Consider the following 225,926-nt stretch of genomic DNA (forward strand, 5'->3'; position numbering starts at 1 on the left):
AGTTGCTGGGTCAGGGTCGAGCCGCCCTGGGAAAGCCGCAGATCGCGGATGTTCACGAAGACCGCCCGCAGCAGGCCGCGGAAATCGACCCCGCCGTGTTCGTAAAAGCGCCGGTCCTCCACCGCGATCACGGCGCGGGGCAGGTGCGGCGGCAGCTCGTGCAGGGCGCGTGTCGCCCCGAAACGGTCGCCGAAAGAGGCAAGACGGCTGCCGTCCGCGGCCAGGAGCGTGATGTTGGGCCGCCGGGTGAGCTGTTCGATCTCTCCCACCTCCGGCAGGTCGTAGGCATACCAGGCCAGAACCCCGGCGCCGATGATGCCCAGCCAGATCGCCGCGATCACCGACCAGGTCGCCACCCGGCGCAGGATACCGGCGGCACGGACCGCCCGCTTGGTGCGCGATCCTGCCTTGGCTTTCCGCTTGCCGGAACGGCTGGAGACGGTTGTCTTGCGGCTGCGGCCCTTGGCGCTGCCGGCTTTCCCCGCCGGGCGCCGCGCGCCCTTACGATTCCCTTCGGCCATGACCCCATAGATAAAGAAAGATCAGCGGTTTCACCACCGCCGCCGCGTCAATCTTTGGAGGCAATCTTGCGGCCAGAACGCCCAGATTCCGCCGCAATAGACCGGAGTTATGCCGGTGCAAGCCGCCGCAACCCGGTCAGACGTCGAGGTTCGCCACTTCCAGCGCATGCTGTTGTATGAAATCGCGGCGCGGCTCGACCACGTCGCCCATCAGGGTGGAGAACACGTCCTCGGCCTGATCGCTGTGGGCGACCTTCACCTGCAGCAAAGCACGCACGTTGGGGTCGAGGGTGGTTTCCCAGAGCTGCTCCGGATTCATCTCGCCCAGGCCCTTGTATCGGGCGACGGAGACGCCTTTGCGGCCCAGCTCGAAAATCGCCTCCACCAGGCTGATCGGCCCGGTGACCCGGAACGACTTGTCCTTGGCGGTGAGGCTGGCGTGGTGGGAAAAGGCTTCCTGTAACTCTACCGCCATTTCATCGAGACGCCGCGCCTCGCTGGAGCGGATCAGCGGGCCGTCGATGACCCGCTGCTCCGTAACGCCGCGCAGGACACGGGTGAAGGTAAAAGCCTCCTCCGTCGCATGGCCCTGCCAGCCCTTTTCATGATCAGCCGCTAAAGCATCCAGCCGTGTGGCGATGTAACTTGCTGCCTCGGCCGCCTGGGCCGTATCGGCAAGGATATCGGGGTTCAGCACCCCGGCAATCGCGACCTGTTCCACCAGGTCGGCGTTGCCGACCTTGCGGATCAGCGGATCCATCAGATGTTTGGCGCGCACCGCCTTTTCCACCAGGGTCGTCAGATCGGCGCCGGCAATCTGGCCCTCGCTGGGCCCTTCCAGCACCGAGTCTTTGACGCCGTTGGCGATGAGATAGGCCTCCATCTCCCGGTCGTCCTTCAGGTAGCGCAGGGAATCCCCGCGTTTGGCGCGGTAAAGCGGCGGCTGGGCGATATAGAGGTGGCCGCGCGCCACCAGCTCCGGCATCTGGCGGAAGAAGAAGGTGAGCAGCAGGGTTCGGATGTGACTGCCGTCGACGTCGGCGTCGGTCATGATGATGATCTTGTGGTAGCGCAGCTTGTCGATGTTGAACTCGTCGCGCCCGATCCCGGTGCCCAGGGCGGTGATCAGGGTGCCGATTTCCTGGGACGACAGCATCTTGTCGAAACGCGCCCGCTCCACGTTGAGGATCTTGCCGCGCAGTGGAAGAATGGCCTGGTTGCGCCGCTCGCGCCCCTGCTTGGCCGATCCGCCCGCCGAATCGCCCTCGACGATGAAGAGTTCGGAGAGCGCCGGATCACGCTCCTGGCAGTCGGCCAGCTTGCCGGGCAGTGAGGAGATGTCCAGCGCCCCCTTGCGCCGCGTCAGCTCCCGCGCCTTGCGGGCGGCTTCGCGGGCGGCGGCGGCTTCGACCACCTTGCCGACGATGCGCCGCGCCTCCTGCGGATGTTCCTCGAAAAACTCGCCGAGCCGCTCATTCACCACCGATTCGACGATGGGCCTGACTTCGGAGGAAACCAGCTTGTCCTTGGTCTGGCTGGAAAACTTCGGGTCCGGCACTTTCACCGAGAGCACGCAGGTCAGCCCCTCGCGCGCATCGTCGCCGGTCAGCGAGACCTTTTCCTTCTTCATCAAACCGGACGATGTCGCGTAGGCGTTGATCTGGCGGGTCAGGGCGGCCCGGAAACCGGCCAGATGGGTGCCGCCGTCCCGCTGCGGGATGTTGTTGGTGAAGCAGAGCACCGTCTCGTGGTAGCTGTCGGTCCACTGCATCGCCACCTCGACCGTCACCCCGTCGCGCTCGGACGCCATGGTCACCGGCGGCTCGAAGAGTGCCGTCTTGGTGCGGTCGAGATAGTCGACGAAGGCGAGCAGCCCGCCTTCGTAGTGCATGTCGATTTCCTTCGCCTCGGCACTGCGCGCGTCGGTGAGGGTGAGACGTACACCGGAATTCAGGAACGCCAGTTCGCGCAGACGATGTTCCAGCGTCGCGGCGTCATACTCCGTCATGGTGAAGGTTTTCGGGGACGGCAGGAAGGTGATTTCCGTACCCGTACGCCCTTCGGCATCGCCCACATCGGTCAGCGGACCCTCGGCTTCGCCGTGGGCGAAACGCATGGAATGCTTGCGGCCGCCGCGCCGGATGGTGAGCTCCAGCCACTCGCTCAGAGCATTCACCACCGAGACGCCGACACCATGAAGCCCGCCGGACACCTTGTAGGAATTCTGGTCGAACTTTCCGCCGGCGTGCAGCTGGGTCATGATCACTTCGGCGGCCGAAACGCCCTCTTCGGCGTGGATATCCACGGGGATGCCGCGCCCGTTGTCCGACACGGTGACCGAACCGTCGCCGTTCAGGGTGACCGTGACGGTGTCGCAGTAGCCGGCCAGGGCCTCGTCGATGGCGTTGTCCACCACCTCGTAGACCATGTGGTGCAGGCCGGAGCCGTCGTCGGTGTCGCCGATGTACATCCCCGGACGCTTGCGTACGGCCTCCAGGCCGCGCAGGACCTTGATGGACTCGGCGCCGTAATCGGCATCGTCCTGCTGCGGATTGCGGGCTGCGGTGGGTTCGTCGCTGGTGGTCATAGGATTCTGGTTCTCATGTGTCGGACGTCGATCCTGCCGGCCGCGGCCGGATGGCGCCGTCCTGAATGGTGAAAAACTGCGCGGCGCCCGCGAGGCTGCTGAAATCGGCGGCATCGGTGCCGGTCAGCCAGGCCTGGGCGCGCATATCGAGGATCTCGCGGTAGAGCGCGGCCCGGCGCTCGGCATCGAGATGGGCCGCCACTTCGTCGAGCAGCAGCAGGGGCGCCGCGCCCCGTGCCAGGCTCTGCAGCCTTGCGTGGGCCAGCAGGATGGCGATCAGCAGGGCTTTCTGCTCCCCGGTCGAACACAGCCCCGCCGCCACGCCTTTGGCGGCGTGCTGGGCCGCAAGGTCACTGCGGTGCGGCCCGACGGCAGCCCCGCCGGCCTCGGCGTCCTGGCGGCGGCTCTCGGCCAGGCTTGCACGCAACCGGTCTTCCACGGCCAGGGCGGGGTGGCCTTCGCGCAGCCATTCCTCGACCGTTCCTTCCAGCGCCAGCCGGGCCTTGGGAAAAGGCCCCTCGGCCGCGTCACAGGCCTGCTGCAGCCGCTCCACCATCGCCAGGCGGGCATCGGCGATGGCGACGCCATGACCGGCCATGGAGTCCTCCAGCGCGTCGAGCCAGGCCGCGTCACCGCGCCCGGACTTCAACAGCCGCGCCCGCTCCCGCAGGGCATGCTCATAGGCATTGCTGCGCGCCGAATGCTCCGGATCGAAGCCATAGACCAGCCGGTCGAGAAAGCGGCGGCGGCCGCCGGCCCCCTCGCGGAACAGGCCGTCCATCTGCGGCGTCAGCCAGACCAGGGAGATCACCTCGGCCAGGGCCTGCTGGCCGCGGGCCGCAACACCGTCGACCTTCACCAGCCGGCGCTCCCGGCCGTTGCCGTTCGCGGGGCCGAGACTGCCCGGATCGCGGCCGCTGCCGATCTCGCGCGGACCCAGCGGCGTCATGACGGAAGCGGCCACCGCCCAGGCGGCGGGACCGGCGGCTTCGCGATCCTCCGCCGCCGGCGCTATGCGGTCGATTTCGCCGAGCTTGGCGCCACGCAGGCCGCGGCCCGGCGAGAGGAAGGAGATCGCCTCCAGCAGATTGGTTTTGCCCGCCCCGTTGGCCCCGGTCAGCACCACCGGCGCCGCTGAAATCTCCAGCTCCGCCCGCGCATAGCTGCGGAATTGGTGAACCAGAAGGCGGTTGATCCAGAGTCCCGCCCCCTCCGTTTCCGGCGACACGGCTGCGGGCTCCGAATCGCCAAGGGCGGCGGAGGTCAACAAAGGCGCGCAGGACCCTGATGAATCCAGGGGCGGCGCCGGGAACAGCCTGTCGCCCGGGTCGCCATCACACCCTCATCGGCATCAGCACATAAAGCGCGCTGGGATCGGCCACTTCGCGGACGATGGTCGGCGAAGCGGGGTCGGCCATGGTGAACTGCGCCGCGTCGCCTTCGATCTGCTGAGCGATATCCAGGAGATAGCGGGAATTGAAGCCTATTTCGATTCCCGAGCCATCGTAGTCGATTTCCAGTTCCTCGACCGCGGTGCCGTTTTCCGGGCTGTTGGCGGAAAGCGTCAGGGCGCCCTTGTCGACGGCCATCTTCACCGCACGGCTCTTCTCGGTGGAAATGGTCGAAACCCGGTCCACCGCGTCGGCGAAGGTCTTGCAGTCGACCTCCAGCACCTTGTCGTTGCCCGCGGGGATCACCCGCTCGTAGTCCGGGAAGGTGCCGTCGATCAGCTTGGAGGTCAGCACCGTCGAGGCGAAGGCGAAGCGGATCTTGGTCTCCGAGAGAGCGATCTCGACGGGATCGTCGATCCCCTCGACCAGGCGCCGCAGCTCGCCCACCGTCTTGCGGGGCACGATGACGCCCGGCATGTCCTTGGCCGCATCCGGCAGGGGCATCTCGACCCGCGCTAGGCGATGGCCGTCGGTGGCCACGGCGCGCAGCACCGAAAGCTCGTTGCTCGCCGCGGCATGCAGGAAGATGCCGTTGAGATAGTAACGGGTTTCCTCCGTGGAGATGGCAAAGCGCGTGCGGTCGATCAGGGTTTTCAGTTCGCTCGCCTGCAAGGTGAATCCCTGCGGCAGGTCTTCGCCCGACGTCGCCGGGAAATCCTCCTTGGGCAGGGTCGCCAGGGTGAACACGGAACGGCCGGCCTGCAGCGTCAGGCGCGAGTCGTCGCCGCCGGCTTCAATCGATACCTGGGCGCCCTCGGGCAGCTTGCGGACGATATCGTAGAGCGTATGGGCCGGTGCCGTGGTGGCGCCCGGCTGGGCAACCTCGGCACCCAGCTTGTCGATCACGGTGAGGTCCATGTCGGTAGCGGTCAGCGATAACGCATCCCCCTCCGCCTCAATCAGAACGTTGGAGAGGATGGGAATGGTGTTGCGGCGCTCGACAACGCTTTGAACATGGGTCAAAGACTTGAGGAGCGCGGCGCGTTCAATGGTCAGCTTCATGACGGTGTGCGAGGCCTTCGGGCGTTGGTGGTGATCATAAATCTCGGTGCTTCTTCCAGATGCTTTTCAGCCTTTGATGCGGAGCCCTGGGATCGAAGCTCGCGCGGCCCCAATCCCCTGTCCTGCGCCAGCTCTCGACAGGGAAAATCGGGCCCATCAGCACCGCCTGCGAAGGTGCCGAAACGCATCCCCGCAGCGCGGTTGCGAAGTATAGCATGGAAGCCCGGAAACGTAAGCTTTAAGCGCAGTTGGCCGGTCTCGGGCACCCCGTCCGCCGGGACCGGCGAAGGTGACCGCTAAGCGACTCTTTTGGCTGGCTTTTCCGCCCCTGAAAGGGCCTGCCAGCCGGGCCCGTCAGGCCTCCAGCATGCGCCGCAGCAATTCGACGTCCTCGGCGAAGCCGGAATCGGTTGCTTTCAGCTCCTCGACCTTGCGCACCGCGTGCATCACGGTGGTGTGGTCGCGGCCCCCGAACTTACGGCCGATTTCCGGCAGGGAGCGGGAGGTCAACTGCTTCGACAGATACATGGCGACCTGCCGGGGCCGGGCCACCGCCCGGGCGCGGCGCGCCGAGTGCATGTCGGCAACGCGCACGTTGAAGTGGGCCGAGACCCGCTTCTGAATCTCTTCGATGGTCACCCGCCGGTCGTTGGCGCGCAGCAGGTCGTGCAGCACCTCCTGGGTGTTCTCCAGAGTGATCGGCCGGCCCACCAGCGTGCCATGGGCGACGATGCGGTTCAGCGCGCCCTCAAGCTCCCGCACGTTGGAGGTAATCTTGTGCGCCAGGAACTCCAGCACCTTGATCGGAATGTCGATCGACGCCTGCTCGGCGCGCGCTTGCAGGATGCCGAGACGCAACTCGTAGGTCGTCGGGTGGATATCGGCGACAAGCCCCCAGCCGAGACGCGAGCGCATACGCTCCTCAACGCCTTCAAGATCACTCGGACTCTTGTCGGCGGAGATCACCACCTGGCGGTTCTGATCGACCAGCGCATTGAAGGTATGGAAGAACTCTTCCTGCGTTGCTTCACGGCCGCCGATGAACTGCACATCGTCGATCATCAACACGTCGACGGAACGGAACTGTTCCTTGAACGCCATCGTGTCTTTCGTTCGCAGCGCACGCACGAACTGGTACATGAACTTCTCGGCAGAGAGATAGATGATGCGACGTTCGGGAGACTGCTTCTTGATGTGCAGACCGATCGCGTGCATCAGGTGAGTCTTGCCGAGACCGACACCACCATAGAGGAACAACGGATTGAACGGCGCCGTCGGCGCCTCTGCAATGCGTCGTGCGGCAGCATAGGCAAGCTCGTTCGGCTTGCCGACAACGAAGTTTTCAAACGTCAGACGTGGATCCAAGGAAGCAGAGATCCTTTCGCGCGCGGCAGCAGCAGAGTCGCTGTCGTGTGACTTTACCGCTGCGGATTTAACAGCATTATGCGCGACCTTTGACGCCAAAGCACCTGCTGCTTTGCCGGCGGTAACGCCGCTGTCTTCATCATCGTGCTGCGTCGTCGTCGAAGCACCGAGAAGCGCGTCGCCTGCACCGGGTTTCGGCGTAGGCCGCGCCGGCGGCTGCACAACGATTTCGATTCCGGCGATGGAGGGATCTTCTTCCGACCACAACGCATCAAGTCGCGCAGCGTAATTGCTCGCAACCCAATCGCGCATGAAACGCGTCGGCACAGCCAAACGAAGTTTGCCGTTACGTGCGCCGGCCAGTGTCAAAGGAGTCAACCAGGAACGGTATGCCGCTTCACCCACCTCGGCACGCAAGCGTCCGCGAACGCGCGACCATTGTTCAATGACAGTTGCTTCGCCGTCACCAGAACTCATCTACCTCTTCCCCCCAACAGCATGGTGCTCAGCAAACAGGATTCAGCGACACACTGGACCGAGAGGTAATTCGGCGCGGCAGCACAAGCATCGTCCATAACGTGGTCAGCAACCTCGTTTGCTTTTAGTAGTTCAAGGTATCGGCTTGGAAGCGGCCCCAAGAGCCAGGCGGGTCGAGAAAAAACAATCTGCTTTCAGAGAAGCGCACACCCTTACCGCACCTGCAGTTTTCTCAATAATTGGTTTTGGGAATTACTTGCTAGGCGCGAATTATTACTTTGCTTTTTCCTAAATTTTCTTACTCAGAACCCCCAAGCGCGATACAGTTAATGTACGCGCAAAGACTTCGGGTGACAAGCGGATCGAATGGAGAACGACACTTTTTTTACAGGCAAGGCGCATCTGCAACACTGCGCGGGATGCGCCGCGGAATCAAAAGATGCGGCAAACACGCGGAACGCAAAAACAAAAACCGGACTCCGCAAACACGAAAACCGCGCCCTCATATTCTGAAGGCGCGGCCTTGTTTTTTGTTCCCGGACTTTTCCGGGAGTGCGGCGGTTCAGCCGATCGCTTTGACGCGCGCGGAGAGACGCGACAGCTTGCGGGCGACGGTGTTCTTGTGCAGCACGCCGCCGCGAACGCCGCGATGCATTTCCGGCTGCGCCGCGCGCAGCGCCGTCTGGGCCGCGTCTTTGTCGCCGCTGGAAATCGCCAGCTCCACAGCCTTCACAAAGGTGCGGATGCGGCTGACCCGCCGGCGGTTGATTTCCGTCCGGCGGCCGTTACGGCGGATACGCTTCTTGGCCGACTTATGATGTGCCATGGCTTTGTATTACGTTCTCAGTCTGCCTGTGTAACCGGGCTGGAAGAGCCGCATAGCTTGCAGCGGGCTTCGGCAGCGGGATCACACCGGGTTCATATGGTTAGCGCCCCTTTCGAAGCTCAGCCACCCTGGCTCGACACCTGAGTGCGTGCTTCTGGTCCGGGACACCGGGAAGGCGGGGTTATAGACCCCCGCCCCGGCCTCGTCAAGCCGCATCAGCGGGCTATTTTCCAGCAAAAATCAGCGGTTTTTCCAGGCCGGCGCCCGCTTCTCCGCGAAGGCCGCCATGCCCTCTTTCTGGTCGTCCAGGGCAAAGGTGGCGTGAAACAGGCGGCGCTCGAATCTCACGCCCTCGGCCAGGGTCGTCTCATAGGCGCGGTTGACGGCCTCCTTGGCCATCAGCACCACGGGCTGGGACAGCCCGGCAATCTTGCGCGCGGTCTTCATTGCCTCTTCCTGCAGCTCGGCCGCCGGCACCACCCGGGCGACCAGCCCGGCCCGCTCGGCCTCTTCGGCATCCATCATGCGACCGGTCAGGCAGAGTTCCATTGCCTTCGACTTGCCGACGAAACGGGTCAGGCGCTGGGTGCCGCCGGAGCCGGGAATGGTGCCGATGGTAATCTCCGGCTGGCCGAACTTCGCCGTGTCGGCGGCAAGAATGAAGTCGCACATCATGGCAATCTCGCAACCGCCGCCCAGCGCATAACCGGCCACCGCGGCGATCACCGGCTTGCGGGTCTGGGACAGACGCTCCCAGCCCTTTGTGATGAAGTCCTCGCCGTAGGCTTCCTGAAAGGTCTTGTCCTTCATCTCCTTGATGTCGGCGCCGGCGGCGAACGCCTTCTCCGATCCGGTCACCAGGATGCAGCCGATTGAGTCGTCGCTTTCCAGATCGTCCAGAGCGGCGCCGAGATCGTCGATCAACGCCGCGCAAAGCGCGTTCAGGGCCTTGGGCCTGTTGAGGGTGATCACCCCGACGCCGTCTTGCTTCTCAAGGATGATGTTCTCGTAGGTCATCGGCCTCGGTCCTTTCGTGAGGGAGCCGCGGAGCGGCCGCGGCATATCGGTTGTTGGGATCGGTTACTGGGATCGGTTATTGGGGAAAGAGGCGGAACTGTACGGTCACCAGGCCGGCGGCCTCGGTCAGGGTCAGCTCCAGGCGCTCGCCCTCTCTCAGGTAGCCGCCGCTCCGGTCACGCTGCCAGCCCAACTGGGGCAGGGTGGTGTCATAAAAAGAAGCAACCGCACCGGGGGCAACCGCACCGGCGGCATAAGCCTCGACGATGCGCCCGCCCGGCTTGTCGAAAATCAGTCCCCTGTCCGGCATCTCCGCGAGGCCCGGCATCAGCGGCAGATCGGCGACGCCGCCGACAAAACCGTCGGAATCCTGGGCGCCAGAATCTTGGGCGCCAGCGGGCAAGCCCAAGCCGATCCAGAGTAAGGCGGCGAACAAAACGGCAAAGCGGCGGGAGCACCTGAAACTGACCATGCGGTTGTCTACCCCAGCGCCCGCGGCGGGCGCAATAGCCCCGGCGTCCGGACCCTTCATCATTTCAACGCTGACGGCGAGGGCAGAAAAAGGTCGAGCGGCCGCTCTGCACCAGCCGGGCAACGCCGCCGGAGGTGGCAGGATCGCAGTCGCAGCCCGGACAACCTTCACCCTCGCGGCCATAGACGGCCCATTCATGTTGAAAGTATCCCAGCTCGCCGTCGGCCTGCACGTAATCGCGCAGCGAGGACCCGCCGGCCTCGATCGCACGGGTCAGAACCTGCCGCACCGCGCCCGCCAGACGCTCGGCCCGGCCGCCCTGCACCGTATAGGCCTGGCGGCGCGGCGACAGCCCGGCCAGGAACAACGCCTCGCAGACATATATATTGCCGAGGCCGGCGACCACCCGCTGGTCCAGCAGGGCCGCCTTGATGGGCGACCGCTTTCCTTTCAATGCCGCAGCGAGAGCCGGGCCATTGAAATCGTTGCCCAGCGGCTCGGGACCCAGGTCCTTCAACAGCGGATGGCTGTCCGCAGCCGAGTCGGCAAAGAGGTCCATGACGCCGAAGCGGCGGGCGTCGTTGAAGCGCACCTCGGTCCCCTGATCCGTGGTGAAGACGACATGGTCGTGGCGGTCCAGCGGTGCCGGCGGCTCTCTATCCGATGCCTCATGGATCATCATGCGTCCGGACATGCCGAGATGGCAGAGCAGCACCTGCCCGTCATCCAGATGCAGCAGCATGTATTTGGCGCGGCGGCGAATACGCTCCACCCTGCGCCCGGTCAGCCGCGCGGCGAAGTTCTCCGGAAAGGGAAAACGCAGATTAGGGCGGCGCTGCTGCACCTGGGCCAGGCGGCGGCCTTCCAGCCTGGGGCGCAGGCCGCGCACAACGGTTTCGACTTCCGGCAGTTCAGGCATCGGGCAAAAAATTATCCAGAAACGAGGCCAAGAAAGAGAACTGTGGCGAATTGCCCCTTAACGGGGCGCAGGGCCAGAGTAGCGCGGCGGCGTCCTGCGCGCTATGGTCCGCGCGATGAACAGCAGCCCCGATTCCGACAAACACCATTACGACAACCTCCGTGGCGGCGGTGAAAACGCCGGGCGGACGCATTTCGGCTTTCGCGATGTCGCGGAGGATGAAAAGGCGCCCCTGGTCCAGGGACTCTTTCAGTCCGTCGCCGGGCGCTACGATCTGATGAACGACCTGATGTCCGGCGGCATCCATCGTCTCTGGAAGGCATCGATGATCGACTGGCTGGACCCGCGCCCCGGAATCCGGCTGCTCGACACCGCCGGCGGCACCGGTGACATCGCGCTCAGGGTGATGGAGCGGCTCGAAAAGCGGGATTCGGTTGCAGACAACGCCAGCAGGATCATGGTCTGCGACCTGACGCCGGGCATGCTGGCCGTCGGCCGCGACCGCGCGTTGGATCAAGGTGTCTTTAAAGGCATCGACTGGGTCTGCGGCGATGCGGAGCGGCTGCCGCTGCCGGACTCCTCCGTCACCGCCTATACCATTGCCTTCGGTCTGAGAAACGTCACCCATATAGAGCGCGCGCTCAGCGAGGCGCGCCGGGTCCTGAAACCGGGCGGACGGTTTCTCTGTCTGGAGTTCAGCCGCGTGGTGGTGCCGCTGTTTGCCGATCTCTACGACCGCTACTCCTTCAGCGTGCTGCCGGCCATGGGCGCGGCCATCGCCGGTGACCGTGAAGCCTATGTCTATCTGGCTGAATCGATCCGCCGCTTTCCGCCGCAAGATGAACTGGCCGGCAAGATGTCCGCGGCCGGCCTGCAGCAGGTCCGCTACCGCAACCTATCCGGCGGGATCGCCGCCATCCATTCCGGCTGGCGGATCTAAGGCGGGTCTACTTCAAAAGATGCTACGCACCCTTCGGTCTCTCCTGCGCTTTCAGCGCATCGTCCGCACTTTGGCCCGTCACGACGCTCTGGCGCCGCTGGAGGAAATTCAGATCGCCCCCGGGCTGGTGTGGATCGCCAGACGCTTTTCCCGCCGCCAGGCGGAGGGGCGGCCGGGCCAGAAGCTCGCCCGCGCCCTGGCCGAAATGGGGCCCAGCTTCATCAAACTCGGCCAGGCGCTGTCGACCCGCGCCGATCTGGTCGGCGAAAGGGTGGCCCAGGACCTCGCCGAGCTGCAGGACAGCCTGGCGCCCTTCGACGCGGAACTGGCCCGTGCCACCATTGAGGAAGAGCTTGGCCAGCCGCTGGGAGCGCTCTTTGTCAGCTTCGAAGACAAACCGATCTCCGCCGCCTCCATCGCTCAGGTCCATCTGGCAACGGTCAAGGCCGAGGGGCAGGAGCCCGAGAGCGGCGAGGGCCTGCCGGTCGCGGTGAAGGTGCTGCGCCCCGGCATTGAAAAGGCTTTCGAGCGCGACCTGGAGTTCTTTTATTGGGTAGCGGAATGGGCGCTGAGGGCACAGCCCAAACTGCAGCGCTTCAAACCGCTCGATGTGGTCCAGGTCTTCGAGACCACGGTTCGTCTGGAGATGGATCTGCGCATGGAAGGGGCGGCGGCCTCGGAACTGGCGGAAAACTTCGACGGCGACGAAACCTATAGCGTACCGACGATCGACTGGCGGCGCTCGTCGCGGCGCGTGCTCACCATGTCGCGGGTCAGCGGCATTCCCCTGGACGACCGCGAAGCCCTGCTCGCCGAAGGCCACGACCTGCAGGAGGTGCTGTCGAAAGCCGCCGGCATCTTCTTCAATCAGGTGTTCCGCGACGGCTTCTTTCATGGCGACCAGCATCCGGGAAACATGTTCGTCGACCGCGACGGCAACATTCTGGCGGTCGACTTCGGCATCATGGGGCGCCTGGACTGGCGGACCCGCCGCAATCTCGCGGATATGCTGATCGCGACGCTGCAGGGCGATTACCATCGTCTGGCCCAGGTCTATATGGAGGCCGGTTATCTGCCGCAGCGCCACGCCCTGGACGTTTTCGCCCAGGCGCTGCGTTCGGTCTGCGAGCCGATCGCCGGGCGGCCGCTGAACGAAATCTCCTTCGCCAAGCTGCTGGCCCAGTTGCTGCGCCTCACCGAATCCTTCGAACTGCCGGTACAGCCGCAGTTGCTGCTGCTGCAGAAAAACATGCTGATGGCCGAGGGCGTCAGCCGCTCGCTCGATCCCTCCTTGAACATCTGGACCCTGGCGGAGCCCTTGATCGACGCCTGGATGCGCGAGAACCGCGGCCCCGAGGCGCGGCTGCGCGAAACCGTTGATGACGTGCTTCACACCCTGCGCCGCCTGCCCGCCCTGGCCGACAATCTGGACCGGGCAACGGAGGAGCTGGCGGCCGGGCGCATCGGCCTGCATCCCGACACCCTCAGACGCATCTCCCAGCGCCAGGCCAGCGCCTTTGCCCGCTGGGCCCTGATCATCGCCGTCGGCGCCCTGGTTCTCGCTGCCGCCGCGGCCTTTTAGACCTCCTTCTGCCCCTCATCTTGCCCCCGTCTTGCAAGGATGGGCGCGAAGGCCTACCTTATCTACAACACATCACCGTGAAATCTGGAATAACCGACGTGTTTACCGGAAAACGGGTTCTACTCATCGTCTCCGGCGGGATTGCCGCCTATAAGTCGCTGGACCTCGTGCGCCGCCTGCGGGAGCGCGGCGCCGCCGTGCGCTGCATTCTCACCAAGGCCGGTGCGGAATTCGTGACCCCTCTGTCGCTCTCGGCCCTGACCGAGGACAAGGTCTACGGCGAGCTGTTTTCGCTGACCGACGAGGCGGAGATGGGGCACATCCAGCTTTCCCGCGACGCCGATCTTCTGGTGGTCGCGCCGGCCTCTGCCGACCTGCTGGCCAAGATGGCGCAGGGCCGGGCCGACGATCTCGCCTCCACCGCCCTGCTGGCCACCGATAAGGCGGTGCTGGTGGCCCCGGCAATGAACGTGCGCATGTGGGAACACCCCGCGACCCAGGCCAACCTGACGCTGCTGAAGCAGCGCGGCATCCTCACCGTCGGCCCTAACGAAGGCGACATGGCCTGCGGCGAGTACGGCTTCGGGCGCATGGCCGAGCCGATGGAAATTCTCGCCGCCATCGAAGAGGCGCTGGAAGCGACCCCGGCGGCGGCGTCCGGCGGCGGCGGTCTCGATCGTCCGCTGAGCGGCCTGCGCGCCCTGGTGACCAGCGGGCCGACCCACGAGCCGATCGACCCGGTGCGCTACATCGCCAACCGTTCCTCCGGCCGCCAGGGCCACGCCATCGCCGCCGCCCTGGCCCGCCAAGGCGCCGAAACCACTCTGGTTTCCGGGCCCAGTCAGCTGCCGGACCCGGCCGGGCTGAAGACCCTGCATGTCGAAACCGCCGAGGAGATGCTGGCGGCCTGCCAAACCTCCCTGCCGGTGGAGATCGCCGTCTGCGCCGCCGCCGTCGCCGACTGGCGCGCTGCCGCCCGCGCGCAGCAGAAGATGAAAAAGAACGGCGCCCCGGCCAGCCTGGCGCTGACCGCCAACCCCGACATCCTGGCCGAACTGTCGAAGGCCGGCGAGCTGCGCCCCAGCCTGGTTATCGGCTTCGCCGCGGAGACCGAGAACGTCGTCGCCCAGGCGCAGGAGAAGCGGGCGCGCAAGGGCTGCGACTGGATCCTCGCCAACGACGTGGCGCCGGAGAGCGGCACCTTCGGCGGCGAGAACAACCAGATCAACCTGATCCGGGCCGAGGGCGTCGAGCCCTGGCCGCAGATGACCAAGGTGGCGGTGGCCGAGCGCCTCTGCCGTGAAATAACCGCAACCCTCGGGCGCTGAAACAGCGCACGCTATCCTCAGGGAAGATTAGAAGACCCGTATGACCGCCAAAACCGACATCGCCACCGCCGACACCCTCATCAACAATCCGGGCCTTGCCGTCGCCGTCAAGCGCCTCGACCACGCACAGGACCTGCCGCTGCCGGCCTATGCCACGGAAGACTCCGCCGGCATGGACCTCCTGGCCGCCGTGGCCGAAGACTTGGTACTGGCGCCGGGCGAGCGCCGCCTGATCCCCACCGGCATCGCCATCGCCCTGCCGCCGGGCAGCGAGGCGCAGGTGCGCCCGCGCTCCGGCCTTGCGCTGAAACATGGCCTCACGGTGCTGAACGCGCCGGGCACCATCGATGCCGACTACCGTGGCGAGGTCGGCGTGGTGCTGATCAACCTGGGCCAGGAGCCCTTTACCGTGACCCGCGGCAGCCGCATCGCCCAGATGGTGGTGGCGCGCTACGCAAGGGTCGCCTGGCGCCCGTCGGAAAACCTGGAGGACAGCGCCCGCGGTGCCGGCGGCTTCGGCTCGACAGGTGTCGGCAGCCCCGCTGTCGATGATCTGGCCGCTGCCAACGCGGAGTAGGGGCGACGCGGCGATGCTGAGGCTTTCCAAGAAACTGCTCTTCGCCATCGAGGCGGTGGTCGACATCGCCTATCACGCCGGGGCGGGGCCGGTGCGTTCCACCGATATTTCGCGGCGCCAGGGCATACCGCGGCGCTATCTGGAACAGGTGCTGCAGCAGCTTGTGCACCATGGCATTCTCGCCGGCCAGCGCGGCCCCAAGGGCGGCTATCGTTTGGCGCGCGAGCGCAGACGCATTTCCGTCGGCGAGATCATCCGCATCGTGCGCAAGCTGGAGGGCACCATCAACCCGGCCAACGAGCCCGACGGATCGGAAATCGGCGTGAAGGTGGTGCGGCCGATCTGGATCGACATGCAGTTGGAGATGATGGAGCGCCTGGACAATCTGACCATCGAGCAGCTCTGCGACAGGGCCCGCGAGCGCGGCATCGTCAGCGAAGCCAAGTCGATCCCCGACTTCTCCATCTGACCGCCACACGAGCCCAAGCAAGAGCGCCCATGGACACAAGCAAGGTCACCCCGCTGCCGCAGGCCGCAGAAGACGAGACGCCCTGCGAATTTCGCGGCCGTATCTACAATTCGATCCTGGAGACCGTCGGCGCGACGCCGCTGATCCGCGTGCCCAAACTGGCCACCGCCCATGGCGCGGTGGCCGAGGTGGCGGGCAAGTGCGAGTTCTTCAATCCGCTGAACTCGGTGAAGGACCGCATCGGCCTTTCCATGGTCGAGGCCTTGGAAAAGGACGGCCGCCTGGGGCCGGAGGGCGTGATCGTCGAGCCGACCAGCGGCAACACCGGCATTGCCCTTGCCTTCGTCTGCGCCGCCAAGGGCTACCGCCTGATCCTCACCATGCCGGAGACCATGTCGGTGGAGCGCCGCAAGATGCTGCGCCTGCTGGGCGCCGAACTGGTGCTGACCGACGGCAGCAAAGGCATGAACGGCGCCGTCGCCAAGGCCGAGGAAATCCTCGCCAAGCACCCCGGCGCGGTGATGCCGCAGCAGTTCAACAACCCGGCCAATCCCGACGCCCACTTCCACACCACGGCGGAGGAAATCTGGCGCGACAGCGGCGGAGCGGTCGATGCCGTGGTCTCCGCCGTCGGCACCGGCGGCACCCTGACCGGCATCGCCGCCGCCCTGAAGGCGCGCAAAGACGGCTTCCGCATGATCGCCGTGGAACCGGAGGACAGCCCGGTGCTCTCCGGCGGCCAGCCCGGCCCCCACAAGATCCAGGGCATCGGCGCCGGCTTCATTCCCGGCAACCTGAAGACCGACCTGATCGACGAGGTCGTGCGCATCGGCAACGACACCGCCTTTCGCACGGCGCGTGAAGCCGCGGCCCTGGAGGGTCTGCCGGTCGGCATCTCCTCCGGCGCGGCCCTCGCCGCCGCGATCGAGGTCGGCGCCCGCCCGGAGATGAAGGGCAAGCTCATCGTCGCCATCCTCCCCTCCTTCGCCGAACGCTATCTCTCGACGGATCTTTTCGAGGGCATGTAGGGGAGTTCCCCCCTCACCCCGACCCTCTCCCACCAGGGGAGAGGGGGAACCAAATGAGGATCGCTGAAAAACCCTCTCCCCTCCGCGGGAGAGGGAGGGGCCCGCGACGCGGGAGGGTGAGGGGGAACCTCCCATCCCACCCCTTTGTCCTTTCCCCTCAACACGCTAGACTGCCCGCTATGGATTTCAGCGATGACCAGATCGACCGCTACGCGCGCCACCTGGTGCTGCCGGAAATCGGCGAGGCGGGGCAGGAAAGGCTGCTGAAGGCCCGGGTGCTGGTGATCGGCGCCGGGGGCCTGGGCTCGCCGCTGCTGCTCTATCTCGCCGCCGCCGGGATCGGCACCCTGGGCGTGGTCGATGACGACGAAGTCGACCTTTCCAACCTGCAGCGCCAGGTGCTGCACGACACCGCCAACATCGGCATGAGCAAGGTCGAGTCGGCGCGCCGCCGCTTGGCCGAGATCAATCCCGAGGTAAAGGTCGAGGCCCACAACACCCGGCTGACCCCGGACAACGCCCTGGACCTCGTCTCCCGCTACGACCTGATCGCCGACGGCTCCGACAACTTCCCGACCCGCTATCTCGCCAACGACGCCTGCTATCTGGCGCAGAAGACCCTGGTCTCCGCCGCCATCATGCGCTTCGACGGCCAGCTCTCGACCTATAAAGCCCATGACGGCAAAACGCCCTGCTACCGCTGCCTCTTCGGCCCACAACCCGGCGACCCCAAGGAAAGCTGTGCCGACGTCGGCGTGCTCGGCGCGCTGGCCGGCAGCCTTGGCGCCCTGCAGGCCAACGAGGTGATCAAGGAAGTGCTGGGCATCGGCGAGAGCCTCGCCGGCTCCCTCCTGCTCTTCGATGCGCTCGCCACCACCTTCCGCAAGGTGCAGGCCCCCCGCGACCCGGACTGCGCCCTCTGCGGATCGCAGGCAACGATCCGTGACCTCAAGACGATGGACTACCGGACGGGTGAGGCGCTCTGCGCTGTTTGAGGCTGGGCGACCACGAAGCCGCCCCTAATCCTTCGCCAGGAAGTCCGTGAAGACCAGTTGCTGGGCGTCCTTGTCGTCGTAGGCCTGGATACCGCTGGGGCCGAAGATGATGCGCTTGCCGAGACGCGGGAAGTGGCCGATGTCGAGGCCGCTGTGTTCGCCGGCCATCAGATAGACCAGATCCTCCTCATAAGGATTGCTCAGGTTATGGGCCGGGCCGCCGGGGGCGGGAAAGCCCATGAAGTCGCCGGGCCCGACTTCGAAGGTCTCCTCGCCGATCTCCGCGCGGCCGCGGCCGGAAAGGATGAAGAGGAATTCCTCGTCACGCTCGTGACTGTGATAGATGAAGCTGTCCTTGCCCGGCGGCACCCGCCCCATGGTGAGGGACAGCCGCGTCAGCCCGGCCAGCGGCGCCAGGCGCTTCAGGTAGATGTCGGACTGCGGATTGAAGGGATGGCTGACATGGAATTCTGGCAGTTCGGCGATCTCGGCGGCGGTCACCAGCGGTTTCACCGCCTCTTCCGGATTGGCTTCGGTCATCGGGGGGGTCCTTTCTTCAACGCGTCCTTGAGCGGCTTGCAATTTGGTGTCGATGCGTCGGGGCGGCTTCCGGCTTCGCTGGAAATAGCATAGCCTTGGCCTCTTTGCAGCGCCGCCCCTCTCTGCACCATGGAAGGAGGCGCACCCACAAGGAGCCGCCCCTTGATCAAATCCCGCCGCAGTCTCTTGTCGGCTTTCGCCGCCGCAGTCCTGTCTCTACCGTTCACCGCTCTTCTGTCGCCGGCTCCGGCGGTGGCGTTCAAGCCCGCCGTCATTTATTCCGTCGGCGGCAAGTTCGACGGTTCCTTCAACGAGGCCGCCTATCGCGGCGCCGAACGCTTCAGGACCGAAACCGGCGAGGCCTACGCCGACTTCGAGATCACCAACGCAGCGCAGAGCGAACAGGCGCTGCGCACCTTCGCCCAGCGCGGCTACTCGCCGGTGGTCGCCATCGGCTTCACCCACGCCAGCGCGCTGGCCAAGGTGGCGCCGCAGTTTCCCGACACCGACTTCGCCATCGTCGACATGGTGGTGGAGGCGCCCAACGTAAGCTCCGTCGTGTTCCGCGAACAGGAGGGCTCCTACGTCGTCGGGCGTCTGGCGGCCATGGCCTCCAAGACCGGCGCCGTCGGTTTCGTCGGCGGTATGGACATTCCGATCATCCGCAAATTCGCCTGCGGTTACATCCAGGGCGCGCGCAGCGCCGACCCGGCGGTGAAGGTCTTCGTCAACATGACCGGCCCGACCCCGGCGGCCTGGAGCGACCCGGTGCGCGGCGCCGAACTGACGCGATCGCAGATCCAGCAGGGCGCCGACGTCATCATCCAGGCCGCCGGCGGCACCGGCATCGGCGTGCTGCAGGCCGCCGCCGACGGCGGCGCGCTGGGCATCGGTACCGATTCAAACCAGAACGGCCTGCATCCCGGCAAGGTGCTGACCTCCATGCGCAAGCGCGTCGACGTCGCGGTCTTTGAGAACTTCATGGCCGCGCGCGACGGCGACTGGCAGCCCGGCATCCGGGTGTTGGGCCTGGCCGAAGGCGGGCTGGACTGGGTGATCGACGACAACAACCGGGCGCTCATCACCGCGGAGATGAAAGCCGCCGCCGCCGAAGCCGAAGCCGGCATCGCCGCCGGCAGCATCAAGGTCCACGACGCCTCGACCGAAGGACCCTGTCCCGTCAAATAGGGCCCGGTGGAGTAGGGACTTCCTCCGCCGCCGAAAGTTCCCCCTCACCCTCCCGCTAACGCGGGCCCCTCCCTCTCCCACAAGGGGAGAGGGAAGTGGTGCGAGACACGCTTTTTGGTTCTCCCTCTCCCCTGGTGGGAGAGGGTCGGGGTGAGGGGGAAGCGACGCCTCAAAAAGACACGACGCTAAAACATCGTCTCCAGGACGCGGTCGGGCGGGGTGTGGCCGTCGACGAAGGTCTTGATGGAGATGATCACCTTTTCGCCCATGGCCAGACGGCCCTCGATGGTGGCCGAGCCCATGTGGGGCAGCAGCACCACGTTGTCGAGGCGCAGCAGCTTGGGATTGACCGCCGGTTCATGCTCGAAGACGTCGAGGCCGGCGCCGGCCACCTCGCCGGCCTCCAGGGCACGGGTCAGGGCGTTCTCGTCCACCACCTCGCCGCGGCTGGTGTTGACGATATAGGCCTCTTCCCGCAGCAGCTTCAGGCGCCGGGCCGAGAGCAGGTGGAAGGTCGCCGGGGTGTGCGGACAGTTCACCGAGATGATGTCCATGCGCGACAGCATCTGATCCAGGCTTTCCCAGTAGGTCGCCTCCAGCTCCTCCTCGACGGAGGCGTGCACCCGGCGCCGGTTGTGATAGTGGATCGACATGCCGAAGCCCTTGGCCCGGCGGGCGACGGCGCTGCCGATACGGCCCATGCCGATGATGCCGAGGCGCTTGCCGTTCACCCGGTGGCCCAGCATCCCGGTGGGCGCCCAGCCCTGCCAGTCGCCGGAGCGCACCAGGCGCTCGCCCTCGGCGAGGCGGCGCGGCACCGAGAGGATCAGCGCCATCGTCATGTCCGCCGTATCCTCGGTCAGGACGCCCGGCGTGTTGGTCACGGTAATGCCGCGCTGGCGCGCGGTTTTCAGGTCGATGTGGTCGACGCCGGTGCCGAATGAGGCGATGAGGCGCAGTTGCGGTCCGGCCTGGGACAGGACCGCCGCGTCGATGCGGTCGGTCACGGTCGGCACCAGGATCTCGGCTTCCTTCACCGCCTCGATCAACTGGGCCTGGGAGAGCGGCTTGTCCTCCAGATTCAGCTTGCAGTCGAAGAGTTCCATCATCCGCGTTTCGATGGCGTCCGGCAGGCGGCGGGTGACGATGACGCGGACCTTTTTGTGGGGCATTGCTTCCTGTCTCGACGGGGGCTGGAACGGGGCGATGGTTCTATCGGCTTTTGCTGATCCCACAGGCGCACCGGGGGTTTTCGAGCGCCCGGCCCGTCCCAAGGATCAGTCCTTGCCATAGCAGGCGGGGCGGCGGCTTGTCCAGGGCGTGCTAGAGCAGATCCGGGTTTGATGGAATCGCTTTTGCGATCCATCAATCCGGTGAATCTGCTCTAACTTCTAAGTGTAGAGCGGATTCACATGTTTAGGCGCAACCACGCTGTGGTTCCGGCTAAACATGACCCGCTCTAGGGTCTGAGACCGGCGGGAACTGCGGCCGATCACCGCGCCGCCGGCCGCCGGCGGGGGCCGGGCAAGGGTGGGGCGGGAAGGGGCCGGGGTTTCGCCGTGGGTTTTGGGCAAGCCGCTTGACCGGATGCGAAACCAGGCGATAGGAAGGAACGATGACACGCCCCGCCCGGACAGTTCGCCGTCCCTGCGCCAAGATCCTGGGCGTCAAGATCTTGGGCGCCGGTCCTCTGCGGGTCATTTCCGGAGCCGTTCCGGCGGTGGTAGTCGCATTGGTTTCGCTTCTCACCGACCCGGCTGCGGCGCAGAACCCGGACCAGATCCAGACCGCTCAGGCCAACAGTCAGAACGCCGCCACCGCGGGCCAGCGCCCGCCGCCGCCGGGACGCACCGGCCTGCCGCTACCGCGTTTCGTCAGCCTGCGGGCCGCCGAGGTGAACCTGCGCGCCGGCCCGGGCACCCGCTACCCCATCGACTGGGTTTACCGCCGCAGCGGCATGCCGGTGGAAATCATCGACGAGTTCGATACCTGGCGGCGCATCCGCGACTGGCAGGGCACCGAGGGCTGGATCCATCAATCCATGGTTCAGGGCCGGCGCGGCGTCCTGATTACCGGCCAGCTGCGCACCTTGAGAAGAAAGCCGGAAGCCGAGGCCCCCGGCGTCGCCCAACTGGAAGCCGGGGTGGTCGGCACGCTGGAAGGCTGCCGCGGCGAGTGGTGCGAGGTCGCCGCCGGCGGCTACAGCGGCTGGCTGCCGCGCAACACCTTCTACGGCCTCTATCCCGGCGAAGAGATGAAGTAGGGGAAAGTCCCGTTAGCGCGGGAAACAAAGCCCCCTCACCCCGACCCTCTCCCACAAGGGGAGAGGGAGAACCAAAAGAAAGCGGATCACAGTAGTCCCCTCTCCCCTTGTGGGAGAGGGAGGGGCCCGCGAAGCGGGAGGGTGAGGGGGACTCCCCGGATCAGTCGAAATCTTTTGCCAGGGCGGCGCGGACGTCCTCGCTGAGGATGGTCATGTGGCTGTAGGCCGGATGATCGAAGCCCAGGATGACCCGCGTGTCCGGTTTCTTGAAGGCGGCGACCTGCGCTTCGCTGAAGTTGAAGTGGATGAACTGCACGGCCGAGGCCTTGCCGTCGGCGGTGGTGCGGTCGACATCCTCTTCCGGCTTGCCGATCACCTTCTCGCCGTCGATCTCGAAGAAGGCTGTCTCCTCGATGCCACCGAGCTTGGCGAGAAAGGTCTTGCGGCGCAGCGGGTCGTCGATTTCGAACATCACCGTGGCGACCAGTTCGCGGCCCTGCGGGATCAGCGGGTTGTAGGCGCTGAGTTCGTCGTCGATCTGCTCCTCGCCGCCCTTTTCGATGTAGAGCATCTCGTGGATCTGGGCCCACATGGTCTCGTAGTTCTCGAAATAGAAGGTGCAGACCGGCCCGATTTCCTGGCGGCGGAACTTCTTTTTCTCGACCAGGTCGCGGCGCAGCTCGCGGCGTTCCTCGGAATAGGTCGCCATCGGCAGGATGTCGTCGCGGGTGATTTCTTTCTTCATGGCAAGTCCGGCGCTCATCGCGGGGGGTCCTTCCTTATCGCTTGGGTCCAATCGATCGGGATCAATCGGGCCGCATCACTCGCCGAACCCGTAGGCCTTGGCGAAGAGTTCAATCGGATGATAGCTGCGGTCGACCTGTGGCTTGTTGTCCATCTTCAGTTTTTCGATGCCCTGCAGAATGTGCTGACCGGCAAGCGGGCACTCTGAAGCGACGTAGTGCTTGCCGGCCTGGGCGGCAAGGCGGGCGGCCGGGCGGCCGACCTTGATCGCGGTATCGAAATTCTCCTTCAGCACACCCCAGGAGCCGCCGTGGCCGGAGCAGCGCTCCACCACCTTCACATCGGCCTCCGGCACCAGGCGCAGCATCTCCGCCGCCTTGGCACCGACATTCTGGGCCCGGGCGTGACAGGCCATGTGCAGGGCAACGCCGCCGTCCAGCGGCGCCAGGCCCTCGGCCAGGCCCTCCTTCTTGGCGATATCGACGACGTACTCGGTGACGTCATAGGTCGCTTCGGAAAGGCGTTTGACCCCTTCGTGATCCGGCAGAATCAACGGCCACTCGAACTTCAGCATGAGCGCACAGGAGGGCGTCAGGGCGACGATGTCATAGCCTTCGTCGATCCAGCGGCCGAGCTCCTGGGCGACCTTCTTGGCCGACTTGGCAACCGCGTCGATGTTGCCCTGTTCCAACTGCGGCATGCCGCAGCAGGCCGGATAGACCACCTCGGTCTCGACGCCGTTCTGCGCCAGCACGGCACGGGTGGCCTCGCCGATCTTGGGGTTGTTGTAGTTCACGAAGCAGGTGGCATAGAGCGCGACCTTGCGGCCCTTGGCCGGCGCTTCCGGGTTTGCTTCGACCGGCGCCTCCATGGCGCGCAGGGCAAAGGTTTTGCCGTGGAAGGCCGGCAGCTCGGCGTCCCGGTGGATGCCGACGGTCTTCTCCAGAACCGGGCGGGTCACCTTGTTGTCGGTGGAACTGGCCCAGTTGCAGAGCGGCGCTGCCAGGCCGGCCAGCTTGCCGTTGCGGTCGGTCCGGGTCAGTTGGTCGAGGTTGTCGTCGATCCTGCCGCTGTGACGTTCGGCGGCCCGGTAGCGCAGCATCAGATGGGGGAAATCGATGTTGAATTCATGGGGCGGCACATAGGGACAGCTCACCATGAAGCACATATCGCAAAGCGTGCAGGCATCGACCACCGGCTTGTAGTCGGCCTTGTCGACGCTATCCAGTTCGCCGGTTTCCGACTCGTCGATCAGATCGAAGAGGCGCGGGAAGGAATCGCAGAGATTGAAGCAGCGGCGACAGCCGTGACAGATGTCGAAGACGCGCTCCATCTCCGCATTCAGCTTGTCCCAGTCGTAAAAGTCCGGATCATTCCAATCGATGGGATGACGCACCGGGGCGTTCAGACCGCCTTCGCTCATTGCTTTTCCCCGACCCCTGGCCGCTCAAAGCAGCCGCAGTTCACAGCGCCCGGCCGCAAAGCACGCAGGCGCCGCTTCTTTCAAAGACTGCACGATCAAGGGCGCGTGCGGACCACCTTCCCGAGGCGGCCCGCATCGACCCTATCGCACAGACTGTACGCTTTAAGATATAGGACCCGGAAGGCCTTAGGCCATGGTATCCAAGGCTTTCTGGAAGCGCCCGGCGTGGCTCTTCTCCGCCTTCGCCAGGGTCTCAAACCAGTCCGCGATCTCGTCGAAACCCTCTTCCCGGGCAGCGCGGGCCATACCCGGATACATGTCCGTATACTCGTGGGTTTCGCCGGCAATAGCGGACTTCAGGTTCAGCGTGGTATCGCCGATCGGCTCTCCGGTCGCCGGATCGCCGACTTCCTCCAGATACTGCAGATGACCGTGGGCATGACCGGTCTCGCCCTCAGCGGTGGAGCGGAAAACGGCGGCCACGTCGTTGAAGCCTTCGATGTCGGCCTTTTGAGCGAAGTAGAGATAGCGGCGGTTGGCCTGGCTTTCGCCGGCGAACGCGTCTTTGAGGTTCTGTTCGGTTTTTGAGCCCTTAAGCGACATTGATCTTGCTCTCCTGTGGGTAACACCCGGGCCTGCCCTCGGCGCGCCCAGGCATAAACCTGCGGGCTTGTCCGCTTGCCGCCCCGCGTGGCCGGCAAACCGCCCGTCATGATGGTTAAATAGACCGCTACAGTTGTCCTGTCAACAGCCTAGAATGATTCTAATATTGGGAATAAAATACCGATAGAAAATAGAGATTAATTAATCTCGTTCTCACTATCGGAGAGCCGGACGATGACATCGATCCGCGCGACGCGGGTGCCTTCCGGCGGCCTTGGCAAACCTTCCAGATGAACCTGCTCGCCGGGAATATCCTGCAGCCTGCCGCCGTCCTCATAATAGAAGTGATGATGGTCGGAGACATTGGTGTCGAAGTAGGAACGGCCCGGTTCGACCACCACTTCGCGCAGCAGGCCGGCAGTCGTGAACTGATGCAGGCTGTTGTAGACCGTGGCCAGGGAAACCCGCACGGATTCCTCGACCGCCTCGGCGTGCAGTTGCTCGGCCGTAACGTGACGGTCGCCCCCGGACTGCGGCTCGAAAAGCAGCTTGGCCAGCGCCAGCCGCTGGCGGGTCGGACGCAATCCGGCAGCCTTCAGCCGCTGCACCAGGGCTCTATAGGGACGATCTGTATTCATCACCTATCCGATATAAGTTGGGGCGAAGCGAATTGAAGAGGCAAAAACAGGTAATTGTCAAATTTTCTGGAACCCCTATAAACAATTCGAAGGGCCGCTCGGCTTAAGCTGGCGTTAACCAAGCCGGTGCGAGGCTGACGGAAGCCGCCGGCGCGAAGCCCGCTGTTTGACAGTCTGATCCCTATGCTATAGTCCGCGCAGCGTTGTCTGCTGCCGCAAAGGGCCCGCAGCAACGCCTTTTGTCGTGGCGTAGAGGTGCCATTCGGCCTATGTAGGACTTGTGTCGGTTAAGGTCTTCGGGCGGAGGTGGCCTGTTTCGCCGTTGGGTGTTTCAGATCAGACGGCCAGACCGGTTTGTTGCACCTTCGATAACCGGACACCGTCGGGACCTTTGAGCTGAGAATGAAGAGTGCTGGACTTGGGTGGATCGCTTGACTGAAAAACAAAACAGTTTCCCTTACGAAGACCTGCTGCGCTGCGCGCACGGCAAACTGTTCGGCCCCGGAAACGCACAGCTTCCCCTTCCGCCCATGTTGATGTTTCACCGCATCACCGAGATTTCCGAGACGGGCGGCGAACACGGCAAGGGCCACATCGTCGCCGAGTTCGACATCGACCCGAAGCTTTGGTTCTTCGAATGCCACTTCGAGGGCGATCCGGTGATGCCGGGCTGCCTCGGCCTCGATTCGCTGTGGCAGCTTGTCGGTTTCTTCCTCGGCTGGCTTGGCGCGCCGGGCCGCGGCCGCGCGCTGGGTGTCGGCGAGGTGAAGTTCTCGGAGATGGTGGTGCCGACGGCCAAGCTGGTCACCTATCACCTGGATCTCAAGCGGGTGCGCATGGGCAAGCTGGTGCTGGGGATCGCCGATGGAATCATGAAAGTCGACGGCAAGCAGGTCTATGAAGCCAAGGACCTCAAGGTCGGGCTCTTCAAGCGTGAACCGCAGACCGCCTGAGGCGGGCGCGGAACGCAACTAACGCGGCGGGCCGGAAAGGGCCGTCCCCCGGATAATCCATCACCCCTGGGGGCGTTCTGCCGGAAAGGCCCGCGAGGCATTCTGAGGCCATAGACGGCCCGCAACACGGACAGGAAATATGCGCCGAGTCGCTGTCACAGGAATAGGCATCGTCTCCAGCATCGGCAACAACAAGGCCGAAGTGATCGAGTCACTGCGCCTTGGACGTTCCGGTATCGAGTTCTGCGATACCTATGCCGAGATGGGATTCAGGAGTCACATTCACGGCTCGCTGAACATCGATGTCGCCGATCACGTAGACCGCAAGCTGCGCCGCTTCATGGGTGACGGCTCCGCCTACAACTACATCGCCATGCAGGAAGCCATCGCCGATGCGGGCCTGACCGAGGCCGAGGTCTCCAACGAGCGCAGCGGACTGGTCATGGGTTCCGGCGGCCCCTCCACGTCGAACCAGGTCGAGGCGGCAGACCTGGCCCGCACCAAGGGGCCGAAGCGGGTCGGTCCCTATATGGTGCCGCGCTGCATGTCCTCGACCAACTCGGCCAACATGGCCACGGCCTTCAAGATCAAGGGTCTGAGCTATTCGATCTCTTCGGCCTGTTCGACCTCCGCCCACTGCGTCGGCAACGGCGCGGAACTGATTCAGCTCGGCAAGCAGGACATCGTCTTCGCCGGCGGCGGCGAAGAACTGCACTGGACCCTCACCGTTCTTTTCGACGCCATGGGCGCCCTCTCCAGCAACTTCAACGGCGATCCGACCCGCGCGTCCCGCGCCTATGACCGCGACCGCGACGGTTTCGTCATATCCGGCGGCGGCGGCGTCGTGGTGCTGGAGGAGCTGGAGCACGCCAAGGCCCGCGGCGCCAAGATCTATGCCGAGGTTGCCGCCTATGCCGCGACCTCCGACGGTGCCGACATGGTCGCCCCTTCGGGCGAAGGCGCGACCCGCTGCATGCGTCTCGCCATGCAAAGCCTGGGCAACACCCCGGTCGACTACATCAACGCCCACGGCACCTCCACACCGGTCGGCGACATTACCGAGCTGAAGGCGATCCGCGATGCTTTCGGCGCCGACATGCCGCGGGTGTCGTCAACCAAGTCGCTGACCGGCCATTCCCAGGGGGCAACCGGCGTCCACGAGGCGATCTATTCGCTCTTGATGCTGGAGAACAACTTCGTCGCTGCGTCGGCCAATATCGAAAACCTCGATCCGGAAGCTGAGGGGATGCCCATCGTCCGCGAGATGGAGGATGGGTTGTCGTTGAACTGTGTGATGTCCAACAGCTTCGGTTTTGGCGGCACCAACGCCAGTCTCGCGTTCAAGCGTTACGAAGGTTAGAGGTCGGGGAAGAGTCGATGACGGGGTTGATGGCCGGCAAGCGCGGCCTGATTATGGGAGTGGCCAACGACCACTCCATTGCTTGGGGTATCGCAAAGGCCCTGCATGCGCAGGGGGCTGAACTTGCCTTTACCTTTCAGGGCAGCGCCTTTGAGCGCCGGGTCCGCCCGCTGGCAGAGTCCGTCGGATCGGACATCGTGCTGCCCTGCGACGTCGAACGGGAAAGCGAAGTCGCCGGCACCTTCGACAGCCTGCGCGAACGCTGGGGTTCGCTCGACGTGGTGGTTCACGCCATCGCCTACTCCGACAAGGAAGAGCTGAAAGGGCGCTACCTCAACACCAGCCGGGCGAACTTCAACCGCACCCTGGCAATCTCCTGTTACTCCTTCACCGCCGTCGCCCGCCACGCCGCCGGCCTGATGCGGCCCGGCGGCAGCCTGATCACCCTGACTTATCTGGGCGCCGAACGGGTGACCCCGAACTACAACGTCATGGGTGTGGCCAAGGCGGCGCTGGAAGCCAGCGTGCGCTACCTCGCCGTGGACCTGGGCGAGCAGGGTATCCGGGTAAACGCGATCTCCGCAGGGCCCATGCGCACCCTGGCCGGCTCGGCCATCGGCGATGCGCGCTTCGTCTTCGGCTGGAACCGCGATCACGCGCCGCTGAAGCGCAACGTGCTGCTGGAGGAAGTCGGCTCCGCCGGCCTCTATCTGTCTTCCGACCTCTCCCTCGGGGTAACCGGCGAGGTGCACTATGTCGACGGTGGCTACAACGTCGTCGGCATTCCCTCGCCCGGCCGCATGGGCGGCTGACGCGGCCGTTCCGGACAGGCCGCGAAGACGGCCTCAGCCCGATTCCGGGTAGCGCCGCAGAAGGCGCGATTCTCTCCACTGCAGCGCCAGGTAGCCGGCAAGCCCGATGGGCCGGTGACCGCGGTCGCGGTTCTGGGCGCCGATTTCGTAAAGCAGACGGAACTGTTCGAACAGCACCCGATAGGTTTCGGCAACACTCTGCTCCGGGTCCCAGATGTGGATCGCCTCGGCGCTCGCGCCGTTGACCTCGATGATCTGAAAATCTTCGCCACGGCCAAGCGCCTCGATGGAGCGAAAGCGGATGTCGAAACGGCCGAAGTGAAAGTCCGGCATGGCCCTGGCGATTTCATCGAAGCGCGCCGCAAGCGCCGGGGTGATATAGGCCGAGCCGTCGTAATAGAGACCGCCGGTGCGCACGCTGCCGAGCAAGGACAGGCGCACCGTCTCCCCCTTTGCCGGAACCCGCCGAAGATCCTCAGCGGAGAGCGCCCGACTGTGCCGGCGCGCCATGCGTCGGGTGCGCGGATCCTCCTCGATCAGCTTTGAGAGCCTGGAACAGCCGTCGCCGACAACATGCGGAAAGCAGCGAAAGCCGAGTGAAAAGACCCGGCCCTCGTGGTCGTTGGGCCGGCGCAGATAATGCACGCCGGCCTCCCCCTCCCAATCAAGATAGCGCTGCAGAATGACATCTTCGTTCTTCGGAAAGCCTTCGAGGTAACGCTGCAGATCCCCGGCGCCGCGCACCAGCCGCACGCCGAAACCCTGGGATCCGATATCCGGCTTGGCGACCAGGGGAAAGGTCAGTCCGTCACGGGAAATCATCTGCGTCAATTGCGTCAGTTGCCGGGGCTCGTGCTGCGCAGCATGCACGGTCAGCCGCAAGGAAGGCGCCACCCAGTGTTGCAGGCGCGGCGGAATCTGATCGAGATAGGACATCTTCGATTCCCCGCGAAATCCGCCGCAGACGATGTTCGGATTGGCAACTGACGGCAGGGTCAGGCCGCCGTGGCGCAGGGCCAGGCGCAGACAGTGCAGCAGAACGGGAAAGTAGAACAGCAGAGCCGGGCAGCGTCCCGCGGTGGAAATCGTGCCGCTGATCAACTTCGGCGGCATGCCGGCCAGGGCGACCCGTACAGGGCGCGGCTTCACACTGGGTCGGTGCGATCGCATCCAGGCACGGAACCGATGGAGCCTTACAATCCAATAACGGGTTTTCGTGTCAACTTTGCGCGCGGAGGTTCTGGCCGACCACCAGATACCGGCAAAGGCGCAACTGGCGATCGCCAAAGGCATCAAGGCGAAGACCGCCTGATTTTCCGTCATTACGCCCCCCTCAGCGTCATTGGCCCCAAAAATGACTAAACAAAACCAGCGAATTTCGTCGTTTCCACGCGGAAGCCCCCACCTCTCATGACGCAGAGTCTGTACCACATAAGAATCCCTATTATCGCGGATAATTGGTTGGCTAGACTGACCCTAACGAGCAGCGGAGAACGGGCAGGGTACTCTACGAAGCCCCAAACCGCGCCGGGGAGACAGGGTAGCGGGATGGACGCAATCTACGGCTGGCTCCAGGGCTTGGGCCTGGATCGCTATGCCGCAGCTTTCGCTGAACAGGATATCGACTTCGACGTTCTGGCCGACTTGACGGAGGCCGACCTGATCGAACTCGGCGTCTCCTTCGGCGACCGGAAGAAGCTGCTGCGTGCCATTGCCGGACTGGCCGGCAGCGGCACCGCCGGCCCGCGGCGCGGCAAGTCCAAGCCGGGACAGAGCGATGGCCAGCCGGCAACGGAGTCAGCCGCGGAGCAGCGTCACCTGACGGTCATGTTCTGCGACCTTGTCGCCGCTACCGAACTCTCGATCCGCTACGATCCGGAAGACCTGCGCATGATCGTGCGGGCCTACCAGGACGCCTGCGCCGGGGTGGTCGCCCGGCTTGAAGGCTTCGTCGCCCGCTACATGGGCGACGGCGTGCTGGTTTACTTCGGCTTTCCCCGCGCCCATGAAGACGATGCGGAGCGGGCGGTGCGCGCCGGTCTGGAGATTGTCGAAGCGGTCGCGCGCCTGCGCCCGCAAGCCGACCTGCGCCTGCAGACCCGGGTGGGAATCGGCACCGGCTCCGTCGTGGTGGGCGACCTGATCGGCCTGGGCTCCGCCCAGGAGATTGCCGCGGTGGGCGAGACCCCCAACCTTGCGGCACGGCTGCAGGCGCTGGCGAGACCCGACAGTGTCGTCGTCGACAGCACCACCCACAGTCTGACGCGCAGTATCTTTGAGTTCGAGGAACTCGGCCTTCAGAACCTGAAGGGAATATCGCAGCCGGCGGGCGCCTGGCGCGCTCTGAAGCAGCGCAAGACCGACAGACGCACGGACACCATGGAAGAAAAGGACCTGGTGCCCTTCGTCAACCGTTCCGGCGAGATCACCCTGATGCTCGACCGTTGGCAGAGTGCGAGAAACGGTCAGGGCCAGACCATCCTGCTATCGGGCGAAGCCGGCATCGGCAAGTCGCGGCTGCTGCGCGCTTTTGCCGAGCGCCTGATTGAAGACGACCATATGTCGCTGACCTTCCAGTGCACGCCCTACCACCAGAACAACGCGCTTTATCCTCTGGTCGAAAGGCTTCGCCGCCTGGCGGGCATCGCCACCGACGACCCGCCGGTCGTCGGTCTGGCCAAGATGCGCGGGCTGTTCAGAAACTCGGCCATTGATTCAGAAGATGCCCTGCGCCTCTTCGCCCCGCTTCTTTCCGTCAAGGCCGTGGAACAGGAAAAGGCACGGATCGCCCAACAGGCAGACATGGACCGCCTGCTCGATGTCCTGCTGCAGGAGACCGACGCCATGGCGGCGCGCAAGCCGCTGCTGATGATGGTCGAAGATCTGCACTGGATCGATCCGACCTCCCTGGAGTTCCTGCAACGCCTGTCACAGCGCCTGGGCGATATGCGGCTGTTGCTGATTCTTACCGTCCGCCCGGAGGCCGAAGCAAAAATGCGCCCGCTGTTTCCGGCGACCGGTCTCGCCCTGGACCGTCTGCAGCGCCCGGCCTGCGAGACCATCATCCGGCATATTGCCCAGCACAAAGACTTTCCCCAGTTCCTGGTCGACACTATTGCCGAGCGCACGGATGGGGTCGCCCTTTTCATCGAGCAACTGACCAAGGCGGTGTTGGAGTCCGATGCGGTTGTCGATCTGGGCGACCGTTACGAGATCGCCGGCGAACAACCGGCCCTGAGCATTCCAACGACCCTGCGCGGCTCCCTGCTGGCCCGCCTCGACCGCCATCCCGCCGCCCGCGAGGTCGCCCAGATCGGATCTGTCATTGGCCGCGACTTCTCCTTCAAGATGCTGGCGGCCATTTCCGCCTTGCCTGAAGACGAATTGAACCGCGCTCTGGACCGCCTTGTCGAAACCGGTTTGCTGTACAAGGCCGGCGTCGTGCCGAAAGCGGTTTTTCGGTTCAAGCACGCCCTTGTACAGGAAATGGCCTACAGCAGTCTGCTGAAGAAGAAGCGGCGGCGGCTGCATGCCGAGATTGCCATCTTCCTGGAGGACCGCAGCCCTCATATCGTCGTCACGGAACCGGAACTTCTGGCCCACCATTATACCGAGGCCGGGCTGCCGCACCGGGCCATCACCTATCGCATGAAGGCCGGCGAGCGGGCGATCCAGCGCTCTGCCCTGAACGAGGCGGTGAGCGAAATCGACCTGGGGCTCAGCCTGCTTCCCAGCCTCACCGATGAAGCCGACAAGCGGACACAGGAACTCTATCTGCGTGTCGCCCAGGCGACGGCCCTGCGCGCAACCCGCGGCACCGGCGCACCGGAAACCGGGGCGGCCTGGGCACGCGCGCAAACCCTGTGCAGCAACAAGGAAGACAAGGCGCTGTTGTTCCGCATCCTCTACGGCCGCTTCCTCTTCCATCAGGGCAACGCCGATCTTGAAAAGGCCCGGACCTTCGGCGAGTCGCTTCTGGATCTCGGCAGGCAGCTCGGTAACGACGGCGCCTTGCTGCGCGGCCACAGCGCCATCGGCCGCACCGCCTTCGGCCAAGGCGACTTTGTCGAAGCGCATCAGCATCTCGAACAAGCCATCGCGCTGAACGACCCGGCCGGGACCCACAGCAACAACACGGGCGGCAACAACATGGTTGGCCAACCCGAGCTGCCGGTGATCGACCTTTGTTATCTGTCCTGGACTTCCTTCGCCCTGGGCTACCCCGAGACCGCTCTGAAGCAGTGCTGGCGCTCGCTGGAGATCGCCGAGGCCGGCGCCGTGTCCTATGACCTGGTCGTCGCCAACGGTAATGCCTGCTACCTGCATCAACTGCGCCAGGACCACAACGCGGTCCGGCGCTGCGCGCAGAATGTGATCGGCCTGGCGACGGAAAAGGGATTCCCCCATTGGCGGTCCCTGGGCGCGATGTTCCAGGGCTGGCTGCAGGCAACCGGCGGTCAGACGGCGGAGGGCATCGCCCTCTTCCAGAGCGCCCTCAGCGAGCACCGTGCGACCGGCGAGGTGCTGGAGGTCTGTTACTTCCTCGGCCTCTTGGCGGAGATGCTGGGCAGCAACCGCCAGGCCGAGGCCGGGCTCGACCACATTGCCCAGGCTCTGGCGCTGGTCGAGCAGACCGGCGAGCGTTGGTACGAGGCCGAACTGCACCGCACAAAAGGCAACCTTCTGCTGCAGGCCCAGGGAACCGAGGACCCGGCGGTGGAAACCTGTTTCGAGACGGCGCTGAGCCTTGCGGCCCGCCAACAGGCCCGGCTTTGGGAGCTGCGCGCCGCTGTCAGTCTCAGCCGGCTCCGCCTTGCCCGCGGCCAGACAGCCGCGGCCCGCGAAACCCTGGAGCCGGTGTATCGCTGGTTCAAGCCGGGGGGCAAGGTGCCGAAGGGTGAGGTGGCAGACGGTTACGGCCCGGGCGAAGACGGCGCCGACCGGCGCGATGCTGCCGAACTGCTGGAGAATCTCGCAGTCACCGCCGGCTCCTAAAGACTTCCCGGAAAGCGGTCCGGCCGGTCGGTGATCAGGCAGTCGACCCCTTTGTCCAGCAACCGCCGGCCGGCCCGCACGCCGTTGACGGTATAGACCGCAACGGCATAGCCCGCCGCCTTTACCTGCGCGACGTCAGCTTTGCGGGTACGCCGCCAATGAAGGTGCAGAGAGGCGCAGTCGTAAGTCGCCATGGCGGCGCGCCAGTCTTGCGGGCAGTCTTCAGCCAGCAGGCCACGCGGCCAGCCCGGCGCCAGGTCTTTGGCGACCGCCAGCGCGTCCCACTGAAAGCTGCTGATCAGCGGCGGCGGGCGGTCATCGGGCCAGAGCGCCCGCAGTTGCTTGATGGTCACCTCTGCCGTCTTCTCCGCCAGACCGGGCGTCGGTTTGATTTCGACGTTCGGGGTCAGGTTCAGATCCAAAAGGCAGGCGACGGTTTCCTCCAGCGAGGGTACCCGGCAATCGGCGCGGCCGCGAAAACCGCGTTCGGCGCGCAGACCATATCTGCGCCCGAAGCCGTGGGAGGCATCGAGGCTCCGTACCTCGGCAAAGGGCGCTTCCGCCATGGCGCCGGCGGCGCCGGTCGTGCGCTTCAGGGTCTCGTCATGGAACAGCACCGGCACGCCGTCCGCCGTCAGCATCACGTCGAACTCGACCCAACGGACTCCGGCCTCAGCCGCAGCCTTTATGGAGGCGAGGGTGTTCTCCGGCGCCAGGGCCTTGGCGCCGCGATGGCCCATGATCTGCGGAAGCTGCAAAGAAAGAGCCGGCGTGGAGGTCATGTCGCCATACCCCACGCCGGCTCTTCTGAACGTCTTGGCGAAAGGCCTTAGCTGGCCTCGGCCTCCAGGTCCTCACCGGTCTCCTGGTTCACGCGCTTCATGGAAAGCTTCACCTTGCCGCGATCCATGCCGATGCACTTCACCTTCACGACGTCGCCCTCGTTGACCACGTCGCCGACGGTGTTGACGCGCTGGGGTGCCAGCTCGCTGATGTGCACGAGACCGTCGCGCGGTCCCAGAAAGTTCACGAAGGCGCCGAAGTCGACGACCTTCACGACCTTGCCGTCGTAGATCACGCCGACTTCCGGCTCGGCCACGATAGAGCGGATCCAGTCGAGGGCGGCCTCGGCCTTCTCCTGATCGACGGCGGCCACTTTCACCGTGCCGTCGTCTTCGATGTCGATCTTGGCGCCGGTTTCCTCGGTGATCTCGCGGATCACCTTGCCGCCGGTGCCGATGATGTCGCGGATCTTGTCCTTCGGCACAGTGATCACGGTGATGCGCGGGGCGTTTTCGGAGACACCTTCGCGGGCCGAGGTCAGGGCCTTGTTCATCTCACCCAGGATGTGCAGGCGGCCGTCCTTTGCCTGGTTCAGGGCGACGGCCATGATCTCCTTGGTGATCGAGGTGATCTTGATGTCCATCTGCAGCGAGGTGATGCCCTGTTCGGTACCGGCCACCTTGAAGTCCATGTCGCCGAGATGATCCTCGTCGCCCAGGATGTCGGAGAGCACGGCGAAGTCGTCGCCCTCTTTGATCAGGCCCATGGCGATACCGGCCACCGGACGCAGCAGCGGCACACCGGCATCCATCATCGACAGCGAGGAACCGCAGACCGTGGCCATCGAAGACGACCCGTTGGACTCGGTGATCTCCGACACCACGCGGATGGTGTAGGGGAAATCCTCCTTGTTCGGCAGCAGCGGACGCAGGGCACGCCAGGCCAGCTTGCCGTGGCCGATTTCGCGGCGGCCCGGCGCCAGGCGGAAACTGCACTCACCCACCGAATAGGGCGGGAAGTTGTAGTGCAGCATGAAGTGTTCGCGGTAGCTGCCTTCCAGGGAATCGATCAGCTGCTCGTCCTGGCCGGTGCCCAGGGTCGTCGTCGCCAGGGCCTGGGTTTCACCGCGGGTGAAGAGCGCCGAGCCGTGGGTCAGGGGCAGCACGCCGACCTCGGCCAGAATCGGCCGGATGTCAGTGGTGGTGCGTCCGTCGATACGGTTCGTGCCTTTCAGGATGTTGCCGCGGACGACATCGCTTTCCAGGGACTTGAACAGGCCGGAAGCGAATTCCTTCTCCTCGTCGCTAAGCGATTCGAGCGCGCCTTCGCGGACCGCCGCAAGCTTGGTCTGGCGGGCCATCTTGTCGACCTCGGAATAGGCCTCGGCCAGCTTGTCCATGATGCCGCCGGCAACCAGCTTGCCTTTGACTTCTTCGATCTCCGGCGCCGGCGGGGGAACCTCGCGCGGCTCCTTGGCGCAGCGCTCGGCCAGGGCGATGATGCCGTCGATGACCGGCTGCATCTGCTCGTGGCCGAAGTTGACCGCGCCCAGCATGACCTCTTCGGAGAGTTCGTGGGCTTCGGACTCGACCATCAGCACACCGTCGCGGGTACCGGCCAGCACCAGGTCCAGCGCGGCGTCTTCCATCTCGTCCATCAAGGGGTTCAGGACGTACTCGCCGTCCTTGTAGCCGACGCGCGCGCCGCCGATGGGGCCGAGGAAGGGCAGGCCGGAGATGGTGAGCGCGGCAGAGGCGCCGACCATGGCGACGATGTCCGGATCGTTCTCCAGGTCGTGGCTCAGCACCGTGCAGATCACCTGGGTCTCGTTCTTGTAGCCCTTGGCGAAAAGCGGGCGGATCGGCCGGTCGATGAGGCGGGAGGTCAGGGTCTCCTTCTCGGAAGGCCGTCCTTCGCGCTTGAAGAAACCGCCGGGAATCTTACCGGCGGCAAAGGTCTTTTCCTGATAGTTCACGGTGAGCGGGAAGAAATCCATGCCCGGGCGCGGGGCCGCCTCGCCGACCGCGGTGCAAAGCACCACCGTGTCGCCATAGGTCGCCAGCACGGCGCCGTTGGCCTGGCGCGCGATGCGCCCGGTTTCCAGGGTCAGCTTGCGGCCGCCCCACTCGATTTCCTGCTTGTGAATTTCAAACATGTTTTTCTGGGTCCTTCTAACCCTTCGCCGGTCGGTTTTTTGCCAAATAGCAAAGCGCCGGACCCGCGCAAGGGGCGCCCGCGCTGGAGAAAACTCCCCAGACGCCCCTTACGTCGGCCCGGCCCTCAACAGACCATCGTGCCGGCTTTGTCACGATGTCATTATTCGTCATCAGTCGCATTCGTCCGCGCCTGCGCCGGGCCTTCCCGCCGAACCGCCCCTGGTGAGGGAAAGGCGCGGCAGGAAAAGGTCGGCGCGAAACGCGGTCATTGTCGGCCCGATCCTAGCGGCGCAGGCCAAGGCGCTGGATCAGACCGTCGTAACGGGACTTCTCCTGAGCCTTCACATAGTCCAGCAGGCGCCGACGCTGGCCGACCATGACGAGCAGGCCGCGGCGCGAGTGGAAATCCTTTTTGTGGGTCTTGAGGTGTTCGGTCAGGTTCACGATCCGCTCGGTGAGGATTGCAACCTGTACTTCCGGGGACCCGGTGTCACCCTCGTGGGTGCCATACTCTTCGATCAGCGCAGTCTTGCGCTCGGCAGTGATCGACATCGTCTATCTCCATAACTCTAAAGGTTCAAAACCCGGACCGGGTGAACGTCACCTGCCTCATAACGGGCCAAAGCCACCGGCTTGCCGCCTGACGTGGTAAATACAATGGACCCGTTGCTGAGATCACTGATGCGATCGCGGTTGGCGCGCGCCACCATGGACACGGCCTGCCCGCAGCGCAGGCGGTTCGCCTCGGTCTCGGAAAGTTCCAGCGCCGGGATGTCGTCCAGCGCTGTCTCAACCGGGAGCACCTGCTCCAAGGCGGCGGGACTATGCCCCATGGATTCCAAAGATTCCAGCGAAATCGCGTCGGTCTCGGTAAACGGACCTACGGTTAATCGGCGCAGGTCGGTGATGTAGGCCAGGGTACCGCAGGCCCGCCCCAGATCCCGGGCCAGGGAGCGCATATAGGTCCCCTTGCCGCAGTGAACGTCGAAAACCGCGTGATCGCGGTCCGGCATGGCCCGCAGGGTGATTTCATGGACCATGACCCGGCGGGGCTTCAGCTCGAAATCCGCCTGGGCCCGGGCGAGATCGTAGGCCCGCTTGCCGCCGACCTTGATGGCCGAGTAGAGCGGCGGGATCTGCTCGATTTCCCCGGTGAAGCCGGGCAGCACGGCCTGAATGGCGGTCTCGTCGGGCCGGCCCTCGGCCTCTCCGATCACCGCGCCTTCGCTGTCGTCGGTCTCGGTCGCCTGGCCCCAGCGCAGGGTGAAGCGGTAGGACTTGCGGCCATCCATCACGTAGGAAACCGTCTTGGTGGCCTCGCCCATGGCGATGGGCAGCAGGCCGGTGGCCAGGGGATCGAGGGTGCCGCCGTGGCCGACCTTGCGGGGCTGCAGCACCCGCCTTACGCGCCCGACCACCTGGGTCGAGGTCATGCCCAGGGGCTTGTCGATCACCAGCCAGCCGTTGACCGGCGGGCCACTCCTCAGCTTCGGGGACTTTGGGGCCGCCTTAGCAGACTTTTGGGCCTTGGCGGCGTCAGGCGCCATCGTCCGGCCGTTTCATCGCGGGCCCGTCTTGCAAAGAGCCGTCGTCCAAAGCGCCCCTGTCCGGAGCACTGTCGTCCTGGCGCGGCGCCTCCACGTCGCGCTGGACCCGCGGATTATGCAGCAGGGCGTTGATCTTGGCCGCTTCATCGAAGCTGTGATCGGCCTGGAACGACAGACGCGGGGTATGACGCAGGTGAATCTCGCGCCCAAGCTGGCTGCGCAGAAAGGCGGCGGCACGATTGAGGGCGGCCAGCACCTCGCCGCTGCCGTCGCCGCCCAGCGGCACGACAAAGGCCGTTGCGTTCTTCAGGTCCGGGCTGACCCGCACCTCGGTGACGGTAACGCTGGCGCCTGCCAGGTCCGGGTCGTGCAGGTCGCCGCGCAGCAGAATGCGCGATACCGCATGACGCAGTTCCTCGCCGACGCGCAGCTGGCGCTGGCTGGGGGCTTTGGCGGCGCCCGATCTGGCGCCCTTTGCTGAGCTTCGCTGTGAACCCATGATCCGTTCTCGACTCTAGAACCAGGGGGCGGGCCGGGCGGTCTCAGCCGCCCGGCCCCACCGGAAACCTAGAGTTCGCGGGCAATCTCTTGAATTTCGTAGCACTCGATCTGGTCGTCGACCTGGATATCGGTGTAGTTCTCGAAGGCCATACCGCACTCGTAGCCTTCTTTGACTTCCTTCACCTCATCCTTGAAGCGGCGCAGGGTTTTCAGGGTGCCATCGTGAATCACCACGTTGTCGCGCAGCAGCCGCACCTTGGCCCCGCGCTTGACCATGCCTTCGGTAATCATGCAGCCGGCGACTTTGCCGACCTTGGAATTGCTGAAGACCTGGCGGATCTGCGCGTAGCCCAGGAAGTTCTCCTGCTGCTTGGGCGCGAGCATGCCGGACAGCGCGGCCTTGGCGTCATCCACCACGTTGTAGATGATCGAGTAGTAGCGGATGTCCACGTTGTCGCGGCGCGCCATCTGGCGGGCCTGCGGATTGGCGCGGACGTTGAAGGCGATGATGATGGCGCCGGTCGAATTGGCCAGGGTCACGTCGGACTCGTTGATGCCGCCGACACCGCGGTGCAATACCCGGACCTTGACCTCGTCGTTGCCCAGCTTTTCCAGGCTGTTGATGATGGCTTCCATGGAGCCGTGCACATCGGACTTCACGACCACCGGCAGCTCGGAGGTCTCGCCCTCCTTGATACGGCTCATCATCTCTTCCAGGGTACCGCGGCCGCTGACCGTGATCTCGGTTTCCCGGCGGGTCTGCTGGCGGTACTCGGCGATCTCGCGGGCCCGGCTTTCGTTGTCCATCACCGTGAAGTCGTCACCGGCGAAAGGCGTACCGTTGAGGCCGAGAACCTCCACCGGCGTCGCCGGACCGGCTTCCTTCAACTGCTCGCCGCGCTCGTTGGTGAGGGCACGCACACGGCCCCACTCGCTGCCGGCGACAAAGATGTCGCCGACCCGCAGGGTACCGCGCTGCACCAGCACGGTGGCGACCGAACCGCGGCCGCGCTCCAGCTTGGCTTCGACGATGACGCCCTCGGCGGGGCGTTCCGGATTGGCCTTCAGCTCCAGCAGTTCGGACTGCAGCAGGATGGCTTCTTCCAGCTTGTCGAGGTTGGTCTTCTCCGTCGCCGAAACCTCGATGGCCAGGATGTCGCCGCCCATGTCTTCGACGATCAGCTCGTGCTGCAGCAGCTCCTGCTTGACCCGCGAGGGATCGGCGCCGGGCTTGTCCATCTTGTTGATGGCGACGATGATCGGCACCTCGGCGGCCTTGGCGTGATTGATCGCCTCCACCGTCTGTTCCTTGATGCCGTCGTCGGCAGCCACCACCAGCACGACAATGTCGGTCACATTGGCGCCGCGCGAGCGCATCTCGGTGAAAGCGGCGTGGCCCGGCGTATCGATGAAGGTGATGCGCGCGTCAGAGGCCAGACGCACCTGATAGGCGCCGATGTGCTGGGTGATGCCGCCGGCTTCCCCGGCCACCACGTCCGACTGGCGCAGGGCATCGAGCAGCGAGGTCTTGCCGTGGTCGACATGACCCATCACCGTCACCACCGGCGGGCGCGACTTCAGATCCTTTTCGTCGTCGTCGGCCCCGCGCATACCGATCTCCACGTCGGAAGCCGAGACACGTCTGATCTTGTGGCCGAATTCCTCCACCACCAGTTCGGCGGTGTCGGCATCGATCGACTGGGTGATGGTCGCCATAACGCCGAGCTTCATCAGCGTCTTGACCACGTCTGCCCCGCGCGTGGCCATGCGGTTGGCCAGTTCCTGCACGGTGATGATCTCCGGCACCACCACTTCGCGGATCACCTTCTGCGGCGGCTGATGGGGCTGGTGCCCCTGGGTCGCCCGCATCTGCTTCTCGCGCTGGCGCTTGACCGAGGCGAGGGACCGCTGCCGCGCTTCCTGACCGTCCAGCGCCTGGCTGATGGTCAGCTTGCCCGAACGCCGCCGCTGATCGCCGCGCCGGCCCGGGGTGGCCTTGGGGGCCGCCGGGGCCTTGCTGCGCTTCGGCGCCGGGGCATCGGTCTTGCTTTTGGGGGTGGGCTTGTCCGCAGCCGGGACAGCCGCGGGGATCGGCGCCTGCGCCTCGGGCTGAGGGGTCGGCTCCGCCGCCTTTTGGGCCTCTTCGGCTTCGGCACGGGCCTTTTCCTCGGCCGCCTTCGCGCGGGCCGCTTCTTCTTCGGCCTTGCGGCGGGCATTCTCTTCCGCCGCCTTCTTGGCCTCGATCGCGCGCCGCTCGGCCTCCTGGGCTTCGCGCTCGCGGCGTCCGGCCTCTTCTTCCTTGGCGACCTCCAGCGCGCGGGCGCGGCTGGCGCGCTCCTCCGCCGAGAGCTGCCGCTTGCTGACCGCCTTTTCCTCGGCCGGCTTCTGCTCGACCGGCGCCGCCGCCGGTGCGGTTTCGCCCAGCACCTTTTCGGCCTCTGCAGTCGCCTCCGTGACCTCTTTCATGCGCCCGGAGGTGCCGCGCTCGAAAGTTCGGCTGCGCTTCACCTCAACGGTCACCGCCTTGCTTCGGCCATGGCTGAAGCTTTGACGCACCTGGCCCGTCTCGACCGTCTTCTTCAGTTGCAGCTTACCTGGTCGGTTCAGCTTCAACGGCCGCTTGGCTTCGGTTTCCTTGCTTTCCGTCATCTCTTCTAGCGCTCACCTTCGGTCGGGCGCCCAGCCCCGTTTCCTTGATCCTCAACACCCCGCAGACCGGCGAGGCGTCCAATATCCCGTTTCAAAGCGGCCGCAAAACGACCGCGCACCACGCCGACGTGGACGACAGCATCCCGTCCCAGAGCAGTGCCCAAGACCGCGCCGCTGCAAAACTGCAGCAGCTCGGTTTCCCGACCCACGGCCTTTGCGACGGCGCGCAGCTTATCGCGGCCGTCCGGCGCAGCATCGTCAGCCTGCAGCAACAGACCGATCCGGTCTGCCTTAAGCCCGGCCTTCACCTTCTCGAAGCCAGCCACGACAGCGCCCGCGCGCCGTGCCAGACCCAGTTGGTCGAGGCAGCGCCGCAGCGCCAACTGCTCGACCTGTTCAACAAGATCGGAAGGCAAGCGAACCTTTGCCTTTGCCGCCCTGGCAAAGAGATTCTTCTTGCAAGCCTTCTCCATCATATCGCGGCGCGCAAGCAACCACAAACCCCTGCCGGGCAGGCGTTCCGCGAAATCCGGCACCACCTGGCCTTCAGGACCGACAACGAAACGCAGCAGCATCTCCTTCGGCAACACCCGGCCGCTCGCCAGACAGCGCCGCTGCGGCACCTGCGGGGCGCCATCCCCAGCGTCCATCCGGGCGTCGATCCGGGCGGCTCGCGACGGCCTGCGCGCCTTGACCGAAGGCTCGCGAAGACTTCCCGAAGTCTGTTCCTGTGCTGCTGCCAACATTCCCTCTTTGTTTAGCTCTCCGATGGGCCGGCCCCGGCATCTTCGCCGTCGGCAGCCTCACCGGAGCCTTCGTCGCCGTCAGCCGGCGTTTCCTCGTCGTCGAACCAATGGGCCCGCGCCGCCATGATGATGCGGTTGGCTTCGTCCTGGGACATGGCACTGGCGCCGAGGATCTCCTCGAGCTCCTGCTCCGGCAGGCCGGTCATGGCCTCCAGGCTGTGCTCACCGCGCAGAGCGCTGGAGACGAAACGCAGCTCGTCAGCCGAAAGATCGGCAAGATCGTCCAGGCTTTGAACACCCTGTTCGCCCAGCGCCACCAGCAGGGTGGGGGAAATCCCCTCCATCTCGGTCAGTTCGTCGCTGACGCCCAGCTCGCGGCGGCGCTCCTCGTTCACCCGGTCCATCTCTTCGAGATGGGTGCGGGCGCGGGCGCGCAGCTCCTCGGCGACTTCTTCGTCGAAACCTTCGATCTGCGCCAGTTCTGCGACCGGCACGAAGGCGACCTGCTCCAGGGACATGAAGCCCTCGGCCACCAACAGATGGGCGATGACGTCGTCGACATCAAGCGCATCGATGAACATCTGGGAGCGGTCGCGGAACTCGTCCTGACGGCGCTTCGATTCCGTCTCCTCGGTCATGATGTCGATGTCCCAGCCGGTCAGGATCGACGCCAGGCGCACGTTCTGCCCGCGCCGTCCGATCGCCAGGGAAAGCTGGTCGTCGGGCACCACCACCTCGATGCGGCCCTGATCCTCGTCGAGCACCACCTTGCTGACCTCGGCAGGCGCCAGGGCGTTGACCACGAAGGTCGCGGTATCCTCGGACCAGGGAATGATGTCGATCTTCTCGCCCTGCAGTTCGCTGACCACCGCCTGGACCCGGCTGCCCCGCATGCCCACGCAGGCACCGACCGGATCGATGGAGGAGTCATAGGAAATCACGGCGATCTTGGCGCGGCTGCCGGGGTCGCGGGCGACCGCCTTCAGCTCAATGATTCCATCATAGATTTCAGGCACTTCCTGAGCGAAGAGCTTGGCCATGAACTGCGGATGGCTGCGCGAAACGAAAATCTGCGGGCCGCGCTGCTCCTCGCGAACGTCGTAGATGTAGCCGCGCACCCGGTCGCCGGTGCGGAAGGATTCCCGCGGCAGCGTTTCGTCGCGGCGCATCAGGGCCTCGGCCCGGCCGAGGTCGACGGTGACATTGCCGAACTCGTTGCGCTTGACGATACCGTTCACCACCTCGCCGACCCGGCCCTGGTACTCGTCGTACTGGCGCTTGCGCTCGGCCTCGCGGACTTTCTGGACGATCACCTGCTTGGCGGTCTGGGCGGCGATCCGCCCCAGATCGATCGGCGGCAGGTCTTCGATGATGAAGTCGCCGGGGCCGACGCCGTCCTGACGCTCCTGGGCGTCCTTGGTGAGGATCTGGGTGAATTCGTTCTCCACCTCGTCGGTGATCTCGCGATAGCGGCGCAGCCGGACTTCGCCGGACTTGCGGTCGATCTCGGCGCGAATGTCATGCTCGTGGCCGTACTTCGCACGCCCGGCCTTCGAGATGGCCTGCTCCATCGCCTCTAGAACTTCATCACGCTCGATCGACTTCTCGCGGGCCACAGCATCGGCCACCTGGAGAAGTTCGGTTCGTGCAAGAGCGCTGGTATCCATCGCTTATCTCAATCCCAAGAAGTCTCGTCGTAGGTCTAAAATCGTCCGTCCAAAACGGTCTGTCTGTATCAGGCGCCAGGGGTCTGCCCACCGCCAAGTTCTCTGCCGCAATTTCCTATGCAGCTAGTCGCCGTCCGCCGCCTGCTGGCTGGCGGCAATCAGGGCGTCGGTCAGCAGCAGCTTCGCCTTCACCATCTCGGCAAAGGGCAGCGCCACCTCGTCGCCGTCACAATCCATCACGATCGCCGCGCCCCGGGTGCCGCAGAGGCGACCGGAAAACCGCCGCCGCCCCTCGATCGGGCCGGCCATCTCGACCTTGCCGTCGAAACCGGCAAAGCGGTCGAAGTCCGCCAGGCGGGTCAGCGGCCGGTCGATCCCCGGCGAACTCACCTCCAGCGTGTAGGCCCGGTCGATCGGGTCTTCGACATCCAGGATCGCCGCGGCGGCCCGGCTGACCTCGGCACAGTTGTCGACGTTCATACCGCCGTCTTCCTGCCGCTCGGCCATGATCTGCAGACAGAGTCGGTCGCCGCCGGAAAGCTGAACGCGGACGATATCGTAGCCCATCGCCGCCAAAGAGGGCGCGATCAGGGCTTCGACTTCCGCTGCCTTGCCTTCGCTGGTTTTGGCCAGCACCGCAGAGGCCTGTTCCAAGGCCTGGGACAATGCCCAACCTCCCGTAACGGTGATGCTCGAATAAAAAAGGGCGGGCCAGAGGCCCACCGCTCGGTAGCCCGACGATCCCTGTTACTCCGGCACCGTCACTTGACTGCAGCGGACTTTACGCCCGCATCCCGCAGCCCGCAAGGCCTTTCTCCATTCCTGAGCGCCACCGGGAGAGGGCAAATCCGGGGCCGGACCCCGCCCGCGAAAGCCCGCCGCCGCAAGGTCGAGTAACGCCGCTAGATCGGATCATGTTTTGACGGAACCACTTCGTGGTTGCGCCAAAACATGTGAATCCGATCGCCATCAAATGGTTAGAGCAGATTCACCGGGTTTGATGGATCGCTGACGCGATTCCATCAAACCCAGATCTGCTCTAGGCCGGTTCGGTCACCGCGGCGCGGTCGATCCGGCGAAACCGCAGAAAGGCGGGGCTGCGTCCGGCTTTCAGCGCTTTTCGCTCATAGCGTGTCGCCGGCCAGTCCGCCGGCCGCTGTCGCCAGTCCGCCGGACCCGCAACCTGCCAGGTCAGCGCCGGCTCGGCCGTCAGGTGTTCCAGCGCCCAGGGCAGGTAACTCGGGTCGTCGGTGGCAAAGCGCAGTTCGCCGCCGTCCTTGAGCAGCCGCACCAGGGTCGCCACGGTGGCCGGCTGGATCAGCCGCCGCTTGTGGTGCCGGCGCTTCGGCCAGGGGTCGGGGAAGAGGATGAAAATCTTATCGAAGAGGGCATCCGGCAGACAGGCCATAAGGTCGCGGGCGTCGCCGACATAAAGCCTGAGGCGCGCGGTCTCCGGGCCCTCCGGCAACTGGTCGAGCAGGCTGGCGACACCGGTGACGAAATACTCCGCACCGATGATTCCGAGATCGGGCCCCTGATCAGGCCCGGGATCAGGCCCGGGATCAGGCCCGGGATCAGGCCCGGGATCAGGCTGGGGCCCTGCCTGCCAGGCCAGGTGTTCGCCGCCGCCGAAGCCGATTTCCAGATAGAGGCGCGACGGCAGCGGATCGAAGAGTGCCGCGGGCACAAGGGGCTTGTCATCCGCCGGCAGATCGATCCGCAAGGCCGGCAGCCGCTCCTCCATCACCGCGCGGCGGGCCGGGCGCAGCGGCCGGCCCTGACGGCGGCCATAGAAGTTGCGTCTGCCCGCAGACACGGCTCAGCCCCGGGAAAATCTCAGGCGAAAACGGCGCGGACGGTCAGGCGCCGAAGGCGCTGCGCAGCGGCTCGACAAGATCGGTCTTCTCCCAGGAGAACCCGCCGTCGGCATCGGGCGCCCGGCCGAAGTGGCCGTAAGCGGCGGTGCGCGCGTAGATCGGCCGCGACAGGCTGAGGTGCTCGCGAATCCCGCGGGGCGAGAGATCCATCAGGTCCTGAAGCGCCTTTGCCAGCTTGGCTTCTTCCACCTTGGCGGTGCCGTAACCATCGACATAGACGGAGAGCGGCTTGGAGACACCGATGGCGTAGGAAAGCTGGATGGTGCAGCGCTCCGCCAGCTCAGCCGCCACCACGTTCTTGGCCAGATAGCGCGCGGCGTAGGCTGCCGAGCGGTCGACCTTGGTCGGGTCCTTGCCGGAGAAGGCACCGCCGCCGTGGGGCGCGGCGCCGCCGTAGGTGTCGACGATGATCTTGCGGCCGGTGAGGCCGGCATCGCCGTCCGGGCCGCCGATCACAAAGCGCCCGGTCGGATTCACGTAGAAATCTTCCTCGGCGCACATCCAACCTTCCGGCAGCACGTTCACGACGTGGGGCCGCACGATCTCACGCACCTGATCCTGGTCCAGATCACCGGCATGCTGGGTCGAAACCACCACGGAAGTGGCCCGGGTCGGCTTGCCGTCGACGTATTCCAGCGTGACCTGGCTCTTGGCATCCGGCAGCAGGCCCGGCTCGGCGCCGGAGTGCCGCGCTTCGGCCAGAGAGCGCAGAATGTTGTGTGACAGATAGATCGGCGCCGGCATCAGTTCTTCGGTTTCGCGGCAGGCATAACCGAACATGATGCCCTGGTCGCCGGCCCCTTCGTCCTTGTTGCCGGCGGCATCGACGCCCTGGGCGATATCGGCTGACTGCTCATGGATGTAGTTTTCCACCGCCATCTTTTCCCAGTGAAAGCCATCCTGCTCGTAGCCGATTTCCTTCACCGCATGGCGGGCGACCTGCTCGATCAGATCGCCATTGACCTCCGAAGGGCCGCGCACTTCGCCGGCCAGAACGATGCGGTTGGTCGTCGACAGGGTTTCGACGGCGACGCGGGACAGGGGATCATGGGAAAGGAAGGTGTCGACGATGGCATCGGAAACTCGATCGCAAACCTTGTCGGGATGACCTTCCGAAACTGACTCACTGGTGAAAAGATAGCTGCCGTTACGCACCGCGTGGCTCCCGCTGATTCGCGTCTGTTTTGTGGAATAGATCGCTGGGAATAGCGACGCTGAAGAGCAAATGCAAGAAAACACGCCACGGCAGACAGCGACAGCGGGCCGTCAGGGAATCAGATCGGGTCTTGAAAGTGCCCCAGCCGAGAGTCCGGCCGCTTAGTCTTCAACCTTGTCCGCGTCTTTGCCACCAGCCGCAGCCAAGGCCTTGGTCATCTCGAAAAGACGTTTCCGAATGCTTGGGTCCTGGATCTTGTAGTAGGCGCGTACCAGTTCCAGGGTCTCGCGCTTGACCAGCGGGTCAAGCTCCTGTTCCGGCGAGGGCTCGGCGGCTCCCGGTCGCTGCGCCGGCGAACTGGCGGCCACGTCGTTGGGCATCTCATCGAAGAAAAAGCCAACCGGAACGTCCAGAACGCGGGACAGATCGAAGAGGCGGCTCGCCCCGACGCGATTGGCGCCCCGTTCGTATTTCTGTACTTGCTGGAATGTCAGGCCAATAGCCTCGCCGAGCTTCTCCTGGCTCATTCCCAGAAGCGTTCTCCGCAAACGGACCCGGCCCCCGACATGAACATCTACCGGATTAGGTCCACTTATCCGGTGGTCACCCAGCGCCACGCTGCGTCGCGCCATTCGCATCTTACCTTATTTAGGAAAACAACAGAACCGTAGGACTATAGGCATACACCTGTATGCCAACAGAGGGTTGATTCGTCAAGTGCCCTCTGTCTTAGTCGGTCAAGCAAAACGTCGCAACACAAATATAACACAAGTACACACAATCAGTTCTACCAAATATAGCCAATTACCCGCATTGGAATAAAGGGTCTCGTGTTCAGCAGCTTCGGGTAGTTCTGCATCAATAATACCTCGATCATTGAGATTAATTTGTTCAATCACTCGACCATAAGAGTCTATAACTGCTGAAATTCCATTATTGGCAACGCGAATAAGGGGAAGTCCTTCCTCTATTGCGCGCAGACGTGCCGATGCAAAGTGTTGGTAGGGGCCCGAAGAATCGCCAAACCAGGCATCATTGGTCAGATTCAGAAGCCAGCGCGGCGGCTGCCCTGCGGAATCCTTCACGCGGCCGGGGAAAATCACCTCGTAGCAGATCAGCGGACTGAAGGCCGGCAGGCCCGGCAGATCGAGGGTGCGCAGACCGGGCCCCGGCGAAAAGTCCCGGTTGCCGGCGGTCAGCTTGGCAAAGCCGAACCATTCGCGCAGCGGCGTGTACTCACCGAAGGGAACCAGATGCGCCTTGTCGAAGGTCGCCGCGATCCCTCCGTTTGAATCAAGGGCGTAAAGCGAATTCCAGATCGGCCCGTCGGGCTGTTCCGGCAACATCCGCGGCGCACCGGCGATGAGATACCCGCCCGGCGGGACTATAGCGGCCAGTTCCTGCTGCAGGATGGGTTCGAGAGAAAGGACATAGGGGATCGCCGTCTCGGCCCAGATGATATGGGTGCGGTCTTCAAAACCCGGCGCCAGTGTCATCCGCATCTGATTGCGCAGATGCTCGGCGCGCAGATCCCGGCGCCATTTCAGGGCCTGGGGGATACTCGGCTGAACCAGCCGCAGGCGCACCTCCTCGACCGCCGCCGTGCCGAGCGCCGGCGCGGTGGACAAACGCCAAGCGCCATAGCCCCAGGACAGCAGCGGCAGGGTCAGCGCGACAGCGACAAAGGCATAGCCGGCGCGCGAGCGCTGCTTGGGATCGGCGAGCAAAGCCGGGGCCGTCGCGGCGAGGACGGTGATCAGGCTCAGCGACCAGACGCCGCCGAGCGCGGAAAGCTGCAGCGTCTCAGGTGAGAAAGCCCAGACCGAGCCCATGAGGTTCCAGGGAAAGCCGGTGAGCACCCAGGCCCGCAGCCCCTCCGCCACCAGCCAGGCCGTGGCCAGGCCCAGGACGCCGGCCGGTCCGCGAAGCCCGCTCTTGGCGGTGATCCAGAAGGCCAGCGCCGGAAACAACGCCAGCCCCATGGCAAGACCGCCCACCGCAAAAGGCATCACCCAGCCGAAACGCTCGGCATCGACCAGGAAGGCTTCGCCCACCCAATAGAGACCGACGGCGAAATGGCCGCTGCCGAAGGCCCAGCCGAGCAGTGCCGCCTGCCGTGCCCGGCGCACCGCCTGCAGCAGCCAGAAGGCCACGACGAAGGCCGGGATCAGAAGGGGGATCAGATAGAGCGGCGGCATGGCGAGCGCCGCGAGACCACCGCAGACCGCGGCCAGGGCGACACGGCGCCAAAGGGTCAGGCCGGCCAGCCGCTGCGGCCAGGCCGGCCGGTGTTTCCGCTTCTCGCCGCCACCGGTCTCAGCCGTCATTTCTGCGCCGGAGCGGGCGTTTTCGGGCTCGCACGGCCCGTCGGTTTATGCACGCGCAGCCGTTTCACACGGCGCGGGTCGGCTTCGAGCACCTCGAAACTCATCCCGCTATGCTCGTGGACGACCAGTTCACCCCGTCCCGGCACGCGCCCGGCGACGGAGATCAGCAGTCCGCCGAGGGTGTCGATGTCCTCATCGCGTTCCTCATCGGACAGTACGGGACCGACCTTTTCCTCAAACTCCTCGATGGTCGCGCGGGCATCGGCGGCAATGCTGCCGTCGGCGCGGTCGATCAGCTTCGGGCCTTCGGCGACGTCGTGTTCGTCGTCGATCTCGCCGACGATTTCCTCGACCAGGTCCTCGATCGTCACCAGCCCGTCGATACCGCCGAACTCGTCGACGACCAGGGCCATGTGAACCCGCGACAGCCGCATTTCGAGCAGCAGATCGAGCACGCGCATCGACGGGGCGACCACCAGAATGCGGCGCACCAGGTCGACCAGATCGAAGGTGCGTTCGCCCTTCATGTAGGTCAGGACATCCTTGATGTGGACGATGCCGACGACTTCATCGAGGGTTTCGCGGTAGACCGGCAGCCGTGAATGGCCGGCCTCGCTCATCACATCGATCAACGCCTCGATCGGCGTGTCCAGGTCGACGGCGACGATATCGGCCCGCGGCACCATCACGTCGTAGGTCGTCAGGTGCCGCAGCCGCAGGATGTTCGACAGCATGACGCGCTCGTCGCCGCTGATCGGCGCCGCGGTCTCTTCCTCGCCCTCGACCTCTTTGATCTCGTCGATGATCTCTTCAAGAGTCTCGCGAAGCTGCGCCTCGCTGTGGCGCGACCTCAACAGGCCGCGCAGTCGCTTCCATAGGCTGCCGCCTTGCGGCTCGCCGGCGCGGGGACTTCGACCGTTGCTTGATGTTTCGGCCAAGATTCAGTTTTCCTCCGAAATCATGCCTGGCGTCATGGCAGGACGCCTGCGATAGGGATCCGGCACCCCGAGATCCGCGAGAACCGCTACTTCCAACGCTTCCATTTCCTCCGCCTCGGCATCGCTCTCGTGATCATAGCCCAGGAGATGCAAAAGACCGTGGATCAGAAGGTGTAGGGTGTGGTCCTGAAGCGGTTTTTCCTGCTCCGCGGCTTCACGCAGCACCGTCTCGCGCGCCAGGACGATATCCCCCAAAAGCCGCGGCGGCCCGGCATCGGGATCGCCGGGCAGGCCGCCCGCGGCGCCAAGCACTTCCACGTTGTGGGGCGCTTCCATATTGGGGAACGACAAGACGTTGGTCGGGCCGCTGCGGCCGCGATAGGCCTGGTTCATTTCAGCCACCGTCGCATCGTCGGCAAACAGCAGGCTGATTTCCACCACGCCCTTCATCGGCTCGGCAAGGCTGCGCGATTGCAGATAGGCCAAGGCGCTACCGACTGATCTCCCGGCCAGATTTTCCAGATCTTCCAGGCGGTCGGTCCAGGCGGCGTCTTGCAGCGAGACGGCAATCTCCAACCGGCTTATCCCAGGCGCATCTTTCATCTTAGCCACGGTCTCCGCAGCCACCCCTCGCCAAGCCTTTCAACAGGCCGGGCAAAGGGGCAGGACTACCGACCGAAGAGATCCCCTTCTCCAGACCTGCTGGCATCATAGGCTGCGTAGGCACGCACGATGCGGGTCACCAGGGAATGGCGCACCACATCGGCGGCGGTGAACTGGACGAAGGCCACGCCCTCCATATCCGCCAGGATACCGGAGGCTTCGCGCAGGCCCGAGGGCGCACCCTTGGGCAGGTCGATCTGCGACAGGTCGCCGGTTATGACCATGCGGCTGTTCTCGCCGAGGCGGGTCAGCGCCATCTTCATCTGAACCGGCGTCGTATTCTGCGCCTCGTCGAGAATGATGAAGGCATTGGTCAGCGTCCGGCCGCGCATGAAGGCGAGCGGGGCCACCTCGATCTCGCCGTTGGACAGCCGGCTGGCGACCTGGTTGGCCGGCAGCATGTCGTAGAGCGCGTCATAGAGCGGACGCAAATAAGGATCGACCTTTTCGTTGAGATCGCCCGGCAGGAATCCGAGACGCTCGCCGGCCTCCACCGCAGGCCGCGACAGAATAATGCGCTCGACCGCGCCCTCCATCAGCATGGAGACCGCCATGGCAGCCGCCAGATAGGTTTTGCCGGTGCCGGCAGGGCCGATCCCGAACACCATCTCGTGGCTGCGCAGCGCCTGAACATAGGCCTTCTGGCCCGGCGAGCGCGGCGTCAGGCGGCGTTTGCGCGTGGCAATCGCCAGCTCGTCGGAATGCACCGCGGCCACCGCCTGGTGCTCACTCTCCTGGCTCGGCGCCTGCACCGCCATGCGAATGACCGCGTCGACCTCGCCGTCGCCGACCTCCAGCCCTTTGCGCAAGCGTTCATAGAGGGCGGTCAGGGCCGCATTGGCGACGGCCACGGAGTCGGCGGGCCCGAAAATCGCCAGGCGGTTTCCCCGCGACGCCAGGCTGACACCCAATTGTTGTTCGATGCGCAGCAGGTTCTGATCATGCTCTCCATAGAGCAGCGGCAAGAGGCTGTTGTCGTCGAACTGCAGGAAAGTCGGCTCACCCTTGCGATCGGTCGTGGTGCCGCTGAGACTGTCAGAGCTCAAGCTGAAATCCTTGTGGTTGTCGCACTGCTCGATGACGCACTGCTCGATGACGCACTGCCGCTGCATGAGGCGGCGGCCGCAGCGGGTTGCCGCTCCGCCTCCAGGCAGAGCCGTCCGGCCAGGGAGTTGGGAAAGGCGGCCTCGATCTCCACCGCCATCAGCTTGCCGATCAGGCGCTGCTGGGCCACCTCCGGCAAGGCCACATGCACCGACTGCATATAAGGGCTGCGCCCGGCCAACTGGCCCGGACGGCGGCCGGGCTTTTCAAACAACACCGGCAGCGTTCGCCCGACACAGCTTTCGTTGAAGGCCGCCGCCTGGGCGCCGAGAAGCTGCTGCAAACCGGCCAGCCGTTCGGTCTTCACCGTTTCGGGCAGTTGCTGTTCCTCGACCGCAGCCGGGGTGCCGGGCCGCGGGCTGTATTTGAAGGAATAGGCCTGGGCGTAGCCGACCTCGGTCACCAGGCGCAGGGTCGCGGCATGGTCGGCATCGCTCTCGCCGGGGAAGCCGACGATGAAATCCGATGACAGGGCGATATCCGGACAGGCCCGGCGCAGGCGCTCGATAATGCGCAGGTAGTCTTCGGCTGTGTGCTGGCGGTTCATCGCCGCCAGGATCCTGTCCGAACCGGACTGCACCGGCAGATGCAGATAAGGCATCAGCGTGGCCAGTTCGCCGTGGGCGGCGATCAGTTCGTCGTCCATGTCGCGCGGATGCGAGGTGGTGTAGCGCAGGCGGGTGAGGCCTTCGATCTCGGCCAGGGCATAGAGCAGACGGCCGAGCCCCCAGGTGCCGCCGTCCTTGCCGCCCTCGGGGGCCTCGCCGTGGTAGGCATTCACGTTCTGGCCCAGCAGAGTGATCTCCTGAACGCCGGCCACCACCAGGCGCCGGGCTTCGGCCAGCACGGCCGCCACCGGGCGCGAGAACTCGGCACCCCGGGTATAGGGGACGACACAGAAGCTGCAGAACTTGTCGCAGCCCTCCTGAACCGAGAGAAAGGCCGCCGCCGCGGTTCCGGTGGTTTCCTCCGGCAGAAAGTCGAATTTGGATTCCACCGGAAAGTCGATATCCAGGTGTCCGCCGGCAGAGCGGGCGGCACGGGCCACCATCTCCGGCAGGCGGTGATAGGTCTGCGGCCCGAAAACCAGATCCACCTGGGGCGCCCGGCGCAGAATTTCCTCGCCCTCGGCCTGAGCCACGCAGCCGGCCACCGCCAGCACCATATCGCGGCCTTCGGCCTGGCGCTCCTGCTTGAAGGCGCGCAGCCGCCCCAGTTCCGAAAAGACCTTCTCGGAGGCTTTTTCGCGAATGTGGCAGGTGTTCAGAATCACCATATCGGCGCCGCGCGGGCCGTCCACCGCCTCATAGCCCAGGGGCGCCAGGACATCGGCCATCCGCGATGAGTCGTAGACATTCATCTGGCAGCCGTAAGTCTTTATAAAGAGGCGCTTTTTACCGCTCTCAGTCACCGCTTTCCTAACACTCCAAGCGCCCCGGAAGCCGGTCGCCCGACCGGCCCGGAGGCAACCCTAGCCAAAGATACCACAGAACCCGCCGGAAATGCCCAGATCCGGTCCCAGGCCCGGCCCGAGACTTCAGCCCGCCACCTCCGCTCCAGGGGCCGCTCCCGAGGCTGCCTCCGAAGCCGCTCCGGAGGGCAGCGCCTGGGGTTGCCGCCGGCCTGACAGCGCCTCGGCAACGCCGCGGGAAACCACCGCATGACAGTGGTCGCACAAAGCCTTGCGCGAGCCAAAGCGCTCGATCGTGACCGCCTCGTGAAATTCCACGACGACCGTGACGTAGCCAAGACCCAGGGCGTGCCAGAGGTGGGGCCCAAGTTCCATGTCGCCGTACCAGGCGAAAAACGGCCTTAGATAGCGGCCCAGAGGCACGCCGTCGAGTCTTGTGTAGCTGATCGAGACCGGCTGAACGGTCAGCGCCTCCCCACCCGGGCGCTGTTCGGCCACCGAGAAGAGGGCGCTTTTGAACGGCAGGATGCCGTTGCCGTCGCCCGATGTCCCCTCGGCAAAGAGCACGAGGTCGTCGCCGGCCTCCAGGCGCCGGGTGATCTGGTCCCGGTGGTCGGCGGTCCGCTGGGCGCGGCGCTCGACAAAAACCGTCTCCTGAAGCCGGGCCAGCCAGGAGAAGAACGGCCAGGTCGCGACCTCCGCCTTGGCGACGAAGGAAATCCGCGCCAGGGCGCCGAGCACCTCGATATCGAGATAGGAAACGTGGTTGGCGGCAAAGAGGGTCGGATGCCGGTCGGAGATCTCACCGCGCATCTGGATTCTGATCCCCAGGATCCGGCAGCTGCGCCGATGATACCAGTGCGGCAGGGATTTGCGCAGGGGCAGGCGCAGCGCGACAGCCAGAAACTGAACCGGCATCAGCACGGCGGTGAGGCTGAAGTAAACCAGCAGACGGCCGAGGGCGGTGATCGGCGAGCCGAAGTTGGGTGCCGCCATAGACTAGGACGAGCCCCGGGCGCCCTCCGGGGCGCCGGAAACATCACGAGATGCGCCCTCCGGAGCGCCCGAACCACTACGCGATGCGCCCTCCGGGGCGCCGGAAACACCACGAGACGCGCCCTCCGGGGCGCCGGAACCGTTGCCGGAAGCGCCGCCACCGGCGTCCTCGCGCTTGTAGTGGCGCAGGTATTTCTCGGTCACCCAGTCCGTCTTGACGACGATACAGACATCGGTGGTCCCGAACTCCCGGTCCACCACCGCGCCGTCGCCGACGAAACCGCCCAAGCGCAAGTAGCCCTTGATCAGCGGCGGCAGGGCCTGGCGGGCCGCAGGGATCTGCACCTCCTCGACCGGCAGCAGGTCCATCGGCACATAGCGGTCGGCCACCGCCCGGGCCCGCAGCGCCGGCGGCGCCAGATGATGATGATAGAGATAGGAAAGCGGCAGCTTCAGCTCGTCTGGATTCACACCGGGAAGACTGGCACAGCCGAACATGATGGAGATGTCGTAGTAGAAGACGTACTCCGCGATCCCGCGCCAGAGCAGTTGCATCGCCGCGCCGGTGCGGCAGGTCGGATCGACGCAGGACCGGCCGAGTTCCAGAACCTCCCCGGGATAGGCCTCTATGCTGTCGATCTCGTATTCGTCGCTGGTATAGAACTGGCCGCGGCGGCGCGCGCCCTCGCGGCGCATCACCCGGTAGGTGCCGACCACCGCTTCCGGTCCGTCGCCGCGCTCCTCGTCGAACACCAGCAGATGGTCACAGTAGTCGTCGAAAGAATCGAAGTCGCGGCGCGCGGCGCGCATTTCCTCGGTCGGCCGGGCGGACATCTGTTCGTAGAAGATTCTGTAGCGCAGGGCCTGGGCGGCGCGCACCTCCGCCCGACCCTCGGCGAGTCTGATCCGCAGGTTGCCGCCGACGACATCGACCGGCCGGTCTGAGTTGGTCTCCGCAAGGCTCATGTCATATCCATAGAGTCAAAAACCCAACGGCAGCCGAATAGTCTCACAACAAACAACCGATACCGGCCAAAACTCCAGCCGACAAGCCTCCGCGGCGTCCCGGCACCCTACTTCCCGCCTGACGACTTTCCTTCGTCTTTGCTCTCCTCCGCCGAGAGGCGCACGCCGTAGAGTTCCAGGCGATGGTCGACAAGGCGGTAGCCCAACGTCTTGGCGACCTCGGTCTGAAGCCGCTCGATTTCCTCGTTCGTGAATTCGATCACCTTGCCGGTCTTCACGTCGATCAAATGATCATGATGCTCTTCCGGACGCTCCTCGTAGCGCGCCCGGCCGTCGCCGAAGTCGTGCCGCTCCAGAATGCTGGCTTCTTCGAAGAGCTTGACCGTGCGGTAAACCGTCGCGATGGAAATCCGCGAATCTCGCTCCACCGCCCGCTGGTAAACCATTTCCACATCAGGATGGTCCGTCGACTCGGAGAGAACGCGCGCGATCACGCGTCTCTGCTCGGTCATTTTCAGACCTTTTTCAATGCACCGCTTCTCCAGGCGATCGGGCATACTCCCCAACCTCTCGTTTCGCCATCTTCACCACGCCCGGACTGAACCCACCGGGCCAATAGCCTAGTATAACTGAAGAAGCGCCGCCCGCCTAATCGACGGCGACGCCCCTGTTCATAGAATAAAGTAATCCGATGATGCCTTGATCGCCTGCGCTTTCCCGAGGGATTTCCCGAGGGATTTCCCGAGGGATTTCCCGAGGGATTTCAATGGGCGCTTTCGCCGGACGGTTGCGGCCCGCTTACTTGCGCCGGGCCCTTGTGCCCAGACCGATTTGCTTGGCCAGCTTGCTGCGCTGCTTGGCATAGTTCGGCGCCACCATGGGATAGTCCGCCGGCAAGCCCCAACGCTCACGGTAGTCTTCCGGCGACATGTCGTAGGCGGTCTTCAGGTGCCGTTTCAGCATCTTCAGTTTCTTGCCGTCTTCCAGGCAAACGATGTGGTCCGGCGTCACCGATTTCTTGATCGGCACCGCCGGTGAAGGGCGCTCCGGCTCCCGCTCGCGAGTCGTCCCGACGTTCGACAGCGTCTCGAACACGTCCCGAATGATCATCGGCAGGTCGGCCACCGCAACCGAGTTATTTGAAACGTGTGCTGCGACGATATTGGTCGTCAGGGAAAGCAGTTCGCTTTGCTTCGCTTGCTCGGACATTGACCTCTTCAACTCCTCCACATTGCTGTGGACTATATAAAAATTCTCCGTAAGAGAATCAACAACTATTCAATACGAAAATAATAGTTCGTATTTGATGCTCTGTCATTGACTATTCTTTGGCTGGAAAGTCGGAGGAATTACATCAATTTGCGAAAAACTTACAGAAATAGGCCCAATCGGGCTCAAGACGGACTGCAATTTACCGGATTCGCCGCCACCGGATCCTATCCCAGATCCACGTCAGAACCTCAAGCGGCGGCTATCCGTTTCCTGAGAATCAGCGCATCCACCGCCGGTCCCGAGGCCACACGGTAATAGCCGCTACGGCGGCCGGCCAAGCCAAACCCGAAGCTCTCATAGAAGGCCCACGCGCCCCGGTTGTTTTCCGCGACCTCAAGCTGAATCACGCCCGCGCCGCGATCCAACGCCGCAGCAATGCCGGCCTCGAGCAGCAGCCGGCCACTACCGGCGCGGCGGTGGCGGGGCAGCACACCCAAGCCCAGCACCTCGCTGGCGTCGATCACAACCTGACCCAGGAAAAAGCCGACAGGCTCCGAACCGGCAGCGGCGATCAGCGCGAAGCTGCCCGGCATCGCCAGCACCTCGGCCCAGGATCGGGCGGGCCAGGCCTCGCCAACATAGGTGGCGGCCGCGGCTTCAGGGCCGGCAGATGCTTCAGACGGCGCGTTCTCGTTGCCGTAACAGGCCGCCTGCAGCGCAGCCAGGAGCGACACCTCGCCGGGCGCGGCGGCGCGGATCTCGATCGCCGTCACGGTGCGCGCTTTCGACCGGCGCCGTTGGGTTTGGGACCCCTGGTCTTTGGCGGCGTGACATCCGGCTCGCGCAGATAAAGCGGTGCCGCCGGGCCGGTCGCCGCGGCGCCGCGCCGGCGGAGATGCAGGGCGGCACGTTCGGCCAGCAGGGCGGCGTCGGCGGCACCGGCAGCGGCCGCCCGCAGACAGTCTCCGCGCCCGGCCCGCTCAAGCACCTGAAGCCCGCGATCGGCCGCATCGCCGGTCAGCAGCAGCGGGCCCTCGGGCAGCGATCCGCCAAGATCGTCCAGCGCAACCTCGCGCGGGTCGCCCAGGGGAACGAGGGAAGCGTCGAAGAGCTGGAGAAAGACATCCTGCCGCTTTGAATCGATCAGGGCCGCGACCGTGCGCCCGGCCCGTTCCTCCGCCGTAGCCGCAGCCGCCGAGACCTCGAAAGATGCGATGCCGATCAGCGGCAGGCGACGCGCCAGCGCCAGGCCGCGGGCGGTCGCCAAACCGATGCGCACGCCGGTAAAGCCGCCGGGCCCGGTGGTGACGGCCAGGGCATCCAACGCCTCGAAGCCACCGCCCCAATCGGCCATGACCTCGGCAATCATCGGCACCAGATGCTCGGACTGGCCGCGGGACATGATCTGGAAGCGCCGCGACGCAACGCCGCCCGCCGCCCAGACCGCCGTCGAACAGGCGCCGCCCGCCGCCTCGATCGCCAGGATTGCCGGTTCGGAAGAAGTCACGGCCGCCGTCTCCAGGCCCTATCGCCCCACCGCCGCTTCGTGCTAACAGGGCCGATCCCGTGATCGCCACCACGCGATTTCATCGAGCACGGTTTCGCCAAGCCCCACCTCACAAAGCCCCAGTCCACAAAAGCTGCGCCTCCACCATGCCCTTGATTCCCATCGCCACGCCCGAATTCGACATCGACATCGCGCTGGCCTACGCCACCGCCGACAACGTGACCGGCAAACCGATCTACCGGCAAGCCGAAGCCCAACTGCATCCGCAGGCGGCCGAGGCCCTGCAGCGCGCCATCGCTCTGGCGGCCCCCCTGGGCCTGCGTTTCAGGGTTTTCGATGCCTTCCGGCCGGTCGAGGCCCAGTGGTGTCTCTGGGAGGCCTTTCCCGACCCGGAGTTCGTCGCCGATCCGAGACTTGGCTCCAACCACACCCGCGGCGTCGCGGTCGACCTGACGCTGATCGATGCCGCCAGCGGCGTCGAGCTGGACATGGGCACGGGCTTCGACGACTTCCGCCCGGCCGCCCACCACGGCCGCAGCGATGTCTCCGTCGAAGCGCAGCGCAACCGCGCCATCCTGCTGGGCGTCATGACGGCGGCGGGCTGGGACTGGAACCGCTACGAGTGGTGGCACTATCAGCTCTTCGATCCGCGGCGCTATCCCCTGCTGAGCGACACCGCCGCGCCGCGGGCGCTGATGGGCGAACACACCTGAGCGGGGGCAACCTCTAAAGCAGCTTGCAAGCCTCATCGAACTCCAGGCGCGGCGAACGGGGATGCAGTTTCTCCGGGTCGCCGTGGCCGAGGTTGCAGAGGAAATTCGAGCGCCAGGCCGTTCCGGCGAAGAATTCTTCATCCACCTTGGCACGGTCGAAACCGGACATGGGTCCGCAGTCGAGCCCCAGCGCCCGCGCGGCGATAATGAGATAAGCCCCCTGCAGGCTGCCGTTGCGCACCGCCGTCTGCTCGATGGCGGCGGGCTTTCCGGCGAACCAGCTGCGCGCGTCGGCATGGGGATACAACTTCGGCAGACTCTCATAAAATTCCATGTCATAGGCGATCACCGCGGTGGCCGGCGCCGCCATGGTATTGTCGACATTGCCGGCGTCGAGCGCCGGGCGCAGACGCTCCTTGGCCTCTTTGCTGCGCAGGAATAAAACCCGCATCGGGCTGCAGTTGGCGCTGGTCGGCCCCATCTTCGCCAGGTCATAGACGGCCTCCAGCAGAACATCGCTGACCTCCGCCGCCTGCCAGGCCGAATGGGTCCTTGCATTGCGGAAAATCTGGTCCAGGCCCGCATCGCTCAAGATTTCACTCACGGCTTATCCCTTTCTTAAGCTCCAGCAGCCACCCTCGCCCGTAGCCGGGGCTACTTAAACTTGTGGTTGCCCCCACGCGAAGCCGCTCCTGCTCGAAGCCGGCGGCCATACCTTGGCCTCTAGGCGTGGTATCGGCAAGTCCGATGCTTGGCCCGATGCTTCAGAGCAAAGAGGGATCGACGGAGGACGCTGACATGGTTGCGACGAGGTTCGCCGGGAAAAGCACCGCTTCGCTGCGCGCTTGGACGCAGAGGCGGATTCTGCCGCTGGCTCTGGGTGCCATCCTTGGCATTCCACTGCTGATGCCGGCCGGCGGGGCCGCCGCGCAGGAAGCCACGCCGCGCCCGGCAACCGCCCAGGCGGTCAGCAGCGGTGGCGCGGTGGTGCTGATGTACCATCGCTTCGGGGAAGACAGCCTGCCATCGACCAACGTGCGCCTCGCCCAGTTCGAAGCCCATCTCGACGAGCTGGCTAGCGGCGGCTATCGGGTTCTGCCGCTGCCGGAGATCGTCGCCGCCCTGGAGGAGGGCCGGCCGCTGCCCGACCGCGCGGTGGCCATCACCGTCGATGACGGCGCCCTCTCGGTCTATAGGGAAGCCTGGCCGCGGCTGCGCGCGCGCAACCTGCCGTTCACGGTTTTCGTCTCCAGCGAACCCCTGGACCGCAAGCTGCCCGGCTACCTGTCCTGGGATCAGCTGCGCGAGATGGTCGCCGCCGGCGGAGTCAGCGTCGGCAATCACGGCCACCGCCACAACCACATGACAATGCTGGACGCCGACGCACAACGCCGCAACATCGAAAAGGCCTCTCTGCGCCTCTTCGCCGAGCTTGGCGCCGCGCCGGAGATCTTCGCCTATCCCTATGGCGAGATCTCGGCCGAACTTCGGGCGACGGTAAGCGAACAGGGCTTCACCGCTGCCTTCGGACAGCACTCCGGCGCCATCGGCGGCATGACCGACCGCCTGGCGCTGCCGCGCTTTCCGATCAACGAAGCCTATGGCGACATGGACCGCTTCCGTCTGGTCGCCAACACACTGCCGCTGCCGGTGCGCGAGATCACCCCCGCGGACCCCTTCCTGCGCTCGGTGGCGCAGAACCCGCCGAGCTTCGGCTTCACCGTAGCCGGCGACATCGAGGACCTCAGCAACCTCAACTGTTTCGCCCGCGACGGGGAACCGGCGCTGACGCGTTTCGACAACAGGATCGAACTGCGGCTTGCGGGGCCCCTGCCGGCCGGACGGGCGCGGATCAACTGCACCCTGCGCACCGAAGACGGCCGCTGGCGCTGGTTCGGCACCCAGTTCGTGGTGACCGATCAGGCGGTACAGTAGGCAGAGAAACGCAGAGGCAAAGACCGCCCGGTCGAAAGCCGCCGCCGCAAACCCAATTCTTCTTCGATCAGCTGTCCTTGGGGAGATGCTCGAACCTGAGCCCGTCGAGGGCCAGAAGGTCGTTGCCGTTGATCAGCGACCGCAGGGCCTTCACGTAGACCTCGCCTTCCTCGGAATAGCTGGTCAGGCTGCCGGCCAGATGCAGGGCATTGGCGGTGCCCCCGAGAGCGCGCGCCTGGGCGCGGCGATCGCGCAGATCCTGATAGGCGCGATGACTGTTCAGGTTGTGGAGATAGGTGCGCACCGCCGACATCAGATCGGGAAAGGCCCGTACGCGAAAATCATCCCGCTCTGCATCCCGCGGCGCCAGGCCGGGGCCCTTGTCGCCCCAGACACGCTGGCCGAAGAGCGCGTTGGCGTTGCGGGCGAAACGCGAACGGCCCCAGCCGCTTTCCTGAGCCGCCTGGGCCAGGGCGAGACTGGCCGGCACCAGATCGATGCGGCTGAGAATATCCGCGTCGTCCGACGGCTCCGCACCATAAAAGTCCGCCACCCGATGCAGCCAAATCGCATCGCCGGCTTCGAGGCTTCCGACAACGCGGGCGTTCAAGAGATCGACCACTCTCTTGCGAATGCGGGCGATCTCCGTGTTTCCTTTCAGGATCAGCGGCAGCAGACTGCGCAGGAACAAAGCCTTGCGCGCATCGACATCGCTCAAGCTGTCGATATCCCGCGGCAGGCGGGCGACCGCCAGACGCGGTACTGCCGCCCCCTCCTGCAGCCTTTCCAGGGTATAGCCCTGCGCGTCGAAAAGCTTCGCGAGCTCGGCGGAGTCGCGCGGAGTCACGCGTTGCAATGACGGCCCCTCCGCCAGCAGACCCAGTTCCCGCCAACCCGACGTCGGCGAGGGCTGGCCGCCCTGCCAGAGCGCCAGCAGGAGGCAAAACCCGAAAGCGAAGGAAAGCACCGCAACGCGGCCGGCAAGGTTGCGGTTCGTGCGGTCCAGAAAGTGTTGAATCCGGGGATGCCACCTGCGCATCAGATCGACGACCAGAACCGGCATAGCTGCCGCCATTGATTCAATGCCTCCCCATAACCTGCGAGACCGCCTAACAGAGGGGACAGTAGTCGAGCTTCACAAAGAATTCGTTATCGGCAAAGCGCCACGGCGTGAACGTGCGTGAGGCTTTTTTGCGTCAACAGGACGCGGCACAAGAATGAAAATGGTTGCCCGAACGAAACGACCGGACGCTGCCGCCTGGCGCCGTTCCGCGCTAGACGACGGGGCGCACCTCGACGACCTCGGGGATGTAGTGCCGCAGCATGTTTTCGATGCCCATCTTCAGGGTCGCGGTCGAACTCGGGCAACCGGCGCAGGCACCCTGCATGTGCAGATAAACGACACCCTTGTCGAAACCGCGGAAGACGATGTCGCCGCCGTCCTGGGCAACAGCCGGACGCACACGGGTGTCGAGCAGTTCCTTGATCTGGCCGACAACCTCGTCGTCCTCGGCATCGCCGCTGTGGCCTTCATCGCCCGCGCCCGCATCAAGGTTCAAGACCGGACGCCCGGCGGTAAAATGCTCCATGATGACGCCGAGGATGGCCGGCTTCAGCAGATACCACTCGCGATCGTCGTCCTTGGTCACGGACACGAAGTCGGTTCCAAAGAACACGCCGACAATGCCGTCGACGCCGAACAGGCTCTCAGCCAGCGGCGAGCGGCCGGCGGAAGCTGCGTCCGGGAAATTCGCGGTGCCGCTTTCGAGCACGCTGCGCCCGGGCAGGAACTTCAGGGTCGCCGGGTTCGGCGTTTGCTCTGTTTGAATGAACATCGGACATCGCTCCTTGATCTCTCGCCCGCCCCATCTTGCGGTCCGCTGACCGGGCCAGGGTAAAGGCTTGTGGGAGGCCTGCTCCCCAGTCTGTCAACAATGTGGTCCGCAAGCGCCGGGCCTTCAAGCGCAAACGCCAATTCCTACCAATTTAATCATGATTAGCCAGGCAGGCCAAGTGCTTGTGAATCCTGTCCTGTTGTCAGGTGACCGCGTCGATTTCCTCGACCGTCATGGAGTCAGGCACGACGGTTACCGGGATATGCAAGCGCCCCAGGAACTTGCCGGTCATGGCCGAAACCAGAGGCCCCGGCCCGCGCTTGTTGGTGGCAGCGCCAAGCACGAGGATAGAGATGTTGGGCTCTTCGTCCAGCAGCTCCAGCAATTGGTCCCGCCGGTCGCCCTCGCGGACGTAGAGGATCGGCAGGGAACCGCAGAGGTTGCTGACTTCCGCGGCAAGACGCTGCAGGACCTGCTCGGCCTCGGTGCGGGCCTCCTCGCGCATGATATCGCCGACCGACATCCAGTGCTGGAACTCCGAAGGTTCCACCACATAGAGCATGGCGACCTTGCCGCCGGAGCTGCGCGCCCTCAAGGCGGCGAAGCGCAGGGCGACGCGCATCTCCTCGGTTTCATCGACGACGACCAGAAAAACACGAGGACTTTCTGCACTCGCGCTCGTCTCTGGGGTTGTCTTCTCTGGGGCTTCTGCCATGCGGGTTTCCTCGTGGTCTCTATCCAGCGAAAGACCTTCTCGCGCAGAATCCTGCCACTACCGGGCTTGGCCGCGCAATCACCTCGTTTTTCCCTCTTTTGGAGGGAGAATTATCGAAATCGGGTCTAAGGGCGCAGAAAGCCTACGATATCGTAGACTTCCGCAAGAATGGGATCGGCCAGGGCCCGCGCCCGCTCGGCCCCGTCGCGCAGCACCGAATCCACATGCCCGGGGTCCTCGACCATGCGCTTCATCTCGCTGCCCATCGGCCCCAGCCGGGCAACCGCAACATCGGTCATTTCCTTCTTGAAGTCGGCAAAACCCTTGCCTTCGAAGGCGGCGACGGTCTCGGCGACCGAGCGGCCGCTGAGGGCCGCATGGATGGTCAGCAGGTTGGCCGCTTCCGGCCGCGCCTCGCGGAATTCCGCGGTGAACTGGTCATCGCCGCCGACCACTGAAGGATCGGGCAAGAGCTCTGAATCGCTGGTGGCGCGGCGGATTTTCTTGGCCACCGCATCGGCATCGTCGGTCATGTTGATGCGGGCCGCGTCCGAGGCGTCCGAGGAGCTCATCTTCCTGGCGCCGTCGCGCAGCGACATCACCCGGGTCGCCGAGCCCTGGATCAGCGGCTCGACGATGGGAAAGCAGTCGACGCCGAAGTCGTTGTTGAACTTCTGCGCGATGTCGCGGGTCAGTTCCAGATGCTGCTTCTGATCCTCTCCCACCGGCACATGCGTGCCCTTGTAGACCAGAATGTCGGCGGCCATCAGGTTGGGATAGACATAGAGACCGGAGGAGGCCTTCTCGCGGTTCTTGCCCGCCTTATCCTTGAACTGGGTCATGCGGTTCAGCCAGCCGAGGCGGGTGACGCAGTTGAACACCCAGGCCAGCTCGGCATGGGCAGCCACCTGGGACTGGTTGAAGATGATCGACTTTTTCGGATCGATCCCCGCCGCCAGGTAGCCGGCGGTCACCTCCCGCGTGCGCTGGCGCAGTTCGGCGGGGTCCTGCCAGACCGTGATGGCATGAAGATCGACGACGCAGTAGATGCAGTCGTTGTCGGTCTGCAGATCGACAAAGCGGCGGATCGCGCCGAGGTAGTTGCCGAGGTGGAGATTGCCGGAGGGCTGGACGCCGGAGAAGATGCGTTTCATCGGAGAGCTGCTGAGCCGAGGGGAAGAAGGGGTGAGGCGGGGTTATCGCTGGCCCAACCCAGCGGGTCAAGTTCCGTCGGAGCCGCCTTCCGCGCCCGGCCGCCGCCGGATGGCGGCCAGCAGCTCGCTGCGCGAGACCGCGCCCGAAACGAAGGCCGCCAGCGCATAGGCCGCCAGCCCGGCGGCGACCAGGACCACCAGTGCGGCGATGCGATCGAAGAAGGTATCGCCGAGCCAGCCGGCCAGGGCCGTCTGCAGGCCCCAGAGCACCAGCCCCATCACCGCCGAGGCCCCCAGGATACGGGGCAGGCGATGGCGGAAACGCTGGTCCAGGGCCCAGAAGCCGTGACGGCGCAGCGACCAGATCAGCAGCAGGGTGTTCAGCCAGGCGGCCAGGGCCGTCGCCAGGGCGATGCCGACGTGATCCAGGGTGAGGAACAGCACGAGGCTGAGGACGATATTGGCGATCACCGAAACGACCGAGAAACGGAACGGCGTCACCGTGTCTTCGCGGGCATAAAAGGCCGGCTGCAGGATCTTCACCAGCACATAGGCCGGCAGGCCGCCGGCGAAAGCGGCCAGCGCCGCCGCGGTGGCCGCCGCATCGGCCTGGCCGAAGGCGCCGTGCTGAAACAGCCCGCCGACGATGGCCCCGGGGATGACCAGCAGCGCCAGGGTGGCGGGCAGGGTCAGCAGCAGGGCGAATTCCAGGCCGCGGTTGAGGCTGTGCATCGCCGCTTCCTCGGCGCCGCTGCGCAGCTTGCGCGCCATGTCGGGCAGCAGGACGATGCCGATGGCGATGCCGATCAACCCGAGGGGCAGCTGATACACCCGGTCGGCGTAGTAGAGGTAGGAAAACGCCCCCTCCTGCCAGCTGGCGATGGAGGAACCGACGAAGATGTTGATCTGCAGGGCGCCGGCGGAGAGCACGCCGGGCACCAGAAGCACCAGCAGGCGGCGCACCCCCGGCGTGAAGCGCGGGCGCGGCAGTCTCAGTTTCATACCGGCCCGGGCCGCCGCCACGGCGAGGAAGATCATCTGCGCCGCGCCGGCAAGGCAGACCGTCCAGGCCATCAGATAGCCCGGCGCCCCGGTGAAGGGCAGCACCAGGGTCAGAGCCAGGATGAAAAGGATATTCAGGAGGATCGGCGCCGCCGCCGCCGCGGCAAAGCGGTAGAGCGAGTTCAGCACCCCGCTGATCAGCGCCACCACCGCCATGAACAGCAGGTAGGGAAAGGTGATGCGCGACAGCTCCACCGCCAGGGCGAGCTTTTCCGGGTCCTGGGAAAAGCCCGAGCCGATCACGTAGATGAACCAGGGCATCCCGGCCATGGCCGCGGCGGAGATCACCAGCAGGCCGGTGATCAGGACCGAGAGCGCCTCTTCGGCAAAGCGCTTCGCCGCCGCCTCGCCCTCCTGCTCCAGGCGCCGGGCGAAAAGCGGCACGAAGGCGGCATTGAAGGCCCCCTCGGCGAACAGCCGGCGAAACAGGTTGGGCAGGCGAAAGGCGGCGAAGAAGGCATCGGCCACCGGGCTGGCGCCGACCACGTTGGCGATCAGGATATCGCGGACGAAGCCGAGCACCCGGCTGATGCCGGTATAGCCGCCGACGGTTGCGATGGAGCGAACGAGAGACATGCTCCTGACTAACTAAAGAAATGTGGCTGATTTAGGAAGGCGTTATGCACATAAGGCTGGCACACGCGGCCCGATTCGACGCCAGGCGGAAAAGCTGGGATAGCCTGCCGAAGAACAACGAAGGAGCCTTGGCTATCCTTCGAGACAGCCCCTTGCGGGGCTTCCTCAGGATGAGGTTTGGCTCAGGTTCACTGATATTGCCTCATGCTGAGGAGGCGTGAAACGCCGTCTCGAAGCATGTCACCGCCGCTCTGTCGATTCTTCAGTGCCAGTCAGCGCGCGCCGCGGGCGGATTTGGCGCCGGCCCTGGCGGCCTTGGGGGCGGCCTTGGCGGCCGCTTTAGGCACCCGTTTCGGCGTCGCCTTGGCCGCCTTGCCGGAGGTTTTCCCAGGGGTTTTGGCTGTAGCTTTAGCCGGGGCTTTGGAAGCCGTCTTCGCCGGCTTCCTGGCGGCGGTGCAGTCGCCCTCCTCCAGCGCCGCGATCAGCTTGCGCTCGATGTTGCGCAGGCGGATCTTGTTGTCGATCTTGCCGCCCAGCGCGTCCTGCACATAGAAGACGTCGACCGCGCGTTCGCCGAAGGTGGCGATGCGCGCCGCCTTGATGATGAGGTTCAGTTTGGTCAGCGCCTGGGTCACCTGATAGAGCAGGCCCGGGCGGTCCCGGCCGTTGACCTCAACCACCGTGTGGTTACGGCTCGCCTTGTTGTCGATCAGGACCTGCGGGGAGACCTTGAAGACCCGCAGGCGGCTGGGGATCGGCGACTGCTGCGCTTCCAGTTCCTGCAGGGGCCGCAGGCGTCCCGCCAGGCAGCTTTCGATCGCCGCCGAAAGCCGCGCCAGCTTGCCGGGCTGATCGAAGGGCCCGCCGGCGGCGTCTTCGACGTAGAAGGAGTCGAGCGCCATGCCGTTCCTGAGGGTGAAGATGCGCGCCGCGGTGATCGAGGCGCCGGCCACCGCCATGGCCCCGGCGATGCGGTTGAACAGGCCGGGGTGATCGGCGGCGTAGACCGTGACCTCGGTGGCCTCGCGGTAGCGGTCGACCCGGGTATCGATGGTCAGCGGGGCGGCGTTGGCCTCGGCTTCGCGCACCAGGCGGGCATGGCGCAGATGGGCTTCGGCGTCCAGGCCGCTCCAATAGGCCGGATAGCCGCGGCGCAGGTGGGCAGTGATGTCCTTGGCGGTCCAGCCGGCCTCCTGCAGTTTCTCCTTCAAGGCTTCCTTGGCCTGCTTCACCCTTGCGTCGCGGCTCTGCGCGGCAAGCCCGCCGGAAAGCAGAGCCTCGGTGCGCCAATAGAGATCGCGCAGCAGGGCCGCCTTCCAGGCATTCCAGACTCCGGGACCGACGGCGCGGATGTCGGCGACGGTGAGCACGAGGAGCAGACGCAGACGTTCGGGCGACTGCACGAGGTCGGCAAAGTCCTGCAGCGTCTTGGGGTCGTCGATATCGCGCTTAAAAGCAGTGTCGCTCATCGCCAGGTGATGCAGCACCAGCCAGGCCACGGTCTCGGTCTCAGCCGCGGTGAAGCCGAAGCGCGGGCAGACCTTCTCGGCCACCTCGGCGCCGAGGATCGAATGGTCGCCCGGACGCCCCTTGGCGATGTCGTGCAGCAGCACCGCCATATAAAGAACCCGCCGCGACAGAACCTTGTGCACCACTTCGCTGGCGATCGGCGCTTCGGTGGCGAGGCTGCCCTGTTCGATGGCGTGCAGGATGCCGATGGCGAAGATGGTGTGCTCATCCACCGTATAGTGGTGGTACATGTTGTATTGCATCTGCGCGACGACGCGGCCGAAGTCCGGCAGGAAACGGCCGAAGACACCGGCCTCGTTGAGACGCCGCAGGGTGACTTCCGGATCGTGGCCGGAGGTCAGCATCTGCATGAAAAGCTCGTTGGCCTCCGCATTGCCGTGCAGCGTCTTGTTCACCCGTTTCAGGTTCTGGGTGATCCAGCGCAACGCCTGGGGATGAATATCCAGTTCGTGTTTCTGCGCGACGCGGAAGATGCGCAGCATCTCCACCGGGTTCTCCGCGAAGACCTCGCCGGAGCCGACGGTGAGGCGGTCGCGCTCCAGCCCGAAGCCCTCGATCTTGCGGCGGCGGCGCAGGCTCGGCAGGCGAAAGCGCGAGCGCCGGTCATGTTCGGCCTCGATGGCCGCGCAGAAGATGCGGGTCAGATCGCCGACCTCCTTGGCGACCAGGAAGTAGCGTTTCATGAAACGCTCGACATCCATCAGCCCGGCATGGGCGGTGAAGCCCATCAGCGGCGCCAGATCCTTTTGCATGTCGAAGGTCAGCCGCTCGTCGGCCCGCCCGGCGCGGTAGTGCATGAGGCAGCGCAGGGTCCAGAGAAAGTTCTGCGCCTTTTCGAAGCGCCGCACCTCCGCCGCGGTGAAGACCTTGCGGTCAACCAGCTTGGCGATGTCGTCGACGTTGTAGAGGTACTTGGCGATCCAGAACAGCGTGTGGAGATCGCGCAGGCCGCCCTTGCCCTCTTTGATGTTGGGCTCCAGCGAGTAGCGCGATCCGCCGAAGCGCTTGTGGCGATTGGACCGCTCGGTCAGCTTGGCCTCGATGAACTTCGCCCCGCCGCCGGCCTGAACCTCACGGGCAAAGCGCTTACGCAGTTCGCGGAACAGGTCCTGGTCGCCCCACAGCCAGCGCGCCTCCAGAAGCGAGGTGCAGATGGTGACGTCGCTCTTGGCGAGGCGGATGCAGTCGTTCACCGAGCGGGTCGCATGGCCGACCTTGAAGCCGAGGTCCCAGAGGAAATAAAGCACCTCCTCGACCACCTGCTCGCTGCGCGGGGTCGACTTGTAGGGGTGCAGGAACAGCAGGTCGATGTCGGACTGCGGCGCCAGATCACCGCGCCCGTAGCCGCCGACGGCAACCATGCAGAGCCGCTCCCCGGTCGAGGGATTGGCGAGGGGGTAGAGCCGCTGGCCGACATGGTCGTAGACCACCCGTACCAGCTGATCGACGAGGAAGGACTGGGCGCGCACCGTCGCGGTGCCGGAAGCCCCGGCATCGAAGCGCCGCCGGACCTCGGCCAGGCCATCCGCCAGGGCCGTCTTCAGCAGGTCCAGCACCGCCGCCCGCTGGGCCGGGCCGGGGCCGTGACGCGCGACCGTTTCCTCCAGCAGGCCAAGCAGGCGCCGCCGGTTGAAAATCGCCCGGCGATCCCCGACGCGGCGGTACTCTTCCGGCTCGGCTTCGGCCGCTTCGGGCGCGGTTATGTCCAGGCTTGCAGCCATGTTACCCTTGGTTTCGTCCTTGCCAGAGCGCCCCGTCGCACGGTGCAGTCTGGGAACAGTAGCCCAATACAGGAGCCGGACAGTATGCCACGAATCCTTTGTGCGGTCCTAAGCACTGTTTGCCTGCTGACCATTCTCGGCGCCTGCGCCGGCCCCAGCGACCCGCCGGTGATGCGTGCCTCGGCAGCGGCCGAAGCCCGCCAGATCCAGATCCGGGTCGACGACCTGCCGCCGGCCCGGGAGATCACCGATGTGGTGCTGATCGATCCGGAAGGCAAGGAAACCAAGGCCCGCGACCGCCAGATCGTCACCCGCGAGGTCGGCGACGGCGGCGCCTCGGGCCCCGGGGTCAGCGTCGGGGCCACCGGCGGCTCCTCCAGCGGCGTGAAGCCCTTCATCTCCCTCGGCTACATCTTCAGCAGCCGCCGCGACGAACGGCGCAGCCGCTACCTGACCGCGGTCATTCCCCTGGCTGACCCGGAAGCCTATGACAGCGGCTTTCGCGACTCCCGCATCGAGGTGCGCTACCGCGACGCCGAAGGCGGCGAGGGGCTGCTCACCCTGGCAGCACCGCCGCCTTGACGGTTCCCGCATCCAAATCCTGGGCCATCCTTCGAGACACCCACTAGATCGGATCATGTTTTGACGGAACCACTGCGTGGTTTCGCCAAAACATGTGAATCCGATCGGCATCAAACAGTTAGAGCAGATTCACCGGGTTGGATGGATCGCTCCCAATTGGTTTGCTCGGGCGATTCCATCAAACCCGGATCTGCTCTAGCGGGGCTTCCTCAGGATGAGGTTCCCCGTGAAGACACCCCCGAACCCTCATGCTGAGGAGACCGCGCAGCGGTCGTCTCGAAGCATCTCTGCCACCGGTTCTCGACCTTACGGCAATCAGCCCGTTTTTTCAGAGTCCAGCAAGCCTTTCAGGCGATAGACCAGATCCAGCGCTTCTCGGGGGCTGAGGGCATCGGCGTCGGTCTCGGCCAGGGCCTCCTCCACGGCGCTGCTCTCCGGCGCCGCAGCTTCGGCCTGGGCCAGGGTGGCGGCAAAGAGCGGCAAGTCGTCGGCGAGGCGCGACAGCGCCCCGGCCTGCTCGCCCTGTTCCAGGCTGGCCAGCACCGCCTCGGCGCGGGCAATGGCCGCCTTGGGCAACCCGGCCAGCTTGGCGACATGAATGCCGTAGGAGCGGTCGGCGGCACCGGCCACGACCTCGTGCAGGAAGACCACCTCGCCCTGCCATTCCTTCACCCGCATGGCATGGCAGGAGAGGGCGTCGAGCTTGGCGGCAAGCGCCGTCAGTTCGTGATAGTGGGTGGCGAAGAGGGCGCGGCAGCGGTTCACCTGGTCCAGATGCTCGATGCAGGCCCAGGCGATGGAAAGCCCGTCGAAGGTCGCCGTGCCGCGGCCGATCTCGTCCAGGATGACGAGGGAACGCGGCCCCGCCTGATTGAGGATCGCCGCCGTCTCGACCATTTCCACCATAAAGGTGGAGCGGCCCCGGGCTAGGTCGTCTGCCGCGCCGACGCGGCTGAACAGCCGGTCCACCAGGCCGATCCGCGCCGCCGCCGCCGGCACATAGCTGCCCATCTGGGCGAGCACGGCGATCAGCGCGTTCTGGCGCAGGAAAGTACTCTTACCGGCCATGTTGGGGCCGGTGATCAGCCAGATGCGCCCCGCTTCCTCCAACTTGCAGTCGTTGGCGACGAAACCGCTTTCCTGGGCCTGGGACAGCGCCGCTTCGACCACCGGATGGCGGCCGCCGGTAATCTCAAAGGCCGTGCTGTCGTCGATCTGCGGACGGCACCAGCGCTGGCTGACCGCCAGTTCGGCCAGCGCCGCCGTCACGTCCAGCGCCGCCAGCGCCTGCGCCGCCCGGCCAATCCCAGCCGCCTGTTCCAGCACCCGGGTTACCAGCTTCTGGAAGATCTCCAGTTCCAGCGAGAGGGCGCGCTCGGCGGCGCTGGCGATTTTCTGTTCCAGCTCCGAGAGTTCGACCGTGGTGAAGCGCACCGCCGAGGCCAGGGTCTGGCGGTGAATGAACGGCCCTTCGCCCTCGGTCCTGATCTTGCCGGCATGGGTCGGCGTCACCTCGATGAAGTAGCCGAGGACATTGTTGTGCTTGATCTTCAGGCCGCTGACGCCGCTTTCGCCGGCATAGCGTGTCTGCAGCCCGGCGATCAGCTTGCGGCTGTCGTCGCGCAGCGCCCGCAACTCGTCCAGCGCCGGATCGAAACCTGCCGCGATGGCACCGCCGTCGCGTGCCAGCATCGGCGGTTCGGCCGCCAGGGCGGCCTCCAGATGGCCGACCAGATCACGGTGGCCGCCGAGACTCCGTAAAGCCTCATCCGGGAAAGCGGCGGCGCTCAGCCCGGCAGAGCCCAAGGCGGCGGCGATCAGATCGTGCAGCCCGCCGGCCACCGCCAGCGCCGCGCGGATCGCCCCCAGGTCGCGCGGACCGCCACGGCCGAGGCTGAGGCGCGACAGCGCCCTTTCGATATCCGGACAGCGCCGCAGGTTGCGGCGCAGGGCATCGCGCAGATCGGTCTCGGCGATCAGCCAGCCGATCTGGTCGTGGCGCGCGCCAATCGCCGCCGCCTCGGTCAGCGGTGCCGAGAGGCGGGCAGCCAGCAGGCGGGCCCCCGCGCCGGTGACGGTTCGGTCGATGGTCGCCAGCAGAGTGCCGTCGCGCCCGCCGCTGAGCGCCTCGGTCAGTTCCAGATTGCGACGGGTCGCGGCGTCGATTTCCATCACCGTGCCGCCGCCCAGGCGGCGCGGCGCCAGCAGTCGCGGCATGCGGCCTTTCTGGGTCAGGGCGACATAGTCGAGAAGCGCGCCGGCGGCAGCCAGTTCGGCCCGGCTGAAGGAACCGAAGGCGTCCAGCGCCTTCACCGCGAAGGTCTCTTCCAGCCGCTTTGCGGCGTTGCCGCTGTCGAAGCGCACGGCGGGCAGGGGGCTGAGGCGGTCGCCCAGATCGCTCAGGGCGGCGGCGAATTCGGGCCGCGCCAGCAAGGTCTCCGGCAGGATCACCTCGCCGGGGTCGAGGCGCGCCAGGATGGTGGTCAGGTTGGCGGGCTCCAGCGCCTGGGCCTGGAACAGGCCGGTGGAAATGTCGAGCCAGGCAATGCCCAGGCCGCCACCGGCCTGGGCCAGGGCGGCGAGATAATTGTTGGCACGGGCATCCAAAAGCGCGTCTTCGGTGATGGTGCCCGGGGTCACGACCCGCACCACATCGCGCCGCACCACCGATTTGCTGCCGCGCTTCTTGGCGGCGGCGGGGTCTTCCATCTGTTCGCAGACCGCCACCTTGAAGCCACCGCGGATCAGGCGGGAGAGGTAACCGTCAGCGGAATGGACCGGCACCCCGCACATGGGGATGTCGGCGCCCTGGTGCTGGCCGCGTTTGGTGAGGGCGATGTCGAGGGCCGCCGAGGCTTTTTCCGCGTCCTCGAAGAACAGCTCGTAGAAATCCCCCATGCGATAGAACAGAAGCACGCCGGGATGCGCTTCCTTGATCTCCAGATACTGCGCCATCATCGGCGTCACGCCGCTTTTTGCGGTCCCGGCCGTAGCGGTGCGGGCAGGCGCGTCCTGCGGGGAAAGGGGAGCTGCTTTAGCGGTCATCGACTCTTGGCTCTGGGCCAGGGGGGTTCCGGCTCGGCAGAAAGTTATCCCAGGCACAGCGATTCTAGGCAAGCGGGGGTTCTAGGCAAGCGGCGCCTGTCCTATGCGACTGGGGACTATACGTTTGGCGTCTGTGCTTTGGCGAGCATGCTCTGGCAAATCCAAAGGGGGCAGGTCACAATAGGGCATGGGTGGGAATCGAAAGGTTCTTTGAGGAGACCGGTTTTTGACGCAGCAGGATGACAGCGACGTTTTTTCCGAGGGACGGTCGGTCGAAGTGGTCGGGCGCTTTGCCGGGCGCGAGGGTTTCACCGCCGCAGTGGATGCGCTGCTGGCCGCCGGTTTCGCGCGGGACGACCTCTCGGTTCTCGACACCCATGAATCGCTCAGCGCCAGCGGTTCGCCCGGCGAGGCCTGGCAGGAAACCCTTGGCGGTCTGGTCGGCGAGATCAACTACGTGGGGCCGCTGACCGCCGCCGGCCTGATCGCCATCGCCACCGGGCCGGTCGGCGCGGCCATTGCCACGGCCATGGCCGCCGGCATCGGCACCGCCGCCGTGGTGGACGTGCTCGACAAGCTGCGCGCCACCCCTCATACGGAAGCCTTCGCCCGGGCGCTCGAAGCCGGGGCCATTCTGCTCTGGGTCCGGGTCGAAGATGCGGCCGCAGCGGCCAGGGCGGAGACCATCCTCTCCGGCGCCGGCGCGGCCGATGTGCATCGCCATGCGCGAAGCTGACGGGGGCCGGGGCGCCCGGCAAAGCGGCGCGGAAGCGACCTTTGACGCTCGCACCGCGTCTCACTAAGATTTCTGGAAAAACAAGGCCCAAGAAGTATCGTCCTGAGCCAATTGCGCCGAAGGTTCGCTGGTCTAAAGGCCAGCCTCCAGGGGAATGCGGGCGTCTCGGGTAAGGCTGCAGATTAGGCTCCAAGGGAGGACGTAATGGACAGGACCCGCATCACCGAGGAAGAAGCGCTTGAGCTTCATGCCTCCGGCCGTCCCGGCAAATTCGAGATCCAGGCCACCAAGCCGCTGACCACCCAGCGCGACCTCTCGCTGGCCTATTCGCCGGGTGTCGCGGTGCCCTGCCTCAGGATCAACGAAGACGAGGCCAAGGCCTACGACTACACCGCCAAGGGCAACATCGTCGCCATCGTCTCCAACGGGACGGCGGTGCTCGGCCTCGGCGATCTCGGCGCCCAGGCGGCCAAGCCGGTGATGGAAGGCAAGGCGGTGCTCTTCAAACGCTTCGCCGATGTCGACGGCATCGACCTGGAGGTCGACACCCGCGACGTCGACGAGTTCGTCAACTGCGTGCGCTTCCTCGGCAAGTCCTGGGGCGGCGTGAACCTGGAGGACATCAAGGCGCCGGAGTGCTTCATCATCGAAGCCCGGCTGAAGGAACTGATGGACATTCCGGTGTTCCACGACGACCAGCACGGCACCGCCATTATCACCGCCGCCGGCTTCATCAACGCGCTGGCCCTCACCGGACGGCAGATGGCCGATGTAAAGGTGGTGATCAACGGCGCCGGCGCCGCGGGCATCGCCTGCGCCGAACTGATCAAGGCGATGGGCGTGCCGCATGACTCGGTGCTGCTCTGCGACACCAAGGGCGTGATCTATAAGGGCCGCGAGCAGGGCATGAACCAATGGAAGTCGGCGCATGCGGCGGACACCAAGGCACGCAGCCTGGAAGAAGCCTTCGAAGGTGCGGACGTCTGCATGGGCCTCTCGGTGAAGGGCGCCTTCACGGCGGACATGGTCCGCTCCATGGCCGACAAGCCGATCATCTTCGCCATGGCCAACCCGGACCCGGAGATCACCCCCGAAGAGGTCGCCGAGCTGCGCGATGACGCCATCGTCGCCACAGGGCGCTCGGACTACCCGAACCAGATCAACAATGTCCTCGGCTTTCCCTATATCTTCCGCGGCGCCCTCGACGTGCGCGCCTCGACCATCAACATGGAAATGAAGATCGCCGCCGCCCAGGCGCTGGCCGAACTGGCCCGCGAGGACGTGCCCGACGAGGTCGCCCAGGCCTACGACAGCAAGGCCATGCGTTACGGCCCGAACTACATCATTCCGGCACCCTTCGATCCCCGTCTTATCGTCGCCGTCCCCAAAGCGGTGGCCAAGGCGGCGATGGACAGCGGCGTGGCGCGGCGGCCGCTGGACGACACGCTGGCCTACGAGCAGCAGCTTTCCGCAAGGCTCGACCCCACAGCCTCCAGCCTGCAGCGCATCTTCGATCAGGTGCGCCAGAACCCCAGGCGCGTGGTCTTCGCCGAGGGCGAGGAAGAGCGCAGCATCCGCGCCGCGCTCGCCTTTCAGCAGGCCGGCTACGGCACGCCGGTGCTGGTCGGCCGGGAGGAACACGTAAAGGCGACGATGAAGTCGATCGGACTGGAAGGCGCCAACCTGGAAATCCACAACGCCCGCCTGTCGAAGAACAATGCGCGCTACGTCGACTATCTCTACCAGCGTCTCGGTCGCCTCGGTTCCCTGCGCCGCGACTGTCAGCGCATGGCCAACCAGAACCGCAACGTCTTCGCCGCCTGCATGGTGGCCTGCGGAGAAGCCGACGCCATGGTCACCGGCCTGACCCGCAGCTTCGGCGTCGCCTACGACGACATCCGCCGGGCCATCGACCCGAAGCGCGGTCAACGCGTCTTCGGCATGTCGATCATGGTGCTGCGCGGGCGCTCGATCTTCATCGCCGATACCTCGGTGCAGGAACTGCCCAATGCCCAACAGCTTGCCGACATCGCCGTGCAGGCCGCCGAGGAGGCCCGCTCCATGGGCCACGAGCCGCGGGTCGCCCTGCTGTCCTATTCCAACTTCGGCAATCCCTGGCATCCGGCGGCACAGCGCATCCGCGATGCGGTGCAGGAGCTCGACCTGCGCGAACCGGGCTTCGAATACGACGGCGAGATGCAGGCCAACGTGGCGCTGGACTATGAGGTGATGCAGGAGCACTACCCGGTCTCGCGGCTCTCCGGCCCCGCCAACGTGCTGGTCATGCCGGGCCTGCATTCGGCCAACATCACCGCCAAGCTGATCCAGCAGGCCGGCGGCGGCTCGGTCATCGGGCCGATCCTGATCGGCCTCGCCAAACCGGCCCAGGTGGTCCAGCTCGGCGCCACGGTGAACGATCTGGTCACCGCCGCCGCCCTGGCAGCCTATGAGGCGAAGGCGGACTGACGGCGATCTTCCACCCGGATCCGGCGCTCCCTACATAAGAAAATGTTCACGGAGGGCGCCGCAAAGCCATGCTAGAATCTCGTCTGCATGATGAACCTAGAGACAAGGCATGACTGAACAGCCGCCGGAAAACCCGACGGAAACAACTTCGTCCACAGTGGGCAGCGAGGCGACGCCCCATCTCGGGCGCTTGCTGCTGGCCACCCTGGTGCTCTGCATCCCGGTGGTGCTGGTCTTCGCCGTCCTGGTGGCGGACGGCGACATCTCGCTGCGCGCCGCGGCGATCGGCGCCGCCGTCGTGGTGATCCTGATGGCGGTCATGCTGAACCAGCATTTCCGCCGCGTGCGCGCCTTGACGCGCTACCTGATCCGCCTGCGCGAAGCGGGCGACGACAGCCCCCTGCCGCCGGCGCCTTCGGGCGGCGATCTACTGTCCCCCGGCTTGAGCGATGCGATCGCCGAGACCGCGCGGCAACAGCGGGCCCGCCGCCACGACCTGCGCGACACCATGGCGATGAATGCCGCGGTCCTGGCCGGCCTGCCGGACCCGCTGATTCTGGTCGGCGAGAACCGCCGGGTCCTGCGGCTCAATCCGGCGGCCGGGGCGCTGCTGGGTCAGGAGCTGGCCGGCCGCGATCTCGCCCTCGGCCTGCGCAACCCCAGCCTGCTGGCGGCGGTCGAAGCGATCCTGGAGGGTGGCGAGCAGCAAGCCGTCGAGTTCACCATCCCGGGCAAGGTCGAACGCAGCATCGCCGCCAGGGTACTGCGCCTGCCGATGGCGGCGAGCCAGGAGGCGCGGCTGATGATCGCCCTCTATGATCTGACCGGGGTGAAACAGAGCGAGCGCATGCGTGCGGACTTCGTCGCCAACGTCAGCCACGAGCTGCGCACGCCGCTCAGTTCGTTGATCGGTTTCATCGAAACCCTGCGCGGCCCGGCCCGCGAAGACCCGGAGGCCCAGGCCCGTTTCCTGAAGATTATGGAAGAACAGTCGCATCGCATGTCGCGTCTGGTCGACGACCTGCTGTCACTGTCGCGCATCGAGCTGCAGGAGCACACGCCGCCGGAGGGCAACAGCGACATCGCCGAGATCCTGCGCTCCGTCGCCTCGACACTGGAGCTGGAAGCGGCGCGCTATGGCATGCGCATCGAAATTGCCGCCGAAGCCCTGCCGCCGGTGATCGGGGTCAGCGACGAACTGACCCAGGTTTTCCAGAACCTGCTGGAGAACGCGGTGAAGTACGGCGAAGAGAAAACCGTCATCCGCGTGGCCGCGCGGCCGCTGGCCAAGGACGGGGCCGGTGAGCGCCGCCTGGGCCGCGCCGGGGTGAAAGTCTCCGTCTTCAACGAGGGAGAGGGCATTGAGCGCGAGCACATTCCCCGGCTGACCGAACGCTTCTACCGGGTCGACAGCCGACGCTCCCGGCGTTTGGGCGGCACCGGCCTGGGGCTGGCCATCGTCAAACACATCATCAACCGGCACCGCGGCGTCCTGGAAATCGAGAGCCGGCCGGATGAAGGCGCGACTTTTTCCGTCTATCTGCCCAGCGGCGGCGCCCCCGCCCTTGCCCTGCAGCGCGCGGAACCGAAGGCCTCCTGAAGCCGGGAAATAGGACTAAAATACTGTTCTCTTTACATTTTTCTTCCGAAAGCCACTGCGGACGGAAGAATCTCCGGCTCTGTCATGCAAGTGTAACAAAACTGCAGTATTACCATCGCTGAGCAGACGTAGTTTGTGCCCGCCGGCGAAGGGCCGGCGCAGGTTGTTCCCGGGTCGGACCATCTTTGGGCCGGAAGGCAACGACATGACAGATTCACCAATGGGCACTCAGCGGAGGTATTCCCCGTGAACAAAAAATCACTAGCCATGGCGGCAGTTGCCGGAATGGTCATGATCGCGCCGGCTATGGCCGAGGCGCGTGATCAGATCCGTATCGTCGGTTCTTCGACGGTTTTCCCCTTCTCCACCGCCGTGGCGGAGAACTTCGGCCGCAGCAGCGGCTTCAAGACACCGGTCGTCGAGAGCACCGGCTCCGGCGGCGGCATGAAGCTGTTCTGTTCCGGCGTCGGCACCGAGCACCCGGACATCACCAACGCCTCGCGGCGCATCAAGCAGTCCGAGTTCTCCCAGTGCGCGGAAAACGGCATCACGATCACCGAAGTGAAGATCGGCTTCGACGGCATCGTGCTCGCCAACTCCAAGGCGCATGCGCCCTTCGCGCTGACCAAGAAGCAGATCTTCCTGGCGCTGGCCAAGGAGATCCCGGTCGACGGCAAGCTGGTCGCCAATCCGAACAAGCTGTGGAGCGATATCGATCTCTCCCTGCCGGCTGAAAGGATCGAGGTTCTGGGTCCGCCGCCGACCAGCGGCACCCGCGATGCCTTCGTCGAGCTGGTGATGGAAGAAGCCGCCGAGGAATTCCCGGAAATCAAGGCTCTGGACAAGGCCGCTTTCAAGGCCGCCGCACACTCCGTGCGTGAGGACGGCGCTTTCGTCGAAGCCGGCGAGAACGACAACCTGATCGTCCAGAAGCTCGAAGCCAACCCGAATGCCCTGGGCATCTTCGGCTTCAGCTTCCTCGACCAGAACGCCGACAAGCTGCAGGGCGCGACCGTCGGCGGCGTGGCGCCGGAGTTCGAGAACATCGCCTCCGGCGACTACGGCATTTCCCGCTCCCTGTATTTCTACGTGAAGCAGGAGCATGTCGGCACGATCCCCGGCATCAAGGAGTTCGTGGCCGAGTTCACCTCGGACAAGGCCTGGGGCGATGAGGGTTACTTGACGGAGAAGGGTCTGATCCCGCTGCCGTCCGATGACCGCAACGCCATGATGAAGTCCGCCAACGGCATGTCGCCGCTGAGCATGTAAGTCGGGTGTTGCCGGCGGAAGGCCCAGCTTCCAGGGGCCTTCCGCCGGTTCCCCTTTTGAAGATCCGAGCAAAAAAACAAAAACCAGCCGGAGCGTTACTAGAGAGCGGGTGCGATTAAGCCGACACCCGCGGCGTCTGCCCGTTAGGCAGCAGGCGTCGGCAAGCTCCGGCCTTCGATCCGATGGGCCAAAATGAACAGCTTCATTCTGATTGCGATCCTGCTGGTCCTGTCGTCTATCGGCTACAGCTTCGGTCAGAGGCGTGCCCGCAGTCTCAGCGGCAATCAGCCCTCGGCCCTTCACTCGCGCCCACAGTACTATGGCCTCTACGTCGCGCTCTGGTGCGGCATCCCGAGTCTGGCCCTGATGGCGCTCTGGCTGATCCTGGAACCGCAGGTCGCCGAATGGATGCTGATCTCCAGCCTGCCCGCCGATATCCAGGCGCTGCCGGCGGACCGGCTTTCACTGCTTCTGAATGACGTAAAGAACCTCGCCTCGGGCAACATTGTCAGCCGCGAAGTCGATGCCGCCCTGCAGTCCGCCGCCGACGGCTACGCCAGCGTCCGGCAGATCGGCAACGCGGCCATGGTGGTCGTCGCCCTGGCCGTCGGCGTTCTGGGGCTGAGCTTCGCGCGCAAGCGGATCACGCCGGGCCTGCGTGCGCGCAACCTTGTTGAGCGCACGGTCAGCATTGTCATGATCGTGGCTTCCACCATCGCGGTCCTGACGACCGTGGGGATCGTGCTTTCGCTGTTGTTCGAGGCATTGCGCTTTTTCTCCAAGGTTCCCTGGTACGAGTTTCTCTTCGGCCTGACCTGGAGCCCGCAGACCGCGCTGCGCGCCGACCAGGTCGCCGGCTCCGGCGCTTTCGGCGCCGTCCCGCTGTTCGCCGGCACCCTGATGATCACCTTCATCGCCATGTGCGTGGCGGTACCCATCGGCCTGTTCTCGGCGATCTACATGTCGGAATACGCGCCGCCGAAGATGCGCGCCATCGTCAAGCCGATGCTGGAGGTTCTGGCCGGCGTGCCGACGGTGGTCTACGGCTTTTTCGCCGCCCTGACCGTTGCCCCTTTCATCCGCCGCACCGGCGAGTCGATTGGGCTGGACGTGTCTTCCGAGTCGGCACTGGCCGCCGGCGTGGTCATGGGAATCATGATCATTCCCTTCGTTTCCTCGCTCAGCGACGATGTGATGAACGCGGTGCCGCGCTCGCTGCGCGACGGGGCCTATGCCCTGGGCGCGACCAAGTCGGAGACCATCAAGCAGGTTATCTTCCCGGCGGCGCTGCCCGGCATCGTCGGCAGCCTGCTGCTGGCCATGAGCCGCGCCATCGGTGAAACCATGATCGTGGTGATGGCCGCGGGACTGGCCGCCAACCTGACCGCCGATCCGCTGGAAGCCGTCACCACCGTCACCGTGCAGATCGTCACCCTGCTGGTCGGCGACCAGGAATTCGACAGCGCCAAGACCCTGGCGGCCTTCGCCCTGGGCCTGGTGCTCTTTGCCATTACGCTGACCCTGAACGTGATCGCCCTGAACGTGGTTCGAAGGTACCGGGAAAAGTATGACTGACAGTACGGCACCCGCCGCGGCCCTGCGCCGCGCCGACCTCTCGGAAGAACGCCTGAAACGCCGCTACGCGGCGGAGAAGCGCTTCCGTGCCTATGGCCTGGCCGCCATCTTCGCCGCGCTGGCGATCCTGGGCATCCTGATCGGCACCATTGTCTGGAACGGCCACACGGCCTTTGTACAGACCCATATCGCCATGCCTGTCTATCTCGATCCGGAGATCATCGACCCCCAGGGCAGCAACGACGCCACCGTGATCCAGCGCGCCGATTATCAGGGGCTTTTGAGAACCAGCCTGCGCGAACGCTTCCCCGAAGTCACCGGGCGCCGCGATCGCATAAAGCTCTACGGCATCCTGTCCAACGGCGCCGGCTTCGACGTGCGCGACAAGGTTCTCGCCGACCCTTCGATCATCGGCACCACGCAAACCATATGGGTTAAGTCGTCCGACGACATCGACAGCCTGGTGAAGGGCTACATCGACCGCGACCTGCCGGAGAACGACCGCCGGGTGAAGGACAACGAGATCGTCTGGATCGATTCCTTCGCAGCCGACGGCGGCGTGGATACGAAGTTCAACACGACCTTCTTCACCGCCGGCGATTCCCGCGAACCGGAGCAGGCGGGCATCTGGGGCGCGGTGGTCGGGTCCTTCTTTACGCTGCTCATCACCCTGGTGCTGACTTTCCCGGTCGGGGTTCTCTCCGCGGTCTACCTGGAAGAGTTCGCGCCGAAGAACCGATGGACCGACCTGATCGAGGTGAACATCAACAACCTCGCGGCCGTTCCTTCGATCATCTTCGGCCTTCTCGGTCTTGCCGTCTTTCTCGGTGTTTTCGGTTTCCCGCGCTCGGCGCCGCTGGTCGGCGGCATGGTCCTGGCGCTGATGACCCTGCCGACCATCATCATCGCCAGCCGCGCGGCCCTGAAGGCCGTGCCGCCGTCGATCCGCGAAGCCGCCCTGGGCGTCGGCGCCTCGCGCCTGCAGGTCGTCACCCATCATGTTCTGCCCCTGGCCATGCCGGGGGTCCTGACCGGCACCATCATCGGCATGGCCCAGGCCCTGGGCGAGACCGCCCCGCTGCTGATGATCGGCATGGTCGCCTTCATCGTCGACATTCCAGGCGGCGTGACCGATCCGGCCACGGTGCTGCCGGTGCAGATTTTCCTCTGGGCCGATGCGCCGGAGCGCGCCTTCGTCGAGAAAACCAATGGCGCCATCATGGTGCTGCTGGGTTTCCTCATTCTCATGAACGCGCTGGCGGTTCTGCTGCGCAAGCGCTTCGAACGTCAATGGTAGTTACAGGAAAGATCGCTATGGACGCAGTTGCAGAAGCTGAAGCGCCGCAGAGGGCGCTACGGAACTCGCCCAAGATGACCGCCCGCCAAGTTGACGTCTACTACGGCGAAACCAAGGCGCTGAAGAACATCGACCTGGATATCGAAGAAAACCAGGTGACCTCGCTGATCGGCCCTTCGGGTTGCGGCAAGTCGACCTTTCTGCGGTGCCTCAACCGGATGAACGACGTGATCGACGGCTGCCGGGTGGAAGGCGACATCACCCTGGACGATGTCGATATCTACCGCAGCGGCCTGGACGTGGTGCAGCTTCGCGCAAGGGTCGGCATGGTGTTTCAGAAGCCGAACCCCTTTCCGAAATCGATCTACGACAACATCGCCTACGGTCCGCGCCTGCACGGCATCGCCGAAGCGAAGTCGGACCTCGACGACATCGTCGAGATCAGCCTCACCAAAGCCGGCCTTTGGAAAGAGGTGAAGGACCGCCTGCAGGCGCCGGGCACCGGCCTTTCCGGCGGCCAGCAGCAGCGTCTCTGCATCGCCCGCGCGATCGCGGTCAATCCCGAGGTGATCCTGATGGACGAACCCTGCTCGGCGCTCGACCCCATCGCCACCGCCCGCATTGAGGAGCTGATCGACGAGCTGCGCCAGAACTTCACCATCGTGATCGTTACCCACTCCATGCAGCAGGCCGCCCGCGTGTCGCAGAAGACCGCGTTTTTCCACCTCGGCGATCTGGTCGAAGTCAGCGAGACCGAACAGCTTTTCACCAACCCGCGCGATCAGCGCACCCAGGGTTACATCACCGGCCGCTTCGGTTGATCCGAAGCGGCGAGCCCAAGGCGATCGCGGCGCAGAGCCGAAGGACCAAAGCTTATGAACAGCGAACACATCGTTAAATCCTTCGATGAAGAACTGCAGCAGTTGAACGCTGTGGTTCTGCGCATGGGCGGCGTGGCGGAAGCACAACTCGCCGGCGCCATCGACGCGCTGGTAAAGCGCGATTCGGAGCTTGCCGAGCGCGTGGTAAAGGGCGACGAAGCCATCGACGAGATGGACCTGGAACTGGACGAAAACGCAATCCGTACCCTGGCCCTGCGTCAGCCCATGGCCAACGATCTGCGCGAAGTCATCTCCGCCTTGAAGATCTCCAGCGACCTGGAGCGCATCGGCGATTACGCGAAGAACATTGCCAAGCGCTCCATCGCCCTCAACCAACTGGCCCATCACGAAGCGGCGCGTTCCATCCCCCGTATGGCCAAGCTGGTTCAGGCCATCATCAAGGACGTGCTCGACGCCTACGCCAACCACGACGCAAATCGGTCGATGGACGTCTGGCACCGCGACGAGGAAGTCGACGAGATGTATACGGCGCTGTTTCGCGAGCTGCTGACCTACATGATGGAAGACCCTCGCAATATCACGCCCTGTACCCATCTGCTCTTTGTGGCCAAGAACATAGAGCGCATCGGCGATCACGCCACCAACATCGCCGAGACGACCTATTATCTCTCGACCGGCGAGCGGATCGAGGGCGGCCGCCCGAAGAGCGATATGTCCAGCTTCCAGGTGGTTGAGCCCGAGGACGGCGAAACGACGGAGAAGGAGGGCGCGTGAGACCCCTTGTTTTGATCATCGAAGACCAGGAGGCCCTGGTCACCATGCTGCGTTACAACCTCGAGGGCGCCGGCTTTCGCGTGAATACGGCGGGCGACGGCGAGGAGGCCCTGGTGGCCGCAGCCGAGGAAGTGCCCGACCTGATTCTGCTCGACTGGATGCTGCCGCTGATGTCCGGCATCGAGGTCTGCCGTCAACTGCGCAGCAAACCGGAAACCAAGCGCGTGCCGATCATCATGCTGACGGCGCGCGGCGAGGAAACCGACAAGCTGCGCGGTCTCGACAGCGGCTGCGACGACTACATGACCAAGCCCTTCTCACCGGCCGAGCTGATCGCGCGCATCAATGCGGTGTTGCGCCGGAGCAAACCGGAGTTGAGCAGCGAGATGCTGGCCTTCGAGGATCTGGCCATGGACCTGGCAGCCCACCGCGTGCGGCGCAGTGGCCATGACGTGCATCTGGGGCCGACCGAATTCCGCCTGCTGCGCCATCTGATGCAAAATCCCGGCCGCGTCTTCACCCGGGAACAGTTGCTGGATTCGGTTTGGGGCCGCGACGTTTATGTCGAGCCGCGCACCGTCGACGTGCACATCCGCCGCCTGCGCAAGGCACTGAACCAGAACGGCAACGACGACCTCATTCGCACCGTCCGCTCCGCCGGCTATTCACTCGACCGTCCGGCACCCTAGGTCCGTTGAGTCTTCGCTGCGTGATGATCCTTCAGCCGCACGCGGGAACCACAGCAGCAACAGCCAGGCAATAAGAATTGTCAGTGTGACAGCTGTCCATACCCAGAGAAACGCTACAACACCGGGCGCCAAGTCGGGCAGCTGGCGCACCCCTTCGACCACCGGTCCGGCCACCTGATAGCGCAGGTAGCCGAGTGGGAAGGTCGCGGCGACGACCGCTATAGAACCCAGTAAGGCAGGGGTCATGCCCGGCCACTTTACCCGAGATGGTCGGCCGGCCGCTCGACGCAGACGAAGAACATGCAGATAGGCGCCGGTAAGGCCGAGTCCGGAAAGAATCAAACCGAAAAGAAACCAAACCGCTTTGGAAACAAGGCCGGCAAAATCGCCGAAGTGAAGGGGGTCCATCGTGTTTGTCAAACGCACATAGACCCCTGCGTCGCCGGCGGTATAGCTGTGCAGGACCGACCCATCGGCCGCATTGACCAAAACATGGTTCGCGCGGTCACGCACCAGAAGAGACTGCGCCTGACCCTCAACATAGAGCGCGCCGCCGAACCGGCCGCCGGGTGGAACCACCGACCTGAAGCGCAGGTCCGGCCGCGTAGCAGCAGCCATTCCCAGCAGCTCGTCGAGCGGTAGTGACGCTTCAACCTCCGCCGCTGGTGGCGGCCCTTTGACCGTTGGCAGCAACTTCAACGCTTCGACACCGTACCAGATTCCGGTCACGGCAATGATCAAGACAAACCATAAGCTCCAGAGCCCGCTCAGCTTGTGAAGCTCACTCCAAATCGCACGCAGGGAACCGGCACGGAAAACGAAGAAACGGCGCCACCAGCGTTTGTAAAACACCAGCGGTGTGATCATGGAGATGAGCAGAAAGAGCCCAAAGGCCGAAACCAGCAGAACGCCCGCTGAACCGGGAATGAAAAGCCGGCGATGCAGATCGCGAAAGATCCGCTGAAGGTTGACGGCACTCAAAGCCCCGCGAAGCTCGGCGGTGTAGGGATCGACGTAAATCCGCACAAACCGTTGGTTCGGCAAATCAACAAGGATTTCCGCCGCCGAGTTGGCGTAAAGGGGTGGTGTTAGGCTGTGGATGGCTTCGACTTGATAGACTGCTGTCACGGTATCGAGCAACTTTTCCCAACCCAATACCTCCGCACCGACTTCGACGCGCGCCTCGGGTGTGACCAGCCAGTCGATCTCCCGCGACAGGGTCGCGAAGGTGCCGGTCCAGCAGATGACAAAAAGAAGCAAGCCGGTGATAACGCCGGTAAAGCTGTGAACGCGAAACCAGTTGCGCGATGTCATCGATAGCTTCTCTCCACCGGCCTGCTCCGGAGCAAACTCACCATTTCATGGAATAGCGCACCCCCACCGTCGTACCGGGGAAAGGTACATGAGCGGTCTGCCCCACTGTCGTGTTGCGGTTTATCTGGGACCTGGGATTGAACTCGGTCGTGTTGAAAAGGTTCTCCACGCCAACCTGAAGCTTGCCGGGCCCCGCGTCGAATTCCGCGAAGAAATCCACGTAGGTCTGGGCATCGACCTCAAACTCGTTGAGTGCAGGACTAGCGTCGGCGGAAAGCTGATGGGTGACCTGCAGACGGTTGCGCCACCAGGAGAAGGGGCTGTAGTCGACATAGCCGGTGAAACGGGGGGACTGAACTGTTTCCGGGCCCAAATCCACGGTGTCACCATTGTTGAGCTCCGTCTCGCCATCGCTGAATGAGAAGCTGCCACCGAACCCCCAATCCTCAAAAGGCTGCGTATCGAGTGTCGCCTCCACGCCCCAGATCTCCTGAGGGCGGCGCACCGGTGCTGCGAAGCTCGTTCCCGGTACGACTTCGTACTGATTGGCGCTGTCGGATTCACTGAAGAAGGCCGCGGCCGTGACCTGGACTTTGTCCCAGTCGCCACGGATGCCGATTTCAAACTGATCCGTCGTTGTAGGCTCCGGCTGGATCTGGTCGGCAGAGGTGATGTTGGCGAGGCGCGGCGCGCGCGCCAGGTCGAGCACGTCAGCCGCCTGGGTAAAGCTGCCATAGAGCTCTATCTCATCGGTCGCGAAATAGACGAGGCCGGCGTTATAGAGGATCTGATCGTAATCGACTTCGCCGCCTTCGAACGGGCCGCCAAAGAAGGGCGAAAGGTTGGCGGAACCGATATCGACCACGCCATATTCATAGCGAAGCCCGCCGGTCAGCAGAAAGTAGTCTGTCACCGGAACCCGGGCCTGGGCGAAGGCGGCTGTTGTGTTTTCCGTACCTTCCGGAACCAGAAACAGAACGGGAAGACCAAGGCTATTGGTTTCTTCCGCCTCGTACTCGAAGACCTGAGCATCACCGCCCCAGATCAGTGCGGAGCCTTGAAAATAGGTGTCGTCGAGAAACTCGAGCGGCGTCTCAACGCTCAGCCTGCCACCGAGACGCTGATTCTGCTCTTCCAATTGCAGAATGACGCCACCGCCAACATCGCCGGGAATCTGGCGAAGCGTCCGGTCTTGATAGTAGGCCGTAAGGTTCACGCGGCTGCCGAGAACATCGTCATTCTCGTAACTGGCAGTCCCGACATACTGACTGCGGAAGGAGTCGTCAAAGACATCGCCGAGACTCTCAAAGTCGGCGGTCGAGGTCTTCGTCCCTGTATCCGGGTCACCGTCAGCCAGGGCAACGAATTCCGGGTCCTGTTCCGTATTGACGAAGAAGTGCGTGAACTTCAGTCGTGAGTCGTCATCGACGTTGATGGTGAAGGCCGCATTGGCATCGAAAACCTTGCTGTTCGGAAAGGTACTGTCGCTGTCCGGCAAGGGATCGCCATCAGGATCAAAAAGAGTGCCGTTAAACTTTCCGCCCACTTCAAGCCAGAAGTCCACCGCTCCTTCGCTGCCGGTCAGACTCTGACGCAGTTCCGGGCTGAAGCTTTGCTCAACATCCGTCGGTTGAAGCGAGAAACCGAGAGTTGTCTCAAAAGTCGGCTCGCCGGGAACCGGCTGGGAGGTGAGGAAGTTGACCGCGCCGCCACTGGCGCCGAAGCCAAAGGTGGCATCGGCGCCGCGCACCACCTCAACCCGACTGAAGGCAGAGGGCGGTACATCGTAGATCGCGTTGGCGGAGGGCCGGAAGCGCTGGTTGATTTCGATGTTGTTGATACGAAATGACGCTTGGCGGCCGCGCAGGCCCCCACTGCTGCCCAGCGGGCCCCTCACGTCAATCCCCGGCACGACCTTGAAAAGCCCGCCGATCGGATCGCGTTGAAAGCTCGGCTGTTCGTCCAACTGCTGCTGCCCAAGCACCGTAACCGAAGCGGGCAGCTCGGAAATCGGCCGCTCGAAGCGCGCCGCGGAAACTACGATCTTGTCCGTGACCAGCGGCCCATTGTCGCTCTCAGGCGCCGCCTCGCCGCCGCTTTCCGCAGTCGTCAGCATTACCGTTGAGGCGTCGAGGTAGCGGTAAACAAGGCCGGTGTCGGCCAGGAGACGACCCAGGGCGTCTTCCGGGGTCAGCGCGCCAGTTACACCGGGGCTTTGCAGCCCTTCCGCCAAGCTGCTGTCTATCGCGACCTGCAAACCCGCCTGGCGCCCGAATTGCGTCAAGGCCTGAGCCAAAGGCTGAGGCGGAATGGAGAAATTCATGGTCGATGCCTGGGCGACCTGCTCTCGCACCGTCTGGTGCCCGTGATGGCGCAACGGCAACGCCGCCGCTTTTTCCATTTCCAAGAGTTCCCGCTGCCAGTCGCCGGCCTGTGTTTCCGAGGCCATGCCGGTAAGCAAAACACCTGCACCGAACACGCCGTTGATAACGCCGACGCAATACCGCGTGGCCCCCCTAGACAAGATCATCACTTCCCCCTTCATGCACCAAAACGGCGCGAAGCCACAGGCCACCGCGTCAGTTGCGAATGCAACTCATTCCGGTCTTTGAGTTAAGGACGTAACAAGGAAGCGGGATTTAAGGGGTCGGATTACTTTTTTTACCGGTGCTTGCGGAGCAGCAGCGTGTCATCTGCCAGCCCACCTGATGATTTGACGAGCGAAAGCCCGGTTTCAGGGTCTGTCCACCAGCAAAACATAGGGCGTCAAGGCAGTCACCCGCGCGCCCTGGGTCGCAGCAGCAGCCTGGAGCGCTGCAAGCGGATCGTTGAGATTGAAGACTCCGGTGACCTGCGCCGTCGAGAGCGCGGGGCTGCGCAGAACGATCACGCCCCGATGATACCGGCGAAGCTGCTCCACGACCGTTGAAAGTGCCATGGCATCTGCAATCAAAAGGTTATCACGCCAAGCTGCCACGTTTTCCGTGGCGATACGGGAACGCACCACCTGGCCATCGGCAGCAGAAACCGCAAGACGGTCGCCCGGCATCAACGTGTAGCGATCAGTGGGCGCAACACCATCGGCCGAGAGGCTGCCCACCTTGACGCTACCTTCGGCTACGGTGACCTGCCCGCCGGATCGGCCCAAGGCGACGGCAAAGGCGGTGCCGGTAACTGTCGCCACCAAATCCTCCGTCACGACCTTAAAGGGTCGCTCAGGGTCGTTCTGCACCTGAAAAAAAGCCCGGCCGGACAAGAGGCGCAAACGGCGGCCATCATCGCTGTAATCAACGGTCAGCGCCGACTCGGCATCCAGCTCCGCGATACTGCCGTCCGAAAGAACGATCTGCCGAACCTCACCGACCCCGGTTACGTGATCTGCAGAGAGGTTTAGTGCGACAACAGGCGCCAGGAAAATCGCAACCGTTGCCGCCAAGGCTGCGGCGGCGGCAAAAACGATGCGGCGGCGCGATTGCGGTGCCCGGACGGAAGCCCGCTTGCGGGAGCGGTGCTCAGTCGTCGCTTCCCACGGCAGTTCGCCGGCCAGACGCCATACACGCTCAACCCGGACATAGGCCTCCTCATGTCTCGGACTCTGCTGCCGCCAATCGGCCAAAGCACTTTGAAGGCCGCTGTCTTCCGAAGCACCGTTCGCCTCGAGCAGCCATTCGAGTGCTTCGTCTTCGATGCGCTTCGCCTCCGTGTCTGTACCTGCAGTTGCAGAATAGTCTGCGGAGGCTCGGTTCAATTCATGTCTGGGCGGCTGAACGGGCATAGCGAAACAAATGATCAGGTGGATCTGTCCAGGCGCTCGGCACCATGGCGGACGGCATCTTTCACCAGTTGATGGGCGCGGACAACTGAAACCCCCAGATGATCCGCAATCTCCTGCAGGCTGCGCCCCTCTAAACGGCGCATTGTAAAGGCAACGCGGGTCCGTTCCGGCAGTTCTTCCAGAGCCTCGGCCAGAACGCGAACCTGATCCCTTTGCATCATGACCTGTTCCGGCGTCGCCGCCGCGTCGGCCAATCGCTCCAAGTCTCTGCCGTCATCGGCCTTCAACGCAGCTTCCGGCTTACGCAACCAATCGAGCGCCAGGTTGCGGACAATCCGATACAGGTAAGATACCGGGTCGCCAATCGACTGCGGCGCATCCGCACCCGCCATCGACTTCTGGCGTCGGCTGTACCGGACGAAGGCCTCTTGGACGACATCTTCTGCCCTTGCGCGGCATCCCAGGATCGGAGCCGCATAATCGATCAGCGCCGAACGGTGACGGAGATAAGCATCGAATTCTGGTGTTCCGGGTGTCACGGGGCAGGCCTCTTTGCCTCCCGGCGACAGGCAGGTTCGAACTCTTTCTCTTTGCAGCGGCAGAGCCAGGAAGATATGGAGCTTAGCGAATTTGCGAATCATTCTCAAGTGAGATCAGCCGTCTACTCACATAGACTAGGCCGTCTTCTTCGCGGATCAGGGAGAAGCCGAGCTTGCGGCAGAGCGACAGCATGGCGGTGTTGGCCGCCAGCACCGAGCCCCAGACCTCGCCGATACCGCGGTCCGCGGCGTAATCCAGAATTGCCCGCATCATCGCCGAACCAAGGCCGCGCCGCTTGTTGTCCGAGCGTACAAGAATGGCGAACTCCGCGCGCCGGTTGTCCGGATCGGCGGCGAGGCGCACAACCCCCAGTCCCTCGTGACCGTCGCCGGCTTTGCCCGGGGCCTTGGTTGGGGGTTGGGCGAAAGCGGCCAGCGCCATTTCACGGGCATAGTCCAGTTGGGTCAGCCGTGCCAGCATGGCGTCCGGCATGCTGCCGATCGGGGTGTGAAAGCGCATCCGTACGTCTTCCGGATCGAGATCGCGAAAGCCGGCGCGCAGCGCCGCGGCGTCGCTTGGCCGCAAGGGCCGCATGAAGACGGTGCTTCCGTCCGGTAGGACGATGTTGCGTTCCAGCTCGCGCGGATAGGGGCGGATCGCCAGGCGGGCCGCCGGCGGTGCCAAGGGGTCGGCAAGCGGCAGGACACGGACGCGCGCATCCAGGGCGATGACCCCCTCGGAATCGGCCAGCAGTGGATTGATATCGACCTCCGCCACCTCCGGCATGTCGGCCACCAGTTGGGAGAGCCGGACCAGGCAGGCAGCGATCTCGTCGAGGGCCGCCGCGGCCTCTCCTCTATAGCCCTGCAACAGACGGTAGACTTTCGTTTCCGCCATCATCGCCTGGGCCAGAATCGGATCCAGCGGCGGCAGGGCCAGCGCCTTGTCGGCGATCACCTCCACCGCGGTGCCGCCCTGGCCGAACAGCATCACCGGCCCGAACTGGGGATCGTCGACGACGCCGAGGATCAGTTCCCGCGCCTTGGGTCTGCGACACATCGCCTGCACGGTGAAGCCTTCCAGCCGCGCCTGCGGCTGGGCCCCGGCGATCCGCCGGTTCATTGTCTCCGCCGCTTCGCGAACCGCCTCTTCGCCTTGCAGGTCCAAAGCCACACCGCCCAGGTCGCTCTTGTGAGTGATGTCGCGCGACAGGATTTTCAGCGCCACCGGTCCGCCGATTGCCGCCGCCGCTTCGGCGGCCGCCTCCGGCGTCGCAACGACCTCGGTCGCCACCACCGGAATGCCATAGGCCTGCAGCACCGCCTTGGCCTCCGCCTCGCTCAGCCATTCGCGTTCCTCGGCCAGGGCCTTCTCAAGCAGCCGGCGCACGCTGGAGCGGTCGGGCTGCTCGGCCGCCGGCACCGGATGGGGCACCCGGCGCAGCAGCGCCTGATTGCGGCGATAGTGTTCCAGATGCATGAAGGCGCGCACCGCCTGTTCCGGCGTGTCGTATCCGGCGATGCCTTCGCGGGCGAAAAGCCGCCGCGCCTCGGCCACCGCCTGTTCGCCGACCCAGGCGGTGAAAACCGGCTTGGACGCTTTGCCCGCCTTGGCCAGGGTTTCCACCACCGCCTCCGCCGCATCGCGCGCCGAGGCAATCGCCGTCGGGCAGTGCATCACCAGCACCGCATCCGCCGCCGGCTCCTTCAGCAGCGCCTCCAGCGCGTCGCGGTAGCGCGCACCGGACGCATCGCCGATGATGTCGACCGGGTTGGCGCCGCTCCAGGTCGCCGGCAGGCAGGCATCCAGCGCCTGCTTCGTTTCCTGCGACAGCGGCGCAAGCCGTCCGCCTTCGTCGATCAGGGCATCGGTGGCTAGAACCCCCAGGCCCCCGCCGTTGGTGAGGATCGCCAGCCGCGCGCTGCCGCCCCCTCCCTTGCCGGGCCGGCGCCGCTGGTGTGAAAGGTTGGCCAGGGTCTCCGCCGCATCGAAGAGTTCGTTCAGGCTGTAGACCCTGAGCAGGCCGGCGCGGGCGAAGACCGCATCGTAAACCGCATCGGCCCCGGCCAGCGCCCCGGTGTGGGAGGCGGCCGCCGCCGCACCCTCGGCATGGCGCCCGCCCTTCACCACGATCACCGGCTTGTTGCGCGCGGCGATACGCGCGGCGGAGAGAAACTTGCGGGCATGAACGACGGATTCGATGTAGAGCAGGATAGCGCGGGTCTTGACGTCCATCGCCAGGTAATCCAGCAGGTCGCCGAAGTCGACGTCGGCCTTGTCGCCGAGGGAGACGATCTTGGAAAAGCCGATACCGCGCGGCGTCGCCCAGTCCAGCATCGCGGTGACCATGGCGCCGGACTGGGTGACGAAGGCGAGGTCGCCGGGCAGCGGTGCGAGATGGGAGAAGCTGGCATTGAGGCCGATGCCCGGCACCATCATGCCCAGACAGTTCGGGCCGACGAGGCGCAGGAGGTTGGGCTTCGAGGCATCCAGGATCGCCTGACGCCGGGTCTCCCCCGCAGCTCCACCCTCTACGAAGTCGCCTTCACCGAAACCGGCGGTGATGATGACAGCGGCGCGGGTGCCGCGGTCGCCGAAAGCCTTCACCAGCCCGGCCACGGTTTCCGGCGGCGTGGCGATCACCGCGAGATCCGGCGCCTGGGGCAGGGCCTCGACGGAGGGGTAGGCGAGGACGCCTTCTATCGCCTCGTGGCGTGGATGAACCGGCATGATCGGGCCCTGAAAGCCGCCGGTAAAGAGGTTGCGCGCCAGCACCGCGCCCAGCGAACCGGGCCGCCGGCTGGCGCCCACCAGGGCAACCGATTTGGGCTCAAAAAGGGCGTCGAGATTGCGGACGGTCACGAAACAGCAGCCTGCCTTTGTCGTTTGAAAACAACGCGCTCTATCAGGCTTCAGTCTAGCACCCCTTCATGACGGGGCGATGATCTGGATCAGGCGGCGCCGCTGGCGGTAACGCGCGCCAGCACCTTTTGATAGGTGATTTCCGCCTCGGCACCAAAGGTGCAGAACACTACCTTCCCAATTGCCTCTTCCTCGCTCAGGAAGTCGCGCACCGTGGCGACGGCGATCTCCGCCGCCAGGCCGAAGGGAAAGCCGTAGACACCGGTGGAGATGGCGGGGAAGGCGAGGGAACGCGCCCCGATCTGCTTGGCAATCTTCAAGGAGGTGCGGTAGCAGGACGCCAGCAGCGCTTCCTCGTTCTGTTTGCCGCCGCGCCAGACCGGCCCGACGGTGTGAATGACATAGCGGGCTTTCAGATCGAAGCCGTCGGTGTGCACGGCATCGCCGGTCTTGCAGCCCCCGATGGCGGCGCAGGCTTCGCGCAGGTTGCGGCCCGCCGCACGGTGAATCGCACCGCAAACCCCACCGCCCGGCTGCAGCCGCGCATTGGCCGCGTTCACAATGGCATCGACGTCCAACTGCGTGATGTCGCCTGGATGAACTTCTATACGGGAATCATGCCCAGAATTAGGATTGTTGCTCATGTACCGGCTCGGATGTCGGAGAAGCCGAGGCTTCCTTCTGCCGGTAATGATACATGAGATAGAGCACCAGCAGAATTGCCGGAATGCCTAACGCGGATGCGTAGAAGAAAAAATTCACGTAGCCGACAGACTCGACCACGAAACCGGAGCCGCCGGCGACGATCTTGCCGGGCAGCGTAAACAGCGAAGAGAAGAGGGCGTACTGCGTCGCCGTATAGGCCGTGTTCGTGAGACTGGAGAGATAGGCAATGAAAACGGAGCCGGCGAGGCCAGCGGAAATGTTGTCTGCGCTTATCGCCAGAGTCAGCATGATGGTGTCGTTGCCGACGACGGCAAGCAGGGCGAAGACAAGGTTGGTCGCCGCCACCAGAATGGCGCCCACCAGCAGCGACCGCAGCAGACCGATGCGCACCACCAGGATACCGCCCAGGAGCGCACCGACCAGGGTTGCGATCACCCCGTAAAGCTTCGCGATATTGGCGATCTCTTCCTTGGTGAATCCGATATCGATGTAGAAGGGATTGGCCATCACCCCGAGCGTGATGTCCGAAAGCCGGTAGAGTCCGACAAAAGCCAGGATCACCAAGGCAAAAGATCCATTGCGGGCGAAGAAGTCCACGAGCGGGCTGACCACGGCGCCGGAGATCCAGGCCAGCAGGCGGTGGAGAACGCCGTCCTTCTGATTGTCTCCCTCAATCTTCCGCAAAAGCGCAGCCTCGCGCAGCAGGGTCGCCTGATCGCGGGTCACTTCAGGCTCGCGGATGATCAGGACGGTTGCCATACCCACCCCCACAAGCGCCGCCATAACGGTGTAAGCCAATGGCCAGGAGGTAAAGCTGGCGATGTAAAGCGCGCCGGCGCCGGCGGCGATCAAACCGAAGCGGTAGCCGACCTGATAGGTGCCGGCCATGGCGCCTTGCAGGGATTTTTCCACCGCTTCGATGCGGTAGGCGTCGATGGCGATGTCCTGGGTCGCCGAAGCGAAAGCGACCAGGAGGGCAAAGTAGACGATGGTCTCGAGGTCCTGCGACGGATCGGTATAGGCGATACCCAGTAAACCGGCGGCGATGCCGATCTGCGCGATCAGCATCCAACCCCGGCGCTTGCCCAGCACAGTGGTGAAGGGCGGGATCGCCAGACGGTCGACCACCGGCGCCCAAAAGACCTTGATGGAAAAGGTGATGCCGACCCAGGAAAACAGACCGATGGTCGAGAGACTTACGCCAACCTCACGCAGCCAGAACGACAGCGTCGAGAAAAGCAGCAGGAAAGGCAGGCCGGCGGAGAAGCCGAGGAACAGCATGCCGATGACGCGGGGGTGCAGATAGACCTCGAAGGCCTCGCCCCAGGAGCGCCGGGCGGCTGGCGGTTTTTGGTCTAAACCCTCAGCCGGCATCCTTGATTCGGCTCTCTTTCTTGCGCGCATGCGGATCGAGCAGGCGTTTGCGCAGGCGGATCGACTGGGGCGTCACCTCGACCAGTTCATCGTCGGCGATGTAGGCCAGCGCCTGCTCCAGGCTCATCACCCGCGGCGGGGTGAGGCGCACCGCCTCGTCCTTGCCGGAGGCGCGCATATTGGTGAGCTGCTTGGCCTTCATCGGGTTCACTTCAAGGTCGTTGCCGCGGCTGTGCTCGCCGATCACCATGCCTTCGTAAACCGGCTTACCGGGATCGATGAAGATTTCGCCGCGCTCCTCCAGGTTCCAGAGCGCATAGGGTACCGCCTTTCCGGTGCCGTTGGAAATCAGCACGCCGTTGCGCCGTCCCTGGATGGCGCCCTTGTAGGGCGCATAGCTGTGGAACACCCGGTTCATGATACCGGTGCCGCGGGTGTCGGTCAGGAATTCGCCGTGATAGCCGATCAGCCCGCGCGCCGGGGCCAGGAAGGTCAGGCGGGTCTTGCCGCCGCCCGACGGCCGCATGTCGGTCAGCTCAGCCTTGCGCAGACCCATCTTTTCGACCACCACGCCGGAGTAGTCCTCGTCGACGTCGACCTGGACCTCCTCGATCGGCTCCATGCGCTGACCGCTGTCCGGGTCGTTGCGGAAGAGAACGCGGGGGCGGGAAATCGAAAGCTCGAAGCCCTCGCGGCGCATGGTTTCGATCAGCACGCCGAGCTGCAGTTCGCCGCGCCCGGCCACCTCGAAGGCATCCTTGTCCTCGGTCTCGGTGATGCGGATGGCGACGTTGCCCTCGGCTTCGCGCGCCAGGCGGTCGCGGATCATGCGGGAGGTGACCTTGTCGCCCTCCTGCCCGGCCAGCGGGGAATCGTTCACCGAAAAGGTCATCGCCAGGGTCGGCGGGTCGATCGGCTGGGACGCCAGCGCCGCCTCGAACTCCGGCGCGCAGATGGTGTCGGCGACCGTCGCGTCGCTCAACCCCGCGATGGCGACGATGTCGCCGGCGGCGGCTTCTTCCACCGGTTCGCGCTTCAGGCCGTTGAAGGACAGCAGCTTGGTCAACCGCCCGCCGGTAACGGAGGTGCCGTCGCGGCGCATCACCTTCACCGGCATGTTCAGTTTCGCCGTGCCGCTGTGCACACGGCCGGTCAGGATGCGGCCCAGGAAGTTGTCGGCCTCCAGGGTCGTGGCCAGCATGGCGAAAGGCCCGGTCGCTTCTGCCACCGGCGCCTTCACGTGCTCGACGATGAGATCGAAGAGGCTGTGCAGGTCCTTGCGTTCGTCGTCGAGATCGGCGACCGACCAGCCCTCTTTGGCCGAAGCAAAAAGCATCGGGAAGTCGAGCTGCTCGTCGGACGCTTCCAGCGCCACAAAAAGATCGAAGACCTGGTCGTGGACCCAATGGGGCCGGGCGTCGGGCTTGTCGGCCTTGTTCACCACCACGATGGGCTTCAGGCCGCGGGCCAGGGCCTTGGCGGTGACGAACTTGGTCTGCGGCATCGGCCCTTCAGCGGCATCGACCAGCAGGAGGACCCCGTCGACCATGGAGAGAATGCGCTCCACCTCGCCGCCGAAGTCGGCGTGGCCCGGGGTATCGACGATGTTGATCTTGATACCGTCCCAGGTCACCGCCGTGCACTTGGCGAGAATGGTGATGCCGCGCTCACGCTCCAGGTCGTTGGAGTCCATGGCGCGCTCAGTCACCTGCTGGTTGCTGCGATAGGTGCCGGACTGCTTCAGCAGTTCGTCGACCAGCGTCGTCTTGCCGTGGTCGACGTGGGCGATGATCGCAATGTTGCGAATGTTTTCGGCTTGAACCATCATGGTTTTGCCTCTGCCTTCCAAAGAGGGGCCGCCTAGGCCCGCTGTGCCTGCGCCGGGCCAAGCTGGCCGGCGATCAATTCCGCGAGATTTTGTTCCGGCCGCGCGCCGACGTGGGAGATCACCTCTGCCGCGGCAATGGCGCCGATGCGCCCGCTGTCGTAGAGGCCGTAGCCGTTGGTGATGCCGAAGAGGAAACCGGCGGCGAAGAGGTCGCCGGCGCCGGTGGTGTCGACCACCTCGGGCACCGGGGCCGCATCCACCACATGCACCTCCTGGCCGCTGACGATGACCGCGCCCTTTTCGCTGCGGGTCAGGGCGGCCACGTCGCAAAGGTGGCGCATCTCCTGCAGGGCCGCGTCGAAGTCCGGCGCATCGAAAAGCCCGCAGACTTCTTCCTCATTGGCGAAAACGATATCGACATGCCGGGTGACGAATTCCTTCAGCTCCTCCTTGTAGCGATCCACCAGAAAGGGATCGGAAAGCGTGAGGGAGACCTTGCGCCCGGCGCCGTGGGCGAGACCGGCGGCCTTCAGGAACGCCGCCTTGGCCGAAGGCGAGTCCCAGAGATAACCCTCCATGTAAGTCACCTGCGCCGCCTCAACCTGGGCCTCGTTCACGTCATCGGGGCCGAATTCGACAGCGGCGCCGAGATAGGTGTTCATGGAGCGTGCCGCATCCGGGGTCACCAGGATCATGGAACGGCCGGTGGCCGGGCCCATGGTCGCATGGGGGGTGTCGAAGCCGACGCCGGTGGCGCGGATATCATGGGTGAAAATGGTGCCGAGCTGGTCGTCGCGCACCTTGCCCAGAAACACGGCCTTGCCGCCCAGGGACGCAACCCCCGCGGCGGTGTTGCCCGCCGAACCGCCGGAAACCTCGACCGCCGGGCCCATGGCGTCATAAAGCTCCACCGCCCGCAGCTCGTCGATCAGGGTCATGCTGCCCTTGTTGATCCGATGAGCCTCCAGAAAGGCATCGTCGGTCTTGCTGAGGACATCGACGAGGGCATTGCCGATGCCGACGACATCGATTTTCGGCGCAGTCATGGGATCTCTTGCTTCAGTTCTTGGTCAAACCTTGCGGGGTCCCGACGCTTCATCGCGCCCGGACCAAATACGTCAGCCAAATCTGTCAGGTCGTATGCCTGCGCCCCAAAATGCTCGTTTAGGGGAGAAAAACCGCAATCGCGGCTCCTTTTAGAGCCCCTTGAGCGTGGCGGCAAGCCCTGCCGTGTCCCGCCCCGGCGTTCACCGGAATCCGCCGCGGCCCGCCGGAAAGGCGCGGGCCCGGGCCCCGGCTCTACCAAAGGTTTGGTTCCCTTGTCGCAGGGGCTGTTGCAGGCTACATATCCGGCCATGTTTCAAGCTCTCTCCCGCGCCTTTCGCCAATCCTTCGATCCGGCCTTCCGCCGCGTTTTCAACCGTTCGCTGCTGTTTTCGCTGGTGACCTTCATCCTGCTCTGGCTGGGCTCCTGGTTTGCCCTGGATTGGGCCGGAGACTGGCTGCTGGCCTGGGTTCGCGGCTGGTCCGGCGAGGGCTTCTGGCTCAGCCTGTTGAGCTGGTTCGTGGATGCCGCGGCCGTCGGGGCCATCGTGCTCGTTTCGTTCTTCCTCTTTCCGATGGTGATGGTCACCATCATGTCGCTGCTGCTCGACGACATCGCCGCGGCGGTGGAGCGCAAGCACTATCCCGACCTGCCCGGCGCCCGGCCGCAGCCCATCGTCGAAGCCCTGTTCGGCAACCTCATCTTCATCCTGGTTACCTTAATACTTAATTTACTCGTCCTGCCGCTCTACTTGATTCTCATATGGATTCCGCCGCTGAACCTGGTTCTGTTCTATTTGATGAACGGCTACCTGCTGGGACGCGAGTACTTCGAAATGGTGTCGGTCCGACGTCTCGCCCTGAAGGAGAGCCGCCTACTGCGGCGGCGGTTTCGCGGGCGGGTCATCCTGGCCGGCGCCGTCGTTACCTTCCTGCTAACCATTCCACTGGTAAATTTGGTGACACCGATTATCGCCACCGCCTTTATGCTGCACATCTTCGAAGACCTGCGCCGGCGCGGCGCCTGACAGGCCGGCGGAGAGCCCGAAAGGACCCTTTATGTTTGGCAAGCGAAAGAGCCCCTCCTCCAGCGACCAGTCGCCGGCCAAGTCTTCGGGCGAAACCCCGGCCGGCACGCCCGCTGCAGGCGATGGCGGTGCGAAGGCGCCGCTGGGCGTTGCCGCCATCAAGGCTCCGCGCCGCCAGGCCGATCCGCGCAATCCCGGCACCGTTGAGGGCCGTAAGCTGGTGGTCGGCCGCGAGATCTGCCTCTCCGGCGAGATCAAGACCTGCGAAAAGCTGGTGGTCGAGGGCCGGGTCGAGGCCGACCTGAATGACAGCCAGAGCCTGGAGATCAGCGAGCCCGGCCTGTTCAAGGGCCACGCCACGGTCGAGGACTGCGACGTCTACGGCACTTTCGAGGGCGATCTGACCGTCACCGGCCGCCTGGTGATCCGCCCGACCGGCCGGGTCAGCGGCAAGATCCGCTATGCCGATATCGAGATCATCAAGGGCGGCCGCCTGAGCGGCGACATCGACGTGCTGGAGGCCTCGCTGGAAGGCCGGCTGCGCGGCGACGGCCCCAAGCTGGCCCACAGCAGCGACACGCCGGCAGGCGGAGCGCCGGACCCCGAGGTTGACGACAGCCAGAGCAAAGCCGGGTGAGCGGGATGCTCCCCCACTTCGCCAAGCCGAGCCGCAAGGGTTTCTCGTTCTTCGGCCTGCTGATCACGGCCGCGGTTCTGAGCGCCTGCCAGACCACCGGAAGCACTAGCCCCGGCGCAACGGCCAACGCAACGGCCCCCCAACCCGCGACAGCCGGGCCGGCGACCGCCGAGGTGGTGCCGACGGAGGTTGTGCAACCGGCGCCCCAAACCGCCGCCCGCCCGCCGCAGCCGGTTGTTACCGCGCCGCCGATCAACGACAACCCCAATCAACTCATGGGTCTCGACCGCGACAGCCTTGCCGCGCTGCTCGGGCAGCCGGATCTGGTGCGCCGCGAAAAGCCGGCGGAGATCTGGCAGTACGTCACCGCTGACTGCGTCTTCGATGTCGTGCTCTACGACAGCGGACCGGCCTATCGGGTGACCTATCTGGAGGCACGCAACGCCGCCGCCGACCGCCTTGAGCCACGCCCCTGCCTGAACCAGGTGCTGCGCAACCGCATGGCCGCGCCGATCAGCTGAGCCCCCAAAACTGCTGTGTTTGCCTTAGGGCTCGCGGTGGAGAGGGTGTCACCCCCACCCCAACCCTCCCCCATCGAAGGGGGAGGGAGAAATCTTTGAGGCGGCTCACCAAATCTCCTCCCCCCTTGATGGGGGGAGGTCGGGAGGGGAGTGAACCCCAGACGCGATGATTCCTTGGACAATAGTGGATCAAATCCGAATTGAAGGGATTGCGCGTTAAACAGCTTTTTTCGTGACTGCGCCCTTCTTTGCGCGCTTTTTGGCTGTCTTTTTTCTGGACGCATTTTTCTTCACGGGCTTGGCTTTTACCGGCGCCTCCAGCGTGGTCTTGCCTTTGAAGGCGCAGAGGTCACTGACCACGCAGGCCGGGCAGTCGGGCTTGCGCGCCTTGCAGACGTAGCGGCCGTGCAGGATCAGCCAGTGGTGGGCGTGCAGCTTGCGGTCCGCCGGCACCACCTTTTCCAGTTTCTGTTCCACCGCCAGCACCGTCTTGCCCGGCGCCAGACCGGTGCGGTTGCCGACCCGGAAGATATGGGTGTCGACGGCGATGGTCGGCTCGCCAAAGGCGATGTTCAGCACCACGTTGGCGGTCTTGCGCCCGACCCCCGGCAGTTTTTCCAGGGCCTCGCGGTCGCGCGGCACTTCGCTGCCGTGCTCGTCGATCAGGATGCGCGACAGCGCCATCACGTTCTTCGCCTTGGCATTGAACAGCCCGATGGTCTTGATGTGATCCTTCACCCGGCCTTCGCCGAGGGCCAGCATGGCCTCGGGCGTCGTCGCCTCCTTGAACAGCCCGCGCGTCGCCTTGTTGACGCCGACGTCGGTGGCCTGGGCGGAAAGCACCACGGCGACCAGCAGGGTGTAGGGATTGACGTAGTCCAGCTCGCCCTTAGGCTCCGGCATGGCCGCGGCGAGGCGGTCGAAAAAGGTAACGATATCGGCTTTTTTCATGGCCCGGCTTTTGCCCTTGGGTCCGGTTGCTCTCCTGAGCCGGCGAGTGTAGCCGGATCAATCGCGAAGGGAAGACAGAATGCTCACACCCTGGAACCGGGGGCTGATTCCAGGGCGGCGGCGACTGTCTCTGTTTGCTTGTGATTCACTTGCCGTCTTTCGGCGGTGACCGCTGGACCTCCGCGTCTTGGCCCATCAAAAAGATCTTCAATCGTGACAACCCTTTCCCAAGACATGACCTGCGTCACATCGCGGAGGGGTTGAGATTTCCAGCCATCTGCCCCTGGTCATTTGATGCGCGCCCGCCGCTTCGCTATATTGTTTAGATGACCGCCATCTGCAGACCCGCGCCTGTCGGCCCGCCGCAGGGGTCCGAAGCCAAGCCGCTGCCCGAAGCCCGGGACGCGGCCCTCTTCGATGCCGAATTGAGACCGAACCGCAGCCTGTCACCGCGGGGCTTCCTGATCCTCATGGGCGCGGTCTGCGCCATCAGCTTTACCGGCGGGCTGGCTTTCTTCCTGGCCGGGGCCTGGCCCGTGATCGGTTTCTTGGGCGCCGACGTGCTGTTGATCTTCCTCGCCTTCAGGATCAACTATCGGCGGGGCCGCCTGGTGGAGCGGCTGCACCTGACGCCGGAGGCGCTGACCGTCAAACGCATCTGGCCCGGCGGCCAGGCCCGCAGTTGGGAATTCCAGCCCTATTGGCTGCAGGTCGATCTCGCCGACCCGCCGCGCCACGACAGCCCGCTGGTTCTGCGTTCCCACGGTCGCAGCCTTTCCATCGGCAGCTTCCTCACCAAGGAAGAACGCGCCGAGGTCGCGACCGCGCTGCGCACGGCCCTCGTCAGGGCGCGCCAGTCCTGCCGGCCGGCCTGAACACGGCCGACGGCGTTTCAGTCCTAGCGCATTTTCCGTTCAATTGCGGTCATATCCGGCTGCGGCGAAGTAGTTCTCGCACTCGTTCGGGGTGAAGGTGTCGATTCCCTGGGCGATGGCGTTCCAAAGATCGTCCTTGGTGCGGGCGGCAGCTTTCTTGAGGAACGCCTTGAGCTTGGAGAAGGCCATCTCGATGGGGTTGAAGTCGGGACTGTAGGGCGGCAGGAAGCGCAACTCTGCGCCGACCGCATGGATGGCCTCACGGACGGCGGTTGGTTTGTGGGCAGGCAGATTGTCCATGACGACGATGTCGCCGGGCGCCAAGGTCGGCACCAGCACCTGTTCGACATAGGCCAGGAACGCCGCGCCGTGCATGGCACCGTCGAGCACCATGGGCGCGGTCATGCCCTCAAACCGGAGCGCACCGACGAAGGTCGTCGTCTTCCAGTGCCCATGGGGAACCGCCGCTCGGCAGCGCTCGCCGCGTGGAGCGCGGCCATACCGCCGGGCCATCTTGGTCGAAGCGCCGGTCTCATCGATGAACACCAACCGTTCCGGCTCGAGATCGGGTTGGGCCTCAAACCAAATTCGCCGCCGCCGCAGGATATCAGGCCGCCGCTGTTCGCTTGCGTGCGCGGTTTTTTTTGAACGTCTGGCCGTGACGGTCCAGCAAGCGCCACACTGTGCTCTGGGCAACTCGGAGCCCATGAGCCTCCTTCAGATGCTCGACGATCTCGGCAAGGGTGATGTCCGGAGCCTCTTCGATCAGCGTCAGAATCTCGTCGGCATGAGCCTCCATCCGGTGCGAATGCCGGTCACCACCCAACGGCTTCGATCCAAGACGCCCCTCGCGGCGCCATTGGTGCACCCACTTGATCGCCGTCGAGGCCGCAACCCCGAACCGACGTGCCGCCGACCGCCGGGACTGCCCGCCCTCGACCGCAGAGATCAGCCGTTTGCGAAGATCAGTGGAAAGAGGTTTGGTCATACGGGCTGGCCTCCTTCACCAGCCCGCCTCTTGAATCAGATTTCGACCCCTATGGGAATCCCCAACGATTCCAAATGAGTGGAAACTGCTCTAGAACCCCAGCACGTCGCGCATCGAGTAGAGCCCGGCGGGCTTACCGCGGCCCCAGAGCGCGGCCTTCACGGCGCCTTTGGAGAAAACCTCGCGGCTGGTCGCCTTGTGGGTGAGGACGATCTGTTCGCCCTCCGCCGCGAAGATCACCGAGTGCTCGCCCGCCACGTCGCCGCCGCGCAGGGTGGCGAAACCGATCTCGCCGCGCGGCCGGGCGCCCACCTGGCCGTCACGGGTTTTGCAGGCGACATCCTCCAGCGCCACGCCGCGCCCCCGGGCCGCCGCCTTGCCCAGCATCAGCGCGGTGCCGGAGGGCGCATCGACCTTGTGGCGGTGATGCATCTCCAACACGTCGATGTCGTAGTCCGCATCCAGCGCGCGGGCGACTTGTTCGGTGATCAGCTCCAGCAGGTTCACCCCCAGGCTCATGTTGGCCGCCTGGATCACCACGGTCTGCACCGCCGCCTTTTCGATCATCGCCTGGCTCTCCGCATCCAGGCCGGTGGTGCCGGCGACATAGACCACCTCGGCCTGGGCCGCCAGTTCGGCGTGGCGTTTCGTCGCCGCCGGGGTGGTGAAGTCGATCACCGCATCGACGGCGGCAAAGAGCTCCACCGGGTCGTCGCCGGCCTTGATGCCGACCGGATCGGCACCGGACAGCAGGCCGAGGTCCTGGCCGATCACCGGGCTGCCGGGCTGGTCGCTGCCGCCGCCGATGACGCAGTGTTCGCTGGCGGCGATGGTCGCCAGGTTCATCCGGCCCATGCGGCCGCCGCAGCCGACGATACCGATCTTCAGGGGGTCCATACGCGTCTCCTCATTGAGACGCCGGTTTAGCATGCTCCTCTGCAGTGGCAAAGCCGGCGGCCCCATACCTCAAAGCCGGCAGCCTCACCCCCACCCCAGCCCTCCCCCATCATGGGGGAGGGGGCTGTGACGGACCCCGCTCTGTCTCCTCCCCCCTTTGATGGGGGGAGGCCGGGAGGGGGGTGAACTGCCGCCGCACGGCATTACATCGCCAAGAGTACCCGCACCCGGATACCAGCCACCTGTTTTGCAAGGCCGTCTCAGGCTTGACGCGGAACCTGCGGTACTGGCCTTCTGGCAGGGATCGAATCAGTGAAAGACCCGTCATGCCGCCATCGCAAGCCGATGCAGAAGGATTCCACGACCTCTGGCCCACCACCCTGCTGCGCCGCAGCCTGCCGGGCCATGCGGCGGCCAATGCGGAACTGCTACGGCTGATCGCGGCGATGGAGGCGGAGAAGGCCGACCTCACGACCGACTACCGCAGCGGCAACCTGCTGACCGTCGACAATCCCGCCATCGCCTGGCTGCGCGACTGCATCAACAAGACCGTCATCGACTATCTGAAGCGCGCCGGGCTCGACTACGCCGTGAACTGGTCGCTGCAGGGCTGGGCCAACGTGAACCGGCGCGGCGATTACCACGACCCGCACAATCATCCCCATGCCTACCTCAGCGGCACCTACTATCTTCAGGTGCCCGCGGCCAAAGCGCCCAGAGAAAACCGCGGCGACCTGCGCCCCGGCGCGATCTCCTTCTACGATCCCCGGTCCGCCGCCAACATGACCGCGATCCGCGGCGACCGCCAGATCGAGGCCGAGTTCACCCACCACCCCAAGGCCGGCGAGATCCTGCTCTGGCCCGCCTTCCTCATGCACTTCGTCCACCCCAATCTGGCCGAGGAAAAACGCGTCAGCATCTCCTTCAACGCCACCCTGAAATGGTCCGACGACTATCTGCCCCATCAAAACTAAAGACCAGGGGTGAGACGACGAGGGCAGGGCCCTGGCAGGTGCGGAGGCCCTCCGCTATCCTGACGGCATGAGCGAAACCAAGGAGATCCATAGCGGCGGCTGCCTTTGCGGCGCGGTGCGCTATGAAGTGCGCGGCCCCCTGCGCGACGTCGTGAACTGTTACTGCGGCATGTGTCAGAAGCTGCACGGCGGTTTCGGCCCCCATTCGAAAGCCGACAAGGCGGACCTCGTCATCACCGAAGACCGGGGCCTCCGATGGTATGAAAGCTCGACGCGGGCAAGACGCGGGTTTTGCGGCCTCTGCGGTTCCAGCCTGTTCTGGGAACCGGTGGCCCAGCCCGGCACCGGCATCCTCGCAGGCTCCCTCGATCAGCCGAGCGGCCTGAAGACCATCGGCCACATCTTCGTCGGCGAGAAGGCCGACTTCACCGAGGTCGCGGGCAGCGCGCCGCAGTTCGAGGGTTCCTCCGAGGGCCGCCTGGAAGGTGATGCGCTCTGACACCCTCTCAGATCTTTCCGACATCGCCGACCGGCTGATCGCGGCTTACGATTCCGCGACGACGCTGCAACCGATAACCGCGTCACAATCGGACTTCTCGGTCGCCGAAGCCTATGCCGTGCTGGCGGAGATCGAGACGCGGCGGCGGCGCCAGGGCTGGCAGCCGGTCGGCCGCAAGATCGGTTTCACCAACCGCACGATCTGGGACCGCTACGGCGTCTGGCAGCCGATGTGGGCCCACACCTGGGCCCATACGGTGCATCAGGCGGAAGCGGGACGGGCGGACCTGTCGTTAAGTGGCTTCGTGCAGCCGCGCCTCGAACCGGAAGTGGTCTTCAAACTGAAGGCGCCGCTGCCGGTGACGGAGGACCCCGTGACCGTATTGGAGAGCGTCGACTGGATCGCCGCCGGCTTCGAGATCGTGCAGAGCCACTTTCCCGACTGGCGCTTCACCGCCGCCGACTGCACCGCGGCCTTCGGCCTGCACGGCGCCCTGGTCGTCGGGACGCCCCTTGCCATCACCGAAGCGAACCGCGCCGATATCGCCGCGAAGCTGCCGCGCTTCACCGCCAGCCTGTCGCGCGACGGCAGCGTCGTCGAGCAGGGCGTCGGCGCCAACGTCCTCGACAGCCCGGCGCTCTCCCTCGCCCACCTCGCCCGGGTGCTGTCGGAACAGCCGCAGTCCCCGCCGCTGGCCCCTGGCGAAACCATCACCACCGGCACCCTCACCGACGCCTGGCCGGTAAAACCCGGCGAGATCTGGTCGTCCGACTACGGCGACTTGGGGCTGGAGGGATTGAGGGTGACGTTCACGTAAGCGTCCCGAGAGAATACTCTAAAGGCCCGACCCTACTCCGTCAGGTCTTCCCAGAATTCCTTTACGCGGGCGAAGAAGCCTTCGGATTCCGGGTTGGTCTTGCGGCCCTTGCCTTCTTCCTCGAACTCGCGGAGCAGTTCTTTCTGGCGCTTGGTGAGGTTCACCGGGGTTTCGATGGCGACCTCGACGTACATGTCGCCGACCGCTTTTGAGCGCAGCACCGGCATGCCCTTGGCCTTTAAGCGGAACTGCTGGTTGGCCTGGGTGCCGTGCGGGACGGTGATCTTGGCGCGGCCGCCGGCAATGGTCGGCACCTCCACCGAACCGCCGAGCGCCGCGGTGGTCATGGGGATCGGCACCCGGCAATAGATGTTGGCGCCGTCGCGCTGGAACAGGCGGTGCGGGGCGACCGAGAGGAAGATATAGAGATCGCCCGCCGGGGCGCCGCGCAGACCGGCCTCGCCCTCGCCCGCCAGACGGATGCGGGTGCCGTCCTCGACACCGGCGGGGATGTTCACCTGCAGGGACTTTTCGCGGTGGACGCGGCCGGTGCCGTCGCAGGCGCCGCAGGGGTTGTCGATCACTTGGCCCGCGCCCTGGCAGGTCGGGCAGGTGCGCTCGATGGTGAAAAAGCCCTGCTGGGCGCGCACCCGGCCGCGGCCCTGGCAGGTGCCGCAGGTGACCGGCTGGGCACCGCCCTCGGCGCCCGTGCCGTCGCAGGACTCACAGGTCGCCGCGGTCGGCACCCGGATCTGCGCGGTCTTGCCGGCGAAGGCCTCCTCCAGGGTGATCTCCATGTTGTAGCGCAGGTCGGAACCGCGCGCCGCGGTGTTGGAACGGCGCCCGCCCATGAAGTCGCCGAACATCTCGTCGAAGATGTCGGCAAAGCCGCCGCCGGAGAAGCCGCCGAAGCCGCCGCCCTGGCCCGGCGCGCCGCCGCCGCCGTTGGTGAAGGCTTCGTGACCGAAGCGGTCATAGGCTGCGCGCTTCTGGTCGTCCTTGAGGACCTCGTAGGCTTCGTTGATTTCCTTGAACTTGTGCTCAGCCTTTTCGTCACCCGGATTGCGGTCCGGATGGAACTTCATGGCGAGCTTGCGGTAGGCCGACTTGAGGGCCCCGGCATCGGCGTCTCGTCCGACGCCCAGTGTTTCGTAGTAGTCTTTCATAAGTCCGACCGCCGCCTTGCCCCCCGAAGACTATCGACAGTTCATCCTATAAGCCGCCCAAAAGAAAGAAGGCCGGACCGGGCTTTCGCGCAGCGCGCAAACTCGCCTCTGTCCGGCCTTCCCGTTCTCCTGCGGGCGCTTAGGCCGAGTGGCCCTTCTTGTCGTCGTCGACCTCTTCGAAGTCGGCATCGACGACCTTGTCGTCACCGGCGGCCTCGCCCTGGGCGGAGGCATCATCCCCCGCACCGGTCCCGTTGGCGGCACCGTCAGCCGAAGCGTCGCCACCGGCCTCGCTCTGCTCGTAGAGCGCCTGGCCGAGCTTCATGGAGATTTCCGCCAGGGCCTGGGTCTTGGCCTGAATGGCCTCGACGTCGTCGCCCTCCGAAGCGGTCTTCAGCTCGGCAATGGCGGCCTCGGCAGCCGTCTTGTCTTCCGCCGAGACCTTGTCGCCGGCGTCGCTGATGGTCTTCTCCGTCGTGTGGATCAGGGATTCGGCCTGGTTCTTGGCTTCCACCAGGGCACGGCGTTCCTTGTCCTTCTCGGCATTGGCCTCGGCATCGCGGACCATGTTCTCGATCTCGTCGTCGCTGAGACCGCCGGAAGCCTGGATGCGGATCGTCTGCTCCTTGCCGGTGGCCTTGTCCTTGGCGCCGACATTGACGATGCCGTTGGCGTCGATGTCGAAGGTCACCTCGATCTGCGGCACGCCGCGCGGGGCGCCCGGAATGCCGACGAGGTCGAACTGGCCGAGCAGCTTGTTGTCGGCCGCCATCTCACGCTCGCCCTGGAAGACCCGGATGGTCACCGCCTGCTGATTGTCTTCGGCGGTGGAGAAGGTCTGGCTCTTCTTGGTGGGGATGGTGGTGTTGCGGTCGATGAGGCGCGTCATCACGCCGCCCAGGGTTTCGATGCCCAGGGACAGCGGCGTGACGTCCAGCAGCAGCACGTCCTTCACGTCGCCCTTCAGCACGCCGCCCTGGATGCCGGCACCGATGGCCACCACCTCGTCGGGGTTCACGCCGCGGTGCGGGTCCTTGCCGAAGAAGTTCTTCACGGTATCGAAGACCTTGGGCATGCGGGTCATGCCGCCGACCATGATGATGTCTTCGATCTCGCCCGGCGACACGCCGGCGTCCTTCAGGGCGGCCTTCACCGGGCCCATGGTGCGCTCCACCAGATCCTCAACCAGGGCTTCCAGCTTGGCGCGGGTCAGCTTGATGTTGAGGTGCTTGGGGCCGGAGGCATCGGCGGTGATGAAGGGCAGGTTGATTTCGGTCTGGTTGGCCGAGGAGAGCTCGATCTTGGCCTTCTCCGCCTCTTCCTTCAGGCGCTGCAGGGCTAGCTTGTCCTCGCGCAGGTCGATGCCCTGCTCCTTTTTGAACTCGTCGGCGAGGTAGCTGATGATGCGCGCGTCGAAGTCTTCACCACCCAGGAAGGTATCGCCGTTGGTCGACTTCACCTCGAAGACGCCGTCGCCGATTTCCAGCACCGAAACGTCGAAGGTGCCGCCGCCGAGGTCGTAGACCACGATGGTGCCGTGGCCCTTTTTGTCGAGGCCGTAGGCCAGCGCCGCCGCCGTCGGCTCGTTGATGATGCGCAGCACGTCCAGGCCGGCGATCTTGCCGGCGTCCTTGGTGGCCTGACGCTGGGAGTCGTTGAAGTAGGCGGGCACCGTGATGACCGCTTCGGTCACCGTCTCACCCAGATAGCTTTCCGCGGTTTCCTTCATCTTCTGCAGGATGAAGGCGGAAATCTGGCTGGGGCTGTATTCCTTGCCCTGGCCTTCGACCCAGGCATCGCCGTCGTGATTGATGATCTTGTAGGGGACGAGATCCATGTCCTTTTTGGTCATGGGATCGTCGTGGCGCCGTCCGATGAGGCGCTTGATGGCGAACAGGGTGTTCTCGGGATTGGTGACCGCCTGGCGCTTGGCCGGCTGGCCCACGAGCCGCTCGTCGGACCCGGTGAAGGCGACGATGGAGGGTGTCGTTCGCGCGCCTTCGGCGTTTTCAATGACTTTGGCGTCTTTGCCGTCCATGACCGCGACACAGGAATTCGTCGTGCCGAGGTCGATACCGATTACTTTACTCATTTCTAAATCCTCACTTCGATCAGCAGACCCCTTGGGCGGCCTGATTTCAGCACCACCCGGCGGATCTCCGCCAGAGAGAGTTCATGACCATGGGTTCTGGGCTTATATAAGCAGCATAGCCCTTGCTGCAAGGCGCAAAACAGAGAGAATCTAATCATTAACGCTAGGAATTCAGGGTGTTGCCGGCCAGAACCACGAATCCGCAGGACCAAGCAACAGAATCCTCCTGCCGCGCCGCCCGAAGCGGGGGCAAGAGCGGGGCCGCACAGCCTGAACCGGGAGACAATGGAATGAACCAGCGGGAACCCCATCCGGATCCGGAAAGCGACGGCCTCTACCGCGCCATCATGCTGGTGCTGATCGGATCGATCCTGCTGGGCGCGGTCCTGACCCTCAGCGGCGAGGCGGTTTTCGGCAGCAAGCCCCTGGCCAACGTCGGCCTGGGCATGGCGGTGCTGGCCGGCATTGCCTACTGGGGCCTGCGCCTCAAGGCCCGCGCGGCGCAAAGAAAGGCCGAAGAACGGAGCGAGCGGGACGGGGCGTGACAAGCGCAAACCAGAAGGCGGGGCCACCGGCGGGCTTCCGCTATCTGCCCGGTTACCTGTCGCCCGAGGATCAGCGGAGCCTGCTGGCGGCGCTGCGCGCCGTGGTCGCCGAGGCGCCGCTCTATCAGCCCCGGATGCCGGGCAACGGCAAGCCGATGTCGGTGCGCATGAGCAACGCCGGCAGCCACGGCTGGTACTCCGACAAAGCCGCGGGCTACCGCTATGTCTCAAACCATCCGGAGACGGGGCGGCCCTGGCCGGCGATCCCGGCGGCCTTACTGGCGGCCTGGGGCGATCTCGCTGACTATCCCGCGCCGCCGCAGTGCTGCCTGATCAATTTCTACCAGGGGCCCAAGGTGCGCATGGGCCTGCACCGCGACCAGGACGAGGAGACCTTCGAAGCCCCGGTGGTCTCGCTTTCGCTCGGCGATTCCGCGGTGTTCCGGATCGGCGGCGCAGAGCGCCGCGGTCCGACCAGCTCGCTCAAGCTGCATTCCGGCGATGCGGTGGTCATGGGCGGTGACGCCCGCCTCGCCTATCACGGCATCGACCGGGTCCTCGGCGGCTCCAGCCGGCTGTTACCCGACGGCGGCCGCATCAACATCACCCTGCGCCGGGTGACGGCATGAGCAACTTGCCAAAGCGGAAGGCTAGGAAGGCAATCTAAGCCGAGGTATCGACCTTGCTGCCCGGACCCTCATTGCCGGGGGAGTCGTCCTCCGCCGGGGCGTCGCTGCCGGCCTCGCCGGCCTTCGGGCCGCCCTTGGAGATACCGACCCGGGCCGGGCGCAGCAGGCGGTCGTGCAGGCGATACCCGGTCTGGATCACCTGGACCACGGTCCCGGCGGGCTTCTCCAGATCCTCGACCTCGAACATCGCCTCGTGCAGGTGAGGGTCCATCTTGTCGCCCAGGGGCGCGATGGCGCGGATCTGATGGCGCTCGAAGACCGAGGTCAGCTCCTTCTGGGTCATCTGCACGCCGAGGCGCAGGTTGCTCACCGTCTCGTTCTCGGCGGCCAGTTCCTCCGGCACGCTTTCCAGGGCGCGCTGCAGGTTGTCGGCGACGCCCAGCAGGTCGCGGATCACCGGCACGGCGGCATATTTCACGCCGTCCTCGCGCTCCCGCTGGCTGCGGCGGCGAATGTTCTCGGTTTCCGCCATGGCGCGCAGCAACTGGTCCTTCAGCGAGGCGACCTCGCCCTCCAGAACCGCCACCGGCTCCTCGTCCGGCGACAGCGCCGCAGCGGCGTCCAGGCCCGAGAGGTCGACCAGCGGTTCGTCACCGGCGATCGGCGCCTCTTCAGCCATATCGTTCTCCGCATCGCGCTGCGCGTCCCCGGAGGTTTCGGCGGCCGCTTCCGGGCTTTCGGGCTTGGCCTGATCTTGTTTCCTGTCTTGTGCCATCACGGGACGGCAACTCCTTTCAAACTTTCAACGGTATCGTTCAGCCGGCAAGGCGGCCGATGACTTTTGCGGTGTAGTCGACCATGGGAATGATCCGGGCATAGTCGATCCGCGTCGGCCCGATCACCCCGATGGCGCCGACGATCTTTTGCTGCGAATTGCTGTAAGGCGCAATCACCATCGAACAGCCGGCCAGACCAAAGAGCTCGTTTTCGGCGCCGATGAAGATCTGCACACCCTCGGCCCCACCGGCAAGGTCCAGCAGATTGACCAGGGCATCCTTGGTCTCCAGCATGGCGAAGAGCTGGCGGATGCGCTCCAGATCCTCCAGCGCCGTCACGTCCTCCAGAAGTTGGGACTGACCGCGCAAGATCAAGGCGCCGCTTTTGCCGCCGGCCTGATTGCCGGCCCAGCTCGCCAGACCGCGCTCGATCACCCGGGAGGTGAGGGCGTCAAGCTCGGCGCGCTGCTGCTCCAGCTCCTTCAATACCTCTGTCTGCGCCTCTTCCAGGGTGCGCCCGGTGAGACGTGCGGTGAGGTAATTGCTGGCCTCGACGAGAGAGGAGGCGGGCAGCCCGGCGGGTACGTCGATGATGCGGTTCTCGACCACGCCGGAAACCGAGATCAGCACCACCAGCGCCCGGCCCGGCCCCAGGGAGACAAACTCGATATGCTTCAGCGGCTCGCCCAGCTTGGGCGCCACCACCAGCCCGGCACAGCGCGACAGGCCGGAGATGGTCTCCGAGGCCTCTTCCAGCACCTCGGGAAACGAACGCCCGTCGGCCACGCACTGGCTTTCGATGTGGGCCCGCTCGTCCTTGGTCAGGTTGCCGAGTTCCAGCAGCCCGTCGACGAAGAGGCGCAAGCCCATGTCGGTCGGCATGCGCCCGGCCGAAGTATGGGGCGCGAAAAGCAGCCCGAGATCCTCCAGATCGGCCATCACGTTGCGGATGGTCGCCGGCGAGAGCCCCAGGCCGAGACTGCGCGACAGGGTGCGCGAACCCACCGCCGCGCCGGTTTCCACATAGGCGTCGACGATGTGCTTCAAAACCTCGCGGGAGCGCTCGTTGAGGCCCTTGGCCGCCAGGGAATCTGCCAGGGATCGTGCGGTTTCGTTCATTAATTCGAATGTAGTGAGCCCCCCGGCGGCGGTCAACGCGCCGCAAGGCCCCCATAAAGCCCGCTTAAGGGGTGTATTCAGCCGGAAAGCGCCCTGGACCTGCGGCGAACCTTGGGCTAGCTTGCCGCCGCTGCGGCGTCGGCCAGCGAATCAGGACCCTGCGCCGCCGGAGACTCCCACCCAAAGAGGTTATTCATGCGCCCTTCCGGCCGTGCCCTTGACCAGTTGCGAGAAATCCGGCTGGAAACCAACGTGAGCAAGCATGCCGAAGGCTCCTGCCTGGCGCGTTTCGGTGATACCCATGTGCTCTGCACGGCCTCGGTGGAGGAAAACATTCCGCCCTGGCTCCGCAACTCGGGCCGCGGCTGGGTGACGGCGGAATACGGCATGCTGCCCCGCTCCACCAACACCCGCACCGACCGCGAGGCGGCACGCGGCAAGCAAAGCGGCCGCACCCAGGAGATTCAGCGCCTGATCGGCCGTTCGCTGCGCGCGGTGACCGACCTGAAGGGCTTCGGCGAGCGTCAGGTCCGCATCGACTGCGACGTCATCCAGGCCGACGGCGGCACCCGCACCGCCGCCATCACCGGCGGCTATGTGGCCCTGCACCTGGCCTTTCAGCATATGAAAGACATCGGCGCCATCGAGGCGCTGCCCTTCACCGACCAGGTGGCCGCGGTTTCCTGCGGCATCTATCAGGGCAACGAGGTACTGGACCTGGACTACGCCGAGGATTCCAATGCGGCGGCCGATGCCAACTTCGTGCTGACCAGGGCCGGCGGCGTGGTCGAGGTACAGGGCACCGCCGAGGACGTGCCCTTCCAGCGCAGCCAGTTCGAGCAACTGCTGAACCTGGCGGAAAAGGGCGTGGCCGAACTCTGCGCCGCCCAGGCCCAGGCGCTGGGTTTGGAGTGAACTAGGAGCAGGACCCGATCATGCGCAAGCTCAAGGCAGGCGAGAAACTGGTACTGGCGACCCACAATGCCGGCAAGTACCGCGAGAACGCGGACCTGCTGGCCCCCTACGGCCTGGAGGTGCTCTCGGCCGGCGATCTGGGCCTGCCGGAGCCGGAGGAGACCGGCACCACCTATACCGAAAACGCGGTTCTGAAGGCCCGGGCCGCCTGCGAGGCGACGGGCCTGGCCGCCATCGCCGACGATTCCGGCCTCGACGTGCCGGCGCTGGGCGGCCAGCCGGGCATCTACACCGCGCGCTGGGCCGGGCCGGAGCGCGACTTCATGCTGGCGATGGAAAGGGTCCAGCAAGAGCTGGGCGAAGCCACCGACCGCCGCGGCTTTTTCGTCTGCAATCTCTCGGTGGTCTGGCCCGACGGCGAAACCGTTTCTTTCGAAGGACGGCTGGAGGGCACCCTGGTCTGGCCGCCGCGCGGCGACCGCGGCTTCGGCTTCGATCCGATGTTCCAGCCCAAGGGTTTCGATGTCACCTTCGCCGAGATGGACCCGGAGAAGAAGCACGCCATGAGCCACCGGGCCCTGGCCTTCGCGCAGCTTTCAAAGGCCCTGCTGGACGCGGCATGACAGCCCCCGCTACAGCGGTGAAAGCTGACTCCGGCGGTGACCAAGACGCGCCGGGTTTCGGTCTCTACGTCCACTGGCCGTTCTGCAAATCCAAGTGCCCCTACTGCGACTTCAACAGCCATGTGCGCGAGAGCGTCGATCAGAGGCGATGGCGCCTTGCCCTGCTGAGCGACCTGCGTCACACCGCGCACCACAGCGCGGGCCAGCGCGTGACCTCGATCTTCTTCGGCGGCGGTACGCCCTCGCTGATGCCGCCGGAAACCGTCGCCGCGGTGATCGAGGAGATCGGCAGGCTCTGGCCCCTCGATCCCGGCCTTGAGATCACCCTGGAAGCCAACCCGACCTCTGCGGAGGCGGAAAGCTTTGCGGGTTTTGCAGCAGCAGGGGTGAACCGCCTCTCTCTCGGCGTGCAGGCCCTGGACGACCGGACCCTTGGCTTTCTCGGCCGCCAGCATTCCGCGGCGGAGGCTCTGGCGGCCCTGGAGCTGGCGCGGCGCAGCTTCCCGCGCATCTCCTTCGACCTGATCTATGCGCGCCCGGGCCAGAGCCTGGCGGCCTGGCAGGCGGAGCTGAGAGAAGCCCTGGCCCTGGGACCGGAACACATCGCGCTCTATCAGCTGACCATCGAAGAGGGGACGGCCTTTCAGGCCGCCTGGCGGCGCGGCGAAATCGCCCTGCCGCCGGAGGCAGAAGCGGCAAGACTCTACGAAGAAACCGCCCGGCAACTCACCGAAGCCGGGCTGCCAGGCTATGAGATTTCCAACCACGCGCGGCCCGGTGCGGCCTGCCGCCACAACCTGACCTACTGGCGCTACGGCGACTATGCCGGTATCGGCCCGGGCGCCCATGGGCGGCTGACCTGGGACGGGGTGAAACACGCGACCCGCCAGCACCGGGCGCCGGAGCCCTGGCTGGACCTGGTGGAAAAACAGGGCCATGGCTGGCGCAGCAGCACCGCCGTGACCGGCGCGGAGAGCCTGACCGAGATGGTGATGATGGGCCTGCGGCTGAACGAGGGGATCGCCCGCGAAGCCTTTCAGCGCATCCTGGCGGTGGCACCGGAAGAAGTGCTGGCTGCGGACCGCCTGGCGCGGCTTGCAGACGAAGGCCTGATCACCCTCGACAAGCGGGGCCTGCGGGCCAGCGACGCCGGGCGCCAGCGCCTCGACGCCCTGCTGGACTATCTGCTGAACTGATTGGCTGCTGAACTGATTGGCTGCTGAACTGATTGGCGGAACGCCGGCCTGCTAGTTCACTTCCTGGCCGAAGGCCTGGGGGGCCGGATCGACCTCGGCAAAGGCCTCGGGCTGCAGTTCCAAAACCGCGAGGCCGCGCTGCACCTGCCCGTCGGGCAGGAAGCGGAAGATGCCGTCGATGCCCGAGAAGCCCACCGGCTGGGTAATGGCATCGGGCGTATAGATCAGGAAAGCGCCCTCGGCCCGGGCGCGGCGCTCCAGCACCGCGGCCAGGGCGACCGCGTCGAAGCCCAGCGAGGCGACCCGCGGCGGGGTCTTGCCGTAAACCTGGCTGTAGCGGTTGGAGAAGCTGCGCCAGAGTGCGGGTGGCGGCGCCGGGAACCAGGCGCCGCGTAGGCTGGGCTCACGGCGCAGCGAAGGATCGTCCCAAAGGGCGGTGCCGAGAAAGCGCACTTCGTCGGGATCGACATCGTAATAGGCCATCAGCGGCGCGACCGAAAGCAGTTGCCGGCCGCTGGCCGGAATCAGGATGCCGTCGAAACTCGGCGGTCCCAGGGTTTCCTGTCCGCGCAGTCTCGCCAGGGCGCGCTGCGCCGCGACGTCGCTGCGCCCGCTCAGGCTGCGCCGCTGCGCTTTCAGCGCGGCGGCCCGCTGGTCGTAGTCGGCGAGGGAGCGCACCTCCGCCGAGATGTCCGGAGAACCCGGATCGAAGAACACCACCCGGCTCAGTTCGACGCCGTTGCGAAACACCGCTTCCTGCAGCGAGCGCACCACCGAATTGCCGTAGGGCGATTCCGGCGCCAGCACCGCAAAGCGGCGCAGGCCCTGGTTCACCGCATGATCGACGATGCGATCGACCTGGGTGCGCGGGGTCACACCCATGACAAAGGTCCGCGGATCGGCAATCTCGTTGTTGTTGGAGAAGGTGATGAGCGGCATGTCAAGTTCGGCGAGCAGCGGCTTCACCGCCTCCACCGAGGTGGAAAACAAGGGGCCGAGAATCAGCGACACCTCGGCGTCCAAGACCGACTGGGCTGCTGCGGCCGCCCCTTCCGGCGTTCCGCCGGTATCGCGCACCACCAGAGTGAAACGCTCGCCCGCCAGATCGAACAGTGCCAGTTGCGCGGCATTGAGGATCGACTGGCCGACCGCCGCCCGGCTGCCGCTGAGCGGCAACAGCAGGCCGACCTTCACCGGCGCCGCCAGCGCCGCCTCTGCTTCGTTCACCGCCTCGAGGCTCTGGTCCGGCGCGCCGCCGGTCTCGCCCGCCGTCCCGGGCACGCCGGGCAGACTGGGGACTTGCGCCCTGGGTTGCGCATCCTGTTGCGGGCTGGGTACGTTGTTGGCGGCGCAGGCCGAGAGTGCCAAGGCCAGCCCGACCGGAAGCAGCCGGCGCCACCCCCACGAGACAACCCCGGCCATGAACCCCTGGTGCAGCCTGAATGTCAGCAAAGTCAACGGATCACCCATCCTCGTCACGGAGCGCTGAGCCTAACCAGCAGGCCCGGCGAAGTAAACCGCACGAAGATGGCGATTCCGCGGCAGAGGCGGCACTGCCGGCCGGGCTCTATCTGGTGGCCACGCCGATCGGAAACCTGGGTGACATCACCCTGCGCGCCATCGACGTGCTGCGCCGGGTCGACCGCATCGCCTGCGAGGATACCCGCACCACCCGCAAGCTGCTGAACGCCCATGGCATCGACACGGCGACCAGCGCCTATCACGACCATAGCGGCGAGCGGGCGCGGGCGGCGCTGTTGCGGGAGATAAAGGCCGGCGCCGCCATCGCCCTGGTCTCCGATGCCGGAACGCCGTTGGTCTCCGACCCCGGCTTCAAGCTGGTGCGCGAAGCCCTGGCCGCAGACATCAGCGTCACCAGCCTGCCCGGCGCTTCGGCACCAACCACCGCCCTGCTGCTGTCCGGCCTGCCCAGCGACCGCTTCTTCTTCGGCGGTTTTCTGCCGCCCAAGACCGCCGCCCGGCGCAAGACCCTGCAGGCGCTCCGCAACCTCGACGCCAGCCTGCTGTTTTTCGAAACCGCGCCCCGGCTCGCCGCCAGCCTGTCGGACATGGCGGCGGTGCTGGGGCCGCGCCAGGCCGCCGTGGCCCGCGAACTCACCAAGCTGCACGAGGAACTGCGGCGCGACAGCCTGGAGGCCCTGGCCCGGCATTATGACTCGGCGGGACCGCCCAAGGGCGAGATCGTCATCGTCGTCGCCCCGGCGGACCCGGCGCAGGAGGGCGCCGAAGCCGTCGACCTGGATGCCCAGCTTGTCAGCGCGCTGGCCCAGGCAAGCCTGCGCGATGCGGCAGCCACCGTCGCCGCGGCCAGCGGCCTGCCCCGGCGGCAGGTCTATGCCCGGGCCCTAGAGATTTCCAAGAGGGGCGAGATCTCCAAGAAAGGCGAAATTTCCAAGGGCGCGCTGAAGACGGCTGGATCGGCCAAAGGATCAGACAAAGACGGTGAAGAGCCGGCGTGATGGCAAAGGAGCGGCAGGCGGCTTACCGCCGGGGGCGCCGGGCGGAGTGGATCGCCGGCTGCTGGCTGCGCCTGAAAGGCTACCGCCTGCTCGCCCGCAGCTACCGCTGTCCCGCGGGAGAGATAGACCTGATTGCAAGGCGGGGCCGGGTTCTTGTTTTCGTCGAGGTGAAGCAGCGCGACCGTCTTGCCACCGCGGCAGCCGCCATCTCGCAACGCCAACGGCAGCGGGTCATGCGCGCCGCAGAGGCCTTTCTGCAAAGTCATCCCCAGCTTGCCGCGCTCGACCTGCGCTTCGATGCCATCCTGTTGGGACGCGGCCTGTTCGGCCGTGGCCCCGGGCCGGCTCCCGGGCCCTGGCTGCGCCATGAAAAAGACGCCTGGCGAAGCGACACAGGATTGCCATATTAGGAAAGCATCGTCGCCCCGGTAATCAACGTCGCCCGAGTGAGGCGAATCGGACAGGGAATCCACAATGAACGATACCAGCGAGCGCGCGCCGCAGGGGCGCGTCCGGAGACTGATTGCGACGCCGGCCATGGTCATCCTTGCCGGCCTTTCGCTCGCCGGCTGCAGCTTCTGGGGTGCGGCGGCCGGCGGTGCTGCCGTGGGCGCCACGGCGGCGCAGACGGAAAAGGGCTTTCGCCGCAGCGTCGCCGATACCGAGATCCGCCTGGCCATCAATGACCTCTGGTTCCAGGCGGACGAGCAGATGTACCGCAAGGTGAACCTGCAGGTGCAGGAGCAGCGCGTGCTGTTGAGCGGCAACGTGCCGCAGCCCGATCAGCGGGTCGAAGCGGTCCGTCTGGCCTGGCAGGCCCCGGGGGTGCGCGAGGTGATCAACGAGATCGAGGTGAACGACACCTCCAGCCTCAGCAACGCGGCGCGGGATTCCTGGATCAGCACCCAGTTGGAGACGACGCTGCTGTTCGACAAGGAAGTCTCCTCGATCAACTACTCCGTCGAGACCGTCAATCAGTCGATCTTCCTCATGGGCGTTGCCCAGTCGCAGGAGGAATTGGACCGGGTCATCGGACACGCCAAAGACATTTCCTATGTGCGTCGCGTGGTAAGCTATGTGCTGTTGAAAGACGATCCGGCGCGCAGCTCCTAAAAGCAACGCGGGATCGAAGCGCCGAAGAGAGAGCCGAAGAAAGAGAATGACGATGCCTGCCCCTGTCCAGCTTCTGCGTCCGACCCCGGGGGCAGGGATCATCGCTTGGCCTTCATCATGAGTTGGTGGTCACTATGAGTTGGTCTGGCGCCAGCAACCGCAAGGATCTGGAAAGCCGCCTGCGCAGGGTCGGCGGACAGTCGGATGACGAGATCGACATTGCCCAGGCGGCGCTCCTTCTGGCCGCGCTCGACCGGCCCCAGGTCAGCCTCGAGCGTTACTACCACCACCTTTCGCTGCTGGAGCGCGACACCGCGGAACTGGCGGCGCGCCAGGGTGCCGAAAAGGACCTGGCGACCCGGATCGCCGTGCTCAACCAGGTACTGGTGCAGCGCTACAGCTATCAGGGTGACCGCGCCGACTACGACGACCTCAACAATGCCAACCTGATGCGGGTGATCGACCGGCGGCGCGGCCTGCCGGTGGCGCTCGGCATTCTCTATCTTCATGCCGCGCGGGCGCAGGGCTGGTCGATCTGCGGCCTGGGGTTTCCCGGCCACTTCATGCTGCGCCTCGACCTCGGCAGCGCGCGCGCGATTGTCGACCCCTTCAATGATGGCGCGGTGCACGACGCGGCGGCGCTGCGCGGCCTGGTGAAAACCATGGCCGGAAGCGAAGCCGAACTGCGCCCCGAACACACCGCAACGGTCGGCAACCGCGATATCCTGTTGCGCCTGCAGAACAACATCAAGCTGCGGCTGATCCAGCAGGAAAGGAGCGGCGAGGCCCTCGAGATCCTGGAGACCATGCTGATGTTCGCACCGCAGCGCGCAGCCTTGTGGAAGGAGGCGGGTATCCTGCATTCTCACCTCGACAACATGCGCGCCGCCATCATGGCCTTCGAACACTATCTGGAGCTGGCGGGGCCGGAGCCCGAGCGCCAAAGCATCGCCGCGCTGCTGCAACAACTGCGCAGCCAACTGAACTGAGAGTCCGCCGGCAGCAGGAAACGCAAGCGCGGCGCAGAAGGGGGAAACAGGATCATGAGCCTGGCGGTTGCCATACAGATGGACCCGGTGGAGACCATCGACATCGAAGGAGACAGCTCCTTCGTCCTCGGGCTGGAGGCGCAGCGCCGCGGCCACGGCCTCTATCACTATCTGCCGCAGGAACTGAGCCTGCGCGACGGGCGGGTCTACGCCCATATGCGCCCGCTGGCACTGCGCCGGGAGGCGGGCAATCACGCCGGCCAGGGGCAAGCAGAGAGCATCGACCTGGCGACCCTGGATGTCGTTCTGATGCGCCAGGACCCGCCCTTCGACATGGCCTATATCACCGCCACCCACCTTTTGGAGCACGTCCATCCGGAAACCCTGGTGGTGAACGATCCGATCCATGTCCGCAACGCGCCGGAAAAGCTTTTCGTCACCCACTTTCCGGAACTCATGCCGCCGACCCTGATCACCAGCGACCGGCGGGAGGTGGAGGCCTTTCGCGCCGAACACCGGGACATCATCGTGAAGCCGCTGTTCGGCAACGGCGGCGCCGGCGTTTTTCACATCGCCCCGGGCGACGAGAACCTCTCGGCCCTGCTGGAACTCTTCACCGATCTTTACCGCGAACCGATCATCGTCCAGCAGTACCTGCCGGACGTGCGCAGCGGCGACAAGCGCATCATCCTGATCGACGGCCGCCCGGCCGGGGCCACCAACCGGGTGCCGCCCCAGGGCGAGGCGCGATCCAACATGCATGTCGGCGGCCGGCCGGAGAAGTCCGAGCTCAGCAAGCGCGACCTGGAAATCTGCGAAGCCATCGGCCCGACCCTGCAGGAACGCGGCCTGATCTTCGTCGGCATCGACGTCATCGGCGGCTTCATGACCGAGATCAACGTGACCTCCCCCACCGGCCTGCAGGAGATCAACCGCTTCGACGACGTCTGCCTGGAAGCAGAGATCTGGGACGTCATCGAAAAACGCTACGGCAGCGGCCACCTGACGCCGAGCGTTTAGGGCGAGTAGTCCGGGTCTTATTAGGCGACAAGCAGCCTCCTCACCCTCCCCTACGCATCCGTCCGTCATACTCGGGCTTGTCCCGCGTATCCATGGCGGGGCCAAATCCGGGATTTTCCACAAAGGTCCCGGTCGGCGGTGAGATGGACCCTCGGACCAAGTCCGAGGGTGACGGTTGGCGCAGGATGCCGTTGCAGCAGGAAGAAGGGCAACGAGTGAAACCGGCGGCACGAGCCCCCTCACCCTCCCGCTGATGCGGGCCCCTCCCTCTCCCACAAGGGGAGAGGGAAAGACTCGGAAACGGCACCTCGTTCCCCCTCTCCCTCGATGGGAGAGGGTCGGGGTGAGGGTGATCCTCGCCAACGAAAGCTCTTCGACCGGATCATACCAAACAGCGGACAGAACCCCTTACCCTCCCGCGAGGAGTGACGGTCCTGCTGCGCCAAGCCGTTGTCGTCGCAAAAAAACGGCCGGCAAAGGCCGGCCGAGGCACTGCCCGGACATCTTCCGGGCCGTGATCACCAGATCTACTTCTTGTCGGCCCCGTTGCCGTTGTTGCCGTTCATGTCGTGGAGGGCGGACTTGGTGCGCTTTTCCACCGGGGCCCAGCAGTCGCGGGTGATGCGCGCCATCATGGCCATCAGCTTGCTGGTTTCCTCGATGTACTGCTCCGCGGCATAGCGCGCGATGGTGCACTGCTTCTCGAAAATCTCCTCCGGGTCCTTGGCCTTGATCAGCTCTTCTGAGGTCTCGAGGTTCTTGCGCACCCTCTCGCCGGCAAAGTTCATCACCTCCTGGCTGACCTCGGCCATGCCGGAAAACATCGCCTCGCTGGCGGACATCACGGCGGAGATGTTCTCGCCGTTGGAGCCGAGCATGGCCTCGTAGGACGGCGGGGTCGGGACGGCGCCCTGAAGGCCGCCGCCGGAACCCCCGGGAGTGGACGAGGGGGAGGCGGAAGGGGATGAGGCGGAAGTAGGGGGTTTGCTGCTGCTTGTTGTCTTTTTACTGGCCGTTGCCATGGCTTGGTTTCTCCTGCAAGACGCTTTGGTTTTGGGGGGAACCGGGTGTTACCGGCAAAGCAAATCGTCTCCTTGGCATTTCCCGAGCCTGCAACCTGGTCGCGTAGACCCACAATGACACGCCTGCCGACGTCCTCGTCCGGACGAAACGCGTCTACGCGCCTGGATCGCGGGCGGCGGGAACCCCAGCGACCGGAGCTTCACGTTGATCAGCATAGGCTAACAGATCTTAACCATAATTGATGTGGGACAGTTTCCCTCGCAAATACACGAAACAAGAGAAAGTCCCCGGGCCAACGGACAGCGATCCTAAGGTCAGTCGCGAACTTCTTGGCAGCCCCGGGCTTCCACCCTAGATTGATCCTCCTTGATCATCCGTTGCGCTGACGGGACCGCCGAGGCGCCTCCGCCACAGCCCAGTCCGGTCCGGTGTACCCCAGGTCCGCCATACCAAGGGGGCCGTGCAGCCCAAAGAAGGGATCGGCCGCATGGTCGCGCGCATCACCACCGTCGCCTTTTCCGGGGTCGAGGTTCTCGACATCGACGTGCAGGTGCAGATGGGCAGCGGCCTGCCCGCCTTTTCCCTGGTGGGCCTGCCCGACAAGGCGGTGGCGGAAAGCCGCGAGCGGGTGCGCGCGGCCTTGACCGCCCTGGGGCTCGCCCTGCCGCCCAAGCGCATCACCGTAAACCTAGCCCCGGCTGACCTGTTGAAAGAGGGCAGCCACTTCGATCTGCCCATCGCTCTGGGTCTCTTGACCGCCATGGGGGTGCTGCCGGCGGAGGAAATGGCCGGCTATACGGCCCTCGGCGAGCTGGCGCTGGATGCCCGCATCACCCCGGTCGCCGGCGTGCTGCCGGCGGCGATCCACAGCCTGGCGGCGGAGCGCGGCCTGATCTGCCCGGCCGATCAGGGCGGTGAGGCGGCCTGGGCCGAGGGGCTCGATATCCTGGCCCCGGCAACCCTGCTCACCCTGGTAAACCACTTCAAGGGCAGCCAAGTGCTGAGCCCGCCGAAGCCGGCCTTGGCCGAGAGCGGGGAAAGCCCCCTCGACCTCGCCGACATCAAGGGCCAGGAGAGCGCCAAGCGGGCCCTGGAGATCGCCGCCGCCGGCGGCCACAACCTGCTGATGGCCGGGCCGCCGGGGGCCGGCAAGTCGATGCTGGCGGCGCGCCTGCCGGGCATCCTGCCGCCGCTGGCCCCGGCGGAGGCGCTGGAAGTCAGCATGATTCATTCCGTCGCCGGAACGCTCGGCCAGGCCGGGCTGTTGCGGGAGCGGCCTTACCGCGACCCGCACCACTCCGCCTCCCTGCCGGCGCTGGCAGGCGGCGGGCTGCGGGCCAGGCCCGGCGAGATCTCCCTCGCCCATCTCGGCGTGCTGTTCCTCGACGAGCTGCCGGAGTTTCAGCGCGGTGCGCTGGAGGCGCTGCGCCAGCCGCTGGAGACCGGCCGGGTCTCGGTCGCCCGCGCCAATGCCCATGTCACCTATCCGGCGCGGGTTCAACTGGTCGCCGCCATGAACCCCTGCCGCTGCGGCTATCTCGACGATCCGGCCCGGGCTTGCGCCCGGGCGCCGCGCTGCGCCGCCGACTACCAGGCCAAGATCTCCGGCCCGCTGTTCGACCGCATCGACCTTCATGTCGACGTGCCGGCGGTGAGCGCCGCCGATCTCTCCCTGCCGCCACCGGCCGAAAACTCCGCCGCCGTCGCCGCCCGGGTCGCCCAGGCCCGCGCCCGCCAGACCGCGCGCTATGCCGAGGTCCCGGCGGAGAACCGCCCGCGCAGCAATGCCGAGGCGGACGGTCAGTTGCTGGAAGAGGTGGCCGCGCCGGATCAAGAGGGCCGCAAGCTGCTGACCCAGGCCGCCGAGGCCATGAAACTCTCGGCCCGCGGCTATCACCGGGTGCTCAGGGTCGCCCGCACCCTCGCAGACCTGGAAGGCGCCGAAGCCGTCCGCCGCCCGCAGATCGCCGAAGCCCTCACCTACCGCCGCAGCCTGCCGGGGCGTTAACGATTCCAAAAACTCAATGATCATAATTGGTTAACACTCTTCAGCCTAAAATAACCTATGGCTGAAATCACGACACACTATGCGAGAGACGCGGAGCTTACCCTCTTTGTGGTGGACGGCTGCGTGCTGGCCGACGAATTGATCGCGGTCATCGAAGCCCACTACGGCAGCAATCCCACCAGCATCACGATCTGGGATCTCTGGGAAGCCGACCTCTCGGAACTGGACATGCCGGCGCTGATCCGGGTTTCCGACTGCGCCCAGCGCTACGCCGGGGAACGCCCGAACCCGAAAACGATCTTCGTCGTCAAGCGGGCGCAGGAAAAACCGCTGGTGAAACTCTACAAGAAGATCGCCGAATTTCGCGGCTCCCCGGTCGCCTACGACCTGCAACCCACCCTCGCCGACGCCTACGAGTCTCTGGGCATGGCCGATCCCTTCGCCGAGCAGCGCGCCCGCGCCTGACCCCAAAATTTACCTGATCGCGACATTTGCCTGATCCCGGGATTTGCCTGGGGCGGCGAAGCGCGCTATGCGATGGGCATGAGCACCCCTGATACCGAACTGCCCGCCGCCATCTCCATCGATCTGGCCGACCTCGATGCGGTTTTCGAACTGCGCAGGGCCGTGCTGCGGCCCTGGCTGACGCCGGAGGACGCCCGGGCATCCTACGCCGGCGTCGAAGCACACTTTCATGTCGCCGCAAAGGCCGGGGGCCGGGTGGTCGGCACCGCCGGTTTCGTCACCGAAATGCATCCGGATTATGACGGCAAAACCTTCCGGGAGAAGCAGTGGCGCCTGCGCGGCATGGCGACGGAGCCGGCCTTTCAGGGCCGCGGTCTCGGCGGCCGGGTGCTGCGCTTCGGCATTGAGGAACTGGCGCGCCGGCTCACCACCCGTGGCGAAGCCCGCGCCGTGCTCTGGTGCAACGGACGCACGCCGGCACAGAGCTTTTACGAGCGCCACGGCTTTCAGGCGATCGGCGACATCTTCGAAACACCGGGCACGGGTCCACACTACGTCTTCTGGCGAAATGTGGATGCGGTTTAGGCAAGCAAGAGATCACTCCCCCTCACCCTCCCGCTACGCGGGCCCCTCCCTCTCCCACGAGGGGAGAGGGAACGATAGTCGCAGCCCTGGTTTTTGATTCCCCCTCTCCCCTTGCGGGAGAGGGTCGGGGTGAGGGGGACTTTGGTTTGTGTTTCTAAAGCCCTTCGAGGAACGCGCGCAGCTGGGTGTTGAAGACCTCCGGCTGTTCCATGTTGGGCAGATGCGCGGTGCCGGGGATGACGCTGCCCAGCGCCTGGGGCATGGCCTGGACCAGATGGACGCAGCGCTGCTGCACGTGGGGGAAGTCGGCATCGCCCCAGATCACCTGGGACGGCGGCGTAAGATCGGCAAGCCGCGCGTAAGCGACCGGGAAGGCGGCGGGATTGGTTTCCGGCCCCGGGTCGGGCGCATGCAGCGCCCGGTCGTTCATCACCAGGAAAAGGTCGCGCAGGGGCCCGCTGACGCGGCCTTCCTCGCTGGCCGGTCCGTCGAGCCAGAGCCAGGCCTCCAGAAGGTTGATGCGGTCGAGGTCCTCCTCTTCCTCCGCCTCCTCCAACAACTCCAGCACCGCCTCCACCGCCGGCGGAAAGTCCTCCGTTCGCGGGGCGCCGGTCACCGCGGGGGCGACGAGGAAAAGGCCGGCGACGCGGCCGGGATGAGTGAGGGTGAAGTCGATGGCGATGCGGCCGCCCTGGGAGCAGCCGACCAGCACCGCCGAGGCGATGCCGAGCTGGTCGAGCACTGCCAGCAGGTCGTCGACGTGGGAAAAGGTTTCGGCCTCGTAGCGCGTCTCGCCAAAGCCGCGGCGGTCATAGGCGACGGCGCGGTGGCGGCCACTGAAGGCAGGCAGCTGCGCCTGCCACATCCGCCGGTCGGCAACACCGGCATGAAGAAAGACCAGCGCCGGGCCCACCGCGTTTTCGGCGCCCGCCTCGGCACCGGCAAGCTTTGCCCTGCCGCTGGTGACGGTGAATTCGAGGGTCATGGATTACGGATCATCGGGGGCATGCCCCTGGGGTTCGGGTTGCAGGGGAGGTTCAGGTTGCAGGGTCCGCGGGCGAGACCCGGCCCGGTTCTTCAGTCATCCGGTTCCAGTGCCGCCATGATGCCGGGGAATACCCCGGGCAAGGCGGCCTCGCCTTTGGCTGTGATGATGACCTTGCGCGATTTGCGGTCCCGCTTCAACCACTTCGCAGCCAGCAGGCGATCGGCCAGGGCCGCGCCGAGCGATCCGCCGAGGTGCGGGCGACGCTCGCTCCAGTCCAGGCAGCAGCGCGCGAAATGGCGGCGCTGGCTCTCCGCCGCCTCTACGTCGACACCAAGGTCGGCCATGAAACCGCGGCCTTTGGGGCCGAGCCGGAAGTCGCTCTCGACCCGCCGGATGTAGCGGCGCTTCAGCAGCGAGTCGGTGAGCGCGACACCGAGCCGCCCGGCCAGATGGTCGTAGCAGAAACGCGCCCGGCGCAGCTCGCCGACACGCCGGGCATGGGCGCGGCGCCGCTCCGGCACCCGCTGGTTGGGGGTCAGATGGGTCAACGGCTCCAACGCCTCGGCGACCGTCGGATTGGCGAGACGGTAGTAGCGGTGACGCCCCTGGTTTTCCACCGCCAGCAAACCGGCCTCCGTCAGCTTGGCCAGATGGCTGCTCGCCGTCTGCGGCGTCACCCCGGCGACAAAGGCCAGTTCGGTTGCGGTCTGGGCGCGCCCGTCCATCAGGGCGGCCATCATGTTGGCCCGCGCCGGGACCCCGATCAGGGCGCCGACAAGAGCAAAGGAAGGTTCTACAGACATATTTCGATGCTAGGCGATTTGTGGAAACCGGACAAGACGGCGACATCCCGCTTTCGGCCAAAACGCCTCGGTGGTGATCGAAGTATGGATGTAGGGGATCATTGAGAGAAGCAAACCAAAGCCCCCCTCACCCTCCCGCTACGCGGGTCCCTCCCTCTCCCACAAGGGGAGAGGGTTTTCTACCTTCCGCTTTTGTTTCTCCCTCTCCCCTTGTGGGAGAGGGTCGGGGTGAGGGGGCTTCTTTGTTTACAAAATCAGTCGCGGGATGATGCCGCTTTAAGACAGCATAGCCATCAACCCTGCGGCGGGCGGATCATGCGGCCGAGGGGCTGGCCGCCGAAGAGGTGGAGGTGGAAGTGCGGCACTTCCTGGTGGCCATGGGCGCCGGTGTTGGCGAGAACGCGGTAACCGTCGCCTTCGATGCCGAGATCCCTGGCGATCTTGCCGGCGGCGCGGAAGAAGCCGGTGATCTCGGCCTCGGAGGCCTGTGCGGAGAAATCGGCGAAGGAGACATAGGCGCCCTTGGGAATGACCAGGACGTGAACTTTGGTCTGCGGCTGGATGTCCCGAAAGGCGAGAACGTGATCGTCTTCGTAGACCTTGTCACAGGGAATCTCACCGCGCAGGATTTTCGCAAAGATGTTGGTCTCGTCGTAGGCCATGTCTTCCCCCTGGACTGTATCTTCCTTTTGCCTGCGGATGGTTTCAGCCGTGCGCCCGCGACGCCTTTTCGACGATGCCGGAGATGCCCTTGCGGCCCTCCAGCGCTGCCCAGACGTGCTTGGGCTTCACACCGCTGGCAGCCCAAAGCACCAGCAGGTGATAGAGAAGATCGGCCGACTCGTCGATGACGCCTTCGCGGCGCTCGCGCACGGCTTCGATCACGGTCTCCGTCGCCTCTTCGCCGACCTTCTGGGCGATCTTGTCGATGCCACGGTCGAACAGCTTGGCGGTGTGGGAGCTTTCCGGGTCTTCGCCGCGGCGGTCTTCAATCACCTTATAGAGTTGTTCAAGCACGCAGCCATTGGGAACGTCCTGCTTCATGAGATCAATGCCTTGCTACACGAAATATCATGGTTGGAGGCGTAACAGGTATTCGGGGACCTGTCACGCGGTCTGCCGGTGGATATCAGGTGGAAACAACGTGGATAACAGCCGCACCGCGGCCCGGCCGGCACCCACGAAAGGGATTAGGAAACCGGTCTTACGGGCACGCCGGCAGCCGCCATTGCCGCTTTGGCTTCGGCAATGGAATAGGTGCCGAAGTGAAAGATGGAGGCGGCCAGCACCGCCGAGGCATGGCCTTCCAGCACCCCGGCGGCGAGGTGGTCCAGGCTGCCGACCCCGCCGGAGGCGATGACCGGCACCGGCACCGCATCGGCGATGGCGCGGGTGAGGGACAGGTTGTAACCCTGCTTGGTGCCGTCGCGGTCCATCGACGTCAGCAGAATCTCGCCGGCGCCGAGTTCGCAGAGCCTGACCGACCAGTCGACGGCATCGAGCCCGGTGGCCTTGCGGCCGCCGTGGGTGAAAATCTCGAAGCGCGCATCGCCGTCAGGATCTCCAGCAACAGACTTGGCATCCACCGCGACCACGATGCACTGGCTGCCGAACTTTTCCGCCGCCTGGCGCACGAAGTCCGGGTTCTCGACCGCCGCCGTGTTGATCGACACCTTGTCGGCGCCGGCGAGCAAGAGCTGGCGGATATCCTCCAAGGTCCTGACGCCGCCGCCGACGGTGAGCGGCATGAAGCATTCCTCGGCGGTGCGGCGCACGACATCCAGCAGGATGCCGCGCTTCTCATGGCTGGCGGTGATGTCGAGGAAGCAGAGCTCGTCGGCCCCGGCGGCATCGTAGACCTTGGCCTGTTCCACCGGGTCGCCGGCGTCGCGCAGGTCGACGAAGTTCACGCCCTTGACGACGCGCCCGTCCTTTACATCCAGGCAGGGTATGATGCGCGTTGTCAGCATCGCATGTCTTCCCTTCAGGCCGCCAGCAGGGCCAGGGCGGAGGCGGGATCGATGCGCCCGTCATAAAGCGCCCGGCCGGAGATCACGCCCTCGATGCCGCTGTCGGCAATGGCATGAAAGGCGGCGATGTCATCCAGCGAAGCCACCCCGCCGGAAGCGATCACCGGCGTCGCCACCGCTTCGGCCAGGGCCCGGGTCGCGGCCACGTTGGCGCCCTGAAGCGCACCGTCGCGGTCGATATCAGTATAGACGATGGCCGCCGCACCGGCGTCTTCGAAGCGTTGGGCAAGTTCGGTCGCGGTGATCTCGCTGACCTCGGCCCAGCCCTCGACCGCGACGCGCCCGCCGCGGGCGTCGATGCCGAGCACCACCTGTCCGGGGAACCGCCGGCAGGCGTCACGCACCAGATCGGGGTTCTTCACCGCCACGGTGCCCAGGATCACCCGCCGCACGCCGAGGTCGAGCCAGCGTTCGATGGTCGCCAGGTCGCGGATGCCGCCGCCGAGTTGGACCGGCAGATCGACCGCCGCCAGGATCGCCTCGACCGCCGCGGCGTTCACCGGCCGCCCCTCGAAAGCACCGTTGAGGTCGACCAGATGCAGCCATTCGAAGCCCTGCCCGGCAAAGGCGCGGGCCTGGTCGGCGGGACTTTCGTTGAACACCGTCGCCGAGTCCATCTCGCCGCGCAGCAGGCGCACGGCCTTGCCGTCCTTCAGGTCGATGGCGGGAAACAGGATCATGGAGTCTCACCTTATAAGAAGGGGCCCTTTAAGAAGCGGCCTTTTAAGAAGCGGCGCCGGCCGGTACCGAAACGCGAAGCGTAAACACGTCAGTCGCCCTGCGGCAGGGCGCCGTTGCCGATCAGGTCCTTGAAGTAATAGAAGCCCGTCACCCAGCGGCCGTCCACCCAGGCGTAATGCGGATGGGTGCCCCAGCGCACGTAGCCCGACTGTTCCACCACCTCGATGGCGCGGGCCTGGGTTTCGCGGATGTCGAGATTGAGAACCCTGAGGCCATTCTGCCGGGCGGCCTCTTCGACCTGGCTCACCAGCCCGGCGGCGAGACCGTGGCCGCGCGCCCAGGGGGCGACGAAAAAGGTGGTGAGCTGGCCGGTCAGGCTCTGCGCCTCGTTGTTGCGCGGCGGACGCACGAGCTGGGCCGACCCGGCGATGGTGTTGTCCAGGCGGCCGACGAAGAGTTCACGCTCCGGCACCAGAAGCACGCCCTGCCAGTAGGTTTCCATGGTCTGGCGCGGCGGCGGGCTCAGCCAGCCGAAGCCGCCGCCGTCGCGGATCGCCGCCTCGGCGGCGTCGCAGAGATCGTGCAGATCGGGCCCGTGAAAACCGGTCAGCCGGTCCATGGAAATCGTTACCTTGCCGTCGCTGACCGTCATGGACACCACCTCAAGAAATTTCCCAGAAACCGCAGACCCGCCGCCTGGCTTTTCTCCGGATGAAACTGGGTTCCAATAAGATTGTCGCGCCCAACGATCGCCGTCACCCGCTCGCCGTAGTCGACGCTGGCGAGCAGGTGCGCCGGGTCGGCCGGACGCAGATGAAAACTATGGACGAAATAGACATAGGAAGGCTGCGGCAACTCCGCCAGCACAGGATGGTCAACCGCCTCCATCCGCAACAGGTTCCAGCCCATGTGAGGCACCTTAAGCGCGCCGGATCCGCTGTCGGCGCCGGGCTCCAGCGCCACCACATCGCCGGGAATCCAGCCGAACCCGGCGTGGCTGCCGTGTTCCAGGCCGCGGCTGGCCATCAGCTGCATACCCACGCAGATGCCGAGAAAGGGCCGCTGGCGGGTCTCGACGAAGTCGATCAGCGCCTCGACCATGCCCGGCAGGGCGTGAAGCCCGGCCCGGCAGTCGCCGAAGGCCCCGACGCCGGGCAGCACCACCCGGTCGGCATCCCGCACCACGGCGGGATCGTCGGTCACACGCACCGGACCGCCGCCGGCCTCTTTGGCGGCGCGTTCCAGGGACTTGGCGGCCGAGCGCAGGTTGCCCGAACCATAGTCGATGATCGCGACGGTCATTGTGCTCCCCAAGTACGCCGGGCCCTGATGCGGCCAGGCGGCAATCCGTTACGGCGGCCGGTTAGAGGCTGCCCTTGGTCGAGGGAACGGCGTCGGCCTTGCGCGGGTCGATCTGGATCGCCTCGCGCAGGGCCCGCGCCAGGGCCTTGAAGCAGGACTCGACGATATGGTGGTTGTTGGTGCCGTAGAGGTTCTCGACGTGCAGGGTGAGCCCCGCGTTCTGGGCAAAGGCCTGGAACCATTCCTTGAACAGCTCAGTGTCCATGGTGCCCAGCTTGTCGCGGTCGAAGTCCACCTTCCAGATGAGATAGGGCCGGTTGGAGGCGTCGAGCGCCACCCGGCTGAGGGTCTCGTCCATGGGAATTAATGCCGATCCGTAGCGCCAGATGCCCTTGCGCTCCCCCAAAGCCTGGGAAACCGCCTGTCCCAGCACGATGCCGCTGTCCTCGGTCGTATGGTGGCCGTCGATATGCAGGTCGCCCTCGGCCGTGAGGGTGATGTCGATGAGGCTGTGGCGCGACAGCTGTTCCAGCATATGGTCCAGGAAGCCGATCCCGGTGGAGACCTCATAGACCCCGTTGCCATCCAGGTTCACCGTGGCGCTGATCCTGGTTTCCGCTGTGCTTCGCTCGACTGTTGCCCGGCGCATATCGTTTCACCCCGCTGCCGCAGGGCCCCTTGGTGTTCATTTCCGGAACGAAGGCGCCCTTGTATCAGGAAGGTTCGGGTTATGCCAGAACCCTTGATTCGCCGCCGCCGGGTGAAGAGAGCGCCGAAATCCGGCTTGACCCGGAGAGCGCTTTCGCCCATTTGACAGTCCATGCCCGACAATCAACCCACAGCAAATCAATCCCCGATCTGGCACGGGACCACGATCCTGTCCGTCCGCAAGGGCGACAAGGTGGTGGTCGCCGGCGACGGCCAGGTCAGCTTCGGCAACACGGTGATGAAATCCAATGCCCGCAAGGTGCGCCGCCTGGGCAAAGATGACGTGATCGCCGGCTTCGCCGGGGCGACGGCCGATGCCTTCACCCTCTTCGAGCGTCTGGAAGCCAAGCTGGAGACCTATCCCGGCCAGATCACCCGGGCCTGCGTCGAACTCGCCAAGGACTGGCGCACCGACCGCTACCTGCGCCGCCTGGAGGCGATGATGGCGGTGGCCGATGCCAGCACCTCCCTGGTGCTGACCGGCACCGGCGACGTGCTGGAGCCCGAGGACGGCCTGATCGGCATCGGCTCCGGCGGCTCCTTCGCCCTCTCCGCCGCCCGCGCGCTCTACGACATCGACGGCCTGGAGGCCGAGGCCATCGCCAGCAAGGCCATGGGCATCGCCGCCGACATCTGCATCTACACCAACGACAACATCATTATCGAAAGCCTGCCCAACCGCGCACCCAAGAGCCCGGGCAAAAGCCCAAGCAAAAGCGCCGAGTGAGCGCAGGAAATTCCATGACCGACAGTAACTCTGCTTTTTTTACCCCCCGGGAAATCGTCTCGGAACTCGACCGTTTCATCGTCGGCCAGAACGATGCCAAGCGCGCCGTCGCCATCGCCCTGCGCAACCGCTGGCGCCGCCAGCAGCTGCCCGAAGAGCTGCGCGAGGAGGTTCTGCCCAAGAACATCCTGATGATCGGGCCGACCGGCGTCGGCAAGACCGAGATCGCCCGCCGCCTGGCGAAGCTTGCCCAGGCCCCCTTCCTGAAGGTCGAGGCCACCAAGTTCACCGAGGTCGGCTACGTCGGGCGCGATGTCGAACAGATCATCCGCGACCTGGTGGAGGTGGCGATCCACATGACCCGCGAGCGTCTGCGCCTGGAGGTCAAAGCCCAGGCCGAGCTGAACGCCGAGGAGCGGGTGCTGGACGCCCTGGTCGGCGCCGGCTCCAGCGCCGACACGCGCCAGAAGTTTCGCCGCATGCTGCGCCAGGGCGAACTGGACGACCGCGAGATCGAGATTGAGGTGCAGGACAGCGCCGGCATGCAGTTGCCGACCATGGAGATTCCCGGCATGCCCGGCGCCTCCATGGGGATGCTGAACCTGGGCGACATCTTCGGCAAGGCGATGGGCGGGCGCAGCAAGCAGCGCCGCATGAAGGTTGCGGAATCCTACGAGGTTCTGGTGGCCGAAGAGGGCGACAAGCTGCTTGACGAGGAAACCGTCGTTTCCAGCGCCATCGCCGCGGTGGAGCAGAACGGCATCGTCTTCCTGGACGAGATCGACAAGATCACCGCGCGCTCCGACCGCGCCGGTGCCGACGTCTCCCGCGAAGGCGTGCAGCGCGACCTGCTGCCGCTGATCGAGGGCACGACCGTCGCCACCAAGCACGGCACGGTGCGCACCGACCATGTGCTCTTCGTCGCCTCCGGCGCCTTTCACATGGCCAAGCCCTCCGACATGCTGGCCGAGCTGCAGGGCCGTCTGCCGATCCGCGTTGAGCTGGACGCGCTCACCCGCGACGACTTCAAGCGTATCCTGACGGAGCCGGAGAACAGCCTGATCCGTCAGTACAAGGCGCTGATGGATACCGAGGACGTGACCCTGGACTTCACCGAGGAGTCCATCGACGCCCTGGCCGACCTCTCCGCCGAGATCAATTCTTCGGTGGAGAACATCGGCGCCCGGCGGCTGCACACGGTCTTGGAAAAGCTGCTGGAAGAAATCTCCTTCACCGCCACCGACCGCGGCGGCGAGACCGTCACCATCGACGCGGAGCTTGTGCAGCAGCGCGTCGGCGAACTGTCGAAGAACGCCGACCTCTCGAAGTTCATTCTCTAGAGACTTCAGGTGGCGCAGAATAAGTGATGGTCATGCTCGGGCTTGTCCCGAGCATCCATGGTCGGGCCGAGCCCGAACGCCCCTAGATCGGATCATGTTTTGACGGAACCACTTCGTGGTTGCGCCAAAACATGTGAATCCGATCGCCATCAAACAGTTAGAGCAGATTCATCGGGTTGGATGGATCGCTAATGCGATTCCATCAAGCCCGGATCTGCTCTAGCAAAAGCCTCGGCGGCGGCGCAATGGACCCCCATACAGATCCGATCGGGGGACAAGCCCAAGGGTGACAGGAAAGTGGCTGGGACACCCACCGGGCAAAGGCTTTTCAAGGCAGCCGCAGTTCCACATCCTCGGCAATGGCCGGGGGATTGGCCTGCCAGGCGGAGAGGTCGGCGGGGATCTGGCGGTCGCGCATCTGGCCGGCCATCAGCTTGTCGATGGTCTCGCCGTCGCCGGAGAGCGGCATGAACAGCCGCGCAATGCTGCGCGGACCGGTCACATCCGCATAGTCGTAGCGGGTGCGGCTGTAGAGCGCGCCGGGCCCGGCGGCGCCGCGGCGGAACAGGGCGGTGATGTGATCGCCGTAGGCCCCCGCCGGTACCGCTTCGTGCAGCAGGAGGCCGGTCGGATCGACACCGAAAGCGACGTCCGTGCCCACCAGGCGCAGGCGGAACTGCGCGCCCTCTTCCGACGCGCTGCCCTCCAGCACATCGGCCAGCACAATGTAGGGCAGCAGGGCCGGGATTTCCGACGGCAGGATGTCGTCACGGCTGGGCCAGCGGCGGTCGCCGCGCTTGCCGGCCCAGTAGTCGTAGAGCCCGCGAAGCGGCAGTTCGGCGATGATCTGGGCTGGAGAGTGATGGGGATCCTGGGTCACGTCTGTGGTCCGGTCTCGCCTTCTTCCTCGTCCGGGACGGTTTCGTCTGGGGCTTTCGGGTCGACCAGCACCAGCAGCCGGTCGAGGGCCGCCTCGTCCATCGCGGCGATGTTTTCCGCCAGCAGGTTGGCCGCCAGGGTCGCCTTGGGGTCGAGCCCGGCAGTGTCGACGGTGACGCGGGGGTGAGAGAGATCGGCGAGGTTCTGCAACTCCTCCGCCTCGTCCCAGATGATGCCGAGGTACTGGCAGACCCGGTGCACGAAACGCCGGCTCGGCTTGCCGCGGCGCCCGTGCTCCATGGCCGAGAGATAGGCCGGAGAGACCTGCAAGCCCGCCGCCATGTCCTTCAGCGCCAGCTTGCGGGCGCTGCGGATGGCGCGCAGCTTCTCCCCGAAGGGGGTCATGACCGCCCCGGGGGCAGGATCAAACGGCGCCAGGGTCCCTCTGTCTGGAGCACGCGCGTTCCCCGCCTTTTACGCTGATAACCGGATCGAAGTTTAGCGGCTTTCCGCCGGCAAGGCGATTCCTGCTTCCAAGGGGCCGAATTTGAGCGTTCAGCGGCGGCGGCGGAGCAGGATGTAGAGGGCGCCGGTGCCGCCGTGTCTGGGCTGGGTGTAGTCGAAGGAGAGCACCCGCTCGCGGTTGCCGGGCTCGTTCAGCCAGCGCGGCACGGCGGTGCGCAACACGCCGCCCTCTTCCTTGTGCAGCCCCTTGCCGGTCACCACCACGACGCAGCGCTTGCCGGCGTCCTGGCACTGGGCGAGGAACTGGCCGAGGCGGCGGTGGGCCTCGGCCTGGCGCAGGCCGTGCAGATCCAGGGTCGCCTCGATGGGCAGTTTGCCGCGCTTCAGGCGTTCGGCCTTGCGGCGGTCGAGACCGTCACCGCGGCTGCCGTGCTGCAGGGGCGAAGGCTCGCGCCGCGGCGCAACGGGCTTGGTCGCCGGACGCGCCTGCCGGGCGGAGATCGCCTTGGGGGCCGGCTTGGCGGGTTGCGGGACCGGTGCCTGGCGGGCGGCTTCCTCGCGCAGATCGTCGACCTTCGATCTCAGCCGGTCGCGGCCCAGCAGCGGGTCGGCCTGGCGGCGCACATGGTCCCAGAGATGACGGTCCTCGCCGCTGATATCCGACGCAGCCGATCCGGCTTTACGCGTGCCGTTCGGCGGGCCTTTGCGCTTGCCGGCCATGACGGCTCAATCCGCCTGCCCGTTTCCGGCCGCCGGCGTTTGCGTTTCATCCGCGGCGGCCCCGGGCCCGTCCTCGATCAGCAGCACATGCAGGCGGCGCGGCCCGTGGGCGCCAAGCTGTATGGTCTGTTCGATGTCACCGGTGCGCGAAGGGCCGGTGATCATGTTCACCGCCCGCGGCAGGACGCCCGCGCCGAAACGGCGGCGCAATTGCGTCCAGGCCTCCTCATAGGCGCCGACCACCTGGGAGGCGCGCAACACCACGATGTGGTTTTCCGGCAGGAAGTTCAGGGTGATCGGCGCTTCGGGGCCGGAGGCCATCATCAGGGTGCCGGTCTCGGCGATGCCTGCGAAGGCGCCGGTGAGGGAGGTGCTGTCCGGTTCCTCGGCAATGCCCTCGGCCACCTCCAGCAAGGGCTGGCTGTCCCAGGGCAGCGCGCGCAGATCATCGCGCGGCGCGAGACGCAGCTTCGGCGGCAGGTTCTCGCCCTTCAGATAGTCGGACACTGCCTGGGGCACGGCCTCCTCGCCGGGCAGGCGCGCAACCGTGGCGGAAAGCTCGACGAGCATTTCTTCCATCAGGTCGAGCTGTTCGTCGTGGGGGCGCCGGCCGCGCGCCGGGATCAGGCCGGCCTGGGGATCGGCGAGGCGGGCTTCCAAGTGGCGGCGCTCCTCCGCCGTCGGCTGCTCGCGCTTCAGGGAACGGCGGACCGCGCCCAGGATATGCTTGCGCGCCTCGCTCATCGGCCCGGTCCGCCGTTTTGCTTTTCGGCCCCCTGCCGTTCAGCCCAGAGTTGCTGAAAGGTTTTGCCCTGGGGCGCGGGGAAGTCGCGGTACTTGGTCCAGCCACCGGCGAAGGGCAGGGCATCGAAGCGGCCCCGCGCCCGGCCGAGCCTGGCCAGGGCGCGCATCTTCAGGCCGAGAATGCGGTGATAGAGCGCCGGGCGCCGGGCGAAAAAGGCCCAGAGGCCGAGACCGAAACGCACCGCCTTGGGGCTCAGGTGACGCTCGAACTCCCGCTCGCGCCAGTGGCGCATCATCTTGGGCAGGGGAATGCGCATCGGGCAGACCGCCTCGCAGCGCCCGCAGAAGGTCGAGGCGTTCGGCAACTGCCCGCCCTCGTCGACACCGATCAGGCTGGGCGTCAGCACCGCCCCCATCGGCCCGGGATAGACCCAGCCGTAAGCATGGCCGCCGACCGCGTGATAGACCGGACAGTGGTTCATGCAGGCGCCGCAGCGGATACAGCGCAGCATCTCCTCGAACTCGCTGCCGAGCATCTGGCTGCGCCCGTTGTCCAGCAGGATGACGTGATACTGCTCCGGCCCGTCCGGGTCTTCGGGGCGCCGCGGCCCGGTTGAGAAGGTCGTATAGGCGGAGAATTCCTGACCGGTCGCCGAGCGCGCCAGAACGCGCAGGATGGTGGTCGCGTCTTCAAGATTGGGCACCACCTTTTCCAGGCTGGCGATGACGATGTGGACCTTGGGCAGAGTCTGGGTGAGGTCGCCGTTGCCCTCGTTGGTGACGATGATCGAGGTGCCGGTCTCGGCCACCAGGAAGTTGGCGCCGGTGATGCCGACGTCGGCGTCGAGATAGCGCTGGCGCAGCATCTGGCGCGCCTCGGCGACCAGCTGGATCGGCTCTGAAAGCGGCCGCTCGTCGGGCAGGTCCGTGTGGTGATGGCGGAAATCAGCCTCGACCTGGTCCTTGGTCAGGTGCACCGCCGGGGCGATGATGTGGCTCGGCGCTTCTTTGCGCAGCTGGATGATGTATTCGCCGAGATCGGTCTCCACCACATCCAGACCGGCCTCTTCCAGATGGGCGTTGAGGGCGATCTCCTCGGAGATCATCGATTTGCCCTTGGTCACCACCTTGGCCTCGGCATCGCGGCAGATCTGCAGGATCGCCGCCCGGGCGTCCTCCGCCGTCACCGCCCAGTGCACCTTGCCGCCGCTGGCCTGGACCTTTTCCTCGTAGCGTTCGAGATAGAAATCGAGGTTGGCCAGGGTGTGGTTCTTGATGTCGCGGGCGGCGTCGCGCAGGTCGTCGAACTCCGGCAGGCGGGCGCGGGCCTTGGCGCGCTTGCCGATGAAGCCGGACTTCACATTCTGCAGCGCCTTCTGCAGTTGCTGATCGGCCAGGGCCGAGCGGGCGTTTTTCTTGAAGGCGGGGGAAGTGCTCTGCATTACGCGACCCTACCTTTTTGCACCGAACCCTCATCCGCCGCCTCACCGATGGCCGGCTCATCGGCCATGTCGGCCAGCACCTCGGCCACGTGGCGCACGCGCACCCCGGCGCCCTGGCGCTGCAGCTTGCCGGCCATGTTCATCAGGCAGCCGAGATCCCCGACCAGCAGGGTGCCGGCGCCGCTGGCGGCAATGAAGCCGGCCTTGTTGCTCACCATCTTGTTGGAGATATCCGGGTATTTCACGCAGAAGGTGCCGCCGAAGCCGCAGCAGACGTTGGACTCCTCCATCTCGCGGATCTCGACGCCGGGCAGGTTGTTCAGCAGCTTGCGCGGCTGCGCTTCGACCCCGAGTTCGCGCAGGCCCGAACAGGAATCATGATAGGTGACGGCACCGGAAAAGGAGGACTCAACCGCCTCCACCTTCAGCACATCGGTGAGGAAGGAGACCAGCTCGAAAGTGCGCGCCGAAAGGTCTTCGGCCTTGGCGCGCAGCGGCGGGTCGTCGGCGAAAAGCTCGGGATAGTGTTTCTTGATCATCGCGGCGCAGGACCCGGAGGGCGCCACCACATAGTCGAAGCCTTCGAATGCGGCGATCACCTGCTCGGCGATGGCCTTGGTGTCGGCCCGGTCGCCGGAGTTGTAGGCCGGCTGGCCGCAGCAGGTCTGGGCCCGCGGCACGTCGACCGAACAGCCCGCCTGTTCCAGCAGCTTCACCGCCGCGAAGCCCACCGAGGGCCGCATCAGATCCACCAAGCAGGTTACGAAAAGCCCGACGCGGGGCGATACCTCAGCCATGTTCGGTCTTCCTCTCCCGGTGCTTATCGTTGGTTCATTACTTTGGGAGCGATAATGGTATTACCACTTGGGAAAAGCAAGCGGGTCTGCGGAAATGAGGCGGGAACGGAAGAAACTCAGCTCGCGCGCTGGCGACGTTCGGCGACGGCCTTGGGGAGCAGCAGGTAGTAGACGCCCTTCTGTTTCATCCGCCCGGCCTCGGCCAGGGCGGGTTCGCCGGAGCCCCAGAAGAAGTCGCCGCGCACGGCGCCCTTGATGGCGCTGCCGACATCCTGGGCCACCATCAGGCGGCGCAGCGGCTTGTCCGTCGCCGGCCAGGTGGTGTCGAGATAAAGCGGCACGCCCAGCGGCAGCAGCTTGGAATCCACGGCGAGGCTGCGGCCGGGGGTGAGGGCCACGCCCTGGGCCCCGATCGGCCCCTCGCCGGTGATCTCGCGGAAGAAGATGTAGCGCGCATTGCGCTGCATGATTTCCTGGGCCCGTTCCGGGTTCGCGCGCAGCCAGTCGCGGATCGACTGCATGGAGGAGTCCTTGCGCGAGAGGATACCCTCGTCGATCAGCGCCCGGCCGATGGCGTAGAAAGTGTGGCCATTGGAGCCGGCAAAGCCGACCCGCTTTGTGCTGCCGTCGGGATAGACGACCCGGCCCGAGCCCTGGACATGGAGGAAGAAGACATCCACCGGATCGGCGGCCCAGAGCAGCTCCGCACCCTGACCGTTCAGCGCCCCGGCGTCGATTTCCTTGCGCGTAAGGTAGGGCACCAAGCGGCCGTCGCGGACCTGGCCGACCAGACGCTCGCCCCTGAGGTCGGCGCGGAAGCTTCCCAGATCGACGGTCACCAGGTCCTGAGGCACCCGGTAAAGCGGCGTCGCGCCGGGCGCGGCAGGATCGCGGGTGCCTTTCAGTTCGGCTTCGTAATAACCGGTAAAAAGGCCTTCGGTCTCTCCGGCATCGGAGACCGCAAAGGGTTGAAAACTTTCTTCCAGCAGGCTGCGCAGCCCGGCGTCATCTTCGCCATCGACCGCCGCCAGGGCCGCGCAGGGGGCCGCCCAGTCGGCCACCTGACCGGCCAGACCCTCCGGGCCCACGGCCCGCTCGCCCGGCTGGCGGGTCAGGCGGGCGCAGGACTTCAACAGCGCCGGCAGGGCTTCGGCGACCGGATCGGCCGTCCAGCCCGGCAGATCGGCGAAACTGACCGGCGTCAGCAGCAGGCTCGGTTCTGTCGCAGGAGCAGGGGTTGGGACGGCGACCGTGGCCGGCGGCGCCGGCTCCGCGGCTTCCTCGGGCGGCGCCTCGCCGTTGCAGGCGGCCAGAAGCGCCAGCAGGACGGCGGAAAATCCAATGGAAACAAGCCGGCGGTGCCGCGTTCCGGCGCCGAACTGCGCTGCCACCCCCGCGCGGCCGCTCAGTTGGGGCTGCGCGTCGCAACCAGGGCCCAGTTGGGATCGCGGCTGCGGGTGTTGCGGGCAAAGGTCCAGATATCGGTGATCTTGGTCACCTCGTTGGGATCGCCGTCGACGATCCGCCCCTCCGAATCGCGGGTCACGTTCACCTGCTCGGAGACGAACTTCACCGTCACGAAGGCGGTTTTCTGCTGCATCTCCGCCTCGATCATCTCGGCCGAGGTGATGCCGATCAGCGTGGTCTCCAGGCTTTCGTTGCGGCTCTCACGGTCCTTGATGGCGCCGGAGAAGTCGTTGAAAACGTCGTTGGCAAGCAGCGGGCGCAGGGTTTTGGCATCGCCCTCGGCAAAAGCGGCGACGATCATCTCGAAAGCGCCGCGAGCCCCACCGACGAACTGGGCCGGATCGAAATCGCGGTCGGCGAGGCGGATCTGGGTGACCCCGGCACCGAGCGGGCCGTCATCGACCGCCCCCTGAACTTCTTCGGCAACCTGTTCGGCCCCGCGCTTTTCGGCTTCCTGATGGTCCAGGATGTCTTCCTGCGAGATTTTCGGCCCTTTTCCGCGCTCCGGCAGATGCACGACCTTGTCGTCCTCGCCCTCGGATTCCGGCTTGCGCGCCTTGAAGGGATCGAAATCGGGCTTCTCATGCCCGGTGCGCTTACCGAGCACGGATCGCAGCTTGAAGACAAAAAATGCTGCGACGGCAGCAAGGATTACTATTTCTAACAGGCTGTCGTCGCTCATCTGTTTCGCAATCTGTGGGATACGGCGTTGATCTGGGCGCGCTTTCTGGGAGACCTGCCGCGGCTGGCCTCACCGCTTGGTTTATGGGCATTATGTAGGCAACTGGTGAAGAAAGAGCAAGTATGGCCCTAATCCTGTTGGCTGTCTTTATTGGGCTGCCGCTGCTGGAAATCGTCGTTTTCATCGAAGTCGGCGGCGCCCTGGGCGTCTGGCCGACCATCGCGGCCACCGTTGCGACCGCCCTGGCGGGCAGCCTGCTGCTGCGGGCGCAGGGCCTGGCCACGCTGATGCGGGCCCGGACCCAGATGGACCAGGGCCAGCTTCCGGCGCGCGAAATGTTCGAGGGTATTTGCCTCGTCTTCGCCGGGGCCCTGCTGCTGGTGCCCGGTTTCGTCACCGATGCTCTGGGTCTTTTGCTGTTTATCCCGCCGTTTCGCGAGCTTCTGCGCCGCTTTATCGGCCACCGCCTGGCCCAGCGCAGCGCCCAGGGCCGCACCCGGGTTTTCGTCGATGGCGAGGAAGTCAATCCCAACACCTGGGGCAAAGGCGCTGGCGGCAGGGGCCCAGGCGGCAGAAACCCCAGGAGAGGAAATGAGGGAAATCGCGGCGGCACCATCGAGGGCGAGTTCGAAGAGGTGACGGATCCGGATCAGGACGGGCCCAAAAGCCCAGGCGGAAATCCGGGCCAAAGCCGGGGTGGGCCGCGGAGGCTGGAGCCATGATCCTCGTTCGCCACGGCCAGTCCCACTTCAACGTTCACTTCGCCAAGACCCGCATTGACCCTGGCATCGTCGATCCCGGCCTGACCGAAGAGGGCGAACGCCAGGCCCGGGCCGCGGCGGAAAGCCTGGCCGAGCAGGGCATCCGGCGGATCATCGCCAGCCCCTATTGGCGCACCCTGCATACAGCCGAGTTCATCGCCGGGCACCTGGGCCTGCCGGTCACCATCGATCCGCGGGTGCGGGAGCGCTACTTCTTCACCTGCGATATCGGCAGCCACCGCAGCGATCTCACCAAGCGCTGGCCCGATTACGGCTTCGGCGACCTCCCGGAACGCTGGTGGCCGGAGGCAGAGGAGACCGAGGACGCCCTGGCCCTGCGCTGCGCGGACTTCAAGCGCAGCATGGTGGATCAGGGCGACTGGGACGGCCTGCTGATCGTCAGCCACTGGGGGTTCATCCGCGGGCTGACCGGCGAAGCGGTGGGCAACGGCGTCGCCCTGCGCTTCGATCCGCATGAGGACGCGGTTTCGCCCGCCTACTAAGGCGGATTGGGCCTGATCGCCCCGGCTTTGTTGTAAGCCGTCCTTATCCGTGATAGCCAACCGCCGACAAATCACAGGAGGCATTCATGGCCGAAGAAGCCGCGCAGGCACCGCTGACCATCAACAGCCAGTACGTGAAGGATCATTCCTTCGAGAATCCCAATTCGCCCGGCATCTACGGCACCATGCGCAAGGAAAGCCCGCAGCTGAACGTCAACGTCGAGGTGACGCCGGCGCATCTGCAGGGCGGCCTCTATGAAGTGACCCTGGGTCTGCGGGCCTCGGCGATGATCGGCGAGACCACGGCCTTTCTGGCCGAGCTGGACTATGCCGCCGTGGTCACCCTGGCCGACAATCTGGAAGAAAACGTGCGCGAGCAGATGCTGATGATCGAGGTGCCGCGTTTTCTGTTTCCCTTCGCCCGCGCCATCCTGGCAGACGACACCCGCGACGGCGGCTTCCCGCCGCTGATCATGAATCCCATCGATTTCGGCCAGATGTATATGAGCCGCAAGATGGCGGCTGCGAGCGAGGGGGCCGGAGAGGGCGCCAGTGAAGGCGCCAGTGAAGGCGGCGGTGACGCAGCCGGAAGCGAAGACTCCGGTGAGGCTGCAGCAGAGAAAGAGGGCGCCCAGGCCAACGGCCAGGCCTAGGCTTTTTTAGAACCCGACAGCCTTACTGGCGCCAGATCGGGTCCGTCAGCTTTTCCAGCATTTTCTCATGGGCGGCTTTTTCCACCTCCGACGCGCGGTGCGGCCGCGGCGGACGGGCCGACCGGGCCAGCGGGGCGGCAACGGCGCTGCGCTGTTGCTGGCGCTCCAGCGTCAGGCCCGGCTGGCGCCCGCCGGAAAGCTCAAGATAGACCTCGGCCAGAAGTTCGCAGTCGAGCAGCGCGCCATGAAAGGTGCGCGCGGAGTTGTCGATTTCGAAACGCCGGCAGAGCGCATCCAGGTTCACCTGGGCCCCGGGAAAGCGTTTGCGCGCCATGGCCACGGTGTCGATCGCGCGGTCGCTGGGCAGCGTCGGCAGGCCGACGGCTTTCAGTTCGGCGTTCAGGAACTTCATGTCGAACTGGGCGTTGTGGATCACCAGCTTGGCGTCGCCGATGAAGTCCAGAAAGGGCTGGGCGACAGCGGCGAAAAGCGGCTTGTCGGCAAGGAAAGAAGCGCTCAGCCCGTGAATCTTCTCCGCCTCTTCCGGCATGTCACGCTCGGGATTGATGTATTCACGGAAGGTGCGGCCGGTCGGCACATGGTGCAGCAGCTCCAGCCCGGCGATCTCGACGATGCGGTGACCGGCAGCCGGATCCAGGCCGGTGGTCTCGGTATCGAGAACGATCTCACGCATCAGGAATATCTCCCAAAAAGCTTGTGCAAGGGCGGACCGCCACGCGCTGCGCGCGCCTTCATTACTGTGACGATGGTGCGAAGCTGTTGCAAGGCATGGGCCTTGTCGAGACCGGACTGAACGACAAAGTCGGCACGGCGGCGCTTTTCGGCATCGGGCATCTGCTGGGCGAGGATGGCCTGGAAGCGCTTTTCGGTCATGCCCGGCCGGGCCATGACCCGGGCATGTTGCGTCGCCGCCGGTGCCGAGACCACGACGACGGCATCGCAGATTTTTTCGCCGCCGGTTTCGAACAGCAGAGGAATATCGAGAACAGCAAGAGGCCGGCGCAGTCTCGCCTGCTTGGCGAGAAAAGCGCGGGCTGAGGCGCGGGCCAGGGGATGGAGAATCGCCTCCAGGCGCCGCAGGGCCGCGGGGTCGCCCAGCACCTTGGCGCCGAGACGGCCGCGGTCGACGGCACCTTCGACGACGACGCCCGGAAAGGCCTGATCCACCGCCGCGACGGCGGTCCCGCCCCTGGCCATCAGCCGGTGGACGGCGGCGTCGGCATCGTGCACCGGCAGGCCGAGACGCCGCAGCATGGCCACCGCCGTCGACTTGCCCATGCCGATGGAACCGGTGAGGCCCAGAACCAGCATCGCGGTCAGGCCGTTTCGCCGAGAACGAAGGCCCGCAGCTCCGGCGTGACCTCCGGATCGACGCCGAACCAGGCGCGAAAGCCCGGCCTTGCCTGATGCAACAGCATCCCCAGGCCGTCAACCACCCGACAGCCCCGCGTCTTCGCGGCAGCCAGCAGCGGTGTTTCCAGCGGCGTATAAACGAGATCGGTCACCAGGGCGCTTGCCGGGAGACGGTCCAGCGGAAGGTCCAGCGGCGGGTGTCCGCTCATACCCAGGGAGGTGCTGTTGACCAGAAGACCCAGATCGCTCAAAGCCTCCGCACGCGCCGACCAGGGCAGGGCCTTTACCCGGGTGCCGAGCGTCGCTGCCAAGGCCTCGGCGCGTTCCGGACTGCGGTTACAGATGAGGAGTTCGGGCAAGCCCGCATCCAAGAGGGCAACGGCCACCGCCCGCGCCGCGCCGCCGGCCCCCAGCAGCAGGCCCGGCGCCGCCGTCAGATCGTGACCGGCCGCCCCCGCCTTCAGGTTTTCGATGAAGCCGAAGGCATCGCTGTTGGAGCCAAGGATCGTCTCGCCCTCAAAGACAAGGGTGTTCACGGCGCCGATGCGCTGCGCGGTTTCGTCCACCCGGTCGCAGAGCGCCATCACCGTTTCCTTGTGGGGAATGGTGACGTTGAGACCGCGGAAGCCGGCATCGCGCAGACCCAAAACAGCGCTTTCCAGCTTCTCCGGCGCGATGGCCAGGGGCAGGTAGGCGCCGTCGATGTCATGCTGGCGCAACCAGAACCCATGCAGGCGGGGGGAACGCGAATGGGCGATGGGCCAGCCGATCACCCCGGCGAGGGCGGCAGCACCGCTCAACATGCCGCTTAACGTCATGACGGAACCACCTTGTTGGCGCGCAGGAAGTCCAGCAGCGGCAGCAGCGGCAGGCCCAGCACGGTGAAGAAATCACCCTCGACGGCAGTGAAAAGCTGTGCCCCCTGACCTTCCAGTTGATAGGCGCCGACCGAGGCCAGCACCTCGGAACCGGCCGCTTCCAGATAGGCAGCGATAAAGGTATTGGACAAGGCCCGCATGGTAAGGCGGGCAACCGCGTTGTGATGCCAGGCACGGGCCCCGTTGCGCACCACACAGACGGCGGTGTTGAGCTCGTGGGTCTTGCCGCTGAGGGCACGCAGATGCGCCGCGGCATGATCGCCGTCGGGCGGCTTGTCGAACCAGACATCGTTACAGGAAAGGATCTGATCCGCGCCGACGACCAGGGCGCCGGGATACTTCACGGCAACCCGCTGCGCCTTCAGTTCAGCCAGGGTCTCGGCGGCCTGCAGGGCGGTGGCGCCTTCGGCCTTCAGGGATTCCTTCACCGCCGTCTCGTCCACCGCGGCAGCCTCCGCTTCAAAGCGGAGGCCGGCTGCCGCCAGAACCTTGCGGCGCGCAGCGGAGGCGGAGGCCAGGACCAGCACCGGGGCTTCCGGCGCCATCAAGGGTGCCGAGACCTGGGGCACCGCGGTGGCGTTGGACATGACCCTCAAACCTCGGCGCCGATGTGGCGGGCGTAGTAGTTCAGGATGGTCGCCGCGGTTTCCTCGATCGAGCGGCGGGTTACATCGATCAAGGGCCAGCCGTGTTCGACGCAGAAGCGGCGCGCCTGGGCGATCTCCTGTCGCACCGCATCCAGGTTCACATAGTCGGTCTCCTGGCGGTCATCGGTCAGCATGCGCAGGCGGTTCTGGCGTACCTGAACCAGACGCGCGGGGTCCTTCGTCAGGCCGACGATCAGCGGCCCGTCCGCCGCCAGCAGTTCGTCGGGGATGGGACAGCCCGGCACCACGGGAATATTCGCCGCCTTGATGCCGCGGTTGGCCAGGTACATGCAGGTCGGGGTCTTCGAGGTGCGGGACACGCCGACCAGAATGATGTCGGCCTTGGCGATGTCGCTGCAGTGCTGGCCGTCATCATGGGTGAGGGCAAAGGTCATGGCATCCATCCGCCCGAAGTACTCGGCGTCGAGGACATGCTGGAGGCCGGGCGTCCCCTTCATTTCGACACCGAAATAGTTGGCCATGGTGTGAATGACGGGATCCAGGATGGCGATACAGGGGACGCCCAACTGCATGCAGCAGGAGGTGAGCTGGTCCCGCAGTTCGCCGTTCACCAGGGTATAGAGCACCGGGCCGGGATGGGCTTCGATCTGGCCGACGACCTTGTTCATCATGCCGCGGGTGCGCACCAGGCTCCAGATATGCTCGATGGGCTCCACGCCGCTGAACTGGACCAGGCAGGCCCGCGCGACCGAGTTGATGGTTTCACCTGTCGAGTCCGAAACGAGATGGAGATGATGAGCGGCCATATCAGGCTGTCTCCCGCAACGTTCTCGCCGAGCAATCAGACATCGGAGGCACGGCTCCGATTCTGTGCATGACCTGTACCGCCCTTGGGGAAACCGGGGGCAAATCGGAGTCGCCAGAATTCTGAAAAAAATCGATCACAGCCGTCCCTTCTTTCATCAGACGAGTCTTTTCATCTTGAACGACAAAAGCCCACATTGGATCAAACCCTGAGGTAAAGCCCGTCCGATGAAGATTTTCCCCGTTATCCCCCGCTTGCAGGCGGAGCGCAAGCCAGCCGGGGCCTTGGCGGGAGAGGGTTTTTGGACGGAGAAGCCCACAGGAAAGATCCTTTTTCAGGGCCTTGCGGATGACTCTCTGGATAGATTCAGGCAAAACGCTGATCCCCGGGATTCACAGGCACCAACTACAAAAACCCAAAACTCTATTTAATTATTTTTTAGAAGAAGGGGGCTTTGCCAAGCCTGCGGAAAAGGCCATCTTGCGGTCCAGTGATGACCGGTTGCGAAAAGAGAAAACGTGAAGCCAGCCAGCGATAAGCTTCTGTTACGCGCCCTTGCCGGCGAAACCCTGCCACGTCCGCCGGTCTGGCTGATGCGCCAGGCGGGCCGCTACTTGCCGGAATACCGGGCTGTGCGGGCCGAGGCCGACGGTTTCCTGGATCTCTGCTTCACGCCGGATCTGGCGGTGGAAGTTACCCTGCAACCGATCCGCCGCTACGGCTTCGACGCCTCGATCCTGTTCTCCGACATCCTGGTGGTGCCCCATGCCCTGGGCCAGAAGGTCTGGTTCGAGGAAGGGATCGGGCCGCGGCTGGAAGCTATCGAAAAGCCCGCCGATCTGGCGGGCCTGTCGCGCGACGGTCTGCACGAGGCCCTGGCACCGGTTTATGAAACGGTGCGCCGTCTGCGGCAGGATCTGCCGCAGGAGGTGACGCTGATCGGCTTTGCCGGGGCGCCCTGGACGGTGGCCAGCTACATGCTGGAAGGCGGCAGCAGCAAGGACTTTGCGGCCGGCAAGAAATGGGCATATGGCGCAGCAGAAGACTTCCAGCGCCTTATCGATCTCTTGGTCGAGGCGACCGGCGACTACCTGATCGCCCAGATCGATGCCGGCGTGGAGGTGGTGCAGATTTTCGATTCCTGGGCTGGTATCTGGCCGGAAGCCGCACTGCGCCGCTGGTGCCTGGAGCCGGCAAAGGCGCTGACGGCGCGCCTGAAAAAAGAACGGCCCGATGTGCCGGTGATCCTGTTTCCCCGCGGCGCCGGCCTGTTGTACCGCGACTTCGCCCTGGAAAGCGGCGCTGCCGGGCTCGGCCTGGATACCACCTTGCCGCTGGGTTGGGCCGCCCGGGAATTGCAGTCCAAAGTGGCGGTTCAGGGCAATCTCGATCCCATCATGCTGGTGGCTGGCGGAGAGCAGCTTGACCGTGCGGTCGATCACATCCTCACCGAACTCGGCCAGGGTCCCTTTATCTTCAATCTCGGCCACGGCATCGTTCCGGAAACACCGCTGGAGAATGTCAGCCGGATGATGGACCGCATCCACGGTTGGGATGCCGCGGCGCGCAGGGCGGGCTGAGACGATGAACCGGATTGCTGTTGTCGTCTTCAACCTCGGCGGCCCGGACGAGCCCGCGGCGGTGCAGCCCTTTCTGTTCAATCTCTTCAACGATCCGGCGATCATCGGTCTGCCGGGGCCGCTGCGCTGGCTCCTGGCCAAGGTCATCTCTTCCCGCCGCGCGCCCGTGGCGCAGGAAATTTACCGCGAACTCGGCGGCGGATCGCCGCTGCTGCCGAATACCGAGGCCCAGGCTACGGCCCTGCAGGCAGCCCTCAATGATGGCTCCAATGATGACGGGGCGGACGAGTTTCAGGTTTTCATCGCCATGCGCTACTGGCATCCGCGGGCGGCTCAGACGGCGAAAAAAGTGGCCGCCTATAATCCCGACCAAGTGCTGCTGGTGCCGCTCTATCCGCAGTTTTCAACGACGACTTCCGCTTCTTCCCTGAAAGAATGGCAGAAATGCGCCAAGGCCGCCGGGTTGAAAGCGCCGAACCGGACGCTGTGTTGCTATCCCCAGAAACCGGGTTTCGTCGCGGCGACCGCAACCGGCCTGCGCCAGGCGCTACGTGAATTGGGTCAGGAGCCGCCGCCCCGGGTGCTGTTCTCGGCCCATGGCCTGCCAAAAAAGATCGTTGAAAAGGGCGATCCCTATCAGTGGCAGGTCGAACAGTCGGTTGCCGCAGTGGTAAAGGCCATGGGTGAGGTCAACCTCGACTGGGAAGTCTGTTATCAGAGCCGGGTCGGGCCGCTGGAATGGATCGGGCCCTCGACGGATGCCGAGATTGAACGCGCCGGGCGGGAGGGCAAACCGGTGATCGTGGTGCCCATCGCCTTTGTCTCCGAGCATTCTGAAACCCTGGTCGAACTGGATATCGAGTATCGGGAACTGGCGGAGAAGGCCGGGGTGCCGCGCTATCTGCGGGTGCCCACGGTTTCCTGCGATGCGGACTTTATCGACGGCTTGGCCGGGCAGATCCGCCGGGTGAAGGACAGTGATCGCAAGGTCTGTTCCGAGAGCGGCGGGCGGCTTTGTCCGGCCCGCTGGAGCGGTTGTCCCCAGGCTGCGGACACTGCCGGTTGATTGTGGGGGTCAATAACCTGAGAGGTAATTGATCCTTCTGCCGTTTATCCCGATGTGATGGAACCCGAAAGAATTCAACAGGTGACACGATGGCCGGCTTTCTCGGTGACGCTTATCTCTGGGTGAAAAGCCTGCACATCCTGGCGGTGATCGCCTGGATGGCGGGGTTCCTCTATCTGCCGCGGCTTTTCGTCTATCACTGCAGCGCCGAGATCGGTTCCAAACAGTCCGAGACCTTCAAGGTCATGGAGCGCCGCCTGCTGCGGGCCATCATGAACCCGGCGATGCTGGTTGCCTGGGCCGCCGGTTTGGCCCTGGCGGCGAACATCGATGCCTGGAGCGAGGGCTGGTTCCACGTGAAGCTGACCCTGCTCATCGTGCTTACGGTTCTGCATATGGTCGCGGCCCGCTGGCGCCGCGCCTTTGCCGAGGATGCCAACCGCCACAGCGAGCGCTTCTATCGCGTGATGAATGAAGTGCCGGCGGTGCTGATGATCGCGATTGTCGTCATGGCGGTGGTCAAGCCGTTCTAGGCCCTTTCGGATCCCGCCGCCTTTGCTTGACTTCGCAAGGGGCTTCAAGTAACCATCGGAAATTCCTATGCACCTTGCCGTCCGGCGGTGTTGATCCCATATGTCAGTCATAATTCATTAACCAGCCAAGTATAGGCTGCATTTGGGAAATCTTCCCTCCGTCCGCGGCCTTTTCCATGTCCTTTGCGCTCCCGGCACCGGCCGGCGTCGCGGCGCAGATCCAGGTCAGACAGCCCTCTCCTCCCCTTTGATCGACCACAGGCGTAACCGCCCATGAACCTCCAAGAACTGAAAGCCAAGAGTCCGGCAGATCTTTTGGCTTTTGCCGAAGAACTGGAAATCGAGAACGCCTCTGCCCTGCGCAAGCAGGACATGATGTTCGCGATCCTGAAACACCTTGCCGAGAACGACCAGCCGATCTACGGCCGCGGTGTTCTGGAGATCCTGCAGGACGGCTTCGGTTTCCTGCGCTCGCCGGAATCGAACTATCTGGCAGGCCCGGACGACATCTACGTCAGCCCCAGCCAGGTACGCCGCTTCGGCCTGCGCACCGGCGACACGGTGGAAGGGCAGATCCGCTCCCCCAAGGACGGCGAGCGCTACTTCGCCTTGCTTAAGGTCAGCGAGATCAATTTCGACCCGCCGGAGAATTCGCGCCACCGCATCAACTTCGACAACCTGACGCCGCTTTATCCGGACGAGAAGGTGAAGCTGGAAGTCGAGGACCCGACCACCAAGGATCTGACCCCACGGGTGATCGACCTGACGGCGCCCATCGGCAAGGGCCAGCGCGCCCTCATCGTCGCGCCGCCGCGCACCGGTAAGACCATGATCCTGCAGAACGTCGCCAAGTCGATCGCCGCCAATCATCCGGAGATCTTCCTGATCGTGCTGCTGATCGACGAGCGGCCGGAGGAAGTGACCGACATGGACCGCTCGGTGGTCGGCGAGGTGGTGAGTTCCACCTTCGACGAGCCGGCCCAGCGCCACGTGCAGGTCGCCGAGATGGTGATCGAAAAGGCCAAGCGCCTGGTCGAACACAAGAAGGACGTGGTGATCCTGCTGGATTCCATCACCCGGCTCGCCCGTGCCTACAACACCGTGGTGCCGAGTTCGGGCAAGGTCCTGACCGGCGGTGTCGACGCCAACGCGCTGCAGCGCCCGAAGCGCTTCTTCGGCGCCGCGCGCAACATCGAAGAGGGCGGCTCGCTGACCATCATCGCCACCGCGCTGATCGATACCGGCAGCCGCATGGACGAGGTCATCTTCGAAGAGTTCAAGGGCACCGGTAACTCGGAAATCGTGCTCGACCGCAAGCTGGCGGACAAGCGCACCTTCCCGGCCATCGATATCGGCAAGTCCGGCACCCGCAAGGAAGAGCTGCTGGTCGACAAGGGCACCCTGTCGAAGATGTGGGTGCTGCGCCGCATCCTGATGCCCATGGGCGTCACCGATTCCATCGAGTTCCTGGTCGACAAGCTGAAACAGCAGAAGACCAACCAGGACTTCTTCGACTCGATGAATCAGTAACCGCGCTTTCCAGTTAGAGTTAAAAAAGGGGCTCGGCCATTTTGCCGAGCCTCTTTTACTTTCATCTCGATCAGCGCATCGGGGCCGCTTGATCGTGCAGCCATCCTATCAGGGCGGCGACGCCGGGGTCGGCGAGGGCGCCCGGCGTGTAGGCGATGAAGTAGCCGTAGTCTTCCAGTTCAACCGGTGAAAGGCGGACGAGCTTTCCCGTCGCGATCTCGTCGCTGACCAGGGGGTCGTTGAGAGCAATGCCCTGACCGTCGATGACCGCCTGGACGCGCACGTTGGGGTCGGGGATCGTCAGGGCGCTGTCATGCTGGTGATAGGGCAGTTCGGCGGCGTCGTGCCACTCGGCCCAGGTCGTACTGCCGTCGCGATCGGTAAGAAGCGGCGTTTGTGCGAAGACGGTCTCAATGCCGTCTTTTTCTATGCGTGCTGCTAATTCCGGAGTTCCCGTTGGAAAAGCCGGACAGGCAAAGAGCGGCGCGTGTTCCAGATCCGACCAGTCCCCCTTGCCCCAGCGGATGGTCAGGTCGACGCCGGCCCCGCGAAGGTCGACCAGATCGACCATCGGCTGCAGGCGCAGCCGGATCTCGGGATGGGCCTGCATGAAGGTCATCAGGCGCGGCGACAGCCAGCGCGAGGCAAGATAGGTCGAGAGGCCCAGGGTGACGGACTGCTCTGCACCGCCGCGCAGCCCTTCGATCTTGCGCTCGATGTCTTCAAAAGCGGGATGAGCGGAAGCCCGGAGTTCCCGCCCGCGATCGGTCAATTCGATCCCACGCGGGCGGCGATGAAAGAGCGCAAAGCCCAGGGCCGCTTCAAGCTGCTGGATCTGATAGCTGACCGCGCCCTTCGTCAGGTTCAGCGCCGCTGCGGCGTCGGAGAAGCTGCCGTGTTCGGCAATGCTGGCGAAAAGCCGCAGACTGTCGTGATGACGAAAGCGCATCCTGAAGCGTCTAAGGTATCTGAACGATCTGTTCAAATGAATTGCATTGTCCAACCGTGTTTTCGGCGCGAAGTTGCTTGTCAACCTTAGTTTTCTTCGACCCGACAATAGTGAGTTGTCACTGCGCCGTGAAATGAGTTCAAAGATGCTGAACCAAAAAAGTGATCTGCCGCCGCCGGAACTCAGCAGAAAGTCCCGCAGAAAAGGGCGCATGGCACGCATCGCCGTCCACGCTGGCAGTGGTAGAGGAAATATGCCGCAGGCGCTGCGACGGATTCCGGCCTATGCGCTGCTCGACGAGGAATCCCTGACGGCCCTGGAGGAGCAGGCAGACTGGATACTGAGCCGGATCGGGGTGGAGTTTCGCGGCGACGACACCGCCCTGGCGCTGTTTCGGGAGGCGGGGGCGACGGTGCAAGGCGCCCGCGTGCGTTTCGATCCCGGTCATGTACGCGCGCTCTGCGCGACGGCGCCCGCGACCTATCGCCTGCATGGCCGCGATCCGGCGCGGAGCGTCATGCTGGGCGGCGACCATGTCGTCCTGATGCCGGGTTATGGCTCGCCCTTCGTGACCGATCTCGACCGCGGGCGCCGGTATGCCTCGCTTGAGGACTTCCGGAACTTTGTGAAGCTGACCTATCTCAGCCCCTGGCTGAACCATTCCGGCGGCACGGTCTGCGAGCCGCTGGAGCTGCCCGTGAACCTGCGCCACCTGGATATGGTCTATGCGCATCTGCGCTATTCGACGCAGCCCTTCATGGGCAGCGTGACGGCGCCGGAGCGGGCCCGGGATTCGCTCGACATGGCGCGGATCGTCTTCGGTGGATTCATGGACAGCCACGCGGTCATCCAGGCGAACATCAACGTCAACTCGCCGCTGGTCTATGACGGCACGATGTCCGGCGCGCTGCGCGCCTATGCCGCGGCAGGGCAGTCGGTGGCGATCTCTCCGGCGATCTTCGGCGGGGCCATGGGACCGGTCAGTCAGCCCGCGGTCATTGCCCAGACGCTGGCCGAAGGCATGGTCGGCATCGCGCTTACGCAACTGGTGCGCCCGGGCTGTCCGGTGGTTCTCGGCAGCTTCCATTCGACGATGAACCTGAAGTCCGGCGCGCTGACCTTCGGCTCGCCCGAAGCGAACCTCTCGACCATGGCGCTGTCGCAGTTGGGGCGGCGCCTGGGCGTGCCGGTGCGCTCCGGCGGCGGGCAGATCACCGCGGCGAATGCCGCCGACGGTCAGGCCATGCAGGAAAGTTCGACGGCAATGTTGAGCGCGATCCTCTCCGGCGCGAACCAGATCTGGCATGCCGCCGGCTGGCTGGAGGGCGGCTTGACCATGGGCTACGAGAAGTTCGTGATGGATCTCGATCACTGCGGCATGGTGCTGCGTCTGATCGAGGGCCTGGTGGTCGACGATGAAAGCTTGGCCCGCGAGGCCTATCTGGAGTGCGGCCCGGGCGAGAACTTTCTTTCGGCCCGGCACACCCTGCGTCATTTCGAGCAGGCGAACTACATCTCGGCCCTGCCGGAAGCGGGGCCCTACGAGACCTGGCTGGAACAGGGCAGCCGGACGGCCGAGCAGCGCGCCAATGCGCGCTGGAAGGCGATGCTCGCCGCCTATGAAGCACCGGCCATCGATCCGGGCGTTGACGAGGCGCTGCGTGACTTCATCGACCGAAAGAAAGCATCCACACCTGAACGCTGGCACGAATGATGGCGCGCGTTTCTAACGCTCCCGCGGTGCGCCTTCCGGTTCGCGCTGCAGCAGGTTTTCGATTTCATCCATGACCGCCGCCGGCAGCTTTCCGTGATCGAGGGCCGCAGCGTTGTCGCGCATCTGGGCGACGGTGCGCGCGCCGGGCAGGGGGATGTTGCGGTCCGACTTGGCCAGCAGCCAGCAGAGCGCGCCCTGGGCCGGACTGCGCCCGCCGCTGGTCAGCAGTTCCCGCACCGCGACGAGTTGGTCGAGATACTTGGGCGTCACCCGGCCGCCCTCGAAGCCGTCGCGCCAGGTGGCGTCGGTGGAGCGGATGTCATCATCAGCCATCTTTGTGTCGTGGCCGAACTTGCCGGTCAGGATGCCCATGGCCAGCGGTGAGCGGATGAAGGCGATAAGATCGTTGCGCGCCACCGTCGCCTGGATCGTCGGCACGTCGGCGAAGACATTCATGGCATGCTCGATGCCGATGAAACCTTCCCTGCCGGCCAGGGCTTCGGTGTTGGCCGGATAGTCGGTGCTCCAGCCGAAGGCGCGGATCTTACCGGCCCGGCGCGCCTTGTCCATTTCCTCGAAGATCGGTTGCGCCGTCTCCACCGGCAGGGCGTTCAGATGCAGAAGCATTACATCGACGTGGTCGCGCTGCAGCCGTTTCAGGCAACGCTCGATGGCTGGCAAGACCAACTCCGGCGCTGTCTCATCATCCAGCACCTGCTTCGTCTCTTCATCGAAACCCATGCCGATCTTGCTGATGACCAGGGCATCGGGGCGGTCTTTCAGGGCTTTGCCGAGCAGGGGTTCGGCGTGGCCCGCGCCGTAAACGGCGGCGGTGTCGAAGAGCGTGATCCCGGCATCCAGGGCGGCGTGAATGGTGCGCAGGGATTCGCCGTCTTCGGCATTGGCATATCCCAACGGCTGGTCGCCTCTGAAGAAAGGTCCGCCGATAGGCCAGCAGCCCATGCCGAGCGGCGCGATCTCGTTTTCCAGGAGCTTCATGGCAGGTTCCTTTCGTGTTGTTGCTTCAGGAACACTGATTGTGGTTGTTCGGACCTATGATCACCATGAAACGTATTGTAATGTTCTTTTCATGGATGAAACGGACTTTGATTGGAACGACCTGCGGCTTTTCCTCGCCGTGGCGCGCCATGGCGGCCTCTCCGCGGCGGCGCAGGCCACCGGCAAGTCCGCGCCCACCCTGGGCCGCCGCATGCTGGCGCTGGAGGCCGTGCTCGGCGCCGAGTTGTTCCGCCGGCTGCCCCGCGGGTACGAGTTGACGGAGGAGGGCGCGGTCTTTTTGAACCGGGTCGTCGACCTGGAAGCGAAGATCAAGCCGCTCGGCACTGCAGCCGCGAAGAAGCGCAAGGTGCTGGTGAAGGTCTCCGCCGGAAGCTGGATGACCCAGGCGCTCTGTGAGAAGGCCGGGCAGATCCTGAAAGGCAATCCCGAAACGCGACTGCGTTTCGTCTCCGCCGAACATGTGCTCGACATCGCGCGCCGGGAAGCGGTGATCGGCATCCGCAACCAGCGGCCCGAGCAACTCGGTCTGGCGGGCCGCAAGGTCGGCCGGGTGCAGTTTGCCGGATATGCCAAGAACAAGAAGGTGAAGCCCTGGGCGCGGGTCGTCGGCACCACACCCTCGGCGCGCTGGCTAGCCGCTGCTACGGAGAGAGCAGAGTCACTCGAAGTGACGGCGCCGCGCAACGCCCTCGACCTCGCGCTTGCCGGAACGGCCCGCGCCTTGCTGCCGACTTTTATCGGCGACAGACAGAGGGGATTGAAACGTGTCACCGCACCGGTTGGAGAACTCGCCCATGATCAATGGCTGGTCACGCATCAAGACGACCGCTTCGTGCCGGAAGTACGGCTGACGATCGATCGCATTTACGATGTGATAAAGAGTCTGCATAAAGGCTGAAGCGAAGGCGGGAGGAGAAGCGTTCATGACCTGGCAGCTTGATGAGCGCTATGAAACCAGCGCCGGCTGCGTTGCGGCGGGCCGGGCCGGCGAAGGACCGGACCTGGTGCTGGCCCACGGCTGGCCCTGGTCGTCCTTCTCCTGGCACCGTGTTGTCCCGACCCTCGCACAACGGTTCCACGTCCACTGGTACGACATGCCGGGCTACGGCCGCTCCGCCATGCTGCCTGAACAACGCACCGGGCTGGATGTACAGGGCGAAGTCTTTGCCGAGATGCTCGGGCATTGGAACCTGGAAAGACCCCGGGTGGTCGCCCACGATTTCGGCGGTGCCACCACCCTGCGCGCGCATCTGCTGCACGGCTGCGACTTCGAGCGCTATGTTCTGATGAACGTCGTCGCCATGCGCCCCTGGGGGTCGGCGTTCTTCGACCATGTCGGGCAGCACGTCGACGCCTTCCTTGGTCTGCCGCCGCACATCCACAAGGCGGTTGTCGAGGCCTATATCAAGGGCGCGCTCGTCAACGACATCGACGGTGGGGACTTTGCAGAGCTGGTCGGCCCCTGGTTGAGCGAAGACGGCCGCGGCAGCTTCTATCGCCAGTTCGCTCAGGCCGACGAGCGCTTCACCGCCGAGGTGGAACCGATGTTCGGCGCCATCCGCTGCCCGGTGAAAATCATCTGGGGCGAAGACGACCCCTGGATCCCGCTGGCCCGCGGCAAGGCGCTCCACGGCCTGGTGCCGCAGGCGGCTTTTGAAACGCTCCCCGGCGTCGGCCACCTGCCGCAGCTGGAAGCACCGGATCATGTTTTGGAAAAGGTCGTCTCGTTTCTTACGTGACTCCACCTGCCGGGTAGTGAGTTTGGGCCTCACCCCCCTCCCGACCTCCCCCCATCAAGGGGGGAGGGGTTTGTTGGGCAGCATCAACAACGTGTTCCCTCCCCCTTAGATGGGGGAGGGTCAGGGTGGGGGTGACAACCTCTCAAACGAAAGTCTTCGACCAGGTAAAGCAACTTTGCTGATCTGACCGCGAGATCTAAAGCAACGGCTAAGCGTTAGCAGTTGTGTCGATGTATCACGGCAGCAGCACCGTCGAGCCGGTTGTCTTGCGGGCTTCCAGGTCGCTGTGGGCCTGGGCGGTTTCGCTCAAGGGATAGGTCTGGTTCACCGCGATCTTCACCTTGCCCGAGGTCACCACCTCGAAGAGGGCTGCGGCGGAGGCCTCCAACTCCTCGCGCTTGGCGTTGTAGGCCATCAGGCTGGGGCGGGTGAGGTAGAGCGATCCCTTCTGGCCAAGGATACCCGGATTGAATGGGTCGACGGGCCCCGAAGCGTTGCCGAAGGTGACCATCAGGCCGCGCGGTCTGAGACAGTCGAGAGAACCTTCGAAGGTGTCCTTGCCGATGGAGTCATAGACCACCGGGACGCCGGCGCCGTCGGTCAGTTCGCGGACCCGGTCGGTGAAGTTTTCTTCGCGGTAGTTGATGGTGTGGTGGCAGCCGCTCTCCTTGGCGAGGGCGGCCTTCTCCGCCGAACCGACAGTGCCGATGACCGTGGCGCCGAGATGCTTCAGCCACTGGCAGGCGATGAGGCCGACGCCGCCGGCGGCGGCGTGCAGCAGCACCGTGTCGCCGGGCTGCACCGCGTAGGTGCGGCGGATCAGGTACTCCACGGTCATGCCCTGCAGCATCATCGCGGCGGCCTGTTGGTCGCTGATGGCGTCGGGCAATTTGACCAGGCGGTGCCAGGGCATGATCCGCGCCGCGGCATAGGCGCCCGGCGGCGCGTCGGCATAGGCCACGCGGTCGCCGGGGACGAAGGCGTCGACGCCCTCACCGACCGCGGCGACGGTTCCGGCGCCCTCCATGCCGATGACCGCCGGCAGCTTGGGCAGAGGATAGAGGCCGTTGCGGTGATAGACGTCGATGTAGTTGAGGCCGCAGGCCGACTGTTCGATCAGGACTTCGCCGGGCCCCGGTGCCGGAACCTCGACATCCTCATAGACCAGGGCTTCGGGGCCGCCGGGGGCATGGATGCGGATTGCTTTGGTCATCAGCCGATGGACTCCTTGAAGAGCTGAACGGTACGGTCGTTGGCGAGCTTGGCGGCATCAGCGTCATAGTGCTCACCGCCTTCGCGGGCGAAGGCGTGATCCTTGCCTTCATAGACATGGACGGTGGCGTTGCTGTTGCCGGCCAGGCCCGCGCGCACCTTGGCGATTTCCTCCGCCGAGGAGAAGGCGTCCTGTTCGGCGATGTGCAGCATCAGGGGCTTGGTGATCTTGTCGGCTTCTCCCAGAAGATCGCCCAGGCCGACGCCGTAGTAGCCGACGTTGCAGTCGGAATCCGAACGGGTCGCCATCAGATAGGCGAGCTTGCCGCCGAGGCAGTAGCCGATGCTGCCCGCCTTGCCGTTGCAGACTTCGTGCGCGCGCAGGGCGGCCAGGGTGGCGTTCAGATCCTCGATGCCTTTGTCGACGTCGAAGAGGCCGAAAAGTTCGAAGGCGCGGTCCCATTCGGCTTGGCTTTGGTCGGTTAGCTGGATACCGGGTTCGATGCGCCAGAACAGATCCGGGCAGACCGCGACGAAGCCCTGGGTCGCCAGCCAGTCGCAGGTATCGCGCATGACCTGGTTGACGCCGAAGATCTCCTGCGCCACGACGATGCCCGGTGCCGGCGTGACCGCCGGCAGGGCCGCATAGACCATGAAGCTGCCGTCTTTGCCTTCGATGGTGATTTCAGGCATGAGCCTTCCCCTGTTTTTCGATTGCAGTATGGGTATTCGGTTTTGGGTTAGAGCTTATCGTGCGGCCCGGACCGCTGTCATCAGACCAGCGGCGCCTCGGTCAGCCGAAAGAAAAGCCGTGCTGGATCGGCCAGGCGCCTTCCAGGGTGAGCAGCTCGGCCTTGGTCTCCGCGCCCCGGCCGCCGGAGAAACCGCCCAGCGCCCGGTCCGCCGCCAGCACCCGGTGGCAGGGAATGACGATGGGAATGGGATTGGCGCCGCAGGCGCCGCCGACGGCCCGGGCGACCCCGCCGGTCGCCTTGGCGAGATCGCCGTAAGAACGGGTCTCGCCGTAGGGGATGCGCAGCATCTCCCGCCAGACGGCGCGCTGGAAGTCGCTGCCCGCGGGTTTCAGCGGCAGATCGAAGGCCTGCAGGTCGCCGGCGAAGTAGGCGGTGATTTGCTCGGCGGCGCGGTCCAGCAGGGGGCTGGTCTCCGGGAAGTCGGGCGCGGTCTTGCCCCTTTCCCAGGTCACCCGGGCCCAGGTCACCCGGACGATGCTGCCGTCTTCCTCGGTCAGGATCACCGGGCCGGTCGGGGTCTCGACGCTTTTACTGATGCGACTCATGACGCTGCCGCGGCGCCGCCGAGGGCCAGGCTGAGGGCCTTGGCCTCGGTGATCGGCAGGGAACAGGTCGGGCCGTGGCAGACATAGGCGGTGGCCCTGCCGTCGCTTTGGCCCTTGCCGCTGGCCGGATGGTTCTCCGGCAGGCTTTCGTCCGGGGCGATCACCTGGAGAATGCGGTTCGGCAGGCAGAGGGCGCGGACCGCGCTGAAGAGGGTTCTCGTATCGGCAGTCTCCCGCTCGCCGACGATAACCACCTGGACCGCAGAGTTGAGCAGTTCAGCGCCGTTCAACAGGGTGGCCAGGGGAAAGAAGTTGCGGTTCACCTCGCCGGAGAAGGCGCGGATCAAGGCCTCGGCGCGCGCGCGGTAGCTTTCCTTGCCGGTCAGATAGTAGAGCCGCGCGAGCACCGAGAGGATCGTTCCGTTACCGGAAGGAACCGCATTGTCGTGCGGCGTCTTCGTGCGCACGATGAGGCCGCGGGTGTCGTCGGCGGTGAGGAAGTAGCCGCCGCCTTCTTCATCCCAGTAGTGGCGGTCGACCGTCGTCACCCAGTTCTCCGCCTGTTCGAGATAGGCGGCCTTCGTGGTCGCTTCAAAAAGGGCGACGGCGCCGGCGGCCATGTTGGCGTAGTCGTCCAGGGTCGCCGGGTGCTTCAGCTTGCCGTGACGCCAGGAATGAAACAGCCGCCCCTCGACCTGCATCTCGCGGCAGACGAAGGCGAAGGCTTCCTCGGCGGCGGCGAGCCAGGCGGGCTCCTCGAAGAGGGGACCCAGCTCGGCCAGGGCAGCGATCATCAGGCCGTTCCAGTCGGCCAGCACCTTGTCGTCCCAGCCGGGCCAGATGCGCCGGTTGCGCACCGCCAGCAGGGTCTCGCGGGCGGCGGCCAGCCGGGCTTCGGTCTCGGCATCGCCAAGAACCGGCAGGTCGGTGCGGTTCAGGATGGTCTTGCCTTCCCAGTTGCCGCCGGGGCCGACGTCGTAATGCTTTTTGAAGAGGGCGGCCTCTTCGCCGAGCAGGCTGTCGATTTCGCTTTCGCTCCAAACGTAGAACTTGCCTTCCTCGCCCTCGCTGTCCGCATCCAGGGTGGCGGCGAAGGCGCCGCAGGGCTGCTTCCCGCTGCCGTCGCTGTCGGCGATCATTTCACGCAGGGTCCAGGCGACGGTCTCGCGGATCCGCTGTTCATAGAGCGGGTTGCCGCTGTCCTGCCAGAGCCAGCCCAGCACCTCCAGCAGTTGGGCATTGTCATAGAGCATCTTCTCGAAATGCGGGACCAGCCAGATGGCATCGACGGAATAGCGGGCAAAGCCGCCGCCCAGGTGATCGTAGATCCCCCCCTGGCACATCTTGGTCATGGTCAGTTCGCAGGCCTGGCGCAGGGCTTTGCCCTTCATGGGATCGGCACTGCGTTTTGCGGCCCGCCACAGCAGTTTCATGATTCCGGGTTGCGGGAACTTGGGGGCGGAGCCGATGCCGCCGTGGCGCATGTCGATCTCTTTCACCAGGTGGGCGACAATCTGGTCGATGATTCCCGTCGAAATGCTGTCGCCGGTCTGGTTTTGCGAGAGGTTGTCGAGGGCGCTCTTCAGGGCGGTGGTGTTCTTGGTCACCCGTTCCTGATCGTTGGCGTAGATACCGGCGATCCCCTGCAGCACCTGGGGCAGGCCGGGACGCCCGAACCGCGGGCTGGGGGGAAAGTAGGTGCCGCCCCAGAAAGGCTCGCCGTCGGGGGTCAGGAACATGGTCAAAGGCCAGCCACCGTGCTCGCCGAGCAGGGCCAGAGCCGACTGATAGATCGAATCGACGTCCGGCCGTTCTTCCCGGTCCACCTTGATATTAACGTATAACTGGTTCATGAGTGCTGCGATTTCGGGGTTCTCGAAGCACTCATGGGCCATGACATGGCACCAGTGGCAGGCGGCATAGCCCACCGAAAGCAGGACCGGCTTGCCCTCGCGGCGCGCCGTCTCGAAGGCTTCCTCCCCCCAGGGCTGCCAGGCCACCGGGTTGTCGCGGTGCTGCAGCAGATAGGGGCTGGTCTCACCGTCCAGCGTGTTTTTCAGTCCCAGGCCGTTATCGGCTGTCATGGCAAGGTCGACGGATTCAGGCGCGGAAGGTTCGGACAAAGGGGCGACTCGCAATTCGATCTTGGGTTCGGTATGGGCTCGGTTGGGAGTTGGGGATCGGCCGTCGCGATGTCGAGGATCGCAGGCCGAACCGGCTTCCCTGCTCGTTGTTTTGGACCCGGCCAGGGACCGCATTGCGGCGCCGGGTTTCGGACCTGTAGGCTCTCGATCACACTATGGGTCGCAGGGCCGTCGATGCTCAACCATGAATATGTAATGGTTTTTCGGGTTTGCGGCCGAGAACAGGAGAGCAGGGCATGAAGATCAACGTGGATATCGATTGCACGCCAGAGGAAGCGCGGGCCTTTCTGGGGCTGCCGGATGTCGGACCGATGCAGAAGGCGCTGATGGATGAAATGCAGAAGCGCATGATGGCCAATCTGGCGGGCATGGAACCGGAGCAGCTCTTCAAGACCTGGTTGCCAGCCGGCATTCAGGGCTGGGAGCAGATGCAAAAGGCCTTCTGGTCGCAGATGACCAAGGCCGCCGGCGAGAAGAGCGGCGGCAAGACAGGCGGCGATTGATCGTCAATTTCCGCTACCATATTGATAAATAATAATAAAATAGTCAGAGATGAACGCCTCGATGGCTGACGATGAGACCATCTTCGCGCCTTCGACCGCGCCCGGCCGGGCCGGCGTGGCGGTTATCCGGGTCTCCGGTCCGCGGGCCGGCGATGCTTTGAGCGCGCTCACCGGGGGCGCGTTGCCGCCGCCGCGGCAGGCGGTGCTGCGGCGGCTTGCCGATCCGTCTGACGGTGAGCCGATCGACCGTGCCCTGGTGCTGTGGTTTCCGGCGCCTGGCAGTTTCACCGGGGAGGACGTGGCGGAGCTGCATCTGCATGGCGGCCGCGCCGTGGTCGCGGCGGTCCTCGCCGCCCTGGCGGCGCTTCCCGGTCTCGCACCGGCGGCGGCGGGCGCCTTTACCCGCCGGGCCTTCGATAACGGGAAGCTCGACCTCACGGCGGTGGAAGGCCTCGCCGATCTGATCGACGCGGAGACCGAAGCTCAGCGCCGTCAGGCGCTGCGGCAGATGGAAGGGGGTCTTGCCCGCCTGACCGAGGATTGGGCGGCGCGCCTGCTTCGGGTGCTGGCGCATTTCGAGGCGGCCATCGACTTTGTCGAAGAGGAACTGCCGGAAGGGTTGGATGGCAAAGCCCTGGCTGCCGCCGCCAAGGTCGCAGAAGAGATCGCCGCCGCCTTGGAAGACGACCGCCGCGGGGAGCGTCTGCGCGAGGGGCTGTCGGCGGTGATCCTGGGTGCGCCCAATGCCGGCAAGTCCTCCCTGCTGAACGCGATCGCCCAGCGCGAGGCGGCGATCGTCTCCAGCCTTGCCGGGACGACCCGCGACGTCATCGAGGTGCATCTCGATCTCGGCGGCTTTCCGGTCACGCTGTCGGACACCGCCGGGCTGCGCGAGGCGGCCGGCGATGCCGCGGAAGGAGAGGGCCATTGGGATATCGAGCGCGAAGGCATCAGCCGGGCGCGGCAGCGGGCGGCACAAGCCGACATGACTCTGCTGGTGATCGATCTCCAGGCCGGCGCGTCTTTGCCCGCAGAGGTTCAGGCGCTGCGGGACGGCCGCAGCCTCGTGGTTCTCAACAAGGCGGACCTGGCGCCGCAGGCGGCGGCGGGTGTGTTGCGGGATCTGGCGGCCGACGGCGCCTCGGAACCGGATGGCTGCTTTGTCGTCTCGGCCGAAACCGGGGAAGGGCTCTCGGGCCTTGTGGCGGCCATGGTCGAGCGGGCCCGCGATTGTGCGGAAAGCGGGGAGGGTGCGGCGGCCATTACCCGGGAACGGCATCGCCGCGCGCTGCAGGACTGTCTTGCCGCGTTGAAGGCCTCGGAATCCGCCGCGATGCCGGAACTGGTGGCCGAGGAACTGCGCCTGGCGATGCGGGCACTGGGTCGCATCACCGGGCGCGTTGATGTCGAAGACCTACTAGATGTTGTGTTTCAGGATTTCTGCATCGGCAAATAAGCCATTTTCGACCAGTGTTTCACGTGAAACATGGTGAAGATTCCTTAATCGCTTTGGCCCTGGGGAGCCCCTTCGGGGCTGGGTGTTGCCTGGATTCGCAGGCCTGATATAACCCGGCCCTGGACAACCCGGCCTGATGCAACCGGCCGGGTAAAGGATTTGAGCGGATGCCGCGCGAGGCTGTGGTTGATGTCCCACACTGTGTTTGATGTCATTGTCGTTGGAGGAGGCCACGCCGGCTGTGAAGCGGCGGCGGCGGCGGCGCGCCTGGGCGCCGATACCCTCCTGGTCACCCACCGCAAAGACAGCATCGGCGTGATGTCCTGCAATCCGGCCATCGGCGGTCTCGGCAAGGGTCACCTGGTGCGCGAAATCGATGCGCTGGACGGGGTCATGGGACGGGTTGCCGATGCCGGCGGCATTCAGTTCCGCGTCCTCAATGCGAGTAAGGGGCCGGCGGTGCGCGGACCCCGCGCCCAGGCAGACCGCGCGTTGTATCGCGACGCCATGCAGGATGCCCTGGCCGCGCAGGCCGGCCTCCGCATTTATGAGGCGGCGGTACATGATCTTATCCTTGGGGCGGACGGCCGCTGCCGGGGGGTGATCACCGAAGCGGGTGAGCGCCTGGAAGCGGCGGCGGTGGTCCTGACCACCGGCACCTTCCTGCGCGGCATGATCCATATCGGCGAGCGGCGTATCCCCGCCGGCCGGGTCGGGGAGGCGCCGGCGGAGGGTCTGTCCCAGACCTTGGCCCGGGCCGGATTCCGTCTCGGACGCCTGAAGACCGGCACGCCGCCGCGGCTCAACGGGCGGACCATCGATTACAGCGGTCTGACCGAACAGCCCGGCGACAATCCGCCGGAACCTTTCTCGACCCTGACCGGCGCCATCACCCAAAGGCAGATTGCCTGCCACATCACTCATACTTCCGAGGCCGGTCACGCGCTGATTCGGGACAACCTGGACCGGGCGCCGCTCTACTCCGGCCAGATCGAAGGCGTGGGGCCGCGCTATTGCCCCTCCATCGAGGACAAGGTGGTCCGTTTCGCCGAGAAGAACCGGCATCAGATCTTCCTGGAGCCGGAAGGCCTCGACGATCCGACGGTTTATCCCAACGGCATCTCCACCTCGCTGCCCGAAGACGTCCAATTGGCGTTGCTCAAGACCATCCCGGGCCTGGAGAAGACGGTGATGACCCAGCCGGGTTATGCCATCGAGTACGACTATGTGGATCCGCGGGAGCTGGCCACGGATCTGCAGACCCGTCGGCTGCCGGGGCTGTACCTGGCCGGCCAGATCAACGGGACGACGGGTTATGAAGAAGCGGCGGCCCAGGGGCTGATGGCCGGCCTTAACGCCGCTTTGGCGGCCGGGGCGCAGGGCGCCGACCACCAGGGTGCGCCTTTTGTGCTCGACAGAGCCGAGGCCTACATCGGGGTGCTGATCGACGATCTGGTGAGCCGCGGGGTCAGCGAACCCTACCGGATGTTCACCAGCCGGGCCGAATACCGCCTGCGCCTGCGCGCGGACAACGCCGATCAGCGGCTGACGGGGCGGGGCCTCGCCCTGGGTGCCGTCGGCGGAGAACGCCGCAAGGCCTTCGAGGCCAAGCAGTCGGCGCTTTCAGCAGCCAAGAGCCTGACCGCCTCTCTCATGACGACGCCTTCGGCGCTGGCGGCGCGGGGTATCGCCATCAATCAGGACGGTGTCCGGCGCAGCGCCTACGATCTGCTGCGCTATCCCCAGCTCACCCTGGCCGGGCTCGGGCAGATTTGGCCCGAACTGCGGGATCTGGCGCCGGAAATTGCCCGGCAGATCGAGATCGAAGGGCGCTACCAGGGCTACATGGAGCGGCAGGAGGCCGATATCCGCGCCTTCCGCAAGGACGAGGCGCTGCGTCTCCCTGCCGATCTCGACTATACGGCCATCGGCGGCCTCTCCGCGGAGGTTCGGCAGATCCTTTCCGCCGCCATGCCGGAAACCCTGGGGGCGGCTGCCCGTATTCCGGGAGTCACCCCGGCAGCGGTGCTGGCGCTGTTGCGCTACGTGCGCAAAGGGTCGGAACGAATGGCGGCAGCCGGCCACGGCGAGTCCGCCGCCTAGAAGCACCTGCGGCGGGGCCCCTATGGTTAATGAACCGCAAAGGCTGACCGCAGCCGACTTTCAGCGCGTGACCGATGTTTCACGTGAAACACAGGATAAATTCGAACGATATGCCGCCCTGCTGACCAAATGGACGGCGGCCATCAATCTGATCAGCCCGCGCAGCCTGCCGGACCTCTGGCGTCGGCATTTTCTTGATTCGGCGCAACTGCGGGCCTACCTGCCGCCGGCGCCGGAGGCGGGGGAGCGGACGATCCTCGATCTGGGCTCCGGTGGCGGCTTTCCGGGTATGGTGCTGGCCCTGCTCGGCTGCGGCCAAGTTCATCTTGTGGAGTCGGATCAGCGCAAAGCGGTGTTCCTGCGGGAGGTGGCGCGGGAAACCGGGGCCTCTGTTACCGTCCACGCCCTGCGGATCGAGGCTCTGGACCCATTTGCCGTGGATGCCGTGACCTGCCGCGCTTTTGCGCCGCTGCCGAAGATCCTCGACCTGTCGGAGCCCTTCTTGCGGCCCCAAAACGACGGGGCCTGTGGAAAAGACGCCCCGGTTGGCCTCTTTCTGAAGGGTCGGAACGCTGATCGGGAATTGACCGAGGCCGGCAAAACATGGAGACTGCAGACCGAGCGCTTTGAGAGCATCACCGATCCAGAGGGGTCAATCTTGCGTCTCAAACTTCTATCTGTTGAGGGTGGCGCGTCTTGAACCTACAATATGTTGATGAACCACAGGAGCGCGGGCTGATGCCGCCGGTTCCCTGCGATACCCGTGTCTTGGCTGTCGCCAACCAGAAGGGCGGCGTCGGCAAGACCACAACGACGGTGAATCTCGCCACCGCCCTGGCCGCCTGCGGCAAGCGGGTGCTGATCGTCGATATGGATCCCCAGGGCAATGCCAGCACTGGGCTCGGGGTCTCTCCGGATAAGCGCAGCCAAGGTGTCTACCAAGTGCTGATCCAGGGCCTGGCCATGGACGAGGCCGAAAGCCCGACCCTGGTGCCGGGCATGGCGATTGTTCCGTCGGGTGTCGAACTCTCCGGCGCCGAGCTGGAGCTGATCGACGTCGACAACCGCGAATACCGGATGCGCGACGCCATCGACAGGGTGAGGGGGCAGTACGACTTTGTCCTGATCGACTGCCCGCCGGCCTTGGGGCTTCTGACCCTGAATGCCCTGGTTGCCGCCGATGCGGTGTTGGTGCCGCTGCAGGCGGAATTCTACGCGCTTGAAGGTCTCAGCCATCTGATGCGCACCATCGAGCGGGTGCAGCGGGCCCTCAATCCCAAGCTTTCCCTGCAGGGGGTGGTTCTGACGATGTTCGACCGTCGCAACAATCTCTGCGAGATGGTGGCTGCGGATGTCCGCGGCCATCTCGGCGAAGCGGTCTATCAGACGGTCATCCCGCGCAATGTGCGGGTCTCCGAAGCGCCGTCCCACGGCAAGCCGGTGCTGCTTTACGACATGCGTTGTGCGGGTTCCCAGGCGTACATCCGCCTGGCGCGGGAAATCCTGCAGCGCGAAAACGATCTGGCCGGCGAGCCGGCCCTGGCTTCCTGAGGCTTTGCGGCACAGTCTCGGCCCCAGGCGTTGGGATGCCAGGGACAGAAATTTCATTTCGGTTCCGTAATGACTGACCGGAAACCAAAGCGGCCATTACGGGGCGGCCATCACGGGGGGTGGTGGCGCAAAACAACGGTGCAGCAGAAGCACGGCGTCGGGAACTTAAGGCTATGACAGACGGAGCATCTTCGGATCAGGGCAGGCGGACCAATCTCGGCCGCGGTCTCGCCGCTCTTTTCGGGGAGGAAAACGAGGACTACGCCTCCCTCGACAAGGTGCGTTCGACCAAGACGGTGCCGATCGAACACCTGCATCCCGGCCGGTATCAGCCGCGCCAGCACTTCGACGAAGAAGCGGTCGGCGCTCTTGCCGAGTCGGTGAAGGCCCAGGGAATCCTGCAGCCGATCCTGGTGCGCCGCCATCCCGACCGCGGCAGCGAGTTCGAGATTGTCGCCGGCGAGCGCCGCTGGCGCGCGGCCCAAAAAGCCAAACTGCACGAAGTCCCGGTGGTCATCCGCGATCTGACCGACGCGGAATCCCTGGAACTGGCCATTGTCGAAAATGTTCAACGGCAAGACCTGACCCCAATTGAAGAAGCGGAGGGCTATCGCCGCCTCCTGGACGAGTTCCAGCACACCCAGGACGATCTGGCCAAGGTTCTCGGCAAGAGCCGCAGCCATATCGCCAACACCATGCGGCTGCTGAGCCTGCCGGAAGCGGTGAAGGCCATGGTGATGGAGGGCAAGCTGTCGGCCGGTCACGGCCGCGCCCTGGTCGGCTGCGAGGCGCCGGAAGACCTGGCTGCGGAGATCGTCAGCAAAGGTCTCAACGTGCGCCAGGCCGAGCGCCTGGTTCAGGACCTGAAGGCGGGCTCCGGCGGCAAGGCCAAGACTGCGGCCGGCAGCGGCACGGCCGAGGTCGCCAAGGACAGCGACACCATCGCTTTGGAGCGGGACCTCACGGCTCTGCTCGGCCTCAAGGTCAGCATCAAGTTCTTCGGCAGTGGCGGCTCCCTCACCATCCACTACAAGACCCTGGAACAGTTGGACGACGTGCTGCACCGCCTGAACCAGATGCCGCCGATCGTCGAGCGGGACTGATCCGGCGCGGCTTCTGCTTTTGTCGGATTACCGCCGTTGGGCGCGTCGTCCCCTGAGATTCCCGGGTGCATTGGCGGCAATCTCCATCAAGGCGCGGGACGCGAGGGTTTCCGCCGGCGCGCCGCTGCGCTTACAGCCGGCCTCCGCTTCCAGCAGTTTTTCCATGGCGACCGTCAGCGCCGGGCCCTTCCAGGCGCCGGCCTGGGCCTTGAACCCGGCTGCCGACTTCCAGAACACCGGGGGGCGCAGGCTCTTCATCGCCTGCTCGACAGGTGCCCCGCCAGCCACGGCGCCGGCCACCTGATGCACCCGCTGAAAGTGGCGCGCGACGGCACGCAGCAGGCTGACCGGTGCATTGCCTTCGGAAAAGCATCGCACGAGCGCCCGCTCCAGTCCCGGCAGATTGCCGCCGCCGGTGGCAAAGGCGACATCGTCGAGGCTGAGCAGCGCCGAGTCACCGACACAGTGTTCCGCATCCTCCAGGGTCACCGGACCCTCGCTGGTGCCTTTGAACAACAGCAGTTTTTCCAGCTCCCGGCGGGTGAGCTGGCGGTCGCCGCCGAGATGAGCCGCCAGGAAATCCACCGCGTCCCGGTCAATCGTCTTGCCGGCGGCGGCAAAAAACTCGCGCACCACCGTGGCCAGGCTGCGTTGATCGTCGTGATAACAGGCGATCGAGACCGCCGCCTTGTCGCCCTCAAACAAGCGGCGCAGGCTCGACCGACCGGGCAGGTCGCCGCCATCGAAGACCACTAGCGCCTCGCCCGGAGCGCGCGCCAGGAAGTCCTTCACCGTCGCGGTCATGGCATCCGCCGCGTCGCGTACCAGGACGAAGCGCCGGCCGCCGCCGAAAGTCAGCGCCGCGGCCTCGTCCGAGAGGCGGGCCGGGTCTTCCTTTATCTGGGCGGGTGAGAGTTCAGAAACGCAGAATGGATCGTTGGGGTCCGCGACCACGGCCGCCCGCAATTTGTTGACGCGCTCGCGCCGCAGGCCCGCGTCGGGCCCGTAAACCAGCACCGCAAAGCGGGCCGGATCGGGTGCGTCAAGAAAGCCTTCAACGTCTTTGCCCGTCAGCTTCAAGGCGCCGCCCGCCCGGATCAGCTGTTGGCGAAATAGACCGCGAGCCGGGTCTGAATGTCGTCGGCCACTTCACGCAGCGCGCGTTCGCGTGCGTCGCGCTCGGAGATCGTCGTGGCGAAAGGGTTTTCCAGAATGTCGTAGCTAGTGGTGGAGGTCGAGCGGCCGTTGAGCAGCTGCTCGCCGCTTCCGGTATCACTCAAAGTGAAATCCGTGGTCAGTCTCAGGTTGGCGCGGGTCGCGGTCTCGTCGCGGCGCACACCGAGCTCGCTGAGCGATTCGGTGATCTGCAGACGCAGTTGATAACTCGGCGCGACCGGCTGGCCGTTCGGGTTCAGGCGGTCACGCAGAAAGTTGTGCATCTGCTGACCGACCCGGTCGCGCAGGGGCTCGATCCGTACCGTCGCCATTTCGGCCGCGGCCGAAAGACTGCTGTCGCCCTCCGCGTAAAGCGGTGTGAACCCGCAGGCAGCGAGCGGCAGCAGGGCCCCGGCCGCAACGCCTCGGCGCATCAAGATCAAAAAGCTCCGCCGCTGTTTTTCCATGCTTCAGACTACCACGTTCACGATGCGATTCTTCACCACAATCACCTTGCGGGCGGCTTTGCCATCCATGGCCCTCAGGACGGCCGGATCCGCCAGGGCCATTTCCTGCGCCACATCCTCCGGCGCATCCATCGGCAGCGATACCGTGGCGCGCTTCTTGCCGTTGACCTGAACCGCCAGGGTCACCTGCTCATCGGCAGTCAGGGCAGTATCGGCCTGTGGCCAGGCCTCGTCGGCCAGCAGGCCCTCGTGACCCAGGCTCTGCCACATTTCCTCGGCAAGGTGCGGCATCATCGGTCCGATCAGGCGCACAACGAGTTCCAGGCTCTCGCGCAACACGGCGCGCCCGGCCCCATCGGCCGGCTTGAAGCCGCCGAGTGTATTGGCAACTTCGTGGATCCGCGCCACGGCTCGGTTGAAGCGGAACTTCTCGAGGTCGTCGCCGAACGCCTGAACCGTTTTGTGGACGGCGCGGCGCAGATCCAGTGCCGCACCGCTCAGATCACCGGGAACTGCGGTCCCTTTGGGCGGCAGGCTGTCCAGATTGTCCGTCAGCAACCGCCAAAGCCGCTGGGTGAAGCGCCAGGCGCCTTCGACGCCGGCATCGGTCCACTCCATATCGCGCTCCGGCGGGCTGTCCGAGAGCATGAACCAGCGCGCCGTATCGGCCCCGTAGGTGCCGATGATCGCCTCCGGATCCACGACATTACGCTTGGACTTGCTCATGGATTCAGAACGCCCGAGGACCACCGGCTGCCCGGTCTCCAGATGGCGCGCGCTGCCGTCGCCCAGCTTCTCGACCTCTTCCGGGAACAGCCATTTGCCGTCCGGGTCCTTGTAGGTCTCGTGGCAGACCATGCCCTGGGTGAACAGGCCGGCGAAGGGCTCGGGCAGGCCGACATGGCCGACCTCGGCCAGGGCGCGGGTGAAGAAGCGGGCATAGAGCAGGTGCAGGATCGCGTGCTCGACGCCGCCGATGTACTGATCCACCGGCAGCCAGTAGTCGACGGCCCCACGGTCCATCGGCGCTTCGGCGCGCGGGCTGCAGAAACGGGCAAAGTACCAGGACGAGTCGACGAAGGTGTCCATGGTGTCGGTGTCGCGCTCAGCCGGACCGCCGCATTCTGGGCAGGTCGTCTGCTTCCAGCTCGGGTGCCGCGCCAGCGGATTGCCGGGGGCATCGAAGGTCACGTCGTCGGGCAGCACCACCGGAAGCTGGTCCTCGGGCACCGGCACCGGGCCGCAGGCCGGGCAGTGGATGACCGGGATCGGGCAACCCCAATAGCGCTGCCGCGAGATGCCCCAGTCGCGCAGACGGTATTGGATCGTGCTCTCGCCCTGGCCGGCTTCGGCCAGGTGGTCGATGGCGGCCCGCTTCGCCGCTTCAACGCCCATCCCGTCGAGAAAACCGGAGTTGAACGCCGTGCCCTCGCCGGTATAGGCCTCCGTGCCGACCGCGAAGTTCTCCGGATCGGCACCCTCCGGCAGCACCACCGGCACCACCGGCAGTGCGTACTTGCGGGCAAAATCGAGGTCACGCTGGTCGTGGGCCGGGCAGCCGAAGATTGCGCCGCTGCCGTATTCCATCAGCACGAAGTTGGCGATATAGACCGGCAGGCTGACATCCGGCAGGAAGGGATGACGCACCCTGAGGCCGGTATCGAAACCCTTCTTCTCCGCGGTTTCGATGGCTTCTTCGCTGGTGCCCAGGCGATTGCACTCCTCGATGAAGGTTTTCGCCGAGGGATCGCCGGCGGCGACCTCTGCCGCCAGCGGATGGTTGGGCGAAAGCGCGCAGAAAGAAGCACCGAACAGCGTGTCGGGCCGGGTGGTGAAGACCGTCAGGCGGTCCTCGCGGCCTTCGATCTCGAAGCGGATGGTCGCGCCTTCAGACCGGCCGATCCAGTTGCGCTGCATCAGCCGTACCTTTTCCGGCCAACGCTCCAGGCCCTCGAGGCCCTCGAGCAGGGCATCGGAAAAGGCGGTGATCTTGAAGAACCACTGGGACAGCTTGCGGCGCTCGATCAGGGCATTGGAACGCCAGCCGCGCCCGTCGATCACCTGCTCATTGGCCAGCACGGTCTGATCGACTGGGTCCCAATTGACCGAGGATTCCTTGCGGTAAACGATGCCCGCCTTCATGAAGGCCGCAAAGAGCTTCTGTTGCTGGGCGTAGTAGCCGGGATGGCAGGTTGCGATCTCGCGGTCCCAGTCGATGGCCAGGCCCATCAGCTTGAGCTGCGCCCGCATGGTGGCGATGTTGGCGTAGGTCCATTCCGCCGGATGAATGCCGCGTTCCATGGCGGCGTTTTCCGCCGGCAGCCCGAAAGCATCCCAGCCCATGGGGTGCAGGACATTGAAGCCCTTGGCCCGCTTGTAGCGGGCGACCACGTCGCCGATGGTGTAATTGCGTACGTGTCCCATATGGATCTTTCCCGAGGGATAGGGAAACATCTCCAGCACGTAGTACTTCTCGCGGGCCCCGTTTTCGCGTGCCTCGTCCTCGCGTGCGGAAAAGCAACCGGCCGCATCCCAGCGGCTCTGCCACTTCTCTTCAACTTCCTTGGCGTTGTAACGACTCATGGTGTGATCGCAATTGGGACCCGTTCGTTTGGGTCGGTAGCAGGGGTCTCTATGGGTACGCCTCTGTTCGCGTATGGCCCTGTTTCGAAACTGCGGAGCGCAGCGAGGTTCGTGACAGGCGAAAGGCCGTCGCCCGCGGGGGCGGAAGACTGCGCCTGCGGCTCGGGCCCTTCACGGCTTGCCGCGGTTACTGGAGCGACGCGATCCGGAGCTGGCGCGCTTTGGTCAGGATGGCATTCTCGATCTCGACCGAAGTGGTGTTCTCCACCACCGCGTCGACCCAGGCGCCGTTGCGCGGATCCTGTAGCTGGCGGAAGACAGCCGCGCGGACACCGTCGGCCCGCAGGTCGCGGCCCAGAATGTAGACGTTGATTTTGAAGCGCTCCGCCGCGGACTCGGGCGGTGAATACCAGTCGGTGATGATGACCCCGCCGAAAGGATCGGCAGAAGCAAGCGGCATGAAGGAGACGGTATCCAGCGAGGCGCGCCATAGATAGGAATTTACACCTATTCCGGAATCGCCGCCGCTGGCGTCGGGGCGATCGCCGCCGACCCCGATCTGGTCGTTGCCGAGGACCGATCCGCCGGTTTCCGCCAACTTCTCTTCGGTCTCGTCGTAGAAGGTCGCTTCGCCGCCGAGGCCGCAGCCCGCCACAACAAATGCCAGAGCTAAGGCTACCAAGCGCCGGCTCTTGAATCTGCCGCCGCCAAAGGCCGTCGTTGTCATCGCTTTCAGGTCCCTTGAATACCTCTATCTGCCTTGGGCCGCCCCTCATGAGAGACCCAGGCTGAAATCCTTGATCGAGTAGATATCATAGGGCCCTGAAGCGGGCAAAAGAAATGGGCGGCACCCGAAGGCGCCGCCCATCCCAAGACCAAAAGGTCTGCGTATCGGTGTTTCTTAGAAAGAAACAGCCAAGCCGCTGGTCACTGCAACGATGTCGTTGCTGCCGCCGGCGCCGAGGTCTTCCTCACCGACATAACCGGTCAGGAACACGCGGACACCAGGGGCAACCTGGTAGCCAACGTTGGCAGAACCGGCCAGCAGCTCATCACTGGTGTTGTCGTCTTCCGAGATGATGCCGTTGACAGAGAACGACCAAGGACCGGTCGCATAACCGATACCGGCGTCAACCGCCCAAGACTCGCCAACGATTTCTGTGGTCGGACCGCCACCATCGGCATCTTGCCAGAAGGCACCGGCTGCGAAGGTGAAGCCCGCGTAGCTGATCGCTGCGCCACCACCGATGTTGAATAGGTCATCTTCCGGCTCATCGTCAAAGGTGCCGAAGCCAGCGACGAGACCCAGTTCAACGCCAACGCCGTTGAATTCGCCGTCATAACCGAGGCCGAGGCCGATGTGGTCATGAATGCCTTCGGGGTTTGCGTTGTTGAAACCATTCCCATCGCTGCCGTCTTCGGTGTCCGGCGTGTAGCTGATGCCGGCGCTGAAGCCGTTGAAGTTCGGCGTGGTGTAGGTGATCTTCGTCGAGTCACTCGAGTCAGCCATGTCCACCGAGGTCGGTGCACTGCCGCCAAAGGCATCCTCAAGGAAGTTGGAGGTCGGGTTACCGATACCACCGTAATCAACGCCGGAGTTTGAGCCGTTCACCATGAAGGTGTCTTCGGCGCCGTCGTTGTTACCGAATTCCAGCTTACCGAAGCTTCCCTGAGCGTAGATGCTGTTTTCGTCGACGTTGTTGTCTTCGCCGGAATCAGCCTCGATCTCAACGCGGAAGCCAAAGGTGATGCCGTTGTCGGCCATGATCTCACCCTTGACGTGGATTTCCGTGTTCGTCGAGAACGCGAAACCCCGGTCCGAGCTGTCTTCATCTGAATCGCCAGCCGAGGCCACGAAGACCTGGAACGCATTCAGCGTCAACTCCTGGGCAGCGGCAGGCGAAGCTGCCAGGACAGTCGCCCCGACAATGGCACTGCTTGCCATCAATACTTTTTTCATTCCGAAAAGCTCCAAATACGGTGTCTATTGTGGGTACCCCAAGCCACGGGATGGATTGTTGGTACTAGCCTGGACTGCGGATCGCAAGGGCGGGCAAGGGTGTTAAGTTGTTTTTGCGACACACTGTGCCTTTGGTGCAACAGTCGGGAATTTCGGCGGTAGACCAAACACTTCGTCAAGGGCGCTGCGTTCATACGAGAAGCTGGCATTGCGCCATTCGGTTGTTTATGACATCCAAAATATATCGCTATACGATTATTTTGCGACCGTTGTTAACTTTTCCGACGAGCTGCCCGATCCCCTCGCTTGCGTCCAGGGCGGGTTTTGCCTAGAGCACTCCAGGCAATGCCGTGCGCGACGCCCGGCCTCCTCTGTTCTCTAAGGTTAACGCTGCGATGCCCGGAATCCTCTGGCTGGCTTCCTATCCAAAGTCGGGAAACACCTGGATGCGGGTGTTCTTGGCCAATCTGATTCTCGATGAAGCGACGCCCCTGCCCCTGCAGCGCATCAACGAGGTCTGCTCCAGCGAACCCAACGAGATCTGGTTTGCGCCGCTCACCAAGGACGCACCCGGCACCCTCAGCAACAAGAGGATCGCCGCCCTGCGGACCCGGGCGCAGGAACGCGCCGCCAGCCTGAACAAGAACATCATGCCCATGAAAACCCACAGTTTTCTCGGCAAGGACTACGGTTATCCGACGATTTCAGTGAAGGCCAGTATCGGCGTCATCTACATCGTCCGCGATCCGCGCGATGTCGTGCTTTCGGCCGCCGACCACTATGGCCTCACGATCGATCAGGCGATCGAGATGATGGGCGACAAGACGACCCGCGGCCGGGCCATGGCGGGCAATACCGTCTACGAGCGCATGAGCAGCTGGTCGGACCACGTGAAATCCTGGACCAAGTGGCGGCACAGCCCGCTGATGGTGCTGCGCTATGAGGACATGCTGGCGGATCCGCTGCGCCAACTGGGCGGCGTCGCCCGTAAGCTCGGCATCACTCAGGACGACCAGCGGATCGGGCGGGCCGTGCAGTTCTCATCCTTCAAGACGCTCCAGGCCCAGGAGGCCGAAACCGGCTTTGTCGAGAAATCCGTGAACAGCCAGCGCTTCTTCCGCTCCGGCAAATCCGGCGGTTGGCGCGATAAACTGAGCCCCTCCCAGGCGGCGGCCATAGAACGCGACCATGCGGTTCAGATGAAACGTTTCGGCTATCTTCAGGACGAGGCCTGACCATGCCCGGCATTCTCTGGCTGGCCTCCTATCCCAAGTCGGGAAACACCTGGATGCGGGCTTTCCTGGCAAACCTCATTCTCGATGCGACAGAGCCGCTGCCCCTGCAGCGGATCGGCCAAATCTGTCCCAGCGAGCCGGCGGAAACCTGGTTCCAGCCCTTGTCAAAGCGCCCGCTTAGCGAGCTGAAACCCAGGGAGATTGCCGCCCTGCGGCCCAAGGCCCAGGAACGCGCCGTCAGCCTCAACAAAAACGTCATCCCGATGAAGACCCACAGCTACTTCGGCGAAGACTATGGGCAGCCGATCTTCTCCATGCAGGCGACCCTCGGGGCGATCTACATCATTCGCGACCCCCGCGACGTTGTCCTTTCCGCCGCCGACCATTTCGGCAAGTCCCTGGATGAGATGATCGCAAAGATGGCCGATCCCGCCAGCCTCGCTGTGGCCATGCCCGGCACAATCGTCCACGAACTGATCTCCAGCTGGTCCAACCACATCGAGTCCTGGACCAAATGGAACCACCCCGGCATTTACACGGTGCGCTACGAAGACCTGCTGGCCGATCCCTTGGATCAGTTCGGCCGCATCGCCCGGCGCTTCGGCATTGCCAAAGACACCGCGCGGATAGAAAGGGCGATCGACCATGCCGACTTCAAGCGGCTGAAAAAAATGGAGACCGAAGAGGGATTCACCGAACGCTCGCTGCACAGCCAGCGCTTCTTCCGCTCCGGAAAGTCCGGCGGTTGGCGCGAAAAGCTGACGGCCGAGCAGGTAAGTCGGCTGGAACAGGATCATGGCGCCCAGATGAAGCGCTTCGACTATCTTTAGAGCATCGGTAGGAAGATCCATGGTGGATATCGCGGAGAATTTGGCTGAGGTGCGTGGACGCATGGCAGCCGCCGCAACGGCGGCGGCGCGTTCGCCCGAAGACGTTGCCCTCGTGGCGGTCAGCAAGGTGCAGCCTGCCGAAGCCGTGGAACAGGCCCTGGCGGCCGGCCAGCGGGTGTTCGGTGAGAACCGCGTGCAGGAGGCAAAAGCAAAGTTTCCAGCCCTGCGGGCGGTTCATCCGGACCTGCGTCTTCATCTGATCGGGCCGCTGCAGACCAATAAGGTGAAAGAGGCGCTTGCCCTCTTCGATGTCATCGAAACCCTGGACCGCCCCAAGCTGGCCCGCGCGCTTGCCAAGGAAGCGGAAAAGAGCGGCCACTGGCCGGACTGCTTCATTCAGGTGAACACCGGCGAGGAGCCGCAGAAAGCCGGGATCATGCCGCGGGACGCCGATGCCTTCATCGCCGACTGCCGGGATCAGGGCCTCACCATCAAAGGATTGATGTGCATCCCGCCGGTGGACGAGGCGGCGGCGCTGCATTTCGCCTTCCTGCGCGAAATCGCGCGGCGCAACAGCACGTCGGACGCCCCTTTAGCGCTTTCCATGGGCATGAGCGGTGATTACGAGACCGCCATCCGCTTTGGCGCCGATCTGGTCCGTGTGGGCACCGGGGTTTTCGGCCCGCGCCCGGTCAAGCCGGCCGCCTGAGCCTTTTCAGTCGCAGACCCTGAACAGGCAGTCGTCGTCGACGACCGGATTGCGCCGCGGCAACACCTGCCGTCCGACCAATCCGACGAAGTTCGAGAAGTCCGCCGAGGCGATGTCGGCGTTCACGCCGGGCGAGCCCTCGGCAATGGCCACGAAGCGCGTGCCGCGGCAGAGCGCCGCCACCGCGCGTCCGCTGCTGCCGTCGCCGCCGACGTCGCTTGCCTGCAGGCCTTCGCCGCAGAGATCGGCACGGGCAAAGGCCACCGGGGCGCCGTAGGCAAAGCGCAATTTGTACGGTGGGTTGGGCGCATCCACAGGATTGCCGCTGTAGCTCAGTTGGGCCCAGCGGGGGCCGTTGTCCCTGAGACCGTTCACTGTTGCTTCGGTGACGGCCTGCTGCGTCTGTCCGGCGCCCGGCAGACCAAATGTCTCCACCAGCAGGGGTTGGCGCAGGGCCGAAAGGCTCGTGGGCGAATAGCCGGCCGTGAAGTTCTTGTTGTAAACCACGCCTTTGCTGTCGGCGGCGCAGCCGGAAAGGCCGGCCAGCGCGACAAAGGCGGCGGCGGCCAGCAGCAGTCCTGTCTGACGAGGGCGGTTCGTGAGAGGGGATACGCGGGGGCTTGTAGGCATCGGGGGCTCCTGACACTCGAAGGCTTTCCCATAGCTTTACGTAGTCTCTCGCCTCGGCGTTTCCAATCTTGTGCTCAAGCGCCTTCACAAGCGCTTGAGCAGGCTAAAGCCCGCTCGGCGCCGCGGCCAGCACCCGCACGGCATCGCCGGGTTTGGCCTCCGCCAGCAGGGTTATCAGGTTCGCGCGCTCCAGGGCGACACAGCCCTCGGTACCGCTGAAGCCGTCGCGGGCCAGATGCAGGAAAATCGCGCTGCCGAGCCCCGGGATCACCGGATCGTCGTTGTGCCCCAGCACCACGATCAGGTCGTAGATCCCATCGTCGCGCCAGAGTTCCTCGTGGCTCGCCGCATAGGGCAGCTCGACCTGCTGGTTGTAGGCCGGATCTTCGGGGGCGTCGCACCAGCCGTCATTTCTGGCAATCGCCTGGCTGGGCAGGCCCGTGGGCGGGCGGTCGAGCCGGTCGCCGCGAAAGAGCAGGCGGCGCAGCGCCCAGGTGCCGATCGGCGTGGCGCCGTCGCCCTCGCGCTTATCGGCGGCCAGACCGCTGCGGCCAACGGCGCAGCGCCAGCGCCGCTCCCCCCAAAGCGCCGAAAAGCCGTTCTTGTCCGGAAAAACGATCAGGTCCATGGCTGCAGTCTATCGCGGCCCCTTATGACCTCACCAGTAACGAACTCACCCGGCGGAGTTTCAGAGACGCTCAGGCTGATGCGGGTTTGACGGTGGCGGGTTGGCCAGGCCCCGTTGCCGGGTCATGGCCTGATACTTGTCCAGCGCCATCAACATCTGATTGGCCAAAGCAGCATCCGGGGCGGCATCCGGGACAGCCGGATCGGGGGTCGTCGTCGTATCGGCCCCTGAATCGACTTGGGTGTTCAGAACCCGGCCAGTTGCCTTGTCATTCTCGGAAGTCTGGCGCGGCGGCTGGGTTTCGCGGGACGGTCCGGTGGCGGCGGGCGCCGCCGTCGATGGCGGGGGAGCCGCCGCCGCGCCGCCGCGCAGGTCGTTGAACAGGGCGCTCAAGGCATCCTGTCCCGTCAGAACGCCGTCGTTGCCGCTCCCTTGCTTGCGGTCACTTTCCTGAAGAGAGCCGGCCTGACGAGAACTGCTGGGGGGTGCCGGAACCCCCGTGGATAGAGGAACCCCCGTGGATAGAACCCTGGGCGGCGCTGTGATCGGCAGCAACCCGGCGGGGATCACCGTGTTTGTCGCGGCTGCGGCGGGGGCCGGGCCCGTCGGGTCCGTGGTTGTCCGGCTGGCCGCCGTTACCAAGGGGGCTGCGGAAAAGTCCTCCCCGGCTAGATCGGTATTCGGCGTGGCGCGTTGCGGTTCCTCATCGGCCCCGTCGCCACCGAAGAAGGCCAGAACGCTGGTGCCGACGTCCTCACCGGCAATCTCGTCGAAGAAGGTGTTGGCGACGGCGGAAACGAAACCCGTGGGACCGCCAAACAGCGTGCCCCCGAAGATGCGCGCCGGGGCCGAGATCTCGTCACCGGTCAGCTCGCGGTAGAGGGTCGAGACAATGGGGATGTGCTGCAGCGGATTGATGATGTCCAGGAAGTCGTCGAAGCCGAACTCGCCGTCGGTCTCGTCTTGAGCGGCCACTGTACTAGGGGACGTCTTCGCATCGGGGCGCGGCGTATCGGGCGCAGCCGCACGCTGACCGAAACGGCCGGCATCGGCCGCCTGCTGGTTCACATAGCCCCGGGAAAACTGAATGTCGCCCATGAATCCTCCTTCCGCAGAGGCTCAGCAAGATGCGGGCCAAACGGAAAATTCATGAGAATCAAATGGTTATACAAGTCAGCCTGCTCCGCCTGTCTTCCGCCCGGCAATATGTGACCGGCGAAAAAGCGCTGATTTGGGGGGATTTGCCGGGATAGGCTCTAGATCGGATCATGTTTTGACGGAACCACTTCGTGGTTGCGCCAAAACATGTGAATCCGATCGTCATCAAGTGTTTAGAGCAGATTCACCCGGTCAGATGGATCGCTAAGGCGATTCGATCAAACCTGGATCTGCTCTAGGGTCGAGACTCAATTGAGCCACCAAGTGATAGATGCGGCCAGACAGATGGCGGCGAGGAAGATATCGGCGCGCTTGTCGTAGCGGGTTGCTATCCTTCTGAAATCCTTGAGCCGACAGAACATCCGCTCCACGCGGTTGCGGTCTCGGTAGGCGACTTTGTCGTACGATTGAGGATGCTTGCGGGTTGGGTTTGGAGGGATGACCGGCTGGCAGCCTCGTTCGATCAACCAGTCCCGCAGCTTTGCGGCGTCATAGGCGCGATCGGCCAGGAGCCGTTTAGGGGTTGGTATGCGCTCGAGAAGCATGGCCGCGCCGACCAGATCATGGGTCTGTCCGGGCGTGATCGAGAGGGCAATAGGGCGCCCCAGTGCATCGGTTATGGCATGAATTTTAGTCGTCCGTCCGCCGCGCGATCGACCGATTGCGTGCTCGAAGTCCCCCCTTTTGCCCCCGCCGCCGAGCGGTGCGCCTTGATGTGGGTGGAATCGACCGCTGTGGTCGATACGACAACACTTTTACCCGTCAGGGCGTAGAAAATATCCTCCCAAACCCCTTGCTTGCTCCAGCGATTGAAGCGGTTGTAGATCGTCGTGTAGGGGCCGTATTCCGACGGACAGTCGCGCCAGCGCGCTCCGACCTTGAGCATATGGACGATACCGGAAATCACCCGACGGTCATCCACCCGATGAGCCCCGCGCCGACCGCGCGGCAGATAAGGCTCGATCCGAGCCCATTCCTCGTCCGAAAGCCAGTAAAGCCGTGCCATCCAATCCTCCCTGCCTTGGGAAACCTGGATCAAAGAATCACAACTGCAGACGTAGGGGAATCCCTAATTGAGTACCGACCCTAGAACAGATGCCCGAAGCGGTCCGCCTTGGTGGCAAGGTAAAAGGCGTTGTGGCCGTTGGAGGGAAAACTGTGCTCGACCCGCTCTTCCACCGCGATGCCGAAGCGGCTCAGGGCGGCCACTTTCTGGGGGTTGTTGGTCATCAGCCGGACCCGGCGAAAGCCCAGGTGATGCAGCATCTGGGCTGCCGGCAGGTAGACCCGCTCATCGGCGTCGAAACCGAGCTGCTCGTTGGCATCCAGCGTATCGGACCCAAGGTCCTGCAGGGTATAGGCCCGCAGCTTGTTGACCAGGCCGATGCCGCGGCCTTCCTGGGTCAGGTAAAGCAGAATGCCGGCGCCGGCATCGGACATCGCCTTGATGGCGCCGCGCAGCTGCTCGCCGCAATCGCAGCGCAGCGACGACAGCAGGTCGCCGGTGAAGCATTCGGAATGCATACGCAGCAGCAGAGGTTCACTCGGATCGGGTTCGCCGACGATGATGGCCAGATGCTCGGTGCCGCCGTCGTCCGGGCGGAAGGCGACGATACGGGCCTGCTCGGCCTCCGCCAAAGGCACGGCGGCATTGGCCACCGCGGTCAGGGAGCGCGCGGCGGCGAAACGGTACTCGGACACGTTGGCTGCGGTCACCGCCATCAGGTCGCGGGCGTCGGCCCAGGCCAGCGGACTCTGCACCGGGCTGCCCGGCAGGGGCGCAAGAAGGGCCGCTGGAAGCAGCCGCGCCAGCTTGGTCAGCTCGACCGCCGCGACATCCAGCCCGGCGGGCGCGGCGACGACCCGCCGCGCTCTCGTGTTCCGGGCCTCCGGCGCCGTCGGATCGGCAAGGGCCCGGATCCGCTCGGCCTCCCGGTCATCCAGGGCCAGGCCAAGCACGCCGCCGCTGGCGATCAGCGCGTCGGCCTCGGCCATGCCGAGCGCCTGGGCGCGCCGCGCGGTGAGCAGCAGCATGGCTTCGGTACCGGTCAGGCCGGCCAGGGCGGCGAGACCTTCCGGATTGGCCAGTTCCGCCGCCTGGACCAGCGCGCCCTTGCCGGACCAATCGTGCAGCACGATGGTGGCGCCCCGCCGCAGCTCGGCCAGAGCGCGCTCCACCGCCTGCAGAACGGCAGGATCGGCGGATTTCGGATACTTGGCGGTTTCTTGCATCTCTATTGGTCACTTTACGGCGGCGGTCGAGCCATGTCACGTTGGCGCAAGGTCGCAGTCTGCCTCAAAAAATCTGCCTCTTATGGGTCAGGCCGGGTCCATGGAACAAGAGATAAAGCGCCGACCGGGCCGTTACCAGCGTTTCGGCGCCGGAACGGAAGCTTTGCGAGGTGTTATTCAGGCGTCAATCGGGCAGGCAGACCCGGGTCCGGCGCGCAGCGGGGGCAACAGAAAAACAATGACAGTGCAAGAGCAGGCCGGCCCCGAGCAAGCCGACCAGGGGCAGGCTGGGCCAGATGAAAGCGGCGGGCGGCAGAAGGCCCTGGTTTTTCAGGATTACGACCAGGCGGCACTGGATGCCGAGCTCAATCTTCGGGCCCGCTGGCCGGACCACCCGGCCTTCTTCGCGCGCTGGGCGGAGGATTCGGCGGCGGTTCGCGCCGAACGCGGCGGTCTGTTCGATCTCGCCTATGGATCTGAAGCCGCCGAGACCCTCGACCTTTTTCCGGCAGAGGGAGCGGCGCCCGCGCCCCTCCACGTCTTCATTCACGGCGGCTACTGGCAGGCGCTGGACAAGGGTGACTACAGCTATCTGGCACCGCCCTTCGTCGAGCGCGGCATCGCCTTTGCCAGCCTGAACTACGGTCTCGCGCCGAATACGGACATCGGCACCATGATCGCCCAGGTCCGCCGCGCCCTGGCGTGGCTCTATCGCAAAGCCGGGGACCACGGGATCGATCCGCAAAGGATCTGCGTTTCCGGCCATTCCGCCGGCGGACATCTGGCGGCCATGGCGCTTGCCACCGACTGGCCGGCAATCGACCCTGCCCTGCCCCGCCGTCTGCTGGCCGGCGGTTGCTCGGTTTCCGGTGTCTACGATCTGGAGCCGGTGCGGCTCAGCTATCACAACCAGATCCTGGGGATTCCGCCTGAAAAGGCGAAGGGCTGGAGCCCGCTTCATGCGCTGCCGGACGAAGCCGCGCCGCTGATCATTGCTGTCGGCTCGCAGGAAACCGATGAATTCCGCCGCCAGCATGCGGCCTATGCCGCGGCCTGGCGCGGACAGGGCCTCGCGCTTCACGACGTCGCCCTGCCGGACCGCCACCATTTCAGTGCGGTCGATGCCCTGGGCGAGCCGAATCATCCGCTTTTCGCTGCGCTGCAACAGATGTTGGCCGGGCAGCTTCCTTGAACCGTGGCTTGAGCGGTGCTATCTCACAATTTACAGGGGGTCCGAGTGGATTTAGGAGACGGATGTCGGGTATGAGCGGCGCCAGCGGCAAGAAGATTCTTCTCGTCGACGATGATTCGGCGCTTCGTCAATCGCTTAGCGAACAGCTGCGTTTGCACGAAGAATTCGATACCGCCGAGGCGGAAACTGCAGCTTCCGGGTTGGAAATGGCGAAGGCGGACTATTACGACCTGATCCTGCTCGACGTCGGCCTGCCGGATATGGACGGGCGCGAGGTCTGCCGGCTGATGCGGCGCGGCGGCGTCAAGTCGCCGATCATCATGCTGACGGCGGCTGAATCCGATGCCGATACCATCCTGGCCCTCGATGCCGGCGCCAACGACTACGTCACCAAGCCGTTTCGTCTGGGTGTCCTGCTGGCCCGCATGCGCGCCCAACTGCGCCAGCACGAACAGAGCGAGGACGCGGTTTTCACCATCGGCCCCTATACCTTTCGGCCCAGCGCCAAGCTGCTCACGCACGGCGAGTCCAAGAAAAAGGTGCGGCTGACCGAGAAGGAAACCTCGATCCTGAAGTACCTCTATCGCAGCGGCGATACCGTGGTCGGCCGCGACAAGCTGCTCGGCGAGGTCTGGGGCTACAACGCCGGGGTCACCACCCATACGCTGGAAACCCACGTTTACCGGCTGCGCCAGAAAATCGAGAGCGATCCCTCGGCGGCCGAGATCCTGGTCACCGAACCCGGCGGCTATCGCCTGGTGCCTTAACCGAGAGCGGCTCGCGGCTCGCTAGAGCAGATCCGGGTTTGATGGAATCGCGTTAGCGATCCATCCAGCCCGGTGAATCTGCTCTATCCATTTAATGTCGATCGGATCATGTTTTGGCGCGACCACCAAGTGGTTCCGTCAAAACATGATCCGATCTAGGGGCCTGCAGTTCCCGGCGCACCCGGGGCGCCACCGCCAGCAGCACGGCGGCCAGGGCCGCGGCCAGGGTCGTGAGGCCGCCGAAGACCAGGCTGCCCGCCCCCCAGTCGCCGGACCACTTCACCATCTGCGCCAGCAGCAGCGGGCCCATCAGAACCCCCAGATTGCGCCCGGTCATGATGCCGCCGAAGGCACGGGCGGTCTGGCCCGGTCCGTCGGTCAGCACCGTCGGCAGGGCGAAGAGGCAGGTTGGCGCAATGCCGGCGGCAACGCCGTAGAATACCAATGAAATCAAGCCGCTGAGGCCGCCGCCGGTATAGGGCAGCAGCCACCACAGCACGGCCTGCAGCAAAACCGCCCCCAGCAACAGGCGCTCCGGCGCCAGGCCGCCGCGCAGCATGAAGCCGGTTGCAACATTGAACAGGGCGACGAAGACGACGGGCAAAAGATAGAACCAGAGCGCGGTTTCCACCGGCATTGCCAGGACTGCCACCAGGTATTCCGGCAGCCAGGTCATATAGGCGAGATACTGGCCGGACCACAGCATGAAGACCGCGGCGGTCAGCACCAGGCCTTGGCGCTGGCGGCGGCTCCAGGCCTGCGGCTGCGGCTTTTGCTTCTCCGGCGCTGCGGCGCGCTTCGCCGTTTGCCGTCTTGCCGCCCAGGTCCAGGCGGCCAGGAGGAGCGCCAGGGCGATGCTGGCCTGCCACAGCAGGGCCCACCCGTCGACAGGGCCGCCGGCAGCAAGAGCCAGGGGTGCAAGCAGAGCGGCCAGCAACTGTCCGGCGGGCATCCAGGCGGCGACCAGCCCGATAACCAGGGCGCGGTGTTGAGGCGCGGCGGCGCTGGTTGCCAGGGCTGCACCGGTCACCGCGAGGATGGCGAAGGCTGCCCCTTCAAGGCCGCGGCCGAGCAGCACCACTGCCCCCAGTTGGGGCGCGGCGAGACTGACCAGGGTGCCGCAGGCCATCAGCGGCAGGGCCAGCAAGGCCAGGTTCAGCGGGCCATCCTCTTCGGCCCGCCGGCCGATCCAGATCGACAGACCGATGCCCAGGGCGGCATAGACCGACATGAAGCCGCCGGCCAGGACCGGATCATAGGCATAGCGGTCGAGCAGCAGCGGCAGCACCACCGGCAGCTTGAACTGCGAGAAAGCCGCGAAAATCAGCAATGCCAGCCCGAGCGCGATGATCGCGGTGCGGCTCTCCGCCCCCCGGGTCACCCGCTGCCGCCCCATGAGACCGCTTTTTGGGCAATTTTCATTGGGGCGGGCCGCTCCGATTCGTTAGAGTGAACTGATTCTCGGCAAAGCATTTTCCAGTCCGCTCGATCTGCGGGTCTACATAAGTGACTGCCGGACCGAAGGGATACTGGCATTTTGCAGAACAGTGGCGATTTTTTTGTTCGTTTCTGGGGCACCCGTGGCTCGATTTCCTGTCCCGGCGAAGACCACCTGCGCTACGGCGGCAACACCTCCTGCCTGGAGGTGCGCTGCGGCGAGAAGCTGCTGATCTTTGATGCCGGTACCGGCCTGCGCCCCCTGGGCCAGCAACTCCTCGCAGATTCTCCGCTGGAAGCGGACATCTTCCTCACCCACACTCATCACGATCACATCGTCGGCCTGCCGTTTTTCGGGCCGCTGTTCGACAAGCGCAACCGCATCCGTCTCTGGGCCGGTCATCTGATTCCCGATCTCACGCTGCACGATGTGCTGGTCCAGTTCATGAATGCGCCGCTGTTTCCGGTGCCGCCGAAGATCTTCGCCGCCAATGTATCGTTTCACGATTTCACCGCCGGCGACATCCTGGAGCCGAAGCCCGGGGTGCGGCTGATTACCGCGCCGCTCAACCATCCCAACGGCGCCACCGGCTACCGCATCGACTATCGCGGCAAGGCGATCTGTTACGTCACCGACACCGAGCATGTCGAAGGCAAACCGGACCGCAACATTCTGGAACTCATCCAGGGCGCCGACCTGGTGATCTACGACAGCACCTATACCGACGAAGAGTTTCCCAAGTATCGCAACTGGGGGCACTCCACCTGGCAGGAGGGGGTGCGGCTCTGCGAACAGGCCGATGCCGGCAAGCTGGTGATCTTTCACCACGATCCCGGTCATGACGACGCCTTTATGGACCGCGTCAAGGAAGAGGCCGAGCGCATGCGCCCCGGCACAGTGGTCGCGCAGGAAGGCATGGTCCTCGCACCATGACCGCGACGCGGCGCGGTGACATCTGGTCACGCGAACATCTGCGCCACACGTGGTTTGGTCTCCTGACGCTGCTGGGCTTCGCCGAGCGAGGCTTCTTCATTCCCTATCGCTACGCCGGTCAGCTTCGGCCCGAAGACCGCAGCCATCGCTACGATGCTCTGGAAAATCTGCTGCGAAGCCGGGAAGCGGCCTTTGCCGATCTTCTGACCGAAATGGAGGCGATGCTTGAGACCCTGCTCGGGTTGGGCGGGCATCCGGCGCCGGGCCCGCGCTGGAATCAGGATTGGTATCCGCGCTTGGATGCAGCCGCCGTCTATACGCTGATTCGACACTTCGGCCCGAAACGAATTGTCGAGATCGGGTGTGGCCATTCGACCCGCTTTGCCGCCCGCGCCGTCGCTGATGCCGGGCTTGATTGCGATGTGCTGGCGATCGATCCCTCGCCGCGTGCCGATCTGGCGGCCCTGCCGTTGCGCTTTCAGCGCTCCGTGGTTCAGGCCGCGCCGGCCGCCGCTTTTGCCGAGCTTCAGGCCGGCGATTTTCTGATGATCGATTCCAGCCACATTCTGCTGCCCGGCAGCGATGTCGACTTTCTCTTCGGGCGGGTGCTGCCCCTGCTGCCGGCCGGCGTTGTCGTTCAGATCCATGACGTCTTCCTGCCGGACGATTATCCCGAGGCCTGGCACTGGCGCGGCTACAACGAGCAGCAGGCGCTCCTGCCCCTGCTGGCCTCCGGCGGCTGGGAAATCCTCTTCGCCAGCCACTATGTCGCCACACGCATGACTGAACGGCTGGAATCCGGCGGCCTGGCGCGGTTGCCGCTGCCGCCGGGCGCGCGTGAGACAGCGCTCTGGCTGCGCAAGGTATCGGGGGCCCTGGCCGCACGGGAAGGACGGCTGCAATGAGTGCTTCCGGGATCGTCGGCGCAGGCGGGACCGGACAATCCCGGGCGCCGTCAGTCACGCAGAAGTTATGCTTCGCGATGGGCCCGCCTGGCGATCATCCTTTAGACTGGGTCCGGGGTCCGGATCGCACTGCCGATCAAGGAGGCAGCCTTTGGCCGGACTCGGAATTCTACTTGGGAAAAGGCCATGCTGAGCTGGTGGCGCAAGGATCCTGAAGCCGGTCTGCCGGAGCGGGTCAAGGCGGCGGTCCGCGAACAGGAGAACGCGACCGAGCGGCTGATCTCCTGGATTCAGCTTGGCATCGTCGTCATCTTCGGCACCCTCTACCTGATTTCACCGAAGCCCGAGGTCGAGTTCGCGCCGGTGCCCTGGGCCCTCTCGATCTACCTCGTGCTCACCGTGATCCGTGTCATCTGGTCCCATCTCGGGCGGCTGCCGGATTGGTCGCTGGCGGTCTCGGTGTTCTTCGACATGACGCTGCTGATGGTGCTGATCTGGAGCTTCCACATCCAGTACATGCAGCCGGCGTCCTTCTATCTGAAGGCGCCGACCTTGCTCTACGTCTTCATTTTCATTGCACTGAGGGCGTTGCGTTTCGACGCCCGCTTCGTGCTGCTGGCCGGCGTCGTGGCGGCGATCGGCTGGGGCCTGATGATCCTCTACGTGATCTACTACGATCCCTTCGACACCATGATCACCCGCGACTACGTCGCCTACATGACCTCCAACTCGGTTTTGCTGGGCGCCGAGTTCGACAAGATCATCTCGATCCTCATGGTCACCGGACTGATCGCCATTGCGCTGGCGCGGGCCAAGAGCCTGCTGGTGCGCTCGGTCTCCGAACAGGCGGCGGCGCAGGAGCTGTCGCGCTTCTTCGCGCCGGAGATCGCCAAGCGGATCAAAGGCTCGGAAGATGAGATCCGCGCCGGTACCGGCGAACTGCGCCAGGCCGCGATCCTCAATCTCGACATGCGCGGCTTCACCCGCATGGCCGGCGAGGCGCCGCCGGACCAGGTGATGAGTCTGCTGGCCGACTACCAGCAACAGATGGTGCCGGTGATCCAGCGCCACGGCGGCTCCATCGACAAGTTCCTCGGCGACGGCATCATGGCGACCTTCGGCGCGGCGGAGCCGTCGGAAACCTATGCCGCCGATGCGCTGCGTGCGCTGGAGGATGCCATGGCCGCCGCTGCTGCCTGGAAGACAGCCTGCGAGGCCGAAGGGCGCAGTTGTCCGGCCGTGAACGGTGCCGTCGCCGCGGGCCCGATCCTTTTCGGCGCGGTGGGCGACGACAGCCGCCTGGAGTACACGGTGATCGGCGACGCGGTGAATCTTTCGGCCAAGCTGGAAAAGCACAACAAGGATCTCGGCGTCCGGGCGATCTGCGATCGCGAAGCCTATGAGCTTGCCGTGGCCCAGGGCTACCAGCCGTCCGGCCAGATGAAACAGCTGCCGGCGGTGCAGGTCGGCGGCGTGAAGGACAGCATGGGCCTTGTCGTCGTCGCGCCTTAAGGCGTCTCGTCTATTGTCGAAGCGGTTCCAGCCCGCTCCCGAAAATCAGAGTAGGCTTCGGCCTACTTATAGGGATCGGCCGCGTCGCGCAGACCGTCGCCCAGGAAGTTGAAAGCCAGCACCACCAGGAACAGCGGCACCACCGGCAGCATCAGCCAGGGATAGATCACCACCACGTTGATGTCCTGGGCCTCGTTCAGCAGCACGCCCCAGGAGGTTACCGGCGGGCGCAGACCGATGCCGAGAAACGACAGGGCGGTTTCGCCGAGGATGGCCGTCGGCACCGACAGCGAAACCGAGGCGATCAGGTGGCTGGTGAAGCTGGGCAGCAGGTGGCGGCCGATGATGCGGCTGGGGGAAGCGCCCATCAACTGTGCGGCGGTGGTGAAGTCTTCTTCGCGCAACGACAGGATCTTGGCGCGCACGGCGCGGGCAAGGCCGGGCCAGTCGAGAAAGCCGATGATCACCGAGATCCCGACGAAGACGCCGATGGGCGACCAGGTGACCGGCAGCAGCGCCGAGAGTGTCATGAACAGCGGCAACTCGGGGAAGGACCGGATCAGTTCGATGATCCGCAGCACCACCGCGTCCACCATGCCGCCGTAGTAACCGGCGGCGCCGCCGATGATCACGCCGAGGATGAAGGAGATGGCCACCGCGATGAAGGCGATCGTCAGTGAAATGCGCGCGCCGTAGATGATGCGGCTGAACATGTCGCGGCCCAGGCGGTCAGTGCCGAAGAGATAGAGGGTGCCGCCTTCGGCCGGACAGAAGAGATGCAGATCGGCGTCGATGAGGCCCCAGAACTTGTAGGGATCGCCGGAACAGAAAAACCGGACCGGCTGAACCTTGTCGGGACTGGGCACGTATTCGCGGGCCAGGTTCTCCATGTTCAGCCGGTAGTCGTAGCCGTAGACGAAAGGCCCGATGAACTCGCCTTCATGAAAAAGATGCAGGGCCTGCGGCGGTGCGTAGATGTGCTGGGTATCGCGCGTATGCAGGTTGTAGGGCGTCAGGAATTCGCAGATCACGATGGCGAAGTACATTGCGATCAGGAACCAGGCGGACCAGAGCGCAAGCTTATGCCGGCGGAACTTCCACCACATGATCTTCCACTGCGATGCCTGGTAATAGCGTTCCTGCTCCGGCGTCAGCGTGTCGGCGCGGTAGGGATCGAATGGCTCCCTGTTCACATAATGGGGCAGCTCTTCGCCCGGGCGCAGGTCGCGGTCGCTCATTTCGACGAAGACCCCCCAAGCCGGATGCGCGGGTCGAGCATGGCGAGCAGCACGTCGGAGAGGAACACCCCGATCACCACCAGCGTCGCCTCGAACATCAGAAAGGCGCCGGCCAGGAACATGTCCTGGCTTTGCAGGGCGCGCAGCATCAGCGGGCCGTTGGTCGGCAGGTCCATGACGATGGAGACCAGCGCGGCGCCGGAGACGATGGCCGGCAACAGCATGCCGATGTCGGCGATAAAGGGATTGAGCGCCAGACGCAGCGGGTACTTCAGGATGATCTTCGTCGGCGAGAGGCCCTTGGCCCGCGCCGTGACGACGTATTGCTTCTGCAGTTCGTCCAGCATGTTGGCGCGCAGCCGGCGGATCATCGCGGCGGTGCCCGAGGTGCCGATGACGAGCATCGGTATCCAGAGATGATTGATGACCGACAGCACCTTTTCGAAGGTCCAGGGCGCATCGACAAAACGCGGATCCATCAGCCCGCCGATGGAAAGGTCGAACCAGACGTTGGCGTAGTAGAGCAGCACCAGGGCAAAGAGGAAGTTCGGCATGGCGAGGCCGAAGTAGCCGACCAGGGTCGCCGCATAGTCGCCCACCGAATACTGCCGGACCGCGGAGTAGATGCCGATCGGAAAGGAGAGGACGTAGGTGAAGATGGTCGTGGCGACGGCCAGCAGGACGGTGAACCAGAAGCGGTTGCCGATCACCTCGGAGACCGGCAGTTCGAATTCGAAGGAGTAGCCGAGATCGCCCTGCAGCAGGCCGATCAGCCAGCCCCAGTATTGCTCGATGACCGGTTTGTCGAGGCCGTACTGTTCGCGCAGGAAGGCGATGCGGTCGGAATCGACCGTCTCGCCCTGGGCCAGCAGTTCGGCGATGTGGGTTTCCAGAAAGTCGCCGGGCGGCAACTGGATGATGAAGAAGACCACCAGGCTGATCACCAGCAGGGTCGGGATCATCACCAGCAGGCGGCGGGCGAAGTAACTCAGCATCCGACCCCGCCCTTTGTGCTCTCCCGTTCGGCAGAAGGGGTTGGCGAAGGAACCTTTGCGGACTCCGGGGCCGCCGGGCGGCAGCGCATCACCTCGGGCTTGCCGTCCGCGCGGGCGCGCACGTAGTGGCCGTCGCCGATCTCCACCAGGGTCATGCGGTGTTGGCCGTCGATGGTGAAGGGCGCCGGCCAGGCCGTGGGGTCGGAGGCGCGGCCCTGCATCAGCGCCGTCAGGTCGAGACGCTGGCTGGGGTTGGGTTCCGGCACCGCCGACAGCAGGGCCTTTGTGTAGGGATGGGCCGGGGCGCGGAACAGGCTCTCGCGCGGCGCCAGTTCGACCAGGCGGCCGCGGCACATCACGGCGATGCGGTCGGCGATGTAATCCACCACCGCCAGGTTATGGCTGATGAAGATGTAGGTCAGGCCGAGATCCTGCTTCAGGTCCTTCAGCAGGTTCAGGACCTGGGCCTGGATCGACACGTCGAGGGCCGAGACCGGCTCGTCGCAGATCAGCAGCTGGGGCCGCAGGGCCAGGGCGCGGGCAATGCCGATGCGCTGGCGCTGGCCGCCGGAGAAGCTGTGAGGATAGCGCTGGATGTGCTGGCGGTTGAGGCCGACGACGCCCATCAGTTCCTCCACCACCCGGCGCCGCTCGGCTGGGCTGCCGATGCCGTGGATGACCAGCGGCTCGGCGATGATCTCGCCGACGGTCATGCGCGGGTTGAGGGAGGAAAAGGGGTCCTGGAAGACGAACTGGATCTCGCGGCGGAAGGCCATCAGGTCCTTGTCCTTCAGGGCCAGCACGTCGGTCGTTTCATCGCCGGGCCGTCCGCCGGTGAAGCTGATGCTGCCGCTGTCGGGGGTGAGCGCGCGCATGATCATCTTCGACAGGGTGGTCTTGCCGCAGCCGCTCTCCCCGACCAGGCCCAGGCACTCGCCGCGCCGCACCGTCAGGGTGACGTCGTCGACGGCCAGCACCGCGCTTTCCTCGCCGCCGCTGCCGAAGAGGCCGGACTTGCGGATCGAGAAGCGCTTGGTGATGCCTTCGACCTTCAGGATGGTCGGGTCGGCGCCCGCATCGCGTTCGGCCTTTTGGGCCAGGAAGGCGCCGTCCTCCTGCTTCTTGATTTCGCGGATCGGGACCAGGCGCTCGCCCGGCTTCATATGAAACCTTGGCACGGCGCGCAGCAGGGCGGAGAGATAGGGATGCTCCGGCGCCCGGAAGATATCCTCCAGGCTGCCGCTTTCCATGATCTCGCCGTGATACATCACCACCACTTCGTCGGCGACGTTGGCCACCACGCCCAGATCGTGGGTGATCATCAGCACCGCCATGCCCAACTCGGCCTGCAGGTCTTTGATCAGTTTCAGGATCTGCGCCTGGATGGTCACGTCCAGCGCCGTCGTCGGTTCGTCGGCGATCAGCAGGGCCGGGCGGCAGACCAGCGCCATGGCGATCATGGCGCGCTGGCGCAGCCCGCCGGAGAGTTCGAAGGGATAGGTCTTGATCGCTTTGGCCGGGTCCGGGAAGCCGACCAGACGCAGCATCTCGGTCGCCAGTGAGAGGCCCTCGGCGGTGCTGACCTGACGGTGCAGATGCAGCGCCTCGCAGATCTGATTGCCGACCGTGTGAACCGGGGATAGAGAGGTCATCGGCTCCTGGAAGATGATCGAGATGCGGCTGCCGCGGATGTCGCGCATCTGCTGGCTGTCGGGATTCAGACTGGCGATATCGATGACCTCGTCAGCGGTCGCCGGATCGTTCAGCAGAATGCGCCCGCTGTCGATGGCCGCGCTGCGCGGCAGAATGCCCATGATCGCCTGACTGACCACCGACTTGCCGGATCCGGACTCGCCCACCAGGGCCACGGTGCGGCCCGCCGGCACGCGGAAATTCACCCCGCGCACCGCCTGCAGGCGCCCCTCCGGCAGATCAAAGCTGATCCGCAAGTCTCTAATGTGCAGCAGGTTCCGCACCTTTACCCCAGTTCCCCCTACCCCGTGAAGCAGCGTTTATAGGACGTTTGGCGGGGAATCACACCCCGCTCCGTCCGTTGCGGCGCCGTCGACGCCCAGCTCGATCAGATTGCTCGCCGTCGCCGGGTCCAGCTCGAGCCCTTTGCGGTTGGAAGCACGCGCCGATACCTCCGCCAGTTTCTCGAAATCCTCCAGGCTCGATTCAAACTTCAGGGTGACGCCGGCGCCTTTCAGGGTCAGCTCCATGAAGCTGCCGCCCAGAACGCTGCGCTTTCCCCGGCGCGTACCGAAGTAGCGCAGCTTCACCAGCTCCAGCGCCGCCCAGGGCAGCACCCGGGTGGTCAGCCCCCGGCAGGCGATTTCCCCTTCGTCGAGCACAACCTCCAGCTTGTGGCGGTGCAGGGTGCGGATACCGAAGATGCCGAACAGCAGGGCGATGCCGCCGAAGATGATCAGGATCGGCAGGCTCGGCGGCACCGCCGAGAGCACCCCGAGCCCGACGACAAGGCCGGCGCCGGAGCGCAGATAGTCCCCGGTGAGGACCTTCGGCGGATAGCGCAGGACGATCATGCGCCGCCTCCGGCGCGCCGGCCTGCTTGGGCGGGCTGGCCGGTCTCCAGCCGGCGGTCGGGCGCAAAGGCCTCGACGGCCGGCAGGAACCGGACCGCCGGATGGCGGGCGAGCCGCTCCAGCAGGTCTTCGAGAAAGGCCCAGGCGGCCTCGTCATGCACCGCGTGGTGGCTCAGGATTCCACTCGGCTCCGCCGGATCGGCGTTGCCTTCGCGCCGGGCCCTCAGATGATCCGTCAGCAGGGCAACGGCCTCGGCGAAACCGAGGAAGCGGCGTTCCGGGCGCCACTGCAGAATGTCCAGATGACAGTTCACCTGCTGCAGGCCCGGCCGGGGTTGCGGTTGCTTGCGGGCCTTGTAGGTCGAGAGGCCGGTGAAACCCAGCGCCGGCAGCGCCGCCGTCATTTCGGGATCGATACGATTCCAGGGCGGGACGAGAACCGGCAGCGCCCGGGCACCGAAGAGCGCCTTCAGGATCTCCCGGCCACGGCCCAGTTCTTCCGGCGTTTCCGGCCGTTGCCGCGGCGCCGTGAGTTCGCATTTCTTCTCGCCGTCCGGCGCGTGGTTGCGGTGGGCGAAGCCGTGCTGCAGGACCGCGATGTCAGGGGCCTGTTTTGAAAGGCGTTCGGCCAGGGCGGCCTCCGCGCGGTCGGGAATGACCGCCAGGGCCAGCGGTTGACCGCTGCGGGCCGCGAGATCGAGCAGGCGCTCCAGGGCGGCGGTCGGCGCTCCGGCATCGTCGTCGCGCCACCACAGAGTCGCCTTCCGGCCCGCCGCGGCCCAGCGGTCCAGTTCCTGATCCAGAGGCCGCCAGTCGCTCACGCCTCACGCTCCCGCCGTCCGTCCGGCGCTGCCAAATCTCTCTCCGCCAGCTTCGCGATCAGATGGCGTGCGGTTTCGTCGGCGCCGTCCATGGCGAAGGGCTTCGGTTTCTGCTCCCGAGGGGCTTCCAGGGCCCGGGTTATGCCGGCGGCCAGGCTGGCGCCGTTCAGGCCCGCCTCGTCGACAACGGTCAGATAGCCGCGCTCGGCCAGGATGCCGGCGCGCAGGGTCTGCTCGGTTTCGGTGCCGCCGGCAAAGGGCACGACGATGCCGGGCAGGCCGGCGGCCATGACCTCCATCAGGGTATTGTAGCCGCCCTGGCTGATCGACAGGCGCGCCCGGGTCAGCAGCAGGGCGAAGTCGCTGCGCGCCCGCTCGACCTTGACGCCCGCCGGGGCGGCGGCAACGACTTCCTGAAACGCTGATTCCGGCATGTTGGGGCCGATCAGCACCCGCCAGGGGGCATCGGCCAGCGGCGACAGGGCCTTGGCCTCCAGGGCCGCTTCGACAAGGTGGCGGCCGACGGCCCCGCCGCCGACGGAGACGATGACCTCGCCATGGCCGGCTTCCGGATCGTCTGCCTGGGGCGGCGGCAACTGCCGCCCGGCCTCGGTCACGTAACCGGTGTAATGCAGCCGTTCGGCCAGCGTGGCCGCTTCGGGGAAGCTGGTTTCGAGATTGAAGAAGTCCGGGTCGCCGTGGACGTAGAGCAGGTCGAAACCGCGGCGGAAGGTGTCCAGCATCCAGACGGCCTTGTCGGCCTTTTCCGGCCGATTGATGATGTCGCGCAGGGAGCAGGCGATCAGCGCCGGCGGCTGGTCCGCGCGGGCCTCTGCGATCAGCGGTTCCAGCTCGAAGCGCATCTTGCGCCGCCCGAAAGGATAAAGCTCGATCATCACCACCCGGGGCCGGCAGCGGCGGTAGACCGCCAGCAACTCACCCCGGCGCGCGTCCATCCAGGCCTCGTCGACCGGGCGGTCGTCGGCGTCGACCAGAACCGCAAAGGTCTCATCCTGGGCGCGGGCCGGCGCCAGTTGCACCACCTCGATGGACGGCAGGCCCGGCAGGTCGGAAAAGCCGAGGTCGCCGATCGGCAGGCCGCCGGTGACGAAAACGACTTTCAAACCGGCGCGCTGGAGGGCGCGGGCCAGCACCGCAGCACGGCGGACATGGCCGATGCCCAGCAGGTGCTGGACATAGAGCATCACATCGCAGGTGTCGCCGCCCATCGATGTTCCGTTAGCTTCCGTTGCCGTCTCATCTGCTTGTGTTTGTCTCGCCAAAACCCCGTTTCCGCCTCTCTATCCCTTGTTTTCCGTCTGCAGCGGGATGTTGAGTTCCGATATCCGCAGCTTGCCCCCTGCGGACAGCTCAAAGCCGTGGGCGCAGGACCATTGCAGCTTGTCCGCTGGCTTTTCGCGCATGTCCCAGCCGCTGGCAAGGGCGTAGAGCGCCCGGATCACGCCCTTGTGCGTCACCGCGACGACAGTTTGCCGACGGTCGGCAAGTTCTGACAACAGCGGGGCCAGCCGCTGCTGGACCATCCGGGGACTTTCGCCTTTGGGGGGCTGAAAATCCAGGCCCCGCGCTTCGTTTTCGGCCATCTGCGCACCGCCCTCGGCGCGCAGCTCGGCAAGGCGTCGGCCTTCCCAGGCGCCCCAGTCCGCCTCGACCAGCCGCGGTTCGGGCCGCAGGGCGCCGCCCCGCAGGACCTTGCGGTTGAGGATTTCGGCGGTCTGTCTTGCCCTCTGAAGCGGGCTGACGATCCAGTCGGCGTTGTCGGCTGCCGCCGGCAGGCACCAGCGCACTACCGTGCTGCGCCCCTTGTCGGAAAGCGGGGGATCGCTGCGCCCCTGGATCAGGCCCTGCTCGTTCCAGGCGGTCGGGCCGTGGCGGATCAGCAGCAGCGCCGTCAACCGCGGCTCGCTTCTTCCAGGATGCTGTTCAGGCGGCGGGCGGCGGCCAGCAGGCTGTGATTCTCCGCCACCATCCGCGGCGCCGCCTCGCCCATGGCGGCGCGGCTTGCGGTCTGGGTCAGGATTTCCCGTACGCTGGCGGCAAAGGTGGCGAGGCCGGGGTCGCAGAGATAACCGGTAACGCCTTCCGCGACGACGTTCTCCACCCCCGGACTGCGCCCGGCGACGACCGGCAGGCCGGCAGCCTGGGCCTCCAGCAGCGCCATGCCATAGGCCTCGTTCACCGCCGGCCAGACCAGCAGGTCGCAGGCGCTGTAAAGCGCCGGCATCACTTCGGGCTGGACCAGGCCGAGAAAGCGCACCCGCTCCGGCATCGCCCAGGCAAAGGCCTGGCGCACCTCTTCATAGGCTTCGCCGTCGCCGGCGACCACGAGCTGCCAGGGCATGTCCGGGATCGCCCGCAGCGCCTGGGCCAGCATCTGGTAGGAGGCCAGCTTGTCGCCGCGCCGGGTCATGGCGGCGGCCAGCAGCCAGGGCATTTCCGGGTCCAGGTGCTGCTCGCGGGCCAGGGCCTGACGGTAGTCGTCGCGCAGCGCGAGGACCGCGTCGTAGGGCGCGGTGTCGAGAAAGGGCTTAAGGGTGCGGACCTTTGCCTGGTCGGGGATCAGCTTGGCGTCGAGCGGGTTCAGGGTGACCACCGCCGCGGCCTGTTCCAGGGCCTGTAGCACTGCGCGGTGGCTGGCTGCCCAGGGCCCGCTGGCGCGCTTATGCGCAACCGAAGCCTCGGCCACCACATAGGGGATCTTCAAGGCCTTGGCGACGGCCGGGCCGATCCAGTCCGGCGCCTTGTAGTAGAGGTGATAGGTGAACCAGAGTTGCGGGCGCTGGCGTGCCGGCAGCGCCCGATAGCGCCGGATCAGCCGTTCGGCTAGGCGGGCGCCGGTCTTCTGCAGCCTTGTCTGGCGCTTTGCATCGCCGGCAGCCTCCCGGCTGCGGTAGCGGCTGGCCAGGGTGACGTCGTGGCCGGCCTGTTCCAGGGCCTGCATCAGCAGCCGCGCCATCAGGCGATCCCCGGAGGGGTTCGCGTGGGTCGGCGGTTTCAGTGGGGCATAAAAGGCGATACGCATGGTCTGGAACAGGACTACCCTACAGCGATTCGGCGCTTTTGTGCGCTTTTCCGGATCTCAGCAACCGGTCTAAAGCATCGATCCCCCTGTGCATATCAAAATCCCTGCGAATTCGGGCCTCGCCGGCGCGGCCAAGCCGGGATCTGAGGCCGGGGTCGGCGATCAGGCCGGCCAGCGCCCGGCCCAGGGCGGCGGGATCCTCCGGCGGCACCAGAACACCGCTGACCCCGTCTTCGATCAGCTCCGGAATCGCCGCAACCGCCGTGGCCAGGCAGGCCAGGCCCTGGCTCTGGGCCTCCATCAGCACGTTGGGCAGGCCGTCGCGGTCGCCGCTGCGGGCGATGCGGCTGGCCAGGATGAAAAGGTCGGCGCTGCGGTACTGCGCCAGCACCGCCTCCTGCGCCTGGGGCCCAAGCCAGGAAATCCGTCCGCTCAGCCCCAGCTCTTCCGCCTGCTGTTCCAGTTTTTGGGCAAGCGGCCCCCCGCCGATCTGGGTGAGCTGCCAGTGCAGGTCCGGCGGCAGGGCGGCGAGGGCCGCCAGCAGGTCGTCATAGCCCTTTTTTTCGACCAGACGCCCGACCGAGAGCAGGTGCACCGCCGCCGCCGGGCTGCTGCCGTTGCGCGCTGCTGCCTCAGGAGACGCCGCCGGTAAGGCGGCAGGGGCAGCAAAGCGGCTGAGATCGAGCCCGTGATAGACCAGACCCACCCGCCCGGCTTCCGGCGCCAAGCCGCGCAGATGCTCGGCACCATAGGCGGTGCAGGTGACCAGCCAGTCCAGGTCGGCCAGCTTTTCGCGCTTTTCCCAGTCCGGCAGGGTCCAGATGTCCTTTGCGTGGGCCGAAGCACACCAGGGCAGGCCCCGCATCATGGCCGCATAGCGCGCCACGGAGGCCGGCGTGTGGAGGAAGTGGGCGTAGAGCCTTTCGACGTCCTGCGGCAGCTCCGCGGCCAGGACGCAGGCCTGTCCGAAGCGGCGGATACGGTTCGGTGTGCGGTCGCGCCAGAGATCTTGAAGGAAGGTGCGCCGGGCCAGGCGGTAGCCCGGCAGCCTGCGGGCCCGGCGCCAGCTCCGCCACACCCTCGGCAGTTCCTGATAGAGGTATTCCGGCAGGTAGCTGACCGGCGCGGTGATCTCGCCGTGGATCGGATGGCGCTTGGTATCGGTCGGATGGCGCAGCGAAACCAGTTGCAGCCGGAACCCGCGCCGCTCAAGCGCCAGCAGTTCCTGGGCGATAAAGGTCTCGGAAAGGCGGGGATAGCCCTTCAGAACCACGGCGATGGCCGGGGAGCCTGCGCCGGACGCCTGCGCCGAAGGGCTCTGCCTCAGGCGGTCCGGTTGGGGGTCGGTATTGGCAGGCTGCATTGCGACCGGTGTTACCCCTGCCCCAGGGTCACGGCTTCAGCCAATTCAAGCCCTTCGCTGCCCTGTTCCAACCAGTGGTCGGCCAGCCGGACCACGTTCTTGGGCCCGTCGAGAAGGCCGGGTACGACGACTTCGGAAGGCAGGTGTTGCTGCGGCAGGCTGCGCAGGGCGTCGGCCATCGTCCGGGCGTCGCGGTGCCCGTTGTCCTGGAGCATGCGGACCAGACCCAGATCCTGCGCGCGCGAGGCCCGGATGTACTGCTCCATGCGCGGTTCGGTGCGGGGCACGAGAAGGGCGCGCTTATCGAAGGAAAGGACTTCGCAGAAGGTGTTGTAGCCGCCCATGCAGACCAGCCCGGCGGCCTGCGCCATCAGGTTTTCGATGCGCGCTTCAAAGGTGATCGCCTCGACCTTGTCGAGCTTGGCGACACGGGCCTGAAGGTCGCTCTGCACCTCGCTGTTCATGAAGGGCCCCAGAACCAGCAGCGCCGGATGAGGCAGGTCCGGGTCGTCCTCGTAAGCGCGCAGGACCCAGTCGATAATCGCCTCGCCGTCGCCGCCGCCGCCGACGGTGACCAGGATAAAGGGGTCCTTGATCTTCTCCAGGGTCACCTGTGCCGCCGCTTCCGGGATGCCGCGGCGCAGATAGCCGGTATAGCTCATCTTGCTGCGCACGGAATCCGGCAGCGCGATGCCCTCCAGCGGATCGCAGATCTGCGGCAGGCCGTAGATCCAAATGTCGTTGTAGTAGCGGGCCAGGGCGGGCACCACCTGTTTGCGCTCCCATTCCGGCGCCAGCAGGCCGGGCTCGTCCATCACGTCGCGCAGGCCCAGCACGCAGGGGGTGCCGCGCCCTCCGAGCATTGCCAGGGTGCCCTCAACCTCACCGCGCAGGCCGAGCGGTTCCTTGTCGACGATGAAGAGATCGGGATCGAAGGCCTTGGCGGTATGCTCGATGATCGACTCGCGCATCGCCATGGTCTGCTCGATATCGATGTGCAGTGCCAGCGAGGTGTAGTCGCCGTTGCGCAGCTTGATCACCCCCGGCACGCGCACGAAGTCGACGCGGGCGCGAAAGTCGAAGGAGCCGATGATCGGCGATCCGGAGAGAATCAGCACCGACAGCGCCTTGTGCGCCTCGGCCAGGGTGTGCGCAATTTCCCGGCAGCGGCGCAAGTGGCCGAGGCCGAAGCTGTCGTGGCTGTAGATGAGGACCCGCTTGCCTCTGCGGCTTTCCTGCACGCCGCATTCTCCCGTCTCATTGCACGCGGGCGCGACTATGGCACAGGCCCGGCTGTGCAGGAAGCCTGCTGAAAAACCCGCTCGTAGACCAACGAAAGCGTGATCGCGGGCCTCTTGCCGCCGCCGGAGCAGATGTGGAATTGATGGAATCGCCCTGGAGAGCCAGTTCGGGGCGACCGTTTACCCATTCCGGGCCTTGGGCTAAGTTGCCACTGGAGAAGGGCTGGAGCTGACCGCAGGATCAAGCGGTTAGCGCGGATCGACGAGGGGTATGGAACCAAGTATTTTCAAGTATGTGTGGCGGCACAGCAAACCGGAACAATTGGTTATCGTGTTCCTGGTTCTGCTGTCTCTGCCGTTCTATTACTTCTCGCGAACCTGCCCAAGCAGATCGTCAACGAAGGCATTCAGGGCCAGGGTTTCGACGGCCCCGGTGCGACCCAGAGCTTCATGAGTCTGGATCTGCCCTTCGGCGAAGCGCTGTTCGGCCGGCCAGTCACGCTGTTCGATGGCCTGTCGCTGGATCAGGCCGACATGCTGCTGGCGCTGAGCCTCTCGTTTCTGACCCTGGTGCTCGTCAACGGTCTCTTCAAGTTCGTCATCAACACCCGCAAGGGCCGTATGGGCGAGCGTCTGCTGCGCCGCCTGCGCTACGAACTCAGCGACCGCATCCTGCGTTTCCCCCTGATCCATGTCCGCCGGGTCAAGCCCTCCGAGATGGCGACCATGATCAAGGACGAGGTGGAACCGCTGGGCGGTTTCATCGGCGATGCCTTCGCCACGCCGCTGTTCCTCGGCGGTCAGGCGCTCACGGCGCTGATCTTCATCATGGTGCAGTCGATCTGGCTCGGCATGGTGGCGGCGGCGGTGGTTCTTTTTCAGGCTTTTCTCATTCCCAAGCTGCGCAAGCGCATCCTGGTCCTGGGACGCGAAAGACAGCTCACCGCGCGTATGCTGGCCGGGCGCATCGGCGAGCTGATCGACGGTGCCGTCGAGGTTCAAGCCAACGACACCACGAACTACGAGCGCGCCGATCTCACCTCCCGCCTGGGGCGCATTTTCAACATCCGCTACGAAATCTATCAGCGGAAGTTCTTCGTCAAATTCCTCAACAATCTGCTCGCCCAGTTCACGCCTTTCGTCTTCTACCTCGGCGGCGGCCTGTTGGCGATTTCCGGCCATCTGGATATCGGCGCGCTGGTTGCGGTCATTGCCGCCTATAAGGACCTGCCCTCGCCGATCAAGGAACTGATCGACTGGGATCAGCAGCGCCTGGACGTGCAGATCAAGTACGAGCAGGTCATCGATCAGTTCCAGCCGCCGCAGATGATCGATCCGAAACATCAGGCAGCGGACAACGATCCGGGGCCGCCGCTCGCCGGTCAGATCAGTGCTTCGGCCCTGACCCTCAACGACGAGAACGACATTCCGCTGCTGCGGTCCATCAGCTTCACGACCGAGGTAACCCAGCACATTGCGATCGTCGGCAGCAGCGGCAGCGGCATGGAACAGCTCAGCCTGCTGCTGGCCGGCCTGGTTCAGCCGAGCTCCGGCCATCTCTGGATCGCCGGCAAGGACATCGGCGAACTGCCCGCGGCGGTGATCGGACGGCGTCTCTCCTATGTCGGACAGAACGCCTATCACTTTGCCGGTTCGCTGCGGAACAATCTGCTCTACGGCCTGAAGCACCGTCCGGTGATCGAGGCTGATGCGGAACACGCCACCAGCGCGGCGGATCTCGCCGAAACGCGGCGCGCCGGAAACCCGCTTCTGGATATCAATGCCGACTGGATCGACTACGCGGCTGCCGGCGCTGACGACAAGGAAGGCATGACCGAGCGTTTGCTGGACGTCCTCGCCGTGGTCGATCTGATCGATGATGCCTATCGCTTCGGGCTGACCGGCACCATCGACCCCGAAGACAAGCCGGAGGTGGCGGAGGGCATTCTGAAGGCCCGGGCGGCGATGGTCGAACGTCTGGCGACCAGCGGCAATGACGACCTTGTGGTGCGTTTCGAGGCCGAGCGCTACAACATGAACGCTAGCGTGGCGGAGAACCTGTTGTTCGGCACGCCGCAGCGCGCCGACTTCGTCTCCGACAAGCTGGCCACCAACGAGACGCTGGCCCAGGTCCTGCGCGAGGCGGACCTGACGGATGCCTTTGTCACCATGGGCGTGACCATCGCCAAGACCATGGTCGAGATCTTTGCCGATCTGCCGCCGGGTCACCCCTTCTTCGAGCAGTTCAGCTTCATCAGCGATGATGAGCTGCCGGAGTTCCGCACCATCGTCACCCGCGTCGAGAATTCCGGGGTGGAAGCCCTGGACAAGGCGGCGCGCCAGTTGCTGCGCGGCCTGCCGTTCAACTATGTCGAAGCCCGTCATCGTCTCGGCCTGGTCGACGAAGCCATGGCCGGGCGGCTTGTCGATGCCCGGGTGCGGCTGGCCGAGCGCCTGAAGAAAGACTGTCCCGACGCCGTAGAGTTCTACGTCGCCGATGCCTACAACGCCGCCGCCTCGTTGCAGGACAACATCCTTTTCGGGCGCCTCGCCTACGGCCAGGCAAAGGCGGAGGAGACCATCGGCACGACCCTTGCCGAGGTGCTTGACGATCTGGGCCTGCGCAAGACGGTGATCGAGGTCGGGCTCGATTACAACGTCGGCATCGGCGGCGGGCGTCTTTCGGTCGCGCAGCGCCAGAAGCTGGCGATCGGCCGGGCCCTGCTGAAACAGCCGGACATTCTGATCGTCAACGAGGCCGCCTCGGTGCTCGACCGGGCGAGCCTGGTAAGGTTGATCGACAACATTCTGGCGATGCGCAAGGGCCGCGGCGTGATCTGGACGCTGCAGCGGCCGGAACTGGCCAGCCGCTTCGAAACCATCCTGGTGATGGGCGAGGGGCGCCTGGTCGAGCAGGGCAGCTTTCAGGACCTGACGCGCAACGGCGGCACTTTCAAAAATCTGGTTGCGGCAGAGTAGCTGTCAAAAAGACGTGGGGCCAAAAAGGCGCGGGGAACAAGCCCGCGCCAGACACATAGAGGAGCGAGGAAGCGGGGCATGAGTATCGATCAAGAAGTGGAGATCCTGCGGCGTATTCCGATCTTTTCGCAGATCGAACCGGCCAAGCTGAAACTCATGGCCTTTGCCAGCGAGCGCCTGATCTACAAATCCGGGCAGACGCTCTTCGCCCAGGGCGAAATGGGGGATGCCGCCTATATCGTTCTGGAGGGCACCGCGGACATCCTGGTGGACGCCGCCGACGGTCCCCTGCGGGTCGCCCAGCTCTCCGACAACGAAATCATCGGCGAAATCGCCATTCTCTGCGATATCCCCCGCACGGCGACGGTGCAGGCGGCGACCGAACTGGCGACCCTGAAGATCACCAAGGATCTGTTCTTTCGCATGATTATGGATTTTCCGGAGATGGGGGTCGAGGTGATGCGGGTTCTCGCACACCGGCTGGAACAGACCACCAACCAGTTGCGCGAGGCGCGGGCCGCCGGCTGACCCTATATATGAACCTTGTTTTTGTTTATCGGAGCGCGCCGCCATGAGTCGCCTCGACAGCTTCATTCGCCGCGTCCAGGCGCAACGCGCCTGTATCGACGAAGCCATTGCCCTGGTGCAGGGCCTGCCGGGACCGGTTTTCGAACTGGGTCTGGGCAACGGACGGACCTACGACCATCTGCGCGAGGGCTGCCAGGGGCGGGACATCTTCGTCTTCGAGCGCAATGTTGCCGCCCATCCTGACTGCATCCCCGATGCCGAGCACCTCTTCGAGGGGAACCTGGAAGACACCCTGGAGGCCGCCGTCGGGCGGTTTAGCGGTCAAGTCGCGCTGGTTCATGCCGATCTGGGCAGCGGCCGGGCCGACCGTGACGCCAAGGTCTCGGCCTTTGTCGCCGCACGTCTGCCGCTGCTGCTCGCCCCCGGTGGTGTGGTGGCGTCGGATCAGGATGTCGGCTGGCCCGGGGCCGAGGCCCTGGCCTTGCCGCCGGAGGTCCGCCCCGGCCGCTACCACCTCTACCGCAAGGGCTGAGCCGCGTTCGGGCGCTCGCTCCCGTCCTCTTGCCTTCCCCTCCCGCTATCGCGGGAAAGCCCCCTCACCCCGACCCTCTCCCACGAGGGGAGAGGGGGAACCAAAATGACAGCGTCGTCTGTAATTCCCCTCTCCCCTCGTGGGAGAGGGAGGGGCCCGCGAAGCGGGAGGGTGAGGGGGCATCCCGCGTCAGCGGGAAGATAACGGAGCCTCCTGCGCTGGCTAACCGACCGGCAAGACTCTGCGAACGACCTCATGGACCCCCCAAAGCATCCCTTAGGGCGGAAAAATTCATTTCAGATCCAAAACGACCGGCACATGGTCCGAAGGCTTTTCCCAGGTCCGCGTTTCGCGGGCGATGGTGAGGTTTTTCATACGCTTACGCAGGGCTTCGGTGACCAGAACATGGTCCAGGCGCCAGCCGTAGTTCTTGGCGAAAGCCTGGGGAAAGCGGTATCCCCACCAGGTGAAAAGCTGTTCCGGTTCCGGAATGAAATGGCGCGGCGCGTCGATCAGGCCGCCGGCGGCCCAGAGCTTGGCCATGTGTTCGGCCTCCACCGGCGTATGGCCGACGCTGCGCCGTAAGCGCTTGTGATTCCACACATCGTTTTCCAGCGGCGCGACATTCAGATCGCCGACCAGCACCGCCTTGCGGTCCGCCAGCTTGTCTTTGCGGGCCCACTTGGCCATCTCCGTGAGGAACTGGAGCTTGTGAGCGAATTTGTCGTTTTGTTCCGGGTCCGGAACATCGCCGCCGGCCGGGACGTAGAAGTTGTGCAGCTCCACGCCGCCGACGGTGACCGCCACGTGGCGGCAGTCGTCGCGTCCGCACCAGACCCGCCTGTCCGGTTTGCTGAAGCGCCGGCGCGAGATGATGGCCACCCCGTTATAGCCCTTCTGGCCGTGCACCTGGTGATGCGGATAGCCCATTTCCGCCAGGGTTTTCGCGGGAAAACTCTCGGTCGTCATCTTGATCTCCTGTAGGCAGATGACGTCCGGTTCGTGTTCCTGGGCAAAGCGCGCCAGGTGGTCGATCCTTTGGCGCAGGGAGTTGACGTTCCAGGTGGCGATCCTGAGGGGCATGGGCGCTCCAAAGTGGCAGGGAGGGATATCGTTCCGCAGTCGAAACGGAAAAAGTTGATCGTTTCGGACGTGAAACGAAAGCGGATGGCGTTGCCGCGAAGCTATCGCGCCCTGGCGGAGGGTTTCAAGTGCGCCGCGTCCCGGGACGCAACTCTCCTGACAGTTTGAGTCTGGAAGTGGGGGCTGGAGAAGAAGGAACGCCCGGTCGGGGGGGATCCGGGCGTTCCGTTTCTCCGCGGAGAAGCGGAAGAAAGGCAGGGGAATGCATTCTTCCGCAGTTTGCCGGCACGCCTTTGCGGCACCGGCTGTTAACACTTAATTTAGGATCGATCGCCCGCATTGCAATCTCACATCTGCGTGCGCCGTACGATTGTTTGCCGCGGCGGATTTCCCGCTGGCGGGGGTGCATCCGGGGGCTTTGAATTTCAATGACTTGGACCCGAGGCTGGTTGCGCCCGGCTTACCTCTGTATTCAGGTGGTGGCGCTCAGAAGCGGCTTTTCCGCCGTTTTTCTCCGTGCCGCGCGGGCCTGAACCGCCGCGCCGAAGTCGGCGAAGAGCCGGCTGGAGAAGGGGTCTTCCCAGGCTTTGTATTCCGGGTGCCACTGAACCCCCAGGGCAAAGTCGCGCGCGCTGTTCACGCTGACCGCCTCCACCGTGCCGTCCTCGGCCCAGGCCTCTTCGGTCAGGCCCCCGGCAACCCGGTCCAGCGCCTGCCAGTGCAGCGAATTCACCGTCAGCGTTTCCGCCCCCGCCATGGCCGCCAGGGGTCCGCCGGGGCGCAGGCGCACCGGATGCCTGGGCCCGTACTGCACATCGAGCTCGGGATGCTGCGGGCGGCGATGGTCCATGCGCCCTTCGATCTCGTGCACGCGGGGGTGCAGGCTGCCGCCCAGGGCCACGTTCAGTTCCTGGAAGCCGCGGCAGATGGCCAGAAAGGGCACGTCCTCCTCCAGCGCCAGCCGGATCAGCGCCAGACTGGTGGCATCGCGCGCCCGGTCAAAGGGCTCGGCCTCCGGGGTTTCTGGCTGGCCGTAGTGGTCCGGGTGCACGTTGGAGGGGCTGCCGGTCATCATCACCCCGTCGAGCCGGGCCAGCAGGCCCCGCAGGGCCAAGAGGTCCTCGCCCAGCGCCGGAATCATCAGCGGCGTCGCCCCGGCGCAGACCGCCAGGGCCCGCACATACTTGTCGCCTACGGTATGAAAGGGCTGGCCCTCGACATTGCGCAGACAGGCCGGCACGGCGACCAGGGCGGTTTCCGGGAAGTTCGACATCTCGTTCATGCCTTTCTAGGTACGCCCGCGCCGCGCGGCTGACAAGGGCTCTGCGCTGGGCTTCCGGCCGCTGGCCCTCGCGGCGGCGTGACTTGCCGTGTCCCGCCGCGCCTGCCATATCAGCGGTGATCATGGTTGAGCTGGATTTTCTTCTGGGCTGGAAGACGGCGGCGGTGGGATTCTGGATCCTGCTGTTCTTCGCTGCCGAACGCCTCCGCCCCGCGGCCCCGCCGCCGGTTGGGGGAGACCCTCAGGAACATAACCCAAGGGGCGGCTGGTGGCGCGTTGCCCGCAACCTCAGCCTCTGGCTGATGAATGCCGCGCTCTCACCGCTCGTCGTGCTGCCGCTCACCTTCTGGGCCGCCAGCCATGCCCTCGACTGGCGGCCGGCCTGGTGGCAGGGGTTGCCGGGCCTCGCCCTCGACATTCTGCTGCTCGATCTGCTGATCTACTGGTGGCACCGCGCGAATCACGAACTGCCGTTTCTCTGGCGCTTTCACGAGGTCCACCATCTCGACCGTTTCCTCGATACCACCTCGGCTCTGCGGTTCCACTTCGGCGAGGTGCTGCTCTCGGCGCTCGCCCGGGCGGCGGTCGTCCTGGCGCTCGGGTTCCCTTTTTCCTCGGTGCTGGTTTTCGAGGCCCTGGTGCTGATCGCGGCGATCTTCCACCACTCCAACCTGCGCCTGCCGGCCGGGCTCGAAAACGCCCTGGCAAGGCTGATCATCACGCCCTCGCTCCACTGGGTACATCACCACGCCCGGCGACGGGACACGGACTCCAACTACGGCACGCTGTTCAGTTTCTGGGACCGTCTCTTCGCCAGTCGCAGCCTGACGCCCCGCAGCCTGGCCATGCCCATCGGCGTCGAGGGCCGCGATGAGGAATCCCTGCCGGCGCTGCTGCTGCATCCCCTGCGCGCTGCGCCGGCGGCTGCGGCTTCCGGCCGCAAGGACCTGCCTGAGGGCTGATATTCCAACCTGCCCCAGGCGCTACCCCGAAAGTCGAAAGGCTAACTCAAAAGTATAGCCCGCCGCCTTGGTTTGAACCGCGGCCGAGAACTCCCCGACACAAGCGCGAACGGTCAATTCCGACCGAGTCACGCCGCATTCATTCAACAAACTCTTGGGGAGTTTAAAATGAAAACCTTTGCTTATGCGCTTATCGCCGCCCTGGCCCTCGGGGCCACTCAGTCCGCCGTTGCCGAGCGGGCCAAGCCCTCTCAGCCGACCGCGCCGACCCTGAAGGTGGAACCTCATAAGGCCAAGCCGGATCTCGTCGTTGTTCAGGCCGTCCGCGGCCCCGATTATCCTGACGGTGTGGGCCGGATCTACATTGTCTACAAGAACATCGGTCCGGTCGCCGCCGGCAAGTCGACGGGTCTCGCCACCCACGACAACAATGTTGGCTGCGGCACCTACATGGCCGTGCCGCCCCTGGCCCCGGGCGCCGTGTCCGGGCACACCATCAAGTACTGCAAGGACGTGCCGACGGGTACCCGCATCCGGGTGATCGCCGACGTTCAGAAGAAGGTCGATGAGTCCAAAGAGAACAACAATCGTCGGTTCTTCAACTGGTAAGCCCTAGAGCAGATCCGGGTTTGATGGAATCGCTTGAGCGATCCATCAAACCCGGTGAATCTGCGCTAATCCTAAGTGTAGAGCGGATTCACATGTCCAGACGCAAACACCAAAGTGTTTCCGTCTAAACATGATCCGCTCCAGCGGCGGTCCGGGATTCCGCGCAGATCCAGGGCCCGGGCCGCCGGACCGGTAGCCGCCCTTCAGCGGTGGCCAACCGTCAGCGGTCGCGGCCGCGCTTGTTGTGGACTTCCAGGTCGCCGTACTTGAAGAGGTCGCCGTCGATTATCCCGCCGTAAACGGGATTGACGAGGGAGACCTGGGTCTCAATGCCCTGGGGGTCGGTCAGCTCCCACTTGCGCAGGGTCAGCGGCCGGTCGGTGAAGACCAGGGTGACGGCGCCGCCGTCCGGCGTGTCGGGATCACGCAGCGACACCCTCAGGGTACCCAGCGCCTCTTCGATGCCGACGATATCGACGTTGTCGTCGAAACGCACTTCCTCGCGGATCAGGAACCACAGCGGGGTTTCCCAAAGCGGCAGGAAGGTCGCCTCTTTCAGTTCCTTGTCGTAATAGAGCAGTGTCAGCCCGTTTGCGATCAGCAGCACCGGGGTCGGCGGGTCGTAGTCGAACCGCATCTGGCCCGGCCGGTCGACGAAAACCGCACCTTCGGCATAGCCGCCGTTGCTGGAGGTCTGCACGAAGCGCGCCTCCATGGTGCTGATGTCGTTCAGAAAACGCTCGACCCGCGACAGGGCCGAAACCTGATCCGGCGAGAGCGCGCCCAAGGGCTTTTGGTTCTGGGGGGCCTGATTCTGCGCTTGTAGGGCAGGCGCCGTAACGAGTCCGCCGGCCGCCGCAAGCCCGGCGGCCGCCCCCAGCTTCAGCAGTTTCCGGCGCGGTATGATCATGGTTTTCCGGGTCATACGTCGCCGCCGCCCGGCGGGATCACTTCGCGCTTGCCGACGTGGTTGGCTGCTGAAATCAAACCTTCGCTCTCCATGCGCTCGATGATCCGGGCGGCGCGGTTGTAGCCGATCTGCAGGTGGCGCTGCACGAAGGAGGTCGAGGCCTTGCGGTGCTGCAGCACCAGGGCGACGGCCTGATCGTAGAGATCGTCGCCGCTGCTTTCGCCGAAACCGCCGCCGCCGCCGTCAAACTCGGCCTCGGCGTCTTCGGTGATGGCTTCGATGTAGGAAGGCTCCCCCTGGCGTTTCAAGAAGGCGACGACATCTTCCACTTCCTGGTCGGTGACGAGGGGGCCGTGGACGCGGGTGATGCGCCCGCCCTGCGCCATGTAGAGCATGTCGCCCTGGCCCAGAAGCTGTTCGGCGCCCTGTTCGCCCAGGATGGTGCGGCTGTCGATCTTGGAGGTGACGTGGAAGGAAATCCGCGTCGGGAAGTTGGCCTTGATGGTGCCGGTGATGACGTCCACCGAGGGGCGCTGGGTGGCGACGATCAGGTGAATGCCGGCTGCCCGCGCCATCTGGGCGAGGCGCTGGATCGCCGCCTCCACATCCTTGCCGGCGACCAGCATCAGGTCGGCCAGCTCGTCGACGATCACCACGATCAGCGGCAGGGGGTCGAGGTCGAAGGGCTGCTCCTCGAAGATCGGCTGGCCGGTCTCCGGGTCGAAGCCGGTCTGCACCTTGCGGGTCAGCACCTCGCCCTTGCGCTGGGCTTCCTGGACCCGGGCGTTGTAACCCTCGACATTGCGCACGCCCATGCGCGACATGGCGCGATAGCGCTCCTCCATCTCGCGCACCGCCCATTTCATGGCGACCACCGCCTTTTTGGGTTCTGTGACCACCGGCGCCAAAAGGTGCGGAATGCCGTCATAGACCGACAGCTCCAGCATCTTGGGGTCGACCATGATGAATTTGCAGGCTTCCGGCCCCAGGCGGTAGAGCAGCGAGAGGATCATGGCGTTGATCGCCACCGACTTGCCGGAGCCGGTGGTGCCGGCCACCAGCACGTGGGGCATGCGCGCCAGGTCCACCAGATTGGGCACGCCGCCGATGTCCTTGCCCAGCACCAGGGGCAGCTTGCCGCCGTTCTTTTCGTAGTCTTCGGCGGCCAGCAGTTCGCGCAGATAGACCGTATCGCGCTTGGCGTTGGGCAGCTCGATACCGATCACCGAATCCCCGGGCACCACGGCGACACGCACCGAAACCGCGCTCATCGAGCGGGCGATGTCGTCGGCCAGGCCGACCACGCGGCTGGTCTTGGTGCCCGGCGCCGGCTCCAGGTCGTAGCGGGTGACCACCGGGCCGGGACGCACCTTCACGATCTCGCCGCGCACGCCGAAGTCTTCCAGCACCGTTTCCAGAATGCGGGCGTTCTTCTCCAGCGCGTCGCGGTTCATGCCCTGGCTCTTGCCGCCGCCCTTGGGCAGATCCAGCAGGTTCAGGGGCGGCGTTTCGTAGACCCCGGTCGCGCCCAGGTCGAGGCGCCCCTGGGCGGCGGCCTTGGCGCGGCGCGACGGCTTGGCCTTGCGCGGCTTGGTGGCGACCAAAGCCGCTTCGGCTTCTTCCTCTTCAAAGTCCTCTTCCGGCTCATAGGCCGCCGGGCTCGTGTAGGCCGGGGCCATATCGTCTTCGTCGAGCTTCGGTTCGACGCGCTGGCGGCTGGCCTCGCGGCGTGCCGCCCGGGCTTCGCCCGGCTCACCCCGGCTTTGGCGCTGCATGGCCTGGCGGATACCGCGGCTGGCCCCGCCGAAGACCCAGGCGACCCCGCCGCGCAGCATCTGCCACTCCGGCCGGGTCAGGCCGAGGGAGAACAGCAGCGCCGGCAGGCCGAGGATGAAGGCGGCCAGGGCCAGCATCCAGAAGGGGGTGCCGAGGAACAGGCCGAGATCGGTCAGCGCCAGATCGCCGACGAAGCCGCCCAGCCTGTTGTCGAGCGGCCAGGAATCCGGTTTGGGGATCGCTTCGAAAGACATCGCCAGCAGGATCAGGCCGGTGGGAAAGGCGGCGAGGCGCCACCACCAGCGGCTCGGCAACTGGCGTTCGCGCAGCAGGCGCCAGCCCCAGGCGAAAAGCACCAGCGGCGCCAGCAGGGCGGCAAGGCCCAGTGATTGCATCATGATGTCGGCGGTGTGGGACCCGAACAGACCCAGGGGATTGCTAACGGGGGGATTGCTGACCGGAGGTTCGACCGCCGTTGTCAGACCGCTCTCTGCGCTGCCGACCGCATCGTTCCACGAGGGGTCCTGCGGATTGTAGGTCAGGCAGGACAGGAAGACCGCAAAGGCCAGCACCGCCAGCAGCGCACCGGCCAGTTCGATGGCGCGGTTCTTGAAGAACGTGCTGGTGCCGCTGGGCAGCAGCGGCGGCCGCGCTTCGCGCGTTCCGGCGTTGCTCAGTCGCATAGCCATGGTTCTAACCCTCTAAAGCTGCCGACAGCGCCGGCGCGTCGCTGTTGCCCGCCCCATCGCTATCCCCGTCGTTATCAAGGACCCGGACGATCCGCTTCAGGCCCTCCTCGGTGGTTGCCGCGTCATAGACCAGGGCGACACGGATGTAACGCCGGCCCGGATTGTGCCCTGCGGCGTCGGTTTCACACATATAGGCCCCGGGCACCACTCTGACGGCGGCTTCGCGCCACAGCTTCAGGGCCGCCGCCTCGCCGTCGCCGACGTCGAGCCAGAGGAAGAAGCCGCCGTCGGGCTTGGCGAAGCCGAAGCGCTTGCCGAGCAGGCGCTCGGCCAGGGCGAAGTTCTTGCGGTAGTAGGCGCGGTTGGCCTCGACATGGCTTTCCTCGCGCCACAGGCGGGCACCGGCGGCCTGGATCGGATGGGGCACGCCGGCGCCGCCCATCTTCAGCACGGCGTCGAGCCCGTCGATCAGCTTGGCGGAGCCAGCGGCGAAACCGCAGCGCAGGCCGGGCACGGAGGAACGTTTGGACAGGGAATGAAAGACCAGCACCCGGTCGAGTGCTGCCTCGCCGCTGCCGCTCAACGCCGCCGCCTGCAAGGCGCCGGCGGGCGGCCTGTCGTCATAGATCTCGGCATAGCATTCGTCGAAGGCGACGACGAAGTCGTGGCGCCGTGCCAGTTCGATCAGCTTGCCGAGCTGTGTCACATCGGCAGCGGCGCCCTGGGGGTTCGACGGTGAACAGAGGAAGCAGAAGATGGCGCGGTCCAGAACCGCGGGGTCGAGGGATGCGTAGTCCGGCAGGAAACCGCTTTCGGCGGTGGCCGGCACGAAGACCGGTTCGGCCCCCACGGCAACCGCCGCCCCGGCATAGACGTGATAGAAGGGATTGGGCATCAGCACCACCGGCGGCCCGGCGCTATGATGTTTTTGGCCGTGATGGTTCTGCGCATGGTCTTGGGCTGCGGCCAGCAGGGCGAAGAACAGGCCCTCGCGGGTGCCGGGCAGCGGCAGGATGGAACGCTCGGTCGAGATCAAACCCTCGGGCAGGGCGTAGCGCCGCTGCAGCCAGGCGCCGCAGGCGTCGCGGTAGGCGTCGATGCCGCGCGGCAGCGGGTAGCGCGACCAGCTTGCCGCGGCGGCGGTGATCTCTTCGGCTACAAAGGCGGGCGGCTGGTTCTTCGGCTCGCCGATGGACAGCAGGATCGGCGCGCCGTTGGCAGGATCCGGCGGGCTGTCACCGAGCAGACGGTTCAGCCTGGTGAAGGGATGAAAGGTTTGCAGCGAACGGCGGTCGGCCAAGATGGTCTCTGTCTCCAGGGTTCGACTGGAATCGGCCGGCTATCGAAAGGGTCGCGGTGTGAAGCGCCGGGCGGCCCTCCCGGCGGCGCGATAAAAACAAACGATCCTAATGCGCAACGATTCTAATAGTTTGGCGATTCTAACGGGCCTGCCACGGCCTCACAAGCGTGCCCTGGCCCAGAAAGTCGCGGCGAAATCCACGGTGGAATCCAGGGCGAATCCATAGCCTCGGGGCGGTCATAGCAGAAAGCCTAGCCCCGGATTTGGGCAAAAAAAGGGCCCGGAAGCAGCGCTTCCGGGCCAGGCTGGCAGAGGATAATCACATCGGCCTTGGGGAAGGTTCCTGTGGGAAGACCCCGCAGGCCCGCCCCATCAGCGCGATGCAATCATCGGAAAATTCAGTTCATGTGGTTCACAAGGCCCCCGATCACAGAGATTGCGAGCCGTGGCCGAACTCGGGATAGGCCTCCATCCCCAGTTCCGCCTTGTCGAGACCCATCTCCTCGGCTTCCTCGTCGACCCTGAGGCCGATGGTAACCTTCAGAGCGAACCAGACGATGGCGCTGGTGACGATCATGAAAGCACCGATGGCAACGATGCCGACGACCTGGGTGACGAAGCTGCCGCCGCCGAAGATCGCCACCGCCAGGGTGCCCCAGATACCGGCCACCAGGTGGGCGGAGACAGCGCCGACCACATCGTCGACCTTCAGTTTGTCGAGCAGCGGGATGGCGAAGACCACCAGGCCGCCGCCGATGGCGCCGATGATGATCGACAGAAAGTGGTTCTGCAGATCGGGGCCGGCGGTGATCGCCACCAGGCCGGCGATGGCACCGTTGAGCGCCATGGTCAGGTCGATCTTTTTGTAGATCGCCTGGGTCAGGAAGATCGCCGCGACCACACCGCCGGCTGCCGCCAGGTTGGTGTTCACGTAGACGATCGCCATGGCCGAGGCATCGAGCGCCGAGCCCAGGGCGAGCTGGGAGCCGCCGTTGAAACCGAACCAGCCGAGCCAGAGCACGAAGGTGCCCAGGGTGGCCAGAGGCAGGTTGGCGCCGGGCATCGGGTGCACCGCGCCGTTGGCGCCGAACTTGCCCTTGCGCGCGCCGAGGATGATCGCCCCGGTCAGCGCCGCCCAGCCGCCCACGGAGTGGACGATGGTGGAGCCGGCAAAGTCGGAGAAGCCCATCTCGGCCAGCCAGCCGCCGCCCCAGGTCCAGGAGCCCTGGATCGGGTAGAGAATACCGGTGAGGATGACCACGAAGATCATGAAGGGCCAGAACTTGATGCGCTCGGCCAGGGTGCCGGAGACGATGGAGGCCGCGGTGGCGACGAAGACCATCTGGAAGAACCAGTCCGACATCACCGAGTAGCCGTTGGCGGTGACCGCCGCGACCAGTTCCGGTGTCGCCTCGTCCGCGCCCAGCAGCGCGATTTCCGCATCGCTGGTGTTGTAGAAACCGCTGAGGGCGCCGAAGTAGCCACCGTCGACGTTGGTGTACATCAGGTGATAGCCGATCACGTAGTACATGATGCCGGCGACCGAATAGAGCGCGATGTTCTTCAGGCAGATCGTCGCGGTGTTCTTGGTGCGCACCAGGCCGGATTCCAGCATGGCGAAACCGGCGGCCATCCACATCACCAGGAAGCCGCTGACCAGGAATGCAAAGGTGTTGAAGACGAAGGCCGTCTCTTCAGTGACCTGCGCGTGCGCCGGCGTCGTCGCCAGCAGGAAAGCGCCACCGGCGAGCCCTGCCAGGCCGGCCGTGCGCTTCATCTTGTTGCCCGTAACTCTCATCTGTTCAGATCCCCTTTTTAGAGCGCCTCGGCATTGGTCTCGCCGGTGCGGATCCGCACGGCGTGGCCGATGTCCATGACAAAGATTTTTCCGTCGCCGATGCGCGCCGTGTTGGCGGAGCTCTGCACCGTTTCCACGACCTGCCCGACCAGCTCGTCCGAGACGGCGACCTCGATTTTCACTTTGGGAAGGAAGTTCACCGAGTATTCCGCCCCGCGGTAGATCTCGGTCTGTCCCTTCTGCCGGCCGTAGCCTTTGACTTCGCTGACCGTCAGGCCCTCGATGCCGAGACCCGTCAGGGCCTCGCGCACGTCATCCAGCTTGAACGGCTTGATAATGGCCATTACCATTTTCATGATCAGGCTTACCCCTCTCCTCACCAGCACCCTTGCGAAAACGATGGCCCCGGGTGCAAGGGGGGCCGCTCGCCGGGCGCCGCGCCCGGGTGACTCCGCCGTATCAGTGGGGCTGGATCAGTGGGACTGGCCCAGCGGGACGGCGGTCTCGGGCCTCACAGAGTCAAGAAGCGTGCCAAAATGATGCTGCGCTGCAAAAAAGCCGGAAATCGGCGCTTTGCCGGCTTCAGCGGTTTAAGCTGTTCATTTGTAGACCTATTATAAATACTGCCTATTTTTTACGCTTTGACTAAGAGCAGATTAAAAAATAGGCAGTACACGAGCGAATTCAGACCCGTGGGCTTAGCGGGTTGCTGAAATAGGGCTCTGGAATCCTTGGCCATCCTTCGAGACAGCCCATAGAGCAGATCCGGGTTGGATGGAATCGCTTTAGCGATCCATCCAACCCGGTGAATCTGCTCTAATCTTAGGTGTAGAGCGGATTCACATGGTTAGACGGAAACACCAAAGTGTTTCCGTCTAACCATGATCCGCTCTAGCGGGGCTTCCTCAGGATGAGGGTTGCTTTGAATCCAGCCATTGAGCCTCATGCTGAGGAGGCGACCCTGATCCTAAAGGGGCGCCGTCTCGAAGCATCGCTGCGCCGAACTCATGCTTTTTCGGCAATCCCTTGGAGCATATCTGTTGTTTCCGCAGCGCCGCAGGGCGTTGGCCTGCGACAAGCTGTCCGGCCGGCGGGGCGTTTGCGGACTTGCCGGGGGGTGCCGGGCTTGTAGTCTTTCACTAAGGTCTCCGGGGACTAAGATCTCCCGGCACTAAGGTCTCCAGGTGGGAGACCGGGATTGGGGAAACGGCCATGCTGAGCGCGGCGCAGAAGCGGCAGTTTGAGGAAGACGGCTTTCTGGTGGTCGAGCAGGTGCTTGATCGGACCCGGGTGCTCGATCCGCTCATGGCGGAGTACGCGGCGGTCCTGGACGGGCTCTGGCGCGAATGGATCGCGACCGGCGCGCTGGACGCGGACGACTCTGATGGCAGCTTTCAGGACCGCATTCTGCGGATCTATGCCGCCGGGCTCGACTATTTCCAGCCGCTCGACATCTCCCTGCCGCCGGGGGCGATAGCCGAAGACACGCCGTTCCACGCCGGGCCCGCCGTCTTCAACATGATGACCGACGAGCGGCTGCTGGATCTGGTGGAATCCGTCATCGGGCCGGAAATCACCTCCAATCCGATCCAGCATGTGCGCATCAAGCCGCCCGCCGTCGATCTTCGCGCCGATGAAATCCGCGCCCACATCACCGCCACGGGCTGGCACCAGGACCGGGCGGTGACCCTGGAGGAAGCCGACGAGACACAGATGGTGACGGTCTGGGTCGCGGTGACCGAGGCGACGGAGGAGAACGGCTGCCTGCAGGTCATTCCCGGCAGCCATCGCGGCGCCATGGTGCCGCACTGCCCCAACAGCGGCAACGTGGGCATTCCGGCGGCAGCGATGGCCGGGCGAGAAGGCAAACCGCTTCCGGTCGGCCCCGGCGGCGTGGTGCTGTTTCATCCGCTGACCATTCACGGCTCCCTGGCGAACCGCTCGCAGGACCTGCGCTGGAGCTTCGACATCCGCTACAACAGAACCGGCGAACCCACCGGCCGCCCGATGTTCCCGTCCTTTGTCGCGCGCAGCGCCGCCCGGCCGGAAAGCGTTTTGCGCGATCCGGCGGCCTGGCGCCGGCTTTGGGAAGAGGCCCGGGCAAGGCTGGCACAACAGGAAACGACGACGATCCACCGCTGGTCGCCAGATGCGGCGCATTGCGCATAAGCAGAGAGTTTTGAGCAGGAAAACCCAGTATGACGAGACAGGTATGACGGCAGAAGTCGAAACCGAAGTTCTGATCGCCGGCGGCGGCATGGTGGGCCTCAGCCTTGCCGTCGCCCTGGCCGATGCCGGCCTCGCGGTGATGGTGGTCGACCGGCTCGACCCGGCGGCGATGAAGGAGGAGGCTTTCGACGGCCGCTCCTCGGCCATCGCCCGCGGCTCCCAGCAGGCGCTTTCCGTGCTCGGCCTCTGGCCGGGCATGGCGGAAGCGGCCTCGCCGATCCTCGACATCCGCATTTCCGACGGCCATCCTTCCGGAAGGAATGGGGGTTCCGAAAGGCGCGGCGGTGCCTCCTCCCTGTTCCTCCACTTCAGCCACCGCGATACCGAGGAGGGACCGGCGGCCGACAAGGGCATCCCTCCCGACATCCCCCCCGACATTCCCCCCGGCATTCCATTGGGCCACATCGTCGAGAACACCGCCATCCGCCGGGCCTGCCTGGCGCGGGTGAAGACCCTGCCCAAACTCGATCTGCGGGCGCCGGCGGAACTGGCCTCGGTCGCGCGCAGCGCCGCCGGCGTCAAAGCCGTGCTGGGCGACGGCACCACGGTTTCGGCGCGCCTGCTCGTCGCCGCCGACGGGCGCGGCTCGGCCCAGCGCCGCGCCGCCGGCATTGCGGTGACCGAGGTCGGCTATGGCCAGACCGGCATCGTCGCCACCGTGATGCATGAACGCCCGCACAACGGCGTCGCCCATGAACACTTCCTGCCGTCCGGGCCCTTCGCCCTGCTGCCGATGACCGATGCCGAGGACGCCGAGGGCCGGATCGTACATCGCTCCTCCCTGGTCTGGACCGAGCGGACCAATCTGGTACCGGCCATGCTGGCGCTGGACGACAAAGGTTTTGCCGCCGAGCTACAGCGCCGTTTCGGCGACTCCCTGGGGCAACTCGCGCTCTGGAGCGCGCGGCGCTGGTCCTATCCGCTGTCGCTGCTCCATGCCGAACGTTACATCGACCAGCGCCTCGCTCTGGTGGGCGATGCCGCCCACGGCATTCATCCCATTGCGGGACAGGGTTTGAATCTCGGTCTGCGCGACGTGGCGGCCCTGGCGGAATCCATCGTCGATGCGCGCCGTCTCGGTCTCGACATCGGTTCGCCATCGGTCTTGCAGCGCTATCAGCGCTGGCGCCGCTTCGACAACATGGCGCTGATCGTTGCGACGGATTCCCTGAACCGCCTGTTCTCCAGCGACCTGCCGCCGCTGCGTCTGCTGCGCGACCTCGGCCTCGCGGCGGTCAACCGCCTGCCGCCGATGAAACGCTTCTTCATGCGCCACGCCATGGGCCTGGTCGGCGAACTGCCCCGCTTGGTGAAGGGCGAGGCGCTGTAGCGGTCATACTACGGTCGCAGACGAAATGTGAATGCCGCACCGTGGTGATTGAAACAAATGCCCCCTCACCCTCCCACTTCGTGGGCCCCACCCTCTCCCACGAGGGGAGAGGGTGGCAGCAGACTCCGGCATCTTTCTTGGCTCTCCTCTCCCCCGGCCTAAAGCAACTGGGTGGGAGAGGGCCGGGGTGAGGGGGTTTTGTTATGTGGGCAAAAGTCACGCGGTGACGGGATGCCCGTCGAACTGTTTTGCATCGTCACAGATTTCGTACCACGAGGGTTTTTCCGCGACGAACTCGTGGAACTGGTTCTGCAGAGAAAGTTCGCTGTCGAGCGCATTGGCGGCAATTGGGAAACTGTCTGCCTCCGACAGGATCTCACCCAGAGCGGTGCCGCAGATTTTGCAAAAGCAACGGCCGTATTTGTATGGGGAGACGGGTTCGAAGAGCTGGACGTGATCGCGTCCTTGAATCCATTTCAGGTCTTCCTTCCTGACGAAGACGATGGCGCTGGCACCGACCTTCCGGCATCGCGTGCAATGACAAGTCCCCATCATCGATGGTTCGGCCGAGAGTTCGAATTTCACCGCTCCACAGCAGCAGCTTCCATGGATCATTGCACTTTCCTCGCTTTATCAGGCTTGGATCACAGAAAAGAACAATAAGTGAACATTGAAAACAAGACAATGCCATGAACGAGTTCAATCCTGCCTTTAGAGAGCGGATCGATTGAGTGCGGTATCAGACGTTCCGCATGGCAGTCGCGCTGATAACAAAGGCCCCTCACCCCGGCCCTCTCCCGCCCAGTTGCTTTAGGCCGGGGGAGAGGGGGAACCAGAAAGAGTGGCGGAGTCTGTTGTTACCCTCTCCCCTCCGTGGGAGAGGGAGGGGCCCGCGAAGCGGGAGGGTGAGGGGCCTTTTTTGCTTCTTCATGCCTCGAACTGAGACGAGATAGAGCCCTTCAGATCTCGAGGCTCAACAGGGCCTCTTCGTAGGGGAAGTCGGAGAGCAGTTGCGCGCCGTTTTCGGTGATCAGGACCTGCTGTTCCATCTTCACGCCTTCGTGGCCGCCTTCCTCGCCGATATAGCTTTCGACGCAGACCGTCATGCCGGCCTGGAAGACGCCGTCGTAGCCGGAGCGGGCGAAGTCCTTGACGTACTTTACCGCCGGGTATTCGTCGCAGAGGCCGACGCCGTGGACCACGACGGAATAGCGGTTGGCAGCGCAGGAGGGCGGCAGCGTCCAGGCGCGCTCCGACAGCTCGCGAAAGCCGAGCCCCGGCTTCAGCAGTTCGGCATTGGTCTCGATCTGCTCGCAGGCGAGTTGATAGAGCCGGCGCTGTTCGTCGCTCGGCCTGCCGTCGCCGCAGAAGAAGGTGCGGGAGATGTCGGCGCAGTAGCCGTAGGGGCCGATCAGGTCGGTGTCGAAGCTGACGATGTCGCCGGCCTTAATGATGTTGTCGCTGCATTCGCGGAACCAGGGATTGGTGCGTCCCCCGGCGCTCAGCAAGCGGGTCTCGATCCACTCGCCGCCCTGGGCCGCGTTCACTTCGTTCATGACGGCCCAGAGCTGGTTCTCGGTCATGCCCGGCTCCAGGCGGCGGCGCATTTCGCCGACAGCGTTTTGACAGACGGCGATGGCGCGCGCCATGGCCTTCAATTCCTCCGGGCCCTTGATCACCCGGGCCAGCTCCGTCACCTCCTGGCCGTCATGGATGGTGATGCCCAGGGCCTGCAGCGCGGCGACGCCCATCGGCTCGCACTTGTCGACGGCGAGGCGCCGGTTGCCGCCGCCGTGACGGAACACCAAGTCGGCGATCTCCGCCGCCCAGGTCTTGGCCTGCTCGGCGGCGCGGGGCCCGGCCTCGAAGTAGAACCAGGAGGTGCCCGGTCTGATTTCGTCGATCACCTCGATATCCTCGGAGAGGTGTTCGCAGTTGTGAAAGTCGAAGATCACCACCGGCCCCTCGGTGGCGACAAAGCAATAGCGCACGGCGTTGTGCAGGCACCAGACCGCCATGTTGCGGCTGTCGCAGGCATAGCGCACGTTGATCGGGTCATAGAGCAGGATGCCGGCGTAGTCGTGGCGGCGCAGTTCGGCGCGCAACCGCGCCAGGCGATAGGCGCGCAGCGCGGGCCGGTCGACTCCCCAGGGATCGACGCTGGAGGGATCGACGCTGGAGGGATCGGCGCTGGGCGGATCGACCGTACCGCTGGTTTCCATCGGGCCGGTTTTTATGGCGGCGTTGTTCTCCCCGTCGGGCGTCATGACAGTTTTTCCCTCGCCGTTTCCGCTTCAGCTTGCCAGGGTGGCGGGGGTCGTCTTGTCCGCCTGCGACGCGGCCCATGGCGGAGATGACAAAGGCTTCTCCGTGATCCTGCATTGTCCCGATACATCTGCGCCGTTGCGCAAGCGCCGGGCCGGGCCCTAACCTGCCCGCTCTTAATTTGCCGGACGTCGCCGGGATCACCTTGCGGAGCGCAGTCCATGCATATCGGTTTAATCGGCGGCATCGGCCCCGCCGCCACCATCTTTTACTACCGTGAACTCACGCAGGCTGCGGCGGCACGGGGTATCGCGCTCGACCTGACGCTGGTTCATGCAGATGTCTCGACGCTGCTGGGCAATCTCGCGGCGGAGGACACCGTGGCGCAGGCGGCGATCTTCCGGTCTCTCACCCAGCGCCTCGCGGCGGCGGGGGGCGAGGCGGTGGCGGTGACCTCCATCGCCGGACACTTCTGCATCGAGGACTTCAAGGCGGTCTCGCCGCTGCCGGTGATCGACCTGCTGGCCTCGGTGCCGAAGCGGCTGCGTGCGGCGGGCTACAAGACCGTCGGGATCCTCGGCACCAAGACGGTCATGCAATCCGGCATGTACGGCTGTCTCTCGGGACTGAAGGTTCTGCAGCCGGCCGGTGATTCCTTGGATGCTGTACATCAGTCCTATGTCGAGATGGCGACCGCGGGTGTCGTCACCGCAGCGCAACGCAATGTCTTTTTCGACTGCGGGCGCGATCTCTGTGCCGAAGGCGCGGAAGCCGTGCTGCTCGCCGGCACCGATCTCTTCCTCGCCTTCGAGGGCCGGGACCCGGGTTTCGAAGCCGTCGACTGTGCGCTGCTGCACCTGGCCGATATCGCCGAACAGGCGGCGGGTTAGAGCCTTCCGATCTGATTAGGGGTTGCGATTGGATCTCTTGGTTTCGGCTAGTTCCTTCACGAAAGACTGCTCATAGGAATTAATGCCGAAATCTGAGCTCTGGTACAAACATATACCTATGGTATTTTATCTTAAGATGCTGAAATCGGATAAGGCGTAGAGACCCGGGCGAGTCAATTTTGCAACATTGAGCCAAAATTGCCGTTTCTGGCTTTAAGGACTGGTTGACAAAGATGGCTTATATGATGATATCAGACTTGAATTACCCGCCGGCAGCGTGCTGTTGGCTCAAGGGCCGCTCTCCGGAGCGGCTCTTGCCGTTTGGTGGGTTCGGATGATGGGCGCTTGGGTCTACGTAGATGGTTTCAATCTGTACTACGGCGCTCTAAAGGGACGACCAAACAAGTGGCTTGATTTGAAGCAACTGACTTTGCGGCTGCTTCCTCATGGTCGTGCTGTGGAAAAGATCAAATACTTCACCGCCAGAGTGTCGGGTGCAGGTGACCCTGACGCTCCTCGGCGGCAGCAAGCCTATCTCAATGCTCTTGCGACCCTCCCTGAAGTGGAAATCCACTTTGGCAACTTCTTAGCAAAAACAATCTGGCGACCATTAAACAATCTTCCGGTCGCGGGTCGCCAGATCCACTCCGCTGTTCCGCCGATAGTCTTTGGAAGTGGCAATCATTTAGTTTCTGGCCAAAGGCGCCAGACAATGAGCGTGGGTTCCTATCCTACACAAGGCCAACATCAGGGTAGACGTCGTCGCATGCCGCGACCTTTGCCAGACGCGCTAATCGTTGAAGTTCACACGAAAGAAGAAAAGGGATCAGATGTTAATCTGGCTGCTCATCTCTTGAACGATGCGTGGAAAGGTTCGTTCACTGAAGCAGTAGTGATCTCGAACGATACTGATCTGGTCACCCCGATTGATATGGTGGTTACAGAACGCAAGTTGCCTGTGACCGTAGTGAACCCTCAAGAGGGCTCTAACACCGCGCCTGCGTTAGTCAGGGCAGCCACTCATGATCGGCACATCAATCGACCAATGCTTTCAGCGACACAGTTTGCAAATCCGATCGTGTTGCCTAACGGTCGCGAGATCAATAAGCCGCTAGATTGGTGATGCTGTTTTAAGCGCGCACTTATGCCTAGGGGTCGCGGCTGAGGCCTTTGGCGGCGAGACTGTCCAGATAACCCTGCCAGAGCGTGTCCTTTTCGCGGCCCAGCTTGTGCAGGTACTGCCAGGAAAAGATGCCGGTGTCGTGCAGATCGTCGAACTTGATGCGGACGGCATAGTTGCCGACCGCTTCGATGTCCATGACGCCGACGTGGCGGCGCCCGGCCACGGTCGTCTTCTGGCCGGGCCCGTGGCCCTGAACCTCGGCGGAGGGGCTTTCGACACGCAGGAACTCAGCCGGATAGGTGAAGGTCTCGCCGCTGTCGAAGCGGATTACCAGCGTCTTGTCTTCGGAGACGTAGCGGATTTCCTCCGGCCAGTGCTCGGTGCCGAAACCCTGCGCGTTGTCTTCCTGTACGGTCATCCTAGACTCTCTTCGTTTTGAACGGCTGGAGTCGCCTCGGCGTTAATCAAACAACATCTAATCATCCAGCCTGCGGGCTTCGTCGACCAGCATGATGGGGATGCCGTCGCGGATCGGGAAGGCCAGGCGGGCCTGGCGGCTGATCAGTTCCTGGGCTTCGGAGTCATAGTCCAGCGGCGCCTTGGTCAGGGGGCAGACCAGAATCTCCAGCAGCTTGGGGTCCACCGCCCCATGACCTGAAGCGTGACCGGATGCAGTGTTGTCGGTGGGTTTGTCTGACATGTGTTCGGCTCCGCTTCTCTGCTGTGGCCGCCCATATGGCTGCTCAGTGGGGCTTGGCTTCGCTTTCGCCGTCGCCGCTGTGGGTCGCCATCTCCATGATGGCGGTCAGGGTCTCGGCCCGCTCGGTCAGGCTCATGGCTTCCAATAGGGCCTGCTTCTCCGGCGCGCCCAGCGGGCAGATCATGGCGAGGGAGGTGACCAGCCTTTCATCCCCGGTTTCTTCGATGGCTTCCCAGTCGCCCTCGATGGCGTTGGCCTCGAAATAGGCGCCCAGCACCTTCACCAGCCGTTCGCGGTCGATGGCGGCTGTGTCTTCCTCCATGTCGTCGCGGAAGCGTGCAAAGCCGGGTTCCACCCGCCGGTAGCTGTCGCTCGGCAGTTCGCGCACCACGTCGAAACGGATGAGGCCGGAGAGGGTCACCAGATAGCGCCCGTCGTCGGTTTCGTTGAACGAGGTGATGCGCCCGGCGCAGCCGGTTTCGTAGACCTTCGGCACGTCGCCGTCGCTGCCGTCCTCGACCGGCTGCACCATGCCGATCAGCCGGTTGCTGGCCATGGCATCGTCGAACATCGCCAGATAGCGCGGCTCGAAGATGTTCAGCGGCAGGCGCCCGCCGGGCAGCAGCAGCACGCCGCCGAGCGGAAAGATCGGCAACACCTGGGGCAGGTCGTCGAAGGCGGGATCAAAGGCGGTTCGGCTCATGGGTATCCGGGTGCTGGCGAAGGCTTGGGAACAGGCAGTCTAGGAAAACAGCAGCGACGAGAGCCGCCGCCGGTTTTCGATGGTCAGCGGATCGGTCGGGCCCCAGGCCTCAAAAAAAGTCAGGAGCTGTTTGCGGGCGCCGTCGTCGTTCCACTGGCGGTCGCGGCGCATGATTTCCAACAGCTCGTCGGCGGCGGCCTGCTGCTGTCCGCTGCCGTGCAGGGCCATGGCGAGGTCGAAACGCGCCTGATGATCGTTGTGGTCTGTGGCCACCTTTTCCATGAGCTGGGGGATTTCGCCGGCATCGCCGGCCTGGGCCTGGATGTCCAGCTGCGCGGCGACCGAGGCGAAAGCGGGGTGCTGGCGCAGTTCGTCGGTCAGGCCCTCGAACATCTCCTGGGCGGTCTCCAGGTCGCCGGCCGCCAGATAGCAGGCCAGCAGGCCGGCCAGCGCCTCGGGATTTTCCGCGTCGTGCTGCAGGACCTGGGAAAACAGGGCCGAAGCCGCGCCGGCGTCGCCGGCTTCCAGCGCCGCCTGGGCCTGCTCGATGGCCTGCTCGATGGGGCTCGGCCCCTTACCGGCCTCACCGGCCTGGCGCAGCCGCTCGACGAAGGCCTTCACCTCGCTCTCCGGCTGGGCGCCCTGGAATCCGTCGACCGGCTGGCCTTGGAAAAAGGCGTAAACCGTGGGGATCGACTGGATGCGCAACTGCCCGGCAAGCTGCTGGTTCTCGTCGATGTTGATCTTCACCATGCGCACGGCGCCGCGCGCCGCCTTGACGGCGCTTTCCAGCATCGGCCCCAGCTGCTTGCAGGGCCCGCACCAGGGGGCCCAGAAGTCGACGATCACGGGCACATTCATAGAGGCCTCGATAACGTCCTGGGCGAAGCTCTGCTGAGAGCTGTCTTTGACGATGTCGCCCGGCGTTTCCCCCGCCATATCCGGGGCGGCTGCGTCGCCGATGATCGGTTCCATGCTTGGTTTTCCGTTTAACTGCTGGTTGAAACTATTGTTATTGACGGCTTCTACGCGGAAAAGCCCCGCGAGAAGGCCCGTTAGGCCCTCAAAGCCCTTGATCCTGTCCAATAAATGGCTGCTTTGCCCCCAATAGGCAAGTCCACCTGCCGCGTTCCCTGGCCGCAGGCCTCTCCCGCGTCCTTATCCCCTGTCCTGATCCCGGGTCGATTGTTTATCCCAGGTCGATCATTTGCGGCGCATGGTCTTCGGCTTCCAGAAAGCGGATCAGGTCCTGCGGGCTGATCGCGGTGGTGCGGTCGTTCATCAGCGGGTGGCAGTTGACCAGGTCATGGTCCATCACGCCGCTGTCGAGCACCATGGTGACGGCCTGTTGCTTGTCGTTGATCACGGCAAAGGGCGTGACCGAGCCGGGCAGGATGCCGAGATAGGTCATCAGCCGGTCGGCGCTGCCGAAGGAAAAGCGCCCGGCTTCGAGCCGCCGGCCCAGATCCTTCAGGTCGATGGCCCGGTCCTCCAGACAGGTGACCAGCCACATGGCCCCCTTTTTGTTGCGCAGGAAGAGGTTCTTGATATGGGCGCCGGGCAGTTCGCCGCGCAGGGCCTTGGCCTCCTCGACCGTGAAAACCGGCGGATGGCTGACGGTCTTGGCGTCGATGCCCAGGGCCTCAAGCCGCGCCAGCAGGCTTTCGGGCGCCGTCGGCAGGGCCGCCTCAGGACTTTGCTCCGGGCTTTGCGGGGTGCCGGTCTCGGCCATGTTTTTCTCCTGTCCTGCAGCGGATGGTGCGTCCCTTAAAGGGCGCCGCCGTTAAGCCTTGCGTAGCAAATGGCTAATAGCCTTGGGTTTGCGGGTCGGGCAAGCGGGAAATCCGTTGTCGGGGCGGTCCCGATAGTCAAAAGCAGGACTTGCAAAGCGCGGCGAAAGGCGGTATCTCCGCGCTTCGCCGATGCGGGCGTAGCTCAGGGGTAGAGCACAACCTTGCCAAGGTTGGGGTCGTGAGTTCGAATCTCATCGCCCGCTCCAGTTTCTCGCGGATTTCGCGGCGTCAAAGCGTCTCCTTCAGTGAAGGGGGCGCTTTTTTCGTTGCGGCGGCCGCCGGGCAGGCTGAAGGGCCAGAACAGCGAGCGGTCACTTCACTGCCGGTTTTTCGTCCGCCTCGGCGAAGGCTTCGAACTCCGCGCGCAGCCAGGCCTCGAAAACCTTCAGCTTGTCGGGTGTCCGGCGCTGCGCGGAGGTCACCAGCCAGTAGGCGAGGCCGGTCTTGTGCCGGCCGGGGAAAGGGGCGACGAGCTGGCCGTCGGCGATGGCATAGGCCGCCAGGGTCGGCCAGGCCAGCAGGATTCCCTGTCCGGCAATGGCGGCCTGCAGGCAGAGGGAGGCGTCGGAATAGACCGATCCCTCCGTCAGCGTGAGGCCGCTCAGCCCTTCCGGCGCCAGCCAGGCCTCCCAGGTGAACATCGACCCGTGGTCCTGCAGAACCGGGACTTTCGCCAAGTCTTCGGGCTTGGCCAGGGTCCCGGCCACGGCGGGGCTGCAGACCGGAAAGACCACCTGGTCGATCAGATGGGCGGCCTTGACGCCGGGCCAGTCGCCTTTGCCGATGCGTATGGCGACGTCGATGTCGGAATGATCGAGGTCGGCGAGATCGGGCGAGGCATCGATCCGCAGCTTCAGGTCCGGGGCCCGTTCGGTAAAACGGCTGAGGCGCGGCACCAGCCACTTCGCGGCCAGCACCGGGGGCACCGATACGGTCAGGGTGTTCACGGCGGCGGCGCGGCCCAGGGCGGCCGCCGCCGCCAGATGACGGAAGCCCGCGCTCAGATGGGTGAGCACCTGGCTGCCGAAAGGCGTCGGCTGCAGGCCCTTGGGCGCGCGGAAGAAAACCGGCTGGCCGAGCTGGGCTTCCGCCTTCAGCACCTGCTGGCTGACCGCGCCGAGGGAAACGCCCAGTTCACCCGCCGCCGCCGTCAGGCTGCCGAGACGCCCGGCGGCCTCCACCGCGCGCAGCCCGTTCAGGGGTAGCTGGTTCAGTTCTTTCATATAGAAAAACTATAGTCCCATAGCAAAAAATGCGAGTGATTTTCAAATTCCAGCCCGCCATATCTATAGGCATGGTTTGGAATTTGGATCTTTTCTGGCAGCATTGGCAGAACCCGCTTTCGGGCCTCCTGGCCCGCTTTGCCAAGCAGGGCGACCTGCATCTTGCGCAGCAGGCGGCCTGGCGGCGGGACCCACTGTCGCACCCGGACCTGCAGGCGATGTCGCAGCGCGCGCTCGACGATCTGCCTTTCGACCCCCGCGCCTTCAGCGACGACTAACAGCAGTCTTCTGCGGCCGGAGTCGGCATTGCTCCGTCATTAACGAGCCATGCTCGAAGCCTTCCCCGATGCGAAGCCGTGTCGCCGGACGAAGGCAGCGCCGGGTGAATCTCTCTGCCCCGCGGTCACAACAAAGGGTCACAACAAAGGGTCACAACAAAGACGGTTGTGCCGCCGCGCCCATCCTGCGCAAAAAGTGCACAAAGCATCGTGCGCGAACAAATCCTTCGTTCACCTTTGCGTGCATAATGGTTTAGCCTCTAGTCATCCCGTTCAGGTGCCGCGACTCGGCCATACGGTACGCTTGGGATGGTCATGTAACGTCACGGTCGGAAAAAGAGTCTCACGAGAAGGTTCGCGGTAGGGGGAATATCGCCATGGCAGGCAGCGGAGCACAGACGCGACTCATCGGTCAGGTCTTGCAGGGGGTGCGCAAACGGCTCGGCGCATCGAAGTCGAAGGCGGCGGAAAACTTCGTCCGCCAGTTTTTCGCCAACGTGCCGCCCAGCGACCTTCGCGGTGAAACGCCGGCCAATCTGGCGGGCGGTGCCCTGGCGCTCTGGGACAGGCTGCAGTCCCGCCGCCCGGGAAAGGCATCGGTGCGGGCCTACAACCCCGACGTCAAGGCCGACGGCTGGACCTCCGCCCACAGCATCATCGAAATCATCAACGACGACATGCCTTTCCTGGTCGATTCGGTCACCGCGGAAATCAACCGTCACGATGTCGCCCTGCATCTGGTGATCCACCCGATCATGGCGCTGCGGCGCAA

Annotated in this window: 210 protein-coding genes, 1 tRNA gene and 1 pseudogene (2 of these 212 running past the window's edge); 83 read left to right on the forward strand and 129 right to left on the reverse strand. The window is 65.1% G+C overall.

Annotation, left to right across the window (positions count from 1 at the left end):
• From ACP146_RS23395 to mutM, 9 genes are all read right to left on the reverse strand, one after another.
• Positions 1-521 carry the 5' portion of a transglycosylase domain-containing protein gene (locus ACP146_RS23395; RefSeq protein ID WP_422369168.1) on the reverse strand. Its footprint begins 1,576 nt before the window's first position, so 521 of the gene's 2,097 nt are visible here — the first part of the coding sequence; the start codon lies at positions 519-521; its stop codon lies off the left edge, out of view.
• Between the two features lie 136 nt (positions 522-657).
• Positions 658-3,108: a DNA topoisomerase (ATP-hydrolyzing) subunit B gene (gene gyrB / locus ACP146_RS23400; protein ID WP_422369169.1), complete on the reverse strand. Its 2,451-nt coding sequence runs from the start codon at positions 3,106-3,108 to the stop codon at positions 658-660.
• 13 nt (positions 3,109-3,121) lie between these two features.
• Positions 3,122-4,336 carry a DNA replication/repair protein RecF gene (recF, locus tag ACP146_RS23405; protein ID WP_422369170.1) on the reverse strand — a complete coding sequence of 405 codons (1,215 nt, stop codon included), beginning with the start codon at positions 4,334-4,336 and terminating at the stop codon, positions 3,122-3,124.
• A gap of 106 nt (positions 4,337-4,442) precedes the next feature.
• Positions 4,443-5,561 (reverse strand): DNA polymerase III subunit beta, encoded by a 1,119-nt coding sequence (dnaN, locus tag ACP146_RS23410; RefSeq protein WP_422369171.1) that lies wholly within the window; start codon positions 5,559-5,561, stop codon positions 4,443-4,445.
• Between the two features lie 354 nt (positions 5,562-5,915).
• Positions 5,916-7,403, reverse strand: a complete 1,488-nt coding sequence (gene dnaA / locus ACP146_RS23415; protein WP_422369172.1) for a chromosomal replication initiator protein DnaA — start codon at positions 7,401-7,403, stop codon at positions 5,916-5,918.
• 562 nt (positions 7,404-7,965) lie between these two features.
• Positions 7,966-8,229 carry a 30S ribosomal protein S20 gene (gene rpsT, locus ACP146_RS23420; protein WP_422369173.1) on the reverse strand — a complete coding sequence of 88 codons (264 nt, stop codon included), beginning with the start codon at positions 8,227-8,229 and terminating at the stop codon, positions 7,966-7,968.
• Between the two features lie 240 nt (positions 8,230-8,469).
• Positions 8,470-9,246, reverse strand: coding sequence for an enoyl-CoA hydratase (locus ACP146_RS23425; protein ID WP_422369174.1), 777 nt, complete (start codon positions 9,244-9,246; stop codon positions 8,470-8,472).
• A 76-nt stretch (positions 9,247-9,322) separates the two neighbouring features.
• Positions 9,323-9,718, reverse strand: a complete 396-nt coding sequence (locus tag ACP146_RS23430) for a hypothetical protein (protein WP_422369175.1) — start codon at positions 9,716-9,718, stop codon at positions 9,323-9,325.
• Positions 9,719-9,782: 64 nt separating this feature from the next.
• A complete protein-coding gene (gene mutM, locus ACP146_RS23435; RefSeq protein WP_422369176.1) occupies positions 9,783-10,637 on the reverse strand; it encodes a bifunctional DNA-formamidopyrimidine glycosylase/DNA-(apurinic or apyrimidinic site) lyase in 855 nt (284 codons plus the stop codon).
• A gap of 115 nt (positions 10,638-10,752) precedes the next feature.
• Between mutM and ACP146_RS23440 the strand changes: the two genes are divergently transcribed.
• The 7 genes from ACP146_RS23440 to ACP146_RS23470 all read left to right on the forward strand — a co-directional run bounded on the left by ACP146_RS23440 (position 10,753) and on the right by ACP146_RS23470 (position 17,556).
• Entirely contained in the window at positions 10,753-11,577 is an 825-nt protein-coding gene (locus ACP146_RS23440; protein ID WP_422369177.1) for a class I SAM-dependent methyltransferase, read from the forward strand.
• A 19-nt stretch (positions 11,578-11,596) separates the two neighbouring features.
• Positions 11,597-13,159: a 2-polyprenylphenol 6-hydroxylase gene (gene ubiB / locus ACP146_RS23445; RefSeq protein WP_422369178.1), complete on the forward strand. Its 1,563-nt coding sequence runs from the start codon at positions 11,597-11,599 to the stop codon at positions 13,157-13,159.
• A gap of 98 nt (positions 13,160-13,257) precedes the next feature.
• Positions 13,258-14,487, forward strand: coding sequence for a bifunctional phosphopantothenoylcysteine decarboxylase/phosphopantothenate--cysteine ligase CoaBC (coaBC, locus tag ACP146_RS23450; RefSeq protein WP_422369179.1), 1,230 nt, complete (start codon positions 13,258-13,260; stop codon positions 14,485-14,487).
• Positions 14,488-14,527: 40 nt separating this feature from the next.
• Positions 14,528-15,064 carry a dUTP diphosphatase gene (gene dut, locus ACP146_RS23455; RefSeq protein ID WP_422369180.1) on the forward strand — a complete coding sequence of 179 codons (537 nt, stop codon included), beginning with the start codon at positions 14,528-14,530 and terminating at the stop codon, positions 15,062-15,064.
• A gap of 13 nt (positions 15,065-15,077) precedes the next feature.
• Positions 15,078-15,533: an RrF2 family transcriptional regulator gene (locus ACP146_RS23460; RefSeq protein ID WP_422369181.1), complete on the forward strand. Its 456-nt coding sequence runs from the start codon at positions 15,078-15,080 to the stop codon at positions 15,531-15,533.
• A gap of 29 nt (positions 15,534-15,562) precedes the next feature.
• Positions 15,563-16,561, forward strand: coding sequence for a cysteine synthase A (cysK, locus tag ACP146_RS23465; protein ID WP_422369182.1), 999 nt, complete (start codon positions 15,563-15,565; stop codon positions 16,559-16,561).
• Between the two features lie 179 nt (positions 16,562-16,740).
• Positions 16,741-17,556, forward strand: coding sequence for a HesA/MoeB/ThiF family protein (locus tag ACP146_RS23470; RefSeq protein WP_422369183.1), 816 nt, complete (start codon positions 16,741-16,743; stop codon positions 17,554-17,556).
• 24 nt (positions 17,557-17,580) lie between these two features.
• On the opposite strand, the gene ACP146_RS23475 is transcribed toward ACP146_RS23470, so the two are convergent.
• Positions 17,581-18,096 (reverse strand): cupin domain-containing protein, encoded by a 516-nt coding sequence (locus ACP146_RS23475; RefSeq protein ID WP_422369184.1) that lies wholly within the window; start codon positions 18,094-18,096, stop codon positions 17,581-17,583.
• A gap of 162 nt (positions 18,097-18,258) precedes the next feature.
• Between ACP146_RS23475 and ACP146_RS23480 the strand changes: the two genes are divergently transcribed.
• Positions 18,259-19,284 carry a BMP family lipoprotein gene (locus ACP146_RS23480; RefSeq protein WP_422369185.1) on the forward strand — a complete coding sequence of 342 codons (1,026 nt, stop codon included), beginning with the start codon at positions 18,259-18,261 and terminating at the stop codon, positions 19,282-19,284.
• A gap of 185 nt (positions 19,285-19,469) precedes the next feature.
• Here the strand turns inward: ACP146_RS23480 and ACP146_RS23485 are convergent, their stop codons facing one another.
• Positions 19,470-20,456, reverse strand: a complete 987-nt coding sequence (locus tag ACP146_RS23485) for a 2-hydroxyacid dehydrogenase (protein WP_422369186.1) — start codon at positions 20,454-20,456, stop codon at positions 19,470-19,472.
• A gap of 443 nt (positions 20,457-20,899) precedes the next feature.
• On the opposite strand from ACP146_RS23485, the gene ACP146_RS23490 reads away from it, so the two are divergent.
• Entirely contained in the window at positions 20,900-21,547 is a 648-nt protein-coding gene (locus ACP146_RS23490) for an SH3 domain-containing protein (RefSeq protein WP_422369187.1), read from the forward strand.
• 160 nt (positions 21,548-21,707) lie between these two features.
• On the opposite strand, the gene ACP146_RS23495 is transcribed toward ACP146_RS23490, so the two are convergent.
• The 4 genes from ACP146_RS23495 to irrA all read right to left on the reverse strand — a co-directional run bounded on the left by ACP146_RS23495 (position 21,708) and on the right by irrA (position 24,955).
• The gene (locus tag ACP146_RS23495; protein WP_422369188.1) at positions 21,708-22,310 is read right to left on the reverse strand and encodes a DUF3501 family protein; all 603 of its coding nucleotides are present in this window, start codon (positions 22,308-22,310) and stop codon (positions 21,708-21,710) included.
• 57 nt (positions 22,311-22,367) lie between these two features.
• Positions 22,368-23,714: a heterodisulfide reductase-related iron-sulfur binding cluster gene (locus ACP146_RS23500; RefSeq protein ID WP_422369189.1), complete on the reverse strand. Its 1,347-nt coding sequence runs from the start codon at positions 23,712-23,714 to the stop codon at positions 22,368-22,370.
• Positions 23,715-23,900: 186 nt separating this feature from the next.
• Positions 23,901-24,317, reverse strand: coding sequence for a rubrerythrin family protein (locus ACP146_RS23505; RefSeq protein ID WP_422369190.1), 417 nt, complete (start codon positions 24,315-24,317; stop codon positions 23,901-23,903).
• A 197-nt stretch (positions 24,318-24,514) separates the two neighbouring features.
• Positions 24,515-24,955, reverse strand: coding sequence for an iron response transcriptional regulator IrrA (gene irrA / locus ACP146_RS23510; RefSeq protein ID WP_422369191.1), 441 nt, complete (start codon positions 24,953-24,955; stop codon positions 24,515-24,517).
• A 431-nt stretch (positions 24,956-25,386) separates the two neighbouring features.
• Here irrA and fabA point away from each other — a divergent pair, with 431 nt between their 5' ends.
• The 3 genes from fabA to ACP146_RS23525 all read left to right on the forward strand — a co-directional run bounded on the left by fabA (position 25,387) and on the right by ACP146_RS23525 (position 28,080).
• Positions 25,387-25,908 carry a 3-hydroxyacyl-[acyl-carrier-protein] dehydratase FabA gene (fabA, locus tag ACP146_RS23515; RefSeq protein WP_422369192.1) on the forward strand — a complete coding sequence of 174 codons (522 nt, stop codon included), beginning with the start codon at positions 25,387-25,389 and terminating at the stop codon, positions 25,906-25,908.
• 139 nt (positions 25,909-26,047) lie between these two features.
• The gene (gene fabB / locus ACP146_RS23520; protein ID WP_422369193.1) at positions 26,048-27,268 is read left to right on the forward strand and encodes a beta-ketoacyl-ACP synthase I; all 1,221 of its coding nucleotides are present in this window, start codon (positions 26,048-26,050) and stop codon (positions 27,266-27,268) included.
• A gap of 17 nt (positions 27,269-27,285) precedes the next feature.
• Positions 27,286-28,080: an enoyl-ACP reductase FabI gene (locus ACP146_RS23525; protein WP_422369194.1), complete on the forward strand. Its 795-nt coding sequence runs from the start codon at positions 27,286-27,288 to the stop codon at positions 28,078-28,080.
• A gap of 33 nt (positions 28,081-28,113) precedes the next feature.
• On the opposite strand, the gene ACP146_RS23530 is transcribed toward ACP146_RS23525, so the two are convergent.
• A complete protein-coding gene (locus ACP146_RS23530; RefSeq protein WP_422369195.1) occupies positions 28,114-29,403 on the reverse strand; it encodes a hypothetical protein in 1,290 nt (429 codons plus the stop codon).
• Positions 29,404-29,628: 225 nt separating this feature from the next.
• Between ACP146_RS23530 and ACP146_RS23535 the strand changes: the two genes are divergently transcribed.
• Positions 29,629-33,075 carry an AAA family ATPase gene (locus tag ACP146_RS23535; RefSeq protein ID WP_422369196.1) on the forward strand — a complete coding sequence of 1,149 codons (3,447 nt, stop codon included), beginning with the start codon at positions 29,629-29,631 and terminating at the stop codon, positions 33,073-33,075.
• Here the strand turns inward: ACP146_RS23535 and ACP146_RS23540 are convergent.
• The 23 genes from ACP146_RS23540 to tsaB all read right to left on the reverse strand — a co-directional run bounded on the left by ACP146_RS23540 (position 33,072) and on the right by tsaB (position 57,281).
• Positions 33,072-33,872: a glycerophosphodiester phosphodiesterase family protein gene (locus ACP146_RS23540; RefSeq protein ID WP_422369197.1), complete on the reverse strand. Its 801-nt coding sequence runs from the start codon at positions 33,870-33,872 to the stop codon at positions 33,072-33,074. The genes ACP146_RS23535 and ACP146_RS23540 overlap by 4 nt on opposite strands.
• A gap of 32 nt (positions 33,873-33,904) precedes the next feature.
• Entirely contained in the window at positions 33,905-36,013 is a 2,109-nt protein-coding gene (gene pnp / locus ACP146_RS23545; protein WP_422369198.1) for a polyribonucleotide nucleotidyltransferase, read from the reverse strand.
• Positions 36,014-36,296: 283 nt separating this feature from the next.
• On the reverse strand, positions 36,297-36,566 hold the full coding sequence (gene rpsO / locus ACP146_RS23550; protein ID WP_422369199.1) for a 30S ribosomal protein S15: 270 nt from the start codon (positions 36,564-36,566) through the stop codon (positions 36,297-36,299).
• Between the two features lie 17 nt (positions 36,567-36,583).
• On the reverse strand, positions 36,584-37,561 hold the full coding sequence (truB, locus tag ACP146_RS23555; RefSeq protein WP_422369200.1) for a tRNA pseudouridine(55) synthase TruB: 978 nt from the start codon (positions 37,559-37,561) through the stop codon (positions 36,584-36,586).
• Positions 37,551-38,060, reverse strand: a complete 510-nt coding sequence (gene rbfA, locus ACP146_RS23560; protein WP_422369201.1) for a 30S ribosome-binding factor RbfA — start codon at positions 38,058-38,060, stop codon at positions 37,551-37,553. The genes truB and rbfA overlap by 11 nt, the downstream gene beginning before the upstream one ends.
• A gap of 68 nt (positions 38,061-38,128) precedes the next feature.
• Complete coding sequence (gene infB / locus ACP146_RS23565; protein ID WP_422369202.1) at positions 38,129-40,711, reverse strand: translation initiation factor IF-2; 2,583 nt, start codon at positions 40,709-40,711, stop codon at positions 38,129-38,131.
• A gap of 5 nt (positions 40,712-40,716) precedes the next feature.
• Positions 40,717-41,361: an RNA-binding protein gene (locus ACP146_RS23570; RefSeq protein ID WP_422369203.1), complete on the reverse strand. Its 645-nt coding sequence runs from the start codon at positions 41,359-41,361 to the stop codon at positions 40,717-40,719.
• 107 nt (positions 41,362-41,468) lie between these two features.
• The gene (nusA, locus tag ACP146_RS23575; protein WP_422369204.1) at positions 41,469-43,124 is read right to left on the reverse strand and encodes a transcription termination factor NusA; all 1,656 of its coding nucleotides are present in this window, start codon (positions 43,122-43,124) and stop codon (positions 41,469-41,471) included.
• Positions 43,125-43,247: 123 nt separating this feature from the next.
• Positions 43,248-43,790 (reverse strand): ribosome maturation factor RimP, encoded by a 543-nt coding sequence (gene rimP / locus ACP146_RS23580; protein WP_422369205.1) that lies wholly within the window; start codon positions 43,788-43,790, stop codon positions 43,248-43,250.
• Positions 43,791-44,163: 373 nt separating this feature from the next.
• Entirely contained in the window at positions 44,164-44,868 is a 705-nt protein-coding gene (trmB, locus tag ACP146_RS23585; RefSeq protein ID WP_422369690.1) for a tRNA (guanine(46)-N(7))-methyltransferase TrmB, read from the reverse strand.
• Between the two features lie 115 nt (positions 44,869-44,983).
• Complete coding sequence (gene metK, locus ACP146_RS23590) at positions 44,984-46,156, reverse strand: methionine adenosyltransferase (RefSeq protein ID WP_422369206.1); 1,173 nt, start codon at positions 46,154-46,156, stop codon at positions 44,984-44,986.
• A 162-nt stretch (positions 46,157-46,318) separates the two neighbouring features.
• Entirely contained in the window at positions 46,319-46,789 is a 471-nt protein-coding gene (locus ACP146_RS23595) for a helix-turn-helix domain-containing protein (protein ID WP_422369207.1), read from the reverse strand.
• 105 nt (positions 46,790-46,894) lie between these two features.
• Positions 46,895-48,484 carry an apolipoprotein N-acyltransferase gene (gene lnt / locus ACP146_RS23600; RefSeq protein WP_422369208.1) on the reverse strand — a complete coding sequence of 530 codons (1,590 nt, stop codon included), beginning with the start codon at positions 48,482-48,484 and terminating at the stop codon, positions 46,895-46,897.
• Positions 48,481-49,350 carry a hemolysin family protein gene (locus ACP146_RS23605; protein WP_422369691.1) on the reverse strand — a complete coding sequence of 290 codons (870 nt, stop codon included), beginning with the start codon at positions 49,348-49,350 and terminating at the stop codon, positions 48,481-48,483. Before ACP146_RS23605 ends, lnt begins: the two co-directional genes overlap by 4 nt.
• Before the next feature lie 75 nt (positions 49,351-49,425).
• A complete protein-coding gene (gene ybeY, locus ACP146_RS23610; RefSeq protein WP_422369209.1) occupies positions 49,426-50,025 on the reverse strand; it encodes an rRNA maturation RNase YbeY in 600 nt (199 codons plus the stop codon).
• A 65-nt stretch (positions 50,026-50,090) separates the two neighbouring features.
• On the reverse strand, positions 50,091-51,131 hold the full coding sequence (locus ACP146_RS23615; RefSeq protein ID WP_422369210.1) for a PhoH family protein: 1,041 nt from the start codon (positions 51,129-51,131) through the stop codon (positions 50,091-50,093).
• On the reverse strand, positions 51,128-52,600 hold the full coding sequence (gene miaB, locus ACP146_RS23620; protein WP_422369211.1) for a tRNA (N6-isopentenyl adenosine(37)-C2)-methylthiotransferase MiaB: 1,473 nt from the start codon (positions 52,598-52,600) through the stop codon (positions 51,128-51,130). The genes ACP146_RS23615 and miaB overlap by 4 nt, the downstream gene beginning before the upstream one ends.
• Positions 52,601-52,726: 126 nt before the next feature.
• Positions 52,727-53,596 (reverse strand): lysophospholipid acyltransferase family protein, encoded by an 870-nt coding sequence (locus ACP146_RS23625; protein WP_422369212.1) that lies wholly within the window; start codon positions 53,594-53,596, stop codon positions 52,727-52,729.
• Between the two features lie 3 nt (positions 53,597-53,599).
• Positions 53,600-54,562, reverse strand: a complete 963-nt coding sequence (locus tag ACP146_RS23630) for a GNAT family N-acetyltransferase (protein WP_422369213.1) — start codon at positions 54,560-54,562, stop codon at positions 53,600-53,602.
• Positions 54,563-54,669: 107 nt separating this feature from the next.
• Positions 54,670-55,119 (reverse strand): Fur family transcriptional regulator, encoded by a 450-nt coding sequence (locus ACP146_RS23635; protein WP_422369214.1) that lies wholly within the window; start codon positions 55,117-55,119, stop codon positions 54,670-54,672.
• A gap of 241 nt (positions 55,120-55,360) precedes the next feature.
• Entirely contained in the window at positions 55,361-55,771 is a 411-nt protein-coding gene (locus tag ACP146_RS23640; protein WP_422369215.1) for a MucR family transcriptional regulator, read from the reverse strand.
• 251 nt (positions 55,772-56,022) lie between these two features.
• Positions 56,023-56,547, reverse strand: coding sequence for a GNAT family N-acetyltransferase (locus ACP146_RS23645; protein WP_422369216.1), 525 nt, complete (start codon positions 56,545-56,547; stop codon positions 56,023-56,025).
• On the reverse strand, positions 56,544-57,281 hold the full coding sequence (tsaB, locus tag ACP146_RS23650) for a tRNA (adenosine(37)-N6)-threonylcarbamoyltransferase complex dimerization subunit type 1 TsaB (RefSeq protein ID WP_422369217.1): 738 nt from the start codon (positions 57,279-57,281) through the stop codon (positions 56,544-56,546). The genes ACP146_RS23645 and tsaB overlap by 4 nt, the downstream gene beginning before the upstream one ends.
• 146 nt (positions 57,282-57,427) lie before the next feature.
• Between tsaB and ddpX the strand changes: the two genes are divergently transcribed.
• Entirely contained in the window at positions 57,428-57,994 is a 567-nt protein-coding gene (gene ddpX, locus ACP146_RS23655) for a D-alanyl-D-alanine dipeptidase (RefSeq protein WP_422369218.1), read from the forward strand.
• 13 nt (positions 57,995-58,007) lie between these two features.
• Here ddpX and ACP146_RS23660 read toward each other — a convergent pair whose 3' ends face one another.
• The gene (locus ACP146_RS23660) at positions 58,008-58,598 is read right to left on the reverse strand and encodes a malonic semialdehyde reductase (RefSeq protein ID WP_422369219.1); all 591 of its coding nucleotides are present in this window, start codon (positions 58,596-58,598) and stop codon (positions 58,008-58,010) included.
• A 194-nt stretch (positions 58,599-58,792) separates the two neighbouring features.
• On the opposite strand from ACP146_RS23660, the gene ACP146_RS23665 reads away from it, so the two are divergent.
• Positions 58,793-59,929, forward strand: coding sequence for a polysaccharide deacetylase family protein (locus ACP146_RS23665; protein WP_422369220.1), 1,137 nt, complete (start codon positions 58,793-58,795; stop codon positions 59,927-59,929).
• Between the two features lie 67 nt (positions 59,930-59,996).
• Here the strand turns inward: ACP146_RS23665 and ACP146_RS23670 are convergent, their stop codons facing one another.
• The 6 genes from ACP146_RS23670 to ACP146_RS23695 form a co-directional block, all read right to left on the reverse strand.
• Positions 59,997-61,004, reverse strand: coding sequence for a glucosaminidase domain-containing protein (locus tag ACP146_RS23670; protein WP_422369221.1), 1,008 nt, complete (start codon positions 61,002-61,004; stop codon positions 59,997-59,999).
• A 199-nt stretch (positions 61,005-61,203) separates the two neighbouring features.
• Positions 61,204-61,764, reverse strand: coding sequence for a NifU family protein (locus tag ACP146_RS23675; protein WP_422369222.1), 561 nt, complete (start codon positions 61,762-61,764; stop codon positions 61,204-61,206).
• Between the two features lie 202 nt (positions 61,765-61,966).
• Positions 61,967-62,479, reverse strand: coding sequence for a universal stress protein (locus tag ACP146_RS23680; RefSeq protein WP_422369223.1), 513 nt, complete (start codon positions 62,477-62,479; stop codon positions 61,967-61,969).
• A gap of 125 nt (positions 62,480-62,604) precedes the next feature.
• Positions 62,605-63,633: a tryptophan--tRNA ligase gene (trpS, locus tag ACP146_RS23685; RefSeq protein WP_422369224.1), complete on the reverse strand. Its 1,029-nt coding sequence runs from the start codon at positions 63,631-63,633 to the stop codon at positions 62,605-62,607.
• Positions 63,634-63,699: 66 nt separating this feature from the next.
• The gene (gene murJ, locus ACP146_RS23690) at positions 63,700-65,271 is read right to left on the reverse strand and encodes a murein biosynthesis integral membrane protein MurJ (RefSeq protein ID WP_422369225.1); all 1,572 of its coding nucleotides are present in this window, start codon (positions 65,269-65,271) and stop codon (positions 63,700-63,702) included.
• Between the two features lie 272 nt (positions 65,272-65,543).
• Complete coding sequence (locus ACP146_RS23695; RefSeq protein ID WP_422369226.1) at positions 65,544-68,522, reverse strand: [protein-PII] uridylyltransferase; 2,979 nt, start codon at positions 68,520-68,522, stop codon at positions 65,544-65,546.
• An 84-nt stretch (positions 68,523-68,606) separates the two neighbouring features.
• Here ACP146_RS23695 and ACP146_RS23700 point away from each other — a divergent pair, with 84 nt between their 5' ends.
• Complete coding sequence (locus ACP146_RS23700; RefSeq protein ID WP_422369227.1) at positions 68,607-69,104, forward strand: hypothetical protein; 498 nt, start codon at positions 68,607-68,609, stop codon at positions 69,102-69,104.
• 315 nt (positions 69,105-69,419) lie between these two features.
• Here ACP146_RS23700 and mutS read toward each other — a convergent pair whose 3' ends face one another.
• Positions 69,420-72,149: a DNA mismatch repair protein MutS gene (mutS, locus tag ACP146_RS23705; RefSeq protein ID WP_422369228.1), complete on the reverse strand. Its 2,730-nt coding sequence runs from the start codon at positions 72,147-72,149 to the stop codon at positions 69,420-69,422.
• Between the two features lie 226 nt (positions 72,150-72,375).
• Here mutS and ACP146_RS23710 point away from each other — a divergent pair, with 226 nt between their 5' ends.
• The 9 genes from ACP146_RS23710 to phoB all read left to right on the forward strand — a co-directional run bounded on the left by ACP146_RS23710 (position 72,376) and on the right by phoB (position 83,397).
• Positions 72,376-72,885 carry a hypothetical protein gene (locus tag ACP146_RS23710; RefSeq protein WP_422369229.1) on the forward strand — a complete coding sequence of 170 codons (510 nt, stop codon included), beginning with the start codon at positions 72,376-72,378 and terminating at the stop codon, positions 72,883-72,885.
• A gap of 204 nt (positions 72,886-73,089) precedes the next feature.
• On the forward strand, positions 73,090-75,351 hold the full coding sequence (locus ACP146_RS23715) for an NADP-dependent malic enzyme (RefSeq protein WP_422369230.1): 2,262 nt from the start codon (positions 73,090-73,092) through the stop codon (positions 75,349-75,351).
• 109 nt (positions 75,352-75,460) lie between these two features.
• Complete coding sequence (locus ACP146_RS23720; protein WP_422369231.1) at positions 75,461-76,951, forward strand: ATP-binding protein; 1,491 nt, start codon at positions 75,461-75,463, stop codon at positions 76,949-76,951.
• 246 nt (positions 76,952-77,197) lie between these two features.
• The gene (locus tag ACP146_RS23725; protein WP_422369232.1) at positions 77,198-78,220 is read left to right on the forward strand and encodes a PstS family phosphate ABC transporter substrate-binding protein; all 1,023 of its coding nucleotides are present in this window, start codon (positions 77,198-77,200) and stop codon (positions 78,218-78,220) included.
• Positions 78,221-78,412: 192 nt separating this feature from the next.
• Complete coding sequence (gene pstC, locus ACP146_RS23730) at positions 78,413-79,795, forward strand: phosphate ABC transporter permease subunit PstC (RefSeq protein ID WP_422369233.1); 1,383 nt, start codon at positions 78,413-78,415, stop codon at positions 79,793-79,795.
• Positions 79,788-81,092, forward strand: coding sequence for a phosphate ABC transporter permease PstA (pstA, locus tag ACP146_RS23735; protein ID WP_422369234.1), 1,305 nt, complete (start codon positions 79,788-79,790; stop codon positions 81,090-81,092). Before pstC ends, pstA begins: the two co-directional genes overlap by 8 nt.
• 17 nt (positions 81,093-81,109) lie before the next feature.
• A complete protein-coding gene (gene pstB / locus ACP146_RS23740) occupies positions 81,110-81,913 on the forward strand; it encodes a phosphate ABC transporter ATP-binding protein PstB (RefSeq protein WP_422369235.1) in 804 nt (267 codons plus the stop codon).
• A 54-nt stretch (positions 81,914-81,967) separates the two neighbouring features.
• Entirely contained in the window at positions 81,968-82,708 is a 741-nt protein-coding gene (gene phoU / locus ACP146_RS23745) for a phosphate signaling complex protein PhoU (protein ID WP_422369236.1), read from the forward strand.
• Positions 82,705-83,397, forward strand: a complete 693-nt coding sequence (gene phoB / locus ACP146_RS23750; protein ID WP_422369237.1) for a phosphate regulon transcriptional regulator PhoB — start codon at positions 82,705-82,707, stop codon at positions 83,395-83,397. The genes phoU and phoB overlap by 4 nt, the downstream gene beginning before the upstream one ends.
• Here phoB and ACP146_RS23755 read toward each other — a convergent pair.
• The 9 genes from ACP146_RS23755 to ACP146_RS23795 form a co-directional block, all read right to left on the reverse strand.
• Positions 83,374-84,711, reverse strand: a complete 1,338-nt coding sequence (locus ACP146_RS23755) for a PepSY-associated TM helix domain-containing protein (RefSeq protein WP_422369238.1) — start codon at positions 84,709-84,711, stop codon at positions 83,374-83,376. The genes phoB and ACP146_RS23755 overlap by 24 nt on opposite strands.
• 37 nt (positions 84,712-84,748) lie before the next feature.
• The gene (locus tag ACP146_RS23760; RefSeq protein ID WP_422369239.1) at positions 84,749-87,241 is read right to left on the reverse strand and encodes a TonB-dependent receptor domain-containing protein; all 2,493 of its coding nucleotides are present in this window, start codon (positions 87,239-87,241) and stop codon (positions 84,749-84,751) included.
• A gap of 204 nt (positions 87,242-87,445) precedes the next feature.
• The gene (locus ACP146_RS23765) at positions 87,446-88,459 is read right to left on the reverse strand and encodes a FecR family protein (RefSeq protein ID WP_422369240.1); all 1,014 of its coding nucleotides are present in this window, start codon (positions 88,457-88,459) and stop codon (positions 87,446-87,448) included.
• A gap of 41 nt (positions 88,460-88,500) precedes the next feature.
• Positions 88,501-89,025 (reverse strand): sigma-70 family RNA polymerase sigma factor, encoded by a 525-nt coding sequence (locus ACP146_RS23770; RefSeq protein ID WP_422369241.1) that lies wholly within the window; start codon positions 89,023-89,025, stop codon positions 88,501-88,503.
• A gap of 82 nt (positions 89,026-89,107) precedes the next feature.
• Positions 89,108-91,888, reverse strand: coding sequence for a bifunctional acetate--CoA ligase family protein/GNAT family N-acetyltransferase (locus ACP146_RS23775; RefSeq protein WP_422369242.1), 2,781 nt, complete (start codon positions 91,886-91,888; stop codon positions 89,108-89,110).
• A gap of 89 nt (positions 91,889-91,977) precedes the next feature.
• Entirely contained in the window at positions 91,978-92,532 is a 555-nt protein-coding gene (locus ACP146_RS23780; protein WP_422369243.1) for an O-acetyl-ADP-ribose deacetylase, read from the reverse strand.
• Positions 92,516-93,928, reverse strand: a complete 1,413-nt coding sequence (locus ACP146_RS23785) for an AmpG family muropeptide MFS transporter (RefSeq protein ID WP_422369244.1) — start codon at positions 93,926-93,928, stop codon at positions 92,516-92,518. The genes ACP146_RS23780 and ACP146_RS23785 overlap by 17 nt, the downstream gene beginning before the upstream one ends.
• Positions 93,918-95,753, reverse strand: coding sequence for a translational GTPase TypA (gene typA / locus ACP146_RS23790; RefSeq protein WP_422369692.1), 1,836 nt, complete (start codon positions 95,751-95,753; stop codon positions 93,918-93,920). The genes ACP146_RS23785 and typA overlap by 11 nt, the downstream gene beginning before the upstream one ends.
• Before the next feature lie 35 nt (positions 95,754-95,788).
• Positions 95,789-96,802: an adenosine kinase gene (locus ACP146_RS23795; protein ID WP_422369245.1), complete on the reverse strand. Its 1,014-nt coding sequence runs from the start codon at positions 96,800-96,802 to the stop codon at positions 95,789-95,791.
• Positions 96,803-97,111: 309 nt separating this feature from the next.
• Between ACP146_RS23795 and ACP146_RS23800 the strand changes: the two genes are divergently transcribed.
• From ACP146_RS23800 to ACP146_RS23810, 3 genes are read left to right on the forward strand one after another with little or no spacing between them, the layout of a single operon-like run.
• The gene (locus ACP146_RS23800; RefSeq protein ID WP_422369246.1) at positions 97,112-97,828 is read left to right on the forward strand and encodes an EI24 domain-containing protein; all 717 of its coding nucleotides are present in this window, start codon (positions 97,112-97,114) and stop codon (positions 97,826-97,828) included.
• Between the two features lie 31 nt (positions 97,829-97,859).
• A complete protein-coding gene (locus ACP146_RS23805; protein ID WP_422369247.1) occupies positions 97,860-98,465 on the forward strand; it encodes a bactofilin family protein in 606 nt (201 codons plus the stop codon).
• On the forward strand, positions 98,462-98,986 hold the full coding sequence (locus ACP146_RS23810) for a hypothetical protein (protein ID WP_422369248.1): 525 nt from the start codon (positions 98,462-98,464) through the stop codon (positions 98,984-98,986). The genes ACP146_RS23805 and ACP146_RS23810 overlap by 4 nt, the downstream gene beginning before the upstream one ends.
• Positions 98,987-99,202: 216 nt before the next feature.
• On the opposite strand, the gene nth is transcribed toward ACP146_RS23810, so the two are convergent.
• A complete protein-coding gene (nth, locus tag ACP146_RS23815) occupies positions 99,203-99,937 on the reverse strand; it encodes an endonuclease III (RefSeq protein ID WP_422369249.1) in 735 nt (244 codons plus the stop codon).
• Between the two features lie 326 nt (positions 99,938-100,263).
• Here nth and ACP146_RS23820 point away from each other — a divergent pair, with 326 nt between their 5' ends.
• The gene (locus ACP146_RS23820) at positions 100,264-100,812 is read left to right on the forward strand and encodes a DUF2244 domain-containing protein (protein ID WP_422369250.1); all 549 of its coding nucleotides are present in this window, start codon (positions 100,264-100,266) and stop codon (positions 100,810-100,812) included.
• 39 nt (positions 100,813-100,851) lie between these two features.
• Here the strand turns inward: ACP146_RS23820 and ACP146_RS23825 are convergent.
• Positions 100,852-101,800, reverse strand: a protein-coding gene (locus ACP146_RS23825; RefSeq protein WP_422369251.1) for an IS630 family transposase whose coding sequence is annotated in 2 segments (ribosomal slippage) — positions 100,852-101,452 and positions 101,451-101,800 — 951 coding nt in all. Because the reading frame shifts where the segments join, the coding sequence is not laid out codon by codon here.
• Positions 101,801-101,890: 90 nt separating this feature from the next.
• The gene (gene dapB / locus ACP146_RS23830; protein WP_422369693.1) at positions 101,891-102,688 is read right to left on the reverse strand and encodes a 4-hydroxy-tetrahydrodipicolinate reductase; all 798 of its coding nucleotides are present in this window, start codon (positions 102,686-102,688) and stop codon (positions 101,891-101,893) included.
• 335 nt (positions 102,689-103,023) lie between these two features.
• On the opposite strand from dapB, the gene ACP146_RS23835 reads away from it, so the two are divergent.
• The 3 genes from ACP146_RS23835 to ACP146_RS23845 all read left to right on the forward strand — a co-directional run bounded on the left by ACP146_RS23835 (position 103,024) and on the right by ACP146_RS23845 (position 104,987).
• Positions 103,024-103,671 carry a TIGR02466 family protein gene (locus ACP146_RS23835; RefSeq protein ID WP_422369252.1) on the forward strand — a complete coding sequence of 216 codons (648 nt, stop codon included), beginning with the start codon at positions 103,024-103,026 and terminating at the stop codon, positions 103,669-103,671.
• A 67-nt stretch (positions 103,672-103,738) separates the two neighbouring features.
• Complete coding sequence (locus ACP146_RS23840; RefSeq protein ID WP_422369253.1) at positions 103,739-104,170, forward strand: GFA family protein; 432 nt, start codon at positions 103,739-103,741, stop codon at positions 104,168-104,170.
• The gene (locus ACP146_RS23845; RefSeq protein WP_422369254.1) at positions 104,160-104,987 is read left to right on the forward strand and encodes a 2-keto-4-pentenoate hydratase; all 828 of its coding nucleotides are present in this window, start codon (positions 104,160-104,162) and stop codon (positions 104,985-104,987) included. Before ACP146_RS23840 ends, ACP146_RS23845 begins: the two co-directional genes overlap by 11 nt.
• Positions 104,988-105,019: 32 nt before the next feature.
• Here the strand turns inward: ACP146_RS23845 and dnaJ are convergent, their stop codons facing one another.
• A complete protein-coding gene (gene dnaJ, locus ACP146_RS23850; RefSeq protein ID WP_422369255.1) occupies positions 105,020-106,153 on the reverse strand; it encodes a molecular chaperone DnaJ in 1,134 nt (377 codons plus the stop codon).
• A 139-nt stretch (positions 106,154-106,292) separates the two neighbouring features.
• Positions 106,293-108,245, reverse strand: a complete 1,953-nt coding sequence (gene dnaK, locus ACP146_RS23855; RefSeq protein ID WP_422369256.1) for a molecular chaperone DnaK — start codon at positions 108,243-108,245, stop codon at positions 106,293-106,295.
• Between the two features lie 290 nt (positions 108,246-108,535).
• Here dnaK and ACP146_RS23860 point away from each other — a divergent pair, with 290 nt between their 5' ends.
• Positions 108,536-108,790, forward strand: coding sequence for a hypothetical protein (locus ACP146_RS23860; protein WP_422369257.1), 255 nt, complete (start codon positions 108,536-108,538; stop codon positions 108,788-108,790).
• On the forward strand, positions 108,787-109,419 hold the full coding sequence (locus ACP146_RS23865) for an alpha-ketoglutarate-dependent dioxygenase AlkB family protein (RefSeq protein WP_422369258.1): 633 nt from the start codon (positions 108,787-108,789) through the stop codon (positions 109,417-109,419). The genes ACP146_RS23860 and ACP146_RS23865 overlap by 4 nt, the downstream gene beginning before the upstream one ends.
• A gap of 34 nt (positions 109,420-109,453) precedes the next feature.
• On the opposite strand, the gene grpE is transcribed toward ACP146_RS23865, so the two are convergent.
• On the reverse strand, positions 109,454-110,194 hold the full coding sequence (grpE, locus tag ACP146_RS23870) for a nucleotide exchange factor GrpE (RefSeq protein ID WP_422369259.1): 741 nt from the start codon (positions 110,192-110,194) through the stop codon (positions 109,454-109,456).
• Between the two features lie 40 nt (positions 110,195-110,234).
• A complete protein-coding gene (hrcA, locus tag ACP146_RS23875; RefSeq protein WP_422369260.1) occupies positions 110,235-111,314 on the reverse strand; it encodes a heat-inducible transcriptional repressor HrcA in 1,080 nt (359 codons plus the stop codon).
• A gap of 195 nt (positions 111,315-111,509) precedes the next feature.
• Here hrcA and rph point away from each other — a divergent pair, with 195 nt between their 5' ends.
• From rph to hemW, 3 genes are read left to right on the forward strand one after another with little or no spacing between them, the layout of a single operon-like run.
• Positions 111,510-112,229, forward strand: a complete 720-nt coding sequence (rph, locus tag ACP146_RS23880) for a ribonuclease PH (RefSeq protein WP_422369261.1) — start codon at positions 111,510-111,512, stop codon at positions 112,227-112,229.
• 20 nt (positions 112,230-112,249) lie between these two features.
• The gene (gene rdgB, locus ACP146_RS23885) at positions 112,250-112,852 is read left to right on the forward strand and encodes an RdgB/HAM1 family non-canonical purine NTP pyrophosphatase (protein WP_422369262.1); all 603 of its coding nucleotides are present in this window, start codon (positions 112,250-112,252) and stop codon (positions 112,850-112,852) included.
• Positions 112,849-114,048 carry a radical SAM family heme chaperone HemW gene (hemW, locus tag ACP146_RS23890; protein WP_422369263.1) on the forward strand — a complete coding sequence of 400 codons (1,200 nt, stop codon included), beginning with the start codon at positions 112,849-112,851 and terminating at the stop codon, positions 114,046-114,048. Before rdgB ends, hemW begins: the two co-directional genes overlap by 4 nt.
• Positions 114,049-114,099: 51 nt before the next feature.
• Here hemW and ACP146_RS23895 read toward each other — a convergent pair whose 3' ends face one another.
• Positions 114,100-115,506 (reverse strand): penicillin-binding protein activator, encoded by a 1,407-nt coding sequence (locus ACP146_RS23895; protein ID WP_422369264.1) that lies wholly within the window; start codon positions 115,504-115,506, stop codon positions 114,100-114,102.
• Positions 115,507-115,622: 116 nt separating this feature from the next.
• Between ACP146_RS23895 and rsmI the strand changes: the two genes are divergently transcribed.
• From rsmI to gshB, 5 genes are all read left to right on the forward strand, one after another.
• On the forward strand, positions 115,623-116,528 hold the full coding sequence (gene rsmI / locus ACP146_RS23900) for a 16S rRNA (cytidine(1402)-2'-O)-methyltransferase (RefSeq protein WP_422369265.1): 906 nt from the start codon (positions 115,623-115,625) through the stop codon (positions 116,526-116,528).
• The gene (locus ACP146_RS23905) at positions 116,528-116,938 is read left to right on the forward strand and encodes a YraN family protein (RefSeq protein ID WP_422369266.1); all 411 of its coding nucleotides are present in this window, start codon (positions 116,528-116,530) and stop codon (positions 116,936-116,938) included. Before rsmI ends, ACP146_RS23905 begins: the two co-directional genes overlap by 1 nt.
• A gap of 64 nt (positions 116,939-117,002) precedes the next feature.
• The gene (locus ACP146_RS23910) at positions 117,003-117,641 is read left to right on the forward strand and encodes a BON domain-containing protein (RefSeq protein WP_422369267.1); all 639 of its coding nucleotides are present in this window, start codon (positions 117,003-117,005) and stop codon (positions 117,639-117,641) included.
• A gap of 134 nt (positions 117,642-117,775) precedes the next feature.
• Positions 117,776-118,630, forward strand: a complete 855-nt coding sequence (locus tag ACP146_RS23915) for a SirB1 family protein (RefSeq protein ID WP_422369268.1) — start codon at positions 117,776-117,778, stop codon at positions 118,628-118,630.
• Positions 118,631-118,684: 54 nt separating this feature from the next.
• On the forward strand, positions 118,685-119,650 hold the full coding sequence (gshB, locus tag ACP146_RS23920) for a glutathione synthase (RefSeq protein WP_422369269.1): 966 nt from the start codon (positions 118,685-118,687) through the stop codon (positions 119,648-119,650).
• A gap of 527 nt (positions 119,651-120,177) precedes the next feature.
• Here the strand turns inward: gshB and ACP146_RS23925 are convergent.
• Positions 120,178-120,672, reverse strand: a complete 495-nt coding sequence (locus tag ACP146_RS23925; protein WP_422369270.1) for a phasin family protein — start codon at positions 120,670-120,672, stop codon at positions 120,178-120,180.
• A gap of 488 nt (positions 120,673-121,160) precedes the next feature.
• Here ACP146_RS23925 and ACP146_RS23930 point away from each other — a divergent pair, with 488 nt between their 5' ends.
• The 3 genes from ACP146_RS23930 (at position 121,161) to ACP146_RS23940 (ending at position 123,731) form a co-directional block, all read left to right on the forward strand.
• Positions 121,161-122,681, forward strand: coding sequence for a YifB family Mg chelatase-like AAA ATPase (locus ACP146_RS23930; RefSeq protein ID WP_422369694.1), 1,521 nt, complete (start codon positions 121,161-121,163; stop codon positions 122,679-122,681).
• Positions 122,682-122,738: 57 nt separating this feature from the next.
• The gene (locus ACP146_RS23935; protein ID WP_422369271.1) at positions 122,739-123,146 is read left to right on the forward strand and encodes a hypothetical protein; all 408 of its coding nucleotides are present in this window, start codon (positions 122,739-122,741) and stop codon (positions 123,144-123,146) included.
• Between the two features lie 78 nt (positions 123,147-123,224).
• The gene (locus ACP146_RS23940; RefSeq protein ID WP_422369272.1) at positions 123,225-123,731 is read left to right on the forward strand and encodes a GNAT family N-acetyltransferase; all 507 of its coding nucleotides are present in this window, start codon (positions 123,225-123,227) and stop codon (positions 123,729-123,731) included.
• 154 nt (positions 123,732-123,885) lie between these two features.
• Here ACP146_RS23940 and ACP146_RS23945 read toward each other — a convergent pair whose 3' ends face one another.
• The 9 genes from ACP146_RS23945 to hisB all read right to left on the reverse strand — a co-directional run bounded on the left by ACP146_RS23945 (position 123,886) and on the right by hisB (position 130,184).
• On the reverse strand, positions 123,886-124,716 hold the full coding sequence (locus tag ACP146_RS23945; protein ID WP_422369273.1) for an alpha/beta fold hydrolase: 831 nt from the start codon (positions 124,714-124,716) through the stop codon (positions 123,886-123,888).
• A gap of 92 nt (positions 124,717-124,808) precedes the next feature.
• Positions 124,809-125,522, reverse strand: coding sequence for an ArsR/SmtB family transcription factor (locus ACP146_RS23950; RefSeq protein ID WP_422369274.1), 714 nt, complete (start codon positions 125,520-125,522; stop codon positions 124,809-124,811).
• A gap of 293 nt (positions 125,523-125,815) precedes the next feature.
• Positions 125,816-126,184: a histidine triad nucleotide-binding protein gene (locus ACP146_RS23955; protein WP_422369275.1), complete on the reverse strand. Its 369-nt coding sequence runs from the start codon at positions 126,182-126,184 to the stop codon at positions 125,816-125,818.
• A 43-nt stretch (positions 126,185-126,227) separates the two neighbouring features.
• Positions 126,228-126,566, reverse strand: a complete 339-nt coding sequence (locus tag ACP146_RS23960; RefSeq protein ID WP_422369276.1) for a phosphoribosyl-ATP diphosphatase — start codon at positions 126,564-126,566, stop codon at positions 126,228-126,230.
• A gap of 146 nt (positions 126,567-126,712) precedes the next feature.
• Positions 126,713-127,492: an imidazole glycerol phosphate synthase subunit HisF gene (hisF, locus tag ACP146_RS23965; protein ID WP_422369277.1), complete on the reverse strand. Its 780-nt coding sequence runs from the start codon at positions 127,490-127,492 to the stop codon at positions 126,713-126,715.
• 14 nt (positions 127,493-127,506) lie between these two features.
• Positions 127,507-128,232 carry a 1-(5-phosphoribosyl)-5-[(5-phosphoribosylamino)methylideneamino]imidazole-4-carboxamide isomerase gene (gene hisA, locus ACP146_RS23970; RefSeq protein ID WP_422369278.1) on the reverse strand — a complete coding sequence of 242 codons (726 nt, stop codon included), beginning with the start codon at positions 128,230-128,232 and terminating at the stop codon, positions 127,507-127,509.
• Positions 128,233-128,321: 89 nt separating this feature from the next.
• The gene (locus ACP146_RS23975) at positions 128,322-128,885 is read right to left on the reverse strand and encodes a GNAT family N-acetyltransferase (RefSeq protein ID WP_422369279.1); all 564 of its coding nucleotides are present in this window, start codon (positions 128,883-128,885) and stop codon (positions 128,322-128,324) included.
• Positions 128,882-129,535 (reverse strand): imidazole glycerol phosphate synthase subunit HisH, encoded by a 654-nt coding sequence (hisH, locus tag ACP146_RS23980; protein ID WP_422369280.1) that lies wholly within the window; start codon positions 129,533-129,535, stop codon positions 128,882-128,884. Before hisH ends, ACP146_RS23975 begins: the two co-directional genes overlap by 4 nt.
• A 61-nt stretch (positions 129,536-129,596) precedes the next feature.
• A complete protein-coding gene (hisB, locus tag ACP146_RS23985; protein WP_422369281.1) occupies positions 129,597-130,184 on the reverse strand; it encodes an imidazoleglycerol-phosphate dehydratase HisB in 588 nt (195 codons plus the stop codon).
• A 171-nt stretch (positions 130,185-130,355) separates the two neighbouring features.
• Between hisB and hslV the strand changes: the two genes are divergently transcribed.
• Both hslV and hslU read left to right on the forward strand, forming a co-directional pair.
• Positions 130,356-130,970 (forward strand): ATP-dependent protease subunit HslV, encoded by a 615-nt coding sequence (gene hslV, locus ACP146_RS23990; RefSeq protein ID WP_422369282.1) that lies wholly within the window; start codon positions 130,356-130,358, stop codon positions 130,968-130,970.
• Between the two features lie 14 nt (positions 130,971-130,984).
• Positions 130,985-132,310: an ATP-dependent protease ATPase subunit HslU gene (gene hslU / locus ACP146_RS23995; RefSeq protein WP_422369283.1), complete on the forward strand. Its 1,326-nt coding sequence runs from the start codon at positions 130,985-130,987 to the stop codon at positions 132,308-132,310.
• A 328-nt stretch (positions 132,311-132,638) separates the two neighbouring features.
• Here the strand turns inward: hslU and ACP146_RS24000 are convergent, their stop codons facing one another.
• The 8 genes from ACP146_RS24000 to ACP146_RS24035 all read right to left on the reverse strand — a co-directional run bounded on the left by ACP146_RS24000 (position 132,639) and on the right by ACP146_RS24035 (position 139,506).
• A complete protein-coding gene (locus ACP146_RS24000; protein WP_422369284.1) occupies positions 132,639-133,190 on the reverse strand; it encodes a PAS domain-containing protein in 552 nt (183 codons plus the stop codon).
• Entirely contained in the window at positions 133,187-133,594 is a 408-nt protein-coding gene (locus tag ACP146_RS24005; protein ID WP_422369285.1) for a helix-turn-helix domain-containing protein, read from the reverse strand. The genes ACP146_RS24000 and ACP146_RS24005 overlap by 4 nt, the downstream gene beginning before the upstream one ends.
• Before the next feature lie 150 nt (positions 133,595-133,744).
• Positions 133,745-134,374, reverse strand: a complete 630-nt coding sequence (locus tag ACP146_RS24010; protein ID WP_422369286.1) for a Smr/MutS family protein — start codon at positions 134,372-134,374, stop codon at positions 133,745-133,747.
• Positions 134,375-134,380: 6 nt separating this feature from the next.
• Positions 134,381-135,118 (reverse strand): LutC/YkgG family protein, encoded by a 738-nt coding sequence (locus ACP146_RS24015; RefSeq protein ID WP_422369287.1) that lies wholly within the window; start codon positions 135,116-135,118, stop codon positions 134,381-134,383.
• On the reverse strand, positions 135,115-136,560 hold the full coding sequence (locus tag ACP146_RS24020; RefSeq protein ID WP_422369288.1) for a LutB/LldF family L-lactate oxidation iron-sulfur protein: 1,446 nt from the start codon (positions 136,558-136,560) through the stop codon (positions 135,115-135,117). The genes ACP146_RS24015 and ACP146_RS24020 overlap by 4 nt, the downstream gene beginning before the upstream one ends.
• The gene (locus tag ACP146_RS24025) at positions 136,560-137,357 is read right to left on the reverse strand and encodes a (Fe-S)-binding protein (protein WP_425032973.1); all 798 of its coding nucleotides are present in this window, start codon (positions 137,355-137,357) and stop codon (positions 136,560-136,562) included. Before ACP146_RS24025 ends, ACP146_RS24020 begins: the two co-directional genes overlap by 1 nt.
• A 116-nt stretch (positions 137,358-137,473) precedes the next feature.
• Complete coding sequence (locus ACP146_RS24030) at positions 137,474-138,748, reverse strand: murein transglycosylase A (RefSeq protein ID WP_422369290.1); 1,275 nt, start codon at positions 138,746-138,748, stop codon at positions 137,474-137,476.
• A 14-nt stretch (positions 138,749-138,762) separates the two neighbouring features.
• Positions 138,763-139,506 (reverse strand): Tim44/TimA family putative adaptor protein, encoded by a 744-nt coding sequence (locus tag ACP146_RS24035; RefSeq protein WP_422369291.1) that lies wholly within the window; start codon positions 139,504-139,506, stop codon positions 138,763-138,765.
• A 122-nt stretch (positions 139,507-139,628) separates the two neighbouring features.
• Here ACP146_RS24035 and ACP146_RS24040 point away from each other — a divergent pair, with 122 nt between their 5' ends.
• From ACP146_RS24040 to secB, 3 genes are all read left to right on the forward strand, one after another.
• Positions 139,629-140,228, forward strand: a complete 600-nt coding sequence (locus ACP146_RS24040; protein ID WP_422369292.1) for an FxsA family protein — start codon at positions 139,629-139,631, stop codon at positions 140,226-140,228.
• Positions 140,225-140,770, forward strand: a complete 546-nt coding sequence (locus tag ACP146_RS24045) for a histidine phosphatase family protein (RefSeq protein ID WP_422369293.1) — start codon at positions 140,225-140,227, stop codon at positions 140,768-140,770. The genes ACP146_RS24040 and ACP146_RS24045 overlap by 4 nt, the downstream gene beginning before the upstream one ends.
• Positions 140,771-140,856: 86 nt before the next feature.
• Complete coding sequence (gene secB / locus ACP146_RS24050) at positions 140,857-141,423, forward strand: protein-export chaperone SecB (RefSeq protein ID WP_422369294.1); 567 nt, start codon at positions 140,857-140,859, stop codon at positions 141,421-141,423.
• A gap of 22 nt (positions 141,424-141,445) precedes the next feature.
• Here secB and dnaQ read toward each other — a convergent pair whose 3' ends face one another.
• From dnaQ to ACP146_RS24075, 5 genes are read right to left on the reverse strand one after another with little or no spacing between them, the layout of a single operon-like run.
• The gene (gene dnaQ, locus ACP146_RS24055) at positions 141,446-142,117 is read right to left on the reverse strand and encodes a DNA polymerase III subunit epsilon (protein ID WP_422369295.1); all 672 of its coding nucleotides are present in this window, start codon (positions 142,115-142,117) and stop codon (positions 141,446-141,448) included.
• Entirely contained in the window at positions 142,117-142,755 is a 639-nt protein-coding gene (gene coaE, locus ACP146_RS24060) for a dephospho-CoA kinase (protein ID WP_422369296.1), read from the reverse strand. Before coaE ends, dnaQ begins: the two co-directional genes overlap by 1 nt.
• A 5-nt stretch (positions 142,756-142,760) precedes the next feature.
• Positions 142,761-143,615 (reverse strand): shikimate dehydrogenase, encoded by an 855-nt coding sequence (locus tag ACP146_RS24065; RefSeq protein WP_422369297.1) that lies wholly within the window; start codon positions 143,613-143,615, stop codon positions 142,761-142,763.
• Positions 143,612-144,262 carry a Maf family protein gene (locus ACP146_RS24070; RefSeq protein ID WP_422369298.1) on the reverse strand — a complete coding sequence of 217 codons (651 nt, stop codon included), beginning with the start codon at positions 144,260-144,262 and terminating at the stop codon, positions 143,612-143,614. The genes ACP146_RS24065 and ACP146_RS24070 overlap by 4 nt, the downstream gene beginning before the upstream one ends.
• Before the next feature lie 5 nt (positions 144,263-144,267).
• The gene (locus ACP146_RS24075; protein ID WP_422369299.1) at positions 144,268-145,089 is read right to left on the reverse strand and encodes a pyruvate, water dikinase regulatory protein; all 822 of its coding nucleotides are present in this window, start codon (positions 145,087-145,089) and stop codon (positions 144,268-144,270) included.
• A 517-nt stretch (positions 145,090-145,606) separates the two neighbouring features.
• On the opposite strand from ACP146_RS24075, the gene hemE reads away from it, so the two are divergent.
• From hemE to rho, 4 genes are all read left to right on the forward strand, one after another.
• A complete protein-coding gene (gene hemE / locus ACP146_RS24080) occupies positions 145,607-146,668 on the forward strand; it encodes a uroporphyrinogen decarboxylase (RefSeq protein ID WP_422369300.1) in 1,062 nt (353 codons plus the stop codon).
• 4 nt (positions 146,669-146,672) lie between these two features.
• The gene (hemH, locus tag ACP146_RS24085; protein WP_422369301.1) at positions 146,673-147,734 is read left to right on the forward strand and encodes a ferrochelatase; all 1,062 of its coding nucleotides are present in this window, start codon (positions 146,673-146,675) and stop codon (positions 147,732-147,734) included.
• A gap of 89 nt (positions 147,735-147,823) precedes the next feature.
• Positions 147,824-148,267, forward strand: coding sequence for a protoporphyrinogen oxidase HemJ (hemJ, locus tag ACP146_RS24090; RefSeq protein WP_422369302.1), 444 nt, complete (start codon positions 147,824-147,826; stop codon positions 148,265-148,267).
• 273 nt (positions 148,268-148,540) lie between these two features.
• Positions 148,541-149,797, forward strand: coding sequence for a transcription termination factor Rho (rho, locus tag ACP146_RS24095; protein ID WP_422369303.1), 1,257 nt, complete (start codon positions 148,541-148,543; stop codon positions 149,795-149,797).
• Between the two features lie 70 nt (positions 149,798-149,867).
• Here rho and ACP146_RS24100 read toward each other — a convergent pair whose 3' ends face one another.
• Positions 149,868-150,746, reverse strand: a complete 879-nt coding sequence (locus ACP146_RS24100) for a LysR substrate-binding domain-containing protein (RefSeq protein ID WP_422369304.1) — start codon at positions 150,744-150,746, stop codon at positions 149,868-149,870.
• A gap of 145 nt (positions 150,747-150,891) precedes the next feature.
• On the opposite strand from ACP146_RS24100, the gene ACP146_RS24105 reads away from it, so the two are divergent.
• Positions 150,892-152,460 (forward strand): trimethylamine methyltransferase family protein, encoded by a 1,569-nt coding sequence (locus ACP146_RS24105; RefSeq protein WP_422369305.1) that lies wholly within the window; start codon positions 150,892-150,894, stop codon positions 152,458-152,460.
• 12 nt (positions 152,461-152,472) lie between these two features.
• On the opposite strand, the gene ACP146_RS24110 is transcribed toward ACP146_RS24105, so the two are convergent.
• Positions 152,473-153,459 carry an aldo/keto reductase gene (locus ACP146_RS24110; RefSeq protein ID WP_422369306.1) on the reverse strand — a complete coding sequence of 329 codons (987 nt, stop codon included), beginning with the start codon at positions 153,457-153,459 and terminating at the stop codon, positions 152,473-152,475.
• A gap of 91 nt (positions 153,460-153,550) precedes the next feature.
• Here ACP146_RS24110 and ACP146_RS24115 point away from each other — a divergent pair, with 91 nt between their 5' ends.
• The gene (locus ACP146_RS24115) at positions 153,551-154,378 is read left to right on the forward strand and encodes a LysR family transcriptional regulator (RefSeq protein WP_422369307.1); all 828 of its coding nucleotides are present in this window, start codon (positions 153,551-153,553) and stop codon (positions 154,376-154,378) included.
• 25 nt (positions 154,379-154,403) lie between these two features.
• The gene (locus ACP146_RS24120) at positions 154,404-155,219 is read left to right on the forward strand and encodes an alpha/beta fold hydrolase (protein WP_422369308.1); all 816 of its coding nucleotides are present in this window, start codon (positions 154,404-154,406) and stop codon (positions 155,217-155,219) included.
• A 235-nt stretch (positions 155,220-155,454) separates the two neighbouring features.
• Here ACP146_RS24120 and ACP146_RS24125 read toward each other — a convergent pair whose 3' ends face one another.
• From ACP146_RS24125 to ACP146_RS24140, 4 genes are all read right to left on the reverse strand, one after another.
• The gene (locus ACP146_RS24125) at positions 155,455-156,432 is read right to left on the reverse strand and encodes a quinone oxidoreductase family protein (protein WP_422369309.1); all 978 of its coding nucleotides are present in this window, start codon (positions 156,430-156,432) and stop codon (positions 155,455-155,457) included.
• Positions 156,432-157,124, reverse strand: a complete 693-nt coding sequence (locus ACP146_RS24130; RefSeq protein ID WP_422369310.1) for a dienelactone hydrolase family protein — start codon at positions 157,122-157,124, stop codon at positions 156,432-156,434. Before ACP146_RS24130 ends, ACP146_RS24125 begins: the two co-directional genes overlap by 1 nt.
• Positions 157,125-157,224: 100 nt before the next feature.
• Positions 157,225-157,731: a methylated-DNA--[protein]-cysteine S-methyltransferase gene (locus tag ACP146_RS24135; protein ID WP_422369311.1), complete on the reverse strand. Its 507-nt coding sequence runs from the start codon at positions 157,729-157,731 to the stop codon at positions 157,225-157,227.
• A complete protein-coding gene (locus tag ACP146_RS24140) occupies positions 157,728-159,854 on the reverse strand; it encodes a thioredoxin domain-containing protein (RefSeq protein ID WP_422369312.1) in 2,127 nt (708 codons plus the stop codon). The genes ACP146_RS24135 and ACP146_RS24140 overlap by 4 nt, the downstream gene beginning before the upstream one ends.
• A gap of 257 nt (positions 159,855-160,111) precedes the next feature.
• On the opposite strand from ACP146_RS24140, the gene ACP146_RS24145 reads away from it, so the two are divergent.
• The 6 genes from ACP146_RS24145 to ACP146_RS24170 all read left to right on the forward strand — a co-directional run bounded on the left by ACP146_RS24145 (position 160,112) and on the right by ACP146_RS24170 (position 166,591).
• A complete protein-coding gene (locus ACP146_RS24145; protein WP_422369313.1) occupies positions 160,112-160,378 on the forward strand; it encodes a DUF6489 family protein in 267 nt (88 codons plus the stop codon).
• Positions 160,379-160,439: 61 nt separating this feature from the next.
• Positions 160,440-161,834, forward strand: a complete 1,395-nt coding sequence (gene mnmE, locus ACP146_RS24150; protein WP_422369314.1) for a tRNA uridine-5-carboxymethylaminomethyl(34) synthesis GTPase MnmE — start codon at positions 160,440-160,442, stop codon at positions 161,832-161,834.
• A gap of 189 nt (positions 161,835-162,023) precedes the next feature.
• A complete protein-coding gene (gene mnmG, locus ACP146_RS24155; RefSeq protein ID WP_422369315.1) occupies positions 162,024-163,937 on the forward strand; it encodes a tRNA uridine-5-carboxymethylaminomethyl(34) synthesis enzyme MnmG in 1,914 nt (637 codons plus the stop codon).
• Between the two features lie 43 nt (positions 163,938-163,980).
• Positions 163,981-164,637 carry a 16S rRNA (guanine(527)-N(7))-methyltransferase RsmG gene (rsmG, locus tag ACP146_RS24160; RefSeq protein ID WP_422369695.1) on the forward strand — a complete coding sequence of 219 codons (657 nt, stop codon included), beginning with the start codon at positions 163,981-163,983 and terminating at the stop codon, positions 164,635-164,637.
• Between the two features lie 38 nt (positions 164,638-164,675).
• Positions 164,676-165,488, forward strand: coding sequence for a ParA family protein (locus tag ACP146_RS24165; protein ID WP_422369316.1), 813 nt, complete (start codon positions 164,676-164,678; stop codon positions 165,486-165,488).
• Between the two features lie 173 nt (positions 165,489-165,661).
• Positions 165,662-166,591, forward strand: coding sequence for a ParB/RepB/Spo0J family partition protein (locus ACP146_RS24170; protein WP_422369317.1), 930 nt, complete (start codon positions 165,662-165,664; stop codon positions 166,589-166,591).
• A 27-nt stretch (positions 166,592-166,618) separates the two neighbouring features.
• On the opposite strand, the gene holA is transcribed toward ACP146_RS24170, so the two are convergent.
• The 5 genes from holA to ACP146_RS24195 form a co-directional block, all read right to left on the reverse strand.
• Complete coding sequence (gene holA / locus ACP146_RS24175; RefSeq protein WP_422369318.1) at positions 166,619-167,671, reverse strand: DNA polymerase III subunit delta; 1,053 nt, start codon at positions 167,669-167,671, stop codon at positions 166,619-166,621.
• 17 nt (positions 167,672-167,688) lie between these two features.
• The gene (lptE, locus tag ACP146_RS24180) at positions 167,689-168,180 is read right to left on the reverse strand and encodes an LPS assembly lipoprotein LptE (protein ID WP_422369319.1); all 492 of its coding nucleotides are present in this window, start codon (positions 168,178-168,180) and stop codon (positions 167,689-167,691) included.
• A gap of 36 nt (positions 168,181-168,216) precedes the next feature.
• The gene (gene leuS / locus ACP146_RS24185; RefSeq protein ID WP_422369320.1) at positions 168,217-170,796 is read right to left on the reverse strand and encodes a leucine--tRNA ligase; all 2,580 of its coding nucleotides are present in this window, start codon (positions 170,794-170,796) and stop codon (positions 168,217-168,219) included.
• Positions 170,797-170,983: 187 nt separating this feature from the next.
• Positions 170,984-171,478, reverse strand: a complete 495-nt coding sequence (locus ACP146_RS24190) for a DUF3576 domain-containing protein (RefSeq protein WP_422369321.1) — start codon at positions 171,476-171,478, stop codon at positions 170,984-170,986.
• A gap of 219 nt (positions 171,479-171,697) precedes the next feature.
• A complete protein-coding gene (locus tag ACP146_RS24195; RefSeq protein WP_422369322.1) occupies positions 171,698-172,756 on the reverse strand; it encodes a porin in 1,059 nt (352 codons plus the stop codon).
• 395 nt (positions 172,757-173,151) lie between these two features.
• On the opposite strand from ACP146_RS24195, the gene ACP146_RS24200 reads away from it, so the two are divergent.
• Genes ACP146_RS24200 through ACP146_RS24210 form a run of 3 tightly spaced genes read left to right on the forward strand, consistent with a single transcriptional unit; the run spans position 173,152 to position 175,530 of the window.
• The gene (locus ACP146_RS24200; RefSeq protein WP_422369323.1) at positions 173,152-173,991 is read left to right on the forward strand and encodes a sulfotransferase domain-containing protein; all 840 of its coding nucleotides are present in this window, start codon (positions 173,152-173,154) and stop codon (positions 173,989-173,991) included.
• Positions 173,992-173,993: 2 nt separating this feature from the next.
• The gene (locus ACP146_RS24205; protein ID WP_422369324.1) at positions 173,994-174,821 is read left to right on the forward strand and encodes a sulfotransferase domain-containing protein; all 828 of its coding nucleotides are present in this window, start codon (positions 173,994-173,996) and stop codon (positions 174,819-174,821) included.
• A 19-nt stretch (positions 174,822-174,840) separates the two neighbouring features.
• A complete protein-coding gene (locus ACP146_RS24210) occupies positions 174,841-175,530 on the forward strand; it encodes a YggS family pyridoxal phosphate-dependent enzyme (protein WP_422369325.1) in 690 nt (229 codons plus the stop codon).
• Positions 175,531-175,536: 6 nt separating this feature from the next.
• Here ACP146_RS24210 and ACP146_RS24215 read toward each other — a convergent pair whose 3' ends face one another.
• The 5 genes and pseudogenes from ACP146_RS24215 to ribA form a co-directional block, all read right to left on the reverse strand.
• Entirely contained in the window at positions 175,537-176,160 is a 624-nt protein-coding gene (locus tag ACP146_RS24215; protein ID WP_422369326.1) for a hypothetical protein, read from the reverse strand.
• A 103-nt stretch (positions 176,161-176,263) separates the two neighbouring features.
• Positions 176,264-176,788: a L,D-transpeptidase family protein gene (locus ACP146_RS24220; RefSeq protein WP_422369327.1), complete on the reverse strand. Its 525-nt coding sequence runs from the start codon at positions 176,786-176,788 to the stop codon at positions 176,264-176,266.
• A gap of 60 nt (positions 176,789-176,848) precedes the next feature.
• Complete coding sequence (locus tag ACP146_RS24225; RefSeq protein WP_422369328.1) at positions 176,849-177,886, reverse strand: hypothetical protein; 1,038 nt, start codon at positions 177,884-177,886, stop codon at positions 176,849-176,851.
• Positions 177,887-178,194: 308 nt separating this feature from the next.
• Positions 178,195-178,952 (reverse strand): annotated as a pseudogene (locus ACP146_RS24230) (IS5 family transposase).
• 80 nt (positions 178,953-179,032) lie between these two features.
• Positions 179,033-180,178 (reverse strand): GTP cyclohydrolase II RibA, encoded by a 1,146-nt coding sequence (ribA, locus tag ACP146_RS24235; protein WP_422369329.1) that lies wholly within the window; start codon positions 180,176-180,178, stop codon positions 179,033-179,035.
• A 238-nt stretch (positions 180,179-180,416) separates the two neighbouring features.
• Between ribA and ACP146_RS24240 the strand changes: the two genes are divergently transcribed.
• A complete protein-coding gene (locus ACP146_RS24240; protein WP_422369330.1) occupies positions 180,417-181,370 on the forward strand; it encodes an alpha/beta hydrolase in 954 nt (317 codons plus the stop codon).
• Between the two features lie 71 nt (positions 181,371-181,441).
• Complete coding sequence (locus ACP146_RS24245) at positions 181,442-182,137, forward strand: response regulator transcription factor (protein ID WP_422369331.1); 696 nt, start codon at positions 181,442-181,444, stop codon at positions 182,135-182,137.
• Positions 182,138-182,243: 106 nt separating this feature from the next.
• On the opposite strand, the gene ACP146_RS24250 is transcribed toward ACP146_RS24245, so the two are convergent.
• Positions 182,244-183,533 carry an MFS transporter gene (locus tag ACP146_RS24250; protein WP_422369332.1) on the reverse strand — a complete coding sequence of 430 codons (1,290 nt, stop codon included), beginning with the start codon at positions 183,531-183,533 and terminating at the stop codon, positions 182,244-182,246.
• A gap of 141 nt (positions 183,534-183,674) precedes the next feature.
• On the opposite strand from ACP146_RS24250, the gene ACP146_RS24255 reads away from it, so the two are divergent.
• The 3 genes from ACP146_RS24255 (at position 183,675) to ACP146_RS24265 (ending at position 186,925) form a co-directional block, all read left to right on the forward strand.
• On the forward strand, positions 183,675-184,508 hold the full coding sequence (locus tag ACP146_RS24255; protein ID WP_422369333.1) for an MBL fold metallo-hydrolase: 834 nt from the start codon (positions 183,675-183,677) through the stop codon (positions 184,506-184,508).
• Positions 184,505-185,413, forward strand: a complete 909-nt coding sequence (locus tag ACP146_RS24260; RefSeq protein WP_422369334.1) for a class I SAM-dependent methyltransferase — start codon at positions 184,505-184,507, stop codon at positions 185,411-185,413. The genes ACP146_RS24255 and ACP146_RS24260 overlap by 4 nt, the downstream gene beginning before the upstream one ends.
• Positions 185,414-185,599: 186 nt before the next feature.
• Positions 185,600-186,925, forward strand: coding sequence for an adenylate/guanylate cyclase domain-containing protein (locus ACP146_RS24265; protein ID WP_422369335.1), 1,326 nt, complete (start codon positions 185,600-185,602; stop codon positions 186,923-186,925).
• A 62-nt stretch (positions 186,926-186,987) separates the two neighbouring features.
• Here the strand turns inward: ACP146_RS24265 and ACP146_RS24270 are convergent, their stop codons facing one another.
• The 10 genes from ACP146_RS24270 to ACP146_RS24315 all read right to left on the reverse strand — a co-directional run bounded on the left by ACP146_RS24270 (position 186,988) and on the right by ACP146_RS24315 (position 198,172).
• Entirely contained in the window at positions 186,988-188,163 is a 1,176-nt protein-coding gene (locus ACP146_RS24270) for an ABC transporter permease (RefSeq protein ID WP_422369336.1), read from the reverse strand.
• Positions 188,160-189,158: an ABC transporter permease gene (locus ACP146_RS24275; RefSeq protein WP_422369337.1), complete on the reverse strand. Its 999-nt coding sequence runs from the start codon at positions 189,156-189,158 to the stop codon at positions 188,160-188,162. Before ACP146_RS24275 ends, ACP146_RS24270 begins: the two co-directional genes overlap by 4 nt.
• On the reverse strand, positions 189,152-191,134 hold the full coding sequence (locus ACP146_RS24280) for a dipeptide ABC transporter ATP-binding protein (RefSeq protein WP_422369338.1): 1,983 nt from the start codon (positions 191,132-191,134) through the stop codon (positions 189,152-189,154). Before ACP146_RS24280 ends, ACP146_RS24275 begins: the two co-directional genes overlap by 7 nt.
• 36 nt (positions 191,135-191,170) lie before the next feature.
• Positions 191,171-191,704, reverse strand: a complete 534-nt coding sequence (locus ACP146_RS24285; protein WP_422369339.1) for a hypothetical protein — start codon at positions 191,702-191,704, stop codon at positions 191,171-191,173.
• Entirely contained in the window at positions 191,701-192,525 is an 825-nt protein-coding gene (locus ACP146_RS24290) for a polysaccharide deacetylase family protein (RefSeq protein WP_422369340.1), read from the reverse strand. The genes ACP146_RS24285 and ACP146_RS24290 overlap by 4 nt, the downstream gene beginning before the upstream one ends.
• On the reverse strand, positions 192,522-193,754 hold the full coding sequence (locus ACP146_RS24295) for a glycosyltransferase family protein (RefSeq protein WP_422369341.1): 1,233 nt from the start codon (positions 193,752-193,754) through the stop codon (positions 192,522-192,524). The genes ACP146_RS24290 and ACP146_RS24295 overlap by 4 nt, the downstream gene beginning before the upstream one ends.
• Before the next feature lie 72 nt (positions 193,755-193,826).
• Positions 193,827-194,441 carry a histidine phosphatase family protein gene (locus ACP146_RS24300; protein ID WP_422369342.1) on the reverse strand — a complete coding sequence of 205 codons (615 nt, stop codon included), beginning with the start codon at positions 194,439-194,441 and terminating at the stop codon, positions 193,827-193,829.
• Positions 194,438-195,502: a glycosyltransferase family 4 protein gene (locus ACP146_RS24305; protein ID WP_422369343.1), complete on the reverse strand. Its 1,065-nt coding sequence runs from the start codon at positions 195,500-195,502 to the stop codon at positions 194,438-194,440. The genes ACP146_RS24300 and ACP146_RS24305 overlap by 4 nt, the downstream gene beginning before the upstream one ends.
• A gap of 85 nt (positions 195,503-195,587) precedes the next feature.
• The gene (locus ACP146_RS24310; RefSeq protein WP_422369344.1) at positions 195,588-196,931 is read right to left on the reverse strand and encodes a glycosyltransferase family 4 protein; all 1,344 of its coding nucleotides are present in this window, start codon (positions 196,929-196,931) and stop codon (positions 195,588-195,590) included.
• 11 nt (positions 196,932-196,942) lie between these two features.
• Positions 196,943-198,172, reverse strand: a complete 1,230-nt coding sequence (locus tag ACP146_RS24315; RefSeq protein WP_422369345.1) for a glycosyltransferase family protein — start codon at positions 198,170-198,172, stop codon at positions 196,943-196,945.
• 297 nt (positions 198,173-198,469) lie between these two features.
• Between ACP146_RS24315 and ACP146_RS24320 the strand changes: the two genes are divergently transcribed.
• The 3 genes from ACP146_RS24320 to ACP146_RS24330 all read left to right on the forward strand — a co-directional run bounded on the left by ACP146_RS24320 (position 198,470) and on the right by ACP146_RS24330 (position 202,211).
• Positions 198,470-201,151, forward strand: a complete 2,682-nt coding sequence (locus tag ACP146_RS24320; RefSeq protein WP_425032974.1) for an ATP-binding cassette domain-containing protein — start codon at positions 198,470-198,472, stop codon at positions 201,149-201,151.
• A gap of 78 nt (positions 201,152-201,229) precedes the next feature.
• A complete protein-coding gene (locus ACP146_RS24325; protein ID WP_422369347.1) occupies positions 201,230-201,679 on the forward strand; it encodes a cyclic nucleotide-binding domain-containing protein in 450 nt (149 codons plus the stop codon).
• A gap of 43 nt (positions 201,680-201,722) precedes the next feature.
• Entirely contained in the window at positions 201,723-202,211 is a 489-nt protein-coding gene (locus ACP146_RS24330; protein WP_422369348.1) for a class I SAM-dependent methyltransferase, read from the forward strand.
• A gap of 291 nt (positions 202,212-202,502) precedes the next feature.
• Here the strand turns inward: ACP146_RS24330 and xth are convergent, their stop codons facing one another.
• Both xth and ACP146_RS24340 read right to left on the reverse strand, forming a co-directional pair.
• On the reverse strand, positions 202,503-203,294 hold the full coding sequence (gene xth, locus ACP146_RS24335; RefSeq protein ID WP_422369349.1) for an exodeoxyribonuclease III: 792 nt from the start codon (positions 203,292-203,294) through the stop codon (positions 202,503-202,505).
• A gap of 472 nt (positions 203,295-203,766) precedes the next feature.
• Positions 203,767-204,576: a gamma-glutamyl-gamma-aminobutyrate hydrolase family protein gene (locus tag ACP146_RS24340; protein ID WP_422369350.1), complete on the reverse strand. Its 810-nt coding sequence runs from the start codon at positions 204,574-204,576 to the stop codon at positions 203,767-203,769.
• A gap of 122 nt (positions 204,577-204,698) precedes the next feature.
• Between ACP146_RS24340 and ACP146_RS24345 the strand changes: the two genes are divergently transcribed.
• Together ACP146_RS24345 and ACP146_RS24350 are read left to right on the forward strand one after the other, a co-directional pair.
• Positions 204,699-205,538, forward strand: coding sequence for a sterol desaturase family protein (locus ACP146_RS24345; protein WP_422369351.1), 840 nt, complete (start codon positions 204,699-204,701; stop codon positions 205,536-205,538).
• Between the two features lie 168 nt (positions 205,539-205,706).
• Positions 205,707-206,147, forward strand: a complete 441-nt coding sequence (locus tag ACP146_RS24350) for a CARDB domain-containing protein (RefSeq protein WP_422369352.1) — start codon at positions 205,707-205,709, stop codon at positions 206,145-206,147.
• Positions 206,148-206,367: 220 nt separating this feature from the next.
• On the opposite strand, the gene ACP146_RS24355 is transcribed toward ACP146_RS24350, so the two are convergent.
• From ACP146_RS24355 to ACP146_RS24375, 5 genes are all read right to left on the reverse strand, one after another.
• Positions 206,368-207,072, reverse strand: coding sequence for a LolA family protein (locus ACP146_RS24355; RefSeq protein WP_422369353.1), 705 nt, complete (start codon positions 207,070-207,072; stop codon positions 206,368-206,370).
• Positions 207,069-209,516, reverse strand: a complete 2,448-nt coding sequence (locus tag ACP146_RS24360; protein WP_422369696.1) for a DNA translocase FtsK 4TM domain-containing protein — start codon at positions 209,514-209,516, stop codon at positions 207,069-207,071. Before ACP146_RS24360 ends, ACP146_RS24355 begins: the two co-directional genes overlap by 4 nt.
• Before the next feature lie 10 nt (positions 209,517-209,526).
• The gene (locus ACP146_RS24365) at positions 209,527-210,822 is read right to left on the reverse strand and encodes an aminotransferase class I/II-fold pyridoxal phosphate-dependent enzyme (protein ID WP_422369354.1); all 1,296 of its coding nucleotides are present in this window, start codon (positions 210,820-210,822) and stop codon (positions 209,527-209,529) included.
• Positions 210,823-211,249: 427 nt separating this feature from the next.
• On the reverse strand, positions 211,250-212,620 hold the full coding sequence (locus tag ACP146_RS24370; RefSeq protein ID WP_422369355.1) for an ammonium transporter: 1,371 nt from the start codon (positions 212,618-212,620) through the stop codon (positions 211,250-211,252).
• A gap of 17 nt (positions 212,621-212,637) precedes the next feature.
• On the reverse strand, positions 212,638-212,976 hold the full coding sequence (locus tag ACP146_RS24375) for a P-II family nitrogen regulator (RefSeq protein WP_422369356.1): 339 nt from the start codon (positions 212,974-212,976) through the stop codon (positions 212,638-212,640).
• An 856-nt stretch (positions 212,977-213,832) separates the two neighbouring features.
• On the opposite strand from ACP146_RS24375, the gene ACP146_RS24380 reads away from it, so the two are divergent.
• Both ACP146_RS24380 and ACP146_RS24385 read left to right on the forward strand, forming a co-directional pair.
• Positions 213,833-214,789, forward strand: coding sequence for a phytanoyl-CoA dioxygenase family protein (locus ACP146_RS24380; RefSeq protein WP_422369357.1), 957 nt, complete (start codon positions 213,833-213,835; stop codon positions 214,787-214,789).
• Between the two features lie 43 nt (positions 214,790-214,832).
• The gene (locus tag ACP146_RS24385) at positions 214,833-216,179 is read left to right on the forward strand and encodes a UbiH/UbiF/VisC/COQ6 family ubiquinone biosynthesis hydroxylase (RefSeq protein ID WP_422369358.1); all 1,347 of its coding nucleotides are present in this window, start codon (positions 214,833-214,835) and stop codon (positions 216,177-216,179) included.
• A 216-nt stretch (positions 216,180-216,395) separates the two neighbouring features.
• Here ACP146_RS24385 and ACP146_RS24390 read toward each other — a convergent pair whose 3' ends face one another.
• On the reverse strand, positions 216,396-216,794 hold the full coding sequence (locus ACP146_RS24390; protein ID WP_422369359.1) for a GFA family protein: 399 nt from the start codon (positions 216,792-216,794) through the stop codon (positions 216,396-216,398).
• A gap of 344 nt (positions 216,795-217,138) precedes the next feature.
• Complete coding sequence (locus ACP146_RS24395; protein ID WP_422369360.1) at positions 217,139-218,446, reverse strand: M24 family metallopeptidase; 1,308 nt, start codon at positions 218,444-218,446, stop codon at positions 217,139-217,141.
• A 219-nt stretch (positions 218,447-218,665) separates the two neighbouring features.
• Here ACP146_RS24395 and ACP146_RS24400 point away from each other — a divergent pair, with 219 nt between their 5' ends.
• On the forward strand, positions 218,666-219,334 hold the full coding sequence (locus ACP146_RS24400; RefSeq protein ID WP_422369361.1) for an aspartate/glutamate racemase family protein: 669 nt from the start codon (positions 218,666-218,668) through the stop codon (positions 219,332-219,334).
• A gap of 283 nt (positions 219,335-219,617) precedes the next feature.
• Positions 219,618-220,457 (forward strand): NYN domain-containing protein, encoded by an 840-nt coding sequence (locus ACP146_RS24405; RefSeq protein WP_422369362.1) that lies wholly within the window; start codon positions 219,618-219,620, stop codon positions 220,455-220,457.
• A 25-nt stretch (positions 220,458-220,482) separates the two neighbouring features.
• On the opposite strand, the gene ACP146_RS24410 is transcribed toward ACP146_RS24405, so the two are convergent.
• The 5 genes from ACP146_RS24410 to ACP146_RS24430 all read right to left on the reverse strand — a co-directional run bounded on the left by ACP146_RS24410 (position 220,483) and on the right by ACP146_RS24430 (position 223,592).
• Entirely contained in the window at positions 220,483-220,875 is a 393-nt protein-coding gene (locus ACP146_RS24410) for a gamma-butyrobetaine hydroxylase-like domain-containing protein (protein ID WP_422369363.1), read from the reverse strand.
• Between the two features lie 57 nt (positions 220,876-220,932).
• A complete protein-coding gene (locus ACP146_RS24415; protein WP_422369364.1) occupies positions 220,933-221,157 on the reverse strand; it encodes a Trm112 family protein in 225 nt (74 codons plus the stop codon).
• A 43-nt stretch (positions 221,158-221,200) separates the two neighbouring features.
• The gene (locus tag ACP146_RS24420; RefSeq protein ID WP_422369365.1) at positions 221,201-221,860 is read right to left on the reverse strand and encodes an LON peptidase substrate-binding domain-containing protein; all 660 of its coding nucleotides are present in this window, start codon (positions 221,858-221,860) and stop codon (positions 221,201-221,203) included.
• Between the two features lie 39 nt (positions 221,861-221,899).
• Positions 221,900-222,835: a thioredoxin gene (gene trxA / locus ACP146_RS24425; RefSeq protein WP_422369366.1), complete on the reverse strand. Its 936-nt coding sequence runs from the start codon at positions 222,833-222,835 to the stop codon at positions 221,900-221,902.
• Between the two features lie 214 nt (positions 222,836-223,049).
• The gene (locus ACP146_RS24430) at positions 223,050-223,592 is read right to left on the reverse strand and encodes a prolyl-tRNA synthetase associated domain-containing protein (protein ID WP_422369367.1); all 543 of its coding nucleotides are present in this window, start codon (positions 223,590-223,592) and stop codon (positions 223,050-223,052) included.
• Positions 223,593-223,784: 192 nt separating this feature from the next.
• Here ACP146_RS24430 and ACP146_RS24435 point away from each other — a divergent pair.
• A tRNA-Gly gene (locus tag ACP146_RS24435) sits at positions 223,785-223,859 on the forward strand.
• Positions 223,860-223,964: 105 nt separating this feature from the next.
• Here ACP146_RS24435 and ACP146_RS24440 read toward each other — a convergent pair.
• The gene (locus ACP146_RS24440; RefSeq protein ID WP_422369368.1) at positions 223,965-224,876 is read right to left on the reverse strand and encodes a LysR substrate-binding domain-containing protein; all 912 of its coding nucleotides are present in this window, start codon (positions 224,874-224,876) and stop codon (positions 223,965-223,967) included.
• Positions 224,877-224,947: 71 nt separating this feature from the next.
• Here ACP146_RS24440 and ACP146_RS24445 point away from each other — a divergent pair, with 71 nt between their 5' ends.
• Both ACP146_RS24445 and ACP146_RS24450 read left to right on the forward strand, forming a co-directional pair.
• Positions 224,948-225,154, forward strand: a complete 207-nt coding sequence (locus ACP146_RS24445; protein WP_422369369.1) for a hypothetical protein — start codon at positions 224,948-224,950, stop codon at positions 225,152-225,154.
• Positions 225,155-225,531: 377 nt separating this feature from the next.
• Positions 225,532-225,926 carry the beginning of an NAD-glutamate dehydrogenase gene (locus ACP146_RS24450; protein WP_422369370.1) on the forward strand. Its footprint extends 4,471 nt past the window's final position, so 395 of the gene's 4,866 nt are visible here — the first part of the coding sequence; its start codon is at positions 225,532-225,534; its stop codon lies beyond the right edge, outside the window.

The organism is Pelagibius sp. (genome assembly GCF_965249265.1).
Classification (GTDB): Bacteria; Pseudomonadota; Alphaproteobacteria; order Kiloniellales; family Kiloniellaceae; genus Pelagibius.

Excerpts from the sequence above, each read along its gene's own strand:
- gyrB (WP_422369169.1), bottom strand. The coding sequence starts at position 3,108 with ATGACCACCAGCGACGAACCCACCGCAGCCCGCAATCCGCAGCAGGAC.
- dnaN (WP_422369171.1), bottom strand. The coding sequence starts at position 5,561 with ATGAAGCTGACCATTGAACGCGCCGCGCTCCTCAAGTCTTTGACCCAT.
- dnaA (WP_422369172.1), bottom strand. The coding sequence starts at position 7,403 with ATGAGTTCTGGTGACGGCGAAGCAACTGTCATTGAACAATGGTCGCGC.
- rpsT (WP_422369173.1), bottom strand. The coding sequence starts at position 8,229 with ATGGCACATCATAAGTCGGCCAAGAAGCGTATCCGCCGTAACGGCCGC.
- ACP146_RS23425 (WP_422369174.1), bottom strand. The coding sequence starts at position 9,246 with ATGACCTACGAGAACATCATCCTTGAGAAGCAAGACGGCGTCGGGGTG.
- ACP146_RS23430 (WP_422369175.1), bottom strand. The coding sequence starts at position 9,718 with ATGGTCAGTTTCAGGTGCTCCCGCCGCTTTGCCGTTTTGTTCGCCGCC.
- mutM (WP_422369176.1), bottom strand. The coding sequence starts at position 10,637 with ATGCCTGAACTGCCGGAAGTCGAAACCGTTGTGCGCGGCCTGCGCCCC.
- ACP146_RS23440 (WP_422369177.1), top strand. The coding sequence starts at position 10,753 with ATGAACAGCAGCCCCGATTCCGACAAACACCATTACGACAACCTCCGT.
- ubiB (WP_422369178.1), top strand. The coding sequence starts at position 11,597 with ATGCTACGCACCCTTCGGTCTCTCCTGCGCTTTCAGCGCATCGTCCGC.
- dut (WP_422369180.1), top strand. The coding sequence starts at position 14,528 with ATGACCGCCAAAACCGACATCGCCACCGCCGACACCCTCATCAACAAT.
- ACP146_RS23460 (WP_422369181.1), top strand. The coding sequence starts at position 15,078 with ATGCTGAGGCTTTCCAAGAAACTGCTCTTCGCCATCGAGGCGGTGGTC.
- cysK (WP_422369182.1), top strand. The coding sequence starts at position 15,563 with ATGGACACAAGCAAGGTCACCCCGCTGCCGCAGGCCGCAGAAGACGAG.
- ACP146_RS23470 (WP_422369183.1), top strand. The coding sequence starts at position 16,741 with ATGGATTTCAGCGATGACCAGATCGACCGCTACGCGCGCCACCTGGTG.
- ACP146_RS23475 (WP_422369184.1), bottom strand. The coding sequence starts at position 18,096 with ATGACCGAAGCCAATCCGGAAGAGGCGGTGAAACCGCTGGTGACCGCC.
- ACP146_RS23485 (WP_422369186.1), bottom strand. The coding sequence starts at position 20,456 with ATGCCCCACAAAAAGGTCCGCGTCATCGTCACCCGCCGCCTGCCGGAC.
- ACP146_RS23490 (WP_422369187.1), top strand. The coding sequence starts at position 20,900 with ATGACACGCCCCGCCCGGACAGTTCGCCGTCCCTGCGCCAAGATCCTG.
- ACP146_RS23495 (WP_422369188.1), bottom strand. The coding sequence starts at position 22,310 with ATGAGCGCCGGACTTGCCATGAAGAAAGAAATCACCCGCGACGACATC.
- ACP146_RS23500 (WP_422369189.1), bottom strand. The coding sequence starts at position 23,714 with ATGAGCGAAGGCGGTCTGAACGCCCCGGTGCGTCATCCCATCGATTGG.
- ACP146_RS23505 (WP_422369190.1), bottom strand. The coding sequence starts at position 24,317 with ATGTCGCTTAAGGGCTCAAAAACCGAACAGAACCTCAAAGACGCGTTC.
- irrA (WP_422369191.1), bottom strand. The coding sequence starts at position 24,955 with ATGAATACAGATCGTCCCTATAGAGCCCTGGTGCAGCGGCTGAAGGCT.
- fabB (WP_422369193.1), top strand. The coding sequence starts at position 26,048 with ATGCGCCGAGTCGCTGTCACAGGAATAGGCATCGTCTCCAGCATCGGC.
- ACP146_RS23525 (WP_422369194.1), top strand. The coding sequence starts at position 27,286 with ATGACGGGGTTGATGGCCGGCAAGCGCGGCCTGATTATGGGAGTGGCC.
- ACP146_RS23530 (WP_422369195.1), bottom strand. The coding sequence starts at position 29,403 with ATGACGGAAAATCAGGCGGTCTTCGCCTTGATGCCTTTGGCGATCGCC.
- ACP146_RS23535 (WP_422369196.1), top strand. The coding sequence starts at position 29,629 with ATGGACGCAATCTACGGCTGGCTCCAGGGCTTGGGCCTGGATCGCTAT.
- pnp (WP_422369198.1), bottom strand. The coding sequence starts at position 36,013 with ATGTTTGAAATTCACAAGCAGGAAATCGAGTGGGGCGGCCGCAAGCTG.
- rpsO (WP_422369199.1), bottom strand. The coding sequence starts at position 36,566 with ATGTCGATCACTGCCGAGCGCAAGACTGCGCTGATCGAAGAGTATGGC.
- truB (WP_422369200.1), bottom strand. The coding sequence starts at position 37,561 with ATGGCGCCTGACGCCGCCAAGGCCCAAAAGTCTGCTAAGGCGGCCCCA.
- rbfA (WP_422369201.1), bottom strand. The coding sequence starts at position 38,060 with ATGGGTTCACAGCGAAGCTCAGCAAAGGGCGCCAGATCGGGCGCCGCC.
- infB (WP_422369202.1), bottom strand. The coding sequence starts at position 40,711 with ATGACGGAAAGCAAGGAAACCGAAGCCAAGCGGCCGTTGAAGCTGAAC.
- ACP146_RS23570 (WP_422369203.1), bottom strand. The coding sequence starts at position 41,361 with ATGGACGCTGGGGATGGCGCCCCGCAGGTGCCGCAGCGGCGCTGTCTG.
- nusA (WP_422369204.1), bottom strand. The coding sequence starts at position 43,124 with ATGGATACCAGCGCTCTTGCACGAACCGAACTTCTCCAGGTGGCCGAT.
- trmB (WP_422369690.1), bottom strand. The coding sequence starts at position 44,868 with ATGGAGGAGCGGCTGCCGGCCTTGCGGATCGATCTGCCGGCGGATGAC.
- ACP146_RS23595 (WP_422369207.1), bottom strand. The coding sequence starts at position 46,789 with ATGGCGCGACGCAGCGTGGCGCTGGGTGACCACCGGATAAGTGGACCT.
- lnt (WP_422369208.1), bottom strand. The coding sequence starts at position 48,484 with ATGACGGCTGAGACCGGTGGCGGCGAGAAGCGGAAACACCGGCCGGCC.
- ybeY (WP_422369209.1), bottom strand. The coding sequence starts at position 50,025 with ATGAAAGATGCGCCTGGGATAAGCCGGTTGGAGATTGCCGTCTCGCTG.
- ACP146_RS23625 (WP_422369212.1), bottom strand. The coding sequence starts at position 53,596 with ATGGCGGCACCCAACTTCGGCTCGCCGATCACCGCCCTCGGCCGTCTG.
- ACP146_RS23630 (WP_422369213.1), bottom strand. The coding sequence starts at position 54,562 with ATGAGCCTTGCGGAGACCAACTCAGACCGGCCGGTCGATGTCGTCGGC.
- ACP146_RS23635 (WP_422369214.1), bottom strand. The coding sequence starts at position 55,119 with ATGCCCGATCGCCTGGAGAAGCGGTGCATTGAAAAAGGTCTGAAAATG.
- ACP146_RS23640 (WP_422369215.1), bottom strand. The coding sequence starts at position 55,771 with ATGTCCGAGCAAGCGAAGCAAAGCGAACTGCTTTCCCTGACGACCAAT.
- ddpX (WP_422369218.1), top strand. The coding sequence starts at position 57,428 with ATGCCCTTGATTCCCATCGCCACGCCCGAATTCGACATCGACATCGCG.
- ACP146_RS23665 (WP_422369220.1), top strand. The coding sequence starts at position 58,793 with ATGGTTGCGACGAGGTTCGCCGGGAAAAGCACCGCTTCGCTGCGCGCT.
- ACP146_RS23670 (WP_422369221.1), bottom strand. The coding sequence starts at position 61,004 with ATGGCGGCAGCTATGCCGGTTCTGGTCGTCGATCTGATGCGCAGGTGG.
- ACP146_RS23675 (WP_422369222.1), bottom strand. The coding sequence starts at position 61,764 with ATGTTCATTCAAACAGAGCAAACGCCGAACCCGGCGACCCTGAAGTTC.
- ACP146_RS23680 (WP_422369223.1), bottom strand. The coding sequence starts at position 62,479 with ATGGCAGAAGCCCCAGAGAAGACAACCCCAGAGACGAGCGCGAGTGCA.
- trpS (WP_422369224.1), bottom strand. The coding sequence starts at position 63,633 with ATGAAACGCATCTTCTCCGGCGTCCAGCCCTCCGGCAATCTCCACCTC.
- murJ (WP_422369225.1), bottom strand. The coding sequence starts at position 65,271 with ATGTCTCTCGTTCGCTCCATCGCAACCGTCGGCGGCTATACCGGCATC.
- ACP146_RS23695 (WP_422369226.1), bottom strand. The coding sequence starts at position 68,522 with ATGGCTGCAAGCCTGGACATAACCGCGCCCGAAGCGGCCGAAGCCGAG.
- ACP146_RS23700 (WP_422369227.1), top strand. The coding sequence starts at position 68,607 with ATGCCACGAATCCTTTGTGCGGTCCTAAGCACTGTTTGCCTGCTGACC.
- mutS (WP_422369228.1), bottom strand. The coding sequence starts at position 72,149 with ATGACCGCTAAAGCAGCTCCCCTTTCCCCGCAGGACGCGCCTGCCCGC.
- ACP146_RS23715 (WP_422369230.1), top strand. The coding sequence starts at position 73,090 with ATGGACAGGACCCGCATCACCGAGGAAGAAGCGCTTGAGCTTCATGCC.
- ACP146_RS23720 (WP_422369231.1), top strand. The coding sequence starts at position 75,461 with ATGACTGAACAGCCGCCGGAAAACCCGACGGAAACAACTTCGTCCACA.
- pstC (WP_422369233.1), top strand. The coding sequence starts at position 78,413 with ATGAACAGCTTCATTCTGATTGCGATCCTGCTGGTCCTGTCGTCTATC.
- pstA (WP_422369234.1), top strand. The coding sequence starts at position 79,788 with ATGACTGACAGTACGGCACCCGCCGCGGCCCTGCGCCGCGCCGACCTC.
- pstB (WP_422369235.1), top strand. The coding sequence starts at position 81,110 with ATGGACGCAGTTGCAGAAGCTGAAGCGCCGCAGAGGGCGCTACGGAAC.
- phoU (WP_422369236.1), top strand. The coding sequence starts at position 81,968 with ATGAACAGCGAACACATCGTTAAATCCTTCGATGAAGAACTGCAGCAG.
- ACP146_RS23755 (WP_422369238.1), bottom strand. The coding sequence starts at position 84,711 with ATGACATCGCGCAACTGGTTTCGCGTTCACAGCTTTACCGGCGTTATC.
- ACP146_RS23760 (WP_422369239.1), bottom strand. The coding sequence starts at position 87,241 with ATGATCTTGTCTAGGGGGGCCACGCGGTATTGCGTCGGCGTTATCAAC.
- ACP146_RS23780 (WP_422369243.1), bottom strand. The coding sequence starts at position 92,532 with ATGAGCAACAATCCTAATTCTGGGCATGATTCCCGTATAGAAGTTCAT.
- ACP146_RS23785 (WP_422369244.1), bottom strand. The coding sequence starts at position 93,928 with ATGCCGGCTGAGGGTTTAGACCAAAAACCGCCAGCCGCCCGGCGCTCC.
- typA (WP_422369692.1), bottom strand. The coding sequence starts at position 95,753 with ATGGTTCAAGCCGAAAACATTCGCAACATTGCGATCATCGCCCACGTC.
- ACP146_RS23795 (WP_422369245.1), bottom strand. The coding sequence starts at position 96,802 with ATGACTGCGCCGAAAATCGATGTCGTCGGCATCGGCAATGCCCTCGTC.
- ACP146_RS23800 (WP_422369246.1), top strand. The coding sequence starts at position 97,112 with ATGTTTCAAGCTCTCTCCCGCGCCTTTCGCCAATCCTTCGATCCGGCC.
- ACP146_RS23805 (WP_422369247.1), top strand. The coding sequence starts at position 97,860 with ATGTTTGGCAAGCGAAAGAGCCCCTCCTCCAGCGACCAGTCGCCGGCC.
- nth (WP_422369249.1), bottom strand. The coding sequence starts at position 99,937 with ATGAAAAAAGCCGATATCGTTACCTTTTTCGACCGCCTCGCCGCGGCC.
- ACP146_RS23820 (WP_422369250.1), top strand. The coding sequence starts at position 100,264 with ATGACCGCCATCTGCAGACCCGCGCCTGTCGGCCCGCCGCAGGGGTCC.
- ACP146_RS23835 (WP_422369252.1), top strand. The coding sequence starts at position 103,024 with ATGCCGCCATCGCAAGCCGATGCAGAAGGATTCCACGACCTCTGGCCC.
- ACP146_RS23840 (WP_422369253.1), top strand. The coding sequence starts at position 103,739 with ATGAGCGAAACCAAGGAGATCCATAGCGGCGGCTGCCTTTGCGGCGCG.
- ACP146_RS23845 (WP_422369254.1), top strand. The coding sequence starts at position 104,160 with ATGCGCTCTGACACCCTCTCAGATCTTTCCGACATCGCCGACCGGCTG.
- dnaJ (WP_422369255.1), bottom strand. The coding sequence starts at position 106,153 with ATGAAAGACTACTACGAAACACTGGGCGTCGGACGAGACGCCGATGCC.
- dnaK (WP_422369256.1), bottom strand. The coding sequence starts at position 108,245 with ATGAGTAAAGTAATCGGTATCGACCTCGGCACGACGAATTCCTGTGTC.
- ACP146_RS23860 (WP_422369257.1), top strand. The coding sequence starts at position 108,536 with ATGAACCAGCGGGAACCCCATCCGGATCCGGAAAGCGACGGCCTCTAC.
- grpE (WP_422369259.1), bottom strand. The coding sequence starts at position 110,194 with ATGGCACAAGACAGGAAACAAGATCAGGCCAAGCCCGAAAGCCCGGAA.
- hrcA (WP_422369260.1), bottom strand. The coding sequence starts at position 111,314 with ATGAACGAAACCGCACGATCCCTGGCAGATTCCCTGGCGGCCAAGGGC.
- rph (WP_422369261.1), top strand. The coding sequence starts at position 111,510 with ATGCGCCCTTCCGGCCGTGCCCTTGACCAGTTGCGAGAAATCCGGCTG.
- rdgB (WP_422369262.1), top strand. The coding sequence starts at position 112,250 with ATGCGCAAGCTCAAGGCAGGCGAGAAACTGGTACTGGCGACCCACAAT.
- hemW (WP_422369263.1), top strand. The coding sequence starts at position 112,849 with ATGACAGCCCCCGCTACAGCGGTGAAAGCTGACTCCGGCGGTGACCAA.
- ACP146_RS23905 (WP_422369266.1), top strand. The coding sequence starts at position 116,528 with ATGGCAAAGGAGCGGCAGGCGGCTTACCGCCGGGGGCGCCGGGCGGAG.
- ACP146_RS23910 (WP_422369267.1), top strand. The coding sequence starts at position 117,003 with ATGAACGATACCAGCGAGCGCGCGCCGCAGGGGCGCGTCCGGAGACTG.
- ACP146_RS23915 (WP_422369268.1), top strand. The coding sequence starts at position 117,776 with ATGAGTTGGTCTGGCGCCAGCAACCGCAAGGATCTGGAAAGCCGCCTG.
- gshB (WP_422369269.1), top strand. The coding sequence starts at position 118,685 with ATGAGCCTGGCGGTTGCCATACAGATGGACCCGGTGGAGACCATCGAC.
- ACP146_RS23925 (WP_422369270.1), bottom strand. The coding sequence starts at position 120,672 with ATGGCAACGGCCAGTAAAAAGACAACAAGCAGCAGCAAACCCCCTACT.
- ACP146_RS23930 (WP_422369694.1), top strand. The coding sequence starts at position 121,161 with ATGGTCGCGCGCATCACCACCGTCGCCTTTTCCGGGGTCGAGGTTCTC.
- ACP146_RS23935 (WP_422369271.1), top strand. The coding sequence starts at position 122,739 with ATGGCTGAAATCACGACACACTATGCGAGAGACGCGGAGCTTACCCTC.
- ACP146_RS23940 (WP_422369272.1), top strand. The coding sequence starts at position 123,225 with ATGAGCACCCCTGATACCGAACTGCCCGCCGCCATCTCCATCGATCTG.
- ACP146_RS23945 (WP_422369273.1), bottom strand. The coding sequence starts at position 124,716 with ATGACCCTCGAATTCACCGTCACCAGCGGCAGGGCAAAGCTTGCCGGT.
- ACP146_RS23950 (WP_422369274.1), bottom strand. The coding sequence starts at position 125,522 with ATGTCTGTAGAACCTTCCTTTGCTCTTGTCGGCGCCCTGATCGGGGTC.
- ACP146_RS23955 (WP_422369275.1), bottom strand. The coding sequence starts at position 126,184 with ATGGCCTACGACGAGACCAACATCTTTGCGAAAATCCTGCGCGGTGAG.
- ACP146_RS23960 (WP_422369276.1), bottom strand. The coding sequence starts at position 126,566 with ATGAAGCAGGACGTTCCCAATGGCTGCGTGCTTGAACAACTCTATAAG.
- hisF (WP_422369277.1), bottom strand. The coding sequence starts at position 127,492 with ATGCTGACAACGCGCATCATACCCTGCCTGGATGTAAAGGACGGGCGC.
- hisA (WP_422369278.1), bottom strand. The coding sequence starts at position 128,232 with ATGATCCTGTTTCCCGCCATCGACCTGAAGGACGGCAAGGCCGTGCGC.
- ACP146_RS23975 (WP_422369279.1), bottom strand. The coding sequence starts at position 128,885 with ATGACGGTCAGCGACGGCAAGGTAACGATTTCCATGGACCGGCTGACC.
- hisH (WP_422369280.1), bottom strand. The coding sequence starts at position 129,535 with ATGACCGTCGCGATCATCGACTATGGTTCGGGCAACCTGCGCTCGGCC.
- hisB (WP_422369281.1), bottom strand. The coding sequence starts at position 130,184 with ATGCGCCGGGCAACAGTCGAGCGAAGCACAGCGGAAACCAGGATCAGC.
- hslV (WP_422369282.1), top strand. The coding sequence starts at position 130,356 with ATGCCCGACAATCAACCCACAGCAAATCAATCCCCGATCTGGCACGGG.
- hslU (WP_422369283.1), top strand. The coding sequence starts at position 130,985 with ATGACCGACAGTAACTCTGCTTTTTTTACCCCCCGGGAAATCGTCTCG.
- ACP146_RS24005 (WP_422369285.1), bottom strand. The coding sequence starts at position 133,594 with ATGACCCCCTTCGGGGAGAAGCTGCGCGCCATCCGCAGCGCCCGCAAG.
- ACP146_RS24010 (WP_422369286.1), bottom strand. The coding sequence starts at position 134,374 with ATGGCCGGCAAGCGCAAAGGCCCGCCGAACGGCACGCGTAAAGCCGGA.
- ACP146_RS24015 (WP_422369287.1), bottom strand. The coding sequence starts at position 135,118 with ATGAGCGAGGCGCGCAAGCATATCCTGGGCGCGGTCCGCCGTTCCCTG.
- ACP146_RS24020 (WP_422369288.1), bottom strand. The coding sequence starts at position 136,560 with ATGCAGAGCACTTCCCCCGCCTTCAAGAAAAACGCCCGCTCGGCCCTG.
- ACP146_RS24025 (WP_425032973.1), bottom strand. The coding sequence starts at position 137,357 with ATGGCTGAGGTATCGCCCCGCGTCGGGCTTTTCGTAACCTGCTTGGTG.
- ACP146_RS24035 (WP_422369291.1), bottom strand. The coding sequence starts at position 139,506 with ATGAGCGACGACAGCCTGTTAGAAATAGTAATCCTTGCTGCCGTCGCA.
- ACP146_RS24040 (WP_422369292.1), top strand. The coding sequence starts at position 139,629 with ATGGCCCTAATCCTGTTGGCTGTCTTTATTGGGCTGCCGCTGCTGGAA.
- ACP146_RS24045 (WP_422369293.1), top strand. The coding sequence starts at position 140,225 with ATGATCCTCGTTCGCCACGGCCAGTCCCACTTCAACGTTCACTTCGCC.
- secB (WP_422369294.1), top strand. The coding sequence starts at position 140,857 with ATGGCCGAAGAAGCCGCGCAGGCACCGCTGACCATCAACAGCCAGTAC.
- dnaQ (WP_422369295.1), bottom strand. The coding sequence starts at position 142,117 with ATGCGTGAGATCGTTCTCGATACCGAGACCACCGGCCTGGATCCGGCT.
- coaE (WP_422369296.1), bottom strand. The coding sequence starts at position 142,755 with ATGCTGGTTCTGGGCCTCACCGGTTCCATCGGCATGGGCAAGTCGACG.
- ACP146_RS24065 (WP_422369297.1), bottom strand. The coding sequence starts at position 143,615 with ATGACGTTAAGCGGCATGTTGAGCGGTGCTGCCGCCCTCGCCGGGGTG.
- ACP146_RS24070 (WP_422369298.1), bottom strand. The coding sequence starts at position 144,262 with ATGTCCAACGCCACCGCGGTGCCCCAGGTCTCGGCACCCTTGATGGCG.
- ACP146_RS24075 (WP_422369299.1), bottom strand. The coding sequence starts at position 145,089 with ATGGCCGCTCATCATCTCCATCTCGTTTCGGACTCGACAGGTGAAACC.
- hemH (WP_422369301.1), top strand. The coding sequence starts at position 146,673 with ATGAACCGGATTGCTGTTGTCGTCTTCAACCTCGGCGGCCCGGACGAG.
- hemJ (WP_422369302.1), top strand. The coding sequence starts at position 147,824 with ATGGCCGGCTTTCTCGGTGACGCTTATCTCTGGGTGAAAAGCCTGCAC.
- rho (WP_422369303.1), top strand. The coding sequence starts at position 148,541 with ATGAACCTCCAAGAACTGAAAGCCAAGAGTCCGGCAGATCTTTTGGCT.
- ACP146_RS24100 (WP_422369304.1), bottom strand. The coding sequence starts at position 150,746 with ATGCGCTTTCGTCATCACGACAGTCTGCGGCTTTTCGCCAGCATTGCC.
- ACP146_RS24105 (WP_422369305.1), top strand. The coding sequence starts at position 150,892 with ATGCTGAACCAAAAAAGTGATCTGCCGCCGCCGGAACTCAGCAGAAAG.
- ACP146_RS24110 (WP_422369306.1), bottom strand. The coding sequence starts at position 153,459 with ATGAAGCTCCTGGAAAACGAGATCGCGCCGCTCGGCATGGGCTGCTGG.
- ACP146_RS24115 (WP_422369307.1), top strand. The coding sequence starts at position 153,551 with ATGGATGAAACGGACTTTGATTGGAACGACCTGCGGCTTTTCCTCGCC.
- ACP146_RS24120 (WP_422369308.1), top strand. The coding sequence starts at position 154,404 with ATGACCTGGCAGCTTGATGAGCGCTATGAAACCAGCGCCGGCTGCGTT.
- ACP146_RS24125 (WP_422369309.1), bottom strand. The coding sequence starts at position 156,432 with ATGACCAAAGCAATCCGCATCCATGCCCCCGGCGGCCCCGAAGCCCTG.
- ACP146_RS24130 (WP_422369310.1), bottom strand. The coding sequence starts at position 157,124 with ATGCCTGAAATCACCATCGAAGGCAAAGACGGCAGCTTCATGGTCTAT.
- ACP146_RS24135 (WP_422369311.1), bottom strand. The coding sequence starts at position 157,731 with ATGAGTCGCATCAGTAAAAGCGTCGAGACCCCGACCGGCCCGGTGATC.
- ACP146_RS24145 (WP_422369313.1), top strand. The coding sequence starts at position 160,112 with ATGAAGATCAACGTGGATATCGATTGCACGCCAGAGGAAGCGCGGGCC.
- mnmE (WP_422369314.1), top strand. The coding sequence starts at position 160,440 with ATGGCTGACGATGAGACCATCTTCGCGCCTTCGACCGCGCCCGGCCGG.
- mnmG (WP_422369315.1), top strand. The coding sequence starts at position 162,024 with ATGTCCCACACTGTGTTTGATGTCATTGTCGTTGGAGGAGGCCACGCC.
- ACP146_RS24165 (WP_422369316.1), top strand. The coding sequence starts at position 164,676 with ATGCCGCCGGTTCCCTGCGATACCCGTGTCTTGGCTGTCGCCAACCAG.
- ACP146_RS24170 (WP_422369317.1), top strand. The coding sequence starts at position 165,662 with ATGACAGACGGAGCATCTTCGGATCAGGGCAGGCGGACCAATCTCGGC.
- lptE (WP_422369319.1), bottom strand. The coding sequence starts at position 168,180 with ATGCGCCGAGGCGTTGCGGCCGGGGCCCTGCTGCCGCTCGCTGCCTGC.
- leuS (WP_422369320.1), bottom strand. The coding sequence starts at position 170,796 with ATGAGTCGTTACAACGCCAAGGAAGTTGAAGAGAAGTGGCAGAGCCGC.
- ACP146_RS24195 (WP_422369322.1), bottom strand. The coding sequence starts at position 172,756 with ATGAAAAAAGTATTGATGGCAAGCAGTGCCATTGTCGGGGCGACTGTC.
- ACP146_RS24200 (WP_422369323.1), top strand. The coding sequence starts at position 173,152 with ATGCCCGGAATCCTCTGGCTGGCTTCCTATCCAAAGTCGGGAAACACC.
- ACP146_RS24205 (WP_422369324.1), top strand. The coding sequence starts at position 173,994 with ATGCCCGGCATTCTCTGGCTGGCCTCCTATCCCAAGTCGGGAAACACC.
- ACP146_RS24210 (WP_422369325.1), top strand. The coding sequence starts at position 174,841 with ATGGTGGATATCGCGGAGAATTTGGCTGAGGTGCGTGGACGCATGGCA.
- ACP146_RS24215 (WP_422369326.1), bottom strand. The coding sequence starts at position 176,160 with ATGCCTACAAGCCCCCGCGTATCCCCTCTCACGAACCGCCCTCGTCAG.
- ACP146_RS24220 (WP_422369327.1), bottom strand. The coding sequence starts at position 176,788 with ATGGACCTGATCGTTTTTCCGGACAAGAACGGCTTTTCGGCGCTTTGG.
- ACP146_RS24225 (WP_422369328.1), bottom strand. The coding sequence starts at position 177,886 with ATGGGCGACATTCAGTTTTCCCGGGGCTATGTGAACCAGCAGGCGGCC.
- ribA (WP_422369329.1), bottom strand. The coding sequence starts at position 180,178 with ATGCAAGAAACCGCCAAGTATCCGAAATCCGCCGATCCTGCCGTTCTG.
- ACP146_RS24240 (WP_422369330.1), top strand. The coding sequence starts at position 180,417 with ATGACAGTGCAAGAGCAGGCCGGCCCCGAGCAAGCCGACCAGGGGCAG.
- ACP146_RS24245 (WP_422369331.1), top strand. The coding sequence starts at position 181,442 with ATGAGCGGCGCCAGCGGCAAGAAGATTCTTCTCGTCGACGATGATTCG.
- ACP146_RS24250 (WP_422369332.1), bottom strand. The coding sequence starts at position 183,533 with ATGGGGCGGCAGCGGGTGACCCGGGGGGCGGAGAGCCGCACCGCGATC.
- ACP146_RS24260 (WP_422369334.1), top strand. The coding sequence starts at position 184,505 with ATGACCGCGACGCGGCGCGGTGACATCTGGTCACGCGAACATCTGCGC.
- ACP146_RS24265 (WP_422369335.1), top strand. The coding sequence starts at position 185,600 with ATGCTGAGCTGGTGGCGCAAGGATCCTGAAGCCGGTCTGCCGGAGCGG.
- ACP146_RS24270 (WP_422369336.1), bottom strand. The coding sequence starts at position 188,163 with ATGAGCGACCGCGACCTGCGCCCGGGCGAAGAGCTGCCCCATTATGTG.
- ACP146_RS24275 (WP_422369337.1), bottom strand. The coding sequence starts at position 189,158 with ATGCTGAGTTACTTCGCCCGCCGCCTGCTGGTGATGATCCCGACCCTG.
- ACP146_RS24285 (WP_422369339.1), bottom strand. The coding sequence starts at position 191,704 with ATGATCGTCCTGCGCTATCCGCCGAAGGTCCTCACCGGGGACTATCTG.
- ACP146_RS24295 (WP_422369341.1), bottom strand. The coding sequence starts at position 193,754 with ATGGGCGGCGACACCTGCGATGTGATGCTCTATGTCCAGCACCTGCTG.
- ACP146_RS24305 (WP_422369343.1), bottom strand. The coding sequence starts at position 195,502 with ATGGCGCGGCTGCTGATGCAGGCCCTGGAACAGGCCGGCCACGACGTC.
- ACP146_RS24310 (WP_422369344.1), bottom strand. The coding sequence starts at position 196,931 with ATGCAGCCTGCCAATACCGACCCCCAACCGGACCGCCTGAGGCAGAGC.
- ACP146_RS24325 (WP_422369347.1), top strand. The coding sequence starts at position 201,230 with ATGAGTATCGATCAAGAAGTGGAGATCCTGCGGCGTATTCCGATCTTT.
- ACP146_RS24330 (WP_422369348.1), top strand. The coding sequence starts at position 201,723 with ATGAGTCGCCTCGACAGCTTCATTCGCCGCGTCCAGGCGCAACGCGCC.
- xth (WP_422369349.1), bottom strand. The coding sequence starts at position 203,294 with ATGCCCCTCAGGATCGCCACCTGGAACGTCAACTCCCTGCGCCAAAGG.
- ACP146_RS24340 (WP_422369350.1), bottom strand. The coding sequence starts at position 204,576 with ATGAACGAGATGTCGAACTTCCCGGAAACCGCCCTGGTCGCCGTGCCG.
- ACP146_RS24345 (WP_422369351.1), top strand. The coding sequence starts at position 204,699 with ATGGTTGAGCTGGATTTTCTTCTGGGCTGGAAGACGGCGGCGGTGGGA.
- ACP146_RS24350 (WP_422369352.1), top strand. The coding sequence starts at position 205,707 with ATGAAAACCTTTGCTTATGCGCTTATCGCCGCCCTGGCCCTCGGGGCC.
- ACP146_RS24355 (WP_422369353.1), bottom strand. The coding sequence starts at position 207,072 with ATGACCCGGAAAACCATGATCATACCGCGCCGGAAACTGCTGAAGCTG.
- ACP146_RS24360 (WP_422369696.1), bottom strand. The coding sequence starts at position 209,516 with ATGCGACTGAGCAACGCCGGAACGCGCGAAGCGCGGCCGCCGCTGCTG.
- ACP146_RS24370 (WP_422369355.1), bottom strand. The coding sequence starts at position 212,620 with ATGAGAGTTACGGGCAACAAGATGAAGCGCACGGCCGGCCTGGCAGGG.
- ACP146_RS24375 (WP_422369356.1), bottom strand. The coding sequence starts at position 212,976 with ATGAAAATGGTAATGGCCATTATCAAGCCGTTCAAGCTGGATGACGTG.
- ACP146_RS24380 (WP_422369357.1), top strand. The coding sequence starts at position 213,833 with ATGCTGAGCGCGGCGCAGAAGCGGCAGTTTGAGGAAGACGGCTTTCTG.
- ACP146_RS24385 (WP_422369358.1), top strand. The coding sequence starts at position 214,833 with ATGACGGCAGAAGTCGAAACCGAAGTTCTGATCGCCGGCGGCGGCATG.
- ACP146_RS24390 (WP_422369359.1), bottom strand. The coding sequence starts at position 216,794 with ATGATCCATGGAAGCTGCTGCTGTGGAGCGGTGAAATTCGAACTCTCG.
- ACP146_RS24395 (WP_422369360.1), bottom strand. The coding sequence starts at position 218,446 with ATGACGCCCGACGGGGAGAACAACGCCGCCATAAAAACCGGCCCGATG.
- ACP146_RS24400 (WP_422369361.1), top strand. The coding sequence starts at position 218,666 with ATGCATATCGGTTTAATCGGCGGCATCGGCCCCGCCGCCACCATCTTT.
- ACP146_RS24410 (WP_422369363.1), bottom strand. The coding sequence starts at position 220,875 with ATGACCGTACAGGAAGACAACGCGCAGGGTTTCGGCACCGAGCACTGG.
- ACP146_RS24415 (WP_422369364.1), bottom strand. The coding sequence starts at position 221,157 with ATGTCAGACAAACCCACCGACAACACTGCATCCGGTCACGCTTCAGGT.
- ACP146_RS24420 (WP_422369365.1), bottom strand. The coding sequence starts at position 221,860 with ATGAGCCGAACCGCCTTTGATCCCGCCTTCGACGACCTGCCCCAGGTG.
- trxA (WP_422369366.1), bottom strand. The coding sequence starts at position 222,835 with ATGGAACCGATCATCGGCGACGCAGCCGCCCCGGATATGGCGGGGGAA.
- ACP146_RS24430 (WP_422369367.1), bottom strand. The coding sequence starts at position 223,592 with ATGGCCGAGACCGGCACCCCGCAAAGCCCGGAGCAAAGTCCTGAGGCG.
- ACP146_RS24440 (WP_422369368.1), bottom strand. The coding sequence starts at position 224,876 with ATGAAAGAACTGAACCAGCTACCCCTGAACGGGCTGCGCGCGGTGGAG.
- ACP146_RS24445 (WP_422369369.1), top strand. The coding sequence starts at position 224,948 with ATGGTTTGGAATTTGGATCTTTTCTGGCAGCATTGGCAGAACCCGCTT.